Raw genomic sequence first — 230686 nt, 5'->3', positions numbered from 1 at the left:
AAGCGAAGACGGCTCACGATGGGCAAGTAGCTCCAATATGCTTTCCAATGGGGCAGTTCGTGATAGGGTTTTCGGTTATCTGACATAAAACCGTGGATGAGTTCATCTGGCGGCGTTTGTTCGATCGCAGGACCAATGAGGATAAATTGCTGCAGCCCCTCATTACGCTTCACGGGCAATACAATAAATTGCTCCCAAGCGTTTGTCGTCCATAGGATCGGGAGCTCTGCCATTTTTGCACTGAAAGAGTGAGTAAGCTTTTCAATTCCCATTAGAAAACCCCGATAAAATGTGTCTTGCTCTCCCGTCAGCTCCAATGGCTCGCCAATCCCGTAGCAAGTTACCGGAAGCTGAATCGATTCACGGATGATTTGGCATGATTGAGTCAAATCAAATGAAAAATGTGCTTTATTCATAATAGAATATCCTTTCATTACGTACAAATATCCTTAGTATTATACCATAATAGAAAACGATTACATGAAATAATATCTCCCGTAGAGATTTGGTGCATACAGGAGGTTATATTTTATGAAAAGAGATATTCATGCATTAATTGCTGAAATGACCCTAGAGGAAAAAGCCGGCATGTGTTCCGGTGCAGGCTTCTGGCATCTGAAGGGTATAGAACGTCTGGGCATCCCAAGCGTAATGGTGACCGACGGGCCGCACGGACTGCGTAAACAGCAAGGCGAAAGCGACCATCTTGGCGTCTTCAAAAGCTCACCTGCAACCTGCTTCCCTTCAGCGGCAGGTATGGCCAGCTCATGGAATAGGGAACTAATTGGCCAGGTCGGCGTGGCGCTTGGCGAAGAATGTCAGGCGGAGGATGTTGCCGTTCTGCTCGGGCCAGGCGGCAATATTAAACGTTCGCCATTGTGCGGACGCAACTTTGAGTACTTTTCAGAAGATCCATACCTTTCTTCGGAAATGGCAACCTATCATATTCAAGGCGTGCAAAGCCAAGGCGTAGGTACTTCACTCAAGCATTTTGCTGTCAACAATCAGGAGTACCGTCGCTTCGGCATTGATGCTATTGTAGACGAGCGGACGCTGCGGGAAATTTATCTAGCGAGCTTCGAGGGGGCGATCAAAAACGCTCAGCCATGGACCGTAATGAGCGCCTATAACAAAGTAAACGGAGCCTTCGCTTCCGAAAATGAGTATCTGCTTAATCAGGTATTGAAAGAAGAATGGGGACATGAAGGCTTCGTTGTGACGGACTGGGGTGCGAACAACGAGCGTGTAGACGGGCTTGCCGCCGGTCAAGAACTAGAGATGCCCGCAAGCGACGGAGTTAACGACCGCAAAATAGTCAAAGCTATCCAGAACGGCCAGATGTCAGAAGAAGTGCTTGACCGCGCCGTTGAACGGATTTTACGTATCATATTCAAATACGTCGACCAAAAGAAACCGAATGCCGAATTTGACTTGGACGAGCATCATCGACTTGCCCGCCACGTTGCTGGCGAAACCATGGTGCTGCTTAAAAATGAGGATCACTTGCTGCCACTGGCCAAAGGACAGAAACTGGCAGTAATCGGTTCTTTTGCGCAAAAGCCCAGATATCAAGGCGGCGGCAGTTCGCATGTCAATCCTACCCGGCTAGATATCCCGCTGGAGGAAATCAAGAAACTCGCGGACGATCCCGCTTCAGTCATTTATGCTCAGGGATATCACCTGGATCGAGATGATTCGGACGCCGCTTTAGTCGAAGAAGCGAAGCAAGCTGCCCTTGCGGCCGATGTTGTCGTTATATTTGCTGGCCTCCCCGATCGTTACGAATCCGAAGGTTACGACCGTAAACATTTGCGTATGCCTGCAAATCAGGAGCAGTTGATTGCAGAAATCTCCAAGGTACAAAGCCAAACGGTCGTTATCCTGATGAACGGTTCACCTATCGAAATGCCTTGGTTAGCCCATGCTAAATCCATTCTTGAGGCTTATCTGGGCGGTCAAGCAACTGGAGGAGCTATTGCAGATTTGTTGTTTGGGGAAGTCAATCCAAGTGGCAAACTGGCTGAGTCCTTCCCGATCAAGCTAAGTGATAATCCGTCCTTCCTCTTCTTTCCGGGTGAAGGCAACCGCGTTGAATACCGCGAGGGGATTTTTGTCGGATACCGTTATTATGATAAGAAGGAAGTCGTGCCGTTATTCCCGTTCGGACACGGTTTAAGCTACACCACCTTTGAATATTCAAATCTATATATTGACCGCAAAGAAATAAAAGATACGAATACAGTAAACGTGCAAGTCACAGTAAAAAATATAGGAACCCGCGCAGGCAAGGAAACTGTTCAGCTTTATGTCAGCGACATAGCAAGCACAGTCGTCCGCCCGGTCAAAGAGCTGAAAGGTTTCGCCAAAGTCGACCTTCAACCGAAAGAAAGCAAAACGGTAAGCTTTACGCTGGACAAGCGCTCCTTTGCTTACTACAATGTGGAGTTTAAAGACTGGCATGTGGAATCCGGTGACTTTGACATTATGATTGGCCGATCAAGCGCAGACATTGTGTTAAGTGAGAGAATTTATGTAGAGTCCTCTGTCGTTCTGAAAATAAAAGTAGACAGAAATACGCTAATAGCCGATTTATTAGGCGATCCTCAAAGAGCTCCAATTATTCAGGGACTTCTTCATAATTTACAAGAAAAAATGGACGGAATGTTTGGCGGCGATAATGTGACTCAAAGCTTGGGAGAAGGTGCGAAGGACATGGTCGCCGAGATTATGAATGTTGTTCCATTACGCATGTTGTCATTTACCAGTAAAGGGGAGATATCCGACCAATTGCTGGACAATCTTATTAGACAATTGAATGAGTGTTAAGTCATAATTGGGGGTGAATATTATGCAAACGGAGAATATCAAGTTCAGGGAGAAGCTGGGTTATGGTGTTGGCGATTTGGCGGGCAGCTTTATATGGGCAGCGTCTGGTATGTTTCTGACCTTCTTCTACACAGACGTAGTGGGCATTTCTGCTGCGGTTGTCGGAACCCTGTTGTTAGTTGCGCGTATATTCGACGCTTTCGTCGATATCGGTGTAGGAGCGCTGGTTGACAAAACCAACAGTAAATACGGCAAAGCCCGTCCTTGGCTGCTCTGGTTTGCCATACCTTATGGTATTGCTGGTGTTCTGCTATTTTCAGCCCCAGATTTGGGACCTACGGGCTCTCTTATTTACGCTTATGCCACCTATTTATTGGTGAATGTAATGTATTCAGCAGTCAATATCCCATACGGCACATTGAACTCGCTGATTACCCAGAATGCATATCAAAGATCGCTGCTGAACATCTTCCGGATGGTTAGCGCGCTAACTGGAACTCTTATTGTTATGACGATGACAATGCCGCTCGTTCAAACGTTCGGCGGCGGCAAAGGTGGCTGGTTCGGAACCTTTGCTCTATTCGGCACGCTTGCCGCCTTTCTGTTCCTCATTACATTCCGCTCTACCAAAGAGCGGGTGAAGCCTTCCGTCGTACAGAAAAATGTTCCGTTCAAGAAGAGTATCAAGGGGCTGTTCCGCAATAAATATTGGCTGCTGATGGTGATCATTATGTTAGTCTTCAACATCTCAAGCAGCGTTGGAACTGCGGTCACCATTTATTATGCCCAGTATATCTTACAGAACAAGGATTTAGTAGGATTGTTGGGGGCGGTAAGCATTTTCCCGTTATTCATCGGCTTGCTGTTTATCGCGCCTATCATTAAGAGATTCGGCAAACGAAATGCGTCGATAGGCGGATTAATCATTGTCTTGCTGGGTAGTATCTTCATGCTCATTAATCCTGAGAACCTGACGGTCATCATCATCTCGTTAATTGTTAAAGCAATCGGCAGTGTTCCGATGGTATCTTCGTTATTCGCTATGCTGGCAGACACTATAGAATATGGCGAGTGGAAAACAGGAATGCGCAATGAAGGGCTCGTATACAGTGCAGGCAGCTTCGGATCGAAGACGGGCAGTGGCATAGGTGCGGCTCTCGTCGGCTGGCTGCTCGCTCTGGGTGGCTACTTAGGCGGTCAAGATACGATCAGTGGAAATGCAAGCAATATGATCGAGTTCCTGTATATATATATGCCTATTATCTTAAATGCCATTTTGCTGTTGCTGCTTATTCCTTACAAACTAGATGAAGAATATCCGCAAATCATTGAGGATCTATCCGCAGCAAGAAACATTTAAGCTCCACTTAGGAGGAATTTAAAATGAATGCAGTCAAAATTATCATGCCAACTGATGGTTTCCACGTCCTTGCGGCCAAGCAGATCAGCGGAGCGGCCTCTGCTTTCCAGTCCGAAATTCGTATCATATGGGAAGAAAAAAACATCATTTCCGATGCCAAAAGTATACTGGGCATTATGGCGATGGAGATCAAGAAGGGAACCTCGCTGACACTCACCTTTGACGGACCGGACGAGGAACAAGCGATGGAGTTGTTAATATTATGGTTTGAACATAATGCTAATAACTAAAACAGATTCTATGCATCTGAACTAATTCCCAATATCCAAACAAGAGCTCTTCAGCATCCGAGGAAGAAATTGAACTTACGGGACACTATAGCTTAATAAAACTAAAACGTGGCTGCCGGCATAGATCGGCAGCCGCGTCTCGTTAACGGGCAATTTAGTTACAAAAGGCAGGTTATAACGATCTAAATTAGCTAGTGCAAAACACCGTTCACGTTTTCGAAAAACTACCCTTCCTCTAACCTACAAGTAGATATACTAGGCTTGTAACCACGTTACAAATAACTTTTTACGGAGAGATTTTCAATGAATTTGAAATCACTAGCAATCGGCGCGGTAGCATTAGGACTATTAACAGGAGGAGGATATTTAACTACTGCATATGCATCTTCAAATGATAGTGTAAAAAGTGAAGTACAATTGGCAAAGGTTGATATCAAAACATTTGGGCCTGGGGAAATGCCGGAGATTCCAGCAGGAGCAACTGAAATGGAAAAAACAAAGCTAGACCTGGAAACAGCAAAGGTCGATGTTAAAACATTTAGCGGTCAAGCGCAGTCCGGTTGAACCCGGGCTTTTTTTTATTTCCGATCGAGTTGCACAACTGAGAGCAGCACGGCACCCGCTAACCCGGCATCGGAAGGGGGAAGGGCTTAAGGAACTGGTCATTTCGGTTAAGGTCATTTGGTAGATGGTTACGATATTACATTAGTTCTACCGGAATTGTGATAGATCTTTCAGGCGGATTAGCCGGGCGCCGAGGCTAATGCAACCAGTCAAAAGAAACAGAAAGAAAGTATTAGCCCGAGTAGTTAGTTAACGTTGAATTAATTATTGAGGAGATAGCAAAAGAAGCCGGTGTCAGAGCTAATAATAATAAAGTTACGCCACATAAGCTGCGACATACTTGCGCAACTGTGCTTTATAATGACGGTGAGGGTGCCGATCTACTAGGTCACACAGACCCTAAAACAGATACGATCTATACAAAAGTGAACATAGAGAAAATGCGAAAAATAGTTACATCGAATCCATTAGAGTTAACATGAAAAAATTATGACATGTTCGTGTCACATGAATTTTATAAGGTGATGTTTGTGTCACAGATTACATTAGTGTTCTGGAGTGTGACAGGGTAAGTTTGTGTCATTAGACAGACAATCTGGAAGGATGCCGGATTGCTTTCACTGGTCGAGGTGGGCATTTTATTATCAGTTAATCGATTTATCCGATTACCGCTTAATCCTATTATATCGTGGCTTTACTCTAAAATGAGTATACGTACAGGTTTGTTTATTTCACTTGCGATAGCAGGAATAACAACCTTGTTTGGTTGGGCACAGGGGTTTGTTTTTTGGCTGATCTTAAGATGTATTTGGGGGATAGCTTGGTCCATTCTTCGATTAGGTGCATATTACACAATTGTTGAGGTATCAACCAACGATAACCGCGGGCAGAATATGGGCTCTTTTAATGGACTATCTAGGATTGGCGGTTTAGTGGGGATGCTCGGAGGAGGATTTTTTATTGAGTGGTTTGGTATTCGGAATGTAACACTTGTATTCGGGTTATTAGCTCTTGTAGCGCTACCTTTGATTTTACGTATACCCAAAGCCGAATCTCAAGAATCTAAAAATGGGAACTCCCTGAACAGCTTAACAACGTTGATCAAAAATCCATTGTTATTAAAACTACTATTAACCGTATTTCTTGTCATGCTTTGTCTAGAAGGAATGATAAGCGCCACGCTTAGTCATCTCATTGATGTTCGTGGAGTGACTATTGATATTAAGGGTGTCATTCTAAGTGCCGCTATATTGGCCAGCCTGATTCAAGCTAGCCGATTAATAATTGGTGTCTTTATTTCCCCATGGATAGGGAAAAAATCTGATGGGGAGTGGGGGAGAAGACGCATATTAATTGTTGGGTTACTGTTGGCGACTTTATTTGTCGTACTGACGCAGCTCAACATTCCTGATTATCTATGGTTGATTAACTTAAAAGCAACACTTCTTACTACATCCATATTAATCGTCTTACTCAATTCGTTTGCTTCGGATTTAGCTGAGGAGAGATTAAAAGCAGCGACGATTACGCTCTATGTCATTATCTCTGATATTGGAGCTGCCTTTGGTCCTGTTTTGGGTTACTTATCTGAGCAAGCATTTGGTTTAGTAACAACATACTTAATATCAGCAGCAATATTATTGGTTTTATCATTACAATGGATACTATTAAATGTGACCAAGAAGAGCATATCAAGATCATGAGATTTTGGAAGATTTAGAGTATGGCCGAACCATCTTGTCCCAGTAATTAGTAATATGCTAAAATAGATGAGAGCCGTAAGGGAATGCACCCCCGGCTCTTATTATTTATTTTAGAGAATGAACGTTGGCCTATTATTGACCTTTATTAGGATCATCTCGATGAAATGAGATGATCTTTTTATGTTGTGTAGTTTCTCATTGAAATAGAGGGAATACATTATAAATATTGAATTATTAACTATGAATGGATTGGATTAATCAGGAGAGTGCACAATGGATGAAAAATTAATAAAACTTGCCGGCTCGGATATGAGAAATGCAATGAAAGAGGAAATTAAACAAAATCAACGGATTATTGATGAAAACTTGATAAAAAGAAATAGCCCAAGGTATCTCAAAGAAGCTGTCTTCTATGCAATTGCACGTAATACTTCCATAAACCACTTTCTTCGGTTAGATGAGCCTACGCCACTAAGACTAAAAGACAGTAACGAAATTTCTGCTGAATTTAATAGTCTGATGTATAAGGTAGGTGCAGTAAAGTACCCTTTAGAAGTTAAAAGAAAAGCTGAGTATGATTTGTTTTACGATTATACTCATGTTGATTATAAAAAAAGAAGACACTTTATTGATAAAGAGCTTCCGATCAGACCTAAAACTATAGAAGTTCTTGAACTGGGTATTAACGCTCTCGGATTTTGTTTTATCATTATTTTTCGATTCTGGAATATGTTGTCGGATGACAAAAACATATATGCTTAAAAGTCGCGTAGCAGCGGCTTTTTTATTTTAACGATTTAAGTTCTTGGCACAAGTCAGTGACAAGAACTTATATCGTTTCCCGCTAATTGAGGATCTTTCTCAAGACGCAAAGAGAGCGATGTGAATTAAGCGTAGAAAACGCGAAACGCGACGTCTAGGCAGTAACGCAGGTGACTTGTAGAAAGGGGTAGTGCCAGCGTAGCTGACATTATCTAAACGAGCTCGTAAAAATCCCTTGAAATATAAGGCTTTGCACATTGATTACATGTAATCAATGTATTCTTGTGGGAGCATCACAAAAAGTAGGCCATAATTGGAACAATACAGTGGCCTGCTATTTTCTGTCATTCAACTATAGTTTCTCCTTTAGTTGAATGAATTGAACTCAAATCGAAGGATTAGCAAATTTTTATTTAACCAGAACCCCCTAACTCCATAATAGTGAATCGCGGCGATTAATATCCACTGTCGTATTTTGCGATATTTTGTCTTTGAGCCCACGGAAATAGTCCTGTTTATTAAAAAAACCATTATTATAGGTATTTTTAACTATTTTTATAAATTCATGTAACTTATGACTAATTTTAGGCGTATATTATATTGAGTGGAAAAATGTAGAAGATGGTAGGTGTTGCTTAGAGACTTTAGACGATTCTAGTTCTATTGTTGTTTGAACGTAAACAAGTTTCGAAAACTATTTTGTTTAGAAATGAGCCATTTGAAAAAAAGCACTACTAATTGCAATGTCGGTATTTATTCGGTAGCATTATCCGCCCTTTCCGTTATTCCTTTATATTATTTCGTTGATAATCTGGATTTATCTGTAAAAAAAATTAGGAGGAATTATTCTATGAATGTTTTTTCTCGCGCTCTGTTAAGAACAGGTGGAGTATTGGCGCTCGTATGCGTATTGGGTTTGTCTTTAACGAACGGTAGTGCTTTTGCTCAAAAAAAGGTGGATGAGAGATACTCAATCGTTGTAATAAATGGAAAAGAGGTTATTCGTGACTCGGTTGATAAAGTATACATATCTAGCCCTGTTTTAGCGGATGGTACTCAACTGACTTTACAAAATTATAAGAATATCCTTGAAGAATCCGATTTTATCCAGGAAAAAGTGGAGAGAGAAAAAGCAAACGCACCTATAAGTAGACAAGATGAATCACCAACTCAGGACTATTCACCTTCCGCTATTTACCAGTATTATTCTTACGATGAAGATTTAGGTTGGCAGGCAACTGGATCTAAAGTGCAAGTTTCAGCGTGGGTGGATTGTCCATCGGGAACAACCGCATGTACGATTCAATCTACGAATCAGAAGACGATCTCTCACTCATTTTCAACAAATGTTGAAAGTGGCTGGAAGGAAACCATTCGTGTTGGTGCCACTTATCAATTCCAATATCAATTGGCCACTTCAACCTCTTACACATTACCTATAGAACCAGGAAAAACCGGTTATATGTCATTTAGACCTTGGATTAATTACACTCGCGGCTATGTAACCACAAGCACTTATCGCGACGGTTGGTTTGTTAGTGAATCAAAGAGTGGTATGGTTTTTGCAAATGGACCAGATAAGCTATCGAGCGGTGAGGCCAATGGTATTTATGCAATTGAATACCCGTATAATTAAAGTGTAAAATGTAACTAATAAAAAAGGTTTACACAGCGTTGTTTGTGTAGACCTTTTTTTGGGAATGGAGGATTACATAATGATTCAATCATTGAGATGGGTGTTAATCACTTCAGGAATCTTCTTAGTAGGACTAGCGGGACTAGAAAAAATAATTTTATTTTCAGCAGTTTTTAATAAGACTCACGCGATGGATAAAGACGCAATATTGATTAATATCCCTAAATATTTTTGGAACATAACTAACTATACAGGTTACTTCGGTATCATAATGCTAGTAGCTGGAATTGCAATTGTTGTATATTCAAAAGTTAAAGATATTAAGCACTAATTGCCAGCTGAAGTCCCCTATCTGTTTACGGCATCTGTCTCTCTGAATATGGTAAAGACATACCGCGCTCCACAATGGCTTTCGTTTCGCGTATTTCATTTTCGAATTGCGGTATGAATTCAGGTGTTGTACAAAAATTCCGACAAGACAAGCAAGGATTAGCTTGAGTCGGACAGGGCTGCTTAATTGGTTTCATGCAGTACCCAAGTTCCATTTTCACAGCGTCCAGATTGTGCCTAATGTATTCCCATTCAATAACATCTTCATTTTCAATTTCGGACAGTTCAATTTTAATCGGTTTTCTGCTAGATGGGTCAATCCTAAAGATACCTTGCCTGGTTGCTTCTTCCCAAGATTTTCTCTTTGTTGTGTCCAAGATTTTGGCATACCTCAACGTCATTTCTGGTGAAGCATGGGCCATCCATTTTTGAACATGAAGTATATTCATCCCATTATTTATTAGTTCTACGCCTTTGGTCCAGCATTTATCTCCCGACGTAATTCTTCCGAATGCAAATATTCACAAAGGAAAAGTTCTATTTCAATTTACAAATTCGGAACTTTAATAATAATTCTATTTAGGGTTACCGCCAACAAACGCGAAAACCGCACACTAAGCAATTCAGTAAAATAAAAAGCCGGAAATTCCGTACGACATCTGAACTTTCATCGCTCAGGCTCAATCATATTGAATATCTCCAAGACTTCAATCGGTGTTTTTTTTATTTTTCGTTTTTAATCCTGACATCCATGATGTCAGGATTAAAATGTTATGCTTTCAAACAGATGGGCCGATAAATCGTGGAAGGAGAGGAGTGAAAAGATGAAACTAGATCGCATGCTCGGAATTACGATGGAACTACTAACAAGAAGAAGAGTGACGGCAACAGAATTAGCAGCTAGATTTGAGGTTTCCATTCGTACGATTTATCGTGATGTAGATCTGATCAATCAAGCGGGCATACCCGTTGCTTCGTTTACGGGTACTGACGGCGGTTTTGAACTAATGAACGGATTCTTCTTAACGAAACAGCACTTCTCTGTTGATGATTTTTCGGTCATCTACAATCTTCTTAAGGGCATGAAAGGAGCGATGGGGGGCCAGTCCGTTTTATTAATGCAGAAGCTTTCTAGTCTGCAGCCTGCTCTGTTGAATGGGGGATATCACGATAAGATCGTATTTGATATGAGTACATCGGAACGTGAGAAGGAGATTGTTCATCCGCTTCTTCATCCGATCAATCGGCCCCGAATCATTGCATTTTCTTACACAAGTGCAACAGGCACCTTATCTCAAAGAAAGGTGGAGCCAATCAAGTTGTATTGGGAGCGCGGGGCATGGTATTTGGAAGGGTATTGCTTATCGTGTCAAGCGAAACGCTTCTTTCGAGTGTCTAGTAAAGGATACATGGAAGGAAAATGTCGGATGACAAGAACATATATCGTTTCCCGTAATTGAGGATCTTTCTCAAGACGCAAAGAGAACGATGTGAGTTAAGCGTAGAAAACTCGACGTCCAAGCAGTAACTTAGATGACTTGCGGGAACCGGTAAAGCCCTCAGAAACACCCTTGTATTTACAGCTATACCACATGTGGTTGACCACCGTCATGTGACGCCGTAGCACCGCGCGCTGTAGCGCACTCGTGCTCTTTTTGATGTTGCGGTGTAACAGGCGCCACAGCAGCAGCGGACCGGCGGGGAGCCGGATGTTCCTGGAAACAATAATGGGCTCCCCGGTGCCCAACGATAAGCGATATCGCACGCTCCAAAATAGCAGGCTACTTTCCGCCAAAAGTACAGGAGCGCGAGCAGATACTATTGACCTGGCAACTCCCCCAGGAGGCGCATATGGCTGCCTTTTGCTGTATAGAACCAAGGAAGACAGGACAAACCTTTCATTAAGGTATCCCGGCTGGCATGCGCCGCAGACAACCACACGAAAGGGGATAACAAATCATGCCTGAAGGCAGTTATGAAGACATTCTATATGCAGGGCTAGAGGCGACTACTGTTGCATTTGGAACCAGTTTTGGTGGGGTTCTTGGGGAGCGATCGCAGGGCAAATTGCTGGGGCTTTGTTTTCTGGAGGGCAAGAAGACAAGTTTGCTGCGTTTGGCAGGCAACTGCTTGAAAGTGTCAGGCAGGCCGTTAATGAGGCGTTTTTGCGGGATCACACCGGGAAAATTATTGGTCTAGGGGAGCAATTGCGTAATTACTTTAAGACAAATGATGAACAACTTTTGTACGGAATCGTGAATGACATCGTCCAAGAAATCAATGCAGTGTTCCGTTTCTCGCCTTCGGATGAGGCCTGCACAACGCTGGCTTATGGCGTTAATGTGTATCAGCTAACCTTGCGCGGCCTTGCAGGGTACAAAGAATCATATTATTCGGTAGCGGACACCTATGCGATACGACTCGCTGAGTTTTCTGCAGGGTTTATTAACCCAATCAAAGAAAGCATGCAAGCAGAGCCTGTAGACGTTATTTTTATAAGTAAGAAATCAGAGTCCATTTGCACAGTGAAAGAAGATCCATTTGGAAGGGAATCCTCCGAAAGTGGCGCTGAGTATAGTTTCTCATTAAGTTTTAAAAACACTATGGCAGTGCCCCATATTCTCGGATTTGCTCACTCATACAATGCATATACCACATGTGTCCCTTATCCCAAAGGTTCTTTTGGGCACTATAATTTTAATTGGAAACCAGATAGAAACTTCTTCAAAACAACAGAGGAGTACAAGCAAACCGAAGCCTTCCGAAAGCGTGTGTATGATGCGCGGCAAGAACAAGCGGGGTCTTCCAGCAACCTATGGATCGAGCGGTCAAGATCTGGAAAGAAGCCGCGGTTTCTATTCGATCCCATCAGCCTGTGAATGCCTAAAGACTTGCGCTTATAAATCTGCAGTACAGTAAGTCCATTACAGTTAGTCCTTCTTATCTAAGGGCGGTTTTCTTGTTTGAAAATTATCGAGCAAAGATGAGAAGAATGATGTCATGAAGATTTATCGAAGGAGAGGAGATATGTTCTTGTCACAACAGAAATTTATTGCTTTGCGGAAATCTTGCATTTCATAGATGAGAATTTGCACTCGTGGGAATTGGCCTTAATATCTCAAACTTTCTTTAAGAGGTTAGGTTGCTAAAAATTTTCGCATGCACAAACGAAAAGTAACTAGCTTTTGATTGCCCTATTTTATTATTCAGAACGTATAGTAAATGCCTGAAACCACTATTAAAGCGAAATAAGCAACAGTAAACGCCCATTTTATTTCCCTCTTTAACATATAAGGCACTACAGTTATAGACATTTATCCCTTTGTGCCACAATACATAATCCTATAAAATGATTTTTGTTATAGTGTATTATCGTGAGAGGTGTTTACCTCTAATCTCCATTCACCTACACTAGAAGTATGCTGACACTATGGGGTGTACACAATGAGCGAAACGGTACTAATAAGAATAGGGGAAATAATTAAAGAATTGCGGAAATCTAAAGGAATGACGCAGGAAGAGCTTGCAGAGCTAATGGCTACAGCTCCGCAATACGTAAGTGCATTAGAGCGCGGGGAAAAAAATGTAACCATTAATACATTGGTCAAAGCCGCTGAAGCATTAAATATAGATTTATTCGACATGCTTTGTTTAGGAAAAGGCGACCCCGCGAAAATTTTAGATCTGAGTGCTATTATTTTACATAAGCCAGAAACGGAGAAAGAGAAGTTAATAAGCATCTTTAAATCCATTTCCAGTTTATAAATAGCCATGCTCCAAAAGAACTTTCGTGCTAACTTTTGCTAGAAGGGTAACGGACAAGAACAAGTTCTGGTTATCGAATAGACAATCGTCTAATGATTTTCGTGCCTGATATAAAAAAGGAGCAATTGCCCTAGGGCAAACTGCTCCTTTTTTATTGCTTCTTGTCTACAACGAATTTGGATAAAGGTCGCGATTTGTAGACACAATCAGGATAAAACAAGGTTTGGTTAATTGAAATAGAATAATTCATTCTATTTCATGGCGCTTTAATTAAAATTTTTTTATGATTGGTATATATTAATGAGAAGGAGTGAATCAATTGAAATCCTCATTATATTATCATCCACAGCGCGTAATTGTAAAAGACTCAGCTATAATCCTGAACTCAGCACATTATATGCCTATAAAACATTTTGTAGGGCTTTTAGAAGAAAAGGTACCCCAATGTATTCATGACCTAAAAAACTTAACTGTTCAATACTCCATTGCTACTGAATGGTCCTTAGAAAAAGGGCTGACAGGTCTAGAAGATCCTTCACTCTGGGAGATTGTAAATCAATCTGACGAAAACAACAGTTTTGCGGGTTACCTTCCGTTGAAAAAAGGACTAATAGAATGGATTAATAAATATAAACTATTTAGTTCTACTGGATTTTATTTATCATTAGCTCTATGGTCTGTGGAAGTTTACTACAAGCAATGTTTAGAAACAGAACGAGAAAAAAGAATTGCACACATGAAAAAAACTTGTGAAGAGTTAGAAATCTCTGAAGCACAATATTGGGTTTCCTTTCCATATGAGCCTAATAAAGAAGTTTTATCACTTAGTAAAGAAATTGTATATGCAAATGAAAGAGACACAGAAGCGCTATACGAAAGTACTGAAAATATCACAGAATTCGATGACCTATTTTTTGATCAAAATTTTCCTTTTATATTTGCACCAAATCAGCTTTACTTAATCTTGAACGGGGATCCTTCAATTGATGATTTTGAAGATCTTAAGCCGCATTCCAAAAATGAAGAGGACTATAAACCAAACCCTGCAAATTCATTTAGTGGATATGGATGGGATCCTAGAGAAGATTCTTGGAGAGAGTATGAAAAGAGAATAGATTGCTGGTATGAAAAATATAAACATATGTACAAGGAACGCACTGAGTCCATCCTTTATGAAAATGGCTATGTGCGCAGTAAAGCTAAACGAAATATCGAGCATTATAGTTGGTTAGTATACTATCAAATACTAGGTTGGAGTCTCAAAGATATAGCTAACCATTGGAGTGAAAAAAATGAAAGTGCATTTAGTGAAGATACCATCTGGAAAGGTTTAAAGAGTGCTGCTGAGATAGTATATATTAATCTTAGGTAATTTATATACTATTGGTTTTCAAATTTAAAAAGGTTCTCTTATTACACATTTCGTGGATGACTAAGAAATATTGTTCAAAACCCTTAAAAGCCGTGATTTTTGCGGCTTTTAAGGGTTTTTTCAAGAGAAAGCTAACAGAGGAGTAATAGTAGTTATTAAAAGAAGGGTCATTCGCTTAGGTGTTAATATTGACATGAGAATCTGCGAATTTTTCGATCAATTTTGACACTTTTGCCAATAACGTTGCCACAAGTTTAACGATTAATTATTGTCTTAAATGCACATTTGTATTTGATCCAGAAAAATAGAGTTGTTAGATACTGCGCTTGCATCATCCCAGATAGCTATAAAGAGATCGCGATTCAATCGGTAAAAGCTGCAGGAGCTACGATCTGTGGGGTAGATATGATGATCGATGATATAGACGTTGAGGCAACAGAATCCAATTATAGTATCATTGAGATTAATTTTAATCCTGCCATTCATATTCATTGCTATCCTTACACAGGCAAGAACCGAAATGCAAATGAAAAAGTCTTGGATTTGTTGTTTGGCTAAAGTGCAAATGGGGTATCATTGGAATTTGATAATAAAAACAGAATTTATTCTTATCTTAAAAGAGACCTTGGATTCACCAAAGAAATTAACGCTCTTTCATTTTGGAATCACAATGGGTGGAGTCCCAAAGTAACTTATCATTACATGAATTTTAAAAAATTTTGATTGAACTAACGAGAGACGATAGCTTAATACAACGGGACATCTGTTGCATGAGCAGTTGTCCCGCTCTTCAATTCGAGTATGTTCTTATAGGAGCATGCATTCTACGGTATCAAAATGGGCATAGGCCATCGAAGTGTCACAAAATAGAAGAGAAAGTTAAGATTATTCATGGTGAACCTAGCACAATTTTTCGGAAAATCTCGCAGCAGGCTTGTAAAGGTGTATTGCTGGGCAGGGGTTGGGGAAGGGCTACGCTTGGCGGAAAAGTCAGCGCCAACGGGCTTCTCGAGCATTTTCAGTTCACAGAACGACGGTAACTGAGTATCGTATGAAAAGAATTTGGGAGAATTATCTTGAAATGTGTAGCGTTACACGATACACTTAGTGTATTGAGTAATGCTACATTGTTAAGGGGTGTTGTGAAATGAGGAACAGTTTGGAAGCATCTGGTCATCCCGGTACATACGTCCGCCAGATGATCATTCCCTCGGATATGTCTGTGAAAGAAGCCGCCGAACGACTTGGTGTTGGAAGGCCGGCGCTGTCAAACTTCCTTAATGGGAAGTCATCGCTGTCTCCCCAGATGGCAGTCAGGTTGGAAAAGGCATTTGGTGCTGACCGGAAGAAGCTGCTCGAAATGCAGGCTTCTTACGACCGGAAGATACGAGTAACTACTGACAAAGAAATAACGGTACGTGCCTTTGTTCCAGTTTTCCTGACCATTAAGGCAAGGCAGATTGAGGACTGGGTCGATAGCCAGATCGACGCTCGGCATCACTTTCCTGTGTTGTTGCGTAAATTGGTGCACTCCACCAGCAATGGTCTTCGTCAGATAGACTTCCCTGGCTACGATAACGCTCAGCGTAAAGGTAACGATGGTTACGTAGAATCGAGTGTTGCTACCCCTTGGGTTCCTGAGGGGAGTTCTTATTGGGAGTTTGGAACCGACAAGAATCCGGGAGGCAAGGCAGAGAGTGATTATACTGCACGGTTAAAATCAGTCGATCCCTCTGTACGCGCCAACAGCACATTTGTTTTCGTAACACCTCGTAACTGGCATGCTAAGAAAACCTGGGAGGAGCGGAAGAACAAGTCTGGCGACTGGAAAGTTGTCAGAGCTCTTGATGCTAGCGATCTCGAACAGTGGCTTGAACAGTCTGTGCCTGCGCAAGTCTGGCTCGCAGAACAACTCGCTATGCCGGTGAAAGGTTTCGAAACATTGGAACAGGCATGGAGCCGATGGGCAAATGCCAGCGAGCCCCCTCTAACATCCGAATTTTTTTCTCCTTCGATTACGGCAAGCCGAGACACGTTCAAAACGTGGCTTAATAAGCCGAACAATAGACCGCTAGTCGTCACAGCGGACTCGAGTGATGAGGCGCTTGCTTTTCTGGCGTGTCTGTTCGATGATTCAGAGTTCTGCCAATTCAAGGATCAAGCCGCGATTTTCACATCACCAGAGGCGCTTAGGACGCTAATTGCGTCATTTGTACCTTTCATCCCGATTGTTTATTCCGAAAACGTCGAACGAGAATTAGTCGACGCCCATCGCCGGCTTCATTGCATCGTATTCCGACCACGTAATGCTGCAGATACAGAAGCCGATATAAAGCTTGATCTTTTAAACCATGAAGCCTTTAAGAATGCACTCACCTCAATGAAAATCGAAGAAGGTGATATTGACAGGTTAGAGAGGGAATCAGGCCGTTCCCCGACGATTTTGCGCCGTCGTCTCTCTCAAAATACAGCGATCCGGACACCGGTTTGGGCCTGCGATGACAACAGGACAGAGGCAATCGTGCCAATGGCCCTGATTGGTGCTTGGCACGCAGGGACGGAGGCTGATCGCAAGATTGTCTCCAATATTGCAAATCGAGAGTATGATACGATTGAGCTCGACATTTCGCGTTTGCTACGACTTGACGATAGTCCGGTATGGTCTGCTGGACATTATCGGGGTGTGGCCTCGAAGATCGACGCGTTGTTTGCGATTGCCAGGATGGTGACACCAGCGGATATTAATCGGTTCTTCGTCGCCGCTGAATACGTTCTTTCCGAGTTTAATCCGGCTCTTGAACTACCGGAAAAAAACAGGTGGGCCGCTGCCCTTTACGACAAAACACGTGATCACTCTAGTGCGTTACGAACTGGTATCTGTGAGACGCTTGTCATTCTGTCGGTACATGGAAACAACTTGTTCCAGAGTCGTCTTGGTATTGATGTCAAAGGTCGGGTCGCAGTGCTTATCCGCAGACTCCTAACGCCGTTAACGCTTGAAAAGCTGCTTTCTCACGACCGCGACCTACCACGCTACGCAGAAGCCGCGCCTGACGAATTTATCAAGATAGTTGAGGAGGATCTAAGGACCGATAATCCTATTGTCTTCGGTCTTCTCAAGCCGGTTGATAGTAGCTTGTTCGGGGTATCACCATCGCGCACTGGCCTCCTCTGGGGACTAGAGTGTCTTGCCTGGAAACCACAAAATCTCCCGTTTGTGTCGGCGATACTAGCCCGGCTCTCCCGTCTAAAAATTGACGATAACTGGGCGAATAAGCCAGATGCTAGCCTGCAAGCTATCTTCAGGTCGTGGATGCCACAAACGGCAGCTTCAGTGGAGCAAAGGATTAAGGTATTAGAGATGATCACCAAGCGTTTCCCAGATGTCGGCTGGGAGATTTGTATCGAACAAATTAAGCCGGGGTCTAGAATTGGCCATTATAGTTATAAACCCAGTTGGCGTGGCGACGCTTCCGGGGCTGGACAGATTGTCAACCGCAAGGAGATGTACGATTTCAATCGAAAGGCGCTGGATCTCCTCATTGCGTGGCCGTCTCACGACGAAAAGACACTTGGAGATTTGGTTGAGTCTCTGGAGGGCATACCTGAAGAGGACCAGAATAAGATTTGGGATTTAATAGATGAATGGTCTCAGAGCGCTGGTGAATCCGCCAAAGCGGAGCTACGCGAGCGTATCCGTCTGTTCGCATTTACCAGACGAAGCCGCCACCGGAAGCTGGGGAAAGCGACACGGGATCGTGCCCGTGAAGCCTACGAACGTCTTCAATCCGAAAATCCGGTCATTCGTCATGGTTGGCTGTTCGCTGAGCAATGGGTACAGGAGTCGATTGAAGAAATCGAAGAGGAGGATTTCGATTATCGGAAGCGCGAAGAGCGAATTGACAGGCTACGCCAAGAAGCTATAAAGGAGATATGGACTAAGCTCGGTTTTCAGGGAATCAAGGAGTTGATTGCCTGCAGCGGTGCAGCCGGTGTTATTGGCCGTTACGCTTCATTGTGTGTTATCGGTCTTAAGACGCGGGTCGATTTTATTCAGCGTTGCCTTTCTCTTGAAGGGGACTCCCGGAGTAAAGCGGAATGGTGTGTGCAGGGCTTCCTGTCGGCAATTGGGGACGATTCGTGCGCTGAAGTGTTGCAGAAAGCAGCCGAAGAATTGATTGAAGAAGAGCGCATACGGTTGTTAATATGTGCACCGTTTCAGGCATCCACTTGGCGTCTCCTGGACGGATATGGTGAAGGTGTCCATGCTGGGTATTGGAAAAATGTGTTCCCGTCCTGGGGTCGGCATATGCCCGCCGAACTCACTGAGATGATCGATTGCCTTCTCGAGGCACAGCGCCCACGTGCTGCTTTCCATGCCGTTCACATGAATTTTAAGGATATTGAGACCTCTCGCCTTAAGCGACTTCTTCGCGATGTCGTCACAGTTGATGCAGAGCCTGCAGACCATTTCAAGTTAGACAGCCACTATATTTCTAAGGCGTTGAGTTCGCTTGATGGACGCTCTGACGTCACTAGAGAAGAAATGGCCCAGTTGGAATTTCTCTTCATTGGCGCGCTCGATGACAGCGAGCACGGAATTCCGAATCTTGAACGTCAGATCGCGGAATCGCCAGTGTTATTTGTACAGGCGGTGGCACTTGCCTATAAGCGGAGAGACGAAGGCGAGGATCCACAGGAGTGGAGGGTCCAGAATCCCGAACAGCGGGCGGCAGTCGCATTGGCAGCTCATCGTCTTCTCGATAGGATTACAATGATTCCTGGCACAGATGAAAACGGAAAAATCGACGCAGTGGCGCTTGCTTCATGGCTTGCCGAGGTTCGACGTATGTGCCGCGAATGCGGTCGTGCTGATATTGGTGATCAATGCCTTGGCCAATTACTTTCCAGGACTACAGTGACAGAAGACGGCTTATGGCCTTGTGAAGAGGTCTGCGAGGCTATGGAGGGTCTAGCGTCCCCGCAGATTGGCAAAGGGTTTTATATCGGAGTTCGTAATTCTCGTGGCGCACACTTTCGGGGTGAGGGAGGCGAACAGGAGCGCGAACTCGCTTCGAAATACCGCACGTTGGCTGAGAGAGTGTACTTTGACTATCCCTATGTTGGTAAGATTCTCGAGGATATCACAAAGTCGTACGAGCATGATGCAAAGTGGCAAGATTCCGAAGCAAATATCTCAAAAAGACTTCGTGATTGATTGAAATACGTTCATGACAGCTGTAAGGATGCTTCTTGGATTCGTAGCATGAAGAAGTGTGGTTGAAACAGTCGCATTATTGCGGCTGTTTTTGTTTTACCGAAACATCAATATTAACTCGGATCCCTTATGAACATGATAAAGGAAATTTAAGGAGAGATCCTTTGTCCGCAGCTTGCCAAATATAGGTATAGCCCTAATCAATTTCTTGGAGCTAATTTTTCGCCAGCAAAACACAAGTATTTGACGAAGCATTACGTGTATTAAGATCTGATGGCTGCGTTGCAATCTCAGATATTGTCACGACAACTGAATTACTGATAGAGAACAATAGTGGCCCTGAGGTGAAAGCTATGTTAAATCAAAGCGGATTTACAAATGTGGTTATTGAACCGAAGAATGAATCAAGATCATACATTCAAAATTGGATTTCCAGTGCGAATATACTCAAATACATTGTATCTGCATTTGTTCCAGGAATTAAATCATAGAAAATCCGCCATCTCTTATATTTTTAGACCTAAGATGGCGACATAGTATATGATTCCTTAACGGTAAGCAACGGAAAGAGACAATGGTTGCCTGTTGGAGGGGATTTTCTCATAGGGAATAGCCTAGACCCAATTGGAGCAAACCATTCGAAAACTCAAGTTTTAGTCCACAAAATCAGTAAGAAACTGATACTTTTCTGTTGCTTCAGTACTTCTGTAGGCCAATTGTTGTTTTGTCCTTACATAATTACTTTGTCGTTGATGTTCTAAACCAAAAGAATGCCTTAATTGGCGCGTCGTCAATCCAGGTTTCCCAAACTTTGTGGCATATTTAATAACCATTGATTGTATCCCTCTTTTGGTTATTCTTTTGCCAATTTTCTGTCCATTAGGAAGGCTTAGAAACAGCGCGGCTTCATTGTGATTAGGTCTATATGTCGTATCACGGATCTTTAAATAGTTCAATAAATCCGTTTTAGTTGATAGACTAAAAAAAACAGAATGGTTGCTTCTGATGCCTGACCACTGCCGGTTTATGTTGATTTGTTGATCATGTATTGAAATATCGCTCACGTTGAGATTGATGAGATCACTCACAAGTAATCCCGTTTTCAACATGAAATTAATAATGCAAATGTCACGAACTCCATTAATATCATAGTTCCATATGGCTTGGAGATTACTTCCATTTTCTGTGCGATATCGCGACCGTAAATAGTCAATAAAATCGTCGGATTCATTTGAAGCAAGTACTTTATTTTGTATGTCTCGAGCGGTTTCTATTGGACTACCCGTTCTTCTCTTTGTTATTTTCCGGAAAATGTTTTTGCTCAACAAAGGTTCTCCTGCATCATTTTCAGCTACATCATGAAGGTAATTAAATAGGGAACGAAGAGATTGTATTTTTCTCAGGATGGTTCGCTCCTTCATACTATTGATAAGAAGGTATTCTTCAAACTCTTGAATGTTTTCGGCTGTTAATACCTCTAATTGACCAATATCCATCTGGGTAATATAGTTCAAATTATCGGGAGATTTTATTTGTATAATCCAAGAAAAGAAAGACTCAAAATCCCTTGAATATTCAAGAAGAGAAGAAGGGGATAAGTTTGTATCCAATTTATAATGAATAAATTTATGTACAAACCATGGGAATGTCTCCATTCTGGTTTCCAATAAATGCAAGTCTTTTAGCTCCTGTATTTTCAATTTGATCACCTCTTTACTATGACTAACATTCAGCTATTACCGATTTGGACAAATAATATAACATCATTGCAGATCGTTAAATAGTGTGCGGGTATATGGAGCAAGAACAAATAAAGATCATCCTACGTTTATCAGCGCAGGATGATCTTTACTTTGTAAACAGTTCTTCAATTAAACGTTGGAGTTTCTTCAAATCGGATTCATTTAAGCTCATTAATGATTCATGAATTTCGTTTATCAGTTCTTCTTTTCCACTTTTTATAGTCCGTTTCAAATGACGACCATACAGAAATAGTTCTGAAAGAGGAACATCCAGTGATTGTGCAATCTTATCCAGATTAAGAAGAGAAATATTTTTCTGACCTCGTTCCAGCCCGCCTATATAGGAAAAATGAACACCAGCGAGTTCTCCAAGCTGTTCTTGAGAAAGATTTCTTTCTTTTCTCAAATCCCGTACACGTTGGCCGATTCGTTTCAGTACTGAATTATCCATGATTACACCTCTGTTTAAGTGTAATCAATGAAGTGATTTAGATACATGAACATATAGGTATTATTAATTTAATTTGATATTTATAAGTATCAATTTTGTTAGAGTGGTAATAATTATAGAGGAGGTGAGTGAGTTGAAAGAAATACATATGTGTTGTGGTATAGCAAATGTTACAAATGCAGGACTTCAGTTTAACGGCTTGTACTATTCCAATCCCACGTTAATCAAGTTAGATTGGTTTTTGCTTGCCGAAATGCAGGGGAGTTGGCCAATTCCCATTTTGTTCGATTTACTCGACAACAGACATATACTTTTACTCGATTTTGATCATTTTGAAGTAGCTACAACGATAGAAAAAGATGAACAACATTTGGATCCTGAGATTGTAGATGCATACCAACAAGCATTCCGGAATTTAAAAACACTATTATTTTGGCAGCGTCGGTATTGAATCCAACACATCGTTGAAAGGATGATCTAGTGCACATAGCAATTCGTATAACGTATAGCAGCTAATCCGATGTCTTCCCGTCTCAATATTAGCGAGGGAGGAGCGAGACAGCCTAAAAATGCTTGAAATTTCAACTTGGGTTTTGTTTCTCTGCTTACGAATGTTTTTAACATATTGCCCCAACCATTGATAAAACTCTTCTTCTTCCATGTTATCCCTCCTAATCTATTAGCCTTCTTCTATAAATCTATTATGTTCGACCAAAGTTCATTATAAACGTGGCAACCTGGTATAAAGTCGAATAAAAATGTTGATACCTAAAAACAGAGGAAGGTAGGGCAGGTTATGTTTGATTTACAGAAACCAAAATACAAACCGATTGTTTTACCTAGAAACAAGAAGTATGGCAATAACTGCTGGTTAGCGAGTGGTCCCAAAGTTGGCCAGCGCGATGTAGTTTTGTATAGCGATCTCGAATTTGACCATTGGGTTACGGTAGAAACGAATCCAAATGTGCTGACTTATTGTGAGCAGCCTTTGGAAATTTCCTACACATTAAATGGAAAGCTTCATTCCACTATCTTTGATATGTGGATACTAATGAAGGACGGGACGGAGAGATTTGTTGAGATTAAATATGAAAAGGACCTAAAACCAGATGGACGTAGTTACATACGGACCAAAAGGCAGATAACAACTCAAAAAGAATGGTGTGAACAAAATGGCTTGCAGCATGAGGTGATAACAGAAAAAGATATTCGCGCAGGTCGCTTTTCTATAGATAACAAGCTCAAGATGTTATTAAACTATATCAATCATGACAAGCCAGCCTCTGTGGATTTGGTTAAAAACTATATGACGAAGCAAAAAAAAGCAGTTGGAGACATTTGTACACAGTTGAAAGGCAAATGTTCTACCTATGAGGTCCTGTTAGCATGTCAATGGATGTGTTATAGCGGCATTGCGTCTGCAGATCTTAAAGAACAAATATGGGGGAATAAGATGGAGGTGTGGAGCCTTGAGTAGAAGTCGCTTAAACGAAAATGAAGGATTACTTCCCGAACAAGTTAACCCCGATCTTTGGCCCACAATCGATGAAGCATCATTAACAGAACATTCTAGAAAGATATATCAAAATCGAAAAACCGCGGTGTTAATGTATTTTAAAAGGGAGAAATCGCTCCATGAGATCAAACAAGTAACCACCATCGATCAGCAAAATTTGAGGCGATTAATTAAACGCTGTATGAGCAGCGATGAGATGGGGGGGATATGGGGGTTTCGCGCTTTAATTCCACAAAAAAAAGTGAAAGCCTATCAATTTAATGTTTTGAGCAAGGTAAGTAATAAATCAAGAAAAACGGGGGAGTTCAATTTACTTTTAGAAACATATCCAGATTTAAGGGACCTTATTGAAGATTTGTACCTCGGTCGTAATCGTAGATCGTTAGAGCCTGCTATGACGCCTAAGAGCATTCACAAACGGTTTATTGAAGAGTGCAGGCGTAAAGAAATTCCTCAAAGCTCTTATCCTTTTAATACCATGTGGATGGGTTTCCGGGCACTAAGAAGATATTTAAACCGTCTAGGTCAACTGCATTTCGCAAGAACGGCTGCATTCCGGTATGGCCAGGATGCCGAAACTAAAGCACTGCATACAGGGGAGGGAGAGCAAAATTATCCATCCACGTTAATACCTTACCAAAGAGTTCAATTCGATGCTCATCGAATTGATGGTATATATTGCGTGGAGATTAATACACCAGAGGGGGATACGGTTCCCATAATACTTGAACGATTCTGGATATTGTCCCTTATTGATGTTGCTACACGCTGTATACTTGGTTATTCGTTAAGTCTCGCGAGAGAAATCAGCGCTAGTGATGTCATGCATTGTGTAAGAAATGCTGTTTTACCCCATAAAAAATTAAAGCTAACGATCGACGGTTTGACCTACCATAGTGTCGGTGGGTTTCCATCAGCTGTTTTTCCTGAAACCAATTCATGGGCTGTCTGGGATGTCATTTGTTACGATAACGCGAAAGCACATCTTGCAAATTTAGTAAAAGACCGATTGAAAAGTTTGATTGGTTGTGTAACTAACCTAGGTCCAGTAGCGCTTCCAATGCGGCGTAGTTTAATCGAACGTTTTTTTAAGACACTGGAGGAATCCGGATTTCATCGACTGCCTAATACAACAGGGAGTCACCCTGATGATCCGAGGCGGAACGATCCTGAGAAGAAGGCTATCCAATGGAAGATAACATATGATCACCTGAAAGAACTTGTCGATGTATTGATATCTAATTACAATGGGACACCTCATGGAGGAATACATCATCAACGGCCACTGGAATTGCTGGCCAAACGAATGGGGAACGGACTTCTTCCTCGACGACTAGAGGAAACTAAACGATCGGAGATGTTATTTCTGCAAACGGTTATTAAACGAAAAGTCCGTGGCTCATTAAGTACAGGAAGAAGACCCTATATTCAATATGAAGGAGTTGAATATCGAAGTGAAAAACTTAACCATGCCGCGTATCTTATAAATCAAGAGCTCACTCTTCATGTAAATGTTGATGATATTCGCATTGTAAAAGCATTCTTGGAGGATGGTAGCGAATTCGACTATTTAACAGCTGCTGGAAAGTGGTGCCTATCTCCACATTCATTGACCACTAGAAAGGCGATCAATTCTTTGGTTACACAAGGGTTGCTACATTATACGAGCTGGGATGATCCTATATTTGTCTATACTGATTTTCTCCTGAAAAACGCCAATAAAGGAAAGAGAGGAGCGGTTAATAAATTTACTCATTTAAAAGAAGTCAAACGAGAAGCAGTTGAGCAACCTGCAGGGCGGAAGCAAGCTCTGGATTCGGTCAAGCAGCAACATGAAGCACTCGATAAGGCCAGGGAGCTCAAACAACAGTTGCAGCAAGAACAAGAAATCGAATCTTATGAGAAGATGTTGTCAATGTTTAAAACAAAATCATGATGAATGGAGAATTTTTGTATGGAAAGGCCCAACATTCCTGCAGGTACGCATCCCATTGAACAAGGTCACTACCTTCTGCCAACTAAAGAGGTTCTTCGTTTGATGAAGAGTATAAGCAAAATTGTGAATAACCGGCTCCCAGGGATGATTGTCTACGGAAAACCTCGGTTAGGTAAAACTAGTGCTGTTAAATTCGCTATGGAAAATCTGTCCCTTATGGTCGGCGCCCCGCTGCCTATTTTAATTGCGAATACAAATTGGTACAAGGTGCCTAGTGAAGAAAAATTCTATTACGATCTACTTCAAGACTTTCGATTTCCTTTTCCTTCAAAGCGAAAACCCGCGGAAATGAGGCGACAAATTGTCAATCTTATGTTAGAGAAAGCAGAAAAATCAAAAATGAGAAGAATTGTTTTGGTCATGGATGAAGCTCATCGGTTAACAGAATTTCACTTTAACTGGCTCATGGACATATATAATGAGCTGGACCGGGAGAAGATCAGTATGACAGTGATCTCCATTGGACAGGAAGAATTACTCTCACGAAGAACCTTTTTTCTGGAGCAAAAGAAGTCCCAAATTATCGGCCGATTCATGACACACGAGCATCATTTCATGGGACTGAGATCATTAGATGATATCAGATTCGTTTTGAAGTGTTATGATGTTCCAGAAACTTCTTCCTATCCTAAAGATAGTGATTGGAGCTATACAAAATACTTTTTTCCTATCGGTTACGAGGAGGGAAATCGCTTAGAACAGGAAGCAGCGCATCTTTATCAGCTATTCGTAGAGATTCGTAAGGAGCATGGTGTTTCGACAGATTTTGAAATTCCTATGGAATACTTTGCGTTTACTGTTGAAACTGCATTAAAAATGTATGGTGCCCACGGTGACAGTTGCAGATGGTTAACCGTTAGCCAGTGGAGAGAATGTATAAAACTTACCGGTTATATAGAATCTGAGGTATATATGGCCTTGGTACATAAAGGAGCCAATTGAGATGCAACCCAAACGGGACCTAAATGTAGTATGGAGAAAAGAATGGATTCATAAGTATGAAGCACCTTGGTCGATATTTGAAAAAATATTGTTTGCAAATCAAACAACTCGCAATGATATTATAAAAGCGTTTGGTGTAGACCAAGTACAAAAATTAAGGAATATGAAAAAAGTGGGGGATGTATGGAAGGAATTGTATGAATTAAAAGGGATTGACGAAGAGATTTTATCAAATACATTGGATTTCGATCTCCATGAACAAAACAAAGTAACAATCAGTTTGCTTTTGCAGCCGCTTCAGCATTTTAAAGAGAAGCCAAGCAGCTGGTTTACAAATCATTTGAAATGGTGTACGGACTGTCTACAAAATGGTTTTCACAGTTGGTTTCATCAATTTAGTCTCATCGAAATATGTCCGTTTCATGAGACAAAACTACATACAAGATGTACTAGTTGCCAGGAAGAAATCCCTTTCTTGCTGAGTGATAGAAGGCTGGGAAGTCCGTTTACATGTAATTGTGGTTATAAGCTTGCTGACTTTTCAAATAGTAGATGGAGAGAATGGGACATAGCCGAGTGTGAAATTAAAGATTCTTCCTTGTTACGGTGGCTTTCAATAAATAGGGAAGAGAAGCACCCATGTACCAAGCTGTTTTTCATACCCCAGTATGGGAGAATTGACCTTTTAGTTAACACAACCCCATTCGCAAGCGCAAATTTTCAACGAAAAAATAAGAATAGTCGACACGTTACTCATGTATTAAACCAAGAACAACTGAAAACCATATTCAAAGCGAATAAAGAAACATTTAAATCCATTGATCGATATATTCGAAAAAAACTGATTAAAAATCATATCCATTGCATAAATCAACTTAGGGATCTCCGTAACCAGGACTACAGTAAATTTCCGGACATTTGTCCACATGCTTACGCATACATCTTTTGGAGAAAATCTGTGCTGCAGAAGACTCACTTTTATCGTGAATATATGAATGCAGATGATTTGGAAAATCCTGTAATGAACTTCGCCGACATACATGTAACTACAAAAATAATCAGTGAAGAATTCAAATATCTATCAAGTCAATTTTTACATCATAACTCCGGTACAAATGTGACACAATTAATCTGGCTGCAGAATAAATTCACAACACATTTTTGTTTGAATTATTTTAGGTTATGGCTCCAAATAGCACAAATTGGCGCCCAAAGTGAATCCGTACCAAAATGGGATGCGCTAAATAAGTTAAAGCAGGCGAGTCTATCAAAATTCTCGTTTAAATACATCATTAAAAATGACAGATTATCCATACTTGAAGCATATAGGATCCAAGTTAATGAGGCTATACCGAATATGAATTGTCCAAACCGTGCATTAAAACAAAAGAAAAAGATCAATAGTATGCAATCTTTTATACCGCTCAAAGTAGCGATGGATGTATTTGATAAACCAACATCAGAAAACAAGCAGTTTATGAAGTATGTTGACCGATTTGTATCCAGACTGAATTTCTAAAAAAGTGCGATGTCATTAAAGGCATTGCATTTTTTTATTATTAAAGACAAGCAAGCGGCGCATACGGCAAACGATATATGTTCTTGTCATTTAACGATATATGTTCTTGTCATCCGACAGAACATTATCAAAGACCTACAAAACGGGCTCGTGTTGTTTTATAAACATATGTACAAAATACGGATTTTGTGAAGTAGTAAGTATAAACGAACTGTGTTGTGTCGGTGTCCATTTGTGAACCTAAACGTTTCGTTTTGCATAAGTAAAAAATGAACTTAAAGTTATTGCATAATGCCGTTTAGAACGAACAGTCCTTCTAATGCAATAACTTTAAGTTCAAAAAAATGCATTTCATCATCAGTTATATGCGTGTAAATCAACTCGTTCTTCAACAAAGCTGGCTTACCAAATTTGCTACGACTATCTCTTAAAAGAATTAATTATCTCAACAATTTCATATTGTTTTGTTTCAATAGCTCTTTCCAATGGGCTGCCACTATATGACCGCATTTTGCCCTTAAATTTAACCTGTGTAGTAAAGTCGACACCAACTCCAAGTAACAGCTCTACTATTTCTTTGTATCCTAACCCACAAATCCAAAACAGCATTTCTGATTTCGGGGTTGTTTGACTCTTATAATCCGCTCCATTCTCGAGCAAATATGCGGCTATTTTCAAATTATTTCTCCAGCAAGCCCATTTAAACGCTGTAGAATAATACTTCTGATCGATTCCATTTTCGATAAGCGTTTTTGTCGCTTCCAGATTTCCTCCACTCAAATTTGTTGTGAAGTCAAGTAACGAGCTTTTTAGGCTATCAAGTCGATTAATATCAATTCCTTGGGATAATAGTAATTCAATCATTTTTTTACTTCCACGTTCACATGCAAAATGTATCGGTTGCAGATTGTTTGGACCTTTCGAATGGACATCTGCCCCTGCTTCAATTAGATATCGAGTTATTTCAAAGTAATTGTAACTAATAGCAATTGATAAGGGCGATTGTCTTCCGACATCCTTAATTTCTTTATCTGCCCCCGCTTCGATTAGAAGCTTCACAATATCCAGATTCCCTACTCTACACGCTATTTGCAGTGGTGTTCCATTTATCGGATTCGAATAATCAGTTAGCTTTTTATTTAGACTATTCGCTTTCGCGTTAATTACATACTCCCTCACCATATCCACATTTTGGTTATAACAAGCATGATGCAAGGTTTCATTATTTTTGGTTTCTGTCATCTGTAGGTACTCACCCTTCATCACCCAATCCGGATTCGATCGCTATCAGCTTACCCACTAACCGCTCCGTTGCAGCCGCCGTAAAGCTCAACACGCCTTCCTTGTTTACGATATCTCCCTGCTTGATCCGTTCATCCAGCCAACTGGAAACAAAATCTGGCGCGTATCCTCCGGTGCTGAAGCCTTGCGCAAAGGCGATCATTTTTTCGTACTCCGCCAAATACTGCGCTCGCGTCACTCCCGGGTTTGCCCCGGCGTACAACCAGAACTGGATATCATACATCAGCATGGACAACTCGTCCGCATGAAAAGCAAAATAGCCTTTGTCCTCTACGATCTGGGTGCAAATATTGCGAATGACCGCTTCAATCCGATCTATTCCGTCGGCTTTCTCGCATAAAGATTGCAATAAAGATGAGAATTGCGCATACTCCACCTTGTCCAAATCATCAAGCTTGTCCTGCTCCGAGGTGTCGAATGCTTCCTCATTGACCAGTCCTGCGATAAAAGTCGCAAAATTAGGCGCAAGGAAGGTGACATAATAACCAGCCTCTTGATCCACATGTACAACTGCAGGCTCGCCGTCCCGGCCGCATGCGCGATAATCCAGCATAATGACATCATGCCCTGCCGACGGGCAATCGCACAGCACAACCCCAATGTCCGGATAGCCCCATTCTTCCTGCATAAAATTGCTGCCCAAACTGCCGCCCAGACTATAAGCTTTCTCGCGCCCGATCCCCATAATGCCCGTAATGGCTACATGATCCTCCGCCCAGGAGGTCGAGACGGCAGTCGGAAAACAAGTATTGACCGGTACGCCGCCATTCTGCTGCTGCATCAGCCAAATATAATCTGCCGGGAGCTTGTACCTAAGCTCCTCTTCTATAGAAGCAATCATCTCGGCAGTAGGCGGCGCCTCTACATAACTCTTGTCCGCATAATCGCTCATCTCCCAGAACTGACTGAAGTCGCGCTCGCGAAAAGGCACACGAGTAATCTCCCTGATCGCCACAGCTTGTCTCACCATAATATCGTGGCAAGCCTCTATGTACCTATCCACATCTGCGTCGCCAGGCTCCAGACGATCGAACTGCTCGAATGCGGACAGCGCCTTTTCCCATTGATGCATGTAGAAATAAGAATAGCCGATGCGCCAGTTCCACGTTGCATCCTGTTTTCCTTGCTGTTCTACCGACAGCAGCTGTTGCAAAGCTTCCGTGTAGCGCCCCAAGTTGTTAAGTGCTCGGCCATAATGACCCACCAATTCGTAGTCCCGCTCCGATTCAGGTAGTTGCTCGATCGCTTCAACAATTTTGTCATGCTGATCATCGTCATACCAGCTTTGCAGCTTGTCCAACAGTTCTTTTGACATTTCGCCACTTCCTTATTTCAATTTTTCAAGCTTGAAGCGCTTACCCGCATTTGCATGTTTTTCAAATATCCAGAAAAATCCCCTGTTTAGTACGGACAAAAAAAATCTCATAGTGATGATCAAACAAAAAATCATCCATTTAAAACGTAAGTAGATTGTTATACATTGTCTGCTGTGTTGCAGTTAACTTTCCACTAGAATACATGATAGCAAAGCGCTTCAATGCTAAAAGTGCATTCTTCTTCAAGTCTGAATCCAGTTTCCCAGTAATTTTGATTTGACCGAAAGCTGTTGCGTAGGTAACCATATCACTTTGCAACATATCCATTTCATGCTCTTTTGCTATATCGCGCACCGTTTTTTCGTCCAAGGTGTCAACCGCTATATAATGCATCCCCCATAGACTCTCTATTAAATGTTTCGGGAAAGTAGCAAAGTCAATGGTATGTTTCTTTCTTATTATTTCTTGCATTTCATTAAGCGTATCAGACCCTTCATCACTGCCAAAAGGCGCTTCTTCATCCCCGCAATCATAATAAAATTCTTCTATAAAATGAGCAACAAAGCGCGGGTGTGAAGTTTTGGGATGTGGACCATATTCCCCTACATCAACGTAAAGACAATTATCAAAATCATATATATGATTTTCTTGATAACCTTTTTTCATTTTACTGGCGATTAACTTTTTTGCTTCTTTTTCACAATCTTCTCGTGAACTAAATTCTTTGATTTCATACTTCCCAATCGTTCCATTTTTTCCGTAATGCACACCTATTGTCAATCCAGAATAATCAATTGTCCAAAATTTATTTGATTTCTCGTCTTGGTATGTAAAAGCTTTTTTCATCTAACTTGCCTCCGTTCGTGTGGCATCTTTGATTATCCTGCAACCTTAAGGCGTAAACGCACAAAGCGATGAGATTTGCCCGACTCTCTCAGTTTGGTCCAAAAATAACCGCCTGCATGAACCATTACATTATACTTCGCGTAGCCGCGTGGCAGATGGATGTCAAGCTCGCCATGCTCCATGTCAAAAAGCTTCTGGCGTCCCTTCCAACTGTCAGCCGCCTTGTAAATCGGGTTAAGAACGCAATATCGACCTGAAGCTGTGAAGCGCCCGTCCAGTCACTGTTTCTTTCCATCCCCGATACTTGCAAAATCCGGCACAAAAGGAAGCGACTTCACACGCCCGTCCGCGCCATCACGGCAATCGCACTAGAGGCAGGTCGCTTGCCCTTGGTTTTCCTGAAGAAATCTCAGAAAGGACTAGATTTTTTCCAGAGTATGACAAGCGGATACAATCGATCGCATCCACCCCCTCTTTCCATGATGGATCAGAAAATATCTAACATTAACTGTGCTCTTATCTGCATACAGCGCTGTCGCTTCTATGAATTGAATGTCCGTGTCGAAGAAATTCCTCAATTTTGTCCTTATCCAACACTTCTCTCATTTTGTAACGTACCCTTGTCCAATTTGATACCTCGACTTGTAGTATTATGTAAGTTTATCAGTGATTGGAGTGAAATGAAACGTCCAAAATAATAAAATGAAGCAGTCCTTACTTCCACCGATTTTCGGGCTGGGTATTGACTGTGGAATTCCCGACAACAAATATTGAGAACAAATTTAACGGGCCGCCTTTCTGATTGGCGAGAGCGATTACTTTGCTCATCCAACATTTTTCCCTTCAAGCAAAAAAGCCGACTGCGCTGAACATTAAAGGGCTCAGACAATCGACCTATATGAAAAGAGAACGCCCCCGAAGTTGAAGGGACGTTCTCTTGGATATTCCTGTCGAGATCATTTATTTTCAAACAAACCTTACTGAGCATTTTCAGACAGAGAAGGCACTCACTTAATGAGTTAATCCCACGACCAAGTAGCCATTAATTTCTGATCTCATTATTCTTTTTCATTCTCCACGGTTGATTACAGATGAACTACGCGACGATAATGCAAGTATTCGGCACGGTCCTCCCACTCCAACTCTTCCTCATAGGGGTCGCGATAATAGGTAGCGACAGGAAAATAGCCCCATGTGACGCCCATACCGCCACAGATAAGCGTACCACCGTCCCCGCCTTTGCCGCGCACGAGTCCTTCAGGCGATATGGTCAGCTCCTGTTTGTACGGATCGCCAAGGAATTGTAGCCCCATGCCGCCACTCTTCTCCAGATCGAAAGGTCTATCGCTCACTACCGGTTCGCCCTGCTCTTTCTGCTCCCGATCCAGTTCTCCGAAGTGCCTAACCTTCATGTGGTAGTCAAAGCTGTCGCCCCAAGGAAATAACGTTCGACAACCTCCGCCATACACATATTCCCATTCATCTTCTGTTAACACATCGAAGCCATCGGGCAGTTCATCTTTCGCCCAGTCCTGCTGGCTGGGACTGTCGGCAAACAACCAGATGCGGATACGCCCGTCCTCTTTGTCCAATCGAAAAGACTGATGCTCCTCATAGGAGCCGTAATTCGAGGTCTTGACGCTTTCGATCGCCTCCAGCACATCGCCGTCTTCTGCCGGATCCAAGTCAGCTAGTTCCACCTCATACCAGGCGACAGGGCGGGTTTGGCGCTCAATCAACAACGGGCCGATGTCAGCCTCTCGCACAGGCGACATTTGCTGTCGTAGCACATGTTCCAACTCCGCAGGCTCTCTGTTCAAATCCTCCATGCCGCTTTCGAACTCTCCTTTCGTCTTTTCATCCGGTCCGACTGCCCAATGCCCCCAGCCGAGTGTGACCCGGTCACCAGGCACATATACGAACTCGCAGCCTTCATACATAAAGATACCCGTTTCCATCCCAAGGCCGAACCGCTCGAAGCGTTCCATTTTCAGAAACGTGAAGCCCGCAGGCAGACGTGCATTCAACTCGCGCAACATCTGCTCCTTACATTCACTTGTCTGTTTATTCCAAGTCGCTCGATCCTTTATCACCATTGTCTCCGGCTCTCCCATCCTACAACGTCAAAGCGATATACTAGCAAGCTACAATTCGATCCATTTAATACATGCCGGACGATTTCGAATAAACTCAGCTACCTGCGATGGGGTAATCTATACTTATAATTGGATTATTCTGCCCGATCGTTCGATAGACTACCTTTCGTGACGTAGCCTGTTATCATTATACTATTGTTTCCACTTTTCACCATTACTTTTAAAACGCTTTTCCCACTTTAAAACATTCAGTTTTTTGCTCCAGAAGCATCATCCGCATCATCAGATAGAGGCAAGTCATCTGGGTTTCTAACGTCCTATTTATCGCGAAACGAAATTATGTTTTTTCTCTATATGAGCATGGTGTATATTTTGCGAATGTGCGGAGTTAGCATCAAATAGCTCTCAACTGCCCCAGGAATACGATCGGTAGCCTCGTTCCGTTAACGGGCAGATTAGTTTATTTGTGATATGCTTAATTTTTACATCTGTAACTTTTTAATCCTAGCAATTTGAAAGAAATCATGGCTCATTTTTGATGCTAATCTGTATTGTGTATAAACCTACTTAAACGCTTGAATATTAAGGAGGAAAAAATTATGAATAACAAAATCCAAAAAATCACGCCAAACTTGTGGTTCGATACACAAGCCGAACAGGCGGCAGAGTTGTACACTTCTATTTTTAAAAATTCGAAGATAGGAAGAATCACTCACCATGGCAAAGATAATCACGGGATACCAGAAGGAACCGTAATGACTGTGGAATTTCAACTGGACGGGCAAGAATTCGTAGCCTTAAATGGCGGTCCGTATTTCAAATTCACAGAGGCAATATCATTTATCGTGAACTGTGAAGATCAAGATGAATTGGACTATTTTTGGGAAAAACTCTCCGAAGGCGGCGATGAAAAGGCTCAAAACTGCGGTTGGCTAAAAGATAAGTACGGCGTGTCGTGGCAAATTATTCCTTCCACTCTAACCGAGATGGTAAGCGACCCAGATCCAGAAAAATCAGAAAGAGTTATGAAAGCATTGCTCCAAACGAAGAGTAAAATTGACATAAAAACTTTGATGCAAGCGTATGAGGGATAAAGTGCACTTTGCCGTTACAGACTGGGGGAAGACCGTACCACGAGTCATTGATAACGGAAAACGTTAGTTCAGAATTTACCGCCTTATGATTGATAGGGCGGTTTTTCTTTTGGTCAGAAATCAACAATCAAGGATAACAGAGCCTATGCGGATAACGAAACAAAAAAAGCCGCAATTAAGCGACTTTTAAGCGTCATATGTTGACATATACTATCGTCCCGGCATTCAGCCCAGGGCCTTTGGAACCGACACACCTGCGTAACCAGTTTTTTCGCTTCCCCATTATCATCTAAAACCATGCTTCCGCTATATCGGTATGTGCACATGCATTCGACTCTGTTCGTTCGGTTAGGATTATCCAATCGCCTCCATTGGTATGTTAACGGAAGCCATCGCATTTTTCTTTTGCTCATCATTTACATGCGTATAGAGTGCGGTGGTTTCAATAGATGAATGCCCCATAAGCTCCTTCACGATTCGAATATCATTGCCTTTTTTTAGCATCATGGTTGCAAAAGAGTGCCGCAGCTTATGGCAGGATAGATTCATGTCCGTTACCTTCGGATTTTTCTCCTTAAAAGCTGAAAAAGTTTGGTTAGCAATCTTCTGGATCTGCCTGATCGAGAGTCGTCTTCCCTTCTGTGAAACAAAGAAGGCGTCTTCTTTTTGGCTGTAAGGAGTAAGCCGCTCCTCCAAGACTTTAATTAAATAGTCATTAAGCACATTAGGCAGAGGGATTTCATTCCATTTCCTCCCCTTACCAAATACTTCGATAGCCCCTTTTGTCTTTTTAAAATTCACGAGGTTCAATCGGTGCACTTCACCTACCCGCAATCCGCAATAACCCATTAGCAGGAATATGGCGATATTTCGATTCCGATACCTTCCGTTGATATACTCGAGGCTTTGTACCAGTTCTTCTTCTTCAAGATATACGGGCTTCTTATTTTTCTCGGTCTTGGATTTTTTCACTTCTAAGGCCGGATTCTTCGTTGCCAACTCAAAGTCGATTAAAGCGCTATAAAAGGATCTTATTGCTGAAAGCGACCGGTTTCTTGTGGACTCACCGGCTGTTTTTTGCTTGGAAACAAGAAAGTTGATAACGCCTATCTTGCCGGCTTCTTCAATTGGACTCCCTTCTAAGGATTGAAGAAAGCTCAGTACTTCCCTGAGATACTCTTTTTGCGTTGCTTCGGTATATCCGGAATGTTTCATCCATAATGAAAATGCACGGATCTGCTCCGCATATCTCTCTTTAATTTCATCGCTATCCTTCAAGGTGCGTTTTCCCTCCATCAATACCACTTTTGGTGACAAAAGAACCCCTGCTCTTGGCCGTAAATAAAAATAAAAATCGATTCAAAAGGAAAGTACGCCAAATATGTATTTGGCGCACTTATTATAACACATTTTTCCCTTAGTAAAAACGGCAACCGATCGCGTGACCAACTGCCGTGCCGAATTTTCCTGTTCACGATTGAGATATATGATGCATAATAGCACTGTGTAGAAAATCTGCTAAATTCTCATTGCCATATTGGTTAAAGTAGTTATTGAAACGTGCATCGAATTTGTAAGTATCGGCAATGCAAGCCAGTAATTCTGTATCACATGGCATGAATTGCATTAGATTTTTTTTCCATTCCTCGATTAATCGCTGAACTTCATCGGAGGAAGGATGCGGATCGACACAAGACGCAATTTGCTTGAATACTTCCTCCATTGATTGAAAACGTTCCTCTTTTTCATCTGGTGATAGTTTATCCAACGTTTCATTAAACACTTTATACGCTTCTGTTTCACCATAAATGAATCTCGCCTCATTTGCGTATTGTTCTTTTAATGGCACAACGGAAGAACTGTTGAAGATTTCCAAATGACTAATGTCTTTCCCCGAAACGTATTCTTCGAGAGCTACCATGATGGTTTCTAGTCTTTGTTTTTTCGATAATAAGGTTTGACTTTGCTTCTTTAATAGTTGTTTCTGTTCTTGCCTGGTCAGCTTTAAAATGTCTGCAATTTCTTTCAAGGAAAAATCCAATTCCTTTAAGAACAAAATCGTTTGAAGTTTTTCCAAACTGCTTCGATCATATAAGCGATACCCTTTTTCCGTCAGATGTGTCGGTTTAAATAAATCAATCCTATCGTAATAATGCAAGGTCCGGCTTGTAATGCCTGTAATTTGAACAATATCTTTAACCGCTAATAATGGTTTCTTCATCCCAAAATCCTTTTACTTTGTCAAGTATTTGAGCAGCTGGTGTTATTGTGGCCTCAAAGATCGTTTTTCCTGTTTTTCTTAAATAATATTGGATTAAATGATAGCCGCAAGCGTAGCCAGCGCTAGAAGGCATATTGACCGGTTCAAAGTTTTGAAGTTTTGCGATCTCGTCTCCGTAAAGATACGGAGCAAATTGATCAAATCCTGTTAATTGCAATTGATCTCTAAGGACAGGCTTTATGCGCCTGTTAAGTGTGTCTGCGTTTGTTTTCGTTACCCAAGGGCCGAGCAATTCTTCACCGAACATGAATGTAGCATAGTTTTCAGCTAATCCTTCACTTACAATGAGCTCGCCCAAATTAACGGTGTGATCCCACTGAATAAATTGATATCTCACATTATGGTTGCATTCGTGTGCCAGCGAAGCCTTCATGCGAGGAATCGTGTACTCATTCGGCAAGAGTGTACCCCAGATAAACCCGGGAATGCCCCCAAAGCCGCTGTACCCTTCGTTTATGACCAAGGCACGGCTTTCCGGATTCCCTAGCTGAATGGTAAACAAATATTCGGATACGGGGAGTTTAATTTCATGCTCTACAAATAGTTGTAGACTTTTACTCACCGCAAGCTCACACTCTAACCAAAATGTTTCGGACGAAATCAGCTCTATCTCTGCCGAAATCTGTGGGGTAATCTGTTCAGGGGCTCGATGCATCATATTATTCATCGTAATCACGTCAAAACCATTCGCCTCTTCAGCTCTAAAAGGGATCTGTTGAATTTGCCATTGTTTCATAAAGGGGGCCATCATTTCGTTTCTGAATAGTTCAAGCTTTTCCTTAGGCGAAGCTTGAGCAACTTTTTGATAAATGTGGTCTGAACGCAGCGTTTTTATATTCATCTCTCTCACTCCTAGTTATGTATTCATAGAGAGAATTATGCACTATGACCTGACGTCATAGTCAAGAAATTTTATTCAAATACTAAAAAATAGGTACATGGTGCTCCATCAGATACCTCTAAATGATCAGCTAGGGGTTCACGTTTCTTTTTACCATAATATATATTATGTAAACTGTATACTCCGTCCCTTTACCGCCTAAACCTGAGTTAATAATTGACGCTTTCATTCTATTTTCAGACATAAAACGCTGAATACATGACACACTAAGCAGGTACAACAGTTTAGGGGGCTAGTTTGCTTGCTAATTCATACAATCGATACGTTTCCGCTCTTTTATCGTCTTCCCGCAGCCTATGGAGATGCTAACGGCATTAAATCATACAGAACCACTTATTTAATCCGGATTACTACAGATACCGGCATCGAAGGCTGGGGGGAGTGTGTGGATTGGCTGCCCACCTTGCAAAAAGGTTTTCAGGAGCGCATCATTCCTTATTTGACAGGTAAACCGGTCGTAGAAAGAAGAAAACTGGTCCAGACTTTGAAAAAGTGGCATTCGCGCTCAGCCACGGCTGTTAGTATGGCTTTAACCGAAATTTTGGCCAAATCGAGCGGGCTGTCCGTATGCGACCTGTGGGGCGGAAAATATCGGGATAAAGTACCCGTCTATGCCTCGTTTCAATCCTATTCTAGAGAACCGGATTGGCACAAACATTCACTTGAAGCGATCCGTGGAGCGGTTACCGATGGATTTAATAAGATCAAGATAAAAATAGGCGGTAAATCAATCACGGAGGATCAACGCCATGTCCTGTCCGTACAAAACTTGCTGCAAGGAAAGGTTAGTTTGGCTTTGGACGCCAATCAAAGTTATGATGTGGCGGCAGCTCTTCAGTGGAAGACTTTGCTTGAGAAATGGCCCAATCTCATGTGGTTGGAAGAACCGCTCCAAATTAAATACATTGCTGAATATATCGCATTAAGAGACCGGCTCTTTGTTCCCTTGGCCGGAGGCGAGAACAACAAAATGGCATCGGATTTTATTCCCCTGCTTTCCCAGCACGCTCTGGATTTTATCACTCCCGATCCCTTGCATATTACCGGGATTGACGAGTTCAGGGAAACATTAAGTCTCGCCAGAAAATTTGGCATTCGTGCAGCGCCTCATGCTTATGACGGCGCATTAACACGCTTGTACGCTTTATTCGCTCAAGCCTGTTTGGAACCATGGAGCAAAATGGAAACGGAAATGATCGAACCTGTGGAATGGGATGCTATGGACAACCCGTTTAACCGTTTGATTTCGGTTCAACCTTCAAATGGTGAAGTAGCCATTCCATACGGAATCGGAATCGGAATTGAAATCGACCTGGACATGCTTGCATTTTATCAATGGGACGGAAGCAGTTACGGCTAGTCCAAGACAAGGATTATTTACATATTATTTATTATGTAAACAAACACTTCTTTCAAGCACACAAAAAAGACGCCCGACAACGGACGTCCTGCAAACCATCTTGGATCAAGCGCTCGCTCTTCTGAGCAGAAAATACGAAGCCACGGCGAATATCAATGTCAGAGGAAACAGCCAAATCGCTAATTGTACAGCCGTATGCCCGGCTATCCAATTGAAAATCGCCCCCCACCATCCGTTGGTGGTACAGAGTAAAGCCAATATCGTAAGGATTAGGAAAAGAACCACCATCAGGATGAACGTACCTTTTCCTCCGAATTTGCGCTGAAAGCTCCCGATTACAAAACCGGCAAATAGATTGTAGAGAAGCAGGCTAAAATAAATCATGAACTGCGCCAAAATCGATCCGTCGGTCACATAAGGCAAATGAAAGAAATGCAGATTGGTTCCCCAATTGCCGGTCCCTACCTCCAGCAGGGATAACAACAGAATTAACAGAGCGGTCAGCACGGACACACCCGTAAACATGAGCAGAGTACCATTATAATAGTCGGTACGCCGTACACTGAATCCAAGTGCAAACGGAAACGTCTGCGCGGCGGTGAAAATGCCTCCGATAAACAAGCAGACAAAGATGGAGGACATACCGCCGGTATAGATCTCTACGCCTCCCGTAAGCCGGCTCACGATGTAATTAACGAGAAAATTTCCCAGTAGGATCCCGCCGAAAACGTACAGCCATAACACCTTATTCCGATAATGTATACTCATAATTCCGGACAAACGCTGCAAATTCATGACCCCTTCACCGCCTTTTCATCCAAATTGGTTTTCGTCAGGTAAATGATCAACTGCTGTAGGGATACCGGCGCAATTTCTAGCCCCATATCTGCGGCCAGCAGCTTAGCCCTGGATTCGGAATCCCCCGTAATCGTGACGGAAAGCATAGACCCGAACGGTTCCCGGTGAATTACTTCTTTTCCTTTTACAAAAGATTCAACGCCGGCAGCCGGTCCGACCACGGTATAAGCCATTCCGCGCAGTTCTTCCGTTTCGGCGTCCAGGATCAGTTTGCCGCTGTCAATGACAATGACGTGCTCCAACAGCCGGCTTACCTCGTCGATCAGATGTGTGGATAAAATGATCGTGCGCGGATACCTCGTGTAGTCCTCGATTAACCGGTCGTAGAAAAGACTCCGTGCCACCGCATCTAGGCCTAAATAAGGCTCATCGAAAATAGTAAGCGGCGAGCGGCTGGCAAGCCCGACTACAACGCCGACCGAGGAAAGCATGCCTCTGGACAGCTTTTTGAGGTTCCGCTTAAGCGGGAGCCCGAAGTCCCGAATCAGCGCCTCCGCGTAATCGCCGTCCCAATTCGGAAAAACAGCTGCCGCTACTTTTAACACATCCGCTACCCGGAAGTTATCGGGGTATTTCTGGCTTTCTTTTATAAAGCAGATTTGTTTCATCACGTCGTAATTTTCATAAGGAGGCTGCCCAAAAACCTTCACTTCCCCGCTCGTAGGAAACATTTGCGCGGTAACCATTTGCATGACCGTCGTTTTGCCCGCTCCGTTTCTTCCAAGCAAACCGTAAATTTTGTCCGGTTCTATGGAAAAACTGATTCCGTCGACCGCTTTAACCTCATTGTACGTTTTCGTAAGCCCGTTGACTTCCACTACAACTTCTTTCATCCGTTTCTATCCCCTTTCCGGATCATCTCGATCAGATGCTCGGTTGTAATACCGAGTTTCTCTGCTTCTTGAACCATCGAGACAACGAATTGCTCATAAAATTGAGTTTTCCGCTTCTCCATCAATCCTTGTCGTGCTCCCTCAGCAACGAACATGCCGATCCCCCGCTTCTTGTATAAAATTCCTTGGTCCACCAGCAAGTTAACGCCTTTGGCCGCCGTTGCCGGATTAATCTGGTAGAACGATGCGAATTGATTGGTCGAAGGAACCTGGGTTTCCTCTGGCAGCCGCTGCTCAATGATGTCATCTTCGATCTTTTCCGCGATTTGCATAAATATAGGACGGCTGTCATCAATTCTGAACGACACTTTTATCACCACTCTCATATTTCGAACTTTATTGGTTAGTTACTCATGTAATTAACCATACAAGAGAAAAGGTGCCCCGTCAATAGGCACCTGTTATTTTCACAATTAAGATACATAATAATTATTATGTTAACTAATTGAGGAGCATTTAAAAACACATTCAATCAGACGCAAAAAACCGCCCGAAGGCGGCTTATAAACGGTTATTCTCCGAGGTCTACGTTGTGATAAACCTGCTGGACATCTTCCAGGTCTTCCAGGACATCAACCAATTTTTCAAACTGAGCCTGCGCGTCTTCCGGCAGTTCCAGATCGTTTTGCGCGAGCATCGTTAATTCGGCTACGGTGAATTCGGTAATTCCCACGTTTTTGAACGCTTCTTGTACCGCATGGAACTGATCGGATTCCGCATAAACGATGACGGTATCTTCTTCCTCAATGATATCGCGGACATCCAAATCCGCTTCCATCAAGAGTTCCAGTACTTCCTCGGATGACTTGCCCTGCACGCCGAAAACAGCCGTTGGATCGAACATATAAGTAACCGATCCGCTGACGCCCATGCTGCCTCCGTTTTTGTTAAAAGCGGAACGTACTTCCGAAGCGGTCCGGTTTACGTTGTTGGTCAGCGCATCGACAATCACCATGGAGCCGTTAGGCCCGAAACCTTCGTAACGAAGCGTGTCGTAGCTTTCTTCTCCTCCGCCTTTCGCCTTTTCGATCGCGCGGTCGATAATGGCTTTCGGCACCATGTATGTTTTTGCACGCTCAAGAACGACCTTCAGAGCACGGTTGGATTCCGGATCTGGCTCGCCCTGCTTGGCAGCCACGTAAATCTCGCGGCCGAATTTCGCGTAAATCCGGCTGGTGCTTGCGTCTTTCGACGCTTTTTTCTCTTTTATATTGTTCCACTTACGGCCCATTAATGATCCCACTCACTTTCAGAAAGGTATTTACCGAGGATGGCAGCGGTGGAAGCTTATCTTCCGCCCTAGAAAGTGCTGCCTCTATTATAACGTGTATATTATATATCTAATGTGACCTCTTGAACAAGTTCGAATACGTTCAAAGTCATCTGCAGCCCGCTCCGCCGCTGTGTTGAAAACACAAAAACCCGCCGAAAACGCGGGTTTTTCTCTTACGCTACAAAATCGGGGAAACCAGACGGGCTACCGATTCCTGCATACGGTCCACGAGAGACCGGGCTTTGTACATATCGGGCGTAAACTGCGAGCAGTACATCATGTCCTCTTCGAAAATTAACCTCTGCCGCGTAGCGGTCCGGGTGTCAAACAGAAAGGCATTGACTTCAAAGTTCAGCTTAAAGCTGCGCATATCGAGATTGGCCGTCCCGACCGAAGCGACCTTGCCATCGATAACGATGGTTTTGGCATGGAGAAATCCTTTCTCGTACAAATACCCTTTCACGCCCAGCTTGAGAAGTTCTCCCAGATACGATTTGGTGGCCCAATAAACCATCTTGTGATCGGGAATCGACGGAATCATGATCCGGATATCCACGCCCGACAGCGCGGCCATTTTCAACGCGGTCAGAAGGCTCTCGTCCGGCACGAAATATGGCGTTTGGATAAAAATGCTTTCTTTGGCCGCATAAATCATTTTCAAATATCCGTTACGGATTTGTTCCAGCTCATTATCGGGACCGCTTGATACGATCTGAATGCCTACCGATCCCGGATGCTTGATTAAAGGATAGTAGCGCGATACCGCTTTGAGGTAGTGAGAAGACGCCAAGTTCCAGTCCATAAAGAACTGGGCCTGCATCTGCAGAACGGCGCTGCCCGTTACCTTCAGATGCGTATCGCGCCAGTCGCCGAACCGCTCGTTGATGCCGAGGTACTCGTCGCCGATATTAAATCCGCCGATATAGCCGGTCATGCCGTCAATGATCGCCAGCTTCCGGTGATTCCGGTAATTGACGCGGAAATTCAGGTACGGAATACGGGACGGGAAGAAAATCGCCACTTCTCCGCCCGCATCCAGCAACGGTTTGTAAAACTGACGAGGCAGCCAGGAGCTGCCGATATCGTCGAAAAGAAAGCGGACCTCGACGCCTTCTTTCGCTTTCTCCGCAAGCGCATCGATAACTCTGCGCCCGAGCCGGTCGTCTTTGACGATGTAGTACATCAAGTGAATGTGGCTCTGCGCCTCCTTAATCGAGGCCAGCAAAGAGGCGAATTTGTCGTTGCCGTCCGTAAAAATCTCGACTTCGTTGTCCTGGGTATAAACCGCGGAACTGCTGGTCAAGTTCATATAAATGAGATCCTGATAATCGGCCATAACCGGGTCCTTGTATCTCACCTGGCTTTCACGGAAGCCTCTGCGCTGGGATTCGATCAGATTGTCGATATCTTTCTGATTAAATTCCTTCAGCTTGTAAATTTTGCGCCGGCTCATGTTCTGACCGAAGATCAGGTAAAGGATAAATCCTATCCCCGGCAAAAAGATCAGAACCATCACCCAGGCCCACGTAACGCTGGCGTTCCTCTTCTCCATAAACACGACAGCCAGAGCAAACAGAAAGTTCAATAGAGGAACAAAAGAATAAAGCTTCATCAGGATGTCCAAAGATGCGTACCTCCATTTAACTAAGGGATCGGGGAATATTTGGGATGCCCGTCCCTTTCCTGATCATACATCATTTCGGATGAAATCGAAAAGTTTATCCCGCTTTCTTTTCGAATAAATTGTCGTTTTCGGAGGATTTTTGACGTTCGCGCCTGTAAACATGCTAAAATAACATGTCAAAGGTCAACATTTTTGCGGAAAGGTGCGGAACGCCATGCGAACAGAAGATCAGGTCCAAAGAAAGTTAACGGAGTTAAATAAACAGAAGCAATCGGTGCAGGAACGCCTGAACAGCGACCCGGAGAACGATTTCCTGAAAGCGCAAGTTGAGAAACTGGAAGATATGACGCTTATGCTGGAATGGGTCCTTAACGCGCCGACAGGCAGCTATCATAGTTAATCTCGTTAACTAAAAAAAAGAACGGGCGTATACTGCGCCTGTTCTTTTTGTCAAAAGGAGTATAAGAAAATGAGTAGACCTGTAATGAACGTAGCATTGGTATGCGGACCTGATTGCGATATGGAAGTCCAAGCAATCCGAAGCACTCTGGAGTATTTGGGTGCAAGAGTTTTTACTTATTGGATTGGCAGACCGAATGATCTAATTGATCTCCTATCCGGTAAGGACCTGTATCCGAATACGGATTTGATCCTTCTCTGCTTCCATGGCGATGAAGGCCAATTTATCATGCCGGAGCTGGGCGAAAGTAGCTATGATCCGGGAGAACCCAAAGGTAACTTTGGACCGGAGGAGATCAGACGCTTTGCCAAGCTGGCAGGGAAAACAGTAATCGGCAACGGATGCTCATTAGGTGAACTAGAGACGGCACAAGCATTTCTCGACAGTGGCTGCGAAATCTATATCGGGCCAAATGATTATCCGGATGGAAATGACGCGCTCATGTTTGTTCTAAGGCTTTTTTACGACCTCATTCAGAACAAACGAAGCGTCAAGGAAGCTTTCCAAAACGCCAAGTCTCTGGACGCGGGGATGGATATGTATCAGCTATATGAAAATGCACAGCAATCTAGTAGAAAATGAGACGTATGTGTACATAAATAGCTTGACTTAGTTTCCTGACAAACATCATTCTTCATACACTACTCCAGACCCATAGGATGAAAGGAGCCCGGTATGAAGATTCCTGTTACTGGATTCGTAATGGATTCTGGAGACGACGACGCCCATCATTCCCACAAGCTTTTTATAACGTCTTGGAACGGCACCCCTGTCCATGTCCATGCATTTTCCGGGATAACTTCCATTGAAGACGGACATTCTCATGAGTATGCAAGCTGGACTGCCCCTGCCCCTACTGGTGTTCCTCATGTACACGGATATCATACCGAAACTTCGCTAAATCAAGGTCATATCCACATGATACAGGGAACAACCGGGCCGGCTATTGATCTTCCCGGGGGCGGACACTATCACTTGTTCGAGGGATATACGACGATTAACGGCAGCCATCCTCATTCACATGCCTATAGCGGGCGAACAGGGAATGAAGTTAGTCGTGTGTAAGAAAATAAGTGAAGGACGTACGTTATACTTTTCAGTACGTCCTTCAATGCCATCGTGATCATATCTGAGTTATGGAACAATTTCAAAAACAGTACCTTGGTTAAAATCAGCGACCTTCATAGAGCCATAAACCCCTAAATAGAGTCTGGATTGATTCAGATTCGCACCCAAACTAACATAATAAGCCGATTGAGAACCAAAATTATAATCGGTTTCAATGATACTAAAATCATTTAGATGACAATCCGTTCTTACCGTGGTATAAGCTAAAACTCCTCTAACCGGAAGTTGAGACTCTTTAGCCCGAGCTAGATCGGTAAACACAACGTTTCCCGTTAAAGCGGGAATTTCATTTCCCATATAGGGCTGGACTCCTGTAAGTGCAGTTGCTCCAAACTTGTCGGGTCGGGGATCTTTGTGAAAATAATTAGTTAAAGGCTGAAGACGCCGCACGGAAGTTTTTACTGCTTCATCGAAATAAGCAATTGTTTTTTCATCCAAAGCCGGATTTGCAGAACAGCCTGTTATTATCGCAGTAGGAAAAGCGCCTTCCCACCCTCGCCAGCCAAAGTTAATAAATCCTTCTTGGTCAGGTTCAGATTTCATTAAAAAAGCTTGAACAAGCTGAGTAACCGGTATCGGTTTATACTGAATGAATGAAAAAATCGACTCTACGAGATCCTGTCCGACATTTCCCGCGTATTTGATATACTGATCATGAAACCTTTGAAATGAAATGCCCGGTATATTGCGAACTCCTTTGGCAATGACCGTAAGCGTTTCTTGAATAGGTACAGGCAGCTCATTAAAACGCGTAACTACGGGCGGATTGACGATAAATGTATTCTTAACGACATCAATTTCAATTATTTTACCTGCGATTTCCATATCATCTTGGCTTAAATTAAATGGATCATAGCCTGATCCGCCATCTCCGGTTGTCAAAACAAGTTTTCCGGTTTCAGGTGAAAAGTTTAAGCTATTGACACCATTATGATTTAAAAACGGTCTTCTTATATGAAGTAATGTCCGACGTTTTTGAGGTTGACCATTCGATTGTAGAATCCATTCTTCAACCGTATCAATATGATCATATTGAATTTCTCTATTTATCCACTTTAGGTTTAAGGTTTTAGAATCACACGGGTTAGGCTTAAAGGATTCAAAAGCACCTGGAAGAGCACCCGGACCTTGGGTTCCCGCTACTGAATAATGGAGATAAAACAGACCGTTATAATAAAATTCGGGATGAAATGCTAACCCTACCAATCCCCGTTCATCATATCCACCACTAGAGACACCTAGTTTTATGATTCGTGAGCGAATATCCAAAAAAGTCTTTATAACCCCGTTCCCTATGTAAAAGATCTCTCCTACCTGGGTTGCAATAAATAATCTTTCAATGGAGTCACCCGGAAGGATAGTTGTTTTCAAAACAGTGGGTAAGTTTATCTTGCTTACAAGGGGTCGTAAACTAGCCCTAACTTTTATCAAATAACTGTACGCTCCTTCTTAGTGTTTTTTTAAAAGAATATGATGTGAACGGTTCTATTAGTACCAAGTAAGCTTTCGGCCTATACTTCGGGTGACACATAAAAAAGCTCCCGGAACATTTCCGGAAGCCGCTAACCGTTTCAAGCTTTACAAGGTGCAAGTCCGTACGATTTCACATAAAAATCTCTTTTCTTAATTTCCTGCGCGAATGCCGTAAAATCAACTCCGCATCAAAAAGCTCGTGAACCAGGAAACAGACGGAGCCGTTGCAAGTAAGCTGATATTCTTTTACGGGAAAAAGATCCGCTTTGAGCTTAACCGGGTGGAAACAGACGTCAGCGCTTCGGTTGTTCTCATAGCCCGCGTACAGAATTTCCCGCTTCGTTTCCAGACTGTCAATCAGCTTCTCCAGTTGAAGCTCCTCGTAATTCATCCCGTCCAGCGTACCTTCCGGCAGCGCCTCAAGATGAGCGTAAATCGCCTTATGAAGAATGGTCTCTTCCCTATATCGGTAAGAACTGACTCTGCGCAGCAGCGGGCTTGTTTGTCCGAAGACGGCGCGAGGCTTTTTATGTAAGCTTTTAGAAGGGATCAGCACCTGTTCGACGACTTCCTCGCTCAATTGTTCTTGAAGGATGATTTCCAGCATCTTAATGGATGAGCCTTCCGAATGCATAAGCAGGTCAAACAAATACCGCTCGTTGCCCCACATCGACCACTCTTTCTCCACTCGCCCCCGTCCTCCTTTTTTACTATTACGGTCTCCGTGAATAATAGTAAACTATTTCCAGTCTTTCAGGAAGGTTATCAAATGTCTTGTGAAGGGGTAAATTTGCAGAGAATCAGTGAAAGTTACAAAAAAAGAGCCGTTCACCCGAAGGTGTAGGCTCTTTGGCTGATACAAGGCTAGCGGCGGCCGGTTATTGTCCTTTGCTGATATAGAACGTAACGCGGTCGCCTTTGTTCGCCGGCTGATTAGGCGGGGGATCCTGCCTGAATACGGTGCCGCTCTCGGCGGGATTCGGTTCGATGAAGTACGAATACCGCATTCCGGCCGCTTTCACCGCCTGCTCCGCGGCTTCCTGGGTCATTCCGATCAGGTTCGGAATCTGGCCAGGCACCGCATCGTTTGGCGGCGTGGGCGTCGGTGTAGGCTCCGGTGTCGCCGTGTTACTCATCGGCGTAGGTGTAGGTGCCGGCGTGGCAGTCGCCGTATTGCCTGCCGTACCGCCGCTGCCGGGACCTTTGTTGGGTCCGCCCGGCAGCAGCATATACATGAAGACAGCGATGCCGAGCAGGACTATGGCGGCGGTCCCCAAGGTCCAGATGGTCCGCCTGAGCGGCATCCGCTCCCGGGTGTCGGCTACTTCCGCTTCCGGCTCCTTTGCCCTAGGGGGCTTCTCTGTCCGCCGCACCCGCTCCGGCGCAGGCTCTTCTTCCTGCCGGTACTGAATGCGCGGCGGTGCGGTCTCCCGTACCGGCTCCTTCGGAGCGGCCGGCGGGACGAACACCTTAGGCGGAGCCTCCGGCGATTTGTCCAGCGCGATGATTTCCCGCAGGCTGAATATAAAAGAAGACAGCGAAACTTCTTCGCGGAAAACACGGCGCGACAAAGCAAGCAGCGCCTCCTTCTGTCCGGACGTCAGACCGGTCAGGGCCGGCACCACATTCTCCTGGTACTGGTCGAACGTCGCCGGTCCTTGCTTCGAATGCGTGCTGATTTGATAGAGCAGCGTGCATAAACCGAGCGAGCCGCGCGAAATCAGTTTGCCGGGAGACCAGTAATTCATCACTTTCAGGCGGTTATCCTCCGTCAGCCACATATTCTCGGCCGTTACCGAGAAGCCGGAGATTCCCTCTTCCATCGCTTCCTGCATGCCTTTGCCCAAATCGAAAACAGCGGAGACAATTTCTATGCCCCGCATACGGTGGCGTCCCAGTTGAGCGGGAAGCGGTGTTCCTTTCTGTGCGGTCAATACCGTATAGACGTGATTTTCAGCAAGCCCCGCATTTAAAATATGAAAAAAACGTTCGTCCGAAAACTGCGCGGCCTGACCGAGCACACGCAAGTAATCGGATGATGAAGCGTCCCCTGATTTTTCTACCATGAGCAGAAATACATCCCGGTGCAAAGACAGGTCTTTCCCTGCATACATGACGCCATCCGCCAAAGGATGAATCGGTTCGGTCAAAACGTACCGCTCTCCAATGCGCTGTTCCATTCTAACAGTCCTCCCGTCCGTGCGATCCTCTACGATTCTCCAATCGTTCTCTTTCTATAGTATACCATTCGGAGCTCATTCATGTTTTGTGCGCGAAAACAAGCGTCTCTCGTGTCATTATGAAGGAAATCGAAGAAAATAGCAAAAATCCTCCCCGCTTCTTCCAGTTTTGAAAAAATGTTTTATAATGGGGAAAGGCCTTTCCGGTAAAGGCTGGAAACTAGACAGAGAGAACCTTAAAGGAAAAGGTGATGAGAAATGAACAGACCGCTTACCCGACGTCTGGACCGGCGATTTGTGACCGTATCTCAGATAAGCGCGCTGCTGACCAACGGCATTTTGCTGCTGGCTTCGCTTGTTTACCTGACTGTAGCGCAGAGCCGTGACTGGCTCATGCCGCCCGGCTGGATTGCCGTTGCCGTTTTCGCCGTATCGCTTGTATTGTTCACTTTCGTGATACCGCAGGCGAGATTCCGGCTCTATGCGTTCGAAGTGACCGAAGAAGAACTGGAAATCCGCAGCGGCTGGATCTGGATTACGAATATCCTGGTGCCGATGGTACGCGTCCAGCATGTCGAGCTGGAGCGTGGGCCGCTTCAGAGACATTACGGGATCGCCGAACTGAAAATTGTGACAGCCGCCACGACCCATCGGATCAGGGGCCTCAGCGAGGACGACGCGGAAGCTTTAAAACACCGGCTGGGCGTGCTCGCAAGGGCGGTGGACGAAGATGAATGAGCCGCGCAAGCTGCATAAGTCTTATATTCTTTTCCCCGTCTTGAAGGTGCTTCAAACTTTCGTTCCGATTTTTATGCTTTTGGCGATCCGGGAAGGAGAATGGCGATGGATTCCGTTTCTGATGCTGTTCGGCGTCGGCGCGCTGTTCGCGGGGTTCGGAGCAGTCGGCTGGAGCACGTTTCGCTACCGGTTGGAAGAAGATCGTCTGATCATTCAAAAAGGCCTTATTTTTCACGAGGAAAAAATGTTTTATTATCCAAGAATACATTCGATGAATACGGAACAGCCTTTTGTACAGCGGCTGCTTGGCGTCGTGCAGCTCAAGTTCGAAATGCCGGGCGGCAAAAATGAGTCGGACGGCGTACTGCCCGCCGTATCGGCTCAAGAAGCCGCAAGGATTATCCGGGAGATTAACGCTTATCTCTCCTCGTCCGGTTATTCTCCCGTTGCCGCAGAGAATGGTGAAGGAGACGGAAGCACGGAGAAGGCAGTGGAGCCGAATGCAGTGCCTGCCGTATCAAAAAGCCGCCTGCCGCATACCGCTTCTGCGGAAAAGACGGGCGTGTATGCTTACCGGGCAACGGCCGGAACGTTGATTCTTGCCGCGTTCTCCACGCTGAACATCGGGTTGATCGCGGCCTGCGTGGCCGGTGTCTTGTCTCTTGCCGACAACGTGCTTCCGGGCAATGTGTATGCACGGCTATGGAACGCGCGCAACGAGCTGCACGGGGGCTGGCTGGTCTACGTCCTGCTGGGCCTGGGCGGTTTGGCGGCGGCATGGCTGCTGGCGGGACTCTTGTATCTGCTCAAATACGCGGGCTTTACCGTCCGCGCCGAGGCCGGCACGCTCACCGTTTCCTACGGGCTGCTGGAAAAAAAGAAGCACACTTTCCAGGAGGCGCGCGTACAGGCGGTGCTGATTAAAGAAGGGCTGGTGCGGCAGCTTCTCGGACGGGCGCAAATCGAGCTGCGGGTCGTTTCTTCATCCAAAGGAGAAAAAATCATGCTCATGCCGCTGGTGTCCGCCAAGCGGATTCCGCAGCTTCTGCCGCAGCTGCTCCCGCGTTTCAGCCTGCCGGATATCGAGAGCCGCCCGCCGGCTAGAGCGCTGCTGTATTACAGCCGCACCGACGGTGCCGTAGTGGCCGTTCTTGCGGCGGCCGCCGTCTATTTCTGGGGGCCGGTCGCCCTCTGGGGACTGCTGCTGCTTTTGCTTGATTTCCTGTGGTCTTACTCCCGCTTCAGAAGCTCGGGAATGACACTGCAGGGAAACCAGCTTACCCTTCGCGGCCGGATGATCGCAAGGTCGACCTGGCTCGTTCGGCGCCCGCAAATGTTGAGCCTGCGCATGAAAGGCACCCGCTCTCAGCGGCGCAAGCAGCTCCTGAGCCTCTCCGTTTCGGTGATGGGAGACACGGGCTCAGCCGCATGCGAAGTCTCCTTCATCGAAGAGCGGGATGCGCAGCGGGTGTGGTCCTGGTTCAGCAGAAGCGCGGATCATGCGCAGGCCAAGGACTAACTCAGCGCTGGTGCCGGAGCCGGACGGCCCGGTAAATATCGAAATGAAAAGCGTCGATCACGTCCGCCGGAATATCGAACGGATTGACCGGCTTCAGGGGTTACTTCAAAAGAGTAACCCCCTCTTCGTTGTCCGGTTCATATCCGCTGCCGCCGATCCACTCCTCAAGCCGGCCGTATAGGTTCATCATTTCCTCGCGGCTGCCCCGGCAAGTAACGACGGCATAGGTCGTTTCCAGCATTGAAAGAAGCTCAAGATCGCCTGCGGCAGGAATCTCCCGGTTCTCCGGAAGACGCACGCTGGCTTTCTCGTTTTTTGCCTCTGTTTTCTCATGGAATGGAACATTTGTTCTCCCACCCGTAAAAAGCGCATTTTCGTTATCCGCACGTTCCTTCTTGTTCGCTTTCAGATGATTCCGCCGTTATCCAGCATTTTACTTCCGGCCCTTTCCGTTTCATCCGTCCTCCGTTGCTTTAAGGAGTAGGAGCGGACAAATCCTTGATTTGGCTGACATTCCTCACATTCGAAAGGAGATAAACGATCATGAAAACCATGTATACGACTTCCGCAACAGCTCAAGGTGGACGCAAAGGACGTGTGGCTACTCCCGACGGCAAACTGGATTTACAGCTCAGCATGCCCAAAGAAATGGGCGGTGACGGTGGCGAAGGAACGAACCCCGAACAATTGTTCGCTTCCGGCTATTCGGCTTGCTTTTTGAGCGCGGTAGAACTGGTCGCCAAGAAAAAAGGCATCTCCACGGAAAACGCGAAGCTGACGGCAGAGGTTTCGATCGGCAAAAACGAGGACGGAAGCCTGCAATTGTCGGCTAAACTCCAGCTATCCGTGCCCGGAGCGGATAAATCCGAGGTTGAAAAGCTGCTTGAAGAAGCTCATCAGGTTTGCCCGTATTCCCGTGCCACACGCGGAAATATTGAGGTAGATCTTCAAGCGGTTTAATTCTTCCAATCCCTACCTGGATAAAGTGGATTGCCGTCCCGCTCATAGGCTACAATAGAAAAGACGGATATTTTCGTCCATTTTTCCGGTAGAAGGAGATCCTCTTATGAAAAACTTTACTTTCCATAATCCGACCAAGCTCATTTTCGGCAAAGGGCAGCTGCAGCAGCTTCCTAAAGAGCTTACCGCATACGGCAAAAGAGTGCTTCTCGTGTACGGCGGCGGCAGTATTAAACGCAGCGGGCTTTACGACCAGGTCGTTTCCCTGCTCAAAGAGGCCGGTGCCGAAATTTTCGAACTGGCCGGCGTAGAGCCGAACCCCCGCGTAAGTACGGTCAAGCGCGGCGCGGATCTCTGCAAGAAAGAAAAGATCGACGTGATTCTTGCCGTAGGCGGCGGCAGCGTCATCGACTGCACGAAAGCGATCGCAGCGGGCGCTAAATACGACGGCGACGTGTGGGATTTCATGACCCGCAAAGCATCCCCCGCGGATGCCTTGCCGTTCGGAACCGTCCTGACGCTGGCGGCGACCGGTTCGGAAATGAACTCCGGTTCCGTCATCACCAACTGGGAAACCCAAGAGAAATACGGCTGGGGTTCCCCGCTCGTTTTCCCGAAATTCTCCATTCTCGATCCGGTCTTCACGGCAACCGTGCCCAAAGATCAGACGGTGTACGGCATGGTGGACATTATGTCGCACGTATTCGAGCAGTACTTCCATCATACGCCGAACACACTTGTCCAAGACGGCTTTTGCGAGACCATCTTGAAATCTGTGATCGAAACGGCTCCGAAGCTGGTTAACGATCTGGAGAATGACGAATACCGGGAAACCATTCTCTACAGCGGCACGATGGCTTTGAACGGCATTCTGGCCATGGGTGTACAGGGAGACTGGGCGACCCACAATATCGAGCATGCGGTTTCGGCCGTTTACGATATTCCGCACGGCGGAGGTCTTGCCATTCTGTTCCCGAACTGGATGACGCACGTTCTCGATGAGAATGTGGGACGTTTCAAGCAGTTCGCGGTCCGTGTATTCGGCATCTCGGCTGATGGCAAATCCGACCGTGATGTCGCGCTTGAAGGCATTGAAGCGCTGCGCAGCTTCTGGAATTCGATCGGCGCGCCAAGCCGTCTGGCGGATTACGACATCGACGACAGCAAGCTCGACGTCATGGTCGACCGTGCGATGGTCTACGGTCCGTTCGGCTACTTCAAGCGTCTGGACCGTGAAGACGTGACGGCCATTTACAAGGCGTCGCTGTAACGGTCCCGAGCTGCACGGCACGGTCCTTCCCGGCAACGCTGCCGCAAGGCGCACGCCTCGTGAAGGCCAGGCCCAAGCTCCTGCTGAACATAGAAGAAGCCCCGCTTCATTGACGATTGTCAGTGAAGCGGGGCTTCTTTGTGTCAGCAGGCTTGACCTGCCCGGCACGGTTCAACGCCGCGTCTATGCCTCCCCGCGGCCGGTCACGCCCTGCCAGGCTTCCCGCCAGGCGGCGAGCTTGCGCTCCCAGCCCATCGCGTTGGCCGGACTCGACGACGGCAGCCGGACAAAGCCGAGCCGGCTATCGGCGAGCAGGTGCCCGGCATGTTTGCGGAACAGTTTCTCGGAAGCCGCGCCGTTAAACAGGACGGTGCGAAGGTTCGGATATTCCGCAAACAACGCGTCAAAATCGTTCACGGCCGGCTCCCGGATGTTCGCGTCCAGACTCCCCTCCCGCTCGCAGGAAGCGAGCACATCCCATAGAGCGATTTTGCGGCCCAGCGCAAACCGCAGCCGCTCTTCATAGGTACCCGGCACATGGTCTTCACCGTGCAGCGAAGCCAGCAACCTCCAGAAATCGTTGCGCGGATTTCCGTAGTATTCCTGTCTTTCCAGCGAAAGCTCTCCCGGCATGGAGCCCAGAATCAGAACAACGCTGTCCGGAGCGATGACGGGCTCGAATCCCATACATAACATAAGTACCTTCTCCTCTTCTTATTTTCCCCATCCCGATGCGTAGAAGCCATGCTCGCGATGCCACTCCGCATAGAAAATATCTTTAATCTGCTTGAACCCCGATTCCTTCATCTGTTCCTTCAGCCACTCTTCGTCGCGGCCGATGCGTTCCAGCTCTTTGAATTTGATTTCTCCTTCTTCAATTAGAGGAACCGGGAGTTCGACGGGTTCATCCGGCAGGTTCAAGTCTCCCCGAACGACCGTATCGTACGGCGATTTTTTCAAAATACTGAGCGAGCCGTTGTTTTCGAAAATACCGTAAGCGACTTCGTGAAGGGAAAAAATCCCCTGCTCCCTCAGCAGCATAAGAAGCTGTTCCAAATCGAGACTGTTCGATCGCATAGCTTTTACGTTCAGCTTCCCTTTCTCAATGACCACTGCCGGACTTCCTTCGAAAGCGCGGCGCAGCTTTTTATATTTTTGAGTGATTTTTTCGAAGGTCAGGGAAAGCACGGTCCAGAAGGCGAGCGCAAACAGAAGCTCAAGATATTTGACCTCTTTATCATACACGGTGTTCCCCACAAGTTCACTCAGCATAAGAGCGGAAACGAAATCGAACGGGGTGAGCTGGGAAATTTCCTTTTTGCCGAGCAGCCGGGTCATCCCCCATAAGCCGATGAATCCGGTAATCAGTTTGATGCCGATGTACATAAAATCCATATTGGAACCCCCGCTTTCTGGTCTACGTTTTCTGGGCTGCGTAATGTCGGTAACCTGAATATTAGCCGTCAAGGCGTTCAGTTAGTACTCAATAACCGGAAAAGCCTGCTTGCAAACAGGAATTCCGCGTCAGCCGGGCATGGTATATAATAGGAAGACGGAGATCACGGATAAACAAGGAAGAAATGAAGAAAGGTTTCATTAAGTAACATAATATTTATTATGTAAACTTTAAGTCGTCTTATTTTAAGATGCCAAATTATACCTGATGACGCTGTTCGATGTTTGAGGCTCGCTTGATTAAGAAAGGTATTGAGGTGCACCCCATGAATATTCAAAAACAAAAAGACCGTGAAGAACTCGATAAAAAGATTCCTTCTATGCCTTGGTATGTGGATAAATTCATCCATCACAAACTTCCGGACCTCTCCCCTTCCACTCTGCTGGAGTATGTACGGGATTATGAAACGTTCTTTTCCTGGCTTCTGGCCGAGGGACTCAGTACCGCGGAACGGATGGCGGACATTCCACTGGAGGATTTGGAAAAGCTCCATATGGAAAGCGTCGATCATTACCGGGCTTATCTGGCGACCAAGAAAGATCAAGCCAACACGAAGATTACGATTAACCGTAAAATTTCATCTCTGCGCTCTTTGTTTCACTACTTGAGTCAGATTGCGGAGGATGAGAATTATTATCCGCTGCTTAAACGAAACGTGATGGCCAAGATCGAAATCAAGCGGACGAACAAGGCCAAAGATCTGGCGGGAAAATTGGAAGGAAAGCTTCTTCAGGAGAATGAAATCTTCGAATTTATCGACTATATCCGCAGCGGGTACGAGCATGACATCGCGAACAATAAACAGGCCCTGTATGCGTATGAACTGAACAAAATCCGCGATGCCTGCATCGTAAGCCTTATTCTTCATTCGGGTCTTCGCGTGTCGGAAGTCGTTAATTTAACGCAGGACGATCTCGATATGAAAAAAAGAACCGTGTACGTGTACCGCAAAGGGAACAACGACGGTTCCTTCAAAACAAGGGTTTTCTTCCGGCAGGAGGCCGTGGACGATTTAACCTGTTACCTGCAGCTTAGAGACACCCGGTACCATCCCCCCAAGAAGGAAAAAGCGCTTTTTCTTACGATTCCTAACGGTAAAAAGGAAGGGCAGCTAATGTCCAAACGGGCCATTCAGGAAATGGTTATCAAATATGCGAAGCGCTTCGGCAAACCTTTTCTAAGCGTACATAAGCTGCGGCATTCATTCGCGACCGACTATTATTTGCAAAACGATTTGTACAAGACACAGGAACAGCTTGGACACGCGTCGTCCGATACCACGCAAATTTATGCCCATTTGACCGATAAAACGATGGAAGAAGCGATCGATAAAAGGAAAGAAGGATAAATATTCATTCACGCCGCTAATGATTAATATCATTAAATATATCTGATTTTTCATCCGCCCCTATCAAAACCTTTGGGACCGGCGCGTCAAGACCGATAAGGAAAAGCAAGTCTCTCGCAAAATAATTAACGAGGTTAATTATATATAGTTAATGCCATAAATAAATGTTTGTTTTCCGTCAGATTCCGTTACACTCACTCTACTCTGTCGCAAAGGATGCCGTGATCATGATGACAATAACCACTGATCTTATCTACTTCCGCTATTTAACCGAGGAGGATGCTCCCGCTCTCCTCTCTTTAATGCACAGAAACCGGGCCCATTTTGAGCCCTTTACGATTACACGTCCCGACACGTTTTATACACTTGAAGAACAAACCGCACGGATACGGATGTGGGACGAGAACAGATCGGCGGACAAAAGCTATAACTTTGGTCTGTTTTTCAAAGAAAACGATGAGCTGATCGGTGAACTATCCTTGTTTCACGTCGCCCGAGAACCGGCGCACAAATGCATGATGGGGTACTGTCTGGATCATGCTTACCAGGGCAAAGGGATTATGTCGCAAGCGGCACGTCTTGCCCTGGACTTCGCTTTCGATGAGGCCGGGTTTCACCGGGTGGAGGCGGGGGTCATGCCTCATAATGTCGGCTCTATCCGGGTGCTGGAAAAGGCGGGGTTTCAGCGTGAAGGGGTCGCCCGCAAAAACGTGAAAATCAACGGAGTCTGGCAGGATCATGTGATGTTTGCCATTCTCGAAGAAGACGAACGGCCGCGCTCTTAACTACCGGCCGGATCACTTTCCACATAACAAAAGACAGTTCACACGAGCTTGCATAAGCTCTCCTGAACTGTCTTTTTTCAATGCGCCTAACGGCCTTGACCGGCATATAAGCTTTGGTCCGGTTCACTGTTTCCGTTTACGCAGGCCTTTTGCCGGTTTGCGCGCAGCCGGTTTCTTTTTCACCGGTTTCTTGCTCCCTTTCCTTCGTTTGCGGGGAACCGGCAGCGGATCCCGCTGGGGAAGGACGGAGCCTGGCTCATGACGGAACGTGCTTTCGGGCGGCCGCCTGCTTTCCTCTCTGATTGCCTCTTCCCTTCTGCGCTCCGCCAGAAGAACCGGCTCTTCGTAAGTGCCCTGGGCCAGCTCATCCAGCTCCTGCTGAGAAATCGGCTCCTTAACGGCTACGAAATAATACAAGATTTCGTCCACCACATTTAGCGTGGATTGCCGGAGCATACGCCGGTCTTCTTCATCGTAAATGGGAGACAGATACTGCGGCAGATAAAAGAATTCGCAGCGCAGCAGCCTCAAATCGATCTCGGCCTTGGCCTCCTTATCCCATCCGGCCGGCACGTCGGTCATATAGCTGTTTTCACGCATAGGATCGTATACATACAACTCGTTCGTAAAAAACCGGGGCAGTTGTTCGTCAAACCGGGAACGGAACTTCGGGTTAAGCGCATGATAGGATGTATGAGCGTATGGAGCAAGCAGACAGATGACTGCTTTATGCCGGCAAACCCGGTAAATCTCCTTCATTACGTTCATCAGATCGGGCACGTATTCCAGCGAACGGCTGGCCATGACGAAATCAACCGTACCGGTTTCTAGAGGGATACCATCGTTTAAATCGCACTGGAGATCAACACCGGGGAGCGGCTCCTTGTCGATGCCGATAAAACCGGGATGTTTGCGCAGGCCGCATCCCAAATCTATTTTCATTCCCATCGCTCCCTATCCTTTTACCGGATACTATTACCGTATGGAAGAAGAGAATGTTTGGCATGAGTCAAGCGCCAATCTCGCGGAAATTGTGCGAATCGGCTTGCCTGTGTCTAGAGGTATCGGGATCTTCAGGTTCCAGAATAAGCGTCACTTCAAGCGTGGCCACATTTTTCCCCGTATAGATCGGTTCCAGAAGCTCGGGAATGCCGAATTTTTTGGTTTCCAGGCCGCTGCACCTTGCTTTTAGCTCCATCCGGCCGCCGGTATGCGTGATCTCCCCTTTAAACTGGATCGGTTGGGTCATATTCCGAACGGTCATTTCGCCCTCGATCGTCAGCGGATGAGGTTCCCCTTCCAGCAGCGGTTTTTCGAACCCGCCCACTTTAACGATCCGAAACGAGGCTTCCGGGTAAGATTTAACGTTAAAAAAATACCAGTCCCGCAGTTTGGCGTTCCAGGCAGGATCTTCCGAATAAAGAGAGGTCATGTCGGCGGCAATCGTCCCGACTACGGGTTCCGTCTCTTCCTTGTTGATGGTTAACAGCCCCGAAAGCTTCGGAAACGTCAAATCCAGTGATTCGTGAGGAGATAGGACCGAAACCGCCGCCGAAGACCCTGCAGTCACTTTCCATGTTTTTGCCAATTGGAGCGGCCCCAGCTTATCCCCTCTTTGTATTTCTTTTTCCTGGACCCACAAAGTATCCCTGGCTATGGCGATATATCCCGTCAAACTCCCCAAAATCAGAACAGCTCCAAGCGTACCGAACCACCAATAGCGACTCCGATTCATTCGTAAGCAGTCCCCCCTTTTTGGCATAACCGGATAGCTTTCAATTGTTTACATAATATTTATTATGAAAACTAATTCACTTGTCTTATAAGCGTTTTCAATTCATCTCCTAAAAGCCACCGTTATAGGAATTTTGTCCTAGGTAACTAATTCGTCGTAAAAATTCATATTCCTCTCCTTATTTTTCTGGGTATACGGAATTATTCAAATTTTAAGTCAATTTTTACATTCGCCGGGATTCGAGTACAATAATGAAGCAACCACTCCCTTTAAGAAGGTGTTAGCTTGAAAACTCATCTCTTGATTGCCGATGACGATGCGCATATCCGCGAGCTTCTGCAATTTATTTTCAAAAAGGAAAATTATCTCGTATCCGAGGCCGCTGACGGCGAAGAAGCCGCCGCACTGCTGGAACGGGAGCAAATTCATCTCGCGGTTATCGACGTTATGATGCCGGGTAAAAACGGACTGGAGCTTTGCGAAGAAATTCGCAGCTATTACGATATCCCGGTTATTTTGCTTACGGCCAAAGGTGAACTTGAGGACAAGGAAAAAGGATATTTATCCGGGACGGACGATTATCTCGTAAAACCGTTCGAGCCTAAAGAACTACTTTTCCGAGTGAAAGCTCTGCTTCGGAGGTATCAGCTCGTTTCCTCGGAAGTTATCGCACTGAACCGGACGGTTATAGATCGCAAGAGCTATGAAATACATATGAACGGAGAGACCTATGTCATTCCGCTCAAAGAATTTGAACTGCTCGCTCAACTGGCCAGCCAGCCGGGACGCATTTTTACGAGGGAACAGCTCCTGAAACTGGTTTGGGGAGCCGACTATGAAGGAGGCAGCCGGACAATCGATGTGCATATCAAGCGGCTTCGGGAACGTTTTCACGAGAAAACGAGCGACTTCGTGCTGACAACGGTACGCGGCCTCGGCTACAAATTAGAGGTGTGCTCCACATGAAGACCTTGTATGTACGGATCGTCGTCACTTTCCTTCTGATCGCCGTGATCAGCAGCGCGGCCGCACTTCTCTTATCCAACAGCTACTACTCCGCCAAGCTCCGGGACTATAACGAACAGAAGATTCTGAGAATTTCTCAGGAAATCCGGGGCCTGTACGAGGAAATTCCGGGACTTGCGCCGGGCGAGTATTTGACCCGCATCGCCAATATGGGGTTTCAGGTTTATGCGGTAGACGACAGCCTGCGGGGAACTTTTTACGGGTCGCCTTTTAAACATAAGGAGATCGAACGGGACACGATTGTCCGCGTGCTGAACGGCGAAACTTACCACGGAGTTATGGAAGAACGCCACCTGCTCCTCGTCACGGGTTTTTTCGAGAACAGCATCCGCAACAGCATCGGTCTTCCGGTTCGAAGCGGCGGCAAAACCATCGCCTTGTTCATTCGTCCCGACATGGAGCAGCAGATCGGAGAAGTCCGGATTCTGATGGCGCTTCTACTCGGCTTCACGTTCCTGCTCAGTCTGGTGCTGATTGTTATTTCCACCCGCTTTATCGTTAAGCCCGTACAGAAATTGACGGAAGCCACGAACAAGATCGTAGGCGGAGACTACAACATCCGCATGGACGTCACGCGGCGTGACGAAATCGGCAACTTGGCCCGGCATTTTACGCAGATGGCACAGTCGCTGGAAAAACTCGATCAGATGCGGCAGGAGTTTGTCGCCAATGTCTCGCATGAAATTCAGTCTCCTCTCACGACGATTCAAGGTTTTGCCCAGAGCATGCTGGAAAAAGGCGCTTCCCCCGAGGAAGAACGGAGATACCTCCGGATTATTGAAGAAGAAAGCCGCCGGCTGTCGTCCCTCAGCAAAGAGCTTCTGACGCTCGCCGCTCTGGACAAAGAAACGAGTGCCCTCAAACCTTCCTCCTTCCGGCTGGACGAGCAGATCCGCCAAATTTTCATTACGACGGAATGGCAGTGGACGGAAAAAGAGCTTCAGCTTCAGCTGGATCTCCCCGAACTGGTCATTCGCGCGGATTCGCAGCTTCTGCATCAGGTGTGGTTGAATCTGATTGCCAACAGCATCAAATTTACCCGGCCGGGAGACACGATCTCCGTTCAGATCCGGCAAGAACAACAAGAAATCCTCGTCTCAATCGGCGATACCGGACCGGGTATCCCTCCCGAAGACCTCCCCCATATTTTTGACCGCTTCTATAAAGGGGATAAATCCCGCAACCGCTCCCGCTCCGGCAGCGGCCTCGGACTGTCCATCGCTCATAAAATCGTCGCCTTGCACCGGGGCAGCATCGAAGCGAAGAGCCTTCCGGGCGAAGGAACGCTATTTCAGATTCGGCTTCCAAAACTGTAATCTTCCGTTCATCGTCCGTTCATAATCCTGTCCTACAATTCATTTGAGAATAAGGACAGGAGGTTATGAGCATCAAAAACAACCCGTGGAACAAACTCGCGCGCGCCGTAAGCTCCCCCAGAGGGGCTAAAATCGTCGCCGCCGTATGGATAATCGCGATCGTGGCACTCGCCCTGGCTGCGCCTGGATCGAAACAGGTTGCCGTAAGCAGCGGAGAAGGCAGCGCCTTTAGTCAAACGTCTTCGGAAGAAGCTCAAAAAATAATAGATGAGCGGTTTCCATCCGAGGATGGTTTGACGGCTCTGCTCGTTTTTCACGGCAAAAATCCGATTACGGCGGAAGAACGAGCCAAGATCGCCGGTATCAGCGAATGGCTGGCCTCCGCCGGCAAACCGCCGCAGATTGCCGGTGCGCTCCCTTTTCACACGCTGCCCAAAGCAGTCCAGGACAAGATGTTTTCCGATGACGGAACGACAATTCTGCTGAACGCCGCTTTCCAGAAGAATTTGGAATCCGGACAGCTATACGAAGGGCTGCAGCAAATCCGTACGCACGTCGAACAGATGGGAATCGGTTCGCTCGATTTCAAGATCACGGGCCCGGCCGGCATCGCGGCGGACACCACTTCCCTCTTCAAGAACGCCGACTTCGTCCTCATGTTCGCTACCGTCGGCCTGATTCTGGTGATTCTCATGATCATTTACCGGTCACCGCTTCTTGCCGTTATCCCTCTTGTCATTTCCGGTATGGTCTACATGGTCGTGGACCGGATACTCGGTCTTGCCGGGAAATACGGCTGGTTTCTCGTTGACAAACAGGCACTGTCCATCATGATGATCCTGCTCTTCGCCGTGCTGACCGATTACTGTTTGTTTGTACTAACCCGCTACAGAGAAGAACTCCAGACCTCCGCGGACAAATACGAAGCCATGCGGCATGCCCTAAGTCGGGTGGCTGAGCCAATCCTCTTCAGCGGCGGGACGGTCCTTATCGCCATGCTCACGTTGTTTGCGGCCGTATTCAAACCGTACCACCATTTTGCGCCCGTTTTCTCGGCAGCCATGGCCGTTATTATACTCGGCGGCCTTACGCTTATCCCCGCTGTCTTTGCCCTGCTGGGCCGGAAAGCGTTCTGGCCTTTTGTGCCGAAGCTTTCGAAATCTTCAGCGGGTAAGACAAGGGGGTTTTGGGCTTCATTGGGCGGATTCGTCACCCGCAAGCCCGGTTTGACGGCAGGTATCCTGCTCCTTGCCCTGCTAGCGTCTTCGCTTAGCGTTACTTCGATGAAGTATTCGTTTAATCTCTTGAAATCTTTTCCGGACAGCACTTCATCCCGCCAAGGCTTCGAAATTCTTGAAACCAAATTCCCGCCGGGACAGCTCGCCCCGGTATCGGTTCTTTTAACTTCGGAGAAAAGACTGCCGCTTGACGCCGGCTTTTACGAGAAGGTCGCCGCCCTGACCGGCCTCTTAAAAAATCAGCCGGGCGTAAACGCCGTCTCACCGGAAATTATGCCCGCTTTACCCGCAAGCGGTTCGCAGCTTCCGAAAAATGTGTTAGCTGCGGACGGAACCGCCTTGAAGCTGCAATTGACGCTGGAGAGCAATCCGTACGAGCCGGTCTCTCTCGATCGGATCGATCTGCTTCGCGGCAGCAGTCCGGCGCTTCTGGAGAAAAGCGGACTGAGTCCGTCCGAATTTACCCTGCATTACGCAGGACAAACGGCGGAGCAGCTCGATGTCAGGAACATGAACAAGAGGGATACGATTCTTCTTTTCTCACTGATCACGCTATTTATTACGATCATGCTGCTCATTCAGACCCAATCGTTTAAACACGCGCTAACCATGATCGCAACGATGCTGCTGTCCTACACGGCTACACTCGGCCTCGGCTGGATGATCTTTCACTTCGTGCTGGGTTATGATTCCATCAGCTATCGTTTGCCCGTTTACACCTTCGTATTCCTCATCGCACTGGGCGTCGATTACAACATTATGCTCGTATCGCGCATCAAAGAAGAGGCGTCGCGGTACCCTTGGAAAGAAGCCGTAAGCCGCGGCGTCGCTCTGACGGGAGGAGTTATCTCATCCGCCGGGCTCATTCTTGCCGCCACCTTCACGGTGCTCATAACCCAACCGCTGCAGGAGCTCTTTCTGTTCGGCTTGACGATGGCCCTCGGCATTCTTCTCGATACGTTCCTGGTCCGGGGCATGCTGCTTCCCGCTCTGCTCGTGTTTACCGGCGACCGCAAGAAGAGCGGGATAACCCGCGAAACCGGGACAGACCTCACTGCGCCCCGGTAACAAAACTAATCTCAGGAGGAGCTTTTGACATGTTCGGATGGATGTTATTTCTTCATATAACGGGCTTACTCGGCTGGCTGGGTGCTCTGCTCGGTATTCTTGTCACCATGCTTTTGCTGAGAAAACAGCTGGGTACGTCCGATGCCAACAGCCTAGCAGGAAAAACGATCCGTGTATTCGGACGAATCGCGCACCCCAGCTCGATTCTCGTTCTCCTCAGCGGAGTGTATCTTATTCTGCAAATGGGAATCGGAACCGACAAGCCGCTCTGGCTTCAAGTGATGGAAAAAGGCGGAGGCACGATCATTCTGCTCGCGGTCATTTTTACATCCGTACTGGGCAGCAAAATGAACAAACGGTTGAACTCATCGGGCGGGACTTCCGTCCGATTAACCGGTTACCTCAGCACGGTGGGAGCCTTCATGTTTCTGATCGTTTCGGTCGTTCTTGTCGTCAGCTTGAAACTGTAAGCCGCGATTGCTCGTGGCAAACAAAAAAAACGCCGTTAATGGCGTTTTTTTGTTCGTTTTCTTAATTAGATCCGCCGGCCGGAACCAGCTTCTGTTTGTTTTTGTTGCTCCAGGAGGTCGAAATGATGAAAGAAATGACCAGGATCACCGCACCGAACATATACGGGAGGTTAATTTGTACGTCGAACAGGATACCCGCGATGGCTGGCCCGAAAATATTTCCGAGGCTCATGTACGCATTGTTCATCCCCGCGACGAAACCTTGCTCATCTCCCGCCATTTTGGACAAGAGTGTATTGATTGCGGGCCGCATGATGGAAGTCAAGGTAAAGAACATCATCGTAATCACTAGAATATACCAGAAGTTGCCCGATAGAAGCATCAGAATCAGACACACCGCCGACAGGATAAAGGTCAAGTTAATGAGCTTCTTCTCTCCGAAGCGGCGGATCAGCTTATCGATCAGCATCGCCTGAATAACGGCGCCTATCAACGCTCCGACAGTAATCAGAATCGAAATATCCTTCGCTGTGTAACCGTATTTGTTATCCACGAACAGCGGGAATACCGCTTCAAAGTTAGCCAGACCGAAGGTCAGGGCGAACACAAGCAGCAGCAGGATGAAATACGGAGCTTTGAACGACTGTCCCAGTTGGATAAAAATACTTTCCTTCTTCACCTGAGACGAACGGTTAGCGGCAAGCTCTTCTTTGGTGAGCGATTCCGGCAGAACAAGCAGGGAACCGATCATAGCCAAAGCGCCGACCGCGGACGACACGTAGAACGGAGCCCGCAAGCCGAGTTCCGCCAGAAACCCGCCGATGCCGGGTCCGATAACGAAACCGAGCGACATGGCCGCCCCGAGCATCCCCATTCCTTTACCGCGTTTCTCGTCGGTCGTAATGTCCGCGATGTAAGCCATCATAGATGGAATCATGGCAGCCGCCCCGATCCCGCCGATGAGACGGGAAGTATAAAGCATCCAGACTTCGGAAGCCATGGCGAAAAGCAGATTAGAAACCGTGAACAGCGCCAGACCGGACACGATCATAATTCTGCGGCCGTATTTATCCGACCACTCTCCCCCGATCGGAGAGAAAATAAACTGAGTAAGGCCGAAGGCCGCGACGAGGTAGCCCGCTGTTTTGCCTCCGAGACCAAATTCTTTTAAAAATTCAGGCAGGACCGGAATAATAAGTCCGATACCGAGCATCGCGATAAACATATTGATCATCAAGATGACCAACGGCGAGCGGCGGTTCTTCATTGTGCTCATTTGGATTCTCCCTTCAGCTATCCTTGTGTAAGGGTAACTGCTTCTTTTTGTATTACAGAAGTATAGCGCACAGATTAACTTTTAGTCAATTTGTAATGTTGTAAAGTTTTTTTATAAATTAACTTTCCTGGACAGGTTTGACTTTGAACACATCTCATTTCTATGATATGGTTGGTATTTAATGCTTAACCGAGGTGAAAAGATTGCCGAGAAATCCAGAAAGAGACCAGGAAATCCGTAAAGAACGCTGTGACCAGATCTTATCCGCGGCTGTCGCGCTCTTTGCCAAAAACGGGCTCAGCTCCACAAAGATTTCGGATATCGCCCATAAAGCCCATATGAGCCACGGCCTTATTTATAACTATTTTCAGTCCAAAGAAGAAATTTATATTTCGATCGTAGAGAAAAATTTGTGCATCCTGACGTCGCTGTTCGAACAGGCGCATAGGTTGCCGGATGCTTCTTCTTACGAGAAGCTGACTTGGCTGCTGGATCAAGTCTACTGCGAAAGATGGGATGACGCCGTGTTCTACCAGGTCGTCGCCGATCAGATTCTTACTTCCGATTCCGTGTCGGATCAGTTGAAAACTTCCGTACGCACGAGCATCGGGGACAATTTGAAACTGCTCACCCGTATTTTCCGGGTAGGTCAGGAGAAAGGTGAATTAATCCAAGGAGATCCACGAGAGCTGGCCTTTTATTTCATGAATATGATTCAGGCCGTACTGCTTGCGGAGACAAGAGGGATTTATTTCACGGGCACTCCCCTGCACCGCAATCTGCTCCAGTTATTTTTGCCGAAAGCATGAAAGTCGGGATGAGTTACAGCCGGTCGCTCCAGTTAAGGAAGGCCGGTTTTTCGTATCCCTGCAAAACGGTGCACGAATTGTCGGATGCGAAAAATCGGATCCTGCTATTGTAAAGTTGAAAGGAGGTCATGCGCATGAATGGGCTGGAAAAGATGAACGGCGCCCTTGCTTACATCGAAGCAAATCTTACGAATGACATTGATTTCAAAGAAGTCGCCAGACTCGCGTTATGCTCGGAGTATCATTTCAAACGGATGTTTTCGACCCTTGCGGGAGTTACGCTCTCGGAGTATATCCGCCGCAGACGTCTTACGCTTGCAGCCTTCGAGCTGGCCAGCACGGACCTCAGGCTGCTGGATGTGGCCGTTAAGTACGGCTACAGCTCTTCGGATTCTTTTGCGAGGGCATTTCTCAGTCTACACGGGATTAATCCGTCCGAAGCGCGTACTCTTGGACATTCATTGAAAGCTTACCCGCGCATGACCTTCCAATTAACGATACAAGGAGGAAGTGAAATGAATTATCGTTTGGTAGAGAAGGATGCATTCCGGATCGTCGGGCTAAAAAAGAGGGTACCCTTGATCTATAACGGGGTTAACCCGGAGATGGCCGCTATGTGGGAAAGTTTGAATATGGAAACGATCACGCTGCTGAAATCATTGTCAAACGTGGAGCCTTCCGGGCTGATCAGCGCATCCGTAAACTTCTCGGAAGGACGACTGGAATACGGGGAACTTGATCATTATATCGGCGCGGCAACTACTGCGGACTGCCCGGATCACTTGACTCAGTTGGAAGTTAAAGCTTCCACCTGGGCGGTATTCGAAGCGGTCGGACCTTTCCCCCAGACGCTTCAAAATATTTGGGGCCGTATTTATGCCGAGTGGTTTCCAGCGTCCGGCTATGAAAGTACGGAGGGGCCGGAACTGTTATGGAACGAAAGCAAAGACACCAGTTCCCCGACCTACAAAAGCGAGATATGGATTCCCGTGAAGAAAAAGTAAGATTTAATTCGATACGAGAATCGATATAATTGCCCGGCTATACCAGAGCAAACTGGAGATCGCTCCCGGTTCTATACCGTAAAGCGATCTCCAGTTTGTCAGATAAACCGTTCTTTTATAGCATGGACAGCACGGCTTTCGGAACTTTGCAAACGACGCTGTAGGCGGGGTTGAACACATTGGCCACCTCGTATTCCACAGCCTGGCCCAAGAGCAGGCTTGCTTCCGAAGCAGTCAGGCCATAGTCTTTCGTCAGCATAGCCAGCATTTCCGTCGTTGCATGCTGCAGCGCTTGATCAAGCGGCCTCGCGTTGCCGATGCAAAACCAGTGCGTGTCCGATTCGCCTCGCGGCCAGCCGATCGTTTTCCCTTTCAATACCTGAACAGTGAAACGGACGTCGAGCGATATTTCCACACCGGTGCCTACAATTTCCCCGCAGCCTTGAGCGGCATGCCCGTCCCCCAGATAGAAGAGCGCCCCCTCCGCAAAAACCGGAAAATAGACAGTAACACCGGCTACAAGACCTTTATAGTCCATATTCCCGCCGTATACCCCGCTCGTTGCCGTTGAAATCGCCTGATCTCTCGGAGGAGCAACGCCAAAGCAGCCCAGAAACGGGCGCGCTTCCAGCTTCAATCCGGCTAAACCGGACGTCGGCTTTTCCAAAACAACCAAAGCTTGCTCAGCGTCCACAGACCAACGCACAATGTCGAATGGCGGCAAAGCTGCGGCAGCTATAGGATCGACGACGTTCCGCGCCAGCACGTTGAACGTCCAGCCCCAATCCCGGCTCGGCACCATCGACTCAAGCCGTACGGCAAGCGTATCGCCAGGCTGAGCCCCTTCCACATAGAAGGGTCCCGTCATCGGATTGCCGCGCCCGGACACGCTTTCCCCTCTGTAGTCCCAGCCTCTGGCGTCTACTGTGGATGTCACGACGGAATCGCCGTCGGCAATTTTGAGTACGGGCTCGTGCGTCCCCATGGTGCTGTGGTAATGCTTGGGTTGAAAGTGGTGTACAGCCATCGTTTCGCCTCCTTTAGACCGAGGAATTTCCTTGGCTTTCACATTGCTTGAGAGCATCGACAATTTCGGTATTTTCAGTATACGTGCAACCGTTAACAGCATGCAATCGATAAAGGTGAACACAATCGTGATGGACATTTGCGATGACTGACCTTGCATCAGACTTTCATGTAAAAACATTCATTCAACTTATATAGTTACCGCCCGTTTTTTTTCTCAAACAATTCCAAGCTCCAGTCTGTATTGGTATACTGTTTGCCTACGACTGTTCTGATAAGAGTCAGTTTGTCCGGGACGGGAGTTAGAGCCGGAAAACGAAACTCGAAGGGCTTGTTGCTTTCATTGATGCTACTCAAAACCGTAACCCCATCTTTCCAATTATCTCCTTCCGGACTCAAAATTCCTCTGCCCTGCGTGGTAAATTCGCTCTTGTCAGCCATTCTTACCACCCATTTATCGAAGAAGATTTCATTGTGCAAATCTCCCGTTACATAAAGACTGCTTTCAAGCTTATCTCCCTCGCTAGTCGGCTGATTTACCGTCATAAAATCGTTTAAAACAAGTCGATCTCCCTTCCAATAGAGTTTAATCGGTTCTTCTTTCAGCCTCTGAGGGTTAAATTCTACTGAGGTACCGTCCGTTTCAGCAACAAAATATCCGTCTAAAACAAACTTGTATGGCGAATCGATCGGTAATTCCTTAAATGTATAACTCCAATGCATCAAGCCGGGTTTATTGCCGGGGGTGTTTCCATCGATCATGACACTGTCCACCGCCGGCATTTTTCTGGTATTGACGCTATGAATTTCATTTCCGGCCAAATCCTCAAAATGAAAAAACAGTTTCTGCTCCTTCCAAAGCTCTCCCGGTGATCGTTTCAAGGCTTCCCCGCTAATCTCGGTATCGAATTCCAGGCGAACGCCCTGTACCATCCGTGTTAATCTTTTTAAACGCACGGTCATTCCATCCGGGCCTGTATATTCCCCTTGCAGCGGAGTAATGTGCGTCAGTTTATTGGCTTCTTTCAAATCCAAATTAAAAGTAAAACCCCAGTTACCGGGTGTGATGGAAGTCTTGGCCGGAGTATTACTTAATTGTTGAATCGTTCCTTCTACAGTAAGACGATCTGTCTGCACCGGTTCGGGGAATATGGCCATCATGTAATAAAAGTCGTCCGTTGATCCGTAATCGTACATTTCGCCGACTTTATTTCCTTTCTCATCCTTAATAAAAATATGATTTTTATTATAAAAGGCGATCTTATTCCGGTCATGCTTTCCGTCTGGTCCAAACAGTTGGAGCGCTACAACTACTCTGGTCGAATCCGCGACAGCTTCGTCGATTTTCAGCATGTACCCCTTGTCTTTCACTTCAATATTCGGATGTTGTACCAATCCAAGCTTTTGTGCTTTCAATAAACCGGTATCCGCGTTGTATCCTGCAAACAAGGACCGGACGATGTCCGCCAGCGTAGGAGCTGAAAAAAAGGTTGCGGCACCCATGAACAGCACAAGCGCTGCCGCGGCGGCCGCAAGCTTCCAGCGTTTTTTTATGCCCTTTGGTTCTTTCGCTGCAGTTTCCGCAGCCGTTATGACCGAATCCTCGGAAAGTTCTTCTTCGGAACTGATCGAAAGCATCACCCCTTCGGTAAAAGCAGCGGGAAGCACGTTAGGATAAAGCTGCCGCATCCAGTTCTCTTGTTCTTCTATCCACTCGGTATAACGGTTCCGGCAGCCTACGCAATCGGCTAAATGATCTTGCATGTTCACCGAGCTAAAGTCCGCCCCCTTTAAAACCGCTTGTTCAAAATCTTCTGGCTTCCAGCATTTCATGGTCGATCCGCTCCTCTCCAATCATCATTTTTTTTAGTTTCAGCCTTGCCCGGTACAGATCATTCTGAACCTTGCTTACATGGCAGCCCATGATCTCGCTTATTTCAGCGTAATTAAGATCATTCGTATATCTAAGCAGCAGGACAAGCCGGTAATTGACCGGGAGCTTCGAAATTCTATACTGCATCTCTTTCTGCTTTTCCGACAGCAATAAAATCTCTTCGGGTCCTTTTTCTGCAATCTGATCCTGTTCTGCCAACAACTCCGTCGGAATCTTTTTCCGCTTTTTCGAATCCTTGAATATATTCGCTGCAATTGTGTATAGCCAAGCTGCAAAGCTTTTGTCCGGATCGTGCTGGTCAAGCTTCCGGTAAGCCTTAATAAAGGCCTCTTGCGTTAAGTCTTGGGCATCTTGTGGTTCGGCTCCCATTCCCCGCAGCAGCATATACACTTTATTTTTGTACCTGTCAACCAGATAAGCATAATCGTTTTTATTGCCGCTTAGAACGCTTTCGATATGACGCCTTTCGGTATTCCGTATCTCCTCGTTTGCTTCCACTGCCTGTCCCCCTTCTCTTTTCATACTCTATTGACGGTCGATAGCGTTCCAATCTCTCACTCGGTTCAGCACAAGTTCTGGAATAGGGAAAAATACAGCTAAAAAAGAGCCCCGTTTAGCAACGGGGCTCTTTCATGTCCGGTTTGCGCCATAAGAGCGCAGCGCGTGCGATTGATATAAATAAGTGCAATTAGATCTTCATGACGCCGCCGGTGCTGGCGTTCGTAACAAGCTTGGAATAACGGGCCAGGTAGCCGGTTTTCACCTTCGGTTCGAACCCTTTCCAGCCTTTGCGGCGCTCTTCCATTTCTTCGTCGCTGATTTTCAGCTCGATTTTGCGCTCGATCAGATCCAGCTCGATGATGTCGCCGTCCTGAACGAAGGCGATCGGTCCGCCTTCGGCCGCTTCCGGCGAAATGTGGCCGATGCTGATTCCGCGGGATGCGCCGGAGAAACGGCCGTCCGTGATCAGGCCGACTTTGGCGCCGAGGCCCATGCCGACGATCTGGGAAGTCGGAGCAAGCATTTCCGGCATGCCCGGGCCGCCTTTAGGGCCTTCGTAGCGGATGACCACCACGTGGCCTTCTTTGACTTTGCCGTTGGCGATGCCGTACAGCGCATCGTCCTGGGAGTCAAAGCAGATGGCCGGTCCGACATGGCGTCCGCCTACGGAAGGGTCCACCGCGCCGACCTTGATGATGCTGCCGTTCGGCGCCAGGTTGCCGAACAGGACGGCAAGGCCGCCACGCTCGGAATGCGGGTTATCCAGCGTGTGGATAACCTCCTTGTTCAAAATCTCCGCGCCAGCCACGTTCTCGGCAAGCGTCTTGCCGGTTACGGTGATGCAGTCGCCGTGGATAGCGTCCGGCTTCTTGAGAAGCTCGTTGATAACCGCGCTTACGCCGCCGGCTTCGTGGATATCCTCGATGTGCCAGTCCGATGCCGGAGCGACTTTGGACAGATGCGGCACACGGTTCGCCACTTCGTTGATGCGCTCGATCGGGTATTCGAATCCCGCTTCATGAGCGAGAGCAAGTGTATGAAGAACGGTATTCGTAGATCCGCCCATGGCCATATCCAGCGCGAACGCGTTGTCGATGGCTTCTTTCGTGACAATGTCGCGCGGCTTCAGATCGAGCTTGATCAGCTCCATAAGCTGCTTCGCGGATTGTTTCACGAACTCTCTGCGTTCCGGAGATACGGCGAGAATCGTGCCGTTGCCCGGCATAGCCAGACCAAGCGCTTCACACAGACAGTTCATCGAGTTCGCCGTAAACATGCCGGAACAGGAACCGCAGGTCGGACAGCCGTATTGTTCAAGCTCAAGCAGAGCTTTATCGTCGATTTTACCGACCTGGTAGGCGCCTACGCCTTCGAATACGGAAGTCAGGGAGATCGAACGGCCTTTGCTGTCTTTACCCGCTTTCATCGGGCCGCCGCTTACGAATACGGTCGGAATGTTGACGCGCAGAGCGCCCATCATCATGCCCGGAGTAATTTTGTCACAGTTCGGGATGCACACCATACCGTCGAACCAGTGCGCGGAAACGACCGTCTCCAGAGAGTCCGCGATAATTTCGCGGCTCGGAAGAGAATAACGCATGCCGATGTGACCCATGGCGATGCCGTCGTCCACGCCGATCGTGTTGAATTCAAATGGCACGCCGCCCGCTTCGCGGATCGCGTCTTTCACGATTTTACCGAATTCTTGCAGATGAACGTGACCCGGTACAATATCAATGTAAGAGTTGCACACCGCGATAAACGGTTTGCCGAAATCCTCTTCCTTGACTCCAGCCGCGCGCAGCAGGCTGCGGTGCGGCGCCCGGTCGAACCCCTTCTTGATCATATCGCTTCTCATGCCTTGTTTAGCCATCTATGATTCCTCCCGCTTCTATCAAGTGCGTTGCCGTTTTACTGCATTAAAAGGAATTGTATCACGGATAATCCTTTTTTGCCTATCTTTTTTGCAAAGGAATGTCGAAAAATATCAATCGAAAATTTTCGCGCGCTCCATTGAGGAGAGCTTGCGGCCCGCGATGTCCAGGACGATCTTCCCTCCGGCGAGGCCCCAGATGCGGCTGGCATACCGTTCCGCGAACTCCACGTTGTGCAGGGAGCAGACGACCGTTACCTTCTCTCGCTTGCACAGCTCGCGCAAATCTTTCAGCACGCTGTTGGCGGCTTCGGGATCGAGACCGGATACCGGCTCGTCCGCAATGACGATTTTCGCTCCCTGCACGAGCGCCCGCGCGATCGAAACTCTCTGCCGCTCTCCCCCGCTCAAATCCTCGACCTTCTTCTCGGCTTTATCGAGCAGGCCGACTTTCTCCAGGTAATCCATGGCAAGCACATGCTCGTCCCGGGCATTCGTGCCGGTTAACACGCGCATGACAGACTTTTCGTAAAACCGTCCTTTAAGCACGTTCTTGACGGCCGTTTGCTTCCGATCCAGTGCCGGGCTTTCTTCGATAAACGCCCAATCCCGCTTCAGCTTGAACTTCTCGGCGATCCCGAGCGACGTAATGTCCCGGTCGTTATAAATGAACTGGCCGTCGTCCCATTTTTCTTTCAAAGCGATGCACTTCAGCAGGGTCGTTTTTCCGCTCCCGCTTGCGCCGACAAGCCCGATCAGCTCGCCTTCGTCGATTTGTAGCGATATTTTGGAAAGGATCTCCTGTCCCGTGGTCAGCCTCTTGGTCAAATTGCGTATCGTCAACATCAGCCGTATGCTCCCTCGTCTCCGTTAGGTGCACACGCTTACAACTGCGTGCGTCAGCCTTTGCTAGTTTCACCTATTATAGCAAAAACACGGTCGATGAGAAATCGTTTCGTCAGGCGGACGTACGGAACCCTCCCGCCGGTGTCCGAAAGATGACATCCGCAGGAGGGTCCGCAGCTACCGCTTATTAAAATTTAGCTTCGCGGATTCACCGGCCGGATCGCCGGAATGTCACGGAAGCCGTTACTTTTTCAAACTTGCGTTAAGCTGATCGCATTCGGCGGCGGTCACGTTCTGGCCGCACACCGCAATTTGATCCTTCGGCTTGCCGTCCGAAACATCGCTGACCAGCTTATTGCCGAGAATATGGTTCAGCGCGTTGAGGTTATAGCCGTTGTCCTGCTCAAGCTGCCATCCGAAAATACCGGCAAGCCCGTTATCCTTGGCGTATTGCGTCTTAAGCGCGACGGTGCGCGGCGTTTCGACGGTGATGAACGAGCCGATCGGATTCACGAGATAATCGGCATTGGCCGCTTTGTCGGTGTAAAGCTTATAGCCGTTCTTAGGCTTCAGATCTTTATCCAAGTAATTCTGATAAAGGTCGTAACCTTCGACGACTCCGGCTTCCCAAGAGCCTACGCCGGCGATGCCGAGGATCAGGCTTTTGGCTTTCCAGGCCAGGTCCCCGAACGTCGATTTACCGATCAAACCGTTCGTGTATTCCGTAATGTCTCCGTTTTTCATCGCTTTGGAGCGGTGATAGTTGGCGATGCCGATCATGATTTTATTGGCCGGGACGCCGTATCCTTTAAGCAGCTTGACGGTTGTATCCAGGGAAAGATCCACATGCTTGCCCGTTGCGGGGTCCTTGGCATTCGGGTTGGGATACAGCGACGTGTGATGGCCAAGCTCACGTTCCCAGGCGCCGCTCAGGTCATAGGTCATCGCATAGAGGCGGTTCAGGTATTTGCTCGCTTCGGCCCAGTCGATCTTGGCCAGTTTTTCTTCCGTAGCCGGAATCGCGCTCGACAAGCGGTATTCCTTGCCGGTTTTCTTGGTGAGCCAGTCGAGGCCGGCCCGCAGTTCTTTCAGAAGCTTGATGTAGTTCTCGGGATCGTCCTTGCGTGCCATCCCTATGACGGCACCGTCGGAAGCGGGATATTCCCAGTCGATGTCGACTCCGTCAAAGCCGAACTGTTCCAGGAAGCGGACGACGGAATCGACGAACGCTTTGCGGCGCGTCGTATCGGAAGCCATCCACGGAAATCCTTCGCTCAGCGTCCAGCCGCCTACGGAGAGATCCAGCTTCAAGTTCGGATTCGTTTTGCGGAGCTGGTAGAGGGCGCCGAAGACGCCTGCGACATCGTTCGGATCGAGATCGTACATGCTCTCGGTTCCCGTGATTTTGCCACCCGTCTGACCGGGAAGGGTCCGCAAGAAAGCGGCTTCAAAATCCGCGATAGCCATCGCTCCGTCAGGCAGTTTGCTCTGCTTGCACGTCCGGTTGACCGATGCCGGCGCCGTGGTCGGGAAACCCGGGTCCTGCGTGTTCTGGGCAGCCGGGAAGCAGACTCCCGCGAAGCCGTAGACAAGCCGGTTCACGTTCTTCACCGGAAGCTTGCTGAAATCGAACCGGCGGCCGTAGATGGCCCAGTCACCGAGGTACTCGACGACTTCCTGGCCGGCGCTCATCTCGTAGGTGTTGTGCTGCAGCGGCAGTGTGCCCGATGGAAGCTTGGCGACACGTCCGCCCGTATCGGCGTCAAAGCCGGGATGGTTGCCCCCGGGATCGGTGGCGGGATCGATGCCGCCTTTGGTGCCGCCCGTTCCCGTTCCGGAGACGGGGTGTCCGGCGCTGATTGCGCCCGTCGGGTTAATTTTGCCGGCATTGGTGTTGCCGGTTCCCGGGTTCGCCGTGCCGTAATCTATGTTGTTCGGGATGGACACCGGACAAAGATCGTTGCTGATTTTGCCGGCTACTTCCCACATGTTATAAGTGGTGTCGTCCGGCGCAATGCCGTGTACGTCGGAAATGGCTCTGTAAGCCTTTCCTTTATAACCGACAATTTTGCCTTTGGCGTAAATTTTCGAAGCGCTCCAATCCGGCGCGCAGAAAGGCGTCGTCGGTTCAGGCTTGGTCGGATCGGACGAATCGAGCTTCCAGAGCGTCGGCGTCGTAGCCGGTTCCCAGCCCACAAGCGCGGTATGGGCGGCAAGGGCTTTATACGTCTTGCCGTTGTAAGACACGAGATCGCCTACTTTATAGGCGGTTCCGGCCTGCCAGGCGGGTGCTCCCGTACCTGGGCTAGGACTTGGGGTCGGGCTTGGATTGGGACTTGGGCTCGGACTTGGGTTAGGGCTAGGGCTAGGACTCGGACTCGGATTGGGACTTGGGCTGGGGCTGGGAGTCGGTGTTGGGTCCTCCGCTTTTTTCCACAGAGAAGCTACGTTCGGGGGTTCCCAACCGTTCAAGGAAGTGTGAGGCTGCAGGCATTCATACGTAACACCGTTGTAGGATACAAGATCTTTCGCTTTGTAAGCCGTGTTCGGCGCCCATTGGGCGGCCGCTCCCGATGATGTCGAGGGATAAATGGGAAGTAAACTGAGCAATAACGTGACCAGCAGCAGCAATGGGAGTAATTTCTTACCGTACGCTTGTGTTGCGTGCATAAAATAACTCCTTCCACTATTTAAATTTTGTGCGGTCCTTGCCTTCCCTGGCAGGCGTAAAGATTCTTCGTCCCCTTTCCTGTAAATTGTATAAAAACTCCCGGAATGTAAGGAGCTTATACCGGTGTGGGCGTAGAAGCCATGATCCTATTTTTAAATATGGAAGCGTTTTCCACAAGGGGGACATTCGCATGATGGAGGGAGAATTATATCCATTTTACTGGAAAATAAAAAGAAGCCCGGAAGGCTCCTTTTTATTAATCAAATATACGCATCGGGTTCTGCAGCATCAGCAAGAACTTTCTATTGACTGCGGGGACTCGGCCGCCCGGTTTCTTCTTGTTTCATCACATGAATACCGGCCAGAAAAGCCGAGATCAGCAGCTTCTGGCTCACCTCCACCGAAAGCGCGATCCCAAAACCCCCGGAACGCTCGATGGACGAGAAGCCGTGCAAAATGCTGCGAAGCCCTCTTGTCGCGTGGATAGCCGCATCCCCTTCCAGTCCGTAGTAGCCGAGTACTCCGACGATCAGGCCGACAATCTCGGCCGAAATACGCTCCAGCTCGCTGTCATTACGGTCGGGTGCGCGGAGTGTGGCTTCATAAAGGCCGGGATGTCTGCGGGCAAAGGCCGCATAAGCTTCCCCGAGGGCAAAGACGGCCTCTTCACCTGCCAATCCTTCAACGGCTGCGGCCAAGTCGCCGTGAAGGATCGACAGACTATGGAGAGCAAGTTTGGCTCTCAAGGCCCCGAGTCCTTCGATATGATTGTACAAAGACGGCGAACGCACTTGGAGCTTCTGTGCAAGCGAAGCTAGGGTGACGGCTTCAAAACCATGCTCGTCGGCCAGCTCGGCAGCCGCTCTGAGAAGCGTTTGTTCATCGAGACCGATTCTTGGCGACATGTTAATGTGAACTCCTTCCGTTTAGCGAGGCGGCGAGATTGCGTTCGGCAGCGGCTATGGCCAGATCCAGTTGGGCGGCGGGGTTTGACAGCATTGTTCCATGCCCGACCGCAAGCAGAGACGGGGAATAATCCCGAAGCTTCTTGACGCTATCCAGCGCTTCGGATTTGTTCCAGGTAGCCAGCGCCGGAAACGGGAAAAGCAGTTTAACTTGGCCCGCAACGGCTATCCCTGCTCTGAGCTGCAGGGCATCGCCCGCAATGACGGCATTGCTGCGGACATCGAGGAAGCTCATGGAACCCGGCGTATGACCCGGTGTGGACAGTGCGAGCAGGGAACCGATCCGGTCTCCTTCCTTCAGCAGCACGTCGGGAACGGTCGTCACTTTCTTCGGAACGGCCCCGCGCACCGGCGTCTGAGGCTCATCCGGATCTAGAGTCGCGTCTCCCTTGAGCAGGCGTGCATCACGGGCGGAGATAAACACCTCCGCTTGAGGCAGCAGCCGCTTGAGTTCGTCGAGAGCGCCGACATGATCCTCATGCGCATGTGTCAGGACGATCCGCTTAATCGGTTTGCCGATTCCGCCGGCCGCTTTCATAATGCCTTTGGCACTGAAAGGCATCGCCGCGTCTATGAGCGTTAATCCGTCCTTTTCTTCCACCAGGTAACAGTTTACCGGAAACATCCGGGGTAAAAAAGCCAGTTGGTAAAGATCGCCTTCACGAGTTATTTTCATTGAAATGTTCCTCCGCTTCTCAAAACTAATCTTGTTAGTTTTATAATAACTAATGTCATTAGTTTTGACAAGCTAAAAGTTTATTTTCATTTTCCTCGTGACCAATAAAAGCAAAAAGACCCCTGAATTATCAGGGGTCTTTTAAGCGAGTCCTTGCCGAAGGATGAGCTTCCTTCGCCTTACCTCGCCTGCGATTGCAGGCTGCGGTCCCAGTGACGGTGCTGGGCGACGGCAGCCGCAAAATCACGGCTGAAGCCTACTGCTTCGTCCGCTCGCTCCGCCGCCAGCACGCCCGGCTGAATTTCCGGCGTGGCCGTGGCCGGCGGACTACCGGCAGCCGATCCGGCGATTCCCGCTGCGGCGAGGAGTTCCACGCCTTCCCCTACAGCACCGATGGTCTTGTAGTGCTGGAAGGCTTCTTTGACGAAGTCCGCCGTTTTGGAATCCGCCAGAAGCTCATCGGCGCTTTGGCGTCCCCCCGCTATATAGACGGCGTCAAACAGCACGGAATCGGCCGTGAGAAGGGAATGATCCACTTCCAGCGGATTTCCGCCGTCGCATACGATCGTGCCGAGCTGCACGCTGACCACTTCCGGCACGAGACCGACCGCCTTCAACGATTGGAGCATGCCGCTCACTTCTTTGCCGCGGAAGCCGTTGCCGGCCAGTACGGCCACTTTGCGGGTCAGCGGCGTTTTCACTGTGTTCATCTGACTGAGTGCCGGAGAGGACAGCGTCACGCGGGAATCGGAGGTGTTTTCCGGCGCTTTGGCACCGATTCCTGCGGCCATCCTCTTCGCCAGATCCACACTCACTTGACTGAACATATCGACGGCCCGCTGACGGATTTCTTTCGTTTTCACTTTGCCGAGCTCAAACCGGAACGCGTTTACGATATGCTGCTTTTCAACCGCGGACATACTGTTCCAGAACAAGGTCGCCTGGCTGAAATGGTCCTTGAAGCTGTCGCTGCGCGCCTGGATCTTGCGACCTTCCACCTTCTCCGCGTAGTGAGCGTAGCCGCCTTCTTTTTCCGATGCGGGCTCTGGAGAATTGCCTGCCAGCGAGTTTTTATGATAGCTGACCGGACCGCGGTTGATCGTCATCCGGTGCATGCCGTCGCGCTGGTTGTTATGCACGGGAGCAACCGACCGGTTGATCGGGATTTCGTGGAAGTTCGGGCCGCCCAAGCGGGAAAGCTGAGTATCCGTATAAGAAAATAATCTGCCCTGAAGCAGAGGATCGTTCGTAAAATCAATCCCGGGCACGACATGTCCCGGATGGAAAGCGATTTGCTCGGTTTCCGCGAAGAAATTGTCGGTATTTCGGTTCAGCGTCATTTTACCGATGATTTTCACCGGAACTTGTTCCTCCGGCCAGATCTTGGTCGGGTCCAGGATATCGAAGTCAAACATGAATTCGTCTTCTTCTTTGATCATCTGAACACCGAATTCGAATTCCGGGTAGTTGCCCGTCTCAATGGCATCCCACAAATCCCGGCGGTTGAAATCGGGATCTTTACCCGCCAGCTTCTGCACTTCGTCCCACACCAGGGAATGTACGCCCAGCAGCGGTTTCCAGTGGAATTTAACGAAATGCCCTTTGCCCTGTTCGTTTACGAACCGGAACGTATGTACTCCGAAGCCCTCCATCATCCGGAAACTGCGCGGAAGCGATCGGTCGGACATCGCCCACATCACCATATGAGCCGTCTCGGTATTGGAAGTCACGAAGTCCCAGAATGTATCGTGGGCGGATTGGGCCTGCGGTATTTCATTATGAGGCTCCGGTTTGACGGCATGGACAAAGTCGGGGAACTTCATGGCGTCCTGAATAAAGAAGACGGGCATGTTGTTTCCGACGAGATCGTAATTGCCTTCTTCCGTGTAAAATTTCGTGGCGAAGCCGCGGACGTCACGGACGGTATCGGATGATCCGCGCGATCCGGCGACCGTCGAGAAACGGACAAAAACGGGCGTTTTTACGGAAGGATCCTGCAGAAATTTCGCTTTTGTATACTCCGTCATAGGTTCGTATACCTGGAAATAACCGTGTGCTCCAAATCCTCTTGCGTGTACGATGCGCTCGGGAATACGCTCGTGGTCGAAATGAGTCATTTTTTCCCGGAAATGAAAATCTTCCATCAAAGTCGGCCCGCGCACCCCGGCCTTCAAGGAATGCTCATCCTCGCTGACGCGCAGTCCCTGGTTAGTCGTCAACTTCTGCCCGGTGTCGTCCACCCTATATGTCTCAAGCTGTTTGTCTTTGCTTTGTTCGTTTATAGGCTCGCGCTGATCGTCTTTTTTCATCGGACAACCTCCTTTGACTTGTTTAGGAAATAAACTCTTCTACTTAGTAACCTGTTTCAGATAAAGCCAAACCGAAATCGCGATGAGAACATTTCACATGACCTTCCATATCGAACCTTGCTGCAGCAAGCTTTCGCCTAAAGCCGCAAACAAAAAAATCCCTGCCGGCCAGGCAGGGATTGCGTTCGTTCACTGAGTCTCGTCTAATACAAGAAAGTGCGGGAGACTATAACCAGCAGAATGAAGAGTACCAGAATGACCGCTGTGCTTGTGCCGATACCGTAACCCATTCGTAAACACCCTTTCTTTATGTGGGATAGGATATCTTATGCAGCAAGCGGCTTTTGTTTTGGACTCCTCTCCCGGTTCCCGGAAAATTCCGCGAGAACTTGGCAAGCCTCGATCGGCAGTCCGGCCAGGTCGGCATCAAACTACCAGAAATGGTCATGACATTGACCTACTAAGAGGAAGGCTCTCCTTTTACAATAAAATAAATTCGCCCCGCAGCGGGCCCCTCAACCTGGAGGTTACAACTTGATGAAGCTGTCTTTAAGCATGTGGAGCATGCACCGAACGACCCGTGAAAAACAGGGAACCGTTCTGGATTTTCTCGCTTTTTGTCGGCAGGAAGGAATCGACCGTGTCGAACTTCTGGATGTTTTCTGGAAAGACAAAGAAGCCGAGATTCCGGCCGTTCTTTCCTTTTTGAAACAAAACGGAATAACCCTGTCCAGCTATGCCGTCGGTAATGATTTCGTAAAAGGGACACCCGGCGAAAGAGCCGAAGCGCTGCGCGTTGTAATAGACGGGATCGAGACGGCAGGCAGGCTGGGAGCGTCGGTTGTCCGAGTTTTCTCGGGAAATATGTCCGACGCCTATACGTTCGATTCCGCTCTTGAGTGGATCGTATCGGGCCTTGGGGAAGCGGCGGCTTTAGCTGAACAAGCGGGCATCACCCTATGCCTGGAAAATCACGGCAAGCTGGCCGGTAAAGGAGATCAGGTCCTGGAGATTTTAAAACGAGTCGGCTCGCCGGCCTTGAAATCGACCTTCGATACGGGAAACTTTCTGCTCGTAGATGAGAAGCCGCTCCATGCGCTGGATGTTCTTCTTCCTCACATCGGACATGTACATATTAAAGATTTTGCCGAAACACCTGCAGGAAGATACGAAGCGCTGAACGGCAAAACCTATGAAGGCGTCTTCGCCGGTGAAGGGGACGCCCGACTGGACATTATCGTTAACAGGCTGAATGAAGCCGGATATAACGGCGCCTATGTCCTCGAATACGAAGGCACCGGAGACGAGACCGAAGGAATCCGCAAAAGCTATCAAAATTTCAACCACCTTGTTCAAACCAAAGGAGATTAAACCCCATGACACCCATTCAACTAGCTGATGTCGTTATTATAGGCGGAGGAACCGGCGGTTTCGCCGCAGCACTTGCGTCAGCCGAGTCGGGTAAAAGCGTTATCCTGACAGAAGAAACCGTGTGGATCGGCGGACAGCTCACCAGTCAAGCGGTCCCCCCCGACGAACACCCGTGGATCGAAAAATTCGGCTGCACCCGCACATACCGCCAATTCCGCGAAGGTGTCCGCAATTATTACCGGGATTATTTCCCGATGAAGCCTGAAGCCAAAGCGATAACGGAGCTTAATCCGGGCAGCGGCTCCGTAAGCCGGCTGTGCCATGAACCGAGAACGGCACTGGCCGTTCTCCAGCAGATGCTGGCACCTTATGTTCACAGCGGTCAGGTGACCATCCTGCTCCGTCACATTCCGGTAAGTGTGGAAACGGACGGCGACGCGATTACATCGGTTGAGGTAAAAAGCCTGGACAGCGGTGCGCTGACCATCCTGAAGGCCCCCTACTTCCTGGATGCAACGGAATGCGGGGATCTGCTGCCGCTCGCGAAAGCGGAGTATGTGACCGGCGCGGAGTCGTATGCGGAAACCAAGGAACCGAACGCGGTAGTCGGCGGTCCTCTGCCCGGCGATATGCAGGGTTTCACATACTGCTTCGCAGTGGATCATCTGGAAGGCGAAAATCACGTCATCGAGAAGCCCGAGATGTATGATTTCTGGAAAGCTTACAAAGCGGATTTCTGGCCGGATCGCCTGCTTAGCCTGATGGGTGTCAAACCTGCCACGAACGAGCCCGTCAAGTATGAAATTTTTCCGGGGACGGAACACTTCTCCCTCTTCCGGTACCGGCAGATCGCGGACATTGGGCATTTCCGTGAAGGAACCTACCGCAGCAATGTTTCGCTCGTCAACTGGCCGCAGAACGATTACTGGCTCGGTTCCATTATCGACGTCCCCGAAGAAGAGAAGCAGAAGCATCTGTACGAGGCTAAGCAGCTATCGCTCTCTCTCCTGTACTGGCTGCAAACGGAAGCGCCCCGTCCGGACGGCGGCACAGGCTACCCGGGCCTGCGTCTGCGCAAAGATGTCGTCGGCACGGAGGACGGCCTGGCGATGTATCCTTACATCCGCGAGTCGCGGCGGATCAAAGCGGAGTTTACCGTGCTGGAGCAGCACGTCGCCACCGCCTGCAGACCCGACGGACGGGCCGAAGAGTTCGCGGACAGCGTAGGAATCGGCTGCTACCGCATCGACCTGCATCCGAGCACGGAGAACCGGCCGTACATCGACGTCTCGTCCCTGCCGTTTCAGATTCCGCTCGGCAGCCTCATTCCGGTGCGCGTCCGCAACCTGCTGGCCGCGGGCAAAAACATCGGCGTCACGCATATCACGAACGGCTGCTACCGGCTTCATCCCGTCGAGTGGAATATCGGCGAAGCGGCCGGATACTGCGCCGCCTACTGCATCGACAACGGCATGACGCCGAGCGAGCTTCGCGGCAATCCTGACGAACTGGCCAAATTCCAGTCGCACCTGGCCAAAGCCGGCATTGAGCTGGAATGGCCTGCCCTCCGGCCGGTCTAATTCCCCCGGCGGGTCCCACCACGACCTGATCGGACGGGCATGATCTCCCGCTTGCGTTTATATGAGAGACCTCGGGAGATCAGTCGGTCCGCCAAAATTCGTTAAGCCTTCAGACCCTTCTGAAGGCTTTTTTTGGTAAGATAAAGCACCGAACTCACGTTTTTTTGCTATAATCGGAAAAAATGATTGTCCTTTAGGAGGTTAATGAATGGCCGGCTCTCTTTCCGATGATTTATTCATCGGCTCCATTATTTCCCTGTTAATCTGGGGATGCACCAGCGGCATTTTTACGAGGTTTAATCTGACTCATACGGAGGACAGATACATACAACCCCCGGACGCCGAGGAGTACTTCTCTCCCAAACCCGATAAAAAACCTTTCCTGCACGCTTTCCGCTCCGTCTTTTTTATTGCGGCCGTACTCGGTTTTGCCGCCTCTGTTGTCGTTTCCTACCTTGAATTTTAATCATTTACGGCCTCTTTTTTCTCTGCGTCCGCATTTTCGATGCTGATTACACCCCGTATGAAAAGGGCAAGCTGACAATTGGGAGTCCGTGCACCCTCATGTGCTCCCTATAACGAATGCCCGATACGGAGGTACGACCATGAGCCGCCGGAAACTGCAGGAAAGACTCAAAATGAAAAACGTGGAACCCCAGCACGGAGAACAGTTCAACCATTTGCTCCGCTATGTGTTCCAGGTGACGAACCATGATTTACAAACGTTCGGCTGGGAAGACCGCGAAATCGCACAGGCAAAGCTTCCGGTGCTGAAGCAGGCCGATGTCCTGGGCTGGTTCGATGAAGACAAGCTGATTTCACAGCTGGCCGTGTACCCGTTTCAAGTGAATATTTTCGGCCGCATCTACGATATGGGCGGTTTGACGGGCGTCGGCACTTATCCGGAATACGCCAATATGGGGCTGATGAACCAACTGATGCGGCAGGCTCTTACGAACATGCGAGGACGCAGGCAGTCGATCTCGTATTTGTATCCTTACTCTATCCCGTACTACCGCCGCAAAGGCTGGGAAATTATTTCCGATAAAATTTCGTTCGAAGTCAAAGACACGCAGCTGCCGAAGCTGAAAACGGTCCCCGGCAACGTGGAACGGGTGACGATCGAACACCCCGACATCCAAACCGTATATCAGCGCTTTGCTTTACAGAACCACGCCGCCATGCTGCGGAATAATTTGGCCTGGGAAGAGTATTTGCGCTGGGATCTCGACGACATGACCGGGGCCATTTATTACGATGCGGATCATGAGCCTTCCGGATTTTTGCTGTACTGGATTGCGGGCGAAATTTTTCATATAAAGGAAATGGTTTTTCTCGATGAAGAAGCCCGGACGGGCCTGTGGAATTTCATTAGCGCTCATTTCTCCATGGTCACCTATGTAAAAGGCCATACCTACAAGGACGAACCGATGTCCTTCCTCTTGGAGGACGGGGATATCAAAGAAACGATTGCGCCTTATTTCATGGCGCGGATCGTGGATGTGAGCCAGTTCGTTGAGCAGTACCCGTTCCAAGCGCAGGGGGAAGATTGCAAGTTAACCTTCAACCTTCATGATCCTATGCTGGAGTGGAATTCGGGAACGTTCACTTTGAAAGTGGACAAGGAAGGCCAAGGCCGGCTCGCCGACGGGGGCGGAACTCCTTCCGCTTCCTTCGATATTCAGACGCTGACCACGATGCTGATGAGCTACAAGCGGCCTTCTTACCTGCAGCGGATACGCCGTTTTCACGCGGACAGAGAGTCGGTTCAGCTGCTGGAGAAGCTGATTGCGAATGAGCAGCCTTATTTCTCGGATTACTTCTAAGTGTCACGGTTTCCGTCGCAAGCTTTTATGAACAAACACGCCAAAAAACCGCTCCTTGCCGGAGCGGCTTTTTTTTTGGCATTCTGCCTTCTATTCATCTAGTTCCACTTTCGCCAGCGGCTTCAAAGCCGGTCCCTCGATGACTTCACCCGTGTAAGCGAAACGGGAACCGTGACAGGGACAATCCCATGTCCGTTCGGACTCGTTCCAGTCCACTTCGCATCCCAAATGCGTACAGGTCGTGTCGACCACGTGCAGGCTTCCTTCGCGGTCGCGGTAGGCGCCCGCTCTTTTCCCCCGGACCTGTACCACGGCTCCTTCATCTTCGCGGAGTTCGCCCGCTTCTCTCGTGGGAAATTCGAGCTTGCCGGAGATAAGCTCTTTGGCGACATTCGCATTTTCCTTCACGAAGGTTTTAATCGACGGGTTCGCGTGAAACCGGGAGGGCGAGAACAAGTCCCTGTAGGGGCTATCTTCCCCGAGAATGAGCTTAGCGTTCAATTGGGCGGCGGCAATGCCCGTGCTCATTCCCCACTTCTTATAGCCCGTGGCGACGTACAGGTTCGGAACGTCATCCAGCTCCTGGCCGATGTACGGGATCGTATCCAGCGTGTACAAGTCTTGTGCCGACCAGCGGTACGCGATTTCTTTCACCCCGAAGGTTTCCCTCGCGAATTTCTCGAGCGCTTCGTAATACTGGAACGTGCAGATGCCCTGGCCCGTCTTGTGGCCTTCTCCGCCCACGATCACCATCGGCTCGCCGTTAATCAGCACGGATCTCAGGGAGCGCTTCGGCTTATCGGCACTAATGTACATGCCTCCGAGGTAGCGCTTGTCCGTTTTAACGGCGAGCACGTAAGAACGCTCTGCGTAGAGACGCACGAAATACAGCCCGTGCAGGTTGTTAAAAGGAAAGTGGGAAGCGGATACGACATGCGAGCTGCTGACGGTAAACCCGCCGCTTGTCTTGAGAACGGACGGACTCCCCGGCTCGTATCCGGTTACGGTGGTTTCCTCGTAAATCCGCCCGCCTTTGCGCACGATCTCTTCAGCCAGGTGAATCAGAAACGGGACCGGGTTGTATTGGGCCTGATTTTTCATCACGACCGCCCCTTTCGTTTCGAAAGGGAGATCCGTTTTTTCCACATAGCTACCGGGGATTCGCAATTTCTCGTAGGCTTCGTATTCTTTGAACACTTTGTGCAGAGAAGAATCCGTATCGGTGTACACGAAGGCATCCTGCTCTTCAAATTGGCATTGAATGTGGTGCTCCTTGACCAGATGACGGACGAACTGAAGAGCGTCCCGGTTCGCCTCGTAGTACAGCCGCGCTTTTTCTTCGCCGAAGTCGGTTATATACTGATCGTAGATCAAATCGTGCTGGGCCGTAATTTTGGCGGTCGTATATCCGGTCGTCCCGTGTAAAATACGACCCGCGTTCAGAACCGCGACCTTTAAGCCTTTCATAGCCAGCAGGTAGGCCGTCGTCAGACCGGTTATTCCAGCGCCGACGATAGCTGCGTCTACCCGGATATTTTCGTTCAGCCTGGAGTAAGCGGGAATTTGGGCGGAAGCCAGCCAGTACGATTCCGGAAACTGGGGGAAAGCGGCGGCTGGTTTCGAGTTCGTTTCGTTCACGTGGATTAGCTCCTTTTACCAATATTCTCCTAACTTCTCCAGAGCGGCCTTATTCTATTCGTTGGCGCAAAGTAAAAAAGCACCCTTCCGGATGCTTTTAAGGCTAATCAGGCGTTATCCACCTGCATAATGTCCATAAAAGGAACTTTCGTCAGCTGTTCGCCGTCCTGAACGTGTACGAGTCTCGTCCGGGGATCCATGACCGTAATTCTGCCGTAGACCTGCTCCTCCCAGCCCCATACCGTAAGAAGAATTAAAGAATCCTCGTCCTTCGCTTCCACTAGCCGGTTACCGAGTTCTTCCAGCTCGAACTCATCCCGGGTCGGACGTTTTACTTTTGCCTTTGCCATTATACCTCCTGAATGACGGTCTTACCTTCTGCCGTTTATCTTTCTATCTTACCATGTTTATGGGTTTCTTCCAACGGTTTGGAAACTCACGTTCCTATTTTCTTCTCGCGCTCATGTAAAAAAACCCTGTCCGGTTTGCACCGGACGAAGGCTCGGATTGTCGGATAGCTTTTGTTTGTCGGTCCGTAAGCATCTGCAGCCAACCTTGATCTGCTCGGTTAAGCTTGAGATACGGCCATGGTTTCCCGGCACTGTTTGGCGGCCGCAATCATGTTGCGCAGAGCCGCTACGGTTTCCTCGCTGCCTCTCGTTTTGAGTCCGCAATCGGGATTGATCCAGAAGAGCTGCGGGTCGAGTACGCGCAGCGCCCGCTCGATCATGCTTACCATCTCTTCGACGGAAGGGACCCTCGGACTGTGAATGTCGTAGACACCGAGTCCGATTCCCTTCTCGTACGTGTGCTGTTCGAAGCTTTCGATCAGTTCGCCGTGGCTGCGGGAAGTTTCGATAGATATGACGTCGGCATCCATATCGCGGATAGACCCGATCATGTCGTGGAATTCGCAGTAGCACATGTGGGTATGAATTTGCGTCGTGGCCCGCACGTTCGCCGTTGTGCTGCGGAAAGCGTTGACCGCCCAATCGAGATAAGCCCCGTGCTCATCTTTCTTAAGAGGAAGGCCTTCACGGACAGCGGGCTCGTCGATTTGGATCATTTCGATACCCGCCTCTTCGAGCGCTTGCACTTCTTTCTCCAGCGCAAGCGAAATCTGGTAGGCGACCACGTCTCTGGATAGATCGTCCCGGACGAATGACCAGTTGAGAATCGTAACCGGTCCGGTCAGCATCCCTTTGACGGGACGTGTCGTGAGAGACTGCGCGTAGACGGTTTCCTCGACGGTCATCGGCTGCGTAAACGCCACATCGCCGTAAATGACCGGCGGTTTCACGCAGCGCGAGCCGTAGGACTGCACCCAGCCGTTGCGCGTGAAAGCGAAGCCGTCCAATTTTTCGCCGAAAAATTCCACCATATCCGTCCGTTCGAATTCCCCGTGTACGAGAACGTCCAGATCCAGCTCCTCCTGAAGCTTGATCCACTTATCGATCTCGCTGCGGATAAACCCCTTATACTGCTCGTCCGTCCATTCCGCTTTTCTCCATTTGGACCGCGCCTGTCTGACTTCCGCTGTCTGCGGGAAGCTTCCGATCGTCGTCGTCGGGAGAAACGGCAGCTTCCACTTCTCGCGCTGAAGGGCCCGTCGCTCGCCGAAGCCCTCGCCGCGTGCCGCTGGCACCTTTTGAAGCTGCAAAGCGGCCGCCTGAACGGCTTTGTTGCCGCGAGCTTCGGAAGACCGGAGGGCGGCAAGCGCTTTTTCGTTCCGCTGAAGCGCTTCGGCCGTTTCCGCCGTTTGGGATACCGCCGCCTTAGACAGCAGGACGATTTCCTCCAGCTTCTCGTCGGCGAAGGCAAGTGCGTCTCTCAGCACCGGATCGAGCTTATCTTCGTGAACGGCGGACACCGGCACATGCAGAAGGCTGCAAGATGTCTGGACGATCACCCGCTCTCCGGGAACCACGGCCAAAATGTCCCGAATCGTATCCAGCTTCTCCTTCAGATCGGAGCGCCAAATATTCCGGCCGTCCACGATACCCGCTCCCAAAATTTTGCCTTCGGGAAATCCTCCGCTCTTCAGAAGCTTCAGCGTCTTCTCGCCGCCGTGTACGAAATCAAGCCCGATCCCGCTTACGGGCAGCTTTACGACTCTGTCGTAATGTTCCACGGATTCGAAGTAAGTCTGGAGCATAATTTTCAACCCCGGCGCCGCTTCTGTCAGCGTTTTGTAGATCGCTTCGATCCGGTTCATGTCCTCAGCGGATACGTTTGTCGAAAGCACCGGTTCGTCTACCTGCACCCATTCTGCACCTTCCTTTTCCAGCTCGCGCAGCACTTGGCCGTACAGCGGAAGCAGCCGGTCGATCCAGGCATCGGTTTCCGTCTCGGCGTATCCCTTGGACAATTTCAGAAACGTGAACAGTCCGAGCAGTACCGGCTTGCCCTGGATTCCGAGCGTTTCTTTGGCTTCGCGGTAAGCTTTGAGAGGTTTGTTCTCGACCAGCTTCGGCTTGGCGCCCTGGAGTTCCGGCACAATATAATGATAGTTGGTGTTAAACCATTTCGTCATTTCGCATGCGGCCTCCCCCTCTTCGCCTCTCGCCATCGCATAGTAGGTGCCCGGAGATACTTCGCCGCCCTCGTATTGAAACCGTTCCGGTACGATACCGAACATGGCGGAAGTATCCAGCACGTGGTCGTATCCCGAAAAATCGTTGACCGCGATAAGCTCAATGCCCTTCTCCCGCTGAATGCGAAGATTTCCCAAACGGACTTCGGCCAGCCTGTCCGTCAGCTCCTCTTCGCCGATTTTGCCGGCCCAAAAAGATTCCAGTGCTTTCTTCCATTCACGTCCCGCTCCGATTCTCGGGTATCCCAAACTGCTGCTTGTCAATGCGTTCATGATCTTGACCTCCTGATAGTCGCTTGAATTGGATGTTTGCATGAGTTCCCTGCTTAATTGCTCATTTGTACAAGAAAATAAAAAAAGGACGTCAATATCCCCGAAGCAGACAAGGATAAAGACGCCCTCTGTTTGTATATACAGTGGCCCGTACTTTAACACCTCCCTATCTCCCGTAGGTAAAGCAGTGCTGTCAGAACAGGCAGGTCTCCTGGCTCCAGAATCATCATCTTCGGCTGCCTTCCCGGTCTAAGACCAGTGGCGTGTTCGCCTTGACTCCTCTGTTACAGTGGCGGGACCGCGCCGGTTTTTCACCGGACTTCCCTTTTAAGCTCCAGTTCCCCCAAGGGGCTGGGCACCTATTCCCAACATATTCAATTGGTTAACTTAGAAATGACTATACACAGCGAGGCATATTTATGCAAGCTTTATTCTGACGGAATGCCGAAATATTTAAGCAGAGCTTCCTTGTAAGCCGCATCGTTTTCAGGCACGAACGTGCGCACGCCTTCGGGCGTGAACAACTTAAACTCCTTACCGGAGACCGAATTTCGTCCCTCCCGGGTCCGAATGGCTACCATCGCATCCTTCTTGAAAATGGATTCCGGACTGTGCTCGCACCAGAAGCTGGCCATGACAAAATCTTTGGGCAGCTGCGGCTCTTCGGTAAACGAGTAAATGCGCCTCCAACTGCCGTGATGCTTCTCGCTGAGCACCCAGCCGAATAAGGGGTCCCGCTCCATGGCGTAAAGCTCCTCGCCCTGCGGCTGTTCCAGCTTCTCGGCAAGACGGACCGGTCTACGGGGCACGATGCCCCCGACACCCACGTCGCATAAGTAGCTGACTCCTTCCGCTTCCACTTTCAGCACATGATGGCGGCGCTTTGGCGGCAGCTCCGTCTCGTCTCTCCAGAACCGGGCGACATAGTCGGTCACGGGATAGCCGAGCTGGCGCAGCAGCCACCCGAACAGGGCGTTCAGCTCGAAGCAGTAGCCGCCCCGCCGCCGCTCGACGATTTTATGGCGCAGACGCTTTATGTCCAGAGACAGCGGAACCCCGTTCAGGATGTCCAGATTTTCATACGGAACGGTATGCAGATGCTGCTCCTGCAGCAAAGCCAGCGCTTCATAACTGCCATCCAACGGTCCTTCGTAACCGATTCGGTTGAGATAAGCTTCCACTTCAGGTTTCAAATCTTCTCTATCCGTCCTCACAGGACACGCTCCTTTGCGGCAGGTTCACAGGCGATTAGTTGTTCCGGATTCCGCTCAAGCATAGGCTGGCTGACGAGAATTTTCAATCTCACCACCTCCGGCTTATCCTTAAAGATTTCAACAACTTGGTGAAATATTCCTCCATGTTCACCAGCTTTTGATAAGTTTCCGCTCAATTGGCATCATTATTTATTGCATTATCTGCCAGAGAACTCCATAATAGGAATCTGAGTTCTTTTTTCTTTTAGAAAGAGAGTGCGGCCCGTGAAAGATATCCTTGTTCATTTATTCATCATGACATTTCCTCCTCATATTTACCAGATTTTTATGCTCACGCGTTTTTACAAAAGAGAAAAAAAACGAAACCGTTTTCTGATGGGAATCCTGATGGGGTTTTCCGGCCTTTTCAGCATAAGCTATCCGGTCATGTATCTCGTTCCTGATTTTTATTGGGATCTGAGAGGCGTACCTCTTCTGCTCGCTTTTATATACGGAGGGTATTACGGAGGGTTTACGGCGCTCGGGATGATGCTGATCTTTCATGGGATTATGTTCCCGTCTTTCGGAGTTTCGGACGTTATCCTCTATGCGGCAGGTTTTCTGCCCGTCCTGTTCAGGGCCCGTGAATTCTATCAGTATCCTTCGCGCAAAAAAATCGCCCTGTCGCTCATATACACAAGCATGGGCACTGCCGCGCTGCTTATCTGGCTGTCTTATATCGTCACGCATCACGGTTTTGTATGGAAGGATCTGCTGCCGCAAGTAAGTCTTCTCGTGACCGCACAGCTTCTGCTGCCGGTGCTGCTCATCCTATGGTTTCAGCACATGCTCCGGCATGACCAGATGAGTATCGAAATCCAGAAAGCCGAGAAGCTGCAGCATCTCAGCGATCTGGCGGCCAGTGTCGCTCACGAGATCCGGAATCCGCTCCAAGTTACGCGCGGGTATCTGCAGATTTCCCAGAAGGAAGCCGACGAGAAGCTCGGCCGTTATTTAAGCATCGCCATCGGAGAACTCGATCAGGCCGAGAAGATTATCTCGGAGTTTCTGCTCTTCGCCAAACCCGAATTGACGGAAACGGGCCTCATCAATCTCGGCGATTCGCTTCAGCAGGCCGTGACGATGCTTGAACCTTATGCCAGCATGTCGGGAGCCGTAATCGAGCTTTCCTGCGAGGACCATATTTTTATCGCGGGAGACTCTTCCAAGCTCAAGCAGGCGTTCGTCAATCTGATCAAAAACGGAATCGAATCGACCCAAACGGACGGTCTGATCCGCATACGCGGTTATGTCCGGAAACACAAAGCCATCATTACTATCACCGATAACGGCAGCGGTATGACCAAGGAAGAAATCGAAAGACTGGGGGCTCCCTTCTATACGACGAAAAGCAAGGGAACCGGGCTCGGCCTGATGGTCACGACCCGCCTGATCGATGCGATGCGCGGCAAGATGCGGTTCTCCAGCGAAGTTGGCACCGGATCGGAGGTCATGATTACCTTCCCCCTGACGACAAAAAACAGAGTATCTATTCTTGAAGAATAGATACTCTGTTTTTTTATACGTGCGCAAGATGCTGGAGGGTTTGGCGGAAAATTTCTTTCACGTGATCGTCGTCTAGTGAGTAAAAGACGGTTTTGCCGCTTTTGCGCCGCTTAACGATCCGGACATTCCGTAAATACCGAAGCTGATGGGAGACGGCGGATTGTCCCATTTCAAGCACGACACTCAGATCGTGGACGCACAATTCCTGCTGGGAAAGCGCATAAATGATTTTGACGCGCGTAGGATCTCCGAGAGCTTTGAACATCTCCGCCAGGTTGACGGCCATCGATTCGTCCATCTTCGCATGCTCCAGAGCAGTCCCGTCCGTTTCCGTCCCCGCACAGGTTTCGTCGCAGAGGTCTTCGATTGGTTTTTGCAAGCTACATTCACCGCCTTCGTTTCCATACGGCTTATTATATCAAAAACATTACGGTTAAGGGAGTCCCTTCTCCGCTGCGCATGAAGAAAGTGCCCCGCACCCGGTGCGGAGCACTTTTTTCGATTGATTAAGATAAAGAAGATGGCTTCTTCTCGATAAGAACGGTCAAGCTGATCAGCGTGACGAAAATGGTGGCTCCCATGTCCGACAATATGGCGATCCACAAGGTCAGCAGACCGGGAATCGTCAGCAGCAGCGCGATGGCTTTCAATCCGAGCGCCAGGCTGATGTTTATCTTGATCACCCGGTTCACCTGCCGCGCAACGGAGATAGCTTCGGGCAGCTTGCCGAGGTGATCCTGCATCAGCACGATGTCGGCGGTTTCCACCGCGCTGTCGGTTCCTTTGCCCATCGCAATGCCAAGCTGGGCGGAAGCGAGTGCCGGAGCGTCGTTGATGCCGTCTCCGATCATGGCAACCGTACCCTCGGCGGCGAGCTCCTTGATTTTGTCGACCTTCTGTTCGGGGAGAAGATTGCCGTAATATTCGCTTACACCGACAGCTTTGGCGACTTTCTCGGCGGTTTTCCGGTGGTCTCCGGTCAGCATAACCGTTTTATGAATGCCCGCTTTATGCAGAGCGGCGATCACTTCGCGGCTTTCCTCCCGGATCTCGTCGGATATTCCGAACATGCCAAGCACTTTTTCTTGATCGGCGACTATAACTAAAGTAAGTCCTTCTTCCTTCAGCGAGTCGATTTGTTCCTGGATATCCGCCGGTATCCGCAGATGTTCCATGCTTTTCTCGTTGCCGAGCCAGTACCGCTCTCCCTTGAAGCTCGCCACGACTCCTCTACCGGATACCGTCTCGATGGAGTCGGCTTCTTCGGCCCGGATGCCCTTAGCCTCGATCTCCTTCATGATCGCTTTGGCGAGAGGATGCGAGGAAGATTTCTCGATAGCCGCCGCGGCGGGGTAAAACTTGCGCTCATCCAGCACCACGGACTTCTCCACGTGGGGCTCCCCTTTGGTCAGTGTGCCGGTTTTGTCGAACGCGAGCGTATCGATTTTGCCCAGCTGCTCCAGGAACACGCCGCCTTTGATCAGAATGCCGTGCCGGGCATTGCGTGTAATGCCGGATACGATGGCGATCGGCGAGGACAAAATCAGGGCGCACGGACACCCGACGATCAGAACGGCCAGCCCCTGATAAAGCCATGTCGACCAGCTTCCGCCCAGGAAAAGCGGAGGGATGACGATGACGAGCAGCGAGATGATCATGATGAGCGGCGTGTAATACTTGGCGAAGCGGTTGATGAACAGCTCCGTCGGCGTTTTCGTCTCCTGGGCTTCCTCGACCAGATGAAGGATTTTCGCCAAGGACGAATCCTGATACGCCTTTTCGATGCGGATTTTAAGCAGGCCTTCGTTGTTGATGCTGCCGCCGAAAACTTTCTCGCCGGGCGCTTTTTCCACCGGCAGAGATTCCCCGGTTATCGCGGCTTCGTTGACCGAGCTTTTGCCTTCTTCCACGATGCCGTCGGAAGGAATTTTCTGCCCGGAGCGAACTTGAACGAGATCTCCGATCTTGAGGGACGCGATCGGGACGACCGTTTCTTGGCCGTCCGTCAGCAGCACCGCTTCTTTGGGAGCTACTTGAAGCAGCGTTTCCATGGAACGGCGCGCTTTCTCCATGCCCATTCCTTCCAGCAGTTCGTTCAGTCCGAACAGGATGGCGACAAGCGTCGCCTCTTTCCACTCGCCGATCACGATAGCTCCCACGAGCGCGATGGTCATCAGCGTATCGATATTGAATTTCAGGCGGAACAAGTTTTTGGCGCCTTTGATGAACGTCATGTAGCCGCTCAGTGCCATAATGATCAGATACAACGGGATGGATACATAGGCCGGCACCCGTCCGTCCGTGAAAAATGCAATCGCGAAAAGCACAGCCGAAATGACAAGATTCCGGGTAATCGCCCGGTTGGATTGCCCTCCGTGATCATGATCGTGTCCATGATCGTGACCGTGATCGTGAGAGTGGCCGTGATGGCTGTGCCCCTCGTGCGTATGTCCGCCCGCAGGCTGGGATTTGACGAGATAAGCCCCGTCACTGCCCAGGATTTTCTCAACGGCAGGCATGGATATACGGCTGTCCACAGTCAGCTTGCCGCTGTTATAACTGAGTCTGGCATCCGCCCCGTGTTCCAGCTTCTGAATCTGTTCTTCCATCTCACGTGTACAGTTGCCGCAGGATAAACCTTTTACGCGGTGCTCCTCCATCTCCATTCCTTCCTTCCAAACAAGCGTTTTTTATAAAGTATGCAAAATATGAGTATATGTTCATATAATAAATTTTTGGAAACGTAATGTCAAGATGCTGGAAGTTCGTGGGATAAAAAAAGCTGCCGAGCCCGTATATCGATTGCTGCGGTCATGTCTTACGTAGAGACTGAAATCCACAGAGATGGTAGGATAAGAAAAGAACAGAACAGGTTCTGAGGAAAACGGAGGGTTATGTTCCATGACGGAAGCCTTGTACAAGCAGTACCATTCTCTTCTTTATTCCATCGCTTACCGGATGCTCGGAACTCTAAACGATGCCGAAGATATCATCCAGGATGTTTATCTGGAAATCCAGCAGCAGGATCTGGTCCGTATCGGGAATATGAAAGCTTATTTATGTAAAGCGGTAACCAACCGCTGTATCAACTTTCTCCAATCCGCGCGAAGCCGCAGAGAAATCTATACCGGCGAATGGCTTCCAGAGCCAGTATCCGTTCAGCCGGGTCTTGACCCCGCCGAACGGATAGTTGAGGAGGAAACCGTCTCCTACGCGCTGCTCGTCATGATGGAGCGGCTTAATCCGGTTGAGCGTGCGGTGTTCATCCTGCGCGAAGCACTCGAATACAGTTACCGTGAGATTGGAGATACCCTCCAGAAATCCGAGGAGAACTGCCGCAAGATTTATAGCCGCGTCAAAGGGAAGCTTCTCCGGAAGGAGGCCAAGCCCCTTCAAAAAAGCGAAGTGGAGGAACAATTCGTGAAACTGTTCCTCGACGCGGCCAAAACTGGCGATTTCGCAGACTTTATCGCACAGATGACGGCGGACGCCGTTCTGGTTACGGACGGCGGCGGCAAAGTCCGCTGCGCGCTGCGTCCCATTTACGGCTCTCAACGGATCCGGGCGCTGTTCGAAGGGATATGGCCGCGCGGTTATTTCAGCGGCTCCCTGCTCCCCGCCCGGATCAACGGCGAGCAGGGCTTCGTCCTCGTCCGCGACGAGCGTCCGGTTCTTGCGGTCAGCATGACGTGGGACCAGGAACAGAGTCGGGTAGACCGCATGTTCATCGTCAGCAATCCGGACAAGCTGCACGGAATCCGTCTATAGAGTTACCCCTGGGGAAGGAGGCGATAAACTTTTTTTTGCTTCCTTCCTTTTTTCTGTCACGAAACGGCCTCCTGATCTGTTATAGATCTGAATGCAAATAGGAGGAGGAATATACGATGAAAACCCGTCTTCAAATGGATCAGCTGATTCCGAAAGGTTATGCCGCCATGGTGGGGCTCGAGCAGTACTTGGGTTCCACAAGCCTGGACAAATCACTGAAAGAATTGATCAAAATACGCGCATCCCAGATAAATGGCTGTGCCTTCTGCATCGACATGCACACGAAAGACGCGCGTAAACACGGGGAAACCGAGCAGCGCATCTACGCCTTAAACGCCTGGCGCGAAACACCCTTCTTCTCGCCGGAAGAACGCGCGGTGCTCGCATTGACGGAAGCCGTTACGCTCGTTGCCGAAACCCATGTCCCGGACGACGTATACGACGAAGTCCGCCTTTATTTCGACGAAGTTCAGACTTCCGAGATTATTATGGCCATCGTCGTCATAAACGCCTGGAACCGGCTGGCCGTATCGGCCAGGAAGATGCCGGACGCGGACTGATCCCCAGCACCTTTCCCGGCCTTCCTTGAAGGCGGCAAACCAGACTCCCTTGTCTATAGCAAGGGAGTTTTTGCTTTGCGCTGGCGTCTGAGCAGCAGGTTATCCAAATCTTTTGTCAGCATCCCCTTTCTTAAGCATGTCCGGCTTTCCTGCATAACTTGCAGATATTTCCGCATTCTAAAGAAGAAGGATGCCGGACGGATAAAAAGGAGGGGTACGCGTGGAAATGAAAGGTCTGATGTACGAAAATATACAACAAATTCTCGCTGGAAGTGAAGATACGGTTTATCAGCCTTTTCTACTATACGAACGCTCCTGCGTGCTCATTTATATCCAATCGATCGTCGATGTGAAGACACTTCAAGAGAAGGTCGCTTCCGCTCTCATTGCCGAAGCTCAGGGTGACCATGATTGGGAGGAATTCCTTCAGCTGCTGGACGAAGGGACTTTGTTCCCGCTTCCCGCGAAGCTGGTTTATGCCTCCCAGGATGCCGTCCGGGAAATCGTGCACGGAAAAGCGGCGCTCTGCATCGAAGGACTGGGCTGCGCTTATGTGTTCGATGTCGTCAAGTATCAAAAAAGGGCGGTTTCCGAGTCTCAGAACGAGCTTGTCGTTATCGGGCCCCAAGAGGCTTTTATCGAAGATATCGTCAGTAACTTGTCCCTGCTCCGGCACAAAATCAAGCACCCGGATTTGAAAACCGTTAAATATACCGTGGGCACGTACACGCAGACGACTGTCTATATGATTTATATCGAAGGACTCTGCAAGCCGGAAATTTTAAAAGATCTCGATAAGGGAATCCGAGAAATTTCCATCGACGGGGTACTCGGAATCAGCTACCTTTCGGAGCAGATGAAGAAAGGAAACAAAACGCCCTTCCCTCAATTCCAATATACGGAACGGCCGGACTCCGTCGCCGCTTCCTTGCTGGAAGGCCGTGTCGGTCTCATACAGGACGGGACACCGTCGGCGCTTCTCGTACCCGTGACGCTCTTATCCCTGCTCCAGTCTTCCGAGGATTACTACCAGAGCTATTTATCGGCAAGCTGGATACGGCTGGTGCGGATCTTCTTTGCCTTGATTTCGATGCTCCTGCCTTCGTTATACATAGCGATCACTACGTTTCAGCCCGAAATCATCCCGTCGGATCTGCTGCTTACGATTTCGGCGGCCCGCGAGAATATTCCCTTCTCCGCACTGACGGAGGCTCTTGTTATGGAGCTGACCTTCGAAGGGCTGCGCGAGGCCGGGACGCGCATTCCGAAGCCGGTCGGCCAGACGATCTCCATCATCGGCGCCATCGTGATCGGACAGGCGGCTGTACAAGCGGGGATCGTATCCGCTCCTATGGTCATCGTCGTATCCATCACGGGGATCGCGTCCTACATCATTCCCCATTTCGAGCTGGGACTGGCTTTACGTCTGCTGCGTTTCCCGCTCCTGCTGATTGGCGGTACGACAGGTCTGATCGGTGTTTTCATCGCCAGCTTTATTGTGTACGGGCATCTTACGAGCCAGAGATCGTTCGGCGCTCCTTACCTGAGCCCGCTGGCGCCGCTCGTTCTCCGGGACTGGAAAGACATTTTTATGCGCGTGCCCTCGTCTCTTATGAAAAAGCGTTCCAAAGCATACATCGACCGGAACTTCAGGAGGCAGAAATAACATGAGACGGATAAGACTTTTCATTGCCCTGCTGCCGCTTCTGCTGATGACAGGCTGCTGGTCGAAGGTCGAAATAGACGAACAAACGTTTGTTTTTGCTCTGTACATCGATCAAGGGGACACTCCCGATAAGGTAGAAGTTACAATCAGCAGCCCGCTGCCGAACCGCCTTTTGTCCGGTCAACAAGCCGGCAGCGGCACTTCCCACGGACAACCGTACGCCGTGATTAGCAAACAGGGCACTTCGATTCAGCAAGCCCTCATGCTCATCCAAAGAGATCTGACCCGGAAGATTCACTTCGGACACACCCGGATCGTTACTGTCGGCAGACAATATGCGGAGAACGGGATCAAAGATATGCTGGACTGGATGCAAAGAGAACCTACTTTTCATATCAGCACAATTGTGAGTACCGCCCCTGGCAAGGCAAAAGAGGTAGCGGAACTTACGCCCGTTTACGAACGGATGCCGGCGGAAGTGATGCTCAAAATGGCCCAGCAAAGAGCGATGCTAGATACGAGCGCGAAGCAGTGCTTGATAGCGGAAGCTTCCGGTCAGGGGGTCGCAACCAATTACTTGACGATGGGTGTGATGAAAATGCCCAGTGAGAACGGAGAGATCAAGCCATGGGCGGGCATTCAAGGAGTAGCCTTATATTACGACGACAAGCTCACGGGGGTACTTCCGAGTGCGGAAGGCAGAGCCATAGCCTGGGCTTTGGGCAGATCGGGCAGGCAGGTATACACCCTATCCTGGGACGACGGCCAAAGTAGGGCGGATATCCTTTTTAATCAATTGATGAGCAAAAAATCAGTGCGGATGGGACCGGAGGGTCCCCGGTTTACGCTGAGCCTTAAAGGCGACGGAGATTTGATCCACAAAAGGGATATCATGAACCGCGACGAGAAAGAAATGAACGCTATCCTTGAACAGAAACTGCGTGAAAAAATCGAAAAACAGTTAAAAAGCGCATTCAGCAAAACTCAGAAAGCAAAGTCGGATGTCCTGCAGTTGGGCATGCTGCTTGACTGGAAGTACCCCAAGTTTTGGGAGGAAAAACGGGACAACTGGACCGATTATTATAAGAACGACCTCGATATCGAATTTAAAGTCGAGATAAATGTGAAACAGGTCGGAATCTTATCTTAACGATTCCAATCGTGTCCGTCATTCTACGGAAAGGAAAATCCGCTATGATTGCTCTCGCTTTCTTCGCTCTCGGCTTGCTGGAATGGATTAGAACCAACCCCAAACCTCCCGGCGAAGCCGTCAAATTCTGGGTGCTTTTCTCGGTGCTGGGCTGTTGGAGCGTTCTGGCCTCCGCCTTTACGTGGTGGCCCCAGCCCAACCAGCTCACGCATCTGCTGCTTGGCTGGCTGGAGTAACCTTCTTATTTCTGATTGAAAGAGGTGATCCCATGCGCTCGACGTCCTGGCAGACGTTCCGGTTCGCAATGATTTACATGATTTCTCAGCCGATCGCTTTTCTTATTTCTCCTCTGATAACAACCTCCGGCTATCAAGGCTGGATCTCTTTGTTTCTGGGGGGGCTGGTCAGTATTTTATTACTCTGCTGCACGGTCTATGTCGGTCGCTTAAACCCGGACGTGCCTTGGGTTCAGTTCGGTGAACAAATTATCGGAAAATGGCCGCACCGCTTGTTTTTGTTCCTTGTTCTGTACTGGTGCGTCTATTACGTTTCGGTTGATATCGAAAGCTTTACGCTGTTCTACGGATCGACTTATATGAGAGAAACGCCTCAATGGTTTCTGCAGCTTATCATCGGGCTGGTTATCGTGATTACGGCGCGCTGGGGATTTGTCTCGATTGTCTATATAGCAGATGGGCTTTTCCTCATTACGATGATCGGGATCGCCATCATTATGGGCTTGTTTTCGAAGAATGCCGATTTTCAAATGTTCCCCGCCTTATGGACCCATCACAAAATGGGCTTAGCCTTTCGGGATACCTTAACCGCCGTATCCTGGTTTGGCGAATGGTTCGTTTTTTTATTTATGGTACCCCATCTGAAATTCGGCGCCAAAACGCTTCGCAACCTGCTTTCGGCCAGTCTGCTCGTGACGTTTGCCGTCTTTATGCAATGGATGCTGACTTTGTTTACTTTCGGCCCTTACTTCGGGAGCCGTATTCAGTATCCCCTGCTCGAATTGATCCGAAGTTCAACGTTAAGCGGATTACTCGGCAATGCGGATCCCCTCCTGATCGGCTTGTGGACGACATCCATGTTCGTTCATGATTCGTTTATCCTGTATGTAGGGACCAAATGCGCGGCAGAGCTGTTTAAATTTAAGACGAGAAAAGCGATCCTTCCTCTCCTGTGCGGGACCGCAGTTGTCGTGGCGCTTCAATTTTCCCGGGACACTACCCTCTTTTTGTTTGACATGAACTCCCTTTCCGTCGTCACATTTTTTGTGTTCGTGGATGCTCTGCCCGTTTTTTACGCGGTTATTGCTTATGTGAGAATTAAATTTGGCAAAAACTTTTTACAAACCAGTAAATAAGGAGATGTATTTCTCCATTCAACTAACCACTCCATACAAAATCACTTTGCGCTGTGATATTCTGTAAGAGCGCTGCCTTCGGTTCTAGCGCTTATTCCCAATGTAACCTGGAGGATACCATGTCAACATCTGCGGACAAATCAACCATTCTCTTGAATTTTTACCAAAATGAGTACGAAGACGGGCTTCGTTCTTATTATTTGCCGGACGAGCAGCTGCAGTTCAGCGCCCTGCCTCATGAAGTGCTGAAGACGGCGGCACAAGATGCCCATCGCTATCCGGTTGTTATTTTGGCCGATTCCAAACCGGTCGGTTTTTTTGTCTTGTACGACGGTGAAGAAATCGCCCTGTATTCGGACGACCCGCACACTATCGTACTTAGAGCTTTTTCGGTTAACCATGCGGAACAGGGAAAAAGCTACGCCAAGCAGGGACTGCTCCTTCTCCCCGATTTTGTGAGAAAACATTTTCCTTTGGCCCGGATTGTTGGACTCGGGGTCAATATGAAAAATATTCCGGCGCGAAATTTGTATTTAAAATGCGGGTTCGAGGATCACGGTCGGACCAAGGTTGGCCCGCTGGGTCCTCAGCACATTCTTACCCTGCCGCTATAATTCGGGACAGATGCGGCATGCGGCGGCTGTGCCAGGTTTTTAAAATAACAACGGTGGCGTGGAGCGGCCTGCTCATGAAATCCCGGATGGTTCCAGTGAAAGAAATTTTGAGAGTCTAATCGATTATCGTTAACCCCGTTAATTGCAAAAGTTAATTAACCCCATTAACTATACTATTAATTAATCTCGTTAACTATGAGAATTATTTAATAAGGTTAATTATCAAAGGAGCCCCTCTAGGCTCTTTTTTCTTTTTACCTGCACCGTCTATCCGTGAGATTTCAAACCCTATTGCGCGGCATGGTTAAATTTCGATCCAGATCGAATAGTGGATGTGCTATTGTAGAAGTAGGTTATGCAACTGCATTGGAGGGATGCGAACATGAAAGCTTCACCCGATACGATAACCTTGGCAGGCTTAATCGGAGAACCGTCGAGGATGCACATGCTGCTGGAGCTTCTGAGCGGCAAATGCATGCCGGCCAGCGAACTGGCCGGAGCCGCCCGCATCACTCCCCAGACGGCCAGCTCGCACCTGGCCAAGCTGGTGGAAGGCGGCCTGCTCACGGTCGAGCTCTCGGGGCGCCACCGGTACTACAAGCTTGCGGGCCCAGAGGTCGCCGATGCGCTTGAAGCGCTGAATACACTGGCGCGGCCAAAGCCGGTCAAGTCGCTGCGGGAGTACGACCGGCTCAATCATCTGCGCTTCGCCCGCACCTGCTACGACCATCTCGCGGGAGAAGCGGGGGTCGCGCTGGCGGACCGCCTGCTTGAGACGGGCATCATCGGCCAGTCCGGCCGCGACTTTACGGTTACGGAGAAAGGCGAAATCTTTCTCCGGGCCTTTGGTATAAACTGCGCGGAGCTCCGCAGAAGCCGGAGACAATTCGCCAAATGCTGCCTGGACTGGAGCGAACGCAGGTACCACATCGCCGGAAGCCTTGGCGCCGCCTTGACGGAGCAGTTGTTCCGGCGGGAATGGATCGAGCGGATCCCCGGCGGGCGGGCCGTCCGGATCACGGACACAGGACGTGACGGGCTGAGGCATTTAGGGGTAGACCTGAACCTGCTGTGAAAACGCGCCAAGGTTTACATGAACAATTCGACGGGGGCCGAACCATACATCATGTATACTTCTTGCGAGGTGATCCTAATGATCAAACAAGAAGTACAGGATACGTTTCGGACGATCCGGCCTTCGATTCTTTATTTCGGAACGCCGGTCGTTCTCCTCACCACTTTGAGCGAGGACGGAAGCACGAATATCTCTCCGTTGTCGTCCGCATGGGCGCTCGGCAGCCGGATTATTCTCGGCATCGGAAACGGCGGAAAAGGGCTGGAGAATTTGTCCCGAACGGGTGAATGCGTAATCAACCTTCCGGACAGCTCGTTGTGGGAACAAGTCGAGAAGCTGGCCCCGCTGACCGGCAAATCCCCCGTCCCGGACAATAAACGCGAGTTATACCGGTTCGAGAGGGACAAGTTTTCGGCCGCCGGATTCACCCCTCTTCCGTCCGTATGCGTGAAGCCCCTGAGGATTCGGGAATGCCCTCTGCAAATCGAAGCCTCTCTCGTTCAGGTGCACCCGAGCGACGGCTTTTGCATCGTGGAAACCGAATCCCGCGCCGTTCACGCCGAAGAACGGATCGTGCTGGGGGAACACTATGTGAATCCGGCCGCATGGAATCCGCTCATTTACAGCTTCCGGCATTACTTCGGCTTGGATGCGGAGAAAGGCAAGTCCTTCAAATCCGAAACCTGAATCGGTTTGTACAGACACTTCTTATTCTGTCTTCCATTCCATCCGGAACGTTCCTTCCGCATGATCTCCCGTAAGAACAAGAGAAGCAATACCGGATTCGGGGACACGAATGCGAATCTTGTTATTTGCAGGGAGATCTCCGGGTACCTGCAACACGTCCGTAAACCGGACTCCGTATCCGCCGTTTTTCATCGTCCACGAATAGGTTAACAGAGCTGTTTCTCCCTTTTTTATGGGAACCGGAACGGCTTTTTCTCCGTTGAAATAGGCAAAGCTTACCTCGTAAGACGAATCGGTCCGAACTTCCCGCCACTGTTTCGTCTCCGTGAAATCACCCCAGGCAAATACGAGCAGAACAGCCGGTATACATAGTGCTGCCACCGCCGCCATTATCTTCGTTCTGCTGTACAAGCAATCCGCCGCATAGAAAAAAAGCGCGCAGACAGATCCGATCAGACCCGAAATCGCTAAATAAATGGGATCGAAAATAAGCACGGCAAAAGGAGCAAATCCTCCGGCACCGTATACGATCATCCTTACCCCAACCTTTGCCTTCGGAAAAAATTTGAATAGAATCAGCTCGACAATAGTGGAGTAAATAACGGCATATCCGTAAACAAGCCACCAAAGATAAGGAAGCCTTGACGCTTCCGAAATTTGGTATAAACCCGCATCATTTTGGATGATGATGATTACAAAAACGGTGAATAATGTACCTGTCGCTGCCAGCTTGGAAAAAATAAACCTCCAGATCTGTTTTCTCCCAATACCCACTCCATCTTTCATGGGTGCCTCCCCCTTTTCATTAACTTGCTAACGGCAATATCATCGTCTTCGTTGGTAATTGGAAACTTTTCGCCTGGAAGCAGCGTTTCCTCCCGTGTTCCTCATGCCGAGAATATCAAAAGACCCGCAGGCCCAACAGTTCTAACTTTTATAGGTCCTCCCGGCAGCAAAAAGAAGCACCTCTTCAATCCGGCTCTTCTTACGACCGTCATGAAAGGTGCTTCTTTTGAAATTCCGTATAAATCGGGCTTCGCTGCCTGCCGGAGTCTAGCTGTGCACTTCGAAGTCCGCTTCAAAGGAACGTACCACTTCCGGCAGCCACCTCTGCTCCACAAACTCGATATGCCGCGGAACGGCCGCATACTCGTCATAGTCGCTCTGGCTGGAAAATTCCATCGAGAACGCGTACTGATAGTCGTTTTCCAGGCTGATCTGCCGTAAAACTTGAAGCTTCTGTACCTGAGGTATGGAGGCGAGCAGTTCTCTTCCGTCGCTCAGAAACTTTTCCGCTTCGGCCGAACCCTCCTCGTGCTTTAAGTTGAATAAAACCAGATGACGAATGGTGCTCATTTAAGTTCCTCCGTTCATTCGGTTTAGTCGTCCGTTTATAGTTAAAACGATTACGGATTATAAGGTTTGTTCGCGATCCCGGTTTACGGGACTTCCGGGCGTTCTTTTATCGGGCTTGGGCATTTTGGCCCGCATGACTTTATAAATCATCGCCGGCTTAAACAATTCGGTCGGTTTTTCTACCATGTGCAGGATGCGGATAAACTTCCCGTACACGTCCTGGTCATACTCCGACAGACGGTACAGTCTGCGGACATACCACTGCATAAAACCAAGGCCCCCGGGTTTCTTTCCTTTCGTATTCGGATACAAAAACGCATCGGAGGTCGCCGTCATCCACGTAGGTTCAACGAGCGCCGACACCCGTTTGTGGAAAGCGTTCGGAATTCCTTCGGCCTTGATCTTGCCCGTACGTACTTCCTGCAGAACTTTCTGCAGTTCCAGCGCTTCCAGGCAAGCGATGCTGACGCCCTGCCCGAAAACCGGGTTAAACCGGCAGAAGGCGTCCCCGATGACGATAAGTCCTGACGGGAAACGGTCGAGTTTCTCGTAATGCCGGCGCACTTGGCTCGGAAACCGGTACACATGAATATCGCCTGCCGGCTTAAGCGATTTGATATGGTCGTACAAATGCGGATGTGTAAGGGACTTGGCGAAATTCAGGAATCCCTGGTCATCGCGCGGCGGATGATTTCCGTCTCCGTATCCGACGAGGGTAACGGACCAGCGGTCGCCTTCAATCGGGAATGTCAGGCCGCCTTTGGACACTTCCGGCGGATTCGGAAAAACGATCACGGACTTGTAATCATGGCTTACGGAAGGATCTCGCTCGTACATCCGTGTGGCATAAGCCAGATTGATATGCACCTCGGATTGCGAAAGGGAGTCAAAGCCGTGTTTCAGAAGCTGATCCGGCGTCTTAGTCGCCGAACCCGCCGCATCAACGATCAGATCAGCCTCCAGACGCTCGGATTGCCTGGTGACCAGATTCTCCGTCTCGACGCCCGTAAAGCGGTTCTCGCCGGGACTGCTGATATACTGAACGACTCTGTGCGAATAAGCGAATTCGATGTTGGAACGCTGCAGCAACCGCTGATGAACCCGCCATTCCAGCAGGGGCCTGCTTTGGGAAACAACCTCGAACCCGCTGTTGAACCGGACAAAGTGAAAGTTCTGGTACACCCAGGAAATGTCCCGGATAAAATCGAGCCTTTCCCCGCCGTGCCCCTCCAGCTCCTGCATAATACCGGGAAAAAACTTGTCGAGTGTATTTTCGCCGCTTTTTAAAAGCCCGTGGGTATGATAGCTCTGCGGTGTGCCTTTACGAGGGTAAGGCCCCTCCGGCTGAGGGTCCTGCTCGATAATCGTCACTGTATCGAAGTAATCGGACAGAACCCGGGCAGCCAGCTTTCCGGCCATGCTGTTGCCGATGACGATTGCTTTGCGCGGCTTTCCCTGCTCCTTCATGAAATCATTCATTCCGCCACACTTCCTTCCCGTCTAAAAGTCCCCAACTGATCCATCGTTCGTTCAGGTGCTGCTTTTGGATACGGTCTTCTGCTGCCAGGCTGATTTGCGGTCCATCCAGATCAGCGTAAAGGCGAACAGGACGCCGATTAAGCCGATGGCTACGCCGGACAGCGGCGCTCCCCGGAGTCCCAGCGCGGTATTGATGGCAACCCCGCCGACAGCGGCTCCGATGGCACTGCCCACGTTAAAGGCGGAAATATTGAGAGAAGCCGCCAGATCCGCAGCGTCTCCGGCTTTCCGCAGGACAAGCATATTCAGCGGTGTTACGATAGCGAAACCGGTCAGTCCCCAGAGGAAGGAGAAAATCACCGCCAGGATAGGCACCTGTCCCAACAGGGCGAAGGCTGTCATCGTAATGATCATGGCTGCCAGCGAACCGAGTAATGTTTTCATCAGGCCCTTATCGGCCAGCTTTCCGCTGGCGATGTTGCCGATGGCGGAACCGATCCCGAACGCGAGCATAATGGGAGATACCGCCGTCGGGGTGAAGCCTGTAATTTCTTCGAGATAAGGCGCGATATACGTATAACCGGCAAACAAACCGCCGGAGCTGAAAACCGTCGTCAGCAATGCGACAAGGGGTTTGGCACGGAAAATTTCACGGGTTTGCTTTGCCATTCCGACGGCTTTGCCGGACTTGATCGTCGGCACGAGCCATGCCATTCCGATCACACAGATGGCAGCGGCAATCGTCAAGGCATAGAAAGACATCCGCCAGCCGTAGCTGTTGCCGATAAAGGTTCCTACCGGAACGCCCAATATGGTCGCTACCGTTAAACCTACGGTTAAATAGGAAATGGCGCTGCCTTCTTTACCAGGAGGCGCAAGCCGCTGGACCACCACGATGGCCACACCGACAAGCGTCCCGTGGGAAAACGAGCAGAACAGCCGGCCCACCATCAGCAGATAATAGTTGGTCGTAACCGCGCTGATCAAAGATCCGACAACGAACAGGAGAAGCAGTCCGATCAACAGCTTCTTCTTCTCGATTCTTCCCGTCGCGGCCGTAATCAGGGGGCCGCCGATCGCGACGCCGAGTGCGTAAACCGTAATGAGCAATCCTGCGCTCGACACATTCATATTGAAATCCCGGGCAATCTGCGGCAGCAGCCCCATCGGCAGAAGCTCGGCGGTACAAATAATGAAAATACTCACAGCCAGGAAATATACGGCCAGCGGCATCCGGGTCCGTTCGGGTCCTTGAATCCCGGCACCGGAAGCATGAGCCGTTTCCCCTTTTTTGGGTTGTTTCGTAGACATGGTGCACACCTCTCTCTATCCGTTTGACTAGTTTGTCAGTGATTAACGAGACCGACGGCTTCTTTGGCTCCCTCGGCCCGCTTGTTCAGCGCAGGCTTGACGTCCAGCAGCGCATAGCGGATGCTGTCGCACAAAGCCTGCCAGCTGGCTTCGATAATGTTTTCGGAGACGCCGACCGTGCTCCAGGTTTCTTCGCGATCCGAGAATTCGATCAGAACCCTGACTTTCGTGGCGGTCCCGTCTTTGTCGTCGAGCACGCGGACCTTATAGTCCGACAGGTGCATCGTCTGAAGACTCGGATAGTGCTGCATCAGACATTTGCGCAGCGCATTATCGAGCGCATTGATCGGCCCGTTGCCTTCGGCGGCGTTGTACACTGATTCTCCGTGTACCTTGACCTTCACAACCGCTTCGGACAAAATCGCCTGATCGACGGATTTGACGACGGTTATTTTAAACGACTCCAGGGTCAGGATTTCTTCCAGATTTCCGTGGACACTCCGGATCAGAAGCTCCAGGGATGCGTCGGCTCCGTCAAACTGGTAACCCTGATGCTCAAGCTCTTTCACACGCTCGATGAGGATCTTCGTATTCGGGTCGTTCGCTTCCAGCTCCAGGCCGAGCTCCTGAGCCTTGAAGACAAGGTTGCTCTGCCCGGAAAGCTCGGAAACCAGAACCCGCTGCCTGTTCCCCACCAGTCCGGGCGCTATGTGCTCATACGTGCTCGAATCGCGCAAAATAGCCGAGACATGGACACCGCCCTTGTGAGCAAAGGCCGCATGTCCGGCAAAAGGCTGATTAACGGGCATATGCATGTTCGCAATCTCGCTCACATAACGCGCCGTACTTGTAAGTCCGGCAAGCTGCTCGGCGGTTATAACCGGCAGGCCAAGCTTAAGCTGAAGGTTCGGAATAACCGAAATGAGATTGGCATTGCCGCATCTTTCGCCATAACCGTTGATCGTTCCCTGCACCTGTGCGGCGCCCGCCATGACGGCGGCAATCGTATTCGCAACGGCGAGTTCGCAATCGTTATGAGCGTGAATGCCGAGCGGGCAGTCCAATTGTTCTTTCACGGATGCGACTATCGCCGCGATCTCGTGCGGAAGAGTTCCTCCGTTCGTATCGCAGAGAACGACCCAGTCCGCTCCGGCTTCGTAAGCTTTGCGGATGGTCGACATGGCGTAAGCGCGGTTGCTCTTGTAGCCGTCGAAAAAATGCTCCGCATCGTAGATCACACCGATTCCGCTGCGTTTAAGAAACCGGACCGTGTCCTCGATCATGTTCAAATTTTCGAAGAGCGTCGTCTGGATCGCCGTTTGGACCTGAAAATCCCACGATTTACCGAAAATCGCCGCCGTGCCTACCCTGATATCCAACAGCTGCCGGAGATTGGCGTCATGCTCGGCCGGAATGTTCTTGCGCCTCGTCGAGCCGAACGCCGTAATTCTCGCCTGCTGCAGATTCAACTCTCTGGCGCGGATAAAAAATTCCGCATCCTTGTGATTACTGCCCGGCCAGCCTCCTTCGATGAAAGAGATACCCAGCATATCCAGCCGTTTGGCGATTTTCAGCTTATCCTCGACTGTCAGGCTGACGCCTTCTCCTTGCGTGCCGTCCCGCAAGGTCGTGTCCAAGATCGTAATCCGATTGTCCATATCTCCCTCCCGCTTGAAAATCTCCGCCGACCGCTGCCGGAGACCGCCTGCCTAGCGGCCCCCGGCCGGCTTTCGGCTGGGATTATTCCGGCTTAACTCCCTCGACGGCAAGCATATACATCGTCTGAGAGACCGCTTCCGTCTGCACCCACTGCCGGTACTCGGTTTCGGCGGCCGCCCGTTCCTGCTCGGACAAGTAGCCGTCCGCAACCATCTGGACACCGCGGGTTGCCGCAACATCCGCCCAGATTCCGGCTTGCTGGAGGAAGTTCCCGTCTTCACGCATCACGATTTCATGCTGTTCGCTGCTCTGGATCTCCACGAGCCCCAGGTCCGCGAAAACGCCGGGAAGCTCGTCGGCTATCCCGTTGCGCATCCCCGCATCGGAACGCCATTTCAGAAAGGCCGCATAGAAGGCTTTCATGCTTGGAGGCGGCTCCGGCTGCCAGCTGATCTTGTCGTGATTATAATCCAGCACGATCACACGGCCGCCCGGTTTTGCGGCTTCGATGAGCTGGCCGAGCGCCTGCCGGGGATCGGCCAGCCATTGAAGCACGCGAGCCGTCGTCACGATGTCGAATTCGTTTCGGTACGGCAAATAGTGGATGTCCGCCGTTTCGAAGGCAAGCGTCTCCTGCCCGCCGAAGGTCTCCCGGGCGTAAGAGATCAGTCCGTCGTTATTGTCGATTCCGACGACACGGCCTTCCTGACCGACCGCCTCCGCAATGCCTTTCGTAATGGCACCGGTCCCGCAGCCGGCATCGAGTACCGACTGTCCCGGCTCAAGAAGTTCAGCCAGTCTCCGGTGCGAGGATCCCACCGTCCTTGCGTCGAACACGCTCCGCACACTGGCCGCGGAACTGTCCAGTCTAGCTCTGTTCTCCGTTATTCCACCGCTCATAAGCGCGTCTCCTCTCGTGTGTCCACCGCTTTTTAATACCGGTTTTTCAGAAAATAACTGACGATTTCTTTCATATCCTCGGAAGACTTCCGGCTTGTCGTGAGCTTCCACGTTTTGTACCTGGCGAGCTGTCTGAATTTAGGCGCGGATACGACAGAGCCCACGATTTGAATGTCCAAAAGCAGCGGACGCTCTTCATGAAGAAACGATTTTGCCGCCTCCTGAAGCTCTTCAACCGTCGTCACACGGATCGTATCGATCTGCATCGACTCGCCAAAGGCCACATAATCGATCGGCTTATACGACGTTCCTACCACGTTGCCTTTGTAGTACGATTTCTGGGCATTGTTGATGGACTCGAACTTCTCGTTGTTCAAATTGAGCCAGAGCACCGGTATTTCATGGGATGTGGCCGTCGCCATCTCTAACGCCGTCTGGCGGAAGCCGCCGTCACCGAAGATGGAGACGACATACGAATCGGGTTTGGCACATTTGGCGCCGATTGCGGCCGGAGGCGCATACCCGATAGCCGCCCCGTTCAAGCCTTCGATATACGTGCCCGCGCCTTTCGAAAGCAAATGGGTTTCGGTCCACGAGACCGGGTCCGTAACCCAAATCGTTTTGCCCTGCGGCAGCAGTTTTTGCAGCGTTTCGATGACTTGCACGGGATGAAGCTTGCCTTGGACGGCGGAGACGTAGGTCAAATCTTTCTCGCGGTCGGCTTCGGCAAATTTATGCTTAGACTGCCGCAGCGCCGCCGTCGCTTTCTCCCACGATGCATCCTCCAGCAGGCCGTATAACGCAAGCAGGAAAGTCTCCGAGTCCGCGGCGATGCCTATGCGCACCTCGTAGTTTTTGCCGATCTGCTTCGGATCGATGTCGACCTGCACGAGCGGTGCTTTGTCGAAGATGGAGTCCCAGCCCTGCGTCGTAAACTCGCTCATGGACACGCCGACCGCGATGACGAGATCCGCTTCCCGGTACAAATAATAATTGGCCGCCGATTTCCCGTGCAGGCCCGTACAACCGAGCGCGTGCGGATGATTCTCGTTGATAATTCCCTTGCCTCTTAGCGTCGTAGCTACCGGAACGCCCAGGTCGGCAATCTGCTCGACGACTTCTTCGTTGTGGCTGTAGTTTGCCCCGGCTCCGAGCAGCAGCAAGGGCTTCTGCGATTCTTTCAGCAGATTTCCGAGCCGGCTCACTTCTTCCCCGCCCGCGTCAACGATTTCCGTCGGTTTCGGGAAGGTGAACGGCTCAAATCCTTCAAAATGTATTTCCGTGAACTGAACGTCAATCGGTATGCAAATATGTACGGGCCCTTTGCGTCCCGACCACAGGTGCATCTCCGCTTCCTTCAACGTATCGAGCAGATGATCTGCAGACTCGACCAGCTTGGAATACTTGGTCACCTTGGACATCAAAGCTTCCAGATCGAACGTGCGCCCCTCGCCGACACACTCCTGGAGAGCGCCTTTCCCGTAAGTCGATATGGGAACCTGACCGGTCAGAAGTATAACGGGCTGCGAATCTGTGAAAGAGTTCACAATGCCGCTGAGCGCGTTCGTGGCTCCTATCCCCGTCGTCGTGATAACGCAGGCGGGTGCTGCCCCGGCTTTGGCAAAACCGTCCGCCATCAGAGCCGCGCCGTACTCGTGCTGAGAAAGCACAAATCGGATTTCCTTGCGCGAAATTTCGTCGATCATCGGAAGCACATAGCTTCCGGGGATTCCGAAGACCGTATGGATGCCCATCCGCTTTAACCAGAGAGCGACAATTTCCTTGATATACATCGTTTTATTCCCCTTCTTCTAACGGAAATGGAAGAATAACCGGACGGATGCGAAATTCCGTCCTAGACATCAAATTTCAGCGGTCCCTTGCCGGCGAGATAATTGTCCAGCCCCGTGAGGGATGCCATGCTTTTGCCGCTTAAAATTTCTTTCTTCAATTCTTCTTCTCTCTGTTCGACATAAAGGGCTCCCTGAAGAACCGCGTTTAAATATTTGCGCTTAATGAGCAGCAGACCGTCGTTATCTCCGAAAATCCAGTCCTGCGGCTCGATGACGATATCTCCGACATGAACCGTGTCCGGCACTTTCGTCGCAGGCGTAACCGCCGTTTTGGCCGATACGTAAGTGACTTCCGTAGAGAAGACGGGAAAGTCCAGCTTGTTGATATCGTCGATATCCCGGATGGCGCCGTTGATGACAAGACCGCCCAGCTTCCGGCGGACCGCTTCCAGCACGTAGATATCTCCCGCGAGCGCTTCGGAACGTTCGTTCACATTATTCAAAAACAGGACGAACCCCTGCGGCGCGTTGTTGAGCGCCTCCAGACCCGGCAGCATGTCGTTGTCTGTGTTGACCGTATACACAGGCCCGCACAGCTTAAGATGACGCGTCCGGTTCTGAAATGTCGTCGGGAACGGAACGGTATACTTCTGGGAAGCATCGTTAAGCTGAGCGCAGCCGATGTTGGCAAACTGGCGTCTGACCTGCTCGATCGTAGATAAGTCGATGCCTTTCTCTTCCGTAATCATGTTCAGCACTCTCCTTCAGGGTTATAGGGTATGAACCGCGCCTGCATGCGTCAGCACATCGGCAAGCTGTTTGATCGCGTACACCAGATTCGTCTTCTCGATCGTCAGAGGCGGTGCGAAACGGATTCGTTGTCCGGCAGGGCCGCCCGTGAAAATCAGAATTCCGCGTTCGAGGCACTGCTGGACGATGGATTTCCCGGAAACTCCTTCGACTTCGAAGGAAAGGGTCGGACCCGTCAGATGAACGTCCCGCAGCAGCGGAAGCTCGAACGGGAAATGCTCGCGGATCAGAGCTTCGATCTCGCCGCACAGCTCTTCCGGACGGCTGGCGTCGATATATTCGGCGACCGCCATGGCCGCGAAGCAGCCCAGCGACGAAGTCTGGAACGTATGCGCGAGGAACAGCGAGCCCGGGATCGATTCCTTCAACGAGCCCCGGTATACGACGGCGGAGAACGGATACAGCCCGTTGGTCATCGACTTGCTGAACAGGTAAACGTCCGCTTCTATTCCGAGATGGCAGGACACGCTGAGGTGGCCATGACGGTAAAAGCCGCACTGGATCTCATCGGAAACGACGATCACGCCATGCCGCCTGGCTTCGGCCGCCGTATCGGTCAGCCACTTCGCAGGGAGGGGGATGTAGCCGTTGGCTCCCTGCACCGGCTCGTAGATAAAGGTCGAAATCGTCTCCCACGGTATATCCGTCTGTCCCGGCTCGATTTCGATGCAGTGTTTTTCAAGCTCGCCTAGCAGGGACGTTTGCTGCAAGGCAAAATTTTTGTGCACACTCGTAACGGCAAGCGCATCAAGGCCCAGTCCGTGGAAAGAGCCTCTGAGATAGGCGATTTTGCCTTCTCTCACACGTTGTCCGATGGAAAGAGCCGTTGACACGGCCATACTGCCGCCGACCTGAAACAGGAGCTCGTAGCCGGGAGCCTTGAGTTTGCCGAGAAGCCACTGTGCATACTGCTCCGCTTCCTTCGGATAAAAGCAGGCCGCAATATCCGAGCGCAGCTCGCGGAACGGAGCGATATCCGGGTTGCAGTGACCGAAATTCACCGATGCGTAAGCGCTCATGCAGTCGATATAATGCTTCCGTCTTCCTTCGCGGTCTTCCAGGATCAGAAATTCGTTCTTGGAACCGGCCAGATAATAATCCGCACCATAAATTGACTTTTCATCAAAAACGCTCAACGACATAGGCTCAGCTCCTTCAATTTTTAGTCAAAAGCGTTCCCATCCACGAATGGGGAGCCGGAAAGAACGTCAGGATGGAATCTCCCCTGGAAATAATTCCAGCCGTGTTCATATCCAGAAGATTGATAAACACGTCTCCGGCCGGACAATGAGCCGTTCTCGGGATGTTCAGGCTGAAAAATTTCTCGTACGGAATTTCCCAATACACCGAAAGGTTTTTAGAAATCGTGAAATTAAAATTGTTCGTCACCACAAGATGAATGCTCTCTTTCGGCTGGTTGTTCGCTTCGAGAACCCGTGAGATGACAAGACGGGAATTCGTAAGAAAACTGTCCTGCAGCCCTTTCTTCTCCTGCCCGTACATCAGCCGCCATGAAGAAGAATCCTGAAGCGTCTGAAAAGGAGTCATCGTAAACTGAGGATTCCGGTCCGTCACGATGCAGGAAACGGCACCGTCGCTGTGCAGACCGATCACGCCGGGGATGATGCGCACGATAGGTCCGTAATCGAGAATTTTATCCGCGCTCACGAGCAGGACGTTCGTGCCGTTCGCTTCCGCAAACTGCGCCGCCAGTTGAAGGGCTGCCGCAACGCTTGCGCAGTACTGCATGAATACCCCGTAAAAAAACGCGCTGTCAAGTCCCAGCTCGTCTAGAAGCCGCCCGGCGAAATCCTCCTCGTGCAGCTCTTTGCAGTGATGATTGCCGGTAGCGAAGAAAACGGCGCCGACCGAACTTTTATCCAATCCGCTTTTTTCCAGAGTAGCCGTGGCCGTCTCCAGCGCGAGCTGGTACATGGTCTTATCGGACCCGCAGTATTGGCGGACCCCATTGATCCGGAATTTGGCTAAATTTTCTTTGGAGGTATCCATTTCCGGGATTTCCGTCAAAGGTTTGTAATCGCCTAACACATAATGCACATGACTGATTCCGACCATAGCTAACCTCGTTTCTTCTCTATCGCATCCTGCTTTACGAAAAGGTAAGCAGAAGCTTCTGCGGTATACGGAAAGTTTGTCCTTGAATGACAGGGCGCTCGCTTTGGGCAAGCTTTATTCCGCTGAACCGGTTGAACAGCTGCAGGAACGTTTCCTCAAGCTCCAGCTTCGCCAAGTTAAACCCGAGACAATTGTGAGAGCCCATCGAGAACGATAAATTCGCTTTTTCCTTGCGGGAAGGAATCCACTGGCCCGGATTCTCGTACATCTCCTCGTCCCGGTTGGCGCTGGCCAGAAGAAGGATAACAAACTTCCCTTTCGGGATGACAACCCCGTCCAGCTCATAATCTTTTTTGCATATCCGGGTCGTCGTATGAAGAGGAGGCTGCCAGCGCAGGCTCTCCTGAACGGCGGACTTCAGATACTCGCCATCCTCCATCACGCGCGCCAGCTCTTCCGGTTTGTCCAGCAGAATGGCCATGATATTGGCGATAGAGCAGGCCGTCGTCTCGGAACCGGCGGACAGCAGAAGAAGAATGTGCCGGTTCATATCTTCCTGGGTCCACTGCCCCTTCTCCACAGACGCCCGGAAATGGGCGATCATCCCCCGGGAAGTACCGCCACGCACGAAATTCTCGATGTAAGCGTACAATTCATCGCTCGCTTCAAGGGCGGCCTGAAAATGGCTTTTGGGATTATCCAGATGGAGAATAATCGGCCGCATCTTGTGATAGACCCACATGGCATCCTTCGCCGGCAGACCGATTGCCTCCATGATGATGGTCATCGGAATGGGAATCGCCACATCTTGGATGAAATCGACCTCCCGGCCGGAAGGAATTCCGTCCACAATCCGCTTGATGACTTGCCTCACGGCGTCTTCCATCCCTTTTTGCATCGCGCTGGGCTTAAACTGGTTGCTCATGATCGGACGTCTTTCGCTGTGCTTCTTGCCGTCCATATCAATGATCGTGGAGCCGAACAGATGGCGGGTCGTCCGGAACGGATGCTCGACCGTAAAGTTTTCCGTATCAAGCAGGATCTGCTTGATATGTTTGAACTTGCTGAGAAAGTAGCACTGCTGTTTTTCCGACCAGTGAATCGGCTCCTCCTGTCTTAGAGCGGTATACAGCGGCCAGGGATCCTGCCGGAACTCGGTGGACATATAATCAATGACGAGAGGAGTCGCTTCGCTTCTCATAGGATCACCGTCCTCAATTGGAGGAAACCAGGTGATCTTGGAAGAAGGTTTCGTAAATCGATTTCAGCGTATAAAACTTGCGGATATCATAATCTTCGATCACGATTTCGCGTCCGACCTGTTCCTCCAGAAACACAATCATATCCACCATCGACAAGGAGTCGATATAACCGTGCTCCAGCAGATTATCGTTCTCGTCGATCTGCAGTTCTTCCACCTGATTCGTTTTTTTGATGTGCTCCACAAATTTTGCATACACGTCTTCTTTAGTCACAATCCATCATCTCCTTAACGGGTTAGGGTTGGAATCTGCATTCCTTTTAGCGCCTTCCGGTCGACTTTGCCGTTTGTATTGAGAGGGAATTCTTTGAGGAAGCTGAAACGCGAAGGAATCATGTAAGACGGCAGCATTTCCGCGCAATAAGCCCGCAGCTGCTGCTGTGCGGTTTGAGTGTTTTCCTGATCTGTCAGGACCATAAAAGCGTGAAGCTCCGTTTTGTTCCCCTCGTGTACAATCAGGCATACGCCGTCGACCTTCGGATGTGAAAGAAGTCTTCTCTCTACCTCCTCCAATTCGACCCGGTAGCCCATAATTTTGACCTGGTTATCGGTCCGGCTGACATAATAAAATTCACCGTTCTCATCCATGTATGCCAGATCGCCGGTTTTGAACACTTTCTCTCCCGTGCAGGGCGTTTCCGGATGAGGGACCAGCCGGCTGCTCGTCAATTCTTCCTCCAGCCAGTAGCCTGAGAAAAGACAAGCTCCACGCAGGTAAATTTCACCCGTAATTCCCGGCTCGCGAATGATAGTGCCCGATTCATCGACGAGCAGCATTTCGGTGTTGTGCATCCCCGAGCCGACGGAGATCGCTTCGGTATCAGGGAGCGGAAGGGGTAAATGCTTAAACGAACACGCAATGGATTCCGATTGCCCGAAACAGTTAATAATCCGCTTCAAGCCGAATAGAGACTGCAGTTTGCGAAGATCTCGCGCCGAGCAGTACTCGCCTCCGTATAGGATCGAATGGAGATGAATGTCTTCGACAGGCTGCCGCTCATGAGCGAGGACATTTTTCCAGATGGAAGGAACGCCGCTCATCAAGTCCACCCGCTGCTGATGCAGGTGCTCCAGAAACCGTCTGGGCTGAAAAATGAGCGAACGAGGAACGATTACGAGGGTTCCCCCGGTGCCGAATGCCAGCCCCATATCCACCAGACTGAAATCGAACTGCAGGGACGACACCGACCCGACCCGCGTGTTCTGCGGCAGAGCGCACTGGGCGTTCATCCCGTCGAAATAAGACACCACCGCCCGGTGCGTCATCATGATGCCTTTCGGCTGACCCGTCGTGCCCGAGGTAAAAATAAGATAAACGAGATTCGTATCCAGCAGTTTGGAATCGGTTGAAAGATTGTCCGCAGCTTGGCTTGCTTCCGGCACAAGCAGATGACCTTCTTCGAGGTAAGCCTGCCTTGCTTCCGCTTGCGGCGAAAGCTTCCGGGTGCGGCCTTTTTGAATATGCAGTCTGGCTCCCGTGCGAGTCAGAATGGATTCGAGCCGCTCCTGAGGAGTGTCCGGATTCAAGGGAATGAACACGAATCCCCGGATCGAGCACGCAATCATAACGGCAATCGCTTCCGCAGACGGATCGAGTTCGAGCACGACCCGGTCTCCGGTACGCAGACCGGCAATTTTCAGCCGTTCCGCATAATCACGGGATTTGTCGGCCAGACCGGCGTACGTCCACTTCTCGGAATGGTGCACAATAGCTAAGGATTCCGGGGTTTTCTCGGCAAATTTCAAGAAATAATCATGCAGAAATTTAGGTTCGTCAGAACGATACATACAGACCTCCACTTAGCGTCAAGTTCGTGTGCCTATTCATCAGCTGAACGAAGCGATGAGTTTTCGCATGGCTTTTTGCCGTTGTCCCGTCACATCCTTTGCGCGTTTAGTCGGGGTATTCAGAGGGCTTGCTGTCCTTAAAGTATCACTACGCCTACCGAAATTAAAATGTGGTCACCCACATAAAAAATGTGGTTTTACTCCCGTCAAAAAAAGGCTCCCTGCACCGGATAAAGCTCGGCGGGGAACCTTTTTGCTCACTTCATTTGCATAATTTTCTTTACGGCGCCTCTGCGCGAAGACACTTCCAGCTTATCGTATATTTTGGTCAGTCGGCTCTCTACTGTCCGTATCGTCACGTTCAGTTCCTTGGCCATCTGGGCGTTGGTATAGTCGAGGGCAATGAGCTCCAGCGTCTGGATTTCCACTTCCGTGAATACCGACGAGATATGATTCAACATATGATAGAAAGAATACGGCAGGAAAAAATGCCCGTCCAGCGTGCACTCGATCACTTGAGCCACCTGTTCCGGTTTCGTATCCATATTCAGGATATTGTTGACTCCCGCTTCCATAAGCGTATGGAAAAACAGGACGTAATTGTATTCGGACAGTACGATGATTCGCAGATCCGCGTAGGTTTTTTTCATTTTCTTGATCCATAAAATATCACAATGCGGGGAATCGCTCATAAGCATAACGACAACGAACGGTTCGGGAAGAACACCCAAGTGAGTAAAAGACGCCGATTTCATTCCCGTCTCGATTCCGGCAATCTGAAACTGATCGGACTGGCTGAGATAGTCCGCAATCGCGGGGTTTTTCCCGGAACTGTTATCCACAATGAAGACATGAATTGGCTTGTTTTTCTCTCTCATCACACATTCTCCGTTTTGATTCTTATTTTTAAACCGTTCCATCCTCTTGTTCTGCATCCGTCTTAGGACCTAGCGGATCAACTCCTTGTCTTATGGAGTATCGTGAACGGCAAGATCCGGGAGTGTAGTGAGCGTACGGATAGGAAACCAAAGCCTCAATAGATTTGGCTCTCGGGATGGAAAGCCTCCAGATTTTCCTTGACTCTATGCAGAAATTGGCCGGTCACACGGCCTTCGAGGATCCGGTTGTCGCTGGAGAGGCAGAGATTTGCCATGGAACGGACGGCAATCATCTCGTCGACGACCCGGGGTCTTTTTACAATCGATTCGATCGTCAGAATAGCTGCCTGGGGGTAATTGATGGTCGGAGAGGAAAGGATGGAACCGAATGCGCCCGTGTTGTTGATCGTGAACGTTCCGTCCTGCATATCGTCCAGAGTGAGGCGTCCCGTCCGTGCTTTCTGCGTAAGGCTTGCGATTTCCAAAGCGATCCCCGAAACGCTTTTCTGGTCCGCGAATTTGATAACGGGGGCAAGGACGGAATCTTCCGTCCCTATGAGCAGGGAAATGTGGACATTTCGCTTCATGATGATTTTATCGACGGCCCACACGGAGTTCATCACGGGATAATCTTTGATGGCCGATACGACCGCTTGAATAAAAAAAGCCAGATAAGTTAAATTAACGCCTTCCCGGCGTATAAACTCATCTTTAAGCTTCGTACGGAGCTTAACCAGATCCGTTACATCCGTCTCGATCGACGTCAAGGCGTGGGGAATTTCCCGGACGCTTTGCAGCGTGCGCATCGCTATCGTGTGACGGACGGGCGTGACTTTGATAAAATCTTCCGCCTCGCCGACTGTCTCCGCTTCCGTTTGACCAAACGGGGTTGGAGGATTGTCCGACAGATGGATGCCGGTGCTTCTAACGTGAACAGGCTTTTCTTTCGATTCCGTATGGCTTGTCTCGCCTTTATCCATATGCTCCCGCTCCTTTTCCAAACTCATAACCGGGACAGCCGCCTTTCTTTTTTTGTATTGGCCGCATACCTATCCTTCCATTAATGGTTACGACTGCCTTTTATTGTTTAGAAATTGTACCCCACACGTTTACAGCCTGTCAATTGATTCGCAAGCATCCACAAAGTTTCCTTATATCCGACAAAAACCGCCAAATTTCTTTCAATAAAAGAAAACATCTAGCTAGGCAGCGATTGAATTGGATACAACTGGTAATTACAAGAATATATGATACAATATAGGAATAAGTATTAAATAAGTCCTATTCTTGTTTCAGGACACACATTCTAAGGTGGGCCATTCCGATCCCGGACAGAAAAAAAAGCCCTGCCATAAAGGCAAGGCTAATAGACCCGTTTGTAAACTTGCATAAAACGTAGAGATTCAACCGTGTTCAAAAGCCGGCTTGTTATCCTTGTCGAAAACAACCGCTTTTCTTTTCCGGCCCGCCTTAGAAGCTAAATACGGAAGCAGGTAATAATCAAGACCGAATCTCCCAGCGTTTGCCCCTGCGGCAGCTACGAAAAACCCGAGCAGGATCATCCACGGATTCGAGCTCACCGTTCCCGCAAACATGTACATAAAGTTCATCAGCAATCCGAACGTAGCCGCCACGGCCGTCAGACCGCCAAGTATCAGGCCGAGACCGACCAGGAATTCACCCCATGGAACCAGGAAGTTGAACGCTTTGACTCCCGGCAGCGCCACACTTTCCAGAAAAGCATGATAGGTCGGATACAAAAGCTCATTAGTCGCCTTATCCGTCACCGGTTTCGCGATGGCGCCCTTCATAAAACCGCTTGCATCGAAACCTCCCGTAATTTTGCCCCATCCCGCACTTGCCCACTTCCACCCTATATACAGACGAAGCAGCAGCAGCACACCCGAAGCGTAAACATTATTTCTTAACCAATTCATCAAAACAATCATCTCCTTTTGGTATGGCTCTGCATGAACATGTCAGAGCTGAATTTTGGTGAAAATCTCCTTCCAATATATCAAGACTGGATATAGATGCCCTCCTTTCCATGTAATGGTAAATGACGCCTTAATTGTACTTGATTTTTAAAACGCTATCAATTTATTTTTTGCCATTAACTAATGGACTATTTGGACTTTTTCATGGAGTGTGAAGCACAAATCCCGTCAATTCAGGCTGAAATAAAAAAAAGCCCCCGTATTAGCCGGGGGAAATTTAATGGATCTGTCCTCACTCCCGAAGCTCTTCCCGCAGGGGTTTTGCATGATCCGGAATATCGGTTCTTCCGCAAGGGACAAGCTGCGCCCGGAACGTTCCTTGATAGCCGAAGACCGGACCGAAAACGGGATTGCTGACATTTACGGAAATTTTATAAGCGTCTTCGGCGTCATCGAACCACTCGCATACTTCGGCCGTCCCCGTCAAGCCTGCGGGAAAAGGAAACTGGAGCCAGCCTTCATAAAACCGCTGATCGCTCGACCGGATGCGGATACCGCCATTGGGGGCCGCCTCAAGTTCAAGATCTACAGCGAGATGCTGCTTGTTCCCCAAGTAATCGACGATACGCCGGCGCCGGCTGCTGTAGATCATCGTGGCGTCGAAATGCCGGACCTTGGACCTGAACGTGAAGTGCCGGTTCCAGGTTACCGTCTCCCGGCCGTAGCCGTCCCGGTAGGCGTAATTTTCGATGGTGAAAGGAATTTCGGTGCCGCTCTCCGGAAACATGATGTGCCGCGAGGTGCCGATCAGAAGCGGGAGAGCCGTCCATTTGCTGGCCCAGATGCGGTGCATCACGCCTGCGCCAATGGAAGCAACGCCGTCTTCGCTGCCGAAGCCGAACCGCTCCCGGATGCGGGGATGCAGCCTGCCGAATTCCTCCCCTAGCGCCCGCTCGTATATGGATGCCATTTCGGCTCCTCCTCCTTCCCGCTGCCGCGCGGCTTGCGCAAGCATCTTCCCGCTTGCGGCAATTCCCGCCTCGACCAGAACGCCAGCAGGCACAAGCCGGCCATTGCTCCGCTAAGAGTCAGCGGATTAAACGGCGCCTGCAGGAGCTCGGGACTCCGGGCGAGGGCGATTGCGGGCAGCAGTAGCAGCAGCGCCGCCTGCACGATGTACACGCCCGCCTGTCTGTGTGCCGCCGCCGCAAGCAGGCCGATGCCGATTTCGCTCGCGCCAAGCAGGGCGAGTGCAGGCTTTTCGCCTCCCGGGAACCACCCGGCCGCCTGCATGATGGCCAGCTCGCCTCCCCCGGGGAAAAGCAGCTTCGGCACCAGCCCCTGGTACACCCAGAGCAGTGCGAGTAGTCCCGCACTGAAATAGTGCATCAGGGCGCGCTGGATGCTGACCGAAGGCGGAATTCCTTTTTCCAGCCAGATGCGGAGCATATCAAAGCTCCAAGCGGTCGCATAGCCGAAAAGCGGGCGGAACAAGCACCGGTCGAACCAGCGCCCCGCCGCTCCGAAGCGTGTATCGTACGTATAACGTGTCGCGAAGGTTACACTGCCGCCATTGGGCGAATACTTCCAGTATCCGCTCCCGCTGCGAATCAGCGAGATCCGCTGGGGGGAGCCGAACTTCAAACCCGAAATGCGTTCTCCCGTCAGCAAATTCGTTTTGGCTTTCGTCTCGCCCGTCCCTGCGATATCCATGCCGAAGCCGATTCTTGTCCGGTAATGAAACCGCTGCGGCTCTCTATCCCCGCTTCGGGGCATGTAGGTGATCTCCGTAAAGCGCAGATCCCACTGCTGATGCAGTTCCGGAGTCTGAGTCGCTTTCCACAGCGTTTCCATGTCCGTTTGAATGTCGAGCTCCACATAGATCGGTTTGGCCGCCATTCTTTACTCCTCCTTCGCGTCCGGACGCTCTTCAGATTCCATCCCGTCCGTTTCCCGCCCTTCGTCTATAAATCTCTTCCGGATGTCCAAATCGGGGAGAAGGCAGTTCTCCCTCCGTCCGAACCACCGGTAGCGCCCCCGCGCAATCCAGGCGTAAACCCGGTCTCTTACCGAAACAGGCACGATTGCGGCCAAGCCCAGAACCGGCCAAACCCCCGGCATAGAGCGGAACACGCGCAGAGCCGCCGAGGACTTCGTATATGCCCGGCCGTCCTGGATCAGCACGAACGTATCCGGGTCGCCGGCCGCGAGCCCCTGCGTCTTCAAGAGGCGGCTGCCTGCCTCCGACTGGATGGCGGCGAACCGAAACCGCCGCGAGGGGTCCCTGCGGATTACGAACCGGGTGATCCCGTGACACAAGATGCAGGCTCCGTCGATCAAAAGGATGACGGAATCTTTCTGACTGGCCTTTTTTCGTCTCCCCATAATCCCGCTCCCCGGCATCTGTTTTCTATTTTTCGCTGTCTTAACGCCAGTATAGGGCAGAATTGCGCTTTTGCTCAGTTCTAACTTATTTAGAACGCGGCAAAAAGAGGTTCTACAAATCATAGAACCCCTTACCTTCCTTCCATTCGGCTGATGTGCTCAGTCCGACTGTTTATCCCGCGAAATCCCCCGTCGGCGCACTTTTTCCACGGCTTCTTTGCTGCTTTTGACTCCCAGCTTTTTAAGCATTTTGTTCACCTGGTTTTTCAGAGTGCTCTCCGCCTTCACGAGCTTTTTCTCGATCTGGGACTGCGTGTAGCCTTCTTCGATCAGCTCGTATACTTCCCGTTCCGCGGTCGTCAGCTTTTTAAGCTGCTCCTCCCTTTTCAACCGGGAAAATTCCTTCAGCAGAGCGTCCATGGCGGCGGGATGGCGATAGGCGCTGCGTATGGCGTGCGGCACTTCACGGAACCTCGTTTTTTCAATATAATTGACGGCCCCAGCTGTAAAAGCTTCCGTCATCACATGCTCGTCCGACATGGAAGTCAGCATAATGATTTTGGCCGGGCGTAGTTCCAGTATTTCCACGGCCGTATAGATGCCGTCAAGTCCGCGGTCGGTCAGCTGAATATCCATCAGAACTACGTCGAAATCAAGTTTCGCCGCCATACTGACCGCCTCATCGGGATGAACGGCCGCGCCGACGACGAGAAGATCGTCTTCCTTATTTAAATAGGAAGTCATCGCTTTGATCCAATCCGGATCATCCTCCACCAGCAAGACTTTAATTAGTTCCATCGGGCTTCTCTCCGTTTAGTTGAACAATTTTGTTGCGCGGAAAATAAAGACGCACGCACGTTCCCGCTGCCGGTTTGCTGGAAATCTCCACCGAGCCTCCGGATTTCTGCATCACGTTATACACGTACGACAAACCGAGCCCGTAATTGGCCGCTTTTGTCTTAGTCGTATAAAACGGCTCAAACACGCGCGACAGCCGGTCGGAAGGAATTCCGGCGCCCGTATCGGCGACGCTCAGTACCGCGCCATGACGGACCGATGCCAGCGTCACGGTAAGCGTTCCGCCGTCCGGCATCGCCTCGGCCGCATTGCCGAGCAAATTGCCGATGACCTCCGTCAGATGCACAGGATCGAACCGGACAATCGGACGCCAGTCGAAGACGGTTTGGACCGCAATCCCCTGCCGCGCAAATAACTGTCCGTGCCGGCGGACAACTTCCATGACCAGTTCATCGAAAGGGACCGGCCGTTCCTTAAGCGCAATCTCTTTCGTCCGGTTATGAATGCGGCCTACCATTTCGAGCATGTGATCGGAGGCGGCTGCGATAATCCGCAGATGTTCCTTCGCTTCCTCGTCTTTTTCGTCCAGACTTCCCTGCAAATTCACCGTGCTGAGCGCTATTTTGCCGAGCTCGTTTTTGATCGAATGGTTGAGCAGCGTCGTACCGGATGTGACCGCCTGCATGGTCGTGTCGAGCGAGTCCCTTTCAAAACGGAGCCGGATGCCCAATACGCCGTATACAAAAACGCAAAGCAGCGCCACCGCGAACGAATAAATCATAAAGACGGAAACATAGCTGAAAAAGTCGAATTCCGGCGAGAACACCCGCGCCACGTTAATAAACAGCAGTACGCCAAGCAGGGTGGGAACGATGATCAGCGTAGTGATAAGCCGGTTTCTTTTGCGGACGGGATTCCCTTCTCTCCGGAGAGAAAGGACGAGCAGCGAACAGGCGCCCAAATAATAAGGAGCCGTCCACAAAAGCAGCGGACCGTAATGGATGGCAAACGCATCCCGCGAGACCGTATAGATCAGCATGGCCGGAACAGGCAGAAGCAGCAGTCCTTTGACCATTCGTCGGGCCCGTGGCCTGTTTTCCAAAACGCCGGAGTAAACGAGACTAAAGACAAGCACCCCGTAAGGCGTCAGGGTATGATTGATAAATTCCGATGCGTAAGCGAGATCCGTTAAGCCTTTTTGCCGGAGCAGCCCGGTCAATCCGCCTATGGAAGCGCTGAAAAGAAAAAACGCCGCCCACCGGTTTGTCTCCTTATGAAGGTGTGGAATCAGGAGAATAAGCGATGCCAGCGAGAGAGCCAGAAAATAATAAAGCATGCGATCACCTTTATGGAAGCAGTTATGTTTATCCTACCATATTCCCCCAAGGAAATCCGATCATGGATAGCTTTTACGGAAAATTCTGATAGTATAGAAGGAAGGGCTCCTACCGGGAGTCTTATTTTTACATAAGGAGGCACACCCCTATGACGACATACTGGAAAGAAAGGCTGACCGGCATTACCGGCGCGGATTTGGGGATGGAAGGAGGAATCTACTATGAACCTTAGTCTGACGGGTTCCCGGCATCAGCTCATCAACCAGCTCGTCTATTTCGACGAGGAACTGCATCAGTTCCTGGAGCTATATTTCCCCTCCCCGACGAAATCGCGGACCTATACCGAAGAACGGCTTCAGGAGTATTCCGAAGCTCTCACCGGTCTGATCAGCGAATTTAGCGAGGAGCTTTTGCATTCCAAGGTGCTTATCGGCAGCAAGGTACAGATCCGCTACTTGGAGGATAACGAGTCGGATACGTATTCGATCGTTTTCCCTTCCAAAACGGACCCTTCCAGCAACCGAATTTCTTTCTTATCCCCTATCGGAAGCCATCTTCTGCTGGGGACGCGGGAACAGACGTTTACGATCCAGACACCGTCCGGAGAATACAGTGTGCGGATTGAAGATATCCGGTATATGAACGCCGGAGACGTTTAAACGGTATACATTTCGTATCGGCGGTTTGAAACAAGCAACCTTCTAGAAATTTTTTCCGTCAGTAAGGTTGAGGTGAACTACACGATGAAAAATAAAAAGAACATGATTGCAGCGCTGACTCTAGGATGTTCCCTGCTGGCTGCTTCTTCCGCTTCGGCGTTCTCCGACGTTCAAGGCGCGGATGCCGCCGTTATCACGTCCTTGCAGAGCAAAGGAGTGATTCAGGGCGTGTCGGAGGACAAATTTGCGCCTCAGGGCAAACTGACGTCCGTTCAGGGCGTACATTTGATCGTCAAGGCACTCCAGTTAAAGGCAGCGGACGTAACTTTGCAAAACCCGAACGCGCCCTGGTATGCCGAATCGCTTGATATCGCCGCAAAAAACGGACTCCCGGTCGAACTAGCTGCAGACCCGTCGGCCGAGCTGACCCGGGAACAGTTCGCACAGCTTCTCTATAAGGGAATCCAGGCGACCGGAGACTATCCGCTGATCAAAATGTATATCCGGGTCGCGGACGAAGATCAGATGACCCCCTTGTATCAAGGCAGCATTCAGAACCTGCTGCTTATGAAGGTCGCCACGCTCGACGATAAAAGTTTGTTCCATCCGCAGGACCGCATTACCCGGTTGGAAGCGGCGGGCATGATCGCCAAAGCGATTGAATTTACCGACCGCCACAAGGAACAGACGGACAATCAAGAAAATCAGGAAGTAAGCTTTACGATCGAAAAGGTAAACGCGGACATCAACAAAATCGTACTCACCCGCAGAGAACAGCCCAGCCCCGGATACGGCATTGCGATTACGAACATCGAGATGAACGACAGCGGGCACGCGAAGATCCGTTACAAGCTGACTTCTCCGGAACCGGGTAAAATGTATCCCCAAGTCCTATGGACATCGAAAACGGAAACCTATCTTTCGAGCAAATATAAAGTGGAAATCCAAGCGAATTGACAAACAGGCGCCGCCTCCGGTTATGGGAAGCGGCGCTTTTTCTTACCCGCATATGGCAAAAGGTCTCAGCCCTGTATGGCAAGCGTTCATTGTAAGGTTTAAAAATAAATAACGCTTGAAATATAAGAACATTTGTTCTAAAATGGAGATATTAGTAAATAACGGAGGAATTGCTAACCATGAACGCACCCCATTCCGGCAAATCGGCGAGCTTTGAAATTTCTGTCCGTCCCTGGTCCGAAAACGACCTTACTCTGCTCAAGAAGATGAATACGGCAGAAATGTGGGCCCATCTTGGAGGCCCCGAATCGGAAGAAGCTTTATCTTCCAGGCATCAGAGATACATGAAAGCCGTACCGGGCAAGGTACGCATGTTTACGATTCTTTTCGGAGACGAAGCTGTGGGCAACGTAGGCTACTGGGCGCAGCACTGGAGAGACCAGGACGTTTTTGAAGTGGGTTGGGGCGTACTGCCGGAGTTTCAAGGGCACGGTATTGCCATGACCGCAACTTCGGCTATGCTGGACATCCTGCGAGACGATGTGCCCGGCGCGATCGTTTATGCGTTTCCCGGTGTGTCCAACTTCCCCTCGAACGCCATTTGCAGGAAGCTCGGATTCACTCTCGCGGGAGAAACGGAAGTGGAATTCCCCAAAGGCTCCTGGATGAAGTCGAATGAATGGAGACTTGAATTTCCCGGATAGTCAGTAGAACGTACTGTTTAAATTTGCTTCCAATCCTCTCTCCGCTTTCCCCATACATACTTCCGTAAACCTCGAATAATGGATTCCTATTTCACATAAACATCGGTGCATGGATTCCATTCGGCATCTCGGGGCTCCCCCGATTTCCGCTTCGATTTTTTGAAGCAACTCCGTAATCTGCGGTTCTTCCAAGGCTTTTTTAAGGGCCTTGGAAATAACCGGTCTCCATCCGCCCGTCTTTTATATTCGTTGGCATCATCCAGCCCCTTTCGGTTTAACTTACTGCGTTTAATGAGGATAGCAGCGACGGTTTCTATCCTTTCTTAACTGCCGGCCAACTGGAGCTGCCAAGTGACTCCGTAACGATCACTAATCCAGCCGAACATTTTACTGAACGGATAAGAAGCCAAAGGCATTAAAATTTGTCCTCCCCGGGACAGTTCTTCGTATACCCGCCGAATTTCTTCCTCGGTTTCGAAAAACGAATGTAACGAAATAGCGGGAGTAAACGTCCAGTCGTGTTTCACACTACTGTCTATGCACATGAAGGCTTGTCCGTTTAAGGAAAACGACGCATGTATGACGCTTCCTTCCTCGCCGTGTTCACCCGGGCCATACCGCGTAATCCGGATGATTTCGGAGTTTTCAAATACCGATGTATACAGGTTCATGGCTTCTTCCGCCTGCCCTGTAAAGGTCAGGAAAGGTGTTACCGCTGACGGCTTGACTTGACTCATACCAACCACTCCTTGAGATAGTTATTATACGGCTTCATTCCATCTTCATTAAACCGACTATACAGAATCATCACACAAGAAAAATAAAATGGATTGATTCTCCAAATATGTTTTTCTATAATAGAGCTGATTGCCAAAGCAGGAAGGAGGTCTCATCCTACATTCTGAATGCTCGTACAGATTGAGCATTTCCAAAAGCTGACCCTTTTAAAATCAGAGAAGGAGTGATATTTGATTGGATCGCACATTTAGGGGCTATCGTCCCACTCTCTCATTATTTCTGGCCTTCGCACTCTTGCTCGGCTTATTCCCTTCCATTTCTGCAAGCGCTTACTCTACTCCATCTTCTTCTCTCCTTGCTGGTCCAGCAACCAGCGTCACCAACGGTACTTATAATTCAATCGCCCTGACTCCCAATCCCGTAACCGTTACTCCTTCCTCCTTGCAGCAGTTTGCCGCATCTGCCTACGATGCCAACGGGAGTGTAGTTCCCCTGCAGGCTGGCGATGTCAGTTGGTCCGCCGACAGTGCCATCGGCACGATTGATTCGAACGGCTTGCTGACGGCAGCGGCAGGCGGCGGCGGATTCAAGGCCGGTTACGTAACCGCCACTTACGGTGGGTTAAGCACCCAAGCGCTCGTAATGGTCGGAAGTAAAGCGACAGCCGTAATTGAGGATTTTGAAACCGTTAGTAACGGTAAAGCGCTGTTGAGCGCGGGAACCGCGGGCGCGGTGGGAACGAAAAGTTCCATCAGTTTGGCGGAAAGGCCCGAACCCGTGCTTTACGGTAGCCGCTCCCTTAAATTTACTTATGATATGAGAGGAACAGCGGGCACGTCTGCCGCATTCGTCAGTCTCCGCAATCCCGATACGGGAGCTCTCGACAGACCGATCGAAGGCACACCGAAGAAAATAGGTGTCTGGGTTTACGGAGACGAAAGCAGTCATTGGCTGCGCGCCAGGCTCAGAAATCAGGCCGGCGTTTCTTTTACCGTTGATTTTACTAGCAGCACCGCCTTTAACTGGAAAGGATGGCGTTACGTAACCGCAGAGATTCCTTCCACACAGTCAGGTCCTTTCAAATTTATGGACCTTTATCTGGTTGAAACGAAAGATACGAACAAAAACGCCGGTGTTCTTTATTACGACCGGTTGAGCGCGATTTATTCCGACACCGAAATAACGGGACTCGACCTGACCGGACTGACCCCGATGAAAACAGGTCAGAGCAAAACCGCAGAGGTCTATATGACCAAAGCCAACAGCACTTCGCCTCAAAAAGTTGAAAGCGGAGTTCGTTTTTACAGCAGCAATCCGGATGTGGCCGTCGTTGACGGCAGTGGCCGGGTAAGCGCGCTTAAAGCCGGAAATGCGGTTATCACCGCTCTCTATTCCGATAGCCAGCCTGCCGCATTTGAAGTGAACGTCACGGTTGACGAACCGCAGGTGCTGGGCATCCAGGCATTCGCACCCGATCAACTGGAAGCTGGCCGGACCGGCACTCCCAAAGTTTTCGCAGTTTACGCCAATAGAGCCGATTCACTCGAAGTCACGAAAGAAGCCCGGTTTGTAAGTTCCAACCCTTCTGTAGCCGAAATATCGGTTGATGGGAAGATTGTGGCAAAAGCACCCGGTTCCGCTTCGGTGACCGTTACTTTCGCAGGCCGGCAGGCGGTTATTCCCGTAACGGTTATCGAACCCGTTCCGGTTCTGACTAAAATCCAACTGTCCGACATGAAATCGATGAATATCGGAGCCGTGCGACAAGCTAAAGTACTTGCCACCTATACGCTGCTTGACGTTCCCCAACCACCGGCGGCAGCGATAAGCGGCGTGACTTATACAAGCAGCAATCCCGCCGTAGCCGAGATCGACGCCGGCGGAACACTCACGGCCAAATCCATAGGTGTCACGACCATCAGTGCCTCGCTAAACGGCAAAACAGACACTTATTCACTGGTCGTTAACAAAGAAACCGGCGCTCCCAAACATGAAATGAGAGCCGCCTGGATTGCGACCGTCGAAAATATCGACTGGCCCGTTAAAGGAACCTACGATGCCGAGCAGCAGAAACGGCAGCTGATCCATTTGCTTGACGAGCTCGAAGCCACCGGAATCAATACGGTGATTTATCAGGTCCGCCCCACTTCGGACGCGTTCTACCGTTCCGCTTTAAATCCCTGGTCAGCCTGGCTGACGGGAACTCAAGGCAAAGACCCGGGATACGATCCTCTTGCCTTCGCCATACAGGAAGCTCATAAACGGAATATGGAGCTTCATGCCTGGTTCAACCCTTACCGCATCAGCAACGATACGGATAAAAGCAAACTGGCTGATTCGAATCCCGCGGTAAGGCACCCCGACTGGGTCGTCTCTTACGGAGGCAAGCTCGGCTATAATCCGGGCAACCCGGAAGTCAAGCGGTATATTATCGACAGCATCATGGAAGTGGTGAACAACTACGATATCGATGCAGTACATTTTGACGACTATTTCTACCCGTATCCTGTAACCGGCATGGATTACCCCGATGCTGCGGAATATGCGGCCTACGGATCGGGCATGAGCATAGCGGATTGGCGCCGAAGCAACGTAGACTCCCTGATCCGGCAGCTCTCCGCCGAGATTAAGAAATCCAAATCTTATGTCCAGTTCGGGATTAGCCCGTTTGGGATCTGGAGAAACAAAGCGAACGATCCTGCAGGTTCCGAGACGAACGGATTGGAAAGCTACTCGGCGATCTATGCGGATAGCAAGAAATGGGTGGATGAGCAATGGATCGACTACATTACGCCGCAGCTTTATTGGAACATCAATTACAGTCCCGCTGCATACGACAAGCTTATTGACTGGTGGAAACGCCAGGTAGAGGGGAAACATGTCCTGCTCTATGCGGGCCACGGCGTTCATAAGATCGGAGCCGACGATCCGAACTGGCTGGATCCGGACCAGCTGCCGAACCAAATCTTATTCAACCGGAACTTTGCGGACGTGAAAGGAAGTATGTTCTTCTCCGCCGTGCAGGTTCTGGAAAATAAACTCGGTTTCCGGGACCGGTTAAAAACCGATTTGTATAAATACCCTTCCCTCATGCCGGAAATGAGCTGGCTTTCCAAGTCGCTTCCGGCCGCCCCGGCCGTAACGGCCGCTGTCGAAGGAAGCGGCATCAAGCTGAATATTCAAAACGAGGCGGGCAGTACGGCGGGCACCTATGTGATTTACAGATCAGCCGGCACCGGCGCACCCGACACGTCGAATCCTGCTCATATCTGGAAACAGGTAAAAGTCGGACCGGCGGGGGTTCAAACTGTCGTTGACAACACCGTTAAGGCCGGTACGACTTCCACGTACGTCGTTACGGCTCTCGAACGCGGAAGCAGCTTGGAAAGCCGCGGTACGACCCTTGCGGCAACCGCCCAGTCTTCTACGGGCTCCGACGGATCCGGATCCGGCTCTGGCGGCACCGGATCAGTTGGCGGATCAGGACCGACAAATCCGTCCGTGCCTACGCCTATGCCAACACCCAGAGACGGGGTTCAAGTCATAGAACCCGCGGATTTTAAGGAAACGGACGGCAAAGTTACCGTATCCGTTCCAGCCGGCATCCGCGAAGTTCATCTGCCGGCTGACACGGGCACGATGATTGGCAATAGCCGCCCGCTGCTTCTTCGGTTTGCCAACGTGAGCGTAACGATACCGAACCCGGTGATCCGGCAGTGGCAGGATTTGACCGCCGATACAGGTGCGAAGCTCGTTTTCAAAGCGGAGCCCGTCGAAGGGGGTCATCTGCAAGCTTTGGTTCAAACCGCTGAAAATAAGCTGGGCGCTAAAATCCGCACCCGGGGATTGTACGACTTCCGGATGGAAGTCCGGGCCGGAGGCAAGACTGCAGCGGTGATGGACCGCTTCTCTGCTCCGCTTGAGATCTCGTTTCAGTCAGCGGAAGGAAGCGACCTGAGCCGCACGGGGCTCTATCACTTAGCCGGAGACGGAACGCTCCAGTATATCGCCGATCAGAGACCATCCGGCAGCGGAACGATCATGGCGAGTATCCGCCATTTCAGTACTTACGGCCTGCTGGAGGTAAGCAAATCGTTCCAGGATGTAAATGCCGGTCATTGGGCGTATCCGGCAATCAGCGAGCTGAGCCGCAAGTTGATTGTAACCGGTGTTACCAAGGACCTCTTCAGTCCCCAGCGTCAGGTGACCCGGGCCGAATTCGCCGCCCTGCTGGTTCGCGCTCTGGGATTGCCTGCAAAAGCAGCCACCCCCTTTTCCGACGTAAAAGCAGGAGACTGGTTTGCCGGAGAAGTCGCCGCTGCATTTGATGCGGGAATCGTAACCGGCATGACGGATTCACTGTTTGAGCCCGGCGGATCGGTTACCCGCGAGCAGATGGCCGCGATGTTGATCCGCGCTTACGAAGCGAAGCACGGAAAGCTGTCCGCCGAATCGCCTTCTGTCTCTTTCACGGATGCCGGAAGCATCCATGAATGGGCCAAAGGCGATGTCGCGAAAGCCGCTGCCGCCGGGCTGCTGAACGGACGCGAAGGAAACAAATTCGCACCGCAAGCCGTCCTTACCCGTGCGGAAAGCGCACAGGCGGTTTACAATCTTTTAAAATAAACGGCTCTTCGCATCCGTGTTCACGACAAAACAAGCTGGCACCGGTTAAGACCGGGCCAGCTTGTTTTATGATCTATGGAATGACTGCGTTTTTTCTTGTTCCACTTGCCTCACTTGATATACCCCTTGATATACTGGTCTCCCCAGTCGCACATTAAATCCAGAATCGATTCTAACGACCGGCCAAGCGGGCTTAGTTCGTACACCACTTTAGGCGGAACCTGATTGTATACAGTCCTAATGATAATTTCGTCTTCCACGAGCTCTTTAAGCTGCTGGGTCAACATTTTCTGGGTGATAGCCGGTATATCTTTTTTCAACTCGCTCGTTCTTTTGGGGCCTTCGGTCAAGCAGCACAAAATAACGGTTTTCCATTTTCCCCCTATCACATCCAAGGTCGCTTCCACCGGAATATTGTACGTGCGTTGATTTTTTGGTTTCGCGGGCATCGGTTGCTGCACATCCTTATTTATCCGAATTCTATCGTTCGGTTCTTACGCCCATTTTAACCTACCCGGGTGATATTAACCAGTATTTGTCTAAATGTGAACCCGGCTCCGCTAAGGCGCAAGGTCCGAAAAAAGCCCGGCTGCAAAGCGAATTTACACGCACCAATTGGTGCCTAAGATACTTTTTGGTAGAAATAAGACAAAAAAGTGCGTACTTCCCTTTCCCCATCCCACGATGCATAATTTCCTTGTACCCGTTAAAAGGAGGGAATACAACATTCCTTTGAAAATATGGATAGCCGGCAGTGAGGCGGTATGCTTGAACTTGAACGGCATGTCCGAAACCCTTTCGAACCATTCGGCGTACGCCTATTTCTTACTGAGGAGGGAAAGAAATGAAAGTATTGACGGTTGTTGCCCATCCGAGAACCGATTCCTTGACCATGGCGGTTACCGACCGCTTCACACGCGGCCTTCAGGATGCAGGCCATGAAACGGAAGTGCTGGATCTTTACCGCAGCAGGTTCAATCCCGTCCTGAACGAACCGGATGAGCCAGACTGGACGGACAGCGGTAAACAGTATTCCGCTGAAGTGATGGCCGAAATAGAACGCATGAAACGACACGACGGTTTGGCTTACATTTTCCCGCTCTGGTGGTACGGCTTGCCGGCCATGCTGAAAGGATACATCGAACGCGTATGGAACCACGGATTTGCCTATGGCCCCCAAAAGCTGCCTCATCGGGAAGTATTGTGGCTCAGCCTTGCGGGCGCGACATCCGAACAATTGGCAAAAAGAAACTACGACCAGATGGTCAACCATCAGCTCAATGTCGGCTTGGCGGAATATGCCGGAATTCCGAGTTCCAAAGTTGAATTTCTGTATGATACTTTAAGCTCCAATCCGGACCATATTCAGGATTTGCTTCAGCAGGCTTACGAGCACGGACTTCATTACGGGCGCGAATAAGGGTGGGGATTTTTTCCCGGCAAAAAAAGCGGCACATTCCCTCTTGCGGGTCGTATGTGCCGATTTTCCCATAGTCCTTCCGTCCCGCTTACTACCGCTTCAACAAAAGGGGGCCAGGCTATTCTCGAATCTACTTCTGACGATTTCTGTTCCGGTACGTCCAGTACAGCAGCACAAGAATACCGATCGTTACAGAACCGAGCGACACCAGGTAACTTCCGTAAGGCGACAAATACTCCACTTCAATAAGGGCACTGTCCGAAGGAACAATCACAAAACGGACCATTTCCAGCCAAGCCAGATGAAATCCGATACACATCCACAAATTTCCGGTAAAGATCCGGCACAATTGAAGCGCGATACCGAAGGCAAGCAAATTAACGACATAGTCGATCGTAATCAGATCCCAGGTACCTACTCCGGCGGCAACCAGGGCGGCCGTCAGAGCGACAGGGGCAAGCACAAAAAGAATAAGCTGAAACAGCAGTGCCAGCCATCTGTTGAATCGCTCGCTCAGGTTGCCGTATAGATAGCCACGGAACGTTACTTCTTCCGGAAACGCTTCGTAGAAAAAAGCGATCGGAATGTTAATCAGAATGACGAGCAGGGTCTCCACTGGCAAGTGAACATCTACCACCCGGACCCAGCCTGCCAGCGTTCCCGCGAGCAGAGCAATGCCCATCATCGCGATTAGAAAGCCTGCGCCCAGCAGCAAATACCGGAATCCCGACGGAAGAGGACTCAATCCCAATCCGCTCCAAGGCCGGTTGTCGGCATAGCGTCTCAACAAGTAAATGAGCGGCACGGCAATACCCGTAGTCACGACCGCAAGGATAATTTGCTGGGCCAGGACCGGGAATCCGTAGTTTTGCGCGGCTAAGGTTACGGCGACGGCCACTCCCAATGCGACGACGAACGAAAGCCAGCCGAGCAAGATGCGCCAGACCAAGTGAATTCTTCCTCCCGTATCCCGGGTCAAGCCCGTGGATGCACGGCCACCTTGAGTTTCAAGTGAAGGTTTGATCACACATTCTCCTCTCCTAAACTACCTGGGTGTCTTTCAGCTTTTGATCTCGACACATTCTATATATAGTAGCTTTAAAAGTATTGTGTTCTTGGAAGATACCCATTTACTCGGTAATTCCCCGAAAATAGCCGGCTGTCCCCGCTTACTGCGCACTTCAAGACTTGTCTCTAAGTGCCACGTTCCTTTGATGAAAAATGTCAAAAAAGAGAAAATTTCTCCCTGATAATGAAAAAATACCCCTTTTTCTGGTAAAAAGTTTAAACGATAATAGGAGAGCAAGCAGATTCATAGACTTGCAGCAGCAAACTTTACAAGATTAGATGACTCCCGCTTCCGCATGACGGAGTATGCATTCGTTTTTTGCTAACTCTTGAGCTCGGGCTAGCCTTTTATTGGCCTGAACAAAGGACCGGGAGTCTTTACAAAGTGAGGTGAAGTAGCGAAAAGAAATAATGTAAGCGGTATCAAATTTATTCATTAAAGGAGGCTATATGTAATGAATTGGCAATCTATTCGCTCTCAATCTCCCAAGCAGGTCCTTTTCCGTATTCTGCTGATCGTATCCCTGCTAGTTTCTCTGCTTCCTTTCCTTGGTTTGAATACCGGGCAGGCTTCCGCGGCTGCTGATGTCTCGGCTGCGGCTGCCGCTTGTACGGATGCGGCCTGGGATTCTACCAAAGTTTATACGGGTGGACAAAAAGTTTCTTACAACGGGAAAGTATTCGAAGCGAAATGGTGGACACAGGGCGAAACGCCTTCCCAGACAAATACATGGGGCAGCTGGAAATACGTCAGCGACTGCACAGGCGGCACGCCGGATACAACGGCACCGACTGCTCCTGCAGGACTGACCTTGACCAGCAAAACTTCCACAAGTGTTACCCTTTCGTGGAATGCTTCCACGGATAATGTCGGCGTAACCGGCTACAACGTTTACAACGGTTCCGCGCTGACTGTCTCGGTAACCGGCACAACCGCTACGGTAACCGGCCTGGCAGCCAATACGGCATACTCTTTCAGCGTTAAAGCGAAAGACGCAGCCGGCAACTTATCCGCAGCCAGTAATGTTCTTGCGGTGACTACGTCCTCGGACGGAGGCGGTACGACGCCGCTGACCAAAATCAACGGCGCTTACGTTGCTTCCTGGCACTTCCCGGCCGTGAACACGGTTCCCGCCAACAAATTGACGCACATCTTCTATGCATTTGCGGATGTCGCCAATAACGGCGTCAGCGGCGGAGATACTTCCCAAATCGCTCAACTGGTTACGCTGAAACAGAAAAATCCCGATTTGAAGGTTCTGATTTCCGTAGGCGGCTGGGGCCGTTCAGACGGTTTCACGAGCGCAGCTTCCACGGATGCGAACCGTACGGCTTTCGCTAACAGCGCCCTGCAGTATATCCGTGCTAACAAACTCGACGGAATCGATCTGGACTGGGAGTATCCGACAACGGCGGACAAACAAAACTACACCCTTTTCCTGCAAAAACTTCGTGAAGTTCTCGATGCCGGCAGCGCGGCCGACGGCCGTACCGGTAACAAAAAGTATGAAATTACAGCGGCAATGGGCGCTTCCGAGTACGGTGTGCAAGGAATCGACCTGGGAGGCGTACACCCTTACTTCACTTTCATCAACATTATGACCTACGACATGCAGGTCGGCGCCAACACCCACCACACGAACCTGTACACGTCTTCTCTGAACTCCAACTACAGTGTGGACAATGCGGTGAAGCTTTACAAGGGACGCGGCGTTCCATCCGAAAAAATCGTAATCGGCGGAGCTTTCTACTCCCACGGTGCCGGGGATTACACGTATGACGAGCTCAAAGCCAGCTACATCAACAAAAACGGCTGGACCCGTCAATGGGACGACGTTGCCAAAGCTCCCTACCTCACTAAGGGCAGCAGCATGCTGAGCTACGATGACGCGGAGTCTCTGACTCAGAAAGTCAACTATCTCAAAAGCAACAACCTGGGCGGCATCATGTTCTGGGAATATGGTCAAAACCTGGGTGCAGACCTTTTGGATGCCATCTATACGGCATTGAAATAAACCTTTGTTCCGTTTCGGAATAGAAGAAGCTGTCCCGACGTCCTTCTTGGACGCGGGCAGCTTTTTATTTTCGTTGTTCAAAATAATTCGATAACTTGGTTGTAAGGCGTTTACTTTTGAATGAAGGCATGGTATAGTTATTTCGAAAAGTTTAGAAATAAGAAAAGCGGCAGGCAGCGTGTAAGGCCGGTAGAAAAAGGGTGTGGAAAGTATGGAAACTAATCAAGCCGTTAAAGTGCACAGGGCACTGGGTGAGCATACCCGCTATAAAATCATTCAAATTTTGACCAAGGAAAGCAATCTCTGTCCTGCGGATCTCGAGAGCCGCTTGGAATCCATCGCTCTTTCCACGTTGTCTCATCATTTGAAACAATTATCTGATTGCGGATTGCTTCATTCCCAGAAAAAAGGGACCTACATTTATTACAGCTTAAATGAAGAAACGGTCAAAAAATTTGCGCCTTATTTGATCGAATAATTTTTGTTCTATATTTCGATATAACTAGAAATATCAAAAATACGTACTTTTAAAGTTCCGTATGAAACGTTTACGTACCTAAACAGCTTTTAACACCGCTGCCCTTTTTATTTCTATATTTCTAGAAATATAATACTATTAAGAAAAGAGGATGACAACATGTTTAAAACATGGAAAATCTACATGCTTGCCCTGATCAGCTTTCTGGTGGGAACGTCCGAGTACATCATTGCCGGAATTCTGGATAAAATCTCTGCCAGCCTCGACATATCGCTGGTTGCCGCAGGACAGCTCATTACCGTTTTTTCGCTCGTTTACGGGCTGGGGACACCCTTTCTGATCGCTTGGACCGCCCGCTGGGAACGGCGCAAATTACTGATCTATTCACTCGGACTTTTTGTCGTCGCGAACTTACTCGCATTTATTCTGCCGGGTTTTGCCGCTTTTGTGGGCGCCCGTGTTCTGATGGCGCTCGGCGCGGGGGTGGTTGTCGTAACCGCTTTGACCGTAGCAGCCAAAATTGCGCCCTCCGGTAAGCAGGCAAGCGCGATTGCGACCGTCATTACGGGCTTTACCGCTTCTCTCATTGTGGGCGTTCCGCTCGGAAGGCTGGTTGCGGCGACTTACGACTGGAAAACGATTTTCGCCGGTATCGGCGCACTCGGCCTGCTGGCGATGTTCATCTTGTCCGTTACCATTCCGAAAACGGAAGGTGACGCTCCCGTTCCTTTGCGCGAGCAGATGGCCCTTCTTAAACAACCCAGAATCCTTCTGGCTTTATCGGTAAGTTTCTTTTGGCTGGGGGGATATTCCATCGCGTACACCTATATCTCCCCTTATCTGCTGACCATTACCGGCATGAACGAAAAAATGTTAAGCGCCGCACTGCTCGCATTCGGCATCGCCAGCCTCGTCGGTTCCAAGTTTGGCGGCTACAGCGCGGATAAATGGGGAGTGTACCGCACGCTCATGTCCGGCATGACTCTGCACATCATCACCCTGCTTCTGCTGACGCTGGCCGCTCACTCCCCTGTCGTCGTATTCGCCGTGCTGATTTTGTGGTCGTTTGCCGCCTGGTCTTCCGGCCCGACCCAGCAGTATAATCTCGTCACGATGGCACCCGAATCATCCGGAATCATGCTCAGCCTGAACAGTTCCGTGATGCAGCTTGCCATGGCAGCCGGTGCCGGAATCGGCGGCATTATCGTCGGCAGTATCTCCCTGAATGCCGTGACATGGATCGGAGCGGCCGGGGTCGCGGCGGCAATCGTCATTAACTTCGTCTCTTTCAAGCTTTCCGCTGCCGAAAGACACAAACCGGAGAGAGAGCACCCGGTACGCCTGAATGCCTAAATACAAGCGAGAAGCTATCCCTGCAGGGGTAGCTTTTTTTTATGTACCAATCATTCATGTGCGGTGCCTTGCTATAACCTCCCTCCGGTCTATGATTCCCGTACTCGTCCTCGCATCCCGGGCACCGGGTCCGAACGGCCGCAAGCTTTCTTCCCGGCCTACTTTTTCTATGAGAATATGCTGCTGTATCCTATCCCCTGCTTCGCCTTTACAAAATCTCAAATATAGACTTACTTAACGTTAACAATCTCCTGTTATAGTCAGGTTTAGTAACGCATACATACTATCCGATCTATGAAGGGGATCTGCAAAAATGAAAAAGAATTGGCTTATCGCCGCATCGGCAGCACTCACGCTCGTATCCGGAACAGGCTCCGCTTTTGCCGCGGATCTGAAAGGCTCTACGGCGGACTCGGTCACCTACACCAACAACGGGGAAACCGTTGCCCCGTCCGTTCCGGCCGTAAACATCGACGGCAGCCTGTATCTGCCTTTTCGCGCAATCAGCGAAGCGACCGGCAAATACGTCGATTGGGACGAGTTCCGCAGCCGTGTCTCTCTGACGGACAAGCCTGCACTGACAGGCAAATACAAACTGAATGCTCCCGATCTTGCAGAAGGCCTCAAAATGGGCATCGGCTCCTCGCTGACCCACCTGCCGGGCGATCCCGACAATGTATTCTATACAACGGCGGACCGCGGGCCGAACGGAGAAGTCGAAGTAAAAGGAACCATGGTCCGCACGTTCCCGCTGGCCGATTATACCCCGACTATTTACAAAATCGAAATTAAAGACGGTCAAATCAACATTCTCGACCAATTCCCGCTTAAATTGAACGGTATTAATCCGGCAACGGGAAAAGCCAACATCAGCGGTTTGCCGAACATCAAAGGCCGGGACGAAGCGCCTTTCGACGCCAAAGCCGAGAAAGAACTCGCTTACGATCCGTACGGTCTCGACGTTGAAGGACTGGCCTACAACCCCAAAGACGATACGTTCTGGATTTCGGACGAGTACGGACCTTCCCTGGTGCATGTAAAACGGGACGGCACCCTGATCGAGCGCATTGTGCCTAAAGGCTGGGCCGCTCAAGTTTCCACACCGCTTGTACCGGCCCGTGAAACACTGCCGGCCGTCTACAACAAGCTCCGCCAAAACCGCGGCGCCGAAGCGGTAGGCATCACACCGGACGGCCGTTACATGTTCATGGCAATGCAAAGCCCGCTGCGTAGCCCGAACAAGGAATCCGACAATTCGCGTCAACTTCGTATCATCAAATTTAATCTGCAAACGCTGGAGCCGGTAGCCGAATTCGCTTATCTCGCGGAAGACGCTAAAGCTTTTAAAGGGTTGAAGCAAGCGGACATCGTCATTTCCGACCTCGTGGTCGTGGATGAAAATACGCTGCTTATCGACGAACGCGACAAAAATGCGGGAGACAAGGCGCAGCTTAAGCGCATCTATTTCATCGATCTGTCTAACGCGACAAACATTCTCGGCAAATACGACGATACCAAAGCAGCCGGTAAAACACTGGAGCAAATGTCCCCGGCCGAGCTGAAAGACCAGAAGATCCTTCCTCCTACCAAACGGACGCTGCTCGATCTGGTCCCTTTCAAATATCCGTATGAGAAAGTCGAAGGCGTTTCTCTCGTAAACGGCAATACGCTTGTCATCGTAAACGACAACGATTTCGGCGTCGACAGCAGCTCTCCGGAAAACGGCACCGAGCTCTGGACGTTCAAGCTCCCTTATACCATCAAGTAAAACGCGCAAAATCAGCAAACCCGGTCAGGACCTCGGTCCGCCGGGTTTTTAGGTTTTTAATCTGTAACCATCAAGTAAGTTACTCACTTCAGTCACCTCACTCTTTTTTTAACATACTGATGCATGCACAAGCGGCAAAAGCCAGCACTCCACTCGCGGCGGTTGTAACGGAAAAAGCTCTGATGTAATCTTCCAGGCCGGCTTCGGCAAGAGGCGAATTCAGCGCAGAAGAAAACAAAATGCCGATCCCTGCTACACCCAAAGCGTTCGCCAAATACATAAAAGTCGTAAACAGCCCCGAACCGGTTCCGGCCGATACCGCCGGCACGCGATTCAAGATCGTATTAGCAAGCGGCGTTGTAGCCATGCCCAGACCCAGCCCGTATACAGACAGAATCAATACGTTTTGAAAATGAAGTAAATGCACGGCATCGGCATGCAGTGACCAAATCAGTATAAATAAACTCGCTCCCATCGTAAGCATCCCTGTTTTTAATACCGCAACTCCCCATCTTTTCACCAACCATGCCGACATTAAAGAAGCGGCGAAACATCCCAAGCCAATCGGTAAAAAAACTAAGCTGGTCGATTTAAGATCAAATTGCAATCCCGCCTGCAAATAGTAGTTTAATACGAAGAAAAAAGAGAACATACTGAGATAGACAACTACCTCCGTGATGATTCCGATCCGGAATGAACCTATTTTGAACATGGAAAGCTTCATCAACGGCACGCGTCCCGTCTCTTCTCTCCGTTTCTGCAGAAGCACGAATAGAAACAGAAGCACAAGCGATAAAAGCAAGCATCCCCAGATCCATACCGGCCAACCTTGTTTTTGCCCGATCGTTAACGGATAAATAAGCAAAAACAATCCGGACATAACAAGAGCAATGCCGATCCAGTCGATACTCGGTTCGGATTGCCCGCGCGATTCGGGAACCATCGGCAGTCCCATCATCACAAGCAGTCCAAAAGGCACATTAACCAGAAAAACGATCCTCCAGCTAAGGCCGAACAGGTTCCCGTCCACCAAAAAACCGCCCAAAATCAGGCCAAGGGTGAACCCTATGCCGATGACGGCCCCATAGATGGCAAAAACCAGCCCCTTTTCCCTCGGGAGGAAGATGCTCTGCATAATGGACAAAACCTGCGGTTGGATCATCGCTGCCGATAAACCCTGGATGATGCGAATGACGATGAGTAAAGTGGGGTCCGATACCAATCCGCCGAACAGGCACATACAAGTAAAACCCAAAACCCCGATCCGTAACATGCGTTTTCGGCCATATAAGTCACCCAGTTTTCCGCCTAAAATCAAAGCAACGGCAAGCCCTAACGAATATCCCGAAAAAATAAGCTGCGCTTCGGCAAAGCTGGCATGGACGCTTCCCTGTATCATCGGAAGCGCCACCTGCATCATGTAATTGTTCAGCGAAATCAGAAGAGTCGGCAGCAAAATCAGGACTAAAGCCATCCAGCGGCGCGGATCGGCATGCGGTGCCGCGCTGGGTTCCCTTGTACAGACAGTTGTTAGATCTTTCACGGTTAACCCCTCCTATCAACCGGCATCAAATGAAGCGAACCAGCCTGATCAATTGATCCTTATTATCAGCGATAAATGAAACGGTGTTCTACCTGTAAAGGTATTTTCTCGCCCTACAAAAGGAGTTGAAGGAACAAAAAAAGGATTCCGAACATGATACCTATGTCCGAAATCCTTTTATAAAACGTTTAAACTGATCTATTCTGTTTCTGCATCCCGATGGGATAACATCTTAAGGTATTCACTCGGATTATACCCATACATTTTGTGGAAGGCTGCCGCGAAATTGCTGAAATTGCTGTAGCCGACGGATACCGCCGTTTCCCCGACGTTCATCCGCCGCACTTCCATACAATAAAGCGCCTTTTCCATCCTCTGCTTGCGTACCAGTTCAAATACAGTCATGCCAAAACGTTCCCGAAAACCTTTCTTCAGCTTGAATTCGTTGAGTCCGACCTTTCTCGCCAGCTCACGGATCGATAACGGCTGTTCGAAATGACGAATCACGAGTTCCCTGGCTTGATCCAGCTTCGCCAGATCGTCACGGTTCAAAAACGTTTTTCCAATCTCCGCTTCATAGCCTTCTACTTCCCCGAACAAAGCGATCAGCTCCATCGCTTTACTCTCCATGTACAGCCTTTTCATCGCTCCGTCATAAGTACAGTTCAGCATATCCGACACACAGCGATGGATTTCCGGCGTATTCGGGTATTTATCGATGTTGCCCTTATGCCGCTGCAGCCAGGATTCCATCCTCTGTTTCTCGGTAAAATCGGCCGCATAATGAAACAGTTCCTTCGGAGATAGCCGGATTTCCACCATATGATTGCGGACACCCGCCTTTTTCTCTTCATATACCAATTCATCCTCGAAAAATAGCACGTTACCCGTCCAATGACTGGTATAACTTTCCTTCCCGCCCCACTCGCAATAAACATCGCCGCTCAGGCAGTAACTTAGCTCAAACAACGGACAAGCCTCCTGAATACGCAGCTTCATATCCTGCGCATAGGTCACGTCTGTTATCACGATTTCCATGTCGGGACGGATTCGCGTTCTGAGGATGCTTCCTTGTCCAACCCCGTGCGGAATCGTAATATGCTGCTCCCATGTCCGGAGCCGGGATTGTCCTTGAATCAGATCCGTAAATTGATCGAAAAGGCTGTGTACCTCGCTATTAACTATATCTAAAGTCAATTCGACACCTTCTTGCCTAATTAATCTAGAGAATAGCTGCATTATATTCTATGCACTATAGGAATACAATTTTAGCTCACTTTATTGAACTAACGGAGATACCCAACGCCCGATTCAGAAATCCGGTAATCGTTTAACTGAAATATTTGAGATCGAACATCTTACTCTGCTTCCATTGCCCTATTGCCGGATAGTTAGTCAAAATGGACTTTTGTCCTCCGCATGAACGTGCATGATCATCAGCGTATTGGATACTCCGAAAATCATCATCGCGTCCTGGAACGCGGCAAGCGACTCCATCGATTCGCTCCTCGTTTTCAGCATATAATTGAACTCCCCGCTTATCCGATACAGCTCGGCAACCTCCGGGGAAGATTCGCAATAACGAACAAACTCCCTGCATTTGACGGTTTTAAACAACATAAATGCCTGTATGCCCAGTCTAATTTACCGGGATCGAATTTGGCTTTGTAGGCGGTAATAATTCCCTGCTCCTCGAGCTTTTGGATGCGTTCTCTCACGGCCGGCTGGGTCATGGAGATGTGGCGGCCGATTTCGGCAACCGGCATGCGCGCGTTCGTATGCAGTAAATTCATGATTTTGCGGTCGGTATCGTCGGGCTTTGCCGTTTCTCTCATCCATAATCCTCCTAAAGCGCTTTAGTAGTTTTGCTTATAAAACAGAAAGTGATTCGGCATGAATCCCTTTAATTATACCTGTCTACTCTCCCGAATTTCCATATAATTAATGGTATAGAACCGGAAAGGATGATTGGCATGCAAAATTTGCGCGAAAAAACGGCGCTCGTCACCGGGGCGAGCCGCGGAATCGGAAAGGCGATCGCCAAGAGATTGGCCCATGACGGTGCTTGGGTAGCCGTTCATTATGGCCGGGACAAGAAGGCGGCGGAGCAGACCGTTGCCGAAATTACGGAATCCGGCGGAAGAGCTTTTAGCGTGCAGGCCGATCTGGGCTCCATGATGGGCGTGGAACGGTTGTTCGAGCAGTTGGACACGCTCACCATCAAACATACGGGCAGCACTTCCCTCGATATTCTCGTCAACAATGCCGGAATCGGCACACAAGGGTCCATCGAAACAACGACCGAGAAACAGTTTGACGAGCTGATCGCCGTCAACATCAAGGCCCCGTTTTTCATTATTCAGAAAGCGCTGCCCCGGCTGCGCACCGGAGGACGGATCGTGAACATTTCCTCCGCCGAAACCCGTATCGCGTTCCCTGCTTCCATTGCCTACGGACTGACCAAAGGTGCTTTAAACACCATGACTCTGCCGCTGGCGAAGCAGCTCGGTGAAAGGGGCATTACCGTGAACACCATCCTGCCCGGTTACACGGAAACCGATATTAACGCGGAGATCCTGAGCGATCCGTCGGTCCGGGAATACGCGGTCGGCATGACGGCCCTGGGCCGGCTCGGACACGTCAGCGATATCGCGGATGCGGCGGCCTTCCTGGCATCGGAGGAGAGCCGGTGGGTCACTGCCCAGATTCTCGATGTATCCGGTGGAATCCGTCTCTAAGAACCAGGCAGCGACGAAGAGGATCGGGAGATTGCGCCAAGCTTAGTCCGTTGCTGCCGAGCAAGCGGTTAAGGGACGAGCACCCGCATCTCGGGGGTACGGCGCGGGACAGCATCCGTTGGCAAATCTAACGTTACGATGCGGATCCGACGGATTTCGCTTGGCCAGCCTCGGCTGCCTCTCGGACAACGGGCTGCTGGTCACCTCCGGTCGCAGCCTCGCTCTCAACGCTCCGGACAGCGGCTTATTCATCAAAAAGACAGACTTCCTTTTAAGAAAGTCTGTCTTTTTTGCCAGGCTGCTTATGAAGTTAAAAAGCCCCGTACGATACGGACATACTCATCCGGTTCTTCCAGATATCCCACATGAGAGCTGTTCTCCAGCACTTGAAAGTCCGACCGGGGGACAAGCGAGTGATAGTAAAACGTAGACTCCGGCGCCGCTTCGTCATATCGGCCGCACAGGAACAGCGACGGCACGTTAATTTCATGAAGCCGCGGTGTCACGTCGTATGTTTTCAGACTGCCGGTCGGGCAAAACTCGGAAGGACCCCACATGGACATATAAATGTCCTTATTAGCCTTGCCCCGGCTTTCCAGCATGACCGCAGGCAGCGGATCGATCCGGCATACATGCCGTTTGTAATATTCCTTCATCGCATCCCGATACTCATCCGTATTCGTTGTGCCCTGCTCCTCGCTGCGCGCGATGACCGCTTGGACTTCATCCGGCAATTCGGCCAGGAACCGGTCCGCGTCTTCTTTCCAGCGTGCCGCACTCAGACAGGGACTGGAGAAAATGACGCTTCTCACTCCGGTTGGCTTGCGTTCGATCAAATAGGAAGCCGCGAGCATCGTGCCCCAGGAATGCCCGAGTATATGAACTTCATCCAGGCCGAGAGCTTCTCTCACACAGGCCAGTTCTTCGATAAACCGTTCCGTATGCCATAATGTAGCGTCTTCGGGTCTGTCCGAATTCCCTCCGCCGAGCTGATCGTAGAAAATAACCGGCCGCTGGTCTCCCAGCACGTGGAGAGCCGCTTTTAGCGGGTCGTGCGTATTGCCGGGTCCGCCGTGAAGAACGAGCAGGGGCGTCCCGCCGCCTTCTCCCGCCGAGCTGTACCACACTTTACCGCCGGGTACCTCGATATAACCTTCTGTATGCCGCATCGTGCATGCCTCCCGCTTTCTTATCATCTTTCCAGTATAAAGGTTTCTGTCGCTTTATGAAATGCCGGGTTCCGAACCTCTTCTTCCCGCCCGCAAAGACAAGGCGAAGCATAGAAACAAGATCAGAGCCGCCGACACATACGGAAAATTCAAATTCCGGTCGAAAAGAACTCCGGCCACGATCGGACCCGTAATATTTCCGAGGCTCGTATAAGCCGAATTCAGGCCCGCTACATATCCCTGGTGCTCGTTCGCCATTTTAGACATCTGAGTTCCGATCGCCGGACGCAAAATATCGATGGACAAAAATACGATAAACGTCACAACGACAATCATCCAGTACTGATGGACGAACAGAGTCAGCAAAACGAACAGACCGGCCATAGCGAGACAGACCGATATGACGGTTCTTTCCCCGAAACGATTCAAGATCCAGCCGAATATCGTGACCTGCACGACAGCTCCGGAAATAGAGCCGAACGTAATGATAAACGCGATATCTTTAGGTGTAAATCCGAATTTATGATCCACGAAAAGTCCGAAAACCGTCTCGTAATTCGCCAGGCCGAAAGACATTACGAATACGATGATCAGGCTGATAAAATACGGTTCCCGGAACGAACTCAGCATCTGAGCCATAAAGCTCTGCTTCTGCGCGGGAGCCGCTTCGGCTTTGACGGGCGGTTCCACCGGCTTCGATTCGGGCAGAATAAACAGCGTGACAACCGCGGCGACGGCGCCCACGGCCGCAGCCGCGTAGAAAGGCGCACGTATGCCGAATTCCGCGATATAGCCGCCGATACCCGGGCCGATGATGAAGCCTGTCGTGATCGCGGCGTTGATAAATCCCATTCCTTTGGCCCGTTCCTCGGTTGTGGTGACATCGGCTATGTAAGCCATAATCGAAGGCATGATCAGCGCCGCACCTATCCCTCCGAGCATTCTGGAAGCGAAAAGCAGAACGGGCGAACTCACGACGCCGAATAGCAGCTCGGATACGGTGAAGATGACCATACCGGCCACGATCATTTTCTTCCGGCCCAGCGAATCGGAAAGCCTGCCCGCGAGCGGCGAGAAAATGAGCTGGGTCAGCGAAAACGCGGCCACGAGTAAGCCCATAATGCTTCCGTTTAAATGAAGTTCATCCATGTAAGTCGGCATGATAGGAATAACGAGTCCGATACCCGTGAACACGAGAAAAATATTAAGCATGAGAAGCAGTACGGCTCCTCGGTTTTTAAGAAGCAACTCCACTTCAATCCCCTCCTCCGCAAATCTGTCTATTTAGTCTATCCCGGGTCCCCTTAATTTTGTATACTGAACGTTCGTTCAGTATGAGAGCGTAATAAAAGACGCCAAAGCGCCGAATCGAAAATTTCTTCATCTGTCACCGGCAGTCCGCCCTATTAACTCGGTTTAGCTACTCCGTGCAGGAAGACGCCGAAAGCCAGCCGGTACAGCTTCAATGCTTCCGCCGTGGACAATTTCCGCGACATCTGGCTCAGCCCCATGATCAGACTTTCCAGTATCATCGCAAGAGGTTCCACATCGGCGCCTTTGAATTCACCGCTGTCCATCCCCTGTTGAATCAGTACTTGATTGAACTTTAAATGCCGGTTCACCAGCCCCGCAATCCGTTCTTCCACATCGTTCGTTTTCTCTTCGTTATTAAAAAACTCGTCAGCCGCTTTGGTCAGGGGATGGTTCAAATCTTCGATAACCATCTGTTCCGCCATCCCTAAGAGCTTCTCGGTCGTTGTTTTGTAAAGCGGTTCTTTTTCCATCCACTTTTCTTCCCATTCGCGCTCCCATTCGTCGACCAGATAAAGGAATAAACCTTCTTTACTTTTGAAATGATAATAAATGTTTCCTTTGCTGCTCCCCGTGGCCTCCACGATATCTTCGATAGAAGTGGATTTGTATCCCTTCTGGACGAACAAGGTCTTGGCAGCATCCGCAACCCGTTTTTTTGTCTGTTCGCTTTGCAGCTGCTTTTTATTCATCCGCTCCGCTTCACTCCTTCGTGGATGGTCTGACGGCATCCGTGCCTGCCCGTCGTGTTCACAGGACAATAATACTGAACGTTCGTTCTGTATCTTATCAAAAACAGCCGATTTAGGCAAATTTTTTATTCTTCGCTTTCGTTTCAATCCATAGAAAAAAACCGGCACAATCTGTGCCGGCTCCTCCGTTATACACCCTTGCAAACTGCGGATAGCATAGCTTTCTTTTTCCCTTAAAAGTCAGGGAGCATCCGGTCCCACTTCTGCTTGAGTCAGCGGATGATTCGTAAAGCTTGACGCGCTCGAACGCTCATCGGCCCCGGCATCGTTAACCGAGCGGGTTTCCCCGTCCATATCCTCCTGGACAAAAGGATAAGAGCCTTTGGCATAATTGATCGCCGGGCTGGAAGCCGATAATTTCTGCAGCCCCTGCACGACCGTCAGCAGCGGATTCTTATTCCAGATCTCGGCAGACGTTCTGCCTTTGTTTGTCACGGTCCCTCCGAAGCCGATGTTGCCTTCGAATACCGTATTGGTCGCTGCCGCCTCGTTATAGAGAATGCCCGAGCTGTTTTTCACGATATTGTTGGCTACTCTGCTGTCTACCGGAGTGAACGCTTTGCCCGAACCTACTACAATACCGGTCGTGCTGTTGACGATCGTGTTGTTGACTACTTGGGCCCGGTAAATTCTCCACTGAGCCTTCAGATCGTCTTTGCTCGGATTCGAGGGATAACCGCCCGTTCCGCCGTCGTAATTGCCGTTGTCGAGAATAATCGCGCTGTTCGTCAGATTTTCCATGTAATTGTTATAAATCTTATGGTCGTTCCCGTAGATGCGGATGCCCGCCTGTTCCGATTTTACCCCGTCGCCGAGAAAGAAGTTCCCGTAGAAACTGTTGTTATGGCCGTGTCTCGAAGTAAGTCCGCCCTTGGACGTTTTGAACGTATTGTAGCGAACGGTATTGTTGCTGCTTTTCACGGAAACGATTTCCGGTTCGCCGTCTGTATTTTCAAACAGATTATACTGGATTTTGTTGAACCCGTCGGAAAGCGAAATTTTGGACAAGCCCAGCCGGATCGTTTCTTTGCCGTTGTCGACCCATGGACCTACATCGTGAAAATAATTGTATTCGATCACATCATGTTGGGAAATGTTCCCCTGGCCGTCCCCTTCATAGGCGATAAGAGGATTGGTGTCCGTTTTGTTGCCGAAATCGTTGCGGTCGATCTGGTTATGATGGCTGTTCGCCCCGCTTACCTGAAGCCAGATAGTGTCCACGCCCCGTGCAGGTAAGGCAAACTGGTTCCGCGTCAGCCGGATATGATGGGAGCCGTTCAATAAGACGCCCTTGTCGGCCGAATTGGCGAACTTCAAGCCCTCGATTGTTACGTAAGAGGATTTTTTGACTTCGAAAGTGGTCGAACCTGTAATGACCGCCTTTCCCCGGTTTGCGGCTTTGATCGTAATGGGGCTTGCCTCTGTTCCGTTTCTATTTTCAATTAAAATCGACGGATTATTCCCGCTAACCGTGTAATTGCCGTCCGCCAGCACAATCGTCTGTCCGGCGCTTGCGGTTTTCAGAGCCGCTGCCAGTCCTTCCGAAGTGGACACGGGGATTCCCCCTTGGCTGCCGTCTTCCCCATAAATTTCGACTTCCGTGTAGCTGTTCCACAAATTGACGGAGTTACCGTGCCCTACAAGCTTCACGTAACGCACCGAGGATACATCCGTAAAATCAAATGTCTGAAGCTGCGCGCTCAGGCTGCTCGTCACATTTGTTTTCACATTCGTATACGTAACGTTGTCCGCCGAAGTCTGAATATCGAAAGTCGATGTTCTCGTGTCGCCGTTCAGGAAGGCAACTTTGATATAAGCGACTTTACGGAGTGACCCGAGATCGAAGCGGATCCACTCGCCGTCACCGTTTGCGGACCAGCGGGTCGACAGATTGCCGTCCACCGTATTAGCCGGCAGGTTGCCGTCATGCTTACTCGCCGTTACGGCGGAAGCGGGTACGGAAAATTTCGCATTTGCCGCGTAGCCCTGAGCGGGAACCAGCATAAGAAGCAGACATAGAGACAGAATGAGCGAAAAGGTACGATTACCGGCGTTCATCATAGCACATCCTTTTGAACGTATTTTTCAGCGCCTGACTTGCAGTTCCATTCTCCTTTGCATAAAACAGGAAGTAGAGTGCGCACTCTACTTCCTGTATACCGTACTTGTTCCGTAAAAGCTATCTTCAAATCTCGAAAAGACTCCTCAAAATCCGGAATATCGGCTTTCTTCTCTAAACAAACTGCACCTTCATCGTGTCCAGCCACGCCCTGGCTATCAGTCCGTGGCCGGCGGCCGACGGGTGTACCCCATCCGGGGCCCAGTAGCTGGCCGGCGCTTCCGTGGAAGCGCGGGCAAACAAGCCGTCGAGCGGAACCAGCCGGGCTCCGAACTCCCGGGCCAGCTCCCGTACGGCATGGATCTTCGGATCGAGGTCTTCCCGCCACGCCTTACGGTCCTCCCGCACGGGAAGGACGAAGGGCTCCATCAGCACGATGCGGGCTTCCGTCTCTTCTGTCGTGCGCGTCAGAAGCTGCCGGTATCCCGCGGCAAACGTCTCCAGGGACGTGGGGTCATTGCGGTCATACCTTCTCCAGCAATCGTTGATCCCGATACAAATGGTGATCCAATCCGGCTTCAAGTCGATGCAGTCCTGCTCCCAGCGGTTTTGCAAATCTTTGACGCGGTTTCCGCTTACCCCCCTGTTGAGAAAAGTGACCCCGCTTCCGGGACAAGGAGCGCCGAACCAACCTGCTATCATCTGAACATAGCCTTTTCCCAGGTCCGCATGATTTTCGCGGTTTCTGCCGGTATCCGTAATGCTGTCTCCTTGAAAAAGAAGGAGTTCTCCCCTTCCGATCGCCCTATCTTTGTGCTCCTTCATGTTCGATCCTCCTCTAACAGATTGCGGAACGGAAATCCGTGCAGGCGCCAAGGCTTGGAACCTCCGAAATACCGGACGGGCCCTGTTTTCCCCGAAGCGGGCCCGATCCGCAGCTCGGGTTCTTCCCCGGCCGGATAAAGAATCGCGTCATCGCCCGCATTCAGCGGAAGCGTGATTGACTCCCGGCTGTCCGCCACCTGCACGACATGACACGCGGTCTCACCGTCCAGCCGCCAGTGAACCGCGCCGGTCCAGCCCGTTCGGATTTCGCAAGGCTCGCCCGCCAGACTCTTGACCCTCACGAAAGACGTGGCCCCGGCGCGGCGGACGGCGCTGACGAGGAAGGCGCCCTCGGCCCGCAAGTCGTGGAAGGCGGCCTCCCGCCACTCTTCCGGCACCGCGGGAAAGATCCGGATCGTGCCGCCCCAGCTTTGCAGCAGCATATCGTGCAGCGATTCGGCCCCGGCAAGAGGGGTCTCGATGACAGGCCCGGCTTCTTTGTACATCGTGTTCGGCTTGATAAGGCCGAGAAGCGCACGAAGCAGGCGCAGGGCCGCGTCCCCCCAGCCGAGCGTGGCGGCGATCGAAGCCGCCCCTGTAAAGCTGAAGCCCCGCAGGTCGCCTTCGCTGTCCAGCCAGTGCCGGAGGGAACGGGCGATCAATTCCCGTTCCTCTTCCCGGTCCGGGCTGACCAGGTGCAGCGGAAAAACCGCCAGCAGATGGCTGAAGTGCCTGTGCCCGAAGGCAAGAGGGACTCCTCGGCCGACCATATAGCCGCTTTCGTCCACCGGCAGCGGCGTCAGATTGTCCAGCACTTCCCGCCACCTTCCGGCAAGGGGATCGCCGTTTCCGAGCCGTGCGTCTGCGGCAAGCAGCGTCTCGCATCCCCACCGGAGGAGCGCGAGGTCGTAATGGCAATCGCTGACGGTCAGCCGTTTGAAGGAGCCGTATTCCGGCGAGATCGACGGAGGCAGATGCAGCTTCCCGTCCTCGCCCGCGTGAAGCAGATGCAAGTAGTAATTAACGCTTCCGCGCAGCACGGGATACAGGACATCCCGCAGCAGCCCGTCGTCCATGGAATACCGGTACTGCCGCCACAGACAGTGGCAGAGCCAGGTCAAATTCCCGATTTCCTCGCCTGTCTCGCTGCGGAGGTCAAAGCTGCCGCTTCTCCCAAGGCCCGCGGAATCATGGCGGTACGGCAGCGGAACATTTTCCCTCAGATGCTCTCTGTTGTCCGCTACCGCTTGGACCATCGACTCTCCGATCGCGAGACGGTTGGACGCGTACACCGGGGAATAACTCATCTGGACGTTCATGTTGAACCAGTTTCGGGCCCAGGGAGTCGGCGCAAGCCAAGGACCCTGATTGTCCAGCAGGACACTGTCTGCCCTTGCCGCCGAGGCCAGTTTATACATCTGAATCCAGTAGAAACTTTCCAGATGCCGGTCGGGGATGGATAGAAAGCTTTGGCGGTAATAGCCGTGCCACCACCTGCGGTGAGCGGACACCCATTCGCCGAAATCGGCGGACGCCGCTTTCCTGACCGCTTCCACCGCGTTCTTACGCGCCTCATCGGTGCAGCTGTTCTGGATAGAGACGAAGGCGACTCTCCGTCCTTCAGGCAATTGCATGACTTTCCAGGCGGTGACGCACCCTTCCCCGCATTCTTCTCCTCCCGCGAAACGCTGGATAGCAATAGTCACTCCATCTTCCCGGGACGTCTCGTGCATGACAAGCGGGATGTACTGATTCACGTTGATTCCGTCGGCAAACTTGAGCACATCGTCCACTTCGGAGTGAGGCACCCATTCCAGGCGTGCCTCCCTTTCCTCCTCCGACGTTTCCAGTTCTATCGCCATGACCGTTTCTTCGGCATGCACAAGCGCCCGGATGCACACTTCACCGCATGTCGTAGTCAGTAAGCCGCGAAGCTCGGCGTTCCACAAATCCACCCTCAGCCGTGTGGGATTATAAATCAGACCCGCCAGCTCCAGATTCATTTCGCCGATCGGCACACGGGGTTTAAAATCATCCCGGTCCGTACGGGTTGCCGTCACATCGGTGCGGCCCATAACAAACCGGAGCGTCCGCCGCTTTTTCGCATGTTCCGCACCGTAGACCATCGCTCCAATCGTTCCGTTTCCAATGTAAGCGCCTTCATTCCAGCTCGTCGGTTTCACGACCCATTCCATATCGTGCTCCGCCATAAATGCCTGCCAATCGAGATCCAGTCTCAGGCTGTCCGTTACGGATGGCTTCATGAAGCTTCCCCCTATCCTTTTATCGCGCCGATAAGAGCCCCTTTAACGAAATATTTCTGCAAAAACGGATAAACAAGCAGAATCGGCACCGTTGCGACGATAATGGTTGCGTATTTTAGCGTGACGGTAAGCATAGCCACATCGCCTTCGGATGCGCCCAAATTGGCGTTTGCTTCCCCCTGCAGAAGAATTTCCCGCAAAATGAGCTGCAAAGGAAACATGGATCTTTCCTGCAGGAAGATGAGGGCGTTAAACCACGAATTCCAGTGGCCGACGCCGTAATAGAGCAGCATGACGGCAAGAACCGGAAGTGAGAGCGGCAGGACGATCCGGAACAGAATGACGAAATCATTCGCCCCGTCGATTTTGGCCGACTCCTCCAGTGCATCCGGGATGCCCTCGAAAGCCGTTTTCATCAGAATCAGATTAAACGTGTTAACCGCCGTCGGAATTATAAGCGCCCACAGCGTGTTCGCAAGCCCCACCCCTTTGACCGTCAAATAAAAAGGGATAAGCCCGCCGCTGAAAAACATCGTGAACACGATGAACAGCATAATCCGTTTGCGGTAAGCGAGACTTTTGCGGGACAGCGCGTAAGCGCCGAGCGAAGTCAGCAAAATGTTGCACGTAAGTCCCAGGACGACCACGAAAAACGTGTTGCCGTAGCCTTTCAGAATCATGGGATTGCGGAAAACGTTCGCGTAGGCGTCCAGCGAGAAGCCGACCGGCTTCCACAAAAAACCTTTGTGCGCAAGAAGACCTCCTGCATCGCTGAGCGAGGCGAACACAACGTACACGAGAGGATAGATCGTTACAATCATGAGCAGGGTAAGTAAAAACAGATTGAAGCCGTCAAACGCCCGTTCGGAGAAACTCCGTTTGTTCACTAGGGATTCCTTCCTTTCCTACCAGAGACTCGTGCTGTTCAGCTTCCGGCTGATCCAGTTGGAACCGAGAAGCAGCGTGAAGTTCACGGCGGAGTTGAATAGACCGACCGCAGAGCTGAAGCTGTAATTAAACTCCTGCAGCCCCACACGATACACATAGGAAGACACGACGTCTGCGGTATCGAACGTACTCGGATTGTAAAGCAGGATGATCTTTTCGAAACCGACGTTCATCATACGGCCCAGCTCCAGAATCAGCAGAATAATGATGGTCGGCATCAGTCCTGGCAGCGTAACGTTCAGCATCTGCTTCCAGCGCCCGGCGCCGTCCATTTTGGCCGCTTCGTATTGTTCCTGATCAATGCCGGTCAAGGCGGCCAAATAGATGATGGTCCCCCATCCGATATGCTGCCAGATGCCCGATGACACATAAATGGTACGAAACCACTCCGGTTCCAGCAGAAGTGTCAAGCGTTCGCCGCCGAAGAAAGCGATGATATCGTTAATTACGCCGCTGCTCGCCGTAAAATCTTTGATGATGCCGCAGATCACGACGAGGGAAATAAAATAAGGCATGTAAGTCACGGTCTGAACCGTCCGCTTAAAGACCGAGTTCCGCACTTCGTTCAGCAGCAAGGCTAAAATGATCGGCGCCGGAAATCCGAAAACAAGTTCATTCAAGCTGATCAGAATCGTATTTTTGATCGTCCTCCAGAAATAAGCTCCGGAGAAAAAGGTCTCGAAATGGGCGAATCCGACCCATTCGCTTCCCCAGATGCCCAGCCTCGGCGAGAAATCTTTAAAAGCGATAATAGCGCCGTACATGGGAGCATAGTGAAAGACGATATAGTAAAGCAGTACAGGCAGCAGCATTACATATAAAAGTTTGTTTTTGCGGATATCGAGCAGAAGGCCGGTCCGGGTCCGTTTTTTTACGGCCGGGTACGGCAGAGCTTCCTGATTTATGGCAGCCATGACACAATTCCTCCGTTCGTATCGGCAGCTCCGGTCGTGAGACGTACTTGTTCACAACGTAAAATCCGATAACCGGGCTGCCGCAAAGCATGTTATCAGCGCTTGTTGTAGCGGTCGAAGGCATCCTGGTAAATCTTCGTCACTCTATCGATCCCCATCTCCTTGATCCGCTTTACGTACTCGTCGAATTTATCCAAGGGCTCTTTTCCCATCACGAATTTGATAAACATTTCTTCCTTGTAACTCGTAATAGCCGTGTTCAGCTTGGCGATTTCTTTGCTCTCCTCTACGGTCGGCGTAATAAACTGCGGCATAACATGCTTCGCCGCATCGGTCTCGGACCATATTTTCAGGGCTTCGTCCTGCTGCTTGAATGTATTGAAGTTCTTCCGGCTGTCCCCGAGATAAGGTCCGTTCGGTTTCGTGTATTGGGAAATCATTTGCTGAAGGGTGTATTTCCCGTCCTTTGCGATTTTATCGGTAAATGCTGGCGTTCCGTTGTTCAGGGTATAGCTGTCGCCTTCCGTCCCGAAGTTAAACAGCAGACTGCCCTTCTCGCCGTACGCGTAATCCAGCCACCTCACGGCTAGCTCCGGATTTTTAGAGGCATCCGAAACCGCTTTGCTGGCAGCCGGATTATATTTGAAATCCCGCTGTCCGATGAACGGGCGCTCGCCTTTGGTCAGCGTCGGATAAGGAGCGGCGACGAGCTGAAAATTCGGATTCTTCTTCTTTCCCGTATCCATCCATCTTCCCATTCCGCCGCTCAGGAGATGAACCGTCGCACCGGTGCTGTCGTTCAGCATTTTCGTATCCAGTGATTTGGAATCCGTATTGAGGGCGAAATCTTTATCGATCAGCCCCTCCGCATACCACTTGCGCAGAAGCGTCAGCGCCTCTTTGAATTGAGGATCGACCGGCCCGTATCTGACTTGCCCCTCATCGTCGATATAGTACCGGTTTGCCGTTTTGTAGGCGCCGATAAAAGCGTCCTGGATGTTAAACTCGTTCTGATATAAGGCGGAAAACGGCGAGGCCGCCCCTTTGCGCTCTTTAAACGCTTTCAAAACGGTGTACCAGTCGTCGATCGTCACCGGAACGTCCAATTTCAATTCGTCCAGCCAGTCCTTACGGATCATGGGTCCCCGGAATACAAGCCCGTTCTCCGGGCGGATCATCGGAAACACGTAGTAATTACCGCTGTCCGTTTTGATCATTTTGTCCAGCTCTTTGTCTTGCTCGAGCAGCTTTTTCAAGTTCGGCGCGTACTTGTCGATATACGGATTGAGCGGAATGATCACCTTATCGGCGATGGCTTTCTCCGGTCCGCCCGGGTACGACCCGTTTCCGCCGCTCCAGTTGTACTCGATCACATCGGGCAAATTGTTGGACGCGATCAAGAGATTGAATTGATCTTTGGACTGACCGTCCGCCGGGTGCGTGTACTTCACTTTGATGCCCGTTTCTTTCTCCAGCTGCTTGCCGAACGGCGAGTCCGCCAGATTCGTTACGAATGCGGAAAGGTTCGTGTCCATCGGCTCCCACGAAGTTAGCGTTTCTTCCGCACGAATCGGGTATTTGCCGGGTTCCGAAGCCACCGCCGATTCTTTCTCTTCCTTCCCTCCTCTTCCACCGGCCGAACAAGCCGCGAGCATAACCGAAGCTGCCAGAATGACGATGACGCCCGAACGGCTGTTTTTTCTTCCCGCATGTCTGACCATGCAAACCCTCCTCTTCAAAATCACGGATGCACGGTTTCGTCGCGCATCTCAGTGTCAGTATGACTTGCCGCTGCCTCCAAAAGATATCTTCAAAAACCGGAATAGCCCATCAATTTGCCGAAATCCGGGGTGACCGGGAGCCTGTAAAAACCGCACTCCGTCTGTAAAAAACACACAAAAGCGTAAAACCGCACGCAGCGGTTTCTACAGGATTTCTTTGTATTTGCCCGGTGTGACGCCTTCGAATTTTTTGAAAATCCGGTTGAAGGTATTGATATCGGAATAGCCGACTTTCCGGGCAATTTCAATAATCGGGTCGCTCGATTGCGACAGCAGTTTCTTGGCTTCCGCAAGACGGACTTTCTGGATCACGTCCAGCAGCGCTTCACCCGTCTGAGCTTTGAACTGCTTGGACAAATAAGAAGGCGTGAGACCGAACGCTTCTCCGATCATGCTAATATTCAGGTTTTCCGAGCTGTAATTCTGCCGCACATACTCTGCTACCTGCCGGCTGAGCTGATCGTGCTCCGGTTTGCGGCTTTCCTGGATAAACCCGCATACGCGCGACAGCACCTCCCGCATACCGGCCGTCATTTCCTGGAGCGTCTCCGAGCCCGCCAGCCGTTCGGCCGGATTCAGTTCGCGGATCAGCTCCCGTTTGCCTGGCAGTCCGATTTCATCGAGCGCTTTGAGCAAGGTGCCGACCAGATCGAACAGCAGACAGCGGCTGAGAGGGACGGAAAGCGTCTTCTGCACCACATTGCGCTCAATAACTTGTTCCACGAGCGCATTCGCCTGCCCGAAATCTCCCGCTTTCACGAAGTTGATCAACTGCTGCTCCACATGCATCGGATAGGAATAGAAAGCCGCCTCCTCGAACTCGTCTCCCCCGGGCAGATCCCCGTAGGCGATCACTTCACCGCTACCCATAACGATGCGGTATTCCATCGCGGCCAGCGCTTCTTGATAAGCGAAGGGAACGGTCGCGAGACCCGCATGAACGCCGCTGATCGCGATCGTTAACCGGACCTGGAAATGGTCCAGCAAAAACGCTTGCACCTGCTGAGCGAGCCGCCGGATCTCTCCTTCGTCGGCTTCAGGACTGATATTCAAAATGCAGGCCTGCATATCGTCTATCCCGGCAGTGACCGCTCTGCATCTTCCGGCTACCGCCGCTTCTTCCGCCACGTTCATCAGAAGGAATTGAATCTGCCGGATTTTTTTGGCGTCGCCTCCGCCAGGCTCGTCCCACTTTCCGAATTGATCGATCCGGAAAAGCAGGACGGCATAGTGTTCATACGGAAACCCGATATCGTGAGCGGACAGGGATTCATGAACCGGCACATTGGGATCGAGCCTGCCTTTGAGAAGCCCCTGTAGAAAGTGGGACCGGATCGCATCCCGATGCTGCATCAACCGCCGGCTGACGTTCTCCTTCTCGGCAAAAGCGTTGTTCAACGCCTTCTGGACGAAGCCGTATTCATTGGACCCTTCTTCGAACGCCAGACCTGACTTGGTGGAGAGATTACGGATCAGAACATGAATGGGGCTGTAGTTCTTTTTCAGGAACAGGAACGTCAAAATCCCTCCGATCAAGAGGCTCAAAAACAAATTCACAAAAATAAGAACCGACATATGCTCCATCTTCTCGTCAAAAATCTCCGCCGGCATCATCGACACGTACTTCCAGCCGGTCTGTTCGGATGTGGTGTAGGATACGGCCAGATTCCTTCCGGCCGATTTTTTGTAAACGAGCCCGCTCTTGCCGGAGAGCTCCCCGTAGGCCGGATAATCGGTCTTTTGGTCGGTGCCGGAGGAAGCCAGCAGCCGGTTTTTCTCGTCCAGCACGGCTACGGAGGCATTGTGGACCGGCGCGAGATTCGCCAGAAGCTTGGATTCTTTGATCACAAAAAGAATGACACCGCCGGGAAGATCGGGATTGTCCAAAATAACCGATTTGGCGTACAGGACGGCGCCGGTTTTGCTGCCGTTCTCCGAAAGCGTCACCGGCGCATACTCCTGGATAAATCTTTTATCGAAAAAAGATTTCCATTCGCCGTAGTCCGTGCCTTCGTTTTCGCGTAAAGTCTCATATAAGACGCGGCTGTCCGTGCGTTCGCGGGATGATATGACCGTATCGCTATTTTTGTAATAGATATAAATCTGATCGATAAAATCGTTGGCCACCTTATATACGCCCAGATCACCCGCAATGCCGATCAGTTCATAGTGGTCGTCGTCCGTCAGAGGGCTGCCCGCATGGATAAACCCCGCAAGCCGCTTGTTGAGCGCCATTTCGACGCTAAGCCTTTCGATGCCTTTCAAATGATTGTCGATCGCCTGCTCCATCTGCTTGATCACGGCCTCATTCGACCGGTTGACTTCCGTTTCGACCACATTCCACGTCACCATATAAATCACACCGTTGATCAGAACGGGAACAAGCAGCACGGTTATGTAGGAAATGAGCCAGGTTACAATAACGCTGCGCCGATTAAATGGTATTCTCTTCAGGCTGTACACTCCCCCATCATCTCGTAATGTAAACGCTTTATTGAACATTATACCGAAAAGGAGAACCGGGAACATGAACGCGGGTCATGCTTCTTTTATGATTTTTTTGTAAAGGTGCATAAAAAAAGCCAGTGTTCTCAGCGGAACAGACTGGCTGTATGCTATCTCCGTTTCATTTACGTGCGGCAGCGCCGTGTCATGACGCCAACCTCACCACGAGAATACCGGCCAGGGCCAGAAGCATCCCGCACGCTTCCCTCCTGGAAATGTTTTCTTTGAGGTAGAACTGCGCGTACAGCAGAACCAGCACGACGCTCATCGCGCTGATGGCGGATACGATCCCCGTCACGCCTCCCCGGAATGCGGGGATGATGAACAGCATCCCGGCCAGGTTCGTGATGCCGACGGTCATCCCCCAGAGCACGGTCCGTTTCATCGACCACTCAGGGGATGCCGGATTGTCCGTGCCGCCCGTAGCAGGGTGCGTCCGAAGATCGTCTTCGCTGCCGGGAAGACCCTTGTCCTCGTCGGAGTGCCGTGAAATCTGCGCGTGCTGCGCATCGTGCCCGTATCCGAGCTCCCGGTCGTTCGTGCTGACGCTCGCCGTCTCGGAAGCCACGATTTTTTGACCCGTCTCCGCCGGAACCTTCAGTCTGGACAGCAGGTACATGCATGCGAACATGATGGTGCCTGTACCGTACATGACGGTTAGTAGAGGCAACGTATTCGCTGCCGATAAGGTCGCCTGCTTGGACGATAAATCCGTAAAGCCGAAGAACAGCATCGTCAGCAGGCCCCACTGGATTCCTTGCAGCTGACCCAGCTTCAGATCATGCGAATACCGGATGACGAGCAGACCGAGTATGACGATGCAAAAACCGGCCAGCTGCACGATGCCGAGCGCTTCTCCCCACAGAAAATACGCGAGAGTCGCCACGACCACCGGCGGCAGACCCGTAAACAGCGCGATCAGAGAGGCTCGTCCGACCGAATAGCCTTTATACATCGACGCGTTCGCAATAAAGGAGAAAAGCCCCATCGGAACCCCTAACCACACGCCGTAAGTCCATGCCTGGTTAACAAACAAATTAACGGCAAACGAGATCAAAGCGCCGGACAAATAAACGCCGAATAACAGCACATTCCGGTCGGTGCGCCGCTGGGAAGTCCATTGATACAAAATACCCCGCAGTCCAAAAGAGACCGCGGCAAGTGAAGCATACATAAACCACATCGTTCGTTTCCTCCGAGTCATGTTTGTAATGTCTATCATCTGTATAGTCATAATAGCCTTTAATACCGCCGGCTGTATACCCGGTTCCGGGTAAGCTTTTTCTGTCCGCTGCTGCGTCCGGGTTACGCCGGCATTTGATTTCCCCAGGATGCCGGGTCGTTTTCCGCAGCAATTCGCTCACAACGTCCGAATTTCATTATCTTGCGGTTTCATTCGGGAACGGGTACGTAAATGACCGGACAGAGGTATACTTTGTTCAGAAAGCCCGATTACCGCCCCCTTTTAATAACCGAAAGAAAGGATTTTGCGACATGAACTATTCCTGCGGCTCTGTCTTTTACCGGGCACTTAGGCCATTACGAAATGAAGTTTCCGTTTCGCTTTACGATTCACCCCTGAAGCCCGGGTATACAGGCACCGTCCTCCGTTCAGATTCAGATGGAATCGGAAATGACGGCTTTTGCGCCGGAGGAGGGATCGAACATGCCGGATAACATCGCCTGTCGGATCGCCGGGCTGGACTGGGATTCGATCCGGCTGTCTTTGGACGAGCACGGATATGCGAAGCTCCCTCCTATGCTCGAATCCTCGCAATGCGAAGAGCTTATCGGCGGTTACGGAGAAGAGCAGCTTTACCGCAGCACGATCAACATGGCCCGGTACCGTTTCGGACTCGGCGAGTACAAATATTATCGCGCCCCCCTTCCGGATGTGATTCGGGAGATGCGCGAAGCGTTTTATCCGCCGCTGGCGGACATCGCAAACTCCTGGCTGAAGCGGTTGGACAAAGAGACCTTGTACCCGGACTCGTTATCCGGGTTTTTGGAACAATGCCGCCGGGAGGAACAAACACGCCCGACCCCGCTCATCCTCAAGTATGAAGCCGGAGGCTACAATTGCCTGCATCAGGATGTATACGGAAGCGTGTTCTTCCCCTTCCAGGTCGTGTTTGCGCTGAATCAGAGAGAGCAGGATTACACCGGCGGAGAATTTCTGCTGGTGGAACAGCGGCCTCGCGCGCAGAGCAGAGGACATGTCCTTACGCTGGAGCGCGGCGAGGGTCTGATTTTCCCGACGACCCATCGTCCGGTGTCCGGCTCCAGGGGGTACTACAAAACTACGCTCCGGCATGGCGTAAGCACAGTAACGACGGGCACGCGCTACAGCCTGGGACTTGTTTTTCACGATGCAAAGTGACAGCCTTTTCTATTCCGGGCCTTTAAGTCCGACTCGTGCAGAAAGCCCAGCATTGAGGTATACTGGATAAATCTACATAGAGGAAGGACTGAATTATGCGCAGATATCAATACTTGAACCCGCCGAAGATAAATAAAACTGGAGGTAGAGTTATTGATGAAAGACAACCTGGAATCGGAAAGACTCCTACTGCGGACCTTGACGGAAGCGGATGCCCCCCGTCTCTTCGAGATCTGGTCTTCTCCCGACGTAACGAAATTTATGAATATCGACCCGTTCACGGAGGTTAAACAGGCAGCGGATATGATCGCCTTTCTGAACGGACTGGCCCTGGAAAACAAGGCTGTCCGCTATGCGGTCATCGAGAAGGAAGCGGATGCCATTATAGGTTCCTGCGGGTTCAATGAACTCGATTACGGACAGCGCAAAGCGGAAATCGGCTATGACCTGGACCCTGCTTTCTGGGGAAAAGGCTACGCGCCCGAGGCGATCGGATGCCTGCTTGCATACGCGTTCGGCGAGCTTGGAATGAACCTCATCGAAGCTAAAGTCGAGCCTGAAAACGTCAATTCGATCAAAGTTTTGCAAAAGCTGCGTTTTACATTCGCAGGCACGCTGAGCAGCGGGGAAGACGCCGATTCCGGCCCTTCTTCACCGCCTTTAAATCTATATACGAGAAGCCGGGAAGACTGACTCGCTCCGGCCGATCACGCAGCAAAGACTGCCGCACATTGAAGTTACCCCCTTCAAGTGGACAGCCTTAAAAAGCTTTTCCTAAGCAACCTTAATCCGGTACTCCACCGGACTAAGGTTGCTTATTTTTTTCTTGAAAACGCTCGTGGTTGTAAAAATAGATGTAACGTTCAACTGCTTCCGTGAGTTGAACCTCGGACGAAAAGGTATGGAGGCGGAGGCATTCCGTCCTGAGGTGCCCGATGAAGCTTTCAACGCAGGCGTTATTCCAGCAGCTTCCCTTGCGTGACATACTCGTTTTCATCGTTTTGCGCTTTAAGAGCGCATGATAGTGCTTATAGGTATACTGAAAGCCTTACTCACTATGCAGCAAGAACTTCGTGACTTTGCGTCTATGTACGGCCGCTTTGACAGTGTTCAGGACGAGTTTCAGGTTGTTATGCCAACTGATTCGGAAGGCAACTGCCTCGTTGTTGTAGAGGTCGAGATGACCGGCAGGTACAGGAAGTGAGCACCTTTCTCTATCTTAAAAAAGGCATGGACGGTTTTCCAGGAACTCCGTTGACTTTTTGATCTGAAAATGTGCATAATTTTGACTTTTTTCCCCACATAATCCGATATTTCGGCAAAATATACTCTCCTATATAGCCCAGTTGAGTCATGTTAATTTTCACATTGATGGATATAATTGGTTTACGGAATTCCGCATATACAAAAGAGGAGGAAGAAAGACATTCATGAAAACACGTAAATACCATTTGTGGGTAGGGTTGATCGCGTCGATATTTATTTTTGTGGAAGCGCTAACAGGCATTCTTCTGGTCCACACAAGCTCCATGGGTTTTAACAAGCAGGTACAAACCTACGAAGCCCCCGCGGCTTCGAGCACCGGTCAGCAGCCATTGAATGTGGCCGAAGCCGTTTTGAAAGCGAGCCAATCCGGCGCTTTTGATCTCTCGCAGGCCCGGCTCGTCATGAACCATACGCTGGGAGACGGCCATCACGGAACGGCGGGAGATTACAAAGTCCGGCTGCGCGACGACGATCAGACCCTCTATGTCATCGACCTGTACGGGAATGTGATTCGCAAGGAAGTAAACAATGTCAACAATTTCGTCCGGGATCTGCATTTCGGCGAGCTGTACGGCAAAGATATTACGTGGTTCGTCGATATCGCGGCCATTTCCATTATGTTTCTGACCGCCACCGGCATTGTCCTTTCCATCCGTGTTCTGAAAGCGGGGTCGATACGCAAAAGCAAACGTAAAAAGGCGGAAGCCGCAGGCTAGATCTCAACTTTGGAGGAGGTATGGATAATGTCTACGATTCTCGATACGATCGGCAATTCACCACTTATACGGTTAAACCGTCTTGTCGAGTCGGCGGATTCGGAAATTTATTTGAAAATGGAGCGTACCAATCCCGGCGGAAGCATCAAGGATCGTCCCGCGCTTTATATTATCGAAGAGGCGGAAAGAAGAGGCTGGCTGCGCCCCGGCGGCACGCTTATCGAATCGTCTTCGGGTAATTTCGGCATCTCGCTGGCCATGATCGGCGCGGCCAAGGGTTATCGCGTCATCGTGCTGGTAGACCCGAAAACGACGCCCGTCAATCTGGCCATGATGAAAGCGTACGGCGCGGAGGTTATCGTGGTCACCGAACAGGACGACAGCGGGTCCTATCACAAGACCCGGATCGCGCTGGCCAATAAGCTGCACCGGGAAATTCCCGGCTCGTTCCGGCCGGATCAGTGTTTCAACCCGTGGAACGGGGAGGCCCATTATGTTCAGACGGCGAAAGAGCTGATGGATCAAAGTGGTCACGGGATTGATGCCCTCATCGTCACCGTCAGCACAGGCGGTCAGATCGGAGGCCTTTCTCGTTACATCAAGGAATACGCCCCGCATGTGAAAGTAATTGCGGTCGATGCGGTCGGTTCGACCATTTTCGGCGGCAAGGCGCACGCCTATCTTCTGCCCGGCATGGGACTGAGCTGGACCCCGACCAATGTGGACGATTTGCGGCGTATCGACGAAATTTACAAAGTTCCGGACGAGGATGCGTTCCTCATGTGCCGCGTGCTTGCCAAGCACGAAGGAATATTGGGCGGCGGTTCGACGGGAGCCGGCATGGTCGCGGCCTGGAAGCTGGCGCAGCTCATGGGAAGGGGCAAGCGGATCGTTTGCGTCGCCTCCGACAACGGGGAACGTTACCTGCCGACCATCTATAATGACGACTGGCTGCAGGAACGCGGAATTTTGACGGATATCGGACTTCAGGAAATGAAGGTACGCGTCCGCGAGCTGCCTCCCTACAGCAGAAATCCGGCCGAAACGGCCAACTACAAACCCGAGCTGGCCGAACAGCTCGATTCCCCCAGCCGGCTGATCTCAAGGGAGCTGTTCCGGCATGGATAATCCGTATTCCTTCCGGTCCCTGCAAGTGTATGCGGTTACAATTCTGTTTTACTGCATTGTCTACATGGTGCTGATGATTCTTCCTTTCTATGCCATCACGGCCGGTGCCGGCGAAATGGAAATCGGTCTTATCATGGGGACGACGATGTTCGCCTCCATGATCTGCCGACCCATTGCCGGAACCGTTATCGACCGGTACGGGACCCGGAAAGTATTTGTGCTCGCGCTGCTTCTTTTCACCGTTTCTTTAGCGGGCTATTTCATTCCGAACCTGTGGCTTTTCGGGCTGGTCCGGGCGGTTCAAGGCATCGTAGCGGCTTTCTTTTCCACGGCCATGGAGATTATCACGATGGACCTGCTTTCCGAGAAAATGAGAGCGCAGGGCTTGTCCCTTTATTCCCTGGCGACCATGATCCCCTCGACATTCGGACCTACCATCGCACTGCTTCTGAAAGACTGGCTGCCGATGATCTGGATTTTCGGTTCGTTGTTTATGATGAGTATGGGCATATTCCTGTTCGGGCTGTCACTTTCCAGGCAAATGAAGCCGTCAGCCGCTGCGCCCCCGGCAGAAATTCCGGATGATCCGGCAGTGGGCCCTCTTTCCCGGAAAGGCGTATGGAAAAGCCGGACTCTGCTTCTCTCTTCCGCCGTTATGCTTCTTGCCTCGGTCGCCAACGGCGCCATTTTCACCTTCCTGCCCTTGTATCTGGAGAAACAAGGTCTGAAATTTGCCGAGCTTTATTTCCTCATTCAGACACTTGTGCTGGTTTTGACCCGGTTTGCGGGCCGGAAGTATATTCCTTCCGACGGGAGCTTTCCCGGCCGGATTCTGTTCCCCGCTCTCGCTTTGGCAAGCCTCGGCTCGCTGATTCTGGGAACCAGCCTGTCACCCGCCGTGCTGGCGGCTGCGGCTGTTTTTAACGGCATCGCATTCGCTCTGCTGTACCCGGCGCTGCTGACCTATGTGTCCTTCTCCGTCCCGCATTTTGCGCGTGGGCTGCTGATCGGTCTCTTTATCGGGGCCGCCGATCTCGGATTTTCGCTGGGGGCTTTGGCCATGGGACCTGTCGCTTCTTCCTTCTCGTTTCCGGTCATGTTTATTACGGGAGGCGCGCTTTGTTTGCTGGCAGGATTTGCGGGCTTAGGATTCCGCGTGCGGCGAACGGAAAACGGAAAGAACCGGACGGCAGCCGGGTTGTAAACTCTGCCCTGACGGATGACTCGGAAAATTTCGCTTTTATCGGCCATTTTACCTAAATACCGGACGATGTCGTGTTCACGGTGGAATATTCCGTCCGAACGGCTCAAACGGCTGTCTACAAACTGCTCGACATCGACAAAAAGATTCCCGGGATGTACCACGGGAACCATCATGCGAAGGTGCTGTTCGATTCGTTGGTGGCCATGGTCAGATAGCCCGCTCCAAGAAGCTCCCGCCGAACCGGCGGGGGCTTTTTTGGGGGATGCCGCTACATTTCTCCGCCCCCGCTGACTGGTAGGTAAGTGCCTGTCAAGTAAGAGCTGTCTTCGCTGGCGTAAAAAGCAATCGCCCGGGCGATATCAGCAGGCTGGCCGATCCTTCCGAGTGGTAAACGCGTCGCCTGCTGCTGTTTGAACGCTTCCGGTATCGAAGCGGTCGCATCCGTATCCACCATACCGGGCGAGACGATATTCGCGGTGATGCCCGCGCCGCCGAACTCTTGGGCAATATACCGGACAAAGCTGTTTAAGGCTCCCTTGGAGGTGCCGTGCGATATGAACAGCGGAGCCGCGTGATTGCCGAGTGCGCTGGACACATAAACGAGCTTCCCGTACTTCTGTTTTTTCATAAAAGGCAGTACGGCTTTGGTCGAGACGAAAGCGGCTTGAAGCTCATCGTTCGTCTTCTGGATAAACTCCTCCCAGGACATGTCTTCGAAGGACTTCTGGACAAAATTCATACCGGCGTTGTGGACCAGAATGTCTACCGTCCCGAAGCGGGATGCCGTTTCCGACACGAGCCCGTTCATCTGCTCCGCATTGCGGGCATCCGCTTGCAAAGCCGCAGCTTCTCCTCCGTTTTCCCGTATGGAAGCAACGACGTTCTCCGCAGCCGAAGCATTGCTCGCGTAATTGACGATGACTTTGGCTCCGCGTCCGGCAAGCAGCTTCGCTGCTGCGGCACCGATTCCCCGGCTCGAACCTGTTATAATGGCGACTTTCCCTTTCATCTGCGCTCTCTCCTTCTTCATCTGGTTTGGATTAGAGAATCTCCTCTTCAAGCTGTCTACATAAACTAAGACACTTCGTCTGAACGAAGTGTCTCTACATGAATCCGTATTCTTCTTGCTAACCAGGGAATCCAGTCGTTCAGCCTGCTCGGTCAAGATCGAGCTAGTCCCCCCTCTTTTCAGCTCCTGCTCCTGTGTCGGTGCCCGGCGATTCGTCGTCCGTCACTTACGAGGTATACGGCCCGCAGGGCTTGGCGGCGACCGTGACAAAAAAAGAGACCAGCTCCGCATAGAAGCTGATTTCTGGTCGATTTCATTCCGTTTTTTTGTTTACACTTTCCAGACTCTTGAACTCGTATCCCTGCTTTCTTGCTTCATCAATAATTTTGTCCAAGGCATCCGTATTGTCCGTTGAAATGGAGTGCAGCAGAATGACCGCGCCCGGATGAAGCTGGGCAATGACTTTATCGTAGGCATATTTCCAGCCCTTTTGATCTCTGACGTCCCAGTCTTTATAAGCAATCGACCAAAATACGTTGATATAGCCGTGTTGTTTGCTGACCTCTAACACCCGGTCGCTGAAAATTCCACGGGGCGGGCGCATGAAAGACATCGTTTGCACCCCGGTCAGATTGACGACGGCATTTTTGACCCGGTCCAGCTCGGTCTTTATTTTCTCGTCGGAGATTTGGGACATGTCCGGATGACTCCAGGAATGGTTGCCGATAAGATGACCTTCTGCCGTCATTCGCTTAACCAATTCGGGCTTATCCTCGACATAATGACCGGTTAGAAAAAATGCCGCGGGCACCTGCTTCGCTTTTAATACATCCAGTATTTTAGGCGTACACCCGTTTTCATACCCGTTATCGAAAGTTAGATAAAGTTCTTTTTTGCCGGTATCCCCCAGAAAAACCGCATCATGTTTCTCCAAAATACTCTTGAATCCTTCTTCATCAATGGAGGCAGGCTTCCCTTGTTTGCTCTTTTTGAATCCGAAGTGATACGGCTTATTCCCTCCATCCGCCGCCAAGGTATCTAAAGGAAAAACCGTGATGAAAATTGTCAATAAAGCAAAAACGATCGTAACCTTTTTCATGATTCGCCTCCGATTTCATATCTTTGATGCATTGGTAATATGTCTCTAATCGGAGGGATTCATGCGATTCCGTTCTTTGGAACTTTGTGGATCGTAAAAACAAAAATATCTGCCGAGTGACGGATATTTCCTTTTATTTGAATGATTGTAGATATTTTTATTATTTTACTTACTCGAAAAAGTATCTCCGTCCTCTATTCTTCCCGATTGATAGCCTTTGCTGAACCAGGATTTTCTTTGTTCCGATGTGCCGTGCGTAAAGCTTTCGGGAACCACGTAGCCGCGCGCTCTTTTCTGAATCGCATCATCCCCGACCGCACTGGCGGCCGTTAACGCTTCCTCCAGATCCCCTTCTTCAAGCACATCCATCCCTTTGGCATGATGCGCCCAGACGCCGGCGAAATAATCGGCTTGGAGTTCAAAACGGACCAGATATTTATTGAATTCCGCTTCACTCATCTTTTGGCGCAGCGGCATAATCTTGTCGGATGTCCCGAGAAGTGTTTGCACATGATGTCCAACTTCATGAGCGATTACGTAAGCCATGGCAAAATCCCCCGGCGCTTTAAACTCCTGCTTAAGCTCGTTATAGAAGCTTAGATCGATGTATAGCTTGCGGTCGCCCGGACAATAAAACGGTCCCGTTGACGAACCCGCCGTTCCGCAAGCGGATTGCACCTGGTCCGTATACAAAACGAGCGTCGGCTTCTCATAAACGAGGCCCCGCTCCTTAAACTGGGCGGTCCATACGTCTTCCGTGTCAGCCAGGACAACAGAGACAAACTGCGAAAGCTCTTTCTCCTGCTGCGTTTCCTCGTAAGGCGCGTTTGATCCGGAGCCCGCTCCCGTCAAATCACTCAGCAAATCGCCGGGGTTTCCGCCAAGCAGAGTCATAAGGAGCACGATAATGATCCCGCCGATCCCTCCTCCGACGAGCGTTTTACCGCCGACTCCCCTCCGGTCTTCCACGTTTGAACTTCCTCTTCTTCCCTGCCACTTCATCGCTTGTCCTCCCCTGGTGTATAGTAACAAGTCCGTTAGAATGAATCATTTTATATGGGTATATACCCGATTTGTAAAGTCAGAAACTTTGTGGAGGTTTGGCGTACGCTTCAAAATCCAACCCTTTCCAGCCAAACAAAAAGAACCGCGCTTGCCGCGGCTCTTTCTGAATAAACTCTATTTCCTTTATTTCCCGAGCCGGCACCTTACCCCTGAGCAGCCGCACTCTCATCCATATAAATAAACTCCCAGTGATGTCCGTCGATATCCCGGAAGCTCCACGTATACATAAAGCCATGGTCCACCTTATCATTCAAAGGACTTCCTCCTGCCCCCAGCGCGTTGTTCACAATCTCGTCCACCTGCTCTTTGCTGTCCGCAGATAAGGCGATAATGACTTCGGCACTTTTTTCCGTATCGGCAATCTCCTTATTCGTAAACGTTTTGAAGAAATCTTCAACCAGAAGCATCACATAAATGCTATCGCTGACAACCATGCAAGTTGCATTCTCGCCCGTAAATTGGTCATTGAATTCAAAGCCGAGCGCCGTGAAAAATTGTACCGATTTGTCCAGATTTTTAACCGGTAAGTTCACAAAAATTTTATCCGCTTTAGTTGCCATTTAGAAATACCTCCACGTCATCTATTGTGTTTTCCGAAAAATTCTTCCGGTTTCTTTAATTGTAGCATTGGCTTCCCGGAAGCATTTCTCTTAAATTGCGCTTTAAGTTAGTGAAGTTATGTATAACAGGTTCTGCGTGATAAATCGGTTTAGCGATATGTTGCTGTCTCATTCCTATATACGCACATACGTTCACTTTAGAGTTATAATGGGGAGGTAAAAGGAGGTGTTTCCAGCTATGTCAGAGCGGTTTCGGAAAGCGGCGAAATTGGATAGCCCCTCAGCCGATAAATGGCAGGCCATTATCAGCAATGATTCTTCATACGACGGCGTCTTTTTTTACGGAGTGAAAACAACCGGCATTTTTTGCCGTCCTTCCTGCAAATCCAAAGCACCCAAACCGGAAAACACCTGCATATTCCAAGATGCCGAACAAGCCCTGCAGGCCCAATTCCGTCCGTGCAAAAGATGTAAACCGACCGGCAGGCGCCTTCCCGAAGACGACTGGATCGAACAAATCGCCCATTACGCGGACAACCACTACAAACAACCGCTGACGCTCAGAACTTTCTCGGAAATTTGCCATGGCAGTCCTTATCATCTGCAGCGTACGTTCAAACGAATTAAAGGAATGACTCCGTTGGAATACCTTCGGCACATTCGCATCGAGAATGCCAAGAGTCTGCTTGGGAATTCGGAGCTCTCGGTGTCCGACATCGGATCTAAAGTCGGTATTCCGAACACCTCCTATTTCATTACGCTGTTTAAAAAGAAAACCGGGTATACACCCGCAGGCTACCGGCAGTCCCTAAGCTTGACCCGAACGATAGAAAACTGAGTACCTTCGGCGGAGACTTATGCAGCCCCTCGTTATAAACAAGTCGGAAACAATTAGAGGAACGGAGCGACTATGAAACCGGAATACGGGTATACAATGCCTAAAACACTGCTGAATAAAGGAACGGGGTTTCTTGCCGGGTATACCCATTCATTAAATCCTTACACGGGCTGTTCCTTCGGCTGTTCCTATTGTTATGTAAGAAAAATGCCTGTCTCCACTTTTCGCGGAGCCGAATGGGGAACCTGGGTGGATATCAAGAAAGAAGCGGCTGAACTTTTCCGCAAAGAGCTTCGACGTGCGAAAAGCAAAGGTCCCGTCACTCTCTTTATGTCCTCAAGTACGGATCCTTATCAGCCGATTGAATACAAAGAAAGAGTCACCCGGTCGCTGCTCGAAGTGATGACCGAAGAGCCACCCGATTTTGTGCTGCTCCAAACAAGGAGCCCTTTAGTAGAGCGGGACATGGATCTTCTGCTTCAATTGAAAAATCAGGTCCGTGTCAGCATGACGGTAGAAACGGATCTGGACGAGATTAGAAAGCGGTTCTCACCGGCGGCGCCGCCTATACAAGCACGCTTAAAGACTCTTAAAGCGTTAAAAGCTGCCGGAATACCCGCACAAGCAGCCATTGCCCCTCTCCTGCCAAGCAGTGAGGCATTTCCGGAGCTGTTAAAATCGGTTGTGAACCGGGTTTGCGTTGACGATTATTTTATGGGGGACGGCAGCGGCGGTAGACGTACGCGGAGTTTGAACATGGAAACCGCCTATAAGGAGTTAGGAATGGAAGATTGGTATCATCCTCATGCTTATCGGTTTATGGTCGAACGCTTGAAGAAAGTGTTTGCCGAGAATCAGATCTTTATAAGCCAGAAAGGTTTCGAACCTTAGGTTCTGCATCCGTTAGGTGAATGCAGGCAATTAATGAAGGCAAAAATCCGCGGATATGCGGATTTTTGCTTTTTTTTGTTATAGAGGAGATTTATCGGGGGGAGCAAAATTGCTATCGCAAGTCGCTATGGTAACCGGCTAGCATTGGCTTGATTTACTGGGATTGTCTGCAAGCCGATGTGTCGGACGTGATCATCCAAGAGATACCGTATTTATCCTCAAACTGTCCGAATAAAGCTCCCCAAAAAGCCGGCTCCAAAGGCTGCTTTACAGTCCCGCCTTGCGAGAGCTTGTCAAAAGCCGTGTGAGCTTCTTCTTCGGTCGGGAATTCGAGACAGAGACTTACGACGTTGCCCGGATTCAACGATTCGAACATCGAATCCGACATCAGAAAAGTAACTCCGGCCGCAACCAGGCTCAGGTTGATGACTTTGTCTTTCAGCTCTTCTTCATTCGCGTCCGGCACCTCTCCGTACGTGGTCACGGACGTAATCTCTCCACCCAGCGCCTGTACGTAAAATTCAGCTTGGGCCCGCGCATCCTCGGAAAAAATATAAGTCGTATGTTTAGCCATTCATCAACATCCTCTCGAAAGTTAGTAGGAGTTCCTATGAATAAGTTTAGCATCGATTGAAACCGGGGATTTCTTATAAATTGCGGTTTTACAGGTGGAACACCGTCCGATTACCGGCTGCCTGGAGGAGTAGTTCGCGTGAGGAAATTATTCATAAGAACCGGCAGTGAGATCAAAATCGGCGGATCGTCATAACGCGGAACGTGCAGGGTAACGAGCTGCTGCGGTACGGGAATTCCCGGTTCAACGACGATCGGTTCCCTCGAACGGGTACGCAGCGTCGCTTCCGGCAGAAGAAAATCAACGGCCTTCGTCCCCCAGGAGACGGAGGTTGCCATCAGGTAATAGGTGCCCGGCTTAACGCCCGGAATGCGGAAGCTTCCGAGTGAAGAAAGCAGTGTGCCGTATAGCGGCAGCCCTTCAGGAATCGGTTTGGCGAACAGTCCGATCAGAACGACGCCCTCGAACGGTATCGCGGCTTGAACGATTCCTTCGATATTTCCGAAAGGAAGTGCGGCCGTTTCGGGCATCGACCAGTCATCCAGCTTCTTAAGGGAGTGAAAGTGGCTGTCGGCTAAAAATGTGGAATTCCGGAATTCAGACGGGGTCATCCCGACTTTTTCGGTAAATCTTGTTGTGAAGGTACCGAGACTTTGCTGGCCGATTTCAAGGCCGATGTCACGAATGCTCAAATTCGTGCGCAGCAGCAGGTCTTTGGCTTTCTGAAGACGAAGCGAAGAAACATAGTATTGAGGAGTAAGTCCGATTTTTTCTTTGAAAAGTCTTGTAAAGTGGTAAGGGCTGTAGGCGGCGTAAGAGGCCAGTTGGTTAAGCGAAAGAGGCTCGTAAATGTTTCTCTGAATGTACAAAATAACCTCATCGATTTCGGAATACCGGTCAGTCAAACGATTCACCTTCCTTGTATTCTTTGCTCACCCATTTTACCACATTCCTCCTGGGCTTTGTACGAACAAAACATTAAAATAGAATGTTTGTTCCCCTTTTTCTTTATAAAAAAGCCCTGCCGCAGCAATTGCTGGACAGGACTTTTTCTGAGCGGCATATAACCTGGCCGGGGCGATTAGAACACTTTCGTCGTCCAGGATTCGCAGTTCCAAGTTTCCGTAACAACTTCACGATAAAATTCGGGTTCATGAGAAATGAGCAGGATGCTGCCTTTGTAAGCTTTGAGCGCGCGGGCTAATTCTTCCTTCGCATCCACGTCCAAGTGATTGGTCGGCTCGTCAAATACAAGCAGGTTGGTTTCGTTGTTGATCAGCTTGCAGAGACGAACTTTGGCTTTCTCTCCGCCGCTTAGCACCGTGATTTTGCTCTCGATATGCTTGGTCGTCAAACCGCATTTCGCCAGAGCGGCCCGCACTTCAAACTGAGTGTAGGAAGGGAATTCTTTCCAAATTTCTTCGATACACGTGTTGTAGTTGGCCTCTTTCATTTCCTGTTCGAAGTACCCGATGCTGAGGTTGTCGCCGAGCTGCACGGACCCTGACAATGCGGGTATTTCTCCGAGAATGCTGCGCAAGAGGGTCGTTTTACCGATTCCGTTCGCACCGACCAGGGCGATTTTCTGACCGCGTTCCATGCGGAGATCGAGCGGTCTGGACAGCGCCTCTTCATAACCGATGACCAGGTCTTTCGTTTCGAAAATCAGTTTACCTGACGTTCTGCCCTCTTTGAAGTTAAACTGCGGTTTCGGTTTCTCTTTGGCCAGCTCGATTACGTCCATTTTGTCGAGTTTCTTTTGCCGGGACATGGCCATATTCCGAGTGGCGACGCTCGCTTTGTTACGGGCCACGAAGTCTTTCAGGTCCGCGATTTCCTGCTGCTGGCGCTTATAAGCCGATTCCAGCTGCTGTTTTTTCATTTCATAGACTTGCTTGAAGTGATCATAGTCGCCTACGTATCGGTTTAATTCCTGGTTTTCCATATGATAAATCAGGTTAATGACGCTGTTCAGGAACGGAATGTCGTGCGAAATCAGAATAAAGGCATTCTCGTACTCCTGCAGGTAGCGCTTCAGCCATTCGATGTGCTGCTCGTCCAGATAGTTGGTAGGCTCGTCAAGGAGAAGGATATCCGGCTTCTCCAGAAGCAGCTTCGCCAGCAGGACCTTCGTCCGCTGACCGCCGCTGAGGTCGTTGACGTCCTTGTCCAGCCCGATATCCGTAAGGCCGAGGCCGCGGGCGGTTTCTTCGATTTTGGCGTCGATCATATAAAAATCCTGATTGGTCAGCGTATCCTGGATCGTGCCGACGTCTTCAAGCAGCTGCTCCAGTTCTTCCGGAGTGACGTCCCCCATTTTCTCGTACATGCCGTTCATTTCCTGCTCCATGTCGAACAGATATTGAAAAGCTCCTTTAAGCACATCGCGGATAGTCATGCCTTTGCTGAGAACCGCATGCTGATCCAAATACCCGACCCGCATCCGTTTCGACCATTCCACTTTGCCGTCATCCGGCTGGAGCTTGCCCGTAATAATGTTCATGAAGGTAGACTTACCTTCTCCGTTGGCACCGATGAGTCCGATATGCTCGCCTTTCAGGAGGCGGAAAGATACGTCGTTAAAGATCGCGCGGTCACCAAAACCGTGGCTCAGTCGTTCTACGTTTAATATGCTCATGAATAGACACCTTTTCTTATAAACTTTTTACTCGCTTTATTATAAGCGTTACGGGGTGGACAACTCAATGCACGATTGAAAAAAAGCCGTTTTCTTTCAAAGTTTGACGTATCGGCGGATTCTTTAAAAATAAGGCTAAAGTACGAGATGGATTTTATTGACAGTTAAAAATGACGCATGCTAGAATCTTGGTAAATATTGGTTGCTAGTTTTGATTCTATCATTCTCCCTCTTCCTTTCTCCGGATGTTATTGCTGCACGGCAGTTTATACCCGACTGATATAGTCTTCCGATATGAAGCGTTCTGCGCTTACATATATACCGCCTGCGCGGTAATTTTATGGAGAAGGTGAGGAAGAAACATGTTGAAAAAATGGTTTTTGTCACTCGCTATCGCAGGCTCGGCCCTATTAAGCGGGCTAGCCGGACAAGCGGAAGCGTCCGCGTCGGTACTGCCTGCGGCAGCGCCGCCTGTCGTAAAGGGAGGTGAATTAACCTCTCCGACCGATTTCAAGTCCCAGCGCGATGCTCTGCCGGAATCCCGCAAGCCTCTTGAAGCTCCTCTATCGCTGGATAAAGCGGCTCGCGGTCAGGGATTATCCGTGAACGTGAATGCCGCACTCAACAACAACCCGAACAATGCGATACAAGTCGTAACGGGAGCCGTTTATGCGGATAAAATTACGGAAGAGGGCGGACAGCGGTGGTACGTCTTCCAAACGAACGCTCCGGGCAAACTGACCGCCTATCTTCAAACGATTCCTTCCGCCTCCATTGATTACGATCTTCACTTATTCCGATACGATCCGGCAACGAGCAGTCTGGTGGAGCAGGAGACTTCCTCCTACGGTCCTCAATCCAATGAACAAATCAGCCGGATAGCACCCGCAGGTATTTACTTCCTGGCGGTTTCGGCCTACACGGGATTCGATGCCAATACGTCTTATTACTTTACGGTTGTAGAATCGCCATCCTACGATTCGGCTGAGCCGGACGATAACATCTGGCATGCCCAGGAGAAAACAGATTCGTTTACGGTCAGCGGCCAGACGATCGACAACAGCCTGGACGCCGATTGGATCAAATATACCGTTACCGCCGCAAAATCTTTCCATATCAAACTGGCCAACAACGCACCGGGCACAACCTATCAGCTGCAGATTTTCAACCAGAATTTGGGGTCGCTCGGCACAGTGGACCAGAACAAAGATGTGGACGCCTCCCTGACACCCGGCACCTATTATCTGCGGGTAGTCTCCCTGAATTCGTATAATGCTTCCGTTCCGTATTCACTTACTTTCAGTGAATACAAAGCACCGGCTTCGGTCGAAATCGTAAGCATCAAATCGGAACCGAATGTCGACGCCGGAAAACGGATCGATTATGGGGAAGGCAATAAATGGAGGATCCAAAATTACATGACGGTGACCGGTCTCGCCAAAGACGCTTCGGGAGCACCTGCTTTCAATGCTCCGATTACCGTCTATATACAAACCAAACTGAACAACAAAATTTATAGCGGAACGGGTACGACGAGCAGCAACGGAACCTTCAACGTAGCGATCAACGGAATACAGCCTGCCATCGGACAAAATTTGTTCTACGGCTACGTTTCAACCCACTATTACGATATTATCCCTCTTCTCGTATATTCCGGCGGAACACAACTGAACGCCAACGATAACTCGCTGTATCATTACGCTTATTCCATTTATAACCCTCATTGACTACTTCGCACATAAAAAAGAGCCCGACCTCGTCGGGCTCTTATGCATGCCCCCTAAAAATGGGGAAGCTGATCCAGATTGTTCGACTTAATTCCGTCGGGCTCGCTGCGGAGAATATCGCGGCCGTACCGGTGAAACACGTCTACATGGGCTAGGTTGCCGGACTTGGCTTCATTCAAGGCGGAGACATAGTCGAGCTCGCGGCCGGAGGACGTTTTAACGGCGATAATGTCCCCGTCCTCGTTTTTGCGCACAGCCACGATCGATTCCAAACCGTCAGCCGCGGCTTCCGTCTGCTCCTGAACGGCCTGCAATTCTCCCTGCTGCTTGTAATTCTCGTAAATCGCTTCGAAGTCGGTATTCGTCGATCCTTCATTCATCGGAATCACCTCGGATATAGCATGCCTATTTTTACTTTCTTTTATAAAAGGCCGCGGACTGCGGAAAGGTTTTGCAGTATGGATAGTTACGCTTTATTTCTATTCATCAGAGCGTGAATCGTATCGGAAACAGCTTTCTCGTGAGGCGTCCAAATGATCGGACCGATTTCCTTCTCATACTTCCGGCCGCTCAGTACGAACGGCTCTTCGGTCAAGTAGAGCATTTCGACGACTTCCTTCATCACGGGGTTAAAAAGACCTGCCAGTGACAGGCTCACGCGTCCGAGGGGGTATACCGCCTTTCGTTTGCCGCTGGCCCGCTGTGCGAGCTGAACGAGTTCTTTTCCCGACAAAAGCCCCGGTCCCGGAATGTGCCAGTTCTGACCCTCGGTACCGTCACGGCCGGCAATCTCGACAATCATTCTGGAGGCGTCCGGCAAGTACACATACTCCCGCGGAACGGTCATATTGCCGATAAAAACAGCCGGCTTCCCCGCGGCTATCGCTTCCATGGTTACGGAAAGATAAGAAGCCTGCGCGGAAGGACCGTAGTAATCGGGCAGCCGAACGATAAGAGGCTTCGCTCTCTTCCAGCGGGATGCGAAAATCAACTGCTCATACGCAAACCTCACTTTGCCTTTACGCGTATGCGGCTGTTTGGGGTGATCCTCCTCCGCCTTCGCCGCGCCTGTTCTCCTGCCGTACGGATAAATTCCGTCCACCACGACAACTTTAACGGCCAAGTGCTCGGCCGCTTTCATAACGGCTTCGCCAAGAGGCAAAAGTCTCGATTCCATCTCGTGGTAAGGAATATTCGCGCTGTGAAACAAAACATCTGCGCCTTCCGCGGCTTTGATGATCCCGGCGGAGTCGAAGGCATCTCCTTTCACCAGTTTTAGATGCGGAGGATTTCCCAGCTCCAGCTTCAGCTTTTCCAGTTTGGCGAAGGAACGGCCGAAAGCGACCGTTTCTATCCCCCGTTTGACCAATTCTTCCGTAAGAGTCGTTCCGACTCCGCCTGTTGCACCCAAAACAACCGCTTTTTTCATAATAACCGCTCCTTTATATGTTATTGATTGACCAATTACTACTTGTTAAAAAAATTTTCCCGATGCCTGTTTTATTTTTTTAGCATCAGGTCGGGTAATCCGATCGCCATCGACACATTGCACAGCATGCCTCTGGCCAGAAAATCCGATGTCCGCCGCTCCGCGTCTTCCATCTCCGCCTCTTCAAAAGCGTTCAACACAAGCCGTTTAACGCGGCTCATCCCCTCCTGCATCGTCTTGCGGACCGCTTCCTCCCGGATCGTCTGCGCCTGCATTTGAAGCAAAATTTCGCTCCCGTGAGCGGCCAAAATGCCTTCGTACGCTTCAATGAAGCCTCTCTCCAGCGTGTCGGGCGAAGCCGATTCAAGCACCTGCCGGAATGCCGTTTCTATCCGCTGCCACGATACTTCAAGAGCTTCGACGAGCAGCGACTCTTTGGTGAAAAAACGGTACACGTACGGCTGGGAAATAGCTGCACGTTCGGCAACCTGTGCCGTAGTCGCCCGGTAATAGCCGATTTCCGCAAATACTTCGATAGCGGCCGACACGATATCGGTCCGGCGGCTCGCGGAGGACGTATTTTTTTTGACCATAGAGACAGCTCCTTACTTCTAAATTCTAGTTATTGATTGGCCAATCACTAATTTAAATCCATCATATGCCACACCGTGCGGATTTGCAAGTATTATCTAACAAAAAAAGTCAGACTGCGTACAGTCCGACTCTCTTTTGGGTTCCGCCTCAGTGGGAATGAAAGGAGTCCGCCCCTCTTATTCTTCCGGTAAAAGCAGGCTGTGCTGGCATACGGTTTGCAGATCTCTCCATGTCCGGTTAACCGGACTGTCTTCCATGGCCGCCGACAAACCCAGCAGCGAAAAGAGTTCAAACGTGCCTGTCAGCACGCTGCGTACGGCACTCAGGCATTGTTCGGATACCTGCTTCTCGCCGGCTTCGGACAAGCTGCCGTGCAGGACAAGCTCGTCCCACGAGCGCGTTATTGCCGAATAGAAGGCGGATTCGGTCCTGCTCAGAAGAGCCTCCTGCTCTTCCAGCTTCCTCTGAACGTTCGCTTTCCGTTCCTTCACGCGGATATAGTCGCGGGCCGCTTCGGCGAAATGAGCGGCGATGCCCAGGGCAACCGCGGCAAAAGAAGCCTGGGCAAACGGGATAAACGGGTACCGGTAAATAAGCTCGTCTCCGTAGGCGTGTACTTCCGTGAAGAGAAACGTCATTCTGTCCGGGACGAACAGGTCCGCAACGGAAATGCTGTGGCTCCCGGTCGCCTTGAGGCCGAATGTATTCCAGTCCGGGTGAATACGGACTTGATCCGGCGTGAAAATAAACGCACGGATTTCTGCATTCTCTCCCGGTTCCTCCCCTTCCGGCGCTTCAACTATACAGTTAGCGGTGAACATCGTGGCGTGGGCGGCGCCGCTGCAGTATTTCCAGCGGCCGCTCACCATATAGCCGTTTTCGACCCGCTTGGCTGTACCGGTTGGCGCGCCGCTGCCCGCAACGACGGCTTTTTCATCGGCAAACAAAGCCGCTCCGACTTCCGGCTTCATTAACGATGCGAAAAATCCGCCGCCCGCTCCGATGGTCACCAGCCAGCCTAACCCTCCGTCTACGCGCGAGCACTCCCGGAAAATACGGAGAGCGTCCGGTAGAGAAGACATACGGCCGTTCAAATCGTCCGGGACGAACAATTTAAACCATCTGTTTTGATAAATCAGGTTAAGCAGTTCTTCGGTCAATGCTCCCTCAGACTCCATGCCCGGCGATTGTTCTCTGATCCGCTGTACTTCCTCTTGGGTGAATATCATAGATACCGCTTCCTTTTGGTTGGTTTTGAATGGACTTTTTTGGTTTTTGGGCTCTATGTATTCTAACACGGGATGGCGCATCGTTCACGGCGATTTGCCCCCGGGCGCTTTTATAAGGCCTGTAAAGAACGGCTATAAAGAGAACTGTCCCTCGTGAGAAGGCGGCGGCTGTGATAAAGTAAATGTAACTTATCAGAGGAGGCGTTACGTGTGGTGGATTTTATCCGGGTCAGATCTTTGCACATCTAAGGATGGCGTCAAAGACTCTGTGTGTTGTGTGCAGAGGACTACGGGATAGGTCTGTCATTTTACAGGTAACCCTCGATCGGTTAGACGAAGAGGTTCATCTATAGACCCTATATATCCGCAGGGCAGGAAATCGCGCGATTTCTATGCCCGGTCCTCTTGTATTCCGGCACGGGAACTATTCTTGTGCTGTTTTTATTTTGCTATCGAGAGGATGATTGATTTGGAACGACACAAACAAAAAGCAATTCTTATCGGGATTCATCCGGGTAACCGTGAGGATTTCGGCTATTTTATGGAAGAGCTCGCTAATCTGGCCGCCGCGGCCGGGATCGAAGAAGCCGGCATGCTGACCCAGAAGCTGGCCCGCAGCAATCCTTCCCACTATATCGGAAAAGGAAAAATCGAAGAGCTGCTGGAGCTCATCGAAGCTCACGGCGCCGATCTCGTCATCTGCAACGACGAGCTTACGCCTTCACAGCTGCGCAATCTGGAAGCCGCCTTAGACCGGACCGTTATGGACCGGACGGCCTTGATTCTCGCGATTTTCGCGGAGAGAGCCCGTACCAGAGAAGCTCAGCTTCAAGTCGAGGTTGCCCGGCTCCACTATATGCTCCCCCGTCTGGTCGGTTTGCGCGAGTCGCTTGGACGCCAAGGCGGCGGAGCGGGCCTTAAAAACAGAGGCGCAGGAGAAACGAAGCTGGAGCTGGACCGGCGCAGAATCGAAGAGCGGATCGTCATGCTTCAGAAGGAGCTCGAGCAGCTCGTCAGCCATCGCCAAACCCAGCGCAAGAAACGCCGCAAGACCGAAGTTCCCGTCGTCTGTCTCGTCGGCTATACGAATGCGGGCAAATCCAGTCTGATGAACGCCATGATGGAGGCGCACAATCCCGGCCCCGGCAAGCAGGTTATGGCGGAAGACCGGCTGTTCGCCACGCTGGAGACGTCCGTGCGCAGCATCCAGCTGCAGGACCGTAAATCGTTCCTGCTGACCGACACGGTCGGATTTGTCAGCCAGCTGCCCCACCATCTCGTTAAAGCGTTCCGCTCTACGCTGGAAGAAGTTGCGGAAGCGGATTTGCTGCTTCACGTCGTCGACAGTTCCAGCCCGGTATACGAGCAGCAAATGGCGGTAACGGAGGAAACGCTCAAGGAGCTTGGAGCCGATCATATCCCTAAGCTGATCGTGTACAACAAGGCGGACCTGTCTTCCCTTGAGTTTCCTAGTGCGGATAACGGCCATGTCGTGATTTCCGCCAAACTAAGAGCCGGAATCTCCGAATTGACGGAGCAGATCCGGGAGCGTATCTTCCGGCATGAAGTTCATTGCGAGCTGCTCGTTCCTTACGACCAGAGCCACGTGGCCGCTTATTTCAATGAATTCGCCCGCGTCCGGTCTGTCCGCTACGAGGCGGACGGCGCACGGCTTACCGTGGAATGCCCGGAATCCGTTCTGGAACGCTACCGCGGTTCCTATATTCCGCTTTCGGACGGCCAGGCTTACCCGGACAATTAGAACGATACCTTTCAGCAGGATCGACTGACGAAATGAACAAAATAAAGATACCCCTAGCATTCCGCTTGACGCGGGCAGCTACGGGTGTCTTTTCTTTTGCCCTCGGATTCCCTCAATGAAAAAAACCTCCCTGATTCAGGGAGGCTTCATAAGTGCGGCTTGCACGGCTCATGCCGTTAAATGAACGTCGTAACCACCAGAAATAAATTTAGTAAAATAACGATTGCGGCGATGATCCAACCAAGCACCGTCGTCCAGCGCTGATTGACGAGGCCTCCCATAATCGAGCGGTTGCTCGTAAAGAGCAGAAGGGGCACCAGCGCGAAGGCGATGCCGAACGATAACACAACCTGGCTCATAATAAGCGCTCTGGTCGCATCGATTCCCATAATGATAATAACCAGCGGCGGGATGGTCGTAATGGCGCGGCGCAGATATAAATTAATCCGTTTGTTGATAAAGCCCTGCATGACTACGTCCCCGGCTAACGTTCCGACAGATGCGCTGGAGAGACCCGCGATTAAGAGGGCCAGACCGAACGATACGGCGGATACCGGACCGGCCAGCTCATAAAACTTGTGGAACGCTTCGTCGAGTTCCTCCACACCGAGTCCGTTTTTGAAAAACAAGGCGGCGGATATAATGACCATCGCCATGTTTACCGCGCCCGCGATCACCATCGCCAGGACGATATCAATAAACTCAAGTTTGAAAATCCGTTTTTTCTCTTGCTCGTTCTTGCCGACAATCCGTTTCTGAGTCAAAGACGAGTGCAAATAAATGGCATGCGGCATAACGGTAGCTCCCAACATCCCCGCCGCGAGCAAAATGCTATCGATCCCTTGGAATTTCGGAGTGATAATACCCGTGGCGACCGCCCCGACATCCGGCTGCGCGTTGATCACCTGAAGCGCAAAGGAGCAGACGACAATCAGGATCATGCCGGCTATTCCGGCCTCCAGGGATCTGTACCCCCGCCGCTGCAGTTCAAGAATGGCGAACGAGCCTACCGCCGTAATCAGCGCGGCCGGCAGCATCGGAATGTCGAACAGCAGATACAGGCCCAAGGCCGCGCCTATGAATTCGGCCAGATCCGTTGCGATAATGACCAGCTCGCTCTGAATCCACAAGAAGATCGAGACCGGTTTCGGAAACCGCTCGCGCGCGACTTCCGGCAGATTCATGCCTGTCGCAATGCCGAGTTTCGCCGATAAAGCCTGTATAAGAACCGCCATCAGATTCGACACGGCAATCACCCAAAGGAGGAGATAGCCATACTTCGAACCCGCCGTAATATTGGTTGCAAAATTTCCGGGGTCCAGATAAGCGACCGCTGCGATAAACGCCGGCCCCAGAAAAGGAAGCAATCGTTTAAGTCCCTTCACGTCCCCGTTCAATACGGATTCCGCGTTAAGAGGTATTCGTTTATATTTCGTGATGCCCTGTTCAGCCATAGTACTCACCTCTTGCCTAAAAGTTACCTGCGTGCATAAATGTTTCTCTCACGCAAAATATTAACTTGATTATAGACCCTTCTCTTCCGCTTGTAAACCGTCAAACATAGCTATGTGACCCGACTTTCACCTGTTTTCTGAACGATGTATGTAATTATTACGTCGGGTCGCCGTTTTCTAACGTCTTTAAATTTTTCTTTAGAGAGAAAAACAAAATCAGCGGATAATTCCATTATATGATTATATAATTCCCCTTTAGTTTGTATGATTAAGTCCTTATTTGTTTGATTATTCGGAAGAAAACGTAATAAACAGAGAAGGTGTGGATACAATGATAAGAAAATGGATGAGGAGTTCCCTCAGCACTATTCTCGGAGGCACGCTCCTTTTCGGTTCATTGGCCGCGTTTTCCCCTGCCACAACCTATGCGGCGGCAGACAAACCCGCTACAAGAGCTTTTTCAACGCAGCCAAAGAGGGCCCCATCATCCCCAGTCTGAAAAGCGACAAGAAATGGGTTCCTCAAGGTCTCGCCCTATGGACCAGCAAAAAATGAATTATCGCATCCCAGTATTCCGATCACCTCCCTGACCGGTCTTCCCGATTACAGCAAAATCATGATGATAAAAATATGCCCTATCTCATCAGGCATCGTATGCAACGATCTCCGAAGGTGTGCTCTGGATCGGCACCTGCACAGTGAGCAAATCCGATACACGAAGGCTGCCGTATCACGGATCGATTGAACTATTTTTATAACTGACCGTCCCTTACATAAACTTGCTTACGTAACTGGACGATTGTCTCCCATCTCCCTTGAGTGCAATTTACAAACTTTGTAAGGTTTCGCGACGTCCTTTCTTTTCATAGACAGTTACCTCCAAAAATAAAAAACCCGTTTAATTTAAACGGGTTTTAGCTTATATAATTACTCATTTCATGTTGTTTTAAGTATTGCATACTAGATATTCCAAAATTTGTTTCTTCAGGATTGGGAATAATTGCGTTCGTAATACTTTCGTGTACAAAATGAAAATACTTATCATATGGAATCGGATCGACTGTTTCAATCAATACATGAACAAGAACGTCCTCCTCTTGGTGTACGATACATGTCACAGGGTAGTTGCCAGTGAAATTCTTAATACCTATGCTGATATTTCTTTCAATATCTTCATTACCTACTTCGTCTAACTTATGTAGAATTATTAAGTATGCAAAATAATTTTCTATGGGATTATGGTGTGTCACATAACCACCAGTATTTTTATATTCTTGGATATCCTTTATCGCTTCTTCCATGTTGGTATCAGCATCGATTGCCAGAAATACTTTAGCAAATTTTATAAATTGCTCTGTTTGGTACATATAAAATTGCTTTTGTACCTCTTTATTAAATTCTAATATCAATTCTGGTGCTGGCCCCTTAATTTGTCCTCTTACTTTGTACCACCAATCATCTTTTCTATCATCTGTCACCAGAATTACTGATTTAATTTCCTCCTTTTTAGCATATTCTAAAAGTTGCTTCCAATAAACTAAATCACCATATTGATCCTTGTATATTTTCCCGTTATAGTATGATATTTTATCTTTTTTGTCAGCAGAATCCATATAACCAGGTGGTATGTGCTTTGCGTATCTCTCTAATCCTTCTTTGTATATTTCATCTAACATTTCTTGGGGGTATTCTTCACCAACATTTGTTTTAATAATTGAGCTAATTTCTTCTTTTACTAAATCCAAATTAGGTTGCAATTCTTTCTGGAGATCCAACAATAACTTGCTTTCCTCTGCGATGTTTCCTATTTTATTAATTACCTGACTTACATCAATATTCGAATGTCTAAGCTTCTTAAGTTCTTGCTGTAAAGTACCAATCGCCTTTGTAATAATATCTTTCGTCTCTTGATAAGCATTATTTTGATTTATAAATTCTCCATGAATGTTTCTATGATATTCATATGCTATTTGATGTGGAATCCAGATACGATCTGACAAATTTTTTAAAATTTTCAATAATAGTTCTCTAGCATCTTTTGGATAACGATAGATATTTAATAAACTATTTGTATCAAAAATAAAAACACATTCCGACCATAACTTCTTAAATTCTTCATCAGATGGATGATAAAATCCTGAAAATGTATCTTTCATAGAGACCTTTCCTGATCCAAATATTTTTATATTCCAATTCTATAACAAATTAATTTTTTCCTCTATAAAAGTTACTTAGTTTTACAATATTTTCTTTCGATCCAAAGCGATTACGGTATGAGTGTAAACAAAAAAAATGAAAGTCAATTTCTCTCGTTTAAAATCATATTGTTTAGGCATCTAACCAATCCTCACACCAAACCCCTGACGATTTACGTCTAAGGACCAAGTCCCACAGCTTGGCCGAGTGCCTACGTTGATAAGGGTTACAGTAGGCATCACCCGAGCCTTGTTTCGGCTCCGTGAATCTACTGTAACCCCAGGTAACGGACATTTTGTGGACAGTGTTTGGACAGCAATTGGACAGAAAATGGACATTTTTCAGTCGAAGTAAAGCAGGGTATTTGCTACCGAAAGAATACCCTCCGTAATTTTACGATCTATTGTTTTTTCGCAGCAGTGCCAGCCGCTAAAATACAGGATGGCTGCCCTGGAGTTCCCCTTTATAAATCGATACTCCATTACGCTGCGAACATCCGCAAAGGTGATCTGGCTTATTGCCTTTTCTATACGCCTAGTTGATTTAATCAAAGCCGCTTGCCTTCTGATTTGTATCTCCGTTTCAGGAGGTTCACTTTCGAAGAGAAGGACCTTTTGCTTATTCTCTCTGTATTTCCGCAAGGCAACTTTAGCCCGAGCTATATCGGCCTGTGTCGCCTCTGGAAAAAGCTCTTCCATGTACATAACTGACATTCCCTCTCACCCCCTCCATGTGATATATTGGAATTGAGAGCACTGCGCCGCGCTCGGACCAGTTTCCCAACGATGCCGGAGACTTTGTATTGTTAATCTTTATGAATAGAATAAGCGTAACAAATTCGTTCCTTTGATCTTAAAGCATCGATTCTATAAAGCTGATTTCTTATCCTTAAAATGTTGCCAGCCTTAACTTTAATAGAAAGCCTGGCAATTAGTTCACCATCTGAATCAAGCATCTTTATTACTGAAGCTTTGTTCATTATCGCCTTCTACTCCTTCTTGTGCTTAATATACTGATGCTGTTATACTTTTGTAGTACGTAGTATGCCACCAGTGCAGGTTCGATTCCTGCGTTCTCCACTCTCGCAGCTCTAATGCTTAAAAACTGGTACTTAGGCACCCTTTTTTCAGGAGTTATAAGTGCTTCAGTTGCTATCCTCTTCTCTCTTTTTCCAAAGAAAGGAATGGTGCTGATGAGTGCATTATTTATTTTGTTGTCCCTGGTGGCTTGGGGAGAATTGGTGTAATGGTAGCACGGATTATCATATCAAACCTAGGGGCAACACCAACAACAATGCCGTCCATCTGGGCGGCTTTTTTTGCGCTAAATTTCACAAAGTAAGGAACACGGATTTTTCGATAAGTTCAATGATTTAATCATCCTCACAAAATAAATATAATGGTATAATTTTCTTAACACATAGAAAGAAGTAGGTTTTTTGTCTATATCTTCATTGTTAAATAACAATAAACTTAATATTTACTGTATTGATTACAGAGGCTATAGGTTTCTAATTTACAGAAGCTCTGTAGGTGTAAACCGCATCGTTTTGGTGGAGGAAGTCCTATCTGGTGTCCGCGAAGTTCCGACAGATCATCCTACAATAGATTCTGAAACCAGCATGGATAACTTTGTAGAGGATTAATGGACAAAGTTATTCAACAAAATTTCTCCAAAGATGTATGAATAAAATGTTGTTGCCACTCATTAGAGTGGCTTGTGCCTCCGATGTCGGAAGGAATCAGCCTCTATGGAACGGATCAATAGGTCAGTTTCGAATCCCGGGCCAAAATTTACGACGGCCGGGACAGGCTGTATAATTTTTTGTTACCTGGACATCAAAAAATTCAAATGACGCGGTTGACACGTCCTTCACAGACAAAAGACCCTGCAGAGCCTTCATAGGCTTTACAGGGTCTTTCTATCATGCACTTTATACCGGCCGGATAACCGATACGCGGTTTCTGCCTTCGTTTTTTGCTTTCTGCAGCGCACGTTCCGCCGCATAGACGAGATCGTCCGGACCGCTGCCCGGCTCCGGATAAGCCGATGACACACCCAGACTGACGGTGAGGTAATCGCCGCTGTCGCTATGAGTCTGCGGGATTTTCATGGAGAGAACGCCGAGCCGGATCTGTTCCGCCAAATCGACGGCCTTCTCAATCGCAGCTTCCAGCCGGAGGACGAACGTCCCTCCGCCGTACCGGGCGATGACCGCTTCGTTCGGCTTGCCGATCGCAACCAGGATGTCCGACATCCACTGCAGGCAGGTGTCTCCGCCCTGATAGCCGTACAAAGCGTTGTAGGCTTTGAAATGGTCGATGTCCATCAGAATCAGGGAAACCGGCGATCCTGCGCCTGCGGCGCGCTTCCACTCCTTCTCCAGATTCTCGTCGAAGAAGCGTCGGTTGGGCATTTCGGTCAGGGAGTCCGTGTTAATAAACGTCTGCAATTGATTGCTGACTTCCGAGAACACCTCTTTCTCCCCTTCCTCTCTGCGCCGCGCGATGGCAAACAGGGAAGGCTTGCCGTCGTACACGACGCTCGCCATCGTAATCTCAAGCTGCCGATCCCCTCCCGCCACGGTTACGTATCTGCCGCTCATCGAAAACAACGAAAGCGCATTGGCGTCCAGCTCCGCCATTTTCCGCTGCAGAACCGGAAGGAATTCGGGATGTACGAAATTCGCCACCGCTTTGCCGATCAGCTCTTCCGGATTCGCGGCTTCAAAAAGCTCCGCGCCCTGTTCGTTGCAGTAAACGACACGGTTGTCCGTGATCGTGAAGAAGGCAACGGGTGAAAGCTCCATAAGCTGCAAATACCTTTTCTCGTTTTCCTTAAGAATACGGGAATTTTGCTGAGCCTGTTCCTCCGCCTGCCTCATCTGGTTCTCCGTCTGCTTGAGCATGATGGATTTCAGGTCGGAAAGCTGCCGCAGCTCCTGGATTTTCCATGGCAGAGACGACGATTCGACAACCTGTCTCCACTTCTCGAACGATTTGCGCGGCGACAGCCGGACACCGTCGTTCTCCCTAAGCACGGCCTTGGAAGGGTCCCCCGCCCAGTTGACGACTTGCACGACTTCGGGCCGGAACCAGATTACATAATCTTTGCCGTCCGGCGATAGGGCCAGATAAAGCGCCCCGGATGCGGTTTTCTTGTATGCCGCGGCAGGCGGATGCTCCTGACTGAGCCTCGATGTGTGATATTCGTAATCGTCGGCTTGTCTCGACATCCAGAACGCCAGTTCCCGTATTTGCTCTTTTTCCGGCGCGCTGCCGAATATAGCCAGCTTATCCTTATAGCAGACGGCGACACCGGATGCGTTCATTACCTGGAGAAGCGATTTTTCTTCCAGTTTAAGCTGCTCCATGACACGATTCGCGCTGGTATTTCCGATAAAAATATTGGAAATCCGGTTCGCCATCGTCTTTAATTCGATTTCGGTCTGATAGTCGTCGAGCTGCTGTCGTTGATAGAGTTCACTGGAGAAGAAGAACCCCAGGAAGTTGCACAGATTGCGGACCCGATGCGTGATATATTTCGGTGTATAGTGGTGGCAGGTAACAAGGCCCCACAGCTTGTTGTCGTGAATAAGCGAGATCGTTGTCGTCGCTCCTACTCCCATGTTCTGCAAATATTCAATATGCAAAGGGGATACGCTCCGTAGCACGGACAAACTGAGATTGAGCGGTCTGCCTGTAGCGGGATGAAGGGTGGGAACAATTTCGACCGGCTTGTAATACACATCGACGATCATCCTCAACCAGTTTCTCAAATACAGCTCCCGGGCCTGCTTGGGAATGTCGGATGCGGGATAGTGATGGCCCAGAAACGGTTCCAGCCCCTCTTCTTTCGCTTCCGCGATCACCTTGCCGTTCCATTCCTCGTCGAATTCGTACACCATCACCCGGTCGTAGCCCAGCATCTCCTTGATCTGTTCCGCGGCCATCTGGCTGGCTTCTACCCGGTTGCCCGTCCGCTTCATTTTGCAGAAGAACGTCTGGATCCATTCGTAGTCTTGAAAGACCGGCTCTTCCTTGTCGGACGCGGGTTCAAGCTCAAGAATAAGCAGATCTTCGCTTTCGTGCATAATGCCGTAAAAAGAGACGGGGTCGCCCCCGACTTCAATGCTGATATTCATATAATGAAGCTTGGAAGGATCGAACGTCCGGCTTCCGAGTTCTTCCTGCATAGCGGCAAGCTGCGCCTTTCCCACAACGTCTTCCAGCGGCCGTCCGAGAAGTTCTTCCGTAGTCCGGCCCAACATGAGATCGACATTCCTACTGCACTGGACGATTAAAGGTTGCTCCGTCGTGTTGGTAACGGCAAGAAGGACACCGTGCGGCTGTATAAGGCCGGGAATATGAATAGGTTCCTTGTCACAATTGGTCAGGTCAATCTCTTCATTCGGGGAGGCGAAATTACCCTCCGTTAAAAGAGTCCGGTTCAGAACCTCCGGATCTTTCGCTTTGCTTCTGTCCGTCATAAAGGCATCCGCCCCTTATTTTTTAAATTACAGCCGTATGACTCCCGGAATCTTCCTTCAGCCATTGATCCAGGAGGATAAAGGTTTCTTTGGCCGCTGTAAGGACTTGTTCCTGCTCTTCTTCCTTCACATTCTCCAAAAGAAACTCGCGGAATTCGCTCCATTTGGTCCGCAGCTCCGCTCCATAGCTGTTGAAATAACGTCCGTTCACTTCGGGGTCTACCGAAAGAATCGCCTTCAATTGCTTTGTAATCAATTGCCCGCCAAGCGTGGAGCCTTCCAGCACGTACAAATAGCCGAGTGCGCGGGGCAGTGTGGAGACATCCGGAAGATTGCCGCACCGGGGCAGTTCTTCGATTTGCCGCTTCGTCAGGCCAAGCTGCTCCAAATCGTTTTCGAGAAGGGGCGTTTTCAGGCGGGATTCGATATCGAAACCGCGTTCCTCCCATTCGGGCAGTGCGCTCAGCGCTTTTTCCGACGGCACAATAAAGCCGTAAAATTTCTCGAGATACGTCTTGTAAGTTTCGAGTGTTAAAGATTTATCCATAATCGCTTTCGCATACGGGTTCTGCTCGATCTGGTCGTGAAAGGGCGCCGTTTCTTCTCTTAACCGGCTGACGATAGTAGTTGTCATTATGATTTCCCCTTATTCTTTTTTTATAATGATAGCAAAAGCCCGGGATAAAAGCACACAAGCCTCTACAACGCACGAAAAAAATCCCGCGCTTTACGCAAAATATATCGGTTAGTTCCCGTCTTCATTCTTCGGCGAAGCAGCAGTTTGAAGTGGCGGTTCCCCTCACTAGAGCGGCGGCGCGGGATTGACCGGGAAATTATCGTATACTTTCCCCGGAAATAAAAAAATCCGCGTGTCCCGCGGATTTTTCGAGTTATTTTTCACTTGTTCAAGTGATAAGGAACCGTCGCGATGACCACATCTTTGCGGTTAAACAGGTAGGCTCTAAGCAGCAGGCTGGTCTGATTGTGCAGAATATGCTGCCACCAGTGCTTGGTGATAAACTGCGGGATCAGCACCGTGATGTGGTCGGTTTCCGCCGTTTTCCACTCCACCGTATCGACAAACTTGATGAGCGGCCGGATAATGCTGCGATAGCTCGAACGAAGTACGATCAGCCGCACGCCGGGGTCCCACTCTTCCCACTTCTTCTCCATGCGCTCGATCTCCTCATCGTTAAAACCGACATAGACGGCCACCACGTTGTCCGTAACGGATTTGGCGTAGCCGAGCGATTGTTTCACGACTTGAGTGATTCCGGCGATCGGAACGACTATCGTGTTTCCTTTGATCAGCGGTTTGTCGCGGGCAAGGTCGATGCGGAGCTGGTCGGCCGTATTTTCGTAATGCCGTTTGGTCTGGATAAAAATAAAGATGACAAACGGCAGGAAGAAGAACACCATCCAGATCTGGCTGAACTTCGTGAAAACAAAGATCAGGGAAATCGTTAACGTCGTTAACATACCGATCGTGTTGACGATAAAGCGTCCGAGCCAGCCGGACGGCTTCAGCTTGATCCAGCGGACCATCATCCCGAGCTGGGAAAGCGTGAAGGGGATAAACACCCCCAAGGCGTACAGAGGGATCAGGTTTTCGGTATCCCCGTTGAATACGATAACGAGCAGCGCGGACAAGACGCCAAGATTGATAATCCCGTTCGAAAATCCGAGACGGTCGCCGCGGACCATAAACATCCGGGGCATGAATTTGTCCTTGGCCAGCATAAAGGCAAGCAGCGGGAAAGCCGAATACGCCGTATTGGCGGCCAAAAACAAGATCAGCGCTGTTACGCCCTGAATGAAGTAATAAATAAATCCGCGGCCGAAGGTGGCGTTCGCGATTTGCGAAACGACGGTTTCCTTCTCGCTGGGCGCAATGCCGTACCAGTACGCGAGAAGGCTGATCCCAATGAACATGGCACCGAGAATCGTGCCCATCATGACGAGTGTCGCCGCCGCGTTGCGTTCGGCCGGTTTTTTGAAGTTCGGAATGGCGTTCGAGACCGCTTCGACTCCGGTCAGCGCCGAACAGCCCGAACTGAATGCTTTCAAGATCAGGAACAGGCTGATATTCGACACGGTCGTACTCATCTCGGGTACGGCGGCATGAACGCCGCCGGTGAAATATTTGACCACGCCGGAAATAATCAGCACAAAGATCGAAACGACGAATAAATAAACTGGCAGAGCGAGCACCGATGCGGATTCCGTGATGCCTCTCAAGTTCATGATCGTCAGAAAGAGGATCATCGTCAGCGAGATCAGCACCCGGTGATCGTGCAGGGACGGGAACGCCGACGTGATGGCGTCGGTTCCCGCAGAAGAACTCACGGCTACCGTTAGAATGTAGTCCACGAGCAGCGAGCCGCCGGCCAGCAGTCCGGTATGAACGCCCAGATTATTTTTCGCGACGATATAGGCGCCGCCCCCGGTAGGATAAGCAAAAATGGTCTGCCGGTAGGACAAGATGAGAATAAGCAGCAGACCGAGTACCCCCAGGGAAATGGGAACCGAATACCAGAGTGCCGTAAAACCTGCGGCCATCAGGACGATGAGGATTTGCTCGGTCCCGTATGCGACGGAAGACAGCGCATCGGAAGACAGGACGGCAAGCGCCTTAAGCTTGTTCAGTTTCTCCCCTTCGATTTCCGCGCTTTTCATAGGGCGTCCGATTAGCAATCTTTTAAATTTACCGACCATGGCGATACTTCCTCTCCATTTTCTTCTGCCCTGAACGTCTTTGCCTCACAGCGTATGTCCCGCTTTTCGGGTTATTATTTTATTTTTAACGCCGGGATATCCGATTAAAAACAAAAAAATTCGGGACCAAAAAACCGCGGGAACATGAAATTCCGGCGGTGTCGGGATACGAAGTATAGAAAACGGGTTGAGCCAAACTAAGTATAGCCATCTGCGGAGAGAAATGACGGAAAAATGGTGCCGATAATCGGGCAAATGGGATCGTTTTGCATGGAAAAAAAAGCTTTTCTTCGACCACGTCCGTCTGCGGCTCGTTATCTGATCGATTTACGGGTTTTGCTTCGCATTGCCGGGTTAGCCTTTTAAAACATGATCCACTTGCTGCTTCAATCTCTCCGACAATCCCGGCCGTAAGGCCAGAAAAGTGGCTTCGTCGGTTAGATGGACACTGACAAGCCCTGCCATGCGCAATGTCATAAGATGGTGGTGAACGTTGCCTTTTGCCCCGCCGATCTCTTTCGTTATATCTGTGAAAGATCTTCTTTCAACCGACAAAAGCTTCAGAATCTCCAGCCTTTTCTCATCCGACAAAGCTTTGGCAGCGGCGGAAACGGTGAAGATATCGGGCTTCTCGATGTTGTGCGGATATAAAATGTTGATCTTGTCCTTGAGGACGGCAAACGTATGCAAAGGCCGGAAATGATAGGCGGGAATCAGATGAACTTTCCGAATCGCGGTCAGTTCGACCCGCATTCCGGTCACGAAAGTCTCCACGATATCCTCCGCCTTTTTGCCTGTGCGCACCGCCTCTTCTACCTCCCGCGTTCCTTCTCTCAGAGCATCCATGCCCGTCCAACGGGCCATATACTTCTCCTGCCAGACAGCGAGCAGCTCCGTGAACAAATCTCTTTGTTCCCCCAAATGGAGCCAGACGGGATTTTTGCCGTCCGCCATATAAGACGCGAGCCGTTCGTACAGTTCTCCCGCCGAAAGAGTGTTTACCCATTCCAGGAAAGTCTCCATAGAAGCTGCATCCGGACATTGATCCACAAGCACCGAGAGCAGATCGACGAACGTAAGATCGTCCAGCGCGTCCAGCTTATCCAGATAAGCTGGTTCCATCATGTCACGAATCTGCTGGAGCCAGGACGGTCCGACGTACAAATATTTGATGTTTTGTCTTCGTTTATATAAAAGGAAACTGAGCAGACATTCGTGAACCGGGGAGAACGCGGTTTCGATCTGATAGGCCATTTTTTTCAAGCTCCTCTCGCAAACTTCGATACGATAAGAGTACCATATCCCGCAGACTTATCCCAACGGTTTCGGATTTAGGCACTTTGAATATAGTTCATAACTTACAGACTTATATTTTAGTTCTTGTTTCATTGAACTAATTGTGCTATTTTATAACCATCACTCACCCTGGTAAAAAGAGGAGTCAGAATCATGCAAAAGGATACTCTGCTCGGCCTGTTCAAAAACCGCAATTATGCCCATCTTTTCGGCGCGCAGCTGCTGTCGCAAATCGGCTCGGTTACCGGGCTGACGGCATTTGCCTTCTACATGCTGGATAAATTCAGCACGCAACCGGCCTACGCGACCCTGACGGAAATGATGTACTCCCTCCCGACCTTGTTTCTCTTCTTCTTAACCGGCGTTGCCACGGACCGTTTCGACCGGCAAAAAATCGCGGTAAGCTGTGATGCCGTCAATGCCGGGCTGAGCCTGCTCCTGTTAGGCGCTATAGCGTGGGGGTGGATGCCTCTCATTTTCGCCGTTCTGTTCATCCGAAGCGCCGTCGGCAAAATGTTTCATCCGGCGAATGCGGCCTTGGTGCGGGGCGTTCTCGATCCGGCGCAAATGCCTGCGGCAATGGGGATGAATCAGATGCTGATGAGCGCCTTCGTTCTGCTCGGCACCGGCCTGGGGGCAGTCAGCTACTGGCACTCCGGAATCCTCGGATCGGTCGCGATCGATATGGTCAGCTTTGTGATTTCCGCCGTGCTGATCATGCGCTGCAATATCCCTCAGGAAGTGCGTCAACCTAACGGGCCCGCCTCCTGGCGGCAGCTCAGACTCAAACAAGTGGGCCAAGATTTCGTCAGCGGTCTCCGTTACGTCCGGCACCACTCCATCGTGCTCTCGCTTCTGGCCGGCATCCTTATTCTCGGACTGGCAAACGGAGGCGGCAGCGTCATGTACCTGTTCAGCCTCAAGTACAAGCTGGCCCCGGATACTTACGAATCCCTGCAAGTCGGGATGACGGCCGTACTCGGTGCGGGCATGCTGCTGGGGAGTATCGTTTCCGTGCGGCTGGCCAGAAAAATCCCGCTGTACGGCATGATCATCGCCAGCTTCTTCCTGGGCGCCTTTACCCATCTCCTGCAGGCGATGGCCTCGGATACGGTGACGTTCATGGCGCTCTACTTGCTGTACGCTTTGTCTATCCCGCTGTGCAACGTCGCGTTCTTCGGCTGGCTCGCCCAGGTGACCGAAGCCCGTATGATGGGCCGGGTTCAAGCGCTTATTCAGCCGATTATGATGCTGACCTTCACGGCTATGCAGGCATGGATCGCCTACGCCTTTCCGGCGCACATGTCCGTCGAATCCATTTTCTATGTCGTGGGGGCGGCCGAATTGGCTCTAGGCGTGTATTACCTGCTCGTTCTCCCCCCTCTGGCGAGGAAAAGAGCGGAGCAAACGGCGAAGCAAGCCGCATAACCGCCCCGTTGCAGTCAACAACACCCCATTGAGGGCCCCCGGCTCCCTAATGTTTTGCACCTGCGCGCAAATTCCAGCGTGCGATCCGGCGTCCCAGGGGCGGGCGGTCACCCGCTTGGCGGAAGTCCGCCCGCGCGTGCCGGACTGCATAGCCTCGTTCGCCGGTGTCCGGACTTGAGACGCTAGCGAAGGGGCCCGCCTGAACGACCAAAAGACAGGAGCTTAATCGCTCCTGTCTTTTCCGATCGGCACTGTTATCCGATCCGAATTACGTCCGTGCCGCTTCTTATGAACTTATCCGCATTTCGATTCCGAGCGCCTCCACACTGTCGATCCAGTCCCGCGGGCACCCCGGATCGGTAATCACCATCGAAACTTCCTCCAGCTTGGACACACGGGCAAAGGTCGTCACGCCGAATTTCGTATGGTCCGCCACGAGAATGGACTCCTCCGCCCGCTGCATAATTTTCCGGGACAGAACGGCTTCGTCCAGATGATAATCGGTAATGCCGTCAACCAGCGATATCCCTCCAACCGAGATAAAAGCTTTGTTCACCTTAAACTGATCGAGCAGTTGATCCGTCAAAGCGCCGGTTGCGGCCTGATAATGGCGATTGATTTCCCCTCCGGCAAAAATGATTTTGCCCGCAAACGTATCCATCGCAGCCGCGAGTATCGGCACGGAATGCGTGATCAGCGTCACGTCAGGACGGTTCCGGAGGTGACCCAAAATTTCGATCGTCGTCGTCCCGTTATCCAGAATGACGGTCTCTCCTTCCCCGATCAGCGAAGCCGCGAGTTTGCCGATGGAAGCTTTCTCCCGCTGCATCATCTGCGCGCGTTTAAGAAACGGCGGCTCGACCCGGTCGGACCTGACTTTTACGGCACCACCGTACACTTTGCGCAGCTTGCCTTCTTTCTCCAGACGATCCAAATCCCTGCGGACCGTTTCCGTCGAGACGTTAAATTCTGCGGAAAGCAGGTGAACCTGTACTTTCCCTTCCATGTCCAACTGCTTTAAGATCGTGCTCCTTCTGTCTTCATAAGTTAAGGACATAAGCGGCCTCCGGTAACAATTAGTTCCATTTCCTATGTTGAATGATGTTGTTTTATACAGTGTAAAAGTTGGTTTCTCTTCTGTCAACTTTCCGAATCTCACAGAATTTATAAGTAGTTATCCATGTTTTTCTCCTATAGGCCTAAGAAGAGCACTGGCAATTACAACATTTGGTTTACATATTGACAGACGGAGACCACAAGCCTACAATTACATACGAAACCACATGAAACGTCATATTACCTCATAATATCACACAACAACTTCACCCGGCTAAAAACAATCCCAAACCAATTTCGCCGGGTGGATGACAGCTACGGAGATGATTCTTTGATTCTTTTTGCCCTTTTACTCGTCATGCTTTCCGGCCTCACTCATTCAATCTGGAGCTTATTTGCCAAAAGCAGCCGCAACAAGAGTGTTTTTTTGTGGTCTATCGCCATGATCGCCGTCGTTGTCCTTTTGCCCCCATCCATCCGGGAATTAAGGACCGCATCGCTTGATAGCGGGGCCTGGCTCCTGCTTCTGGCCTCTGCCGTGCTCCAGGCCGTCTACGGACTCCTGCTGTCGCGCACGTATCAGATGGGAGACTTGTCCCAAGTGTATCCGATCATGAGAGGCACCAACACCTTGCTCATCCCGGCATTCGGCGTCGTTTTTCTGGGAGAATCCCTGTCTGTTGTCGGCTGGATCGGTCTTCTCTGCATGATTCTCGGCTTCGTCATGCTCAGCGGTCTGCCGACTCGCAAATCCGCCGCACGCGGAGAAGGATTCTCGCCGGCCCCCGTGCTGATGGCTTTGGGTGTCGGCTTATGCACGACTTCCTACGTACTTGTAGATAAAATCAACTTGCAGCACGTTTCCCCGCTTACCCTGCTAGAGGTTAGCAATATCGGCTTCGCGGCCGGATTAACTCCGGCGGTCCTGTCGTCCCGGCAGCTCTCTTCCGAATGGAAGCTCAACGGGAAACGGATTGTGCTCGGCGCCGTCTTGAATACCGGCTCCTACCTGCTGTTTTTGCTCGCGCTCGCCTATGCGCCGGTCGCACATGTGTCGCCCGTCCGCGAAATCGGAACCGTGTTCGCCACCCTGCTCGGTATTTTCGTCCTGAAGGAAAAACAGGGCACGCTGCGGATTCTAAGCTCCTTGGTCATAACCGCCGGGATCATGCTGATCGGATTTTTCGGCTGAACAGAACCGGCATCTGTTGATGCTTCGCCGACTGTTCGCCTTCATCCGCAAGTGCGCGACATACTCGTTACATGCAACTCCTGCATGGCTGCGTGAAAGCCAACTGGGCTTAATTCAAGGCGCTTGGCCCGTAAAAAAAGCCCGGAGCTCCGGTTCCGGAAGGAACCTTGTCTCCAGGCTCGGCCGCATGCGCCGCTTTTTTGCGTTTACTTCATCGTCCAGCCCGTTACTTTTTTAACCGCCGCATCCGCATCTTTCAAATCCGTTTCTCCCATGTTAAGAAGGGAACTCCACTGCTTCACCCGGTTTTTGCCGTTGGGAGGCTGGTTGTATTCGTTCGTGTCCACTACCAGCGTACGTTTGGCGTAGAAGTTCGTCATAAATGTTTTCTCGTTCGTGCTATTGCCGGATTTGGCCAGAATGCCCTCCAGACTTCCCGAATCTCCCTCGGCCCCTTGATTCAACGCCGTATCCACAAAAGATCCGATCGTCAGAGCCGAATTAAACCCGCGCTTGCTCGCCTGCTCGACACTGTATTTGATATACACGTTATAGAACGTGTGCCACATGGCTTCCCTCCAGGCCGGATCGTTCTGCAAACTTTTGATTTTGCCGCAGAAAACTTTCTCGCTGTCGTTAATTTTCAGGATCGCCCCCTTCATCGTACCGTTAACTCCGATTCTCGCAAGCGCCCCTTGCACGGAAGGGTTTGCGGCTCCCTTTACAGCGTCATATTCCTTGAAGAGCGCCGGTCCGTCCGGACCCGTATCGTTGGGACCCCCTGTCGTCGCCCCGAAAATACCGATCGTATATCCGCGGTCATCGTCGATGTCTTCACAATACCCGTAGTACTCGGTCCATTTCAGCGAGTCTTGTTCGGCTTTGTTCACCAGTTTCATAATGTTGTCCCACTGCTCCCCATCCAGACCGGTCTTCGATTTCAAAAATTGAAGAGTAGCCGGAGAAAAGTTCGAGTCGTGGGAGCTCACCGGCGCTGCGTATGCTTCTCCTTCTGCCGGATTCGAGTTCGCGAGAGCGTTCCCGGGCAGCAAGACGGACGTCAGCAGAAGCGCGCTCGCCAAACCGACGCTTAAAACAGCTTTCATACCTGATTTCACCCGTTTACGTACGGATACCGGTTGTTTCGTTTGCAAGTTCATTCCTCCTTGGAATCCTAATAAGTTAAAGCGCTTTAACTTTTGAAAAAGGAAGGCCTCCTTACTCCGAACATATTCGGCCGTCCGGCGCCCTATTCCTCTTTTGCCTGTTTGAAGAATTTGTAAATGATTTGTTGACCGTTTAATTGTGGGCAGCCTCCTCCGCGTAAAAAAGCTCCCGCCGGTTTCCCGGACGAGAGCCTTTATAAAACACGACGCTTCAGGCGGTTAGCCGCAGCTTAAGCGGTATTGCAGGAAATTTCGCCGTGCGCTGGCTGGCGCAGCTGCGCCAGTGACGGTCTTACCGTTTCGTGATCATCCTTAGCAGGCGATCTACCGGAGGAATCCGGTAGTCATCGTTCCCGTCGGCCGTCACCACCATCAGTCCAGACAATACGGAAATATAAGACGCGATCATTTCCTCCGTATCGCCGGCATCCAGCTCGCCCCGTTCCTGCCCTTCCCGGAACAACGGCAGCAGCTCCTCCACGTACGTATCCAAGGAGTAATCCCGCATGAGCTGATTCACCTTATCGGGTACCCCCTCCGAGGTCCTAGCCTGATGAATGAGCAAAAAATAAAGCGCACCGCTCTTATCGAGCATCTCTTCGGATAATCTCCTGATCCTATCAAGCGGCGTGCCCGGAAAGCGGTATACTTCCTTCATCGCTTCTTGGGAAGCTTCCATTGCGCCTTGGACAAGCGTAGTAAACAACTCTTCTTTCGAAGTAAAGTAATGGTAGAGCAGACCGTGACTGATCCCGGCCTCTGCGGCGATCATGCTCATTTTCGTGCCGATGATTCCCCTTCTCGCAAAAACGCGAAGCGCGGCCCCCATAATCTGTATTCTCCGTTCATCCCGTATCTGACTTAACTGCTCATCGTTTAATGGTGCCACTGTAATCCTCCACTTCACGTGCTGATGCCCAAATTATAGCATCCTTTCAGACTGTTTCGTAAGCCGTTTCGGAAAACGCCGGGACAATCTCTACCAGTACGGCGTCCAGGGAACCCGAGCCTTCCGCAAGAAGCTCGTCAAGCAGCCTTCTGCCTTCCTCGGAGGAAGACAGCACCTCCCGCACGATGTCCGGATGGAACAATTGACCCGGAGGCAGGGTAAGCGTATTGACGGCCCAGTACAGGCCGAAAAATTTCATATTCTTTTCCGCGGTCGCGTATTTCAGCACCAGACTCATGTATTTCCGTCCGAACTCGATTCCTTTCAGGGGCGCGGCACCCGAGTACGTCACGCCTTCCCAGCGGAGGTCGGCCGCGCAGTTTAACCACCAGGCTGGCTCAATCACATCCTGGAGACCGCGCAGTACGCTGCGTTCGAACGCGGGAGAAGGCACCGGCGCCAGACTCTGCTTCCGCAGGCAGGCCTCTAGGGTCTCCGCTTCGATGGCCGCCACCGTCATCCCCTGCCCGAAGATCGGATCGTAGATGCAGTAGGCGTCGCCGAGAACTAGCAGCCCCGCGGGCCAGTCCGTCATCTGCTCGAAATGCCGGCGGTAGAGCTGAGGCACGCGGAATCCTCTCGGAGGCGCGGCCGGTTCCAGCTCTCCGAGAATTTCACCGATGACCGGGTCGGGGAGGTTCGCGGCCGCCTTTTCGTATTCGTCTTCTTTCGTTGGCGGGTATTGCCCTCCGGGACGGTACAGCAGCATTTCCGCCACGTTGTTTTCGATGAAGGACAAAACACCCGTAAACGTTCCTGCAGCCGGCTGCCCGGCGATATTTATCACATCCCACTCCTTGACCAGATGCTCCTTAGCGGCCGGCACCCGGTACCTGCGGGTACTGTAACCGAGCTCTACGTTCAAATAATCGGAGGCGGGCGCTTCCAGCCCCATAAATTCCAGCCACTTGGTCAGTTTGGACAGCCGTCCGCCCGTATCGACAACGAGATCCGCCTCACAGGGCGTCTCTTCTCCGCCGCTGCTCCTTCCACGTATAACCGCGCCCGTCACTTTCTTACAGTCCGGAGTGCTCATGAGCTGAACCGCCTCATGACCCGGCAGGAAGGACACTTGGGGAATGCGTTTCACCCGCTCGCGGATCACCCACTCCAGGAGCGCTCTGCTGAACTTAAGGTCATTGCGCTGATAAGGGCCGCTGATCGTTCCGTACTCGTTCATGTTCGTCACGGTTTTGTTTAGTGAAGACAGCGCGCCCAGCTTAAACAGATCCTCCTCGTAGCCGGGAAAAAAACGCTCGACAATCGTCTTCCCGCGAGGCGTAAAACGATGGGGATGGTAGCCTTGCGGCGTTCCGGAACGGTCGGCCGGTTCCCCGGGAAATTCGTCTTTGTCGATCACAAGCACCTCTTCATAAAAATCCGCGAGCACTCTTGCGGTTAACAATCCCCCTATGCTCCCGCCCATTACAAGCGCTCTTCTTTTCTCGCGATTCCCAATGTCATACGTGTTCATCATTATCGCTCCCATCCGTTGATTGATTAGTTCAGTCAATTTTCTTGCAAAAAAATTAAATCGTCTACACCGCCATGATTTATGATTGACTAATTCAGTCAATTTCAGAATAAGCAAGTTTTTTCCATTTGTCAATAGGCTTTCCCGGCAGGCCGGAATGTGAAATAAAAAAGGTATTCGGAATATGTGGTGGAAAAGGGCCTCTAATTCACCCTTCTCCAATTTCTCAATCAAGGTGGAAAGATCGATACCTAGCAGGGTTATTTCTTCTGGCTCACGTATAACGGGTGGCATTTTAAACATCGGGAAGTTCTCTTCCCGTTCGTAGTTATCGATTCGCCGCTGATACTTAGGCTTACGTTGCTTTGCAAGCCCCGTCTTTTCGTTCATCCCAACGTCATCGGAAATGCTGACAAATGTTCGTTTAAGACTTTGCTTTTCAACATAAGACAGGAGACGCTTAGTACAGCTTCTCTTTTCGTCTATGGTATGGTCTAATCGCTCCCAAAAGGTTTGATTACACTCACGGCATTTATACCGCTGACGCTTAATTAGAAGCCATACACGCTTTCCGTGAATCGGTAAATCCATGCAAAGCTGCTCTCTGTTGCTGTGCTTGTAGAGGTTCGCTTCGCACCCACAATGAGGGCAATGAGAAGGTGGAGAGTTCGTCTCCACCCGAATTAGAAAATCGTGTTCATTCTCTGAAATGCTAAGAACCGTAAAACTCGAAAGATTAAGAATATCCATTCGTGTTTTGTACATTCTTTTGCTTCCAGTCTCTAGGATATACGGAGGATCTGCATAGATCAATCCGTCAAAACGGTTATTTCGTTCAATCAGCTTCACTGCCGGTTGTTGCTCAATCTGAACATTTTTCAGACGATTGGATATCTTTGCCGGGATGGGAATCCCATTCTTTCGTCTTTCTGGCACCGCCAGAGTCAATGGCACTTCTCTAACCGGTCCGATCACTTTTTTACCGCCTATTGCTTGCCGAATTCGAATAGAGAACCTTACAGGAGTTCAGGAATGAAATCAATCGCTGTATTCTTTGGCTTGGCTTCAGTGAAGGCGCATCTTCCATATTTAAAGAAAGTGATTTAAACTAGGTCAGGAGCTTGCCAGACGCCAGATCACCCTTATTTACGTAGGAGCCAATGTGGGGCTGATGGGAGCTGTTGCGGATGCTGTGCTCGAACAAGGCGGTCAAGTGATCGGGGTACTCCCCCATTTTTTGCAAAATCGGGAAATTGCGCATAAGGGCCAGACAGAGTTCATTATGGTTGATTCCATGCACGGCCGTAAAGCAAAGATGGCCGAACTGGCAGACGGATTTATTGCTCTTCCTGGTGGACCCGGAATGATGGAAGAATATTTCTAGATCTTTACATGAGGTCAGCTGGGATTACATAAAAAGCCATGTGGTCTGCTAAATATCAATCAATATTTTGATCCACTAGTGTCCATGTTTGAAGTTATGGAATGTAAACAATTCATGCAGCCGAAATATACCGTCAGGATTCTTAAAACTAATATTAGTTGACCCCAATAATTGAAGCAGCGGCAGTCATGGACGACAAAATAAAGTCCTAGACTAACCGCTTTTGTATTGAACTATTGTTTCCCAGTAGTTGAATCAGCCACTTATAGTCTCTCTATTCCAAAATCCGCATTCGATCAGCACTTTCAGTCTAAAGCTTTATTTTCTTTTTTCACTTACTCCCCACCCGCCGAAATCGGATTCCCCTCATAAGAAACCCAGTTGCTCCAACTGACCCCATATAGCTTAGACCGAACCATCTGGTTGAGATGTACGAAACGCTGACTTTCAATCAGCCTCCTGCCCCGGCTGCCCTTTGTCGGATGAACCGTTTCACTCGATGCGCGAGCTATCCTTTTTTCCTGCCGATAAGACGCCTATCGATGAACCGAGCGACAAGCAAAGACAGGATACCAAGCAAAATCGGTATGCCAAACGCTTCAAAGGAGAAAGGGTTGCCCTCCAGCTTCAGGTGGTCGGTGGCACGATATTCAAGCCGCTTAGCGGCAAATTTCGCTGTCTGGATATCCTCCTGTTTTGCCAAATCCTCGAATGCAGGGTCCATTGCAAACCGGCCCGACATATCACGATGCAAAAACATCAGCTTCGCATTGCCGCTGTTATTCCACTGCTTGATATCCTCGGCAGCTTCAGACTCGGCATCGGCACCGACGACAATCGTTTTCTCGAGCTTCGGCACGTCTTTTGTTTGATAACGCGCGACCAGGTTCAGGCCGTGTTTCGTTACGATGGCTTCATTCTTGCTGGAAACCGTTAGTGTGGTTGTCGTACCGGAAGCGGCATACGTGTCAAATGCGGCTGACAAATCCAGCTCATCTGCACCGTTATAGAGAAGCACGCCCGCTTTGACTTTGTTCCATTGATAAGCATTATTCAGTACGTACGTTATATCACTCAACCCGGCATTGAATGGCTTCATTTTCGGATTTGTCACGTAATCGTAAGAAGGATAATTCATATTTTCCGCTACTTTTCTCGCAACCGCATCGCCCAACTGCTGAGAGATGACATATAGCGTTGCGTCGATCCCTGATGTCAGGCCAGCAGAAGATACGATATTACCTTGCGGAACGTAGCGCTGATCTTTCACCCACTGAATGTCTGGATATTTTTTGATAAGCCGGTTAATGTCTCCCCAGTGCGTCGCGGCTGATTTGCCGTTCAGCAAGCCAGTATCCGCCAGATTTTCTGCTCCGTTGCAAATAGAGAGCAATGTCGTATTAACGTCCGAGTGCTTTCGAATCCATTCTCGGACAGGTACATATTTATTATCATCCAAAATCGGCATAAACGGAATGACGATAATGTCCGGACTTTTGCCTAGCATCGCGTCCATTTCATCAAATGAATAATGTGGGACAACATCGAGTCCCCCGGTTAGGGATTTAATTTCGCGGTCAGGGGCAACGCCATATACATTGTAAGCCTCTGTCATCGCAAACATCTCGTACGGGACGAGAAAGTCGAACACTTCCGTCACTTCGTTCGCCAGTAGCACAGCCACTGTCGGTTTGCCGGCATCATATTTCGGTACCTGCACATTCGTTAATGCAGGGACGGCTTTATCGTAAATCGACATTCCGTTATTCATTGTGTTGATGAATCCGATCGCTCCTGCCCCTCCCACGACAACGACAAAAACGATGAGATAAATCGTGATGCGTAATACAACTTTCACTTGTCATTTCTCCTTTAGCTCCGGCTTCGTTACCAAACAAAATATAACAAACCAAGATGAATCTATCATCGATCTATGGTCGGTTAGAGGAGCTCGACCAATGTTGGAACGGATGCTGGACCTAAGACTGTTCTACTTTTTTTGCAAGACTCGATAGGGCTATAATTTTTCTGAAAAGGGCGAAATATCAACGAAATTTCTACAAATTTCCCATATGCACGTTCTCATGAATTGGGGGCAAGGTACCTGATGGTGGAACACGTATTTGCGGATGGACAAAGTAATCCGATTTTATCGTATAATGTCATCGAGAGCTATTCCACCAAATATTCCGAATAGCCAATAAAAAAAGCTCCCGCCCTCTTGGAGGACGGGAACGAAAGCGGGATATTCTCAGCGCACGGGCAGCATGTTTTCATACAGGCTGAATCCGTCCGACTCGCCGATATACGTGTAGCCGCACGTTTTGTAAAAGGCGTTTAAGGTCTCGTTGCTGCCGATACAGTCCAGACGAATCCGGTCTTTGCCCGGAAACGACATTTCCTGCCGGATCCAGTCCATCACCGTTTTGCCCAGATTTCTTCCCGCATTCTCGCGGTTAACGGTCAGCCGGTGAAGATAAATTGACGTGCCGGTCTCACCGGGGTCCAGCCGCCATAATTTGCGGTCCCAGTCCTCCGCTTCCTGCTGGAGAATCGCGCATGCCAGAAGGGTACCTTCCGCTGCTTTGAACACAACTACCTCTTTGCGTTCCAGGGCCCCGGCCATATCGTGATCGTCACTGCCCGACAGCAGTCCCGACCACTGAGTCGATCCTTTGCTCCTCAGCCATTTCGCGGTCTCCACCATCAGCCGCTCAATTTGCGGATATTGTTCCGTTCCGGCTATACTCGCTTTGATTTCAGGACTTATCTGATCGTTTAAGAGAATCATATTCGGCATAGGGCACCTCTATTTCAGCATGTATAATTTGCCGTCTCGTCCGGCTACGTGATTGTACCATAACCGGCGGCGGCATTTCTAACAGCCGGCTGCGGTAAGGACGGGAGCAGGAGAACGGGCTGCCTGAGCGCGTACCTTTAACGGGTCCGGTCGGGCGGAGCGGAAACAGCTTGGCGGACAGCTCCCCGGCGAGTCCGGGCCTGGACCGCCAGGACAAACGCGGCTGTCAGCAGCGCACAGACGGCATAAGGCACCGATGTGTGCAGGGAGTAGAGCAGCGTTCCCGTCAACGGTCCCGCAAACGAGCCAACTCCTTGTACCGCCGCCGTGAAAGAAGCGACGGACGGCTGCTCTTCCTCTGTGACCGCAAGCGATGCCGCCGTAATGTAACCGGGAAGCGTAAACCCGATGCCGATGCCGAACAAGAGGAAAACAAGCAGGTACATCGCAGGCCAGAGCAGGAACAGCAGAAAGGCCGCGCATAGGGACGACAGGCCGATCTTGAGGAGCCTGCCCGTCGGCCACTTCAGATAGCGGCCGATCAGCAGCTGGATGACGACCACGAGTACCCCCGCCGACGAAAGTCCGAGGCCGATGTACCGTGCGGCGTCCTGTGAAGTGACGGACATGCGGTCCTGGATGAAAATGCCGCAGGTCACCTGAAGAATAATCATGACGATGGACAAGATCAGCCCGATTGCCAGGTAAAGCGAAATTCTCGGGTCGGCGGCCGACAGCTTGCCGGCGCGGGTACCGGCAACCGCCGGCTGGCCGCCGGGAATCATCAGCCAGAACGCGGCCGCCGTCAGTGTCAGCAGCACGGCGGAAGCGTACATCGGCGCCGTAAGACCGACAGGCGTCAGCAGGGCGCCGAGCGCGGGTCCGAGGACGAAGCCGAGCCCGTTCGCCGCTCCGAACAGCGCCATTCCGGAAGCGCGGTTTTCCGCCGTCGTCCACTCGATGAGATAGCTCTGCGCCATAGCGGGAATCGCTCCGAAGAAGAAACCTCCGGCCGCGCGCAGGAACAGCAGTTGAATATAGAGCCGGGTGGGATCGGGTTCCCCGCTGCGGGCGAGGTCGGATAGGACGGCAAACGCCGCCAGTGTCGCAATATAGCCGAGCAGGGCCGCAATCATCACCGGCTTCCGGCTCGCTCGCGCCCATTTTGCCCACAGGAACGTCCCTGTGATCCAGAACAAGCCCGTTACCGATACCAGACTGCCGGTCTGGATTTCACTCAGCCCCATACTTCTGGCCAGCAGCCCGAGGATCGGATTAAACGTCGCGATTGAAGTCATAGCGGCCAGCACGGTCAAAAAAATAAGCAGAAACCGTTTTTTCATAAATTTTATCTCCTTTCCCGGTCGAACGTCATTGGTACGTTTTTCATTATCGTTCAAGCCCGGAAAAGCCCGCTACCTGCCCGCGAAGCAATTTTGCCTGTTTAAGGAGCAGGTACGGCAAAAATCCCTCTGCCGCAGGCGGCAAGGGGATCGTTAGTCGTTAGGATCAATTTTGACATGAAGCTGCTTTGACACCTGATCCGCCCGGGTTACGCCAGCAGTCCGCCGTGTAGTACCGGTTAAGACGCACATAGGAAGTTGTACGGACCGAACACGGATTGCCGAACAGGGCACAACAAGCTTTACTCGGATAATCTGCCAGGGACGTTAGCGGCCCGAACGCCTCCTCCGCCAGCCTCACGGCCGGATTCGTTCTTGATTGGCTTGTTTAAGATATTGTCCCGGATTCAAACCGAACTGTTTCCGGAACGCGGCCGTGAAATTACTCATGTTCGCATAACCGAGCTGAACGGCCGCTTCGCTCACATTCATACCCCGGTCCATATATTCGGCCGCTCTCTTCATCCGCTCTCTGCGTACCAGTTCATAAACCGTCGTGCCGAACAGCGTGCGGAAGCCTTTTTTCAGCTTGTATTCATTGACTCCGCACAGTCGTGCCAGCTCCGGGATAGACGGCGGACTATCCAGCCGGTCCAGCACTTGCCTTCTCGCCTCCGACAGGCGGTTCCGGTCGTCCGGTGTCAGGCTGATCCCCGAAGCTTCCTTAACGCCGTCATCCGGCTGACTGATCAGCGCGATCAGCTCCATCGCTTTGCTTTCCGCGTACCATCTGCGCATGCTCCCCCGATGTCCGGACTGCAAAAGATCCCTGACCCCCTGCCGGATAAGCGGGGTATCCGTAAACCTTCCGATCCTGCCCCGGTTGCGCGATAGCAGCTGACGGATCTGCTCCGTCTCTTCGGGCCCTTCCGCACAGCGGAGCAGCAGCTCGGGATGCAGCCGGATTTCCACCGTCCGGTTGCGGACGCCGCCTTTTTTCTCCATATATACGTTCATATTCTCCATAAAAAAGACATTGCCGCTGAGGCTGCCGGTATGCAGCTCGTTTCCTTCCCAGGCGCAGTAAATGTCCCCTTCCAGACAATAGTTCAGCTCGAACAGGCTGTAAGCCCCGTGAACCTGCACTTTAAGATCACGGATTAATTCGAAATCCGAAATGACAATTTCCATGCCCGTTCTAATGGGAATCCGGGTCAGAGTCCCCTCCCCCAGTCTAGGAGAAAGCAGAAGCGTCCGCTCCCCGCCGCTGCCGGTAATCTGTCCCCCCATATGCTCGGAAAAACGGTCGAAATAATCATGCATCGTATTGATTTGTATGGACGATGGCATAAGCGCTTCCCCCTTTTCGCCCCTATAATTGAGAATCGTTATCAACGAAGGTTTGTATTCATTGTAGGAAATTTCCGCTTCCTTTGCAACCCCGCAGCTAAGCGGCTTCGGCCATACAGGGCAATCCTGCGGCGATTTTACATAACTAGCGGACAAACGGTGCCGCATATGTATAGGTTTGATAAGCTTGGCGAGAACTTCCTCGCCTGAACGAAGGAGCGGATGCCATGAGCAAGCCGGTAAAAGAAGGGTTTCAAATCCCCCAGCCCATCCGGGCCGACGGTGCGGGAGCCACCGACCCCGGTCCGCGCGATGTTTTGCGCGATCTGGAAAATCCGAACATGCTGGTCCCTCCCGCTACCGATGCGGGCCTGATCCCAAACATGAAATTCTCGTTCTCGGACGCTCATATGCAGCTCAACCACGGCGGCTGGTCCCGTGAAGTTACGGTCCGTGAGCTTCCCGTCGCCAAGACGCTTGCAGGCGTCAATATGCGGCTGACCCCCGGCGGTGTGCGCGAGCTGCACTGGCACCAGCAGGCCGAGTGGGCGTACATGCTGACGGGAAAAGCGAGAATTACAGCGGTGGACGAGAAAGGCCGCAATTTCATCGACGATGTGGGCGAAGGCGATCTGTGGTATTTCCCGCCGGGTATTCCCCATTCCATCCAGGGGCTGGAGGAAGGGTGTGAATTTCTGCTCGTCTTCGACGACGGGAACTTCTCCGATCTCAACACCTTGTCTATCTCGGACTGGTTCGCCCACACGCCTCCGGACGTTCTCGCGGTTAATTTCGGGGTGGACGAGAGCGCTTTCGAGAACATACCGTCCGGGCAAGTATATATTTTCCAGGACAAAGTTCCCGGCTCTCTTACCTCCCTGGAAATCGAGTCGCCCTACGGCTCCGTTCCCCGAAGCTTCAAGCACAGGCTTCTGGCGCAAACGCCGGAGGTCATGCCGGGAGGCAGCGTGCGGATCGTGGATTCTTCCAACTTCCCCGTCTCCGTAACGGTTGCCGCCGCCCTGGTCGAGCTGAAGCCAGGCGGCATGCGCGAGCTGCACTGGCACCCCAACCAGGACGAATGGCAGTACTACCTGTCCGGCCAAGCGCGGATGACCGTCTTCGGCGGGAACGGCTCCGCCCGCACCTTCGACTACCGGGCGGGCGATGTCGGGTACGTCCCGTTCGCCTACGGCCACTATATCCAGAACACGGGCGAAGAGACCGTCTGGTTTCTGGAAATGTTCAAAAGCGACCGGTTCGCGGACGTCTCGCTTAACCAATGGATGGCGCTGACTCCGCGGGAACTGGTCCGCGATAACCTGCACGCGGGACCGCAGCTGCTCGACTCGCTGCACAAACGGAAGCGGCCCGTTGTCTCATCGTGATTCCGGCCGGATAAGACAACGGTCCGATTTGATTAATGTCATTAATCAATTTCATTAATGACATTAATTATATGACAACCCTTCCTGCAATTCGCTCAAAAAAAAGCCGCTGAAGCTTCAGCGGCTTTTCCCGTTTTTAGAACGATGATCATCCGTCGATCCCCGCGGAAGCAGCTTCACTCAAGGCGGGCATCCTTCCTTTCTCACGGAGAGCGGACACGACCGGAAGCCGGATCGTAAAACGGGTTCCTTCATTCCGGCGGCTTCGGATCTCGACAGTGCCGCGATGTTCCTCCAGGATCCATTTTGCGATCGACAAGCCGAGTCCGGTCCCCGGCGTTTCGCCTCTCGAAGGATCGGCCCGGTAAAACCGGTCGAAAATATGCGGAATATCCGTTTCGTCCATGCCGATTCCGGTGTCCTCGATAATAAGCTCCACGTTGTCTCCAGCCGCCCTCGCGAAGAACCTCACACAGCCGTTTTCGGTATACTTGAACGCATTTTCCACGAAAATAAACAAAAGCTGCTGCAGGTAATCCCTGTCGCCCACAACGTGCAAAGATTCCAGACCATCCAGCGGGCCGGCTTGAAACTCGGCGGATTTCACAAGCACCTGGGATTTGCGGATGACATCCTGAACGACGGAGCTTATGTTCAGCCTGTCTTTTCTCAGATGAAGCCCCGAATCGGCACGCGCCAAAGTCAGCAGATTGTGCACCAGCCTCCCCATCCGGCCCGCCTCGTCGGCAATATCGTGAATGGCTTCGATTGAAAGCTCCAATTGGTCCTTGTTTATTCTCTGCTCCGGGGACTGCCGGAACGACAGCCAAGCCTTTTGTAAAAATTCCGCATTGCCGCTTATCGTCGTCAAAGGCGTTCTTAATTCGTGGGAAGCGTCTGCCACAAACCTCCGCTGGGTCATGTAAGACTTGTCCAGTTCCCCGTACATGTGCTGGATGCGTTCCAACATGCCGTTGATGGTCGTCCCCAGCAGGCTGACTTCGTCTCCCGTCGGTTTAACGGCGATCCGGTTGCCGAGATCGTCGCTTTTCTGAATTTGGCGGGTCGCCTCAATCAAGGCGTATACGGGCTTCAGCGCCCGTTTGGAGGAGAGCCAGCCCATGAACGAAGCGGTACAGACGACCACCAGCGAAAGCAGAATCAGCACAAGCCGGAGGATGGACAGAAATTTATCGATCAAGCCGATATTATAGGCGGATTGTAGGATGCCTACGAGCTTCCCGTTCAACAACAGCGGCTGATTGTAGATGAGAAACGGCGACTGCTGGACCTCTTCCGTGATGTAGTAACCTTTCTTGTTTTTACCCGCGGCATCTTTGGAGAAAGGCAGTTCCACTTGGCCCAGATTCCGCGTCCTCGCCTTATCGCCGTTAATCAAATTGACGAGCTGAAGGTACATGCCCGACTGGACGGTATCGACATGGTCGAGCTGAATGTCCAGATCGGAGCCCAGCGGATCTACCTTCAACTTATAGGTGACGCTCTCCTGCAGCACATCCGTCTGCTCTCTGAGCGAATCTTTAAGATCATTAATAAAATAAATCTGCAGAAAGCTGTACAGGACGATGCCAAACAGCAGCAGTGTAGCGGAAAGAATACCCGAATATAACAAAGTAAGCCGCATGCGTATAGACATAGCTTCCTCCAGGGTTTTTCCTTGATTATCCGCTTCGAATCTTAAAAGCAACTTAATAGAACCTAAAAATTGCTCCCCGGGGGCCGAAACTGCAAAAAAGCCGTCCAGGGACGGCTTTTAGGTACTGCAGAGCGTCTCGCTTCCGGTGCATAAACCGGACGGCAAAAGCATCGGAGAGCGCTAATCCGCTCGGATTTTCGAGCAGGATTTATGCTTAGAAATCAAAGTTGTCCGGGTCCGGACCGACTCTTCTATTTTCGTTCAAGGCGCTGATCCGGCTCATATCATCCGCCGTCAACTCGAAATCGAACACGCTTGCGTTTTCGATAATTCGGTGCTCTTTCGTCGATTTCGGGATTGTCACCACGCCGTTTTGCAGATCCCATCTCAAAATAATCTGCGCGACGGATTTGCCGTGACGGCCCGCAATCGCCCTCAGAACCTCGTTGTCCAGCAGCTCGCCCTGCATCAGCGGAGACCACGCTTCAAACTGGATTCCCTGTTCGCGGCAGTAAGCCCGCAGTTCTTCCTGGGTCAAGCACGGATGAAATTCGACCTGGTCGACCATCGGCTTGATCTTCGCATCCTGCAGAAGGTCCTGCAAATGATGGACATGGAAGTTGCTGACTCCGATAGACCGGGCTTTGCCCGACTCGTAAATGGCTTCGAGGGCTCGCCATGTGTCTTTGTATTTCCCTTGGACTGGCCAGTGGATCAGGTACAAATCGAGGTAGTCCAGGCCGAGCTTCCGCAGACTGACTTCCAACGCCTGGAGAGTAGACTCGTAACCCTGGTCCGCATTCCAGACTTTCGAAGTGACGAAGAGATCTTCCCGGGAAAGACCCGTTTCGGCCAGACCTTCCCTGATTCCTTGGCCGACCCCTTCCTCGTTGCCGTATACGGCGGCCGTATCGATACTCCGGTACCCGTTTTTGATAGCCGATTTAACGGCTTCCACCAATTCGGGGCCTTCCTCTACTTTAAAAACGCCGAGACCGAGCCAGGGCATTTTAACTCCGTTGTGCAAGGTAGTTGTATCTTGCAGATGTCTAGTCATTCTTGGATGACCTCCTGTTGAGTAAGCTTTACATGTAACATGTCAACATGTCCTATTATGCCTCCTTCTTACTCTTTCGTGAAGTACGCACTTTAAAGTTCGATAGGTACTTTGGCGCGCCTTAGGCACTTGAAAGTACCCTGGTCCGCGCTTGCGGTATTCGCTTCCTGCCCGTTTTCCGGCACAAAAAAGACAGGAGTCTCCTCGTACTCCGAGGAAACTCCTGCGATTGCCTATTCGTTTGGCCGGGGATCGGCCCTTTACGGATTCTGCTTCACCAATACGAAACTCTCCCATTTGCTGGCCGTGGCGCGGTTCGCGATCAGCGGGCTCGCGCCTTCGTTGTCGGCGCACACATATTGGTTGTTCGCCAGCGCTTTTAACGTCTGCTTGCCGTCCGCCGTCTTCCCGAGCTCGAACGTCTCCCAGGTGCCGATCGTTTCCCGGTTCGCAATGAGCGGGCTTCCTCCCGCATTGTCGGCGGAAACGTACCGGTTATTGATAAGCGCCCTCAGGGCGACCTTACCGCCGCCGAGGTCGACCAGCTCGAACTTCTCCCAGCCGCTGGCAGTCTGAGAACGTGCGATCAGCGGGCTGGCGCCTGCATGCTCGGCAGTCACGTATTTTCCGTTCGCTTCCGATTTCAGGGCAACGACGTTATAACCTCCCGCTCGCTGCCATACACGGATATAGTCGATGTAATATTTTTGCGGGAAGACCGTCGTTCCGTCCGGGTAACCCGGCCAGTTACCTCCTACCGCGAGGTTCAGCAGGAAGAAAAATTCCTTGTCGAACACCCAGGCATTCGTGCCCGCGTCGGCCAGCGTTCTCGTGTGAAACAGCTTGCCGTCCACGAACCACTTGAACACGCCCGGCTCCCACTCCAGAGCAAACGTGTGGTAGTCGCTGCTCAAATTCTTCGAATGCAGATACGAACCGGAGAGGCCGCAGCAGCCGGAATAACCCGGTCCGTGCAAAGTACCGTACGCGCGGTTCGGTTCCAGGGCGCCGACATACTCCATGATGTCGATCTCGCCGCTGACGGGCCAGCCTACGGAACCGATGTCTTTGCCGAGCATCCAGAAAGCGGGCCAGATTCCTTTTCCGTAAGGCAGTTTGGCGCGCATTTCAACCCGCCCGTATTTCAGGTTGAATTTATTTTGCGTCGTGAGACGCGCGGACGTATAACCCGAGCCGTTATAGTTTTCTTTTAGCGCCTGAATGACCAGATTTCCGTTTTCCTGATAAGCGTTGGACGTGCGGTTGGTATAGTGCTGCAGCTCGTTATTTCCCCAGCCGCCGGCTCCGGTTTCCAGATTCCACTTGGAAGAATCCGGTCCCGACCCGTTCGGGCCGTTAAATTCATCGCTCCAGACCGGCACCCAATTGCTGACGGAAGAAGCTCCGGCGGTCCCGCCGAGCACAAAGGACGAGAAGAGACTGAGAAGCAGAAATACGGACAAGAGCAAGGAAAGCCGCTTGCGGTTCATCATCCATGATCCCCCTTTTCCTAATTGCAATCCCGTGTTCATCATACTGCCTTCCCGCCCTTAAAAACAGGTTCCGGATTACAGGTTTATTCTCCATATTTTGGTTTTCGAACCAGACCCTCGGCTGATCAGGCGGAACGGTCTTCTTCAAAACGGGCCGACCCGGCACCGGTTCGGGCAGGCGCCCAGTTTACGAGAAAGATACCGGCGAAAATCAGCAGACCTCCTACGTACACATAAGAGCGGACGGCCTCACCCAGCAGCAGCCAGCCCGAAAGCACGCCGAAGAACGGGGCCAGAAAAAGAAACGCGCTCGTCTTTCCGGGATCTCCCCTGCTCAGCAGATAATACCAGGCCGCAAACTGCACAATGGATCCCAGTACCGCGAGATACAGGATGATCCCTATCGACTCGGCATTCAGCACAAAAAGCGGCTTTTCCAACAGTAGGCCGAGTACAAGCAGCGCCAGCCCGCCAGCCAGCATTTGAAAAGCGGTCATGACCCAGATGTCGAAAGAAGCGCTCCAGCGTTTGACGAGCAGCGTTGCGGCCGCCCAGAATACGGCGGAGCCCAGCCCGAACAGGGTGCCTGTTTTTAAATCCAGCTGCAGCCCGAGCGTCACCGCGACTCCGAGAAATCCGATCCCTACGCCGGCCCACTGGGACCACCGGTACTTCATCCCGAGAAAAAGAGTGCCCAGCAGCGCGACCAGCAGCGGATTCACAAAGGTTAGCAGCGACGACTCTCCGGCGGATATCGTTCTCAGGCTCAGAAAAATACACGCCATCACTCCCGTGGTCTGAAAAAGGCCGATCAAGGCGATCCGCCCCCACCCCGAGGCTGTCTGCGGCATTCGCCTTCTTGTGCCCAAGACCCACAGGGCCATCAGAGCCCCGGCCAGCGTAAAACGGACTCCCACTAACAGCAGCGGCGAAACATAGGCGAGTCCCATTTTGCCAACCGCAAAGGAAGACCCCATAAGGAGCGTGGCTGTAACGACAAGACTGCCGAATTTTATCGGGTTCATTCTGTTTTCTCCTTCCCATTCGTTCATTGAGAAAATCTTAGCACATATACGGTTAGATGGGGGCCGAAGGATGGATGTGAAGCAATAAAAGCGATGATCCGGCCGTTTGCGATTTAAAATGAGCCGGCATTCTTTTTCGGCAGAACGCGCATGAGACTTCGCCGTCGTTTTTGTACAAAATCAAAAGTCGCGTCACGGATTTGTCCATTGTCGGCCGCATCCGGGTACGCTATGATAACACCAACCGATAATGATTCTCATTATCGTTATATAAGACCGATGGAGGCTGACCGACTCATGAACTTGGCAAGACCTGTTTCTACCTTATTTTTCACTGCGATACTAAGCGCCGCTTTATTAAGCGGATGCGCCGGATCCGGTTCCCAGAAAACCGGTGATACCGCAAGCAAACAAACCGCGAATCCTGCCGGCACTCCCACCGCCGCTGCCGATAAATCCGCCGCCTCTCCCCGCAAGGTTACGGATTACAAAGGGCATACGGCCGAAATTCCGGCCGCCGCCAAGAAAGTCATTTTTTACGGGGAAACGTTCAGCGATCTGGACGCACTGGGCGTGCAGGCCGTCGGGACGGCAACCACTTGGCTGTCAGGCACGGTATATGCGGACAAACATAAGAACATTACGGACATCGGTTTTCCCATTAACCTGGAGAAAGTGCTGGAGCTGGCCCCGGATCTTATCCTCACGGGCAGCACTGACGAGAAAGAATACGAGCAGTTGAACAAAATCGCACCTACGCTCATGTTCAATACGTTCCTGCCCATGAAGGAGCGGCTTCTTCAGCTCGGCGATCTTCTGGGCAAAAAGCCGGAGGCGGAAAAATGGCTGGCCGATTACGATACACGTTCGGAAGCGATGTGGAAGACCCTGCGTGACGCGGGAATCAAACCCGGCGAGACAGCTTCCGTTTTCACTTATTATCCCGGCAACCGGCTGTTTGTGATGGCAAGCACGGGACTCTCTCAGGTTCTTTACGACAAGAACGGATTTCTGCCGACTCCGCCGATCCAGGATATGCTGGACGAAAAAGCGGGCTTCAAGCAAATTTCGCCGGAGGTACTCCCCAAAATAGCCGGGGACCGGATCTTTATTCTGACCCCGGTAGTCAAAGAAGCGCAGCAGTCGACGGAAGAACTTCTGAAAAGCCGGATTTGGCTCGATCTTCCGGCCGTGAAGAACGGACACGTCTACACGCTTGACATTCTCAAATCCGGCAGTGACGCCGCTACACGGGAATGGCTGTTGAACGAAATTCCGGTTCTGCTCAAAAAATAAGCCTACCCTGACGGCAAACGCCCTTCCGAAGCGTAACAATTCAGCCGTTTATTCAAAAAGAAGCTTTCAACCTCTGTTGAAAAGCTTCTTTGTTTTAGTTACAATGGATTTGATTGATAATGATTATCAATTTCATATAGGATGTGATATCATGGCCTTTTCCGAGACCGGCTCTCTTTCTCTCGGTTCTCTCCTGTTCCAGTTCACGGCTGCCGACAAAATCATGCCCGGTACCTGCGAACCGGCGGCAGTGCCCGAATTTGACGAGGACGAAAAACCGGATATACATACTCTTCTGCTCATCACCGCCGGCACCGGCACGCTGAGAGTGGCGGATGAAACCTTCTTCTGCGCTCCCGACAAATGCTACATGATTCCGCCGGGTACTTCCTACCGGCTCAGGATGGACAGCGACCGGTGCCTGACGTACTACCGTATCACGTGCCGGATCGTTTACTGCCAAGGCACCCATACGGCTTTATACCTGAAACCGCTCGTTCTGGGCCGCGTGGAATGGTCCGTCTATCCTTTCGCGAGAGCCGTGCGTCTTGCCGATCTGCTGACGGAGTCCGAGCCGTCCGGAGAACTTCAGCACTTTTACCGGCAGCTTCAGTTTCAGGAATTGATGGGATTTCTGCTGGAACACAACGTGAACAGCCCCGAGCCTTCAAGCTGCACGCACGCGGTGGAGAACAGTATCCGCTACATTCAGGAGCATTACAGGCGGCCCATTACGGTAAAATTTCTGGCTGAGCAAGCTCGTGTCCCCCATTGGCAATACAGCACGATCTTTCAGGAGTTGACCGGGAAAAAGCCCTTGGATTACCTGAATGAGCTTAGAATCGAGAAAGCCAAGGAATGGCTTCGAACTACACGGGAACCTCTGCGGGAAATCGCGAGACGGGTCGGCTTTGCCGACGAATATTACTTCAACCGCCGATTCCGGCAGGTGACCGGCATTACACCGAGACAATACAGCCAATCCGTGCAAAAGCGGACCCGTATTAGAGACTGGACGGGTCATGAGGTCGAGATTCCGGCGCTCCCCCGCAGGATCATTTACCATGGGGAAACATTCGGCGATCTCGCCGTTCTCGGCGTGGAAGCCATAGGCGGAGGCTATCCGTGGATTAATCAGACCCGCCGCCTTAAGTCTCCCGTCAAGGATATCGGCTTCCCGATCAATCCCGCCGTTACCGAGGCGCTGAAACCCGACCTTATTATCGTCTCCAGCGATGACGAATCGCAGTATGACACGCTTCGCGGGATCGCACCCACGCTCACGTTTGACTCTTTCGCCCCGCTTGACGAGCGGATCGGACTGCTGGGGACAATTCTCGGCAGACGCCGGGAAGCGGAAAATTGGCTCGCCCGCTATGAGGAGAAAGCCGCCGCCATGTGGAGCCGGCTTCGAGCCTCCCTTCAGCCCGACGAGACCGCATCCGTGTTCACATTTGCAAGAGACCGCTTTTTTGTGATGGGCACCATCGGGCTGTCCTCCATGCTCTACCATCCGGACGGTTTCCGGCCTGCGGGCAGGACGCGCAGGCTTCTCGATAAGAAACTGTCTTATCTCGAACTTCTGCCGGAAGAGATAAAAGATTATGCGGGCGACCGGATATTTATGCTGCTCCCCACAGATGCCGGAAGCCGCAGCGCCGCCACCGAGTTCATGAGGTCTCCTCTCTGGACGGAGCTTCGCGCGGTCCGCAGCGGCCGCTGCTACGCAGTCGAAGCGGACGAGTGGAATTTCGCCGACGCCACGACGACGGAGAAATTCCTCGACGAACTCCCCCGTCTGCTCGGCAAGGAGCAGATCGTACCCCCTCATGGCGGCGTACAACCCGGCCGCAAGCCGGAAGAAAGCTGAAAAACCTGCCGATCGCAAATGGATCGGCAGGTTTTGTTTCGTACAGGGACTTGTCACGCTTCCGGCGCCAGTTCATACGGCAGACACAGCGGAACCCCCGTGCGCGGGTCGGTTACGATGTCCGCATGAATCGAGAACACTTCGCGCAGCATATCTTGGTTCATCACGTCAGCGGGGGAACCTTCGCAAATCACGCTGCCGGATTTGATGGCCACGATATGCTGGGCATACCGGGAAGCGTGATTCAGATCGTGAATCACCATCACGATCGTTCTCTTCTCCTCGCTGTTCAGCTTATGCAGCAGTTGAAGAACTTCAAGCTGGTGGGCCATATCCAGAAAAGTGGTCGGTTCGTCCAGGAAGAGAATATCCGTCTGCTGGGCGAGCGCCATGGCGATCCAGGCGCGCTGTCTCTGCCCGCCGGAAAGCTGATCCACGGGTCTTGCGTGGAACTGCATCATCCCCGTTACTTCCAAAGCCCAGCTGATCACACGCTTATCCTCCGAACTAACCGTGCCGAATCCGGACTGGTGGGGGTACCTGCCGTAAGCGACCAGCTCCGTAACCGTCAATCCGGCAGGCGCCGACGGATTCTGCGGCAGAATGGCCAGTTCTTTGGCCACTTCCCGCGTAGATTTGCTGTGGATCGACACCCCGTCGAGCAGCACGCCGCCCGAAGCCGGTTTCATGAGCCGCGCCATCGTTTTCAGGATGGTCGACTTTCCGGAACCGTTCGCGCCTACCAGCGCGGTTATTTTACCCTGCGGAATGGAAATATTCAGATCGTTCACGATACTGAGATCCCCGTAACCGATATGCAGGCCGGAAGTATGCAGCCTTTCCTGTACTAACGTCATCGGATATTCCCTCCTTGGTTTTGCCTTTCCGTATAAGAGACGACAAGCGTCCTTCCCTGTAATCCTGTAAGTTCTCGTCTGTTCTTTATGTAAAACAATGAGACGTATGCCGCGGGATAAAGCTTGCGCTTCCAACTCCGGGGCTCACCTGGCAAGAACGCGAAGCGTGATCTTAAACCGTTCCGGCAGCCCGTTCTTCGCGCGGTATTGCGCTTCCGAGCTTGTTAAGCAGCTCGGCGCCGAATTGCGCCGCGTACAGCTTGCTGTAGGCACCGCCCCCGGCAAGCAGCTCTTCGTGGCTTCCCTGTTCGGCGATGCCCTCTTTCGAGACCACGACGATGCGGTCGGCATGCTTCACCGTAGCGAGCCTGTGCGCGATAATCAGCGTTGTCCGTCCTTTCGAAAGCTCCCAGAGCGCTTCCTGAATGACCGCTTCGGTCTCGCTGTCCAGTGCCGAAGTCGCCTCGTCGAGAATCAAGATCGGCGGATTTTTCAAAAACATGCGTGCGATGGAAAGCCGCTGCTTCTGTCCGCCGGAGAGCTTCACTCCCCGTTCGCCGATCCGCGTATCCAGCCCTTCGGGCAGGGATAGGATCAGCTCTTCGAGCTGGGCTCTTTTCGCCGCCTCCCGGATTTCTCCGTCGGAAGCCCCCAACTTGCCGTAAGCGATATTTTCACGGATGGTGCCGTCGAACAAGAACACCTCCTGCTGGACGATTCCGATATGGGAACGCAGCGATTCCAGCTTCATCTCGCGGACATCGATGCCGTCAATCGTGATGGCGCCGTCCGTCACTTCGTAAAACCTCGGAAGGAGGCTGCACAAGGTCGTTTTACCCGCGCCCGAAGGGCCGACGAAAGCGACCGTTTCCCCGGGCCGGATGGACAGGTTCAGTCCGTTCAGCACGGTTTCCTTGTTTTCGTAGCCGAAGCTCACATTCCGATACCGGATATTTCCCGCAAGCCGGTCAACGTCCCGCGCATCCGGGGCATCGGCGACATCGGGTTCAAGCTCCAAGATTTCGAGATATCTTTTGAAACCGGCGATCCCTTTCGGATACATTTCGATCACGGAATTGATCTGTTTGATCGGCCCGAGAAACACGTTCGAAAGCATCACGAAGGCAATGAATTCGCCGTAGCTCATCTGTTTCGCCAGCACAAACCATGTTCCGCACAGCAGAACGAACAAAGAAATGATTTTCATCAGCAGATAGCTGATAGATGAATTCCAAGCCATAATCCGGTAAGCCAGAAGCTTGCTCCGTCTGAACTGCCCGTTGTTGGAAGCGAACTTGGCGATTTCATAGTTCTCGTTCGTAAAAGCTTGAACGACGCGGATGCCGCTGACGTTGTTCTCCACCCGGGCGTTGTAATCCGCAATGGATTCGAACATTTTATCGAAAGCGAGCGACATTTTGCGGCTGAAATACAGCGAAAGCGAGATCATCCCCGGCACGATAATAAAAGTCAGAACGGCCAGCTTCCAGTTGATGCCTAGCATAATGCCGAATGCGCCCGCCAGGGTCATCACGGCTATAAACAAATCTTCCGGCCCGTGATGGGCGATCTCCCCGATATCCATCAAATCGTTGGTCATCCTCGAAACGAGGTGCCCCGTTTTGTTGTTATCGAAGAAACGGAAAGAGAGTTTCTGTACGTGGTTAAACAGTTTGGTGCGCATATCGCTTTCAATATTGATCCCGAGCTTGTGCCCCCAATAAGTGACGACGTAATTCAGGGCGGCGCTGATCACATAAATGCCGAGAAGGCCTACGCAGCCCCATGCGATCCACTCCCATTTGCCGCTCGGCAGAAGATCGTCGATGACCCGGTTGACCGCCAGCGGAAAAGCGAGCTCAAGTAAGGCGGCTATAATTGCGCAGCTAAAATCGAGCATAAACAAGCCTTTGTACGGTTTGTAATAGGCAAAAAAACGGCGGAGCATAAAGCACCTCTCTTTCTGTAAAACCATCCTTGGCGGCATAAGCCGGCAGGCTCCTCTACTCCGTCTTGGACCGCGCAAGCAGATACAAGAAATAAGGAGCGCCGATGACCGCGACCACAATTCCGGCAGGCATTTCGGAAGGCTGCAGCACCCAGCGGCCGAGCGTGTCGGCTGCGCATACAAGCAGCGCTCCGGCAAGGGCTGCGGCCGGGAGAAGGACTTTGTGGCCCGGTCCCACCAGTCTGCGGGCCAGATGCGGGGCGATGAGCCCGACGAAGCCGATTCCGCCGCTTACCGCAACGCAGGAGCCCGCGAGACCGACGGCGGAAGCGAGGAGCAGGAACCGCTCCCTCTCAACGGGAGCGCCAAGTCCCGAAGCCAGCTGATCGCCCAGATTGAGCACATCGAGCACCCGCGCTTTGCAGAATACGTAGATCGACAGGATGACGATCCAGGGCAGGAGCGCGAGCACAAACTTCCAGGTCGTGCCCCAAATGCTTCCCGCCATCCACGTGGCTACGAACTGGTATTTCTCCGGAGAAATCCGCAGCGTCAGTACGATCGTTGCGGCGCTGATTCCGGCCGCCACGGCGATACCCGACAACAGGAGCCGGGTTGGAGACAACCCCTCGTTACGCTTGAACGCAAGCGTATAAATCAGCACCGCCGTCGCGCCTGCGCCCGCCAGAGCGAGTACGGGAAGCAGGAAGATCGGGGCCGCGGCCGCAGCGGGATAGAAGCAGATAAATAGCAGAACCGCCAGGCCCGCTCCGGCATTGATGCCCAAAATTCCGGGATCGGCCAGCGCATTGCGCGAGATGCCCTGCAAAATGGCTCCGGATATCGCCAGGCCCGCCCCCGCAAGCATCGAAAGCACGATACGGGGCAGCCGGAAATCGAACAGGATCAATGATTGCTTCCGTGATCCTTCTCCGATGAGCGTTTTAAAAAGCTCCATGGGCGAAAGCCGGATAAAGCCGATGTTCATACTGATGACAAACGTAAGAACAAGAAGCAGACCGAAAATAACGAGAATCGCGATATTTCTTCTTTTCCGCTTTTTCTCATGTGCCATAATGGGCGAGTAGTCCAGATTCAGGTTCACTTACAGCTCCCTCCTTTCTTTGCGCGTCAGGTAGAGGAAGAACGGAACCCCGATTAGTGCGATCAACGCCCCGATGGGTGTTTCGTAAGGGGGATGGATCATTCTGGCCGCCAGATCGGACACGACGACCAGCAGGCTGCCGAGCACCGCGGAGCACGGTATGATCCAGCGGTAATCCACACCGACCAGATAGCGCGTCAGATGCGGAATGATCAGCCCGACGAAGCCTACCGCTCCGACGACGGAGACGGACGCTCCCGCGAGGATGAGAACAACGACCGTGCCGCCCAGTTTAACGAGTCCGGTCCGCTGCCCCAATCCTTTGGCGATTTCGTCCCCCAGGCTGAGCATCGTAATCGAACGGGAAAGCGCGATGGCGCCAAGCAGCGCGGCCAAAAACCACGGCAGCATGACCTTGAGCTGAATCCAGGTGGTTCCGCTTACGCCCCCCGCATACCAGAAAGCGATGTCCTGGCCGATATGGAAATATAAGGCGATCCCTTCGCTCAGCGCGGAAAGAAGAGCGCTCAAAGCCGCTCCCGCGAGAACCAGCCGCAGCGGCGTCAAGCCGCCTTTGGCTATGGAGCCGATCCCGTAAATCAGCGCGGCTCCGCCGGCCGCACCGAGAAACGACATGAGGATAATCTTGGAATAAGCCATGCCCGGAAAAAAAGCGAAGCAGAGCGCCAGCATAAAACCCGCGCCCGCGTTCAGGCCGAGAAGACCCGAGTCCGCGAGGGGGTTCCTCGTCATGCCCTGCATGATCGCTCCGGCAACTGCGAAGCTCGCCCCTACCATGGCGCCGCCCAGCACGCGCGGCATCCTCAGATCGGCGATAATCTGATGCTGTGTAGATTCCGGGTTGAAATGAAAGACAGCTTCCCACACTGTCGAGAATAAAATGTCGGCTGCCCCGAACGAAACCGATACCCCTATCCCCAATACCAGGAGGAGAATCCCCGCTGTGAGAATGAGGGCTGCGGCCAGCGGACGGGTGCGAAGCGGAACGGATGAAGCTGCTTGCGTTTCCCTTGCTGCATTTTGCTGAATCATACCTGCCACCCTGTACGTTAGTATTTGGCGATGCATTTATCAGTGATATTGATTCTCATTATCACAAAATTCAGTTTAAGCGACATCCTTTTTCTGGGCAATGGACAAAAGCGAGAATTTTTTTGTACAAAAAAGAAAAGTTTTGCGGCACGCGGACCCTGTTCTCCAAAACCAAGCCGATAAATGGCCGGACGGTTGTCTTCCTTCCGACGAAAATAAGCCGCCCCTCCGGACGGCTATGACGCAATTGCTTCTATAATATAAACCGATCTGCCGTACACGTGAAGCTGCCGGTCCATCGACTCCAGCGGAGAAAAATTCACTTCCGCATCAGGCAGACGGTCCCCTCCCTGCAGCATTCCCGCTTCGCCCGTTGCAATTGCGCTGCCCCCGTATCCCATCGTACGCCGGAAGCTGCACGCGGTCTGCCAAAAAAAGCGTATCCCGTCCGGGATACGCTTTATGTTTCCGTTTCATTTTATGTCCGGCTGCTTCCTTTAACCGGTCGCTTTGATCTGCTTGCTTCTTAACTGCCCGCAGGCGGCATCAATATCCGCTCCATGCTCCAGCCGCACGCTGCAGCTTACATTCTGCTTTTTCAGAATATCGTAAAAAGCGCGCACGGATTCCTTCTCGCTCCGCTGGTACTGACTGTGCTCATCGACCGGATTGTACGGAATGAGGTTAACGTTGACCAGCGGACGGCGGTCTCCGATCAATTCGGCCAGTTCCTCCGCATGCTCCCGGGCATCGTTCACGCCTTTAAGCAGAATATATTCCAGGGTGAGTCTGCGGTTGGTTTTGCCCAAATAATAATCAATCGCTTCCATCAATTTCTCAATGGGAATCGCCTTGTTGATTTTCATGATTCGCGTACGCAGCTCGTTGTTCGGCGCATGCAGAGAAACCGCCAGATTCACATGAAGATCCGAATCGGCAAATTCGACGATTTTGTCGGCAAGCCCGCTTGTAGAGACTGTGATGTGTCTGGCGCCGATCGCAAGTCCCTTGTGGTCTTTGATGACACGCAGGAAATCGGACAGATTTTCGAAATTGTCAAACGGCTCTCCGATTCCCATTACGACGACATGGCTTACGCGCTCTTCCTTGGCTGCCTTATCCAGATAGAACTGGACTTTCATAATTTGTTCCACGATTTCGCCGCCGGACAAGTCCCGGCTCTTCTTAAGCAGGCCGCTCGCGCAGAAGCTGCAGCCGATATTGCAGCCGACCTGGGTCGTGACGCAGACGGATAATCCGAACTTGTGCCTCATTAGCACCGTTTCGATAAGGTTTCCGTCGGAAAGCCGGAACAGAAACTTGACGGTCCCGTCGGAAGACTCCTGTTTCACGTGTTCCTCCATCGTCTGGAGGACAAAGTGCTCTTCCAGCAGCCCCAGGCAATCTTTATTCACGTCCGTCATATCGGCAAAACTCGCCACGCGTTTCCGGTACAGCCAGTCCCAAATCTGGGAGGCCCGGAATTTCTTATGCCCGTAGGGCTGCAGCCAGGCGGTCAACTGATCAAATGTTAATCCATAGATGGATGGTTTGTTCATTCGTACTCCTCTTTTCAGCAAAACATATCAGCCGGTTTCATCCTCGCTAAAGGGCGATCCAGCTTTACATTCTATCATTGTGCCAAAATTCCAAACGTAACACAAGGGCTTTAGAACATCTGCCATTTTGTAGGCTGCCTGCGTCCGCTCCGTCCGCCTCACTCTACTCGCCAAACAATTCCCGCAGCATATTTTCTTTATTGTTGAGAAATTGCTTCATGATCACATAATGCTCCGTCTCCTCGAGCGTGGTTTCTTCGATCCCATTCGCAGACAGGTGATACATCACAGCGTCGGGATAAGCCATCAGGATCGGAGAATGGGTCGAAACGATAAACTGGGAGTTCCGGCCCACCAGCTCGTGCATACGCGAAAGCATGGCCATCTGTCTCAGCGGAGACAGCGCGGCTTCAGGCTCATCCAGAATGTAAAGTCCTTGGCCCCCGAAACGGTGAACAAAAGCGGCAAAAAACGATTCCCCATGCGACTGTTCATGAAGTGAAACGCCCCCGTACGAGTCTTTGATGAGAGGCATAGGCAGTGAAGAATCCGCGTCAAGCTCGTCAATATTCGTAGCCAGATTATAATAACTTTCCGCCCGGAAAAAGAAGCCGTCGCGCGCTTTCCTTAGGCCCTTGGAGAGCCGGATGTACTCGTGGAGCTCGGAATGCGTGGGGTTTGTGGCAAAAGAAAAATTCAGCGTCCCGCCTTCCGGATTGAACCCCCATGCCGTGGCTATCGCTTCCATAAGCGTGGACTTGCCTGTGCCGTTCTCGCCAACGATATACGTTACCTTCGGGTGAAAAACAAGTCGGTCCAAGCTCCGGACCGCATCAAGATCGAAGGGATACCGCTTCCAGGAGGGGACTTTTTCCCTCATCAGCTCGATGTGACGGAGAAATCGGTCATCGCTTTCGACATGCATGGGGCATCCTCCTCGCCTGCGCATTCAGCTATTCTGCGGCTTCGCAGATCGGAAATTTCGGCAGATCAGCCGCTCTCTTCATTAAAAAAAGGACGCGTCAGACGCATCCTCATTCCGTACTCGTACTATTCATTATACCAGTATAACGCATATTCGGTCATAACGGAAGACTGGCCGATTTGGCGCAGCATAGCCGAGAGATTTCCCCTGTGGTAAGTTCCGTGATTGGCAACCTGAAAAAGAACTTCGGCGTAGCTCGTATCCCGCTTGCGCGTATACGGGTTGTCGAGCATAAATCGCTGATCGAGATCCTGCCCCAAAGCGATCCAATCCTGAAAGCGCCGGGACAATTCCGTGTATGCGCCCTCCAGTTCCTCCAGGCTCATGTTCTCGATTTCTTCCTGATTCAGGCGCGCATCCGCGCCGGCCTTGTTCATGTCCACTCCCTCCAAAACATAAATCCAGCAAAGATCCACGATATAAATATGAGCCATCAATTTGGCGGCGGTCGGAAAGACGCTCGTCATTTCCTGCCGGTATACCGATTCGGGAAGCTCTTTTAACCGCTTGAAAATCGTTTCGTTCGCCCAATTGTGAAAGTTGTACATTTCGACTGCCTGATGGTTGCTCATCTGTCACACACTCCTTTTTCGTATTGAATTCAGTATAAAAGAAAAATACTGACATCTGTGTGTCATAGTTTTAAGTACAAATTCCGCATTTTTTCGGTCCGCTGCCGGATGTCCGCGATAAGCTCGCCGGGTTCCAGCACTTCCATGCCGTCTCCGAAGTTGGAAAATCGTCTCCGTAAGCCAGACGGAAGAGTTGACGCCCGATACGTTGAAGGTAACCTGCAAGCAGCCGTCTTCCTCGTATCGTTTATTCGCAATAAAACCGGTCGAGAGCGCTTGCCAGCACTCCCTTTGAGAATCTCAACTTAACGGTCGCCCCGGCTGCGGAAGACGGAAAATCAGTGTTTCATCGTCTGTCTTCTTTTATGAAACCTATATCCTGACCTTCCGTTTTTTGGTATTCTATAAAAAACAAATAATAGGCTGGTGACCAAATGTTTCGAAGGTTTGTTCTCATTTTAATTACGATTACCGTATTTTTCTTTACTTATGTCAAAGATGCAAAGGCAGATGAACCTATTCGAGTTTTCATTAACGGCTATCAGGTAGCATTTACTCAACTTCCAATTGTCGAAAATGGAACTACGCTTGTGCAATTTAGGCCTCTATTTGAAAGTCTAAATTATAAGTTAACATGGAATCAAGAGAAGCAATCGATTACTGCAATAAACGGGAATACCAATATTGAGCTTACTATAGGAAGCAATAATGCGTTTGTGAACACTGAATCCAGTGAATTAACTCTTGCACCACGCATTATTAATGGTGATACATTTGTACCATTAAGATTTGTAGGTGAAGTGAGTGGTGGAGATGTTACTTGGGAACAAAATACAAATCACGTTGACATTGTTACTGACAAGGGCTACTATCTCATTCATGCTTGTTTAGACAATGACTTAGATAAAGTAAAGTATTGGTTAGATCAAGAAGCGAATCCGAATTTTTATAGTCATATGGATAGTATCCCTTTAGAGTGGGCTATTCACCATCACAACACGGATATGGCGAAATTACTTCTGAAATATAAAGCCGATCCTAATTATGAATACAATTTCGTTACAAACCTTTTACATACAGCGATTTATTATAAAAACCCTGACATGGTTCAGGTCCTGATTGACGGTGGAGCAGATATCTGGAAGAAAAATTCCGAAGGGAATGCTGCCCTTGCTTGGACAAATTTTTATTTAGAAAAAGCTCAAAACGAAACAGATAAAAACAATCTTTTGAAAATCCAATCAAAATTATTAGATCTAACAAATAAACAAGCAAAAATGTGGTCTTTAAAAGCTTCTTTTGATTCACGAATTCTTGAAATTGTACGGCAAGACTTTAAAGGGGATATCGGCCCTTTTAGCAATGAAAAATCGCAAGTTATCTATGGATTAAAGCTTTCTGTAATGCGTGAAGCAACTAAAGAAACCGTCAATCAACTTAGAAATAAGTTAACTCCCTTGGGATATAAGGTATTTCGTACTGGAGACATTTTCGAAAATAGACTTCCCGAGCAAGTAGTGATAATTAAAGGAACAGATGCTGATTTTTTGAAACAGCTGGGTGAAATCGGTGCAATTTACGACGCTGATCCTGTAATTAAACAACTCGATAAATGGAACACATCCACTAAGTTGGAGGTAGCGAGTGCGAGTTCTAACTGGGTTGTTGTTCAATTATTAGAGAAACCAAAGGATTTTCTCTCATTTGCCAAGGAAGTTTATGCTTTTAACCCTGATTACGTTGATCGTGGTACAGGTTCAGTTGAAACGTTTGCAAAGGAAATTGAAAAAGCCCAGGGTTTCATATTATGGTGGCCCAATTGATTAAAAAACGAAAGTATGAGCATGAGTTTATGCTCATACTTTCGTTTTTTCTATAGTCACCTAATCAAACTATTGACTAATTTCAACTGTTTTGTATTTGAGTCCTACATTACTTTCGCTCCAAATGTCTCACTTACCATTCTTACAGGTACAAAAACGTATCTGTTTACGACCTGTATTGCTGAGTCCAGTTGTACTTCTTTACAAACTTCGGATCTCAACCTGCAGGAAGTTATTATATTAAAGCCTACAAAGGTAAGGATGATGGAAACAACATCGAGGCAACCGGATCAATTAATACGTTTAACAATTAGATTCCAATAAGTTAGACACTAATATTACGCATCCTATGAGGCACGAGCTCGGTACTGTACCGGGCTCATGCCTTTTGGCTTTTAATGATACGTTCGTTATTGTGATAGTTAGCATATTGCTCCAACTTCACAGTGTGTCATCGACCTTTAGACGTTGAAAGCTTGGTCCAGCAAGATAGATACTGTGAATAGACTGGGCGCGATTCGAGTGGTACGCAATGATTTCTCCTTCATGCAAAAAATGCACCTCCAATTGTTAGAATGAGTCTAACCATCGAGGTGCACATCGGAAAGAGTTATCCCTTTACAGTCGTCTCGCTCATGCCGGAGGAAAGCCGGACGGACTTTGTCCCGTATGTCCCCAGCCGCCACAAGTACTCCGCGGGTCCCATCCGGTAATAGCGGAACCACCACGTGCTCGCGGCCATCTGGATCAGGAGGATACCCGCTGCCGTCAAAGCCAGCTGACTGGAATGTATTCGCTCCGGCCAGTTAAAGAACGCGCTCAGCGACAAGATCATCACGGTCTGCATGAGATAATTGGTCAGCGCCATTCTCCCCAGATACTTAAGGGGCTCCAGCAGCCGCTGAGCCAGACGGCTCCTAAGTATCAGTGTCAGAGCCGTGACGTAAAACACGCTGAACGAAAGACCTCCTGCCGCAAAGGCCACATCGACCATACCCGTCCGCTCGAGAATTTCTTCCTGTACATAGTAAGACGGGACAAGAAACAGAAAGGACACGGTCATTGTAATGAGAAAACCGCGCCGGTAGCGGTCCGTTTGTCGGAAAAGTCCGATCTGTCCCGCCCATAATCCAAGCAGAAACAGTCCCCAGATTTCCAGAAGAAACACCGTAAAACATCCGGCGATCGTCAGGATAAAACCCGTCAAAAACACGACGGCCGGTTTGAGCTTAAAGAAAGGCATCAGCAGAAACCCGAGGATCGAATAGATCAAAAGCGCTTCTCCGGGCTGGAAGAAGTGATGCACCAGACCGATCGCCAGCAGCAGCAGGAGCCTCCGCGTAAACAAGAGCATGGCACGGTCTCCCCGTTCTTTCGCCCGGGATACGAAGAGATAGAAACCGACTCCGAAAAGAAAGGAAAAGATGACAAAAAAACGGTGACTGACGGCTATGTTCATAAACGTATTGACAGCCGTATCCGCGGCAGTTTTGTCCGTTGTCGCGAAAACCATCTGGCCGATATTGATGAAAATGATCCCGAGCAGCGCAAACCCTCTTAAATAATCCAGCGTTTCAATCCGTTTAGCGTCTCTGACATTTTTGTCTGTTTGCATAAATCTAGACCATCCACTTGTTCAAGGTACGCACATAACGCGAACGCACAATGAGGAAGTAAACCGCCTGCGCGGCGAGGAAACTGGCCGATACGATCAAGGCGGGGCCGAGCGATTTGGCAACGCCGAACCGGTTCATCACGGGGCCCAGAACGACAACGGTCTGAACGGCAGAGACGACGATCGGCGTAAAAAACAGCAGCGCGATCTGAACCGTCGCCGATTTTCTCATTTCGCCGGCGCTGAGGCCGATCTTGGAAAGCGCGCGGTACATCTGACTGTCCGCCGCCAGCTCCGTGTGCAGCTTGAAATAGAGAAAGCTTGCAGTCGATATTGAGAAAATAAGCGCGATGAACACCCCGATAAACCGGAACAGTGATGTGGCCTGCTGCGTCTGCAAGAAGTTCTGGGCCCGGGTCGATATAAAGCTGTCCGTTTCACGCTTCTTCTGAAGCTCGTCGTGCCAGGCCAGCAGTTTATTGCCCACCACCGATTCCGGGCTGTCTAATCCGGGCAGTTTGCCCGTGTTCCATTCCGGAACAAAATAGACAAAGTTCCGGGAACGGAACGGGCTATTTTGCTCGGAAGCGCTCTTAAGCCGCTTAAACTCCTGATCCTCCAGCACAAGCGCCGCTCCCGAGCTGTACAGGGAAGCCAGCGATTCCATTTTTCGCGTCTGGTTCACCTGCAAAGTACCCGGCAGTTTCTCCAATTCGACCGGTCCTGCCGGTATGTTCGTCGCTCCCGCTTCTTGCGTATAAACAACCGCGGCTTCCCCTGAATTTATGGCTCCGAGTCCGGGTTGCCCCTTGCCGAAAGCGTCTGTGACCTTATTAAATTCGCTCACGGATACCAAATCCACATAGGAACCCGGCTTTCCTTTGAGCAAGGCATAGAAGGAGTCCGTCTCCAGCAGTTTGTAGGCCGCTCCCGCGTCCTTCAGCATGCCGTCAATAACTTTCAATTCTTTATCGGAGTTATCCCGATCGTAAGATGTATAGTGAATGGCCGTGGGATTGTTTAAATAATTCGCCCGGTTCTCCTGCTCGAAGGACAGGACGAAGCCCGCACTCATGCAGGAAACGGACGTCACGACCGTCACCAGAAATAACATCCTGGCGTTATCTTTGAGCTTGTAGCTGAACTCCGACACCCACAGCAATCTTGTCCCCCTCCACACTCTCTTCCGGCTGCGCTTCACGACGCGGATAGCCAGCACGGTCAGCTGCGAATAAAAGAAATACGTCCCCGCGATTCCCGTTACCGCCGCTATAAAGATATTGCCGGGTTCCAGTTCCCCGATCCGCAGCGCCAGAAGGCCTGCCGTGAGCAGAACAATACCGAGCAGGCAGAGCCAGATCGACAGCTTCGGCTCTTTTTTAGGCTTTTTACTTCCGTTCAGAAGCTCAAGAACGTTATTTTTACGAATAAAAAACAGCGTCAGCACGGAAATAACGAGAAACAAGAGAGCGAAGCTGCCCGCGGTCAGAAGAATCGCCCGGATCGGCCAATAAAACGGCAAATTTTCCATGCCCGTCATTTTCATACTGATGAGCAGGAACAGCTTTGACAGAAAAATCCCGCTGAAAATGCCCGTAACGATGGAGACGGCTCCGACCAGCATGTTTTCCAGGAAGATCAGCCGGTTGATCTGGCCCGAGTCCGCACCTAGAATCGTTAAAATGCCGAATTCCTTATTCCTGGATTTAAGAAACATGCTAATGGAATACAGAACGAAGAAAAACGAAAAAATGAACACGACATACGCGGCAAACTGCATCCCGGCCCGGGTCATCGGTCCCATCAGGGAACGGTCGAGCTGAGGATGATA

The 230686-nt window shown here is 50.3% G+C and carries 196 protein-coding genes, 4 pseudogenes and 1 riboswitch (2 of these 201 only partly in view); of the genes and pseudogenes, 77 read left to right on the top strand and 123 right to left on the bottom strand.

Translation table 11 applies throughout. The annotated features are described in order from the left end of the window. On the bottom strand, positions 1-416 hold the beginning of the coding sequence (locus PCH01S_RS01455) for a helix-turn-helix domain-containing protein (protein ID WP_042226112.1). The gene continues 820 nt to the left of window position 1, outside the view; only the first 416 of its 1236 coding nucleotides appear in the window; its start codon is at positions 414-416; its stop codon lies beyond the left edge, outside the window. Between the two features lie 115 nt (positions 417-531). Between PCH01S_RS01455 and PCH01S_RS01450 the strand changes: the two genes are divergently transcribed. From PCH01S_RS01450 to PCH01S_RS01385, 14 genes and pseudogenes are all read left to right on the top strand, one after another. Continuing rightward, the gene (locus PCH01S_RS01450) at positions 532-2826 is read left to right on the top strand and encodes a beta-glucosidase family protein (protein WP_042226110.1); all 2295 of its coding nucleotides are present in this window, start codon (positions 532-534) and stop codon (positions 2824-2826) included. Between the two features lie 22 nt (positions 2827-2848). Beyond that, the gene (locus PCH01S_RS01445; protein ID WP_042226109.1) at positions 2849-4186 is read left to right on the top strand and encodes an MFS transporter; all 1338 of its coding nucleotides are present in this window, start codon (positions 2849-2851) and stop codon (positions 4184-4186) included. A gap of 23 nt (positions 4187-4209) precedes the next feature. Beyond that, entirely contained in the window at positions 4210-4476 is a 267-nt protein-coding gene (locus PCH01S_RS01440) for an HPr family phosphocarrier protein (protein ID WP_042226108.1), read from the top strand. A gap of 303 nt (positions 4477-4779) precedes the next feature. Continuing rightward, the gene (locus PCH01S_RS01435; protein ID WP_042226105.1) at positions 4780-5040 is read left to right on the top strand and encodes a hypothetical protein; all 261 of its coding nucleotides are present in this window, start codon (positions 4780-4782) and stop codon (positions 5038-5040) included. Between the two features lie 263 nt (positions 5041-5303). Further along, positions 5304-5522 (top strand): tyrosine-type recombinase/integrase, encoded by a 219-nt coding sequence (locus PCH01S_RS29490; protein WP_084706489.1) that lies wholly within the window; start codon positions 5304-5306, stop codon positions 5520-5522. A 129-nt stretch (positions 5523-5651) separates the two neighbouring features. After that, the gene (locus PCH01S_RS01430; RefSeq protein WP_164977137.1) at positions 5652-6743 is read left to right on the top strand and encodes an MFS transporter; all 1092 of its coding nucleotides are present in this window, start codon (positions 5652-5654) and stop codon (positions 6741-6743) included. 273 nt (positions 6744-7016) lie between these two features. Continuing rightward, positions 7017-7505, top strand: coding sequence for a hypothetical protein (locus PCH01S_RS01425; protein ID WP_042226104.1), 489 nt, complete (start codon positions 7017-7019; stop codon positions 7503-7505). An 850-nt stretch (positions 7506-8355) separates the two neighbouring features. Then, positions 8356-9141 (top strand): DUF6060 domain-containing protein, encoded by a 786-nt coding sequence (locus tag PCH01S_RS01420; protein WP_042226102.1) that lies wholly within the window; start codon positions 8356-8358, stop codon positions 9139-9141. A 79-nt stretch (positions 9142-9220) separates the two neighbouring features. Continuing rightward, a complete protein-coding gene (locus PCH01S_RS01415) occupies positions 9221-9472 on the top strand; it encodes a hypothetical protein (protein ID WP_042226101.1) in 252 nt (83 codons plus the stop codon). An 823-nt stretch (positions 9473-10295) separates the two neighbouring features. Beyond that, positions 10296-10868, top strand: a pseudogene (locus PCH01S_RS01405) (helix-turn-helix transcriptional regulator); the annotation flags it as partial. 681 nt (positions 10869-11549) lie between these two features. Then, positions 11550-12350 carry a hypothetical protein gene (locus PCH01S_RS01400; RefSeq protein ID WP_042226097.1) on the top strand — a complete coding sequence of 267 codons (801 nt, stop codon included), beginning with the start codon at positions 11550-11552 and terminating at the stop codon, positions 12348-12350. Positions 12351-12915: 565 nt separating this feature from the next. Beyond that, positions 12916-13236: a helix-turn-helix domain-containing protein gene (locus tag PCH01S_RS01395; protein WP_042226095.1), complete on the top strand. Its 321-nt coding sequence runs from the start codon at positions 12916-12918 to the stop codon at positions 13234-13236. Positions 13237-13555: 319 nt separating this feature from the next. Then, complete coding sequence (locus PCH01S_RS01390) at positions 13556-14608, top strand: hypothetical protein (protein ID WP_042226093.1); 1053 nt, start codon at positions 13556-13558, stop codon at positions 14606-14608. Positions 14609-15755: 1147 nt separating this feature from the next. Further along, complete coding sequence (locus tag PCH01S_RS01385; RefSeq protein ID WP_053228608.1) at positions 15756-19826, top strand: HigA family addiction module antitoxin; 4071 nt, start codon at positions 15756-15758, stop codon at positions 19824-19826. 653 nt (positions 19827-20479) lie between these two features. On the opposite strand, the gene PCH01S_RS01380 is transcribed toward PCH01S_RS01385, so the two are convergent. After that, positions 20480-21526, bottom strand: a complete 1047-nt coding sequence (locus tag PCH01S_RS01380; RefSeq protein WP_042226090.1) for a tyrosine-type recombinase/integrase — start codon at positions 21524-21526, stop codon at positions 20480-20482. A gap of 148 nt (positions 21527-21674) precedes the next feature. Next, positions 21675-22019: a helix-turn-helix domain-containing protein gene (locus PCH01S_RS01375; protein ID WP_053228607.1), complete on the bottom strand. Its 345-nt coding sequence runs from the start codon at positions 22017-22019 to the stop codon at positions 21675-21677. A 133-nt stretch (positions 22020-22152) separates the two neighbouring features. Here PCH01S_RS01375 and PCH01S_RS01370 point away from each other — a divergent pair, with 133 nt between their 5' ends. Continuing rightward, positions 22153-22470 carry a hypothetical protein gene (locus PCH01S_RS01370; protein ID WP_042226085.1) on the top strand — a complete coding sequence of 106 codons (318 nt, stop codon included), beginning with the start codon at positions 22153-22155 and terminating at the stop codon, positions 22468-22470. Here the strand turns inward: PCH01S_RS01370 and PCH01S_RS29480 are convergent. Continuing rightward, positions 22447-22680 (bottom strand): helix-turn-helix domain-containing protein, encoded by a 234-nt coding sequence (locus tag PCH01S_RS29480; protein WP_084706486.1) that lies wholly within the window; start codon positions 22678-22680, stop codon positions 22447-22449. The genes PCH01S_RS01370 and PCH01S_RS29480 overlap by 24 nt on opposite strands. Positions 22681-22815: 135 nt before the next feature. Between PCH01S_RS29480 and PCH01S_RS01365 the strand changes: the two genes are divergently transcribed. From PCH01S_RS01365 to PCH01S_RS01350, 4 genes are read left to right on the top strand one after another with little or no spacing between them, the layout of a single operon-like run. Then, on the top strand, positions 22816-23496 hold the full coding sequence (locus tag PCH01S_RS01365; protein WP_053228606.1) for a TnsA endonuclease N-terminal domain-containing protein: 681 nt from the start codon (positions 22816-22818) through the stop codon (positions 23494-23496). Continuing rightward, the gene (locus tag PCH01S_RS01360; protein ID WP_042226083.1) at positions 23489-25471 is read left to right on the top strand and encodes a hypothetical protein; all 1983 of its coding nucleotides are present in this window, start codon (positions 23489-23491) and stop codon (positions 25469-25471) included. The genes PCH01S_RS01365 and PCH01S_RS01360 overlap by 8 nt, the downstream gene beginning before the upstream one ends. Positions 25472-25489: 18 nt before the next feature. After that, on the top strand, positions 25490-26473 hold the full coding sequence (locus PCH01S_RS01355) for an AAA family ATPase (protein WP_053228605.1): 984 nt from the start codon (positions 25490-25492) through the stop codon (positions 26471-26473). Between the two features lies 1 nt (position 26474). Next, a complete protein-coding gene (locus tag PCH01S_RS01350; RefSeq protein WP_042226079.1) occupies positions 26475-27992 on the top strand; it encodes a TniQ family protein in 1518 nt (505 codons plus the stop codon). Between the two features lie 420 nt (positions 27993-28412). Here PCH01S_RS01350 and PCH01S_RS01345 read toward each other — a convergent pair whose 3' ends face one another. From PCH01S_RS01345 to PCH01S_RS01330, 4 genes are all read right to left on the bottom strand, one after another. Further along, positions 28413-29234, bottom strand: coding sequence for an ankyrin repeat domain-containing protein (locus tag PCH01S_RS01345; protein ID WP_164977134.1), 822 nt, complete (start codon positions 29232-29234; stop codon positions 28413-28415). A 10-nt stretch (positions 29235-29244) separates the two neighbouring features. Next, complete coding sequence (locus PCH01S_RS01340) at positions 29245-30609, bottom strand: SMI1/KNR4 family protein (RefSeq protein ID WP_042226076.1); 1365 nt, start codon at positions 30607-30609, stop codon at positions 29245-29247. A 139-nt stretch (positions 30610-30748) separates the two neighbouring features. Continuing rightward, on the bottom strand, positions 30749-31456 hold the full coding sequence (locus tag PCH01S_RS31685) for a WGR domain-containing protein (RefSeq protein ID WP_042226074.1): 708 nt from the start codon (positions 31454-31456) through the stop codon (positions 30749-30751). A 1085-nt stretch (positions 31457-32541) separates the two neighbouring features. After that, positions 32542-33552, bottom strand: a complete 1011-nt coding sequence (locus PCH01S_RS01330; protein ID WP_042226072.1) for a hypothetical protein — start codon at positions 33550-33552, stop codon at positions 32542-32544. A gap of 599 nt (positions 33553-34151) precedes the next feature. Between PCH01S_RS01330 and PCH01S_RS01325 the strand changes: the two genes are divergently transcribed. After that, positions 34152-34646 (top strand): VOC family protein, encoded by a 495-nt coding sequence (locus tag PCH01S_RS01325; protein ID WP_042226070.1) that lies wholly within the window; start codon positions 34152-34154, stop codon positions 34644-34646. 354 nt (positions 34647-35000) lie between these two features. Here the strand turns inward: PCH01S_RS01325 and PCH01S_RS01320 are convergent, their stop codons facing one another. The 3 genes from PCH01S_RS01320 to PCH01S_RS01310 all read right to left on the bottom strand — a co-directional run bounded on the left by PCH01S_RS01320 (position 35001) and on the right by PCH01S_RS01310 (position 37768). Beyond that, positions 35001-35942, bottom strand: a complete 942-nt coding sequence (locus PCH01S_RS01320) for a tyrosine-type recombinase/integrase (RefSeq protein WP_042226275.1) — start codon at positions 35940-35942, stop codon at positions 35001-35003. Between the two features lie 175 nt (positions 35943-36117). Further along, positions 36118-36867, bottom strand: coding sequence for a MerR family transcriptional regulator (locus PCH01S_RS01315; protein WP_042226068.1), 750 nt, complete (start codon positions 36865-36867; stop codon positions 36118-36120). Beyond that, positions 36842-37768, bottom strand: coding sequence for a DUF2268 domain-containing protein (locus PCH01S_RS01310; RefSeq protein WP_042226066.1), 927 nt, complete (start codon positions 37766-37768; stop codon positions 36842-36844). The genes PCH01S_RS01315 and PCH01S_RS01310 overlap by 26 nt, the downstream gene beginning before the upstream one ends. Before the next feature lie 301 nt (positions 37769-38069). Here PCH01S_RS01310 and PCH01S_RS01305 point away from each other — a divergent pair, with 301 nt between their 5' ends. Then, complete coding sequence (locus tag PCH01S_RS01305) at positions 38070-39188, top strand: mandelate racemase/muconate lactonizing enzyme family protein (RefSeq protein WP_042226065.1); 1119 nt, start codon at positions 38070-38072, stop codon at positions 39186-39188. A gap of 105 nt (positions 39189-39293) precedes the next feature. Here the strand turns inward: PCH01S_RS01305 and PCH01S_RS01300 are convergent, their stop codons facing one another. The 5 genes from PCH01S_RS01300 to cls all read right to left on the bottom strand — a co-directional run bounded on the left by PCH01S_RS01300 (position 39294) and on the right by cls (position 43836). Next, entirely contained in the window at positions 39294-39983 is a 690-nt protein-coding gene (locus PCH01S_RS01300) for a hypothetical protein (RefSeq protein WP_042226062.1), read from the bottom strand. Then, a complete protein-coding gene (locus PCH01S_RS01295) occupies positions 39980-40879 on the bottom strand; it encodes an ABC transporter ATP-binding protein (protein ID WP_042226058.1) in 900 nt (299 codons plus the stop codon). The genes PCH01S_RS01300 and PCH01S_RS01295 overlap by 4 nt, the downstream gene beginning before the upstream one ends. Further along, positions 40876-41265: a GntR family transcriptional regulator gene (locus PCH01S_RS01290; protein ID WP_174446771.1), complete on the bottom strand. Its 390-nt coding sequence runs from the start codon at positions 41263-41265 to the stop codon at positions 40876-40878. The genes PCH01S_RS01295 and PCH01S_RS01290 overlap by 4 nt, the downstream gene beginning before the upstream one ends. Positions 41266-41450: 185 nt before the next feature. Continuing rightward, positions 41451-42170 (bottom strand): YebC/PmpR family DNA-binding transcriptional regulator, encoded by a 720-nt coding sequence (locus PCH01S_RS01285; protein ID WP_042226053.1) that lies wholly within the window; start codon positions 42168-42170, stop codon positions 41451-41453. Positions 42171-42390: 220 nt separating this feature from the next. Further along, the gene (cls, locus tag PCH01S_RS01280) at positions 42391-43836 is read right to left on the bottom strand and encodes a cardiolipin synthase (protein WP_042226052.1); all 1446 of its coding nucleotides are present in this window, start codon (positions 43834-43836) and stop codon (positions 42391-42393) included. 214 nt (positions 43837-44050) lie between these two features. On the opposite strand from cls, the gene PCH01S_RS01275 reads away from it, so the two are divergent. The 3 genes from PCH01S_RS01275 to PCH01S_RS29475 all read left to right on the top strand — a co-directional run bounded on the left by PCH01S_RS01275 (position 44051) and on the right by PCH01S_RS29475 (position 45361). Further along, the gene (locus PCH01S_RS01275) at positions 44051-44236 is read left to right on the top strand and encodes a hypothetical protein (RefSeq protein ID WP_042226050.1); all 186 of its coding nucleotides are present in this window, start codon (positions 44051-44053) and stop codon (positions 44234-44236) included. A gap of 69 nt (positions 44237-44305) precedes the next feature. After that, complete coding sequence (locus tag PCH01S_RS01270; RefSeq protein WP_042226047.1) at positions 44306-44878, top strand: hypothetical protein; 573 nt, start codon at positions 44306-44308, stop codon at positions 44876-44878. A 93-nt stretch (positions 44879-44971) separates the two neighbouring features. Then, positions 44972-45361: a YmaF family protein gene (locus PCH01S_RS29475; RefSeq protein ID WP_084706485.1), complete on the top strand. Its 390-nt coding sequence runs from the start codon at positions 44972-44974 to the stop codon at positions 45359-45361. Between the two features lie 69 nt (positions 45362-45430). Here PCH01S_RS29475 and PCH01S_RS01265 read toward each other — a convergent pair whose 3' ends face one another. From PCH01S_RS01265 to PCH01S_RS01255, 3 genes are all read right to left on the bottom strand, one after another. After that, positions 45431-46855 carry a PQQ-dependent sugar dehydrogenase gene (locus PCH01S_RS01265; RefSeq protein WP_042226046.1) on the bottom strand — a complete coding sequence of 475 codons (1425 nt, stop codon included), beginning with the start codon at positions 46853-46855 and terminating at the stop codon, positions 45431-45433. A gap of 172 nt (positions 46856-47027) precedes the next feature. Then, complete coding sequence (locus tag PCH01S_RS01260; RefSeq protein ID WP_042226043.1) at positions 47028-47585, bottom strand: hypothetical protein; 558 nt, start codon at positions 47583-47585, stop codon at positions 47028-47030. Between the two features lie 190 nt (positions 47586-47775). Next, the gene (locus PCH01S_RS01255) at positions 47776-49077 is read right to left on the bottom strand and encodes a Stk1 family PASTA domain-containing Ser/Thr kinase (RefSeq protein WP_042226041.1); all 1302 of its coding nucleotides are present in this window, start codon (positions 49075-49077) and stop codon (positions 47776-47778) included. Between the two features lie 258 nt (positions 49078-49335). Here PCH01S_RS01255 and PCH01S_RS01250 point away from each other — a divergent pair, with 258 nt between their 5' ends. Then, positions 49336-49815: a PH domain-containing protein gene (locus PCH01S_RS01250; protein ID WP_042226039.1), complete on the top strand. Its 480-nt coding sequence runs from the start codon at positions 49336-49338 to the stop codon at positions 49813-49815. Continuing rightward, positions 49808-51334, top strand: a complete 1527-nt coding sequence (locus tag PCH01S_RS01245; RefSeq protein WP_042226038.1) for a PH domain-containing protein — start codon at positions 49808-49810, stop codon at positions 51332-51334. Before PCH01S_RS01250 ends, PCH01S_RS01245 begins: the two co-directional genes overlap by 8 nt. A 100-nt stretch (positions 51335-51434) precedes the next feature. Here the strand turns inward: PCH01S_RS01245 and PCH01S_RS01240 are convergent, their stop codons facing one another. Further along, positions 51435-51632 (bottom strand): hypothetical protein, encoded by a 198-nt coding sequence (locus PCH01S_RS01240; RefSeq protein ID WP_042226036.1) that lies wholly within the window; start codon positions 51630-51632, stop codon positions 51435-51437. 245 nt (positions 51633-51877) lie between these two features. On the opposite strand from PCH01S_RS01240, the gene PCH01S_RS01235 reads away from it, so the two are divergent. Together PCH01S_RS01235 and PCH01S_RS01230 are read left to right on the top strand one after the other, a co-directional pair. Next, complete coding sequence (locus PCH01S_RS01235; RefSeq protein WP_042226034.1) at positions 51878-52294, top strand: organic hydroperoxide resistance protein; 417 nt, start codon at positions 51878-51880, stop codon at positions 52292-52294. Between the two features lie 106 nt (positions 52295-52400). Continuing rightward, complete coding sequence (locus PCH01S_RS01230) at positions 52401-53564, top strand: iron-containing alcohol dehydrogenase (protein ID WP_042226031.1); 1164 nt, start codon at positions 52401-52403, stop codon at positions 53562-53564. Between the two features lie 183 nt (positions 53565-53747). On the opposite strand, the gene PCH01S_RS01225 is transcribed toward PCH01S_RS01230, so the two are convergent. Together PCH01S_RS01225 and PCH01S_RS01220 are read right to left on the bottom strand one after the other, a co-directional pair. Next, positions 53748-54260 (bottom strand): DNA-deoxyinosine glycosylase, encoded by a 513-nt coding sequence (locus PCH01S_RS01225; RefSeq protein WP_042226028.1) that lies wholly within the window; start codon positions 54258-54260, stop codon positions 53748-53750. 18 nt (positions 54261-54278) lie between these two features. Then, on the bottom strand, positions 54279-54959 hold the full coding sequence (locus tag PCH01S_RS01220) for a DUF421 domain-containing protein (protein ID WP_042226025.1): 681 nt from the start codon (positions 54957-54959) through the stop codon (positions 54279-54281). A 326-nt stretch (positions 54960-55285) separates the two neighbouring features. Between PCH01S_RS01220 and xerS the strand changes: the two genes are divergently transcribed. Continuing rightward, positions 55286-56368: a tyrosine recombinase XerS gene (gene xerS / locus PCH01S_RS01215; protein WP_042226023.1), complete on the top strand. Its 1083-nt coding sequence runs from the start codon at positions 55286-55288 to the stop codon at positions 56366-56368. A gap of 230 nt (positions 56369-56598) precedes the next feature. Then, complete coding sequence (locus PCH01S_RS01210) at positions 56599-57153, top strand: GNAT family N-acetyltransferase (RefSeq protein WP_042226272.1); 555 nt, start codon at positions 56599-56601, stop codon at positions 57151-57153. A gap of 123 nt (positions 57154-57276) precedes the next feature. On the opposite strand, the gene PCH01S_RS01205 is transcribed toward PCH01S_RS01210, so the two are convergent. Continuing rightward, a complete protein-coding gene (locus PCH01S_RS01205; protein ID WP_042226269.1) occupies positions 57277-58095 on the bottom strand; it encodes a class I SAM-dependent methyltransferase in 819 nt (272 codons plus the stop codon). Between the two features lie 67 nt (positions 58096-58162). After that, complete coding sequence (locus tag PCH01S_RS01200) at positions 58163-58888, bottom strand: YceI family protein (RefSeq protein WP_241688669.1); 726 nt, start codon at positions 58886-58888, stop codon at positions 58163-58165. A 285-nt stretch (positions 58889-59173) separates the two neighbouring features. Here PCH01S_RS01200 and PCH01S_RS01195 point away from each other — a divergent pair, with 285 nt between their 5' ends. From PCH01S_RS01195 to PCH01S_RS01180, 4 genes are all read left to right on the top strand, one after another. Then, the gene (locus PCH01S_RS01195) at positions 59174-59854 is read left to right on the top strand and encodes a response regulator transcription factor (protein WP_042226020.1); all 681 of its coding nucleotides are present in this window, start codon (positions 59174-59176) and stop codon (positions 59852-59854) included. After that, on the top strand, positions 59851-61230 hold the full coding sequence (locus PCH01S_RS01190; protein ID WP_042226019.1) for a sensor histidine kinase: 1380 nt from the start codon (positions 59851-59853) through the stop codon (positions 61228-61230). Before PCH01S_RS01195 ends, PCH01S_RS01190 begins: the two co-directional genes overlap by 4 nt. Before the next feature lie 65 nt (positions 61231-61295). Then, complete coding sequence (locus PCH01S_RS01185; RefSeq protein WP_042226016.1) at positions 61296-63536, top strand: MMPL family transporter; 2241 nt, start codon at positions 61296-61298, stop codon at positions 63534-63536. A gap of 29 nt (positions 63537-63565) precedes the next feature. Continuing rightward, on the top strand, positions 63566-64006 hold the full coding sequence (locus PCH01S_RS01180) for a hypothetical protein (protein ID WP_042226014.1): 441 nt from the start codon (positions 63566-63568) through the stop codon (positions 64004-64006). A 61-nt stretch (positions 64007-64067) separates the two neighbouring features. Here the strand turns inward: PCH01S_RS01180 and PCH01S_RS01175 are convergent, their stop codons facing one another. Next, the gene (locus PCH01S_RS01175) at positions 64068-65282 is read right to left on the bottom strand and encodes an MFS transporter (protein ID WP_042226011.1); all 1215 of its coding nucleotides are present in this window, start codon (positions 65280-65282) and stop codon (positions 64068-64070) included. 203 nt (positions 65283-65485) lie between these two features. On the opposite strand from PCH01S_RS01175, the gene PCH01S_RS01170 reads away from it, so the two are divergent. Together PCH01S_RS01170 and PCH01S_RS01165 are read left to right on the top strand one after the other, a co-directional pair. Beyond that, the gene (locus tag PCH01S_RS01170) at positions 65486-66091 is read left to right on the top strand and encodes a TetR/AcrR family transcriptional regulator (RefSeq protein WP_042226008.1); all 606 of its coding nucleotides are present in this window, start codon (positions 65486-65488) and stop codon (positions 66089-66091) included. Between the two features lie 134 nt (positions 66092-66225). Beyond that, positions 66226-67095, top strand: a complete 870-nt coding sequence (locus tag PCH01S_RS01165) for an AraC family transcriptional regulator (protein WP_042226006.1) — start codon at positions 66226-66228, stop codon at positions 67093-67095. A gap of 115 nt (positions 67096-67210) precedes the next feature. Here the strand turns inward: PCH01S_RS01165 and PCH01S_RS01160 are convergent, their stop codons facing one another. From PCH01S_RS01160 to PCH01S_RS30110, 10 genes are all read right to left on the bottom strand, one after another. Then, the gene (locus PCH01S_RS01160) at positions 67211-68122 is read right to left on the bottom strand and encodes an acetamidase/formamidase family protein (protein ID WP_042226004.1); all 912 of its coding nucleotides are present in this window, start codon (positions 68120-68122) and stop codon (positions 67211-67213) included. A gap of 197 nt (positions 68123-68319) precedes the next feature. Continuing rightward, on the bottom strand, positions 68320-69954 hold the full coding sequence (locus PCH01S_RS01155; RefSeq protein WP_053228604.1) for a DUF4179 domain-containing protein: 1635 nt from the start codon (positions 69952-69954) through the stop codon (positions 68320-68322). After that, positions 69926-70537, bottom strand: coding sequence for an RNA polymerase sigma factor (locus PCH01S_RS01150; RefSeq protein ID WP_084706484.1), 612 nt, complete (start codon positions 70535-70537; stop codon positions 69926-69928). Before PCH01S_RS01150 ends, PCH01S_RS01155 begins: the two co-directional genes overlap by 29 nt. Positions 70538-70703: 166 nt before the next feature. Continuing rightward, entirely contained in the window at positions 70704-72389 is a 1686-nt protein-coding gene (gene ilvD / locus PCH01S_RS01145; protein ID WP_042225998.1) for a dihydroxy-acid dehydratase, read from the bottom strand. 114 nt (positions 72390-72503) lie between these two features. Further along, positions 72504-73235 (bottom strand): phosphonate ABC transporter ATP-binding protein, encoded by a 732-nt coding sequence (locus PCH01S_RS01140; protein ID WP_042225996.1) that lies wholly within the window; start codon positions 73233-73235, stop codon positions 72504-72506. Positions 73236-73478: 243 nt separating this feature from the next. Continuing rightward, entirely contained in the window at positions 73479-75905 is a 2427-nt protein-coding gene (locus tag PCH01S_RS01135; protein WP_042225994.1) for a glycosyl hydrolase family 18 protein, read from the bottom strand. Positions 75906-76208: 303 nt separating this feature from the next. Then, positions 76209-76811: a TetR/AcrR family transcriptional regulator gene (locus tag PCH01S_RS01130; RefSeq protein ID WP_042225993.1), complete on the bottom strand. Its 603-nt coding sequence runs from the start codon at positions 76809-76811 to the stop codon at positions 76209-76211. Position 76812: 1 nt separating this feature from the next. Continuing rightward, on the bottom strand, positions 76813-77547 hold the full coding sequence (locus tag PCH01S_RS01125; RefSeq protein ID WP_042225992.1) for an MBL fold metallo-hydrolase: 735 nt from the start codon (positions 77545-77547) through the stop codon (positions 76813-76815). A 179-nt stretch (positions 77548-77726) separates the two neighbouring features. Then, entirely contained in the window at positions 77727-79856 is a 2130-nt protein-coding gene (locus PCH01S_RS01120) for a catalase (protein WP_042225991.1), read from the bottom strand. A gap of 203 nt (positions 79857-80059) precedes the next feature. Beyond that, the gene (locus PCH01S_RS30110) at positions 80060-80146 is read right to left on the bottom strand and encodes a YjcZ family sporulation protein (protein ID WP_129112568.1); all 87 of its coding nucleotides are present in this window, start codon (positions 80144-80146) and stop codon (positions 80060-80062) included. A 247-nt stretch (positions 80147-80393) separates the two neighbouring features. Between PCH01S_RS30110 and PCH01S_RS01115 the strand changes: the two genes are divergently transcribed. The 4 genes from PCH01S_RS01115 to PCH01S_RS01100 all read left to right on the top strand — a co-directional run bounded on the left by PCH01S_RS01115 (position 80394) and on the right by PCH01S_RS01100 (position 84633). Beyond that, positions 80394-81227, top strand: a complete 834-nt coding sequence (locus PCH01S_RS01115; RefSeq protein WP_042225990.1) for a sugar phosphate isomerase/epimerase family protein — start codon at positions 80394-80396, stop codon at positions 81225-81227. A 5-nt stretch (positions 81228-81232) separates the two neighbouring features. Beyond that, positions 81233-82807 (top strand): FAD-dependent oxidoreductase, encoded by a 1575-nt coding sequence (locus PCH01S_RS01110; protein WP_042225987.1) that lies wholly within the window; start codon positions 81233-81235, stop codon positions 82805-82807. 208 nt (positions 82808-83015) lie between these two features. Continuing rightward, positions 83016-83273 carry a hypothetical protein gene (locus PCH01S_RS01105; protein WP_042225985.1) on the top strand — a complete coding sequence of 86 codons (258 nt, stop codon included), beginning with the start codon at positions 83016-83018 and terminating at the stop codon, positions 83271-83273. 139 nt (positions 83274-83412) lie between these two features. Then, positions 83413-84633 (top strand): GNAT family N-acetyltransferase, encoded by a 1221-nt coding sequence (locus tag PCH01S_RS01100; RefSeq protein WP_042225983.1) that lies wholly within the window; start codon positions 83413-83415, stop codon positions 84631-84633. A 90-nt stretch (positions 84634-84723) separates the two neighbouring features. Here PCH01S_RS01100 and PCH01S_RS01095 read toward each other — a convergent pair whose 3' ends face one another. The 4 genes from PCH01S_RS01095 to PCH01S_RS01080 form a co-directional block, all read right to left on the bottom strand. Further along, complete coding sequence (locus tag PCH01S_RS01095) at positions 84724-86271, bottom strand: FAD-dependent oxidoreductase (RefSeq protein WP_042225979.1); 1548 nt, start codon at positions 86269-86271, stop codon at positions 84724-84726. Positions 86272-86378: 107 nt separating this feature from the next. Continuing rightward, complete coding sequence (locus PCH01S_RS01090) at positions 86379-86621, bottom strand: YolD-like family protein (RefSeq protein ID WP_009673767.1); 243 nt, start codon at positions 86619-86621, stop codon at positions 86379-86381. Positions 86622-86839: 218 nt separating this feature from the next. Next, complete coding sequence (gene metE, locus PCH01S_RS01085; RefSeq protein ID WP_042225977.1) at positions 86840-89137, bottom strand: 5-methyltetrahydropteroyltriglutamate--homocysteine S-methyltransferase; 2298 nt, start codon at positions 89135-89137, stop codon at positions 86840-86842. A gap of 184 nt (positions 89138-89321) precedes the next feature. Continuing rightward, a riboswitch (cobalamin riboswitch) is annotated at positions 89322-89515 on the bottom strand. 50 nt (positions 89516-89565) lie between these two features. Then, positions 89566-90351 carry an arylamine N-acetyltransferase family protein gene (locus PCH01S_RS01080; RefSeq protein ID WP_042225974.1) on the bottom strand — a complete coding sequence of 262 codons (786 nt, stop codon included), beginning with the start codon at positions 90349-90351 and terminating at the stop codon, positions 89566-89568. Between the two features lie 264 nt (positions 90352-90615). Between PCH01S_RS01080 and PCH01S_RS01075 the strand changes: the two genes are divergently transcribed. Continuing rightward, entirely contained in the window at positions 90616-91896 is a 1281-nt protein-coding gene (locus PCH01S_RS01075) for an ATP-binding protein (RefSeq protein WP_042225972.1), read from the top strand. Between the two features lie 13 nt (positions 91897-91909). On the opposite strand, the gene PCH01S_RS01070 is transcribed toward PCH01S_RS01075, so the two are convergent. Together PCH01S_RS01070 and PCH01S_RS01065 are read right to left on the bottom strand one after the other, a co-directional pair. Continuing rightward, the gene (locus PCH01S_RS01070; protein WP_042225970.1) at positions 91910-92275 is read right to left on the bottom strand and encodes an ArsR/SmtB family transcription factor; all 366 of its coding nucleotides are present in this window, start codon (positions 92273-92275) and stop codon (positions 91910-91912) included. Positions 92276-92402: 127 nt separating this feature from the next. Further along, positions 92403-94556 carry a heavy metal translocating P-type ATPase gene (locus tag PCH01S_RS01065; protein ID WP_042225968.1) on the bottom strand — a complete coding sequence of 718 codons (2154 nt, stop codon included), beginning with the start codon at positions 94554-94556 and terminating at the stop codon, positions 92403-92405. Between the two features lie 241 nt (positions 94557-94797). On the opposite strand from PCH01S_RS01065, the gene PCH01S_RS01060 reads away from it, so the two are divergent. From PCH01S_RS01060 to PCH01S_RS01020, 9 genes are all read left to right on the top strand, one after another. Continuing rightward, positions 94798-95664: an RNA polymerase sigma-70 factor gene (locus PCH01S_RS01060; RefSeq protein ID WP_042225965.1), complete on the top strand. Its 867-nt coding sequence runs from the start codon at positions 94798-94800 to the stop codon at positions 95662-95664. Between the two features lie 116 nt (positions 95665-95780). Continuing rightward, complete coding sequence (locus PCH01S_RS01055; RefSeq protein ID WP_042225963.1) at positions 95781-96224, top strand: carboxymuconolactone decarboxylase family protein; 444 nt, start codon at positions 95781-95783, stop codon at positions 96222-96224. A gap of 220 nt (positions 96225-96444) precedes the next feature. Beyond that, positions 96445-97890 (top strand): spore germination protein, encoded by a 1446-nt coding sequence (locus PCH01S_RS01050; RefSeq protein WP_042225961.1) that lies wholly within the window; start codon positions 96445-96447, stop codon positions 97888-97890. Position 97891: 1 nt separating this feature from the next. Then, positions 97892-99040: a Ger(x)C family spore germination protein gene (locus tag PCH01S_RS01045; RefSeq protein ID WP_042225959.1), complete on the top strand. Its 1149-nt coding sequence runs from the start codon at positions 97892-97894 to the stop codon at positions 99038-99040. Positions 99041-99084: 44 nt separating this feature from the next. Next, the gene (locus tag PCH01S_RS01040; RefSeq protein WP_042225958.1) at positions 99085-99276 is read left to right on the top strand and encodes a hypothetical protein; all 192 of its coding nucleotides are present in this window, start codon (positions 99085-99087) and stop codon (positions 99274-99276) included. A 32-nt stretch (positions 99277-99308) separates the two neighbouring features. Then, a complete protein-coding gene (locus tag PCH01S_RS01035; RefSeq protein WP_042225957.1) occupies positions 99309-100412 on the top strand; it encodes a GerAB/ArcD/ProY family transporter in 1104 nt (367 codons plus the stop codon). A 119-nt stretch (positions 100413-100531) separates the two neighbouring features. Next, entirely contained in the window at positions 100532-101026 is a 495-nt protein-coding gene (locus tag PCH01S_RS01030; protein ID WP_042225954.1) for a GNAT family N-acetyltransferase, read from the top strand. Positions 101027-101408: 382 nt separating this feature from the next. Then, positions 101409-102101 (top strand): ArsR/SmtB family transcription factor, encoded by a 693-nt coding sequence (locus PCH01S_RS01025; RefSeq protein ID WP_042225953.1) that lies wholly within the window; start codon positions 101409-101411, stop codon positions 102099-102101. Between the two features lie 78 nt (positions 102102-102179). Continuing rightward, positions 102180-102788 carry a flavin reductase family protein gene (locus tag PCH01S_RS01020; protein ID WP_042225952.1) on the top strand — a complete coding sequence of 203 codons (609 nt, stop codon included), beginning with the start codon at positions 102180-102182 and terminating at the stop codon, positions 102786-102788. Between the two features lie 21 nt (positions 102789-102809). On the opposite strand, the gene PCH01S_RS01015 is transcribed toward PCH01S_RS01020, so the two are convergent. The 21 genes from PCH01S_RS01015 to PCH01S_RS00915 all read right to left on the bottom strand — a co-directional run bounded on the left by PCH01S_RS01015 (position 102810) and on the right by PCH01S_RS00915 (position 124555). Next, a complete protein-coding gene (locus PCH01S_RS01015; RefSeq protein WP_042225949.1) occupies positions 102810-103574 on the bottom strand; it encodes a hypothetical protein in 765 nt (254 codons plus the stop codon). Positions 103575-103841: 267 nt separating this feature from the next. Next, complete coding sequence (locus PCH01S_RS01010; protein WP_042225946.1) at positions 103842-104144, bottom strand: Dabb family protein; 303 nt, start codon at positions 104142-104144, stop codon at positions 103842-103844. A gap of 57 nt (positions 104145-104201) precedes the next feature. Further along, entirely contained in the window at positions 104202-105623 is a 1422-nt protein-coding gene (locus tag PCH01S_RS01005) for an FAD-dependent oxidoreductase (protein WP_042225944.1), read from the bottom strand. Positions 105624-105674: 51 nt separating this feature from the next. Next, on the bottom strand, positions 105675-106934 hold the full coding sequence (locus PCH01S_RS01000) for an MFS transporter (RefSeq protein WP_042225942.1): 1260 nt from the start codon (positions 106932-106934) through the stop codon (positions 105675-105677). Between the two features lie 35 nt (positions 106935-106969). Then, positions 106970-108592 (bottom strand): citramalate synthase, encoded by a 1623-nt coding sequence (gene cimA, locus PCH01S_RS00995; RefSeq protein WP_042225940.1) that lies wholly within the window; start codon positions 108590-108592, stop codon positions 106970-106972. A gap of 82 nt (positions 108593-108674) precedes the next feature. Further along, entirely contained in the window at positions 108675-109493 is an 819-nt protein-coding gene (locus PCH01S_RS00990) for a methyltransferase domain-containing protein (protein ID WP_042225939.1), read from the bottom strand. Positions 109494-109525: 32 nt separating this feature from the next. Next, positions 109526-111286, bottom strand: a complete 1761-nt coding sequence (locus tag PCH01S_RS00985; RefSeq protein WP_042225937.1) for a thiamine pyrophosphate-binding protein — start codon at positions 111284-111286, stop codon at positions 109526-109528. 62 nt (positions 111287-111348) lie between these two features. Continuing rightward, positions 111349-112035 (bottom strand): RraA family protein, encoded by a 687-nt coding sequence (locus PCH01S_RS00980; RefSeq protein ID WP_042225934.1) that lies wholly within the window; start codon positions 112033-112035, stop codon positions 111349-111351. Positions 112036-112056: 21 nt separating this feature from the next. Continuing rightward, complete coding sequence (locus PCH01S_RS00975) at positions 112057-113238, bottom strand: aminotransferase class III-fold pyridoxal phosphate-dependent enzyme (protein WP_042225931.1); 1182 nt, start codon at positions 113236-113238, stop codon at positions 112057-112059. A 13-nt stretch (positions 113239-113251) separates the two neighbouring features. Then, positions 113252-114172, bottom strand: a complete 921-nt coding sequence (locus PCH01S_RS00970) for a hypothetical protein (protein WP_042225930.1) — start codon at positions 114170-114172, stop codon at positions 113252-113254. 34 nt (positions 114173-114206) lie between these two features. Next, the gene (locus PCH01S_RS00965) at positions 114207-115373 is read right to left on the bottom strand and encodes a cytochrome P450 (protein WP_042225929.1); all 1167 of its coding nucleotides are present in this window, start codon (positions 115371-115373) and stop codon (positions 114207-114209) included. Positions 115374-115386: 13 nt separating this feature from the next. Continuing rightward, the gene (locus tag PCH01S_RS00960; RefSeq protein WP_042225928.1) at positions 115387-115647 is read right to left on the bottom strand and encodes an acyl carrier protein; all 261 of its coding nucleotides are present in this window, start codon (positions 115645-115647) and stop codon (positions 115387-115389) included. 14 nt (positions 115648-115661) lie between these two features. Further along, a complete protein-coding gene (locus PCH01S_RS00955; protein WP_042225927.1) occupies positions 115662-117221 on the bottom strand; it encodes an amino acid adenylation domain-containing protein in 1560 nt (519 codons plus the stop codon). A gap of 257 nt (positions 117222-117478) precedes the next feature. Continuing rightward, the gene (locus PCH01S_RS00950) at positions 117479-118099 is read right to left on the bottom strand and encodes a LuxR C-terminal-related transcriptional regulator (RefSeq protein ID WP_042225924.1); all 621 of its coding nucleotides are present in this window, start codon (positions 118097-118099) and stop codon (positions 117479-117481) included. Between the two features lie 155 nt (positions 118100-118254). Next, positions 118255-119106 (bottom strand): 2-oxo acid dehydrogenase subunit E2, encoded by an 852-nt coding sequence (locus PCH01S_RS00945; RefSeq protein WP_053228603.1) that lies wholly within the window; start codon positions 119104-119106, stop codon positions 118255-118257. Positions 119107-119502: 396 nt separating this feature from the next. Next, positions 119503-120036, bottom strand: a complete 534-nt coding sequence (locus PCH01S_RS00940) for a DoxX family membrane protein (protein WP_042225923.1) — start codon at positions 120034-120036, stop codon at positions 119503-119505. 292 nt (positions 120037-120328) lie between these two features. After that, complete coding sequence (locus PCH01S_RS00935; RefSeq protein ID WP_042225922.1) at positions 120329-121006, bottom strand: DUF4166 domain-containing protein; 678 nt, start codon at positions 121004-121006, stop codon at positions 120329-120331. Then, entirely contained in the window at positions 120979-121935 is a 957-nt protein-coding gene (locus tag PCH01S_RS00930; RefSeq protein WP_042225921.1) for a DoxX-like family protein, read from the bottom strand. Before PCH01S_RS00930 ends, PCH01S_RS00935 begins: the two co-directional genes overlap by 28 nt. Positions 121936-121938: 3 nt before the next feature. After that, positions 121939-122421, bottom strand: a complete 483-nt coding sequence (locus PCH01S_RS00925; protein WP_042225917.1) for a thiol-disulfide oxidoreductase DCC family protein — start codon at positions 122419-122421, stop codon at positions 121939-121941. A gap of 159 nt (positions 122422-122580) precedes the next feature. Then, positions 122581-123219 (bottom strand): response regulator transcription factor, encoded by a 639-nt coding sequence (locus tag PCH01S_RS00920; RefSeq protein ID WP_042225914.1) that lies wholly within the window; start codon positions 123217-123219, stop codon positions 122581-122583. Next, positions 123206-124555 carry a sensor histidine kinase gene (locus PCH01S_RS00915; RefSeq protein WP_042225913.1) on the bottom strand — a complete coding sequence of 450 codons (1350 nt, stop codon included), beginning with the start codon at positions 124553-124555 and terminating at the stop codon, positions 123206-123208. The genes PCH01S_RS00920 and PCH01S_RS00915 overlap by 14 nt, the downstream gene beginning before the upstream one ends. A gap of 222 nt (positions 124556-124777) precedes the next feature. Here PCH01S_RS00915 and PCH01S_RS00910 point away from each other — a divergent pair, with 222 nt between their 5' ends. The 3 genes from PCH01S_RS00910 (at position 124778) to PCH01S_RS00900 (ending at position 126876) form a co-directional block, all read left to right on the top strand. Continuing rightward, a complete protein-coding gene (locus tag PCH01S_RS00910; RefSeq protein ID WP_042225911.1) occupies positions 124778-125215 on the top strand; it encodes a GreA/GreB family elongation factor in 438 nt (145 codons plus the stop codon). An 84-nt stretch (positions 125216-125299) separates the two neighbouring features. Next, positions 125300-126172 (top strand): S-layer homology domain-containing protein, encoded by an 873-nt coding sequence (locus PCH01S_RS00905; protein ID WP_042225908.1) that lies wholly within the window; start codon positions 125300-125302, stop codon positions 126170-126172. 179 nt (positions 126173-126351) lie between these two features. After that, the gene (locus tag PCH01S_RS00900) at positions 126352-126876 is read left to right on the top strand and encodes a GNAT family N-acetyltransferase (protein ID WP_042225906.1); all 525 of its coding nucleotides are present in this window, start codon (positions 126352-126354) and stop codon (positions 126874-126876) included. A gap of 323 nt (positions 126877-127199) precedes the next feature. Here PCH01S_RS00900 and PCH01S_RS00895 read toward each other — a convergent pair whose 3' ends face one another. Further along, positions 127200-127613 (bottom strand): VOC family protein, encoded by a 414-nt coding sequence (locus PCH01S_RS00895; protein ID WP_042225905.1) that lies wholly within the window; start codon positions 127611-127613, stop codon positions 127200-127202. A 235-nt stretch (positions 127614-127848) separates the two neighbouring features. On the opposite strand from PCH01S_RS00895, the gene PCH01S_RS00890 reads away from it, so the two are divergent. Then, positions 127849-132240, top strand: coding sequence for a family 10 glycosylhydrolase (locus tag PCH01S_RS00890; RefSeq protein ID WP_042225904.1), 4392 nt, complete (start codon positions 127849-127851; stop codon positions 132238-132240). A gap of 110 nt (positions 132241-132350) precedes the next feature. Here PCH01S_RS00890 and PCH01S_RS00885 read toward each other — a convergent pair whose 3' ends face one another. Next, positions 132351-132689 (bottom strand): winged helix-turn-helix transcriptional regulator, encoded by a 339-nt coding sequence (locus tag PCH01S_RS00885; protein WP_042225903.1) that lies wholly within the window; start codon positions 132687-132689, stop codon positions 132351-132353. Positions 132690-133084: 395 nt separating this feature from the next. Here PCH01S_RS00885 and PCH01S_RS00880 point away from each other — a divergent pair, with 395 nt between their 5' ends. After that, a complete protein-coding gene (locus PCH01S_RS00880) occupies positions 133085-133660 on the top strand; it encodes an NAD(P)H oxidoreductase (RefSeq protein WP_042225902.1) in 576 nt (191 codons plus the stop codon). Positions 133661-133790: 130 nt separating this feature from the next. Here the strand turns inward: PCH01S_RS00880 and PCH01S_RS00875 are convergent, their stop codons facing one another. Next, entirely contained in the window at positions 133791-134687 is an 897-nt protein-coding gene (locus PCH01S_RS00875) for a CPBP family intramembrane glutamic endopeptidase (protein ID WP_241688668.1), read from the bottom strand. A gap of 496 nt (positions 134688-135183) precedes the next feature. On the opposite strand from PCH01S_RS00875, the gene PCH01S_RS00870 reads away from it, so the two are divergent. The 4 genes from PCH01S_RS00870 to PCH01S_RS00855 all read left to right on the top strand — a co-directional run bounded on the left by PCH01S_RS00870 (position 135184) and on the right by PCH01S_RS00855 (position 140342). Continuing rightward, entirely contained in the window at positions 135184-136743 is a 1560-nt protein-coding gene (locus PCH01S_RS00870) for a glycosyl hydrolase family 18 protein (RefSeq protein ID WP_042225901.1), read from the top strand. A gap of 211 nt (positions 136744-136954) precedes the next feature. After that, entirely contained in the window at positions 136955-137221 is a 267-nt protein-coding gene (locus PCH01S_RS00865; protein ID WP_042225900.1) for an ArsR/SmtB family transcription factor, read from the top strand. A gap of 159 nt (positions 137222-137380) precedes the next feature. After that, the gene (locus tag PCH01S_RS00860) at positions 137381-138574 is read left to right on the top strand and encodes an MFS transporter (RefSeq protein WP_042225898.1); all 1194 of its coding nucleotides are present in this window, start codon (positions 137381-137383) and stop codon (positions 138572-138574) included. Positions 138575-138887: 313 nt separating this feature from the next. Further along, positions 138888-140342 (top strand): esterase-like activity of phytase family protein, encoded by a 1455-nt coding sequence (locus PCH01S_RS00855; RefSeq protein ID WP_042225896.1) that lies wholly within the window; start codon positions 138888-138890, stop codon positions 140340-140342. Between the two features lie 97 nt (positions 140343-140439). On the opposite strand, the gene PCH01S_RS00850 is transcribed toward PCH01S_RS00855, so the two are convergent. The 3 genes and pseudogenes from PCH01S_RS00850 to PCH01S_RS00840 all read right to left on the bottom strand — a co-directional run bounded on the left by PCH01S_RS00850 (position 140440) and on the right by PCH01S_RS00840 (position 143720). Next, a complete protein-coding gene (locus PCH01S_RS00850) occupies positions 140440-141885 on the bottom strand; it encodes an MFS transporter (RefSeq protein WP_042225894.1) in 1446 nt (481 codons plus the stop codon). A gap of 198 nt (positions 141886-142083) precedes the next feature. Continuing rightward, on the bottom strand, positions 142084-143082 hold the full coding sequence (locus PCH01S_RS00845) for a helix-turn-helix transcriptional regulator (protein ID WP_042225893.1): 999 nt from the start codon (positions 143080-143082) through the stop codon (positions 142084-142086). A 198-nt stretch (positions 143083-143280) separates the two neighbouring features. Then, a pseudogene (locus PCH01S_RS00840) lies at positions 143281-143720 on the bottom strand (Lrp/AsnC family transcriptional regulator). A gap of 138 nt (positions 143721-143858) precedes the next feature. Between PCH01S_RS00840 and PCH01S_RS00835 the strand changes: the two are divergent. After that, the gene (locus PCH01S_RS00835; RefSeq protein ID WP_042225889.1) at positions 143859-144623 is read left to right on the top strand and encodes an SDR family oxidoreductase; all 765 of its coding nucleotides are present in this window, start codon (positions 143859-143861) and stop codon (positions 144621-144623) included. A gap of 302 nt (positions 144624-144925) precedes the next feature. On the opposite strand, the gene PCH01S_RS00830 is transcribed toward PCH01S_RS00835, so the two are convergent. The 11 genes from PCH01S_RS00830 to PCH01S_RS00780 all read right to left on the bottom strand — a co-directional run bounded on the left by PCH01S_RS00830 (position 144926) and on the right by PCH01S_RS00780 (position 160334). After that, complete coding sequence (locus PCH01S_RS00830; protein WP_042225888.1) at positions 144926-145792, bottom strand: proline iminopeptidase-family hydrolase; 867 nt, start codon at positions 145790-145792, stop codon at positions 144926-144928. 54 nt (positions 145793-145846) lie between these two features. Continuing rightward, on the bottom strand, positions 145847-147046 hold the full coding sequence (locus PCH01S_RS00825; RefSeq protein WP_042225887.1) for an MFS transporter: 1200 nt from the start codon (positions 147044-147046) through the stop codon (positions 145847-145849). Between the two features lie 152 nt (positions 147047-147198). Then, positions 147199-147795, bottom strand: a complete 597-nt coding sequence (locus PCH01S_RS00820; RefSeq protein ID WP_042225886.1) for a TetR/AcrR family transcriptional regulator — start codon at positions 147793-147795, stop codon at positions 147199-147201. Positions 147796-148035: 240 nt separating this feature from the next. After that, positions 148036-149913 carry a chondroitinase-B domain-containing protein gene (locus PCH01S_RS00815; protein WP_042225882.1) on the bottom strand — a complete coding sequence of 626 codons (1878 nt, stop codon included), beginning with the start codon at positions 149911-149913 and terminating at the stop codon, positions 148036-148038. Positions 149914-150088: 175 nt separating this feature from the next. Beyond that, a complete protein-coding gene (locus PCH01S_RS00810) occupies positions 150089-150739 on the bottom strand; it encodes an SGNH/GDSL hydrolase family protein (protein ID WP_042225881.1) in 651 nt (216 codons plus the stop codon). Then, positions 150736-153003, bottom strand: a complete 2268-nt coding sequence (locus PCH01S_RS00805) for a glycosyl hydrolase family 95 catalytic domain-containing protein (RefSeq protein ID WP_042225879.1) — start codon at positions 153001-153003, stop codon at positions 150736-150738. The genes PCH01S_RS00810 and PCH01S_RS00805 overlap by 4 nt, the downstream gene beginning before the upstream one ends. Positions 153004-153014: 11 nt before the next feature. Then, complete coding sequence (locus tag PCH01S_RS00800) at positions 153015-153890, bottom strand: carbohydrate ABC transporter permease (protein ID WP_042225877.1); 876 nt, start codon at positions 153888-153890, stop codon at positions 153015-153017. Between the two features lie 18 nt (positions 153891-153908). After that, positions 153909-154865, bottom strand: coding sequence for an ABC transporter permease (locus tag PCH01S_RS00795; RefSeq protein ID WP_042225875.1), 957 nt, complete (start codon positions 154863-154865; stop codon positions 153909-153911). Between the two features lie 95 nt (positions 154866-154960). Next, positions 154961-156586, bottom strand: a complete 1626-nt coding sequence (locus PCH01S_RS00790) for an extracellular solute-binding protein (RefSeq protein ID WP_042225872.1) — start codon at positions 156584-156586, stop codon at positions 154961-154963. A gap of 204 nt (positions 156587-156790) precedes the next feature. After that, entirely contained in the window at positions 156791-159109 is a 2319-nt protein-coding gene (locus PCH01S_RS00785) for a helix-turn-helix domain-containing protein (RefSeq protein WP_084706496.1), read from the bottom strand. A gap of 187 nt (positions 159110-159296) precedes the next feature. Continuing rightward, entirely contained in the window at positions 159297-160334 is a 1038-nt protein-coding gene (locus PCH01S_RS00780) for an EamA family transporter (protein ID WP_042225871.1), read from the bottom strand. A gap of 483 nt (positions 160335-160817) precedes the next feature. On the opposite strand from PCH01S_RS00780, the gene PCH01S_RS00775 reads away from it, so the two are divergent. Both PCH01S_RS00775 and PCH01S_RS00770 read left to right on the top strand, forming a co-directional pair. Further along, on the top strand, positions 160818-161531 hold the full coding sequence (locus PCH01S_RS00775) for a 2OG-Fe(II) oxygenase (RefSeq protein ID WP_042225870.1): 714 nt from the start codon (positions 160818-160820) through the stop codon (positions 161529-161531). A gap of 156 nt (positions 161532-161687) precedes the next feature. Beyond that, positions 161688-162224 carry a GNAT family N-acetyltransferase gene (locus PCH01S_RS00770; RefSeq protein WP_042225869.1) on the top strand — a complete coding sequence of 179 codons (537 nt, stop codon included), beginning with the start codon at positions 161688-161690 and terminating at the stop codon, positions 162222-162224. Between the two features lie 112 nt (positions 162225-162336). On the opposite strand, the gene PCH01S_RS31680 is transcribed toward PCH01S_RS00770, so the two are convergent. After that, complete coding sequence (locus tag PCH01S_RS31680; RefSeq protein ID WP_372011872.1) at positions 162337-162516, bottom strand: integrase core domain-containing protein; 180 nt, start codon at positions 162514-162516, stop codon at positions 162337-162339. A 445-nt stretch (positions 162517-162961) separates the two neighbouring features. On the opposite strand from PCH01S_RS31680, the gene PCH01S_RS00760 reads away from it, so the two are divergent. The 4 genes from PCH01S_RS00760 (at position 162962) to PCH01S_RS29465 (ending at position 166060) form a co-directional block, all read left to right on the top strand. Then, the gene (locus PCH01S_RS00760; protein ID WP_042225866.1) at positions 162962-163513 is read left to right on the top strand and encodes a PepSY-associated TM helix domain-containing protein; all 552 of its coding nucleotides are present in this window, start codon (positions 162962-162964) and stop codon (positions 163511-163513) included. A gap of 27 nt (positions 163514-163540) precedes the next feature. Beyond that, the gene (locus PCH01S_RS00755; protein ID WP_042225864.1) at positions 163541-164641 is read left to right on the top strand and encodes a PLP-dependent cysteine synthase family protein; all 1101 of its coding nucleotides are present in this window, start codon (positions 163541-163543) and stop codon (positions 164639-164641) included. Then, the gene (gene cntE, locus PCH01S_RS00750) at positions 164634-165845 is read left to right on the top strand and encodes a staphylopine family metallophore export MFS transporter CntE (RefSeq protein WP_042225862.1); all 1212 of its coding nucleotides are present in this window, start codon (positions 164634-164636) and stop codon (positions 165843-165845) included. Before PCH01S_RS00755 ends, cntE begins: the two co-directional genes overlap by 8 nt. 71 nt (positions 165846-165916) lie before the next feature. After that, positions 165917-166060 carry a hypothetical protein gene (locus PCH01S_RS29465; protein WP_407670185.1) on the top strand — a complete coding sequence of 48 codons (144 nt, stop codon included), beginning with the start codon at positions 165917-165919 and terminating at the stop codon, positions 166058-166060. A 53-nt stretch (positions 166061-166113) separates the two neighbouring features. On the opposite strand, the gene PCH01S_RS00745 is transcribed toward PCH01S_RS29465, so the two are convergent. The 4 genes from PCH01S_RS00745 to PCH01S_RS00730 form a co-directional block, all read right to left on the bottom strand. Beyond that, positions 166114-166854: an SDR family NAD(P)-dependent oxidoreductase gene (locus PCH01S_RS00745; RefSeq protein WP_042225860.1), complete on the bottom strand. Its 741-nt coding sequence runs from the start codon at positions 166852-166854 to the stop codon at positions 166114-166116. A gap of 313 nt (positions 166855-167167) precedes the next feature. After that, positions 167168-167953 carry a delta-lactam-biosynthetic de-N-acetylase gene (pdaA, locus tag PCH01S_RS00740; protein WP_042225859.1) on the bottom strand — a complete coding sequence of 262 codons (786 nt, stop codon included), beginning with the start codon at positions 167951-167953 and terminating at the stop codon, positions 167168-167170. Between the two features lie 165 nt (positions 167954-168118). Next, positions 168119-168955 carry a KPN_02809 family neutral zinc metallopeptidase gene (ypfJ, locus tag PCH01S_RS00735; protein ID WP_042225858.1) on the bottom strand — a complete coding sequence of 279 codons (837 nt, stop codon included), beginning with the start codon at positions 168953-168955 and terminating at the stop codon, positions 168119-168121. Positions 168956-169161: 206 nt separating this feature from the next. Beyond that, complete coding sequence (locus PCH01S_RS00730) at positions 169162-169578, bottom strand: VOC family protein (RefSeq protein WP_042225857.1); 417 nt, start codon at positions 169576-169578, stop codon at positions 169162-169164. Between the two features lie 238 nt (positions 169579-169816). Between PCH01S_RS00730 and PCH01S_RS00725 the strand changes: the two genes are divergently transcribed. Both PCH01S_RS00725 and PCH01S_RS00720 read left to right on the top strand, forming a co-directional pair. Continuing rightward, positions 169817-170416, top strand: coding sequence for a bifunctional transcriptional activator/DNA repair enzyme AdaA (locus PCH01S_RS00725; RefSeq protein ID WP_042225855.1), 600 nt, complete (start codon positions 169817-169819; stop codon positions 170414-170416). A 72-nt stretch (positions 170417-170488) separates the two neighbouring features. Further along, positions 170489-171307, top strand: coding sequence for an SPL family radical SAM protein (locus PCH01S_RS00720; protein ID WP_042225854.1), 819 nt, complete (start codon positions 170489-170491; stop codon positions 171305-171307). Positions 171308-171461: 154 nt separating this feature from the next. Here PCH01S_RS00720 and PCH01S_RS00715 read toward each other — a convergent pair whose 3' ends face one another. The 3 genes from PCH01S_RS00715 to PCH01S_RS00705 all read right to left on the bottom strand — a co-directional run bounded on the left by PCH01S_RS00715 (position 171462) and on the right by PCH01S_RS00705 (position 174519). Then, positions 171462-171881 (bottom strand): VOC family protein, encoded by a 420-nt coding sequence (locus tag PCH01S_RS00715; RefSeq protein WP_042225853.1) that lies wholly within the window; start codon positions 171879-171881, stop codon positions 171462-171464. A gap of 110 nt (positions 171882-171991) precedes the next feature. Then, positions 171992-172786 (bottom strand): helix-turn-helix transcriptional regulator, encoded by a 795-nt coding sequence (locus PCH01S_RS00710; RefSeq protein WP_042225852.1) that lies wholly within the window; start codon positions 172784-172786, stop codon positions 171992-171994. Between the two features lie 176 nt (positions 172787-172962). After that, positions 172963-174519, bottom strand: coding sequence for an ABC-F family ATP-binding cassette domain-containing protein (locus tag PCH01S_RS00705; protein ID WP_042225850.1), 1557 nt, complete (start codon positions 174517-174519; stop codon positions 172963-172965). Between the two features lie 362 nt (positions 174520-174881). On the opposite strand from PCH01S_RS00705, the gene PCH01S_RS29130 reads away from it, so the two are divergent. Then, entirely contained in the window at positions 174882-176246 is a 1365-nt protein-coding gene (locus PCH01S_RS29130) for a hypothetical protein (protein ID WP_053228602.1), read from the top strand. 53 nt (positions 176247-176299) lie between these two features. Here the strand turns inward: PCH01S_RS29130 and PCH01S_RS00695 are convergent, their stop codons facing one another. The 4 genes from PCH01S_RS00695 to PCH01S_RS00680 all read right to left on the bottom strand — a co-directional run bounded on the left by PCH01S_RS00695 (position 176300) and on the right by PCH01S_RS00680 (position 179498). Next, positions 176300-176626, bottom strand: coding sequence for a DUF3892 domain-containing protein (locus PCH01S_RS00695; protein ID WP_042225847.1), 327 nt, complete (start codon positions 176624-176626; stop codon positions 176300-176302). An 86-nt stretch (positions 176627-176712) separates the two neighbouring features. Further along, positions 176713-177675 (bottom strand): SDR family NAD(P)-dependent oxidoreductase, encoded by a 963-nt coding sequence (locus PCH01S_RS00690; RefSeq protein ID WP_042225845.1) that lies wholly within the window; start codon positions 177673-177675, stop codon positions 176713-176715. Positions 177676-177746: 71 nt separating this feature from the next. After that, the gene (locus tag PCH01S_RS00685; protein ID WP_042225844.1) at positions 177747-178268 is read right to left on the bottom strand and encodes a TetR/AcrR family transcriptional regulator; all 522 of its coding nucleotides are present in this window, start codon (positions 178266-178268) and stop codon (positions 177747-177749) included. Between the two features lie 177 nt (positions 178269-178445). After that, positions 178446-179498 carry an acyl-CoA dehydrogenase family protein gene (locus PCH01S_RS00680; RefSeq protein WP_042225842.1) on the bottom strand — a complete coding sequence of 351 codons (1053 nt, stop codon included), beginning with the start codon at positions 179496-179498 and terminating at the stop codon, positions 178446-178448. 469 nt (positions 179499-179967) lie between these two features. On the opposite strand from PCH01S_RS00680, the gene hflX reads away from it, so the two are divergent. Then, positions 179968-181260: a GTPase HflX gene (gene hflX, locus PCH01S_RS00675; RefSeq protein ID WP_042225840.1), complete on the top strand. Its 1293-nt coding sequence runs from the start codon at positions 179968-179970 to the stop codon at positions 181258-181260. Between the two features lie 176 nt (positions 181261-181436). On the opposite strand, the gene PCH01S_RS00670 is transcribed toward hflX, so the two are convergent. From PCH01S_RS00670 to PCH01S_RS00640, 8 genes are all read right to left on the bottom strand, one after another. Then, positions 181437-182714, bottom strand: coding sequence for an Nramp family divalent metal transporter (locus PCH01S_RS00670; protein WP_042225839.1), 1278 nt, complete (start codon positions 182712-182714; stop codon positions 181437-181439). Between the two features lie 914 nt (positions 182715-183628). Next, positions 183629-184870 (bottom strand): PIN domain-containing protein, encoded by a 1242-nt coding sequence (locus PCH01S_RS00665; protein WP_053228601.1) that lies wholly within the window; start codon positions 184868-184870, stop codon positions 183629-183631. A gap of 381 nt (positions 184871-185251) precedes the next feature. Next, positions 185252-185623 (bottom strand): hypothetical protein, encoded by a 372-nt coding sequence (locus PCH01S_RS00660; RefSeq protein ID WP_042225837.1) that lies wholly within the window; start codon positions 185621-185623, stop codon positions 185252-185254. 92 nt (positions 185624-185715) lie between these two features. Continuing rightward, entirely contained in the window at positions 185716-185889 is a 174-nt protein-coding gene (locus PCH01S_RS30105) for a hypothetical protein (RefSeq protein WP_156972770.1), read from the bottom strand. A gap of 954 nt (positions 185890-186843) precedes the next feature. Continuing rightward, positions 186844-189399, bottom strand: coding sequence for a diguanylate cyclase domain-containing protein (locus PCH01S_RS00655; protein ID WP_042225836.1), 2556 nt, complete (start codon positions 189397-189399; stop codon positions 186844-186846). Between the two features lie 22 nt (positions 189400-189421). Then, on the bottom strand, positions 189422-190033 hold the full coding sequence (locus PCH01S_RS00650) for a biliverdin-producing heme oxygenase (RefSeq protein ID WP_042225834.1): 612 nt from the start codon (positions 190031-190033) through the stop codon (positions 189422-189424). A 263-nt stretch (positions 190034-190296) separates the two neighbouring features. Further along, positions 190297-192114: an APC family permease gene (locus PCH01S_RS00645; RefSeq protein ID WP_042225833.1), complete on the bottom strand. Its 1818-nt coding sequence runs from the start codon at positions 192112-192114 to the stop codon at positions 190297-190299. A gap of 354 nt (positions 192115-192468) precedes the next feature. Next, complete coding sequence (locus PCH01S_RS00640; RefSeq protein ID WP_042225831.1) at positions 192469-193368, bottom strand: winged helix-turn-helix domain-containing protein; 900 nt, start codon at positions 193366-193368, stop codon at positions 192469-192471. A 195-nt stretch (positions 193369-193563) separates the two neighbouring features. Between PCH01S_RS00640 and PCH01S_RS00635 the strand changes: the two genes are divergently transcribed. Further along, positions 193564-194838 (top strand): MFS transporter, encoded by a 1275-nt coding sequence (locus PCH01S_RS00635; RefSeq protein ID WP_042225830.1) that lies wholly within the window; start codon positions 193564-193566, stop codon positions 194836-194838. 286 nt (positions 194839-195124) lie between these two features. On the opposite strand, the gene PCH01S_RS00630 is transcribed toward PCH01S_RS00635, so the two are convergent. Continuing rightward, positions 195125-195895 (bottom strand): DeoR/GlpR family DNA-binding transcription regulator, encoded by a 771-nt coding sequence (locus PCH01S_RS00630; protein WP_042225829.1) that lies wholly within the window; start codon positions 195893-195895, stop codon positions 195125-195127. 330 nt (positions 195896-196225) lie between these two features. Between PCH01S_RS00630 and PCH01S_RS00625 the strand changes: the two genes are divergently transcribed. Beyond that, complete coding sequence (locus PCH01S_RS00625) at positions 196226-197086, top strand: DMT family transporter (protein WP_042225828.1); 861 nt, start codon at positions 196226-196228, stop codon at positions 197084-197086. A 206-nt stretch (positions 197087-197292) separates the two neighbouring features. On the opposite strand, the gene PCH01S_RS00620 is transcribed toward PCH01S_RS00625, so the two are convergent. From PCH01S_RS00620 to PCH01S_RS31805, 4 genes and pseudogenes are all read right to left on the bottom strand, one after another. Then, positions 197293-198240, bottom strand: a complete 948-nt coding sequence (locus PCH01S_RS00620) for a chitosanase (RefSeq protein WP_084706482.1) — start codon at positions 198238-198240, stop codon at positions 197293-197295. Between the two features lie 304 nt (positions 198241-198544). After that, complete coding sequence (locus PCH01S_RS00615; protein ID WP_042225827.1) at positions 198545-199141, bottom strand: TetR/AcrR family transcriptional regulator; 597 nt, start codon at positions 199139-199141, stop codon at positions 198545-198547. Between the two features lie 46 nt (positions 199142-199187). Continuing rightward, a complete protein-coding gene (locus tag PCH01S_RS00610) occupies positions 199188-200678 on the bottom strand; it encodes an NAD(P)/FAD-dependent oxidoreductase (protein ID WP_084706495.1) in 1491 nt (496 codons plus the stop codon). A gap of 372 nt (positions 200679-201050) precedes the next feature. Continuing rightward, positions 201051-201425: pseudogene (locus PCH01S_RS31805) on the bottom strand (transposase family protein); the annotation flags it as partial. Positions 201426-201837: 412 nt separating this feature from the next. Here PCH01S_RS31805 and PCH01S_RS31675 point away from each other — a divergent pair. Beyond that, positions 201838-202221: pseudogene (locus tag PCH01S_RS31675) on the top strand (LOG family protein). A gap of 346 nt (positions 202222-202567) precedes the next feature. Here the strand turns inward: PCH01S_RS31675 and PCH01S_RS00600 are convergent. The 4 genes from PCH01S_RS00600 to PCH01S_RS00585 form a co-directional block, all read right to left on the bottom strand. Beyond that, positions 202568-203917 carry a DJ-1/PfpI family protein gene (locus PCH01S_RS00600; protein WP_042225825.1) on the bottom strand — a complete coding sequence of 450 codons (1350 nt, stop codon included), beginning with the start codon at positions 203915-203917 and terminating at the stop codon, positions 202568-202570. A gap of 393 nt (positions 203918-204310) precedes the next feature. Further along, positions 204311-204859: a GNAT family N-acetyltransferase gene (locus tag PCH01S_RS00595; RefSeq protein WP_042225823.1), complete on the bottom strand. Its 549-nt coding sequence runs from the start codon at positions 204857-204859 to the stop codon at positions 204311-204313. Between the two features lie 137 nt (positions 204860-204996). Beyond that, the gene (locus PCH01S_RS00590) at positions 204997-206202 is read right to left on the bottom strand and encodes an MFS transporter (protein ID WP_042225820.1); all 1206 of its coding nucleotides are present in this window, start codon (positions 206200-206202) and stop codon (positions 204997-204999) included. Positions 206203-206559: 357 nt separating this feature from the next. Further along, entirely contained in the window at positions 206560-207552 is a 993-nt protein-coding gene (locus tag PCH01S_RS00585; protein ID WP_042226253.1) for a helix-turn-helix transcriptional regulator, read from the bottom strand. A gap of 227 nt (positions 207553-207779) precedes the next feature. Between PCH01S_RS00585 and PCH01S_RS00580 the strand changes: the two genes are divergently transcribed. After that, positions 207780-208940 (top strand): oxalate decarboxylase family bicupin, encoded by a 1161-nt coding sequence (locus PCH01S_RS00580; RefSeq protein WP_042225819.1) that lies wholly within the window; start codon positions 207780-207782, stop codon positions 208938-208940. Between the two features lie 148 nt (positions 208941-209088). Here PCH01S_RS00580 and PCH01S_RS00575 read toward each other — a convergent pair whose 3' ends face one another. The 4 genes from PCH01S_RS00575 to PCH01S_RS00560 all read right to left on the bottom strand — a co-directional run bounded on the left by PCH01S_RS00575 (position 209089) and on the right by PCH01S_RS00560 (position 214172). Continuing rightward, on the bottom strand, positions 209089-210597 hold the full coding sequence (locus tag PCH01S_RS00575) for a sensor histidine kinase (RefSeq protein WP_042225817.1): 1509 nt from the start codon (positions 210595-210597) through the stop codon (positions 209089-209091). A 214-nt stretch (positions 210598-210811) separates the two neighbouring features. Further along, the gene (locus PCH01S_RS00570) at positions 210812-211654 is read right to left on the bottom strand and encodes an aldo/keto reductase (RefSeq protein WP_042225815.1); all 843 of its coding nucleotides are present in this window, start codon (positions 211652-211654) and stop codon (positions 210812-210814) included. Between the two features lie 260 nt (positions 211655-211914). After that, a complete protein-coding gene (locus tag PCH01S_RS00565; RefSeq protein WP_241688666.1) occupies positions 211915-213147 on the bottom strand; it encodes a family 16 glycosylhydrolase in 1233 nt (410 codons plus the stop codon). Between the two features lie 125 nt (positions 213148-213272). Then, a complete protein-coding gene (locus PCH01S_RS00560) occupies positions 213273-214172 on the bottom strand; it encodes a DMT family transporter (protein ID WP_042225812.1) in 900 nt (299 codons plus the stop codon). 297 nt (positions 214173-214469) lie between these two features. On the opposite strand from PCH01S_RS00560, the gene PCH01S_RS00555 reads away from it, so the two are divergent. Then, complete coding sequence (locus tag PCH01S_RS00555; protein ID WP_042225810.1) at positions 214470-215468, top strand: ABC transporter substrate-binding protein; 999 nt, start codon at positions 214470-214472, stop codon at positions 215466-215468. A gap of 151 nt (positions 215469-215619) precedes the next feature. Beyond that, complete coding sequence (locus tag PCH01S_RS00550; RefSeq protein ID WP_042225809.1) at positions 215620-217338, top strand: ABC transporter substrate-binding protein; 1719 nt, start codon at positions 215620-215622, stop codon at positions 217336-217338. A 53-nt stretch (positions 217339-217391) separates the two neighbouring features. Here the strand turns inward: PCH01S_RS00550 and PCH01S_RS00545 are convergent, their stop codons facing one another. The 8 genes from PCH01S_RS00545 to PCH01S_RS00515 all read right to left on the bottom strand — a co-directional run bounded on the left by PCH01S_RS00545 (position 217392) and on the right by PCH01S_RS00515 (position 225417). Continuing rightward, positions 217392-218195, bottom strand: coding sequence for an ABC transporter ATP-binding protein (locus PCH01S_RS00545; protein WP_042225807.1), 804 nt, complete (start codon positions 218193-218195; stop codon positions 217392-217394). A 172-nt stretch (positions 218196-218367) separates the two neighbouring features. Further along, positions 218368-220143, bottom strand: a complete 1776-nt coding sequence (locus PCH01S_RS00540; protein ID WP_042225805.1) for an ABC transporter ATP-binding protein — start codon at positions 220141-220143, stop codon at positions 218368-218370. 55 nt (positions 220144-220198) lie between these two features. Further along, positions 220199-221218, bottom strand: a complete 1020-nt coding sequence (locus PCH01S_RS00535) for a FecCD family ABC transporter permease (RefSeq protein WP_042226251.1) — start codon at positions 221216-221218, stop codon at positions 220199-220201. Between the two features lie 30 nt (positions 221219-221248). Then, a complete protein-coding gene (locus PCH01S_RS00530; RefSeq protein WP_042225803.1) occupies positions 221249-222301 on the bottom strand; it encodes a FecCD family ABC transporter permease in 1053 nt (350 codons plus the stop codon). A gap of 236 nt (positions 222302-222537) precedes the next feature. After that, positions 222538-222660: a hypothetical protein gene (locus PCH01S_RS31145; RefSeq protein WP_255246817.1), complete on the bottom strand. Its 123-nt coding sequence runs from the start codon at positions 222658-222660 to the stop codon at positions 222538-222540. A 138-nt stretch (positions 222661-222798) separates the two neighbouring features. Next, positions 222799-223860, bottom strand: a complete 1062-nt coding sequence (gene rlmN / locus PCH01S_RS00525) for a 23S rRNA (adenine(2503)-C(2))-methyltransferase RlmN (RefSeq protein ID WP_042225802.1) — start codon at positions 223858-223860, stop codon at positions 222799-222801. Positions 223861-224023: 163 nt separating this feature from the next. Then, on the bottom strand, positions 224024-224740 hold the full coding sequence (locus tag PCH01S_RS00520; RefSeq protein ID WP_407670219.1) for an AAA family ATPase: 717 nt from the start codon (positions 224738-224740) through the stop codon (positions 224024-224026). Positions 224741-224910: 170 nt separating this feature from the next. Further along, positions 224911-225417 (bottom strand): DinB family protein, encoded by a 507-nt coding sequence (locus tag PCH01S_RS00515; RefSeq protein ID WP_042225799.1) that lies wholly within the window; start codon positions 225415-225417, stop codon positions 224911-224913. A gap of 434 nt (positions 225418-225851) precedes the next feature. Between PCH01S_RS00515 and PCH01S_RS00505 the strand changes: the two genes are divergently transcribed. Beyond that, positions 225852-227240: a stalk domain-containing protein gene (locus PCH01S_RS00505; RefSeq protein WP_042225795.1), complete on the top strand. Its 1389-nt coding sequence runs from the start codon at positions 225852-225854 to the stop codon at positions 227238-227240. A gap of 104 nt (positions 227241-227344) precedes the next feature. Here PCH01S_RS00505 and PCH01S_RS31670 read toward each other — a convergent pair whose 3' ends face one another. The 3 genes from PCH01S_RS31670 to PCH01S_RS00495 form a co-directional block, all read right to left on the bottom strand. Next, a complete protein-coding gene (locus PCH01S_RS31670) occupies positions 227345-227461 on the bottom strand; it encodes a stalk domain-containing protein (RefSeq protein WP_164977132.1) in 117 nt (38 codons plus the stop codon). A gap of 389 nt (positions 227462-227850) precedes the next feature. After that, positions 227851-228855: a DUF418 domain-containing protein gene (locus tag PCH01S_RS00500; protein WP_042225793.1), complete on the bottom strand. Its 1005-nt coding sequence runs from the start codon at positions 228853-228855 to the stop codon at positions 227851-227853. Positions 228856-228859: 4 nt separating this feature from the next. Continuing rightward, positions 228860-230686 carry the 3' portion of an FtsX-like permease family protein gene (locus PCH01S_RS00495; RefSeq protein ID WP_042225791.1) on the bottom strand. It continues 117 nt past the right edge of the window, so only the last 1827 of its 1944 coding nucleotides appear in the window; its start codon lies beyond the right edge, outside the window; its stop codon occupies positions 228860-228862.

The organism is Paenibacillus chitinolyticus NBRC 15660 (assembly GCF_000739915.1).
GTDB lineage: Bacteria > Bacillota > Bacilli > Paenibacillales > NBRC-103111 > Paenibacillus_F > Paenibacillus_F chitinolyticus.
The sequence above is the reverse complement of the archived record's forward strand: the minus strand, read 5'-3'. Positions and strand labels throughout refer to the sequence as shown.

Excerpts from the sequence above, each read along its gene's own strand:
- PCH01S_RS00920 (WP_042225914.1), bottom strand. The coding sequence starts at position 123,219 with ATGGAACTAATTAAAGTCTTGCTGGTGGAGGATGATCCGGATTGGATC.
- PCH01S_RS01315 (WP_042226068.1), bottom strand. The coding sequence starts at position 36,867 with ATGAAGAAACCATTATTAGCGGTTAAAGATATTGTTCAAATTACAGGC.
- PCH01S_RS01045 (WP_042225959.1), top strand. The coding sequence starts at position 97,892 with ATGAGACGGATAAGACTTTTCATTGCCCTGCTGCCGCTTCTGCTGATG.
- PCH01S_RS00685 (WP_042225844.1), bottom strand. The coding sequence starts at position 178,268 with ATGGTCAAAAAAAATACGTCCTCCGCGAGCCGCCGGACCGATATCGTG.
- PCH01S_RS01320 (WP_042226275.1), bottom strand. The coding sequence starts at position 35,942 with ATGGAGGGAAAACGCACCTTGAAGGATAGCGATGAAATTAAAGAGAGA.
- PCH01S_RS01040 (WP_042225958.1), top strand. The coding sequence starts at position 99,085 with ATGATTGCTCTCGCTTTCTTCGCTCTCGGCTTGCTGGAATGGATTAGA.
- PCH01S_RS01015 (WP_042225949.1), bottom strand. The coding sequence starts at position 103,574 with ATGAAAGATGGAGTGGGTATTGGGAGAAAACAGATCTGGAGGTTTATT.
- PCH01S_RS00695 (WP_042225847.1), bottom strand. The coding sequence starts at position 176,626 with ATGAATGAAGGATCGACGAATACCGACTTCGAAGCGATTTACGAGAAT.
- PCH01S_RS01180 (WP_042226014.1), top strand. The coding sequence starts at position 63,566 with ATGTTCGGATGGATGTTATTTCTTCATATAACGGGCTTACTCGGCTGG.
- PCH01S_RS00550 (WP_042225809.1), top strand. The coding sequence starts at position 215,620 with ATGGCCTTTTCCGAGACCGGCTCTCTTTCTCTCGGTTCTCTCCTGTTC.
- PCH01S_RS01355 (WP_053228605.1), top strand. The coding sequence starts at position 25,490 with ATGGAAAGGCCCAACATTCCTGCAGGTACGCATCCCATTGAACAAGGT.
- PCH01S_RS00755 (WP_042225864.1), top strand. The coding sequence starts at position 163,541 with ATGTCTACGATTCTCGATACGATCGGCAATTCACCACTTATACGGTTA.
- PCH01S_RS00585 (WP_042226253.1), bottom strand. The coding sequence starts at position 207,552 with ATGCCATCGTCCATACAAATCAATACGATGCATGATTATTTCGACCGT.
- pdaA (WP_042225859.1), bottom strand. The coding sequence starts at position 167,953 with ATGAAAAAGGTTACGATCGTTTTTGCTTTATTGACAATTTTCATCACG.
- PCH01S_RS00950 (WP_042225924.1), bottom strand. The coding sequence starts at position 118,099 with ATGAGAGAGAAAAACAAGCCAATTCATGTCTTCATTGTGGATAACAGT.
- PCH01S_RS01395 (WP_042226095.1), top strand. The coding sequence starts at position 12,916 with ATGAGCGAAACGGTACTAATAAGAATAGGGGAAATAATTAAAGAATTG.
- PCH01S_RS01030 (WP_042225954.1), top strand. The coding sequence starts at position 100,532 with ATGTCAACATCTGCGGACAAATCAACCATTCTCTTGAATTTTTACCAA.
- ilvD (WP_042225998.1), bottom strand. The coding sequence starts at position 72,389 with ATGGCTAAACAAGGCATGAGAAGCGATATGATCAAGAAGGGGTTCGAC.
- PCH01S_RS00880 (WP_042225902.1), top strand. The coding sequence starts at position 133,085 with ATGAAAGTATTGACGGTTGTTGCCCATCCGAGAACCGATTCCTTGACC.
- PCH01S_RS00985 (WP_042225937.1), bottom strand. The coding sequence starts at position 111,286 with ATGTATATCAAGGAAATTGTCGCTCTCTGGTTAAAGCGGATGGGCATC.
- PCH01S_RS00595 (WP_042225823.1), bottom strand. The coding sequence starts at position 204,859 with ATGCCGAATATGATTCTCTTAAACGATCAGATAAGTCCTGAAATCAAA.
- PCH01S_RS00915 (WP_042225913.1), bottom strand. The coding sequence starts at position 124,555 with ATGCTTTATTATTTTCTGGCTCTCTCGCTGGCATCGCTTATTCTCCTG.
- PCH01S_RS01025 (WP_042225953.1), top strand. The coding sequence starts at position 101,409 with ATGAAAGCTTCACCCGATACGATAACCTTGGCAGGCTTAATCGGAGAA.
- PCH01S_RS01200 (WP_241688669.1), bottom strand. The coding sequence starts at position 58,888 with ATGAATCGGAGTCGCTATTGGTGGTTCGGTACGCTTGGAGCTGTTCTG.
- PCH01S_RS01415 (WP_042226101.1), top strand. The coding sequence starts at position 9,221 with ATGATTCAATCATTGAGATGGGTGTTAATCACTTCAGGAATCTTCTTA.
- PCH01S_RS01105 (WP_042225985.1), top strand. The coding sequence starts at position 83,016 with ATGGCCGGCTCTCTTTCCGATGATTTATTCATCGGCTCCATTATTTCC.
- PCH01S_RS00670 (WP_042225839.1), bottom strand. The coding sequence starts at position 182,714 with ATGGCTGAACAGGGCATCACGAAATATAAACGAATACCTCTTAACGCG.
- PCH01S_RS29130 (WP_053228602.1), top strand. The coding sequence starts at position 174,882 with ATGTTGAAAAAATGGTTTTTGTCACTCGCTATCGCAGGCTCGGCCCTA.
- PCH01S_RS01375 (WP_053228607.1), bottom strand. The coding sequence starts at position 22,019 with ATGGATAATTCAGTACTGAAACGAATCGGCCAACGTGTACGGGATTTG.
- PCH01S_RS00500 (WP_042225793.1), bottom strand. The coding sequence starts at position 228,855 with ATGCAAACAGACAAAAATGTCAGAGACGCTAAACGGATTGAAACGCTG.
- PCH01S_RS01420 (WP_042226102.1), top strand. The coding sequence starts at position 8,356 with ATGAATGTTTTTTCTCGCGCTCTGTTAAGAACAGGTGGAGTATTGGCG.
- PCH01S_RS00815 (WP_042225882.1), bottom strand. The coding sequence starts at position 149,913 with ATGAACGCCGGTAATCGTACCTTTTCGCTCATTCTGTCTCTATGTCTG.
- PCH01S_RS30105 (WP_156972770.1), bottom strand. The coding sequence starts at position 185,889 with ATGAACAAAGCTTCAGTAATAAAGATGCTTGATTCAGATGGTGAACTA.
- PCH01S_RS00900 (WP_042225906.1), top strand. The coding sequence starts at position 126,352 with ATGAACGCACCCCATTCCGGCAAATCGGCGAGCTTTGAAATTTCTGTC.
- PCH01S_RS00575 (WP_042225817.1), bottom strand. The coding sequence starts at position 210,597 with ATGTCTATACGCATGCGGCTTACTTTGTTATATTCGGGTATTCTTTCC.
- PCH01S_RS01425 (WP_042226104.1), top strand. The coding sequence starts at position 7,017 with ATGGATGAAAAATTAATAAAACTTGCCGGCTCGGATATGAGAAATGCA.
- PCH01S_RS01175 (WP_042226011.1), bottom strand. The coding sequence starts at position 65,282 with ATGAGCACAATGAAGAACCGCCGCTCGCCGTTGGTCATCTTGATGATC.
- PCH01S_RS01165 (WP_042226006.1), top strand. The coding sequence starts at position 66,226 with ATGAATGGGCTGGAAAAGATGAACGGCGCCCTTGCTTACATCGAAGCA.
- PCH01S_RS00955 (WP_042225927.1), bottom strand. The coding sequence starts at position 117,221 with ATGTATCGTTCTGACGAACCTAAATTTCTGCATGATTATTTCTTGAAA.
- PCH01S_RS00720 (WP_042225854.1), top strand. The coding sequence starts at position 170,489 with ATGAAACCGGAATACGGGTATACAATGCCTAAAACACTGCTGAATAAA.
- PCH01S_RS01435 (WP_042226105.1), top strand. The coding sequence starts at position 4,780 with ATGAATTTGAAATCACTAGCAATCGGCGCGGTAGCATTAGGACTATTA.
- PCH01S_RS00665 (WP_053228601.1), bottom strand. The coding sequence starts at position 184,870 with ATGAAAGATACATTTTCAGGATTTTATCATCCATCTGATGAAGAATTT.
- PCH01S_RS00940 (WP_042225923.1), bottom strand. The coding sequence starts at position 120,036 with ATGAATTGGTTAAGAAATAATGTTTACGCTTCGGGTGTGCTGCTGCTG.
- PCH01S_RS01385 (WP_053228608.1), top strand. The coding sequence starts at position 15,756 with ATGAGGAACAGTTTGGAAGCATCTGGTCATCCCGGTACATACGTCCGC.
- cntE (WP_042225862.1), top strand. The coding sequence starts at position 164,634 with ATGGATAATCCGTATTCCTTCCGGTCCCTGCAAGTGTATGCGGTTACA.
- PCH01S_RS00925 (WP_042225917.1), bottom strand. The coding sequence starts at position 122,421 with ATGGGGAGACGAAAAAAGGCCAGTCAGAAAGATTCCGTCATCCTTTTG.
- PCH01S_RS00690 (WP_042225845.1), bottom strand. The coding sequence starts at position 177,675 with ATGAAAAAAGCGGTTGTTTTGGGTGCAACAGGCGGAGTCGGAACGACT.
- PCH01S_RS31680 (WP_372011872.1), bottom strand. The coding sequence starts at position 162,516 with ATGTCACGCAAGGGAAGCTGCTGGAATAACGCCTGCGTTGAAAGCTTC.
- PCH01S_RS01190 (WP_042226019.1), top strand. The coding sequence starts at position 59,851 with ATGAAGACCTTGTATGTACGGATCGTCGTCACTTTCCTTCTGATCGCC.
- PCH01S_RS00565 (WP_241688666.1), bottom strand. The coding sequence starts at position 213,147 with ATGATGAACCGCAAGCGGCTTTCCTTGCTCTTGTCCGTATTTCTGCTT.
- PCH01S_RS00905 (WP_042225908.1), top strand. The coding sequence starts at position 125,300 with ATGAAAAATAAAAAGAACATGATTGCAGCGCTGACTCTAGGATGTTCC.
- PCH01S_RS00680 (WP_042225842.1), bottom strand. The coding sequence starts at position 179,498 with ATGATATTCACCCAAGAGGAAGTACAGCGGATCAGAGAACAATCGCCG.
- PCH01S_RS00975 (WP_042225931.1), bottom strand. The coding sequence starts at position 113,238 with ATGTCGTTGAGCGTTTTTGATGAAAAGTCAATTTATGGTGCGGATTAT.
- PCH01S_RS01255 (WP_042226041.1), bottom strand. The coding sequence starts at position 49,077 with ATGGAACAGCGCATTGGAGAGCGGTACGTTTTGACCGAACCGATTCAT.
- PCH01S_RS01440 (WP_042226108.1), top strand. The coding sequence starts at position 4,210 with ATGAATGCAGTCAAAATTATCATGCCAACTGATGGTTTCCACGTCCTT.
- PCH01S_RS01205 (WP_042226269.1), bottom strand. The coding sequence starts at position 58,095 with ATGAAAATAGATTTGGGATGCGGCCTGCGCAAACATCCCGGTTTTATC.
- PCH01S_RS00705 (WP_042225850.1), bottom strand. The coding sequence starts at position 174,519 with ATGAGCATATTAAACGTAGAACGACTGAGCCACGGTTTTGGTGACCGC.
- PCH01S_RS00560 (WP_042225812.1), bottom strand. The coding sequence starts at position 214,172 with ATGAACCCGATAAAATTCGGCAGTCTTGTCGTTACAGCCACGCTCCTT.
- PCH01S_RS00855 (WP_042225896.1), top strand. The coding sequence starts at position 138,888 with ATGAAAAAGAATTGGCTTATCGCCGCATCGGCAGCACTCACGCTCGTA.
- PCH01S_RS01110 (WP_042225987.1), top strand. The coding sequence starts at position 81,233 with ATGACACCCATTCAACTAGCTGATGTCGTTATTATAGGCGGAGGAACC.
- PCH01S_RS31145 (WP_255246817.1), bottom strand. The coding sequence starts at position 222,660 with ATGCTGCAGGGAGGGGACCGTCTGCCTGATGCGGAAGTGAATTTTTCT.
- PCH01S_RS01225 (WP_042226028.1), bottom strand. The coding sequence starts at position 54,260 with ATGTTATGTATGGGATTCGAGCCCGTCATCGCTCCGGACAGCGTTGTT.
- PCH01S_RS00610 (WP_084706495.1), bottom strand. The coding sequence starts at position 200,678 with ATGATGAACACGTATGACATTGGGAATCGCGAGAAAAGAAGAGCGCTT.
- PCH01S_RS00630 (WP_042225829.1), bottom strand. The coding sequence starts at position 195,895 with ATGTCCTTAACTTATGAAGACAGAAGGAGCACGATCTTAAAGCAGTTG.
- PCH01S_RS29475 (WP_084706485.1), top strand. The coding sequence starts at position 44,972 with ATGAAGATTCCTGTTACTGGATTCGTAATGGATTCTGGAGACGACGAC.
- PCH01S_RS01235 (WP_042226034.1), top strand. The coding sequence starts at position 51,878 with ATGAAAACCATGTATACGACTTCCGCAACAGCTCAAGGTGGACGCAAA.
- PCH01S_RS00760 (WP_042225866.1), top strand. The coding sequence starts at position 162,962 with ATGAAAACACGTAAATACCATTTGTGGGTAGGGTTGATCGCGTCGATA.
- PCH01S_RS00535 (WP_042226251.1), bottom strand. The coding sequence starts at position 221,218 with ATGGCACATGAGAAAAAGCGGAAAAGAAGAAATATCGCGATTCTCGTT.
- PCH01S_RS01285 (WP_042226053.1), bottom strand. The coding sequence starts at position 42,170 with ATGGGCCGTAAGTGGAACAATATAAAAGAGAAAAAAGCGTCGAAAGAC.
- PCH01S_RS01010 (WP_042225946.1), bottom strand. The coding sequence starts at position 104,144 with ATGAGCACCATTCGTCATCTGGTTTTATTCAACTTAAAGCACGAGGAG.
- PCH01S_RS00930 (WP_042225921.1), bottom strand. The coding sequence starts at position 121,935 with ATGGCGGCCAAACCGATCTATGTGGAGCTCGACATTCAAACGGACATG.
- PCH01S_RS00835 (WP_042225889.1), top strand. The coding sequence starts at position 143,859 with ATGCAAAATTTGCGCGAAAAAACGGCGCTCGTCACCGGGGCGAGCCGC.
- PCH01S_RS01270 (WP_042226047.1), top strand. The coding sequence starts at position 44,306 with ATGAGTAGACCTGTAATGAACGTAGCATTGGTATGCGGACCTGATTGC.
- PCH01S_RS01365 (WP_053228606.1), top strand. The coding sequence starts at position 22,816 with ATGTTTGATTTACAGAAACCAAAATACAAACCGATTGTTTTACCTAGA.
- PCH01S_RS01140 (WP_042225996.1), bottom strand. The coding sequence starts at position 73,235 with ATGTTGACGATACGCAATTTGACCAAGAGGCTGACCACGGGACAGGAG.
- PCH01S_RS01020 (WP_042225952.1), top strand. The coding sequence starts at position 102,180 with ATGATCAAACAAGAAGTACAGGATACGTTTCGGACGATCCGGCCTTCG.
- PCH01S_RS00545 (WP_042225807.1), bottom strand. The coding sequence starts at position 218,195 with ATGACGTTAGTACAGGAAAGGCTGCATACTTCCGGCCTGCATATCGGT.
- PCH01S_RS00715 (WP_042225853.1), bottom strand. The coding sequence starts at position 171,881 with ATGGCTAAACATACGACTTATATTTTTTCCGAGGATGCGCGGGCCCAA.
- PCH01S_RS00935 (WP_042225922.1), bottom strand. The coding sequence starts at position 121,006 with ATGGCATCCATATACGAGCGGGCGCTAGGGGAGGAATTCGGCAGGCTG.
- PCH01S_RS00775 (WP_042225870.1), top strand. The coding sequence starts at position 160,818 with ATGCCGGATAACATCGCCTGTCGGATCGCCGGGCTGGACTGGGATTCG.
- PCH01S_RS00540 (WP_042225805.1), bottom strand. The coding sequence starts at position 220,143 with ATGCTCCGCCGTTTTTTTGCCTATTACAAACCGTACAAAGGCTTGTTT.
- PCH01S_RS00640 (WP_042225831.1), bottom strand. The coding sequence starts at position 193,368 with ATGGCCTATCAGATCGAAACCGCGTTCTCCCCGGTTCACGAATGTCTG.
- PCH01S_RS00980 (WP_042225934.1), bottom strand. The coding sequence starts at position 112,035 with ATGATTACGGAAGAGAAAGGCATCGACTTATCTACGATCGAGCAGGTC.
- PCH01S_RS00945 (WP_053228603.1), bottom strand. The coding sequence starts at position 119,106 with ATGAGTTTGGAAAAGGAGCGGGAGCATATGGATAAAGGCGAGACAAGC.
- PCH01S_RS00965 (WP_042225929.1), bottom strand. The coding sequence starts at position 115,373 with ATGAGAAGCGAAGCGACTCCTCTCGTCATTGATTATATGTCCACCGAG.
- rlmN (WP_042225802.1), bottom strand. The coding sequence starts at position 223,860 with ATGAACAAACCATCCATCTATGGATTAACATTTGATCAGTTGACCGCC.
- PCH01S_RS00910 (WP_042225911.1), top strand. The coding sequence starts at position 124,778 with ATGAACCTTAGTCTGACGGGTTCCCGGCATCAGCTCATCAACCAGCTC.
- PCH01S_RS01135 (WP_042225994.1), bottom strand. The coding sequence starts at position 75,905 with ATGCACGCAACACAAGCGTACGGTAAGAAATTACTCCCATTGCTGCTG.
- PCH01S_RS00830 (WP_042225888.1), bottom strand. The coding sequence starts at position 145,792 with ATGCGGCATACAGAAGGTTATATCGAGGTACCCGGCGGTAAAGTGTGG.
- PCH01S_RS30110 (WP_129112568.1), bottom strand. The coding sequence starts at position 80,146 with ATGGGTTACGGTATCGGCACAAGCACAGCGGTCATTCTGGTACTCTTC.
- PCH01S_RS00790 (WP_042225872.1), bottom strand. The coding sequence starts at position 156,586 with ATGGTCAGACATGCGGGAAGAAAAAACAGCCGTTCGGGCGTCATCGTC.
- PCH01S_RS00865 (WP_042225900.1), top strand. The coding sequence starts at position 136,955 with ATGGAAACTAATCAAGCCGTTAAAGTGCACAGGGCACTGGGTGAGCAT.
- PCH01S_RS00635 (WP_042225830.1), top strand. The coding sequence starts at position 193,564 with ATGCAAAAGGATACTCTGCTCGGCCTGTTCAAAAACCGCAATTATGCC.
- PCH01S_RS01275 (WP_042226050.1), top strand. The coding sequence starts at position 44,051 with ATGCGAACAGAAGATCAGGTCCAAAGAAAGTTAACGGAGTTAAATAAA.
- PCH01S_RS00990 (WP_042225939.1), bottom strand. The coding sequence starts at position 109,493 with ATGAGCGGTGGAATAACGGAGAACAGAGCTAGACTGGACAGTTCCGCG.
- PCH01S_RS01340 (WP_042226076.1), bottom strand. The coding sequence starts at position 30,609 with ATGTCAAAAGAACTGTTGGACAAGCTGCAAAGCTGGTATGACGATGAT.
- PCH01S_RS01120 (WP_042225991.1), bottom strand. The coding sequence starts at position 79,856 with ATGAAAAAAGACGATCAGCGCGAGCCTATAAACGAACAAAGCAAAGAC.
- PCH01S_RS01325 (WP_042226070.1), top strand. The coding sequence starts at position 34,152 with ATGAATAACAAAATCCAAAAAATCACGCCAAACTTGTGGTTCGATACA.
- PCH01S_RS01090 (WP_009673767.1), bottom strand. The coding sequence starts at position 86,621 with ATGGCAAAGGCAAAAGTAAAACGTCCGACCCGGGATGAGTTCGAGCTG.
- PCH01S_RS01210 (WP_042226272.1), top strand. The coding sequence starts at position 56,599 with ATGACAATAACCACTGATCTTATCTACTTCCGCTATTTAACCGAGGAG.
- PCH01S_RS00860 (WP_042225898.1), top strand. The coding sequence starts at position 137,381 with ATGTTTAAAACATGGAAAATCTACATGCTTGCCCTGATCAGCTTTCTG.
- PCH01S_RS00780 (WP_042225871.1), bottom strand. The coding sequence starts at position 160,334 with ATGTGGTTTATGTATGCTTCACTTGCCGCGGTCTCTTTTGGACTGCGG.
- PCH01S_RS00805 (WP_042225879.1), bottom strand. The coding sequence starts at position 153,003 with ATGAAGCCATCCGTAACGGACAGCCTGAGACTGGATCTCGATTGGCAG.
- PCH01S_RS00895 (WP_042225905.1), bottom strand. The coding sequence starts at position 127,613 with ATGAGTCAAGTCAAGCCGTCAGCGGTAACACCTTTCCTGACCTTTACA.
- PCH01S_RS00580 (WP_042225819.1), top strand. The coding sequence starts at position 207,780 with ATGAGCAAGCCGGTAAAAGAAGGGTTTCAAATCCCCCAGCCCATCCGG.
- PCH01S_RS00885 (WP_042225903.1), bottom strand. The coding sequence starts at position 132,689 with ATGCCCGCGAAACCAAAAAATCAACGCACGTACAATATTCCGGTGGAA.
- PCH01S_RS01130 (WP_042225993.1), bottom strand. The coding sequence starts at position 76,811 with ATGTCGCCAAGAATCGGTCTCGATGAACAAACGCTTCTCAGAGCGGCT.
- PCH01S_RS31685 (WP_042226074.1), bottom strand. The coding sequence starts at position 31,456 with ATGAAAAAAGCTTTTACATACCAAGACGAGAAATCAAATAAATTTTGG.
- PCH01S_RS00725 (WP_042225855.1), top strand. The coding sequence starts at position 169,817 with ATGTCAGAGCGGTTTCGGAAAGCGGCGAAATTGGATAGCCCCTCAGCC.
- PCH01S_RS01115 (WP_042225990.1), top strand. The coding sequence starts at position 80,394 with ATGAAGCTGTCTTTAAGCATGTGGAGCATGCACCGAACGACCCGTGAA.
- PCH01S_RS00645 (WP_042225833.1), bottom strand. The coding sequence starts at position 192,114 with ATGGTCGGTAAATTTAAAAGATTGCTAATCGGACGCCCTATGAAAAGC.
- PCH01S_RS01100 (WP_042225983.1), top strand. The coding sequence starts at position 83,413 with ATGAGCCGCCGGAAACTGCAGGAAAGACTCAAAATGAAAAACGTGGAA.
- PCH01S_RS01005 (WP_042225944.1), bottom strand. The coding sequence starts at position 105,623 with ATGAATGATTTCATGAAGGAGCAGGGAAAGCCGCGCAAAGCAATCGTC.
- PCH01S_RS01245 (WP_042226038.1), top strand. The coding sequence starts at position 49,808 with ATGAATGAGCCGCGCAAGCTGCATAAGTCTTATATTCTTTTCCCCGTC.
- xerS (WP_042226023.1), top strand. The coding sequence starts at position 55,286 with ATGAATATTCAAAAACAAAAAGACCGTGAAGAACTCGATAAAAAGATT.
- PCH01S_RS01450 (WP_042226110.1), top strand. The coding sequence starts at position 532 with ATGAAAAGAGATATTCATGCATTAATTGCTGAAATGACCCTAGAGGAA.
- PCH01S_RS00745 (WP_042225860.1), bottom strand. The coding sequence starts at position 166,854 with ATGAAAGGGAAAGTCGCCATTATAACAGGTTCGAGCCGGGGAATCGGT.
- PCH01S_RS01155 (WP_053228604.1), bottom strand. The coding sequence starts at position 69,954 with ATGAAATGCTGGAAGCCAGAAGATTTTGAACAAGCGGTTTTAAAGGGG.
- cimA (WP_042225940.1), bottom strand. The coding sequence starts at position 108,592 with ATGGACAATCGGATTACGATCTTGGACACGACCTTGCGGGACGGCACG.
- PCH01S_RS00555 (WP_042225810.1), top strand. The coding sequence starts at position 214,470 with ATGAACTTGGCAAGACCTGTTTCTACCTTATTTTTCACTGCGATACTA.
- PCH01S_RS00820 (WP_042225886.1), bottom strand. The coding sequence starts at position 147,795 with ATGAATAAAAAGCAGCTGCAAAGCGAACAGACAAAAAAACGGGTTGCG.
- PCH01S_RS01065 (WP_042225968.1), bottom strand. The coding sequence starts at position 94,556 with ATGGAGGAGCACCGCGTAAAAGGTTTATCCTGCGGCAACTGTACACGT.
- PCH01S_RS00660 (WP_042225837.1), bottom strand. The coding sequence starts at position 185,623 with ATGTCAGTTATGTACATGGAAGAGCTTTTTCCAGAGGCGACACAGGCC.
- PCH01S_RS00590 (WP_042225820.1), bottom strand. The coding sequence starts at position 206,202 with ATGAAAAAACGGTTTCTGCTTATTTTTTTGACCGTGCTGGCCGCTATG.
- PCH01S_RS00570 (WP_042225815.1), bottom strand. The coding sequence starts at position 211,654 with ATGACTAGACATCTGCAAGATACAACTACCTTGCACAACGGAGTTAAA.
- PCH01S_RS00505 (WP_042225795.1), top strand. The coding sequence starts at position 225,852 with ATGTTTCGAAGGTTTGTTCTCATTTTAATTACGATTACCGTATTTTTC.
- PCH01S_RS01185 (WP_042226016.1), top strand. The coding sequence starts at position 61,296 with ATGAGCATCAAAAACAACCCGTGGAACAAACTCGCGCGCGCCGTAAGC.
- PCH01S_RS01160 (WP_042226004.1), bottom strand. The coding sequence starts at position 68,122 with ATGGCTGTACACCACTTTCAACCCAAGCATTACCACAGCACCATGGGG.
- PCH01S_RS00970 (WP_042225930.1), bottom strand. The coding sequence starts at position 114,172 with ATGGTCGGAATCAGTCATGTGCATTATGTGTTAGGCGATTACAAACCT.
- PCH01S_RS01345 (WP_164977134.1), bottom strand. The coding sequence starts at position 29,234 with ATGACAGAAACCAAAAATAATGAAACCTTGCATCATGCTTGTTATAAC.
- PCH01S_RS01055 (WP_042225963.1), top strand. The coding sequence starts at position 95,781 with ATGAAAACCCGTCTTCAAATGGATCAGCTGATTCCGAAAGGTTATGCC.
- PCH01S_RS01230 (WP_042226031.1), top strand. The coding sequence starts at position 52,401 with ATGAAAAACTTTACTTTCCATAATCCGACCAAGCTCATTTTCGGCAAA.
- PCH01S_RS01350 (WP_042226079.1), top strand. The coding sequence starts at position 26,475 with ATGCAACCCAAACGGGACCTAAATGTAGTATGGAGAAAAGAATGGATT.
- PCH01S_RS29480 (WP_084706486.1), bottom strand. The coding sequence starts at position 22,680 with ATGGAAGAAGAAGAGTTTTATCAATGGTTGGGGCAATATGTTAAAAAC.
- PCH01S_RS01290 (WP_174446771.1), bottom strand. The coding sequence starts at position 41,265 with ATGAGAGTGGTGATAAAAGTGTCGTTCAGAATTGATGACAGCCGTCCT.
- PCH01S_RS00730 (WP_042225857.1), bottom strand. The coding sequence starts at position 169,578 with ATGGCAACTAAAGCGGATAAAATTTTTGTGAACTTACCGGTTAAAAAT.
- metE (WP_042225977.1), bottom strand. The coding sequence starts at position 89,137 with ATGAACGCATTGACAAGCAGCAGTTTGGGATACCCGAGAATCGGAGCG.
- PCH01S_RS00870 (WP_042225901.1), top strand. The coding sequence starts at position 135,184 with ATGAATTGGCAATCTATTCGCTCTCAATCTCCCAAGCAGGTCCTTTTC.
- PCH01S_RS01035 (WP_042225957.1), top strand. The coding sequence starts at position 99,309 with ATGCGCTCGACGTCCTGGCAGACGTTCCGGTTCGCAATGATTTACATG.
- PCH01S_RS00810 (WP_042225881.1), bottom strand. The coding sequence starts at position 150,739 with ATGAAGGAGCACAAAGATAGGGCGATCGGAAGGGGAGAACTCCTTCTT.
- ypfJ (WP_042225858.1), bottom strand. The coding sequence starts at position 168,955 with ATGAAGTGGCAGGGAAGAAGAGGAAGTTCAAACGTGGAAGACCGGAGG.
- PCH01S_RS01000 (WP_042225942.1), bottom strand. The coding sequence starts at position 106,934 with ATGTCTACGAAACAACCCAAAAAAGGGGAAACGGCTCATGCTTCCGGT.
- PCH01S_RS00650 (WP_042225834.1), bottom strand. The coding sequence starts at position 190,033 with ATGACAACTACTATCGTCAGCCGGTTAAGAGAAGAAACGGCGCCCTTT.
- PCH01S_RS01125 (WP_042225992.1), bottom strand. The coding sequence starts at position 77,547 with ATGAAAATAACTCGTGAAGGCGATCTTTACCAACTGGCTTTTTTACCC.
- PCH01S_RS01310 (WP_042226066.1), bottom strand. The coding sequence starts at position 37,768 with ATGAATATAAAAACGCTGCGTTCAGACCACATTTATCAAAAAGTTGCT.
- PCH01S_RS01150 (WP_084706484.1), bottom strand. The coding sequence starts at position 70,537 with ATGAAAAGAGAAGGGGGACAGGCAGTGGAAGCAAACGAGGAGATACGG.
- PCH01S_RS01300 (WP_042226062.1), bottom strand. The coding sequence starts at position 39,983 with ATGAATTTGCAGCGTTTGTCCGGAATTATGAGTATACATTATCGGAAT.
- PCH01S_RS01445 (WP_042226109.1), top strand. The coding sequence starts at position 2,849 with ATGCAAACGGAGAATATCAAGTTCAGGGAGAAGCTGGGTTATGGTGTT.
- PCH01S_RS01330 (WP_042226072.1), bottom strand. The coding sequence starts at position 33,552 with ATGGTGATAAAGGATCGAGCGACTTGGAATAAACAGACAAGTGAATGT.
- PCH01S_RS01220 (WP_042226025.1), bottom strand. The coding sequence starts at position 54,959 with ATGGATTTTATGTACATCGGCATCAAACTGATTACCGGATTCATCGGC.
- PCH01S_RS00520 (WP_407670219.1), bottom strand. The coding sequence starts at position 224,740 with ATGAGGGAAAAAGTCCCCTCCTGGAAGCGGTATCCCTTCGATCTTGAT.
- PCH01S_RS01250 (WP_042226039.1), top strand. The coding sequence starts at position 49,336 with ATGAACAGACCGCTTACCCGACGTCTGGACCGGCGATTTGTGACCGTA.
- PCH01S_RS00655 (WP_042225836.1), bottom strand. The coding sequence starts at position 189,399 with ATGACGGACAGAAGCAAAGCGAAAGATCCGGAGGTTCTGAACCGGACT.
- PCH01S_RS01295 (WP_042226058.1), bottom strand. The coding sequence starts at position 40,879 with ATGAAAGAAGTTGTAGTGGAAGTCAACGGGCTTACGAAAACGTACAAT.
- PCH01S_RS00530 (WP_042225803.1), bottom strand. The coding sequence starts at position 222,301 with ATGATTCAGCAAAATGCAGCAAGGGAAACGCAAGCAGCTTCATCCGTT.
- PCH01S_RS00795 (WP_042225875.1), bottom strand. The coding sequence starts at position 154,865 with ATGGCTGCCATAAATCAGGAAGCTCTGCCGTACCCGGCCGTAAAAAAA.
- PCH01S_RS00770 (WP_042225869.1), top strand. The coding sequence starts at position 161,688 with ATGAAAGACAACCTGGAATCGGAAAGACTCCTACTGCGGACCTTGACG.
- PCH01S_RS01060 (WP_042225965.1), top strand. The coding sequence starts at position 94,798 with ATGACGGAAGCCTTGTACAAGCAGTACCATTCTCTTCTTTATTCCATC.
- PCH01S_RS00515 (WP_042225799.1), bottom strand. The coding sequence starts at position 225,417 with ATGAGCAACCATCAGGCAGTCGAAATGTACAACTTTCACAATTGGGCG.